This is a genomic window from Desulfurivibrio modestus (genome assembly GCF_044068625.1).
GTDB lineage: Bacteria > Desulfobacterota > Desulfobulbia > Desulfobulbales > Desulfurivibrionaceae > Desulfurivibrio.
The window spans coordinates 1-219606 of record NZ_JBIPKH010000003.1 but is presented as its reverse complement, the minus strand read 5'-3'; the positions used below and the strand labels follow the sequence as shown (position 1 = coordinate 219606).

At 63.3% G+C, this 219606-nt stretch carries 198 protein-coding genes, 3 tRNA genes, 1 other RNA gene and 5 riboswitches; of the genes, 113 read left to right on the top strand and 89 right to left on the bottom strand.

From position 1 onward, the window contains the following. Positions 1–741: HipA N-terminal domain-containing protein (locus ACHHRT_RS03795; RefSeq protein ID WP_395497846.1), on the bottom strand; the 741-nt coding region annotated here is incomplete at its 3' end. After that, positions 711–1013, bottom strand: a complete 303-nt coding sequence (locus tag ACHHRT_RS03790; protein WP_395497844.1) for a helix-turn-helix domain-containing protein — start codon at positions 1011–1013, stop codon at positions 711–713. The genes ACHHRT_RS03795 and ACHHRT_RS03790, both read right to left, overlap by 31 nt. Before the next feature lie 272 nt (positions 1014–1285). On the opposite strand from ACHHRT_RS03790, the gene ACHHRT_RS03785 reads away from it, so the two are divergent. The 9 genes from ACHHRT_RS03785 to ACHHRT_RS03745 all read left to right on the top strand — a co-directional run bounded on the left by ACHHRT_RS03785 (position 1286) and on the right by ACHHRT_RS03745 (position 13148). Further along, positions 1286–2467 (top strand): pyridoxal phosphate-dependent aminotransferase, encoded by a 1182-nt coding sequence (locus ACHHRT_RS03785; protein WP_395497843.1) that lies wholly within the window; start codon positions 1286–1288, stop codon positions 2465–2467. Between the two features lie 236 nt (positions 2468–2703). Continuing rightward, positions 2704–5487, top strand: coding sequence for a malto-oligosyltrehalose synthase (treY, locus tag ACHHRT_RS03780; RefSeq protein WP_395497841.1), 2784 nt, complete (start codon positions 2704–2706; stop codon positions 5485–5487). A gap of 76 nt (positions 5488–5563) precedes the next feature. Beyond that, positions 5564–5845, top strand: coding sequence for a type II toxin-antitoxin system ParD family antitoxin (locus tag ACHHRT_RS03775; RefSeq protein WP_395497839.1), 282 nt, complete (start codon positions 5564–5566; stop codon positions 5843–5845). Next, complete coding sequence (locus ACHHRT_RS03770) at positions 5842–6195, top strand: type II toxin-antitoxin system RelE/ParE family toxin (protein ID WP_395497837.1); 354 nt, start codon at positions 5842–5844, stop codon at positions 6193–6195. Before ACHHRT_RS03775 ends, ACHHRT_RS03770 begins: the two co-directional genes overlap by 4 nt. Next, on the top strand, positions 6195–7979 hold the full coding sequence (gene treZ, locus ACHHRT_RS03765) for a malto-oligosyltrehalose trehalohydrolase (RefSeq protein ID WP_395497835.1): 1785 nt from the start codon (positions 6195–6197) through the stop codon (positions 7977–7979). The genes ACHHRT_RS03770 and treZ overlap by 1 nt, the downstream gene beginning before the upstream one ends. A 53-nt stretch (positions 7980–8032) precedes the next feature. Then, on the top strand, positions 8033–8695 hold the full coding sequence (locus ACHHRT_RS03760; protein ID WP_395497833.1) for a DUF5752 family protein: 663 nt from the start codon (positions 8033–8035) through the stop codon (positions 8693–8695). Then, positions 8692–9930, top strand: a complete 1239-nt coding sequence (locus ACHHRT_RS03755; protein ID WP_395497832.1) for a glycosyltransferase — start codon at positions 8692–8694, stop codon at positions 9928–9930. The genes ACHHRT_RS03760 and ACHHRT_RS03755 overlap by 4 nt, the downstream gene beginning before the upstream one ends. 33 nt (positions 9931–9963) lie before the next feature. Next, a complete protein-coding gene (glgX, locus tag ACHHRT_RS03750) occupies positions 9964–12132 on the top strand; it encodes a glycogen debranching protein GlgX (RefSeq protein ID WP_395497830.1) in 2169 nt (722 codons plus the stop codon). 269 nt (positions 12133–12401) lie between these two features. Then, the gene (locus ACHHRT_RS03745; RefSeq protein WP_395497828.1) at positions 12402–13148 is read left to right on the top strand and encodes a TorF family putative porin; all 747 of its coding nucleotides are present in this window, start codon (positions 12402–12404) and stop codon (positions 13146–13148) included. 5 nt (positions 13149–13153) lie between these two features. On the opposite strand, the gene nspC is transcribed toward ACHHRT_RS03745, so the two are convergent. Both nspC and ACHHRT_RS03735 read right to left on the bottom strand, forming a co-directional pair. Beyond that, positions 13154–14305, bottom strand: a complete 1152-nt coding sequence (gene nspC, locus ACHHRT_RS03740; RefSeq protein ID WP_395497826.1) for a carboxynorspermidine decarboxylase — start codon at positions 14303–14305, stop codon at positions 13154–13156. Positions 14306–14307: 2 nt separating this feature from the next. Further along, positions 14308–15501 carry a saccharopine dehydrogenase family protein gene (locus ACHHRT_RS03735; protein WP_395497824.1) on the bottom strand — a complete coding sequence of 398 codons (1194 nt, stop codon included), beginning with the start codon at positions 15499–15501 and terminating at the stop codon, positions 14308–14310. Positions 15502–15578: 77 nt separating this feature from the next. On the opposite strand from ACHHRT_RS03735, the gene ACHHRT_RS03730 reads away from it, so the two are divergent. Beyond that, a tRNA-Lys gene (locus ACHHRT_RS03730) sits at positions 15579–15654 on the top strand. A gap of 85 nt (positions 15655–15739) precedes the next feature. On the opposite strand, the gene ACHHRT_RS03725 is transcribed toward ACHHRT_RS03730, so the two are convergent. From ACHHRT_RS03725 to ettA, 4 genes are read right to left on the bottom strand one after another with little or no spacing between them, the layout of a single operon-like run. After that, positions 15740–16501: a TIGR04219 family outer membrane beta-barrel protein gene (locus ACHHRT_RS03725; RefSeq protein WP_395497822.1), complete on the bottom strand. Its 762-nt coding sequence runs from the start codon at positions 16499–16501 to the stop codon at positions 15740–15742. A gap of 16 nt (positions 16502–16517) precedes the next feature. Further along, positions 16518–17519: a diguanylate cyclase domain-containing protein gene (locus tag ACHHRT_RS03720; protein WP_395497820.1), complete on the bottom strand. Its 1002-nt coding sequence runs from the start codon at positions 17517–17519 to the stop codon at positions 16518–16520. A gap of 46 nt (positions 17520–17565) precedes the next feature. Next, positions 17566–19692 (bottom strand): ATP-binding protein, encoded by a 2127-nt coding sequence (locus ACHHRT_RS03715; protein ID WP_395497818.1) that lies wholly within the window; start codon positions 19690–19692, stop codon positions 17566–17568. Next, a complete protein-coding gene (gene ettA, locus ACHHRT_RS03710; RefSeq protein WP_395497817.1) occupies positions 19692–21377 on the bottom strand; it encodes an energy-dependent translational throttle protein EttA in 1686 nt (561 codons plus the stop codon). The genes ACHHRT_RS03715 and ettA overlap by 1 nt, the downstream gene beginning before the upstream one ends. Positions 21378–21539: 162 nt before the next feature. Between ettA and ACHHRT_RS03705 the strand changes: the two genes are divergently transcribed. The 3 genes from ACHHRT_RS03705 to ACHHRT_RS03695 all read left to right on the top strand — a co-directional run bounded on the left by ACHHRT_RS03705 (position 21540) and on the right by ACHHRT_RS03695 (position 24703). After that, positions 21540–22967, top strand: a complete 1428-nt coding sequence (locus ACHHRT_RS03705; RefSeq protein ID WP_395497815.1) for a DEAD/DEAH box helicase — start codon at positions 21540–21542, stop codon at positions 22965–22967. A 9-nt stretch (positions 22968–22976) separates the two neighbouring features. Continuing rightward, complete coding sequence (locus ACHHRT_RS03700; RefSeq protein WP_395497813.1) at positions 22977–23633, top strand: bifunctional 4-hydroxy-2-oxoglutarate aldolase/2-dehydro-3-deoxy-phosphogluconate aldolase; 657 nt, start codon at positions 22977–22979, stop codon at positions 23631–23633. A 122-nt stretch (positions 23634–23755) separates the two neighbouring features. Further along, positions 23756–24703 carry an aldolase catalytic domain-containing protein gene (locus tag ACHHRT_RS03695; protein WP_395497811.1) on the top strand — a complete coding sequence of 316 codons (948 nt, stop codon included), beginning with the start codon at positions 23756–23758 and terminating at the stop codon, positions 24701–24703. A 61-nt stretch (positions 24704–24764) separates the two neighbouring features. On the opposite strand, the gene ACHHRT_RS03690 is transcribed toward ACHHRT_RS03695, so the two are convergent. Both ACHHRT_RS03690 and ACHHRT_RS03685 read right to left on the bottom strand, forming a co-directional pair. Continuing rightward, positions 24765–25316 carry a bactofilin family protein gene (locus ACHHRT_RS03690; RefSeq protein WP_395497809.1) on the bottom strand — a complete coding sequence of 184 codons (552 nt, stop codon included), beginning with the start codon at positions 25314–25316 and terminating at the stop codon, positions 24765–24767. Positions 25317–25384: 68 nt separating this feature from the next. Beyond that, positions 25385–26287 (bottom strand): M23 family metallopeptidase, encoded by a 903-nt coding sequence (locus tag ACHHRT_RS03685; protein WP_395497807.1) that lies wholly within the window; start codon positions 26285–26287, stop codon positions 25385–25387. A gap of 217 nt (positions 26288–26504) precedes the next feature. On the opposite strand from ACHHRT_RS03685, the gene ACHHRT_RS03680 reads away from it, so the two are divergent. From ACHHRT_RS03680 to ACHHRT_RS03670, 3 genes are all read left to right on the top strand, one after another. Then, on the top strand, positions 26505–26840 hold the full coding sequence (locus tag ACHHRT_RS03680) for a Smr/MutS family protein (RefSeq protein ID WP_395497805.1): 336 nt from the start codon (positions 26505–26507) through the stop codon (positions 26838–26840). A gap of 113 nt (positions 26841–26953) precedes the next feature. Next, positions 26954–27169: a hypothetical protein gene (locus ACHHRT_RS03675; protein ID WP_395497804.1), complete on the top strand. Its 216-nt coding sequence runs from the start codon at positions 26954–26956 to the stop codon at positions 27167–27169. A gap of 28 nt (positions 27170–27197) precedes the next feature. Continuing rightward, complete coding sequence (locus ACHHRT_RS03670; protein ID WP_395497802.1) at positions 27198–29960, top strand: cation-transporting P-type ATPase; 2763 nt, start codon at positions 27198–27200, stop codon at positions 29958–29960. Here the strand turns inward: ACHHRT_RS03670 and ACHHRT_RS03665 are convergent. Then, entirely contained in the window at positions 29957–30334 is a 378-nt protein-coding gene (locus tag ACHHRT_RS03665; protein WP_395497800.1) for a YkgJ family cysteine cluster protein, read from the bottom strand. The genes ACHHRT_RS03670 and ACHHRT_RS03665 overlap by 4 nt on opposite strands. 180 nt (positions 30335–30514) lie before the next feature. On the opposite strand from ACHHRT_RS03665, the gene ACHHRT_RS03660 reads away from it, so the two are divergent. The 7 genes from ACHHRT_RS03660 (at position 30515) to htpX (ending at position 37275) form a co-directional block, all read left to right on the top strand. Then, positions 30515–31234, top strand: a complete 720-nt coding sequence (locus ACHHRT_RS03660) for a C39 family peptidase (RefSeq protein ID WP_395497798.1) — start codon at positions 30515–30517, stop codon at positions 31232–31234. A 23-nt stretch (positions 31235–31257) separates the two neighbouring features. Next, entirely contained in the window at positions 31258–32718 is a 1461-nt protein-coding gene (locus ACHHRT_RS03655) for a RimK family protein (protein ID WP_395497796.1), read from the top strand. Positions 32719–32723: 5 nt separating this feature from the next. Continuing rightward, positions 32724–33977: a carboxylate-amine ligase gene (locus ACHHRT_RS03650; RefSeq protein WP_395497794.1), complete on the top strand. Its 1254-nt coding sequence runs from the start codon at positions 32724–32726 to the stop codon at positions 33975–33977. 156 nt (positions 33978–34133) lie between these two features. Continuing rightward, positions 34134–34514 (top strand): DNA-binding protein, encoded by a 381-nt coding sequence (locus tag ACHHRT_RS03645; RefSeq protein ID WP_395497792.1) that lies wholly within the window; start codon positions 34134–34136, stop codon positions 34512–34514. Then, positions 34511–35677, top strand: a complete 1167-nt coding sequence (locus ACHHRT_RS03640; protein WP_395497790.1) for an ABC transporter permease — start codon at positions 34511–34513, stop codon at positions 35675–35677. Before ACHHRT_RS03645 ends, ACHHRT_RS03640 begins: the two co-directional genes overlap by 4 nt. 5 nt (positions 35678–35682) lie before the next feature. After that, positions 35683–36339, top strand: a complete 657-nt coding sequence (locus tag ACHHRT_RS03635) for an ABC transporter ATP-binding protein (RefSeq protein ID WP_395497788.1) — start codon at positions 35683–35685, stop codon at positions 36337–36339. A gap of 51 nt (positions 36340–36390) precedes the next feature. Next, a complete protein-coding gene (gene htpX, locus ACHHRT_RS03630; RefSeq protein ID WP_395497786.1) occupies positions 36391–37275 on the top strand; it encodes a protease HtpX in 885 nt (294 codons plus the stop codon). Between the two features lie 3 nt (positions 37276–37278). Here the strand turns inward: htpX and ACHHRT_RS03625 are convergent, their stop codons facing one another. Further along, positions 37279–37479 (bottom strand): hypothetical protein, encoded by a 201-nt coding sequence (locus tag ACHHRT_RS03625; RefSeq protein WP_395497784.1) that lies wholly within the window; start codon positions 37477–37479, stop codon positions 37279–37281. A 252-nt stretch (positions 37480–37731) separates the two neighbouring features. Between ACHHRT_RS03625 and ACHHRT_RS03620 the strand changes: the two genes are divergently transcribed. Both ACHHRT_RS03620 and feoB read left to right on the top strand, forming a co-directional pair. Continuing rightward, a complete protein-coding gene (locus ACHHRT_RS03620; RefSeq protein ID WP_395497782.1) occupies positions 37732–37974 on the top strand; it encodes a FeoA family protein in 243 nt (80 codons plus the stop codon). Next, positions 37974–40148, top strand: coding sequence for a ferrous iron transport protein B (feoB, locus tag ACHHRT_RS03615; protein WP_395497781.1), 2175 nt, complete (start codon positions 37974–37976; stop codon positions 40146–40148). Before ACHHRT_RS03620 ends, feoB begins: the two co-directional genes overlap by 1 nt. A 25-nt stretch (positions 40149–40173) precedes the next feature. Here feoB and ACHHRT_RS03610 read toward each other — a convergent pair whose 3' ends face one another. The 15 genes from ACHHRT_RS03610 to ACHHRT_RS03540 all read right to left on the bottom strand — a co-directional run bounded on the left by ACHHRT_RS03610 (position 40174) and on the right by ACHHRT_RS03540 (position 54805). Continuing rightward, a complete protein-coding gene (locus ACHHRT_RS03610) occupies positions 40174–41262 on the bottom strand; it encodes a 5-(carboxyamino)imidazole ribonucleotide synthase (RefSeq protein WP_395497779.1) in 1089 nt (362 codons plus the stop codon). Next, entirely contained in the window at positions 41259–41765 is a 507-nt protein-coding gene (purE, locus tag ACHHRT_RS03605) for a 5-(carboxyamino)imidazole ribonucleotide mutase (RefSeq protein ID WP_395497777.1), read from the bottom strand. Before purE ends, ACHHRT_RS03610 begins: the two co-directional genes overlap by 4 nt. 227 nt (positions 41766–41992) lie before the next feature. After that, entirely contained in the window at positions 41993–42673 is a 681-nt protein-coding gene (locus ACHHRT_RS03600; RefSeq protein WP_395497775.1) for an adenylate kinase, read from the bottom strand. Positions 42674–43051: 378 nt separating this feature from the next. After that, positions 43052–44161 carry a DEAD/DEAH box helicase gene (locus ACHHRT_RS03595; RefSeq protein WP_395497773.1) on the bottom strand — a complete coding sequence of 370 codons (1110 nt, stop codon included), beginning with the start codon at positions 44159–44161 and terminating at the stop codon, positions 43052–43054. 15 nt (positions 44162–44176) lie between these two features. Continuing rightward, positions 44177–44443 (bottom strand): RNA recognition motif domain-containing protein, encoded by a 267-nt coding sequence (locus tag ACHHRT_RS03590; RefSeq protein ID WP_395497771.1) that lies wholly within the window; start codon positions 44441–44443, stop codon positions 44177–44179. Positions 44444–44728: 285 nt separating this feature from the next. Next, positions 44729–45667 carry a sulfurtransferase gene (locus tag ACHHRT_RS03585; RefSeq protein ID WP_395497769.1) on the bottom strand — a complete coding sequence of 313 codons (939 nt, stop codon included), beginning with the start codon at positions 45665–45667 and terminating at the stop codon, positions 44729–44731. Between the two features lie 237 nt (positions 45668–45904). Beyond that, a complete protein-coding gene (locus ACHHRT_RS03580) occupies positions 45905–47284 on the bottom strand; it encodes a sigma-54-dependent transcriptional regulator (RefSeq protein ID WP_395497767.1) in 1380 nt (459 codons plus the stop codon). Beyond that, positions 47281–48972, bottom strand: coding sequence for a PAS domain-containing sensor histidine kinase (locus tag ACHHRT_RS03575; RefSeq protein ID WP_395497765.1), 1692 nt, complete (start codon positions 48970–48972; stop codon positions 47281–47283). Before ACHHRT_RS03575 ends, ACHHRT_RS03580 begins: the two co-directional genes overlap by 4 nt. Further along, complete coding sequence (locus ACHHRT_RS03570) at positions 48969–49220, bottom strand: sulfurtransferase TusA family protein (RefSeq protein ID WP_395497763.1); 252 nt, start codon at positions 49218–49220, stop codon at positions 48969–48971. The genes ACHHRT_RS03575 and ACHHRT_RS03570 overlap by 4 nt, the downstream gene beginning before the upstream one ends. A gap of 12 nt (positions 49221–49232) precedes the next feature. Further along, on the bottom strand, positions 49233–50339 hold the full coding sequence (locus ACHHRT_RS03565; protein ID WP_395497761.1) for a YeeE/YedE thiosulfate transporter family protein: 1107 nt from the start codon (positions 50337–50339) through the stop codon (positions 49233–49235). 34 nt (positions 50340–50373) lie between these two features. Continuing rightward, positions 50374–51189, bottom strand: a complete 816-nt coding sequence (locus ACHHRT_RS03560; protein ID WP_395497759.1) for a rhodanese-like domain-containing protein — start codon at positions 51187–51189, stop codon at positions 50374–50376. 23 nt (positions 51190–51212) lie between these two features. Then, the gene (locus tag ACHHRT_RS03555; RefSeq protein WP_395497757.1) at positions 51213–52013 is read right to left on the bottom strand and encodes a sterol desaturase family protein; all 801 of its coding nucleotides are present in this window, start codon (positions 52011–52013) and stop codon (positions 51213–51215) included. Then, positions 52010–52771 carry an endonuclease/exonuclease/phosphatase family protein gene (locus ACHHRT_RS03550; protein WP_395497755.1) on the bottom strand — a complete coding sequence of 254 codons (762 nt, stop codon included), beginning with the start codon at positions 52769–52771 and terminating at the stop codon, positions 52010–52012. The genes ACHHRT_RS03555 and ACHHRT_RS03550 overlap by 4 nt, the downstream gene beginning before the upstream one ends. A gap of 9 nt (positions 52772–52780) precedes the next feature. Beyond that, positions 52781–53617, bottom strand: coding sequence for an alpha/beta hydrolase (locus ACHHRT_RS03545; RefSeq protein ID WP_395497753.1), 837 nt, complete (start codon positions 53615–53617; stop codon positions 52781–52783). Positions 53618–53638: 21 nt separating this feature from the next. Continuing rightward, entirely contained in the window at positions 53639–54805 is a 1167-nt protein-coding gene (locus ACHHRT_RS03540; protein WP_395497751.1) for a metallophosphoesterase, read from the bottom strand. Between the two features lie 150 nt (positions 54806–54955). Between ACHHRT_RS03540 and ACHHRT_RS03535 the strand changes: the two genes are divergently transcribed. After that, a complete protein-coding gene (locus tag ACHHRT_RS03535; RefSeq protein ID WP_395497749.1) occupies positions 54956–55756 on the top strand; it encodes a nitroreductase family protein in 801 nt (266 codons plus the stop codon). 69 nt (positions 55757–55825) lie between these two features. On the opposite strand, the gene ACHHRT_RS03530 is transcribed toward ACHHRT_RS03535, so the two are convergent. From ACHHRT_RS03530 to ACHHRT_RS03490, 9 genes are all read right to left on the bottom strand, one after another. Then, on the bottom strand, positions 55826–56494 hold the full coding sequence (locus ACHHRT_RS03530) for a methylenetetrahydrofolate reductase C-terminal domain-containing protein (RefSeq protein ID WP_395497747.1): 669 nt from the start codon (positions 56492–56494) through the stop codon (positions 55826–55828). Further along, a complete protein-coding gene (locus ACHHRT_RS03525) occupies positions 56494–56913 on the bottom strand; it encodes a hydrogenase iron-sulfur subunit (protein WP_395497745.1) in 420 nt (139 codons plus the stop codon). Before ACHHRT_RS03525 ends, ACHHRT_RS03530 begins: the two co-directional genes overlap by 1 nt. Before the next feature lie 17 nt (positions 56914–56930). Beyond that, the gene (locus ACHHRT_RS03520; RefSeq protein ID WP_395497743.1) at positions 56931–57497 is read right to left on the bottom strand and encodes a 4Fe-4S dicluster domain-containing protein; all 567 of its coding nucleotides are present in this window, start codon (positions 57495–57497) and stop codon (positions 56931–56933) included. A gap of 159 nt (positions 57498–57656) precedes the next feature. Continuing rightward, positions 57657–58667 carry a KpsF/GutQ family sugar-phosphate isomerase gene (locus tag ACHHRT_RS03515; RefSeq protein WP_395497741.1) on the bottom strand — a complete coding sequence of 337 codons (1011 nt, stop codon included), beginning with the start codon at positions 58665–58667 and terminating at the stop codon, positions 57657–57659. 14 nt (positions 58668–58681) lie between these two features. Then, positions 58682–59890: a type I glyceraldehyde-3-phosphate dehydrogenase gene (locus ACHHRT_RS03510; RefSeq protein ID WP_395497739.1), complete on the bottom strand. Its 1209-nt coding sequence runs from the start codon at positions 59888–59890 to the stop codon at positions 58682–58684. Positions 59891–60173: 283 nt separating this feature from the next. Continuing rightward, positions 60174–61622, bottom strand: coding sequence for a tetrathionate reductase family octaheme c-type cytochrome (locus ACHHRT_RS03505; RefSeq protein WP_395497737.1), 1449 nt, complete (start codon positions 61620–61622; stop codon positions 60174–60176). Between the two features lie 228 nt (positions 61623–61850). Next, positions 61851–65063, bottom strand: coding sequence for a DUF5714 domain-containing protein (locus tag ACHHRT_RS03500; protein WP_395497735.1), 3213 nt, complete (start codon positions 65061–65063; stop codon positions 61851–61853). A 130-nt stretch (positions 65064–65193) separates the two neighbouring features. Beyond that, positions 65194–65865 (bottom strand): hypothetical protein, encoded by a 672-nt coding sequence (locus ACHHRT_RS03495; protein ID WP_395497733.1) that lies wholly within the window; start codon positions 65863–65865, stop codon positions 65194–65196. Next, positions 65862–67346: a DNA recombination protein RmuC gene (locus ACHHRT_RS03490; RefSeq protein ID WP_395497853.1), complete on the bottom strand. Its 1485-nt coding sequence runs from the start codon at positions 67344–67346 to the stop codon at positions 65862–65864. Before ACHHRT_RS03490 ends, ACHHRT_RS03495 begins: the two co-directional genes overlap by 4 nt. A 195-nt stretch (positions 67347–67541) precedes the next feature. Here ACHHRT_RS03490 and ACHHRT_RS03485 point away from each other — a divergent pair, with 195 nt between their 5' ends. The 6 genes from ACHHRT_RS03485 (at position 67542) to ispD (ending at position 71853) form a co-directional block, all read left to right on the top strand. Next, positions 67542–68201: a nitrite/sulfite reductase domain-containing protein gene (locus tag ACHHRT_RS03485; protein ID WP_395497731.1), complete on the top strand. Its 660-nt coding sequence runs from the start codon at positions 67542–67544 to the stop codon at positions 68199–68201. A gap of 54 nt (positions 68202–68255) precedes the next feature. After that, positions 68256–68332 (top strand) — tRNA-Ile (locus tag ACHHRT_RS03480). A 192-nt stretch (positions 68333–68524) separates the two neighbouring features. Then, complete coding sequence (locus ACHHRT_RS03475) at positions 68525–69361, top strand: Nif3-like dinuclear metal center hexameric protein (RefSeq protein ID WP_395497729.1); 837 nt, start codon at positions 68525–68527, stop codon at positions 69359–69361. Between the two features lie 28 nt (positions 69362–69389). Beyond that, the gene (locus ACHHRT_RS03470) at positions 69390–70106 is read left to right on the top strand and encodes a zinc ribbon domain-containing protein (RefSeq protein WP_395497727.1); all 717 of its coding nucleotides are present in this window, start codon (positions 69390–69392) and stop codon (positions 70104–70106) included. A 66-nt stretch (positions 70107–70172) separates the two neighbouring features. Beyond that, positions 70173–70545, top strand: an RNA gene (gene rnpB, locus ACHHRT_RS03465) — RNase P RNA component class A. A gap of 93 nt (positions 70546–70638) precedes the next feature. Further along, the gene (gene ispD / locus ACHHRT_RS03460; protein WP_395497725.1) at positions 70639–71853 is read left to right on the top strand and encodes a 2-C-methyl-D-erythritol 4-phosphate cytidylyltransferase; all 1215 of its coding nucleotides are present in this window, start codon (positions 70639–70641) and stop codon (positions 71851–71853) included. Here the strand turns inward: ispD and thpR are convergent. Further along, positions 71835–72377, bottom strand: a complete 543-nt coding sequence (gene thpR / locus ACHHRT_RS03455; protein ID WP_395497723.1) for an RNA 2',3'-cyclic phosphodiesterase — start codon at positions 72375–72377, stop codon at positions 71835–71837. The genes ispD and thpR overlap by 19 nt on opposite strands. 156 nt (positions 72378–72533) lie before the next feature. Here thpR and aroD point away from each other — a divergent pair, with 156 nt between their 5' ends. Genes aroD through aroA form a run of 3 tightly spaced genes read left to right on the top strand, consistent with a single transcriptional unit; the run spans position 72534 to position 75407 of the window. After that, positions 72534–73286 (top strand): type I 3-dehydroquinate dehydratase, encoded by a 753-nt coding sequence (aroD, locus tag ACHHRT_RS03450; protein WP_395497721.1) that lies wholly within the window; start codon positions 72534–72536, stop codon positions 73284–73286. 5 nt (positions 73287–73291) lie between these two features. Further along, the gene (locus ACHHRT_RS03445) at positions 73292–74113 is read left to right on the top strand and encodes a shikimate dehydrogenase (protein ID WP_395497719.1); all 822 of its coding nucleotides are present in this window, start codon (positions 73292–73294) and stop codon (positions 74111–74113) included. Between the two features lie 10 nt (positions 74114–74123). Next, positions 74124–75407 carry a 3-phosphoshikimate 1-carboxyvinyltransferase gene (gene aroA / locus ACHHRT_RS03440; protein ID WP_395497717.1) on the top strand — a complete coding sequence of 428 codons (1284 nt, stop codon included), beginning with the start codon at positions 74124–74126 and terminating at the stop codon, positions 75405–75407. On the opposite strand, the gene ACHHRT_RS03435 is transcribed toward aroA, so the two are convergent. Both ACHHRT_RS03435 and ACHHRT_RS03430 read right to left on the bottom strand, forming a co-directional pair. Continuing rightward, complete coding sequence (locus ACHHRT_RS03435) at positions 75408–76193, bottom strand: DUF4412 domain-containing protein (protein WP_395497715.1); 786 nt, start codon at positions 76191–76193, stop codon at positions 75408–75410. 47 nt (positions 76194–76240) lie between these two features. After that, on the bottom strand, positions 76241–77851 hold the full coding sequence (locus ACHHRT_RS03430; protein ID WP_395497852.1) for a glucose-6-phosphate isomerase: 1611 nt from the start codon (positions 77849–77851) through the stop codon (positions 76241–76243). Positions 77852–78052: 201 nt separating this feature from the next. Here ACHHRT_RS03430 and ACHHRT_RS03425 point away from each other — a divergent pair, with 201 nt between their 5' ends. The 3 genes from ACHHRT_RS03425 to cobO are packed head-to-tail and all read left to right on the top strand — an operon-like array spanning position 78053 to position 81303. Further along, the gene (locus ACHHRT_RS03425; RefSeq protein ID WP_395497713.1) at positions 78053–78919 is read left to right on the top strand and encodes a J domain-containing protein; all 867 of its coding nucleotides are present in this window, start codon (positions 78053–78055) and stop codon (positions 78917–78919) included. 33 nt (positions 78920–78952) lie between these two features. Next, on the top strand, positions 78953–80788 hold the full coding sequence (locus ACHHRT_RS03420) for a M48 family metallopeptidase (RefSeq protein WP_395497711.1): 1836 nt from the start codon (positions 78953–78955) through the stop codon (positions 80786–80788). Continuing rightward, entirely contained in the window at positions 80785–81303 is a 519-nt protein-coding gene (gene cobO / locus ACHHRT_RS03415) for a cob(I)yrinic acid a,c-diamide adenosyltransferase (protein ID WP_395497709.1), read from the top strand. Before ACHHRT_RS03420 ends, cobO begins: the two co-directional genes overlap by 4 nt. Here cobO and ACHHRT_RS03410 read toward each other — a convergent pair whose 3' ends face one another. Beyond that, entirely contained in the window at positions 81304–81978 is a 675-nt protein-coding gene (locus tag ACHHRT_RS03410) for a flavodoxin family protein (RefSeq protein WP_395497707.1), read from the bottom strand. 152 nt (positions 81979–82130) lie between these two features. On the opposite strand from ACHHRT_RS03410, the gene hemG reads away from it, so the two are divergent. After that, positions 82131–83561, top strand: a complete 1431-nt coding sequence (hemG, locus tag ACHHRT_RS03405; protein ID WP_395497705.1) for a protoporphyrinogen oxidase — start codon at positions 82131–82133, stop codon at positions 83559–83561. 30 nt (positions 83562–83591) lie between these two features. Here hemG and dnaA read toward each other — a convergent pair whose 3' ends face one another. Further along, complete coding sequence (gene dnaA, locus ACHHRT_RS03400; protein ID WP_395497703.1) at positions 83592–84947, bottom strand: chromosomal replication initiator protein DnaA; 1356 nt, start codon at positions 84945–84947, stop codon at positions 83592–83594. A 581-nt stretch (positions 84948–85528) separates the two neighbouring features. Between dnaA and nikR the strand changes: the two genes are divergently transcribed. After that, on the top strand, positions 85529–85936 hold the full coding sequence (gene nikR, locus ACHHRT_RS03395; RefSeq protein ID WP_395497701.1) for a nickel-responsive transcriptional regulator NikR: 408 nt from the start codon (positions 85529–85531) through the stop codon (positions 85934–85936). A 74-nt stretch (positions 85937–86010) separates the two neighbouring features. On the opposite strand, the gene ACHHRT_RS03390 is transcribed toward nikR, so the two are convergent. The 8 genes from ACHHRT_RS03390 to rnhA all read right to left on the bottom strand — a co-directional run bounded on the left by ACHHRT_RS03390 (position 86011) and on the right by rnhA (position 92862). Continuing rightward, positions 86011–86361: a PilZ domain-containing protein gene (locus ACHHRT_RS03390; RefSeq protein ID WP_395497699.1), complete on the bottom strand. Its 351-nt coding sequence runs from the start codon at positions 86359–86361 to the stop codon at positions 86011–86013. Between the two features lie 36 nt (positions 86362–86397). Beyond that, positions 86398–87093, bottom strand: coding sequence for a (d)CMP kinase (gene cmk / locus ACHHRT_RS03385; protein ID WP_395497697.1), 696 nt, complete (start codon positions 87091–87093; stop codon positions 86398–86400). After that, positions 87083–88189 carry a histidinol-phosphate transaminase gene (hisC, locus tag ACHHRT_RS03380; protein ID WP_395497695.1) on the bottom strand — a complete coding sequence of 369 codons (1107 nt, stop codon included), beginning with the start codon at positions 88187–88189 and terminating at the stop codon, positions 87083–87085. The genes cmk and hisC overlap by 11 nt, the downstream gene beginning before the upstream one ends. 11 nt (positions 88190–88200) lie before the next feature. Next, positions 88201–89661 carry an Asp-tRNA(Asn)/Glu-tRNA(Gln) amidotransferase subunit GatA gene (gene gatA / locus ACHHRT_RS03375; RefSeq protein WP_395497693.1) on the bottom strand — a complete coding sequence of 487 codons (1461 nt, stop codon included), beginning with the start codon at positions 89659–89661 and terminating at the stop codon, positions 88201–88203. Position 89662: 1 nt separating this feature from the next. Further along, positions 89663–89947: an Asp-tRNA(Asn)/Glu-tRNA(Gln) amidotransferase subunit GatC gene (gene gatC, locus ACHHRT_RS03370; protein ID WP_395497691.1), complete on the bottom strand. Its 285-nt coding sequence runs from the start codon at positions 89945–89947 to the stop codon at positions 89663–89665. Next, positions 89947–91011: a response regulator gene (locus ACHHRT_RS03365; protein ID WP_395497689.1), complete on the bottom strand. Its 1065-nt coding sequence runs from the start codon at positions 91009–91011 to the stop codon at positions 89947–89949. The genes gatC and ACHHRT_RS03365 overlap by 1 nt, the downstream gene beginning before the upstream one ends. Before the next feature lie 64 nt (positions 91012–91075). Then, complete coding sequence (locus ACHHRT_RS03360) at positions 91076–92128, bottom strand: histone deacetylase family protein (RefSeq protein WP_462348129.1); 1053 nt, start codon at positions 92126–92128, stop codon at positions 91076–91078. A gap of 5 nt (positions 92129–92133) precedes the next feature. Next, positions 92134–92862 carry a ribonuclease HI gene (gene rnhA, locus ACHHRT_RS03355; protein ID WP_395497686.1) on the bottom strand — a complete coding sequence of 243 codons (729 nt, stop codon included), beginning with the start codon at positions 92860–92862 and terminating at the stop codon, positions 92134–92136. 222 nt (positions 92863–93084) lie between these two features. On the opposite strand from rnhA, the gene ACHHRT_RS03350 reads away from it, so the two are divergent. Next, complete coding sequence (locus ACHHRT_RS03350) at positions 93085–94608, top strand: MinD/ParA family protein (RefSeq protein WP_395497684.1); 1524 nt, start codon at positions 93085–93087, stop codon at positions 94606–94608. Here the strand turns inward: ACHHRT_RS03350 and ACHHRT_RS03345 are convergent. Further along, positions 94553–95752: a GGDEF domain-containing protein gene (locus ACHHRT_RS03345; RefSeq protein WP_395497683.1), complete on the bottom strand. Its 1200-nt coding sequence runs from the start codon at positions 95750–95752 to the stop codon at positions 94553–94555. The genes ACHHRT_RS03350 and ACHHRT_RS03345 overlap by 56 nt on opposite strands. A gap of 44 nt (positions 95753–95796) precedes the next feature. Next, positions 95797–96681, bottom strand: a complete 885-nt coding sequence (locus tag ACHHRT_RS03340) for an HDOD domain-containing protein (protein ID WP_395497681.1) — start codon at positions 96679–96681, stop codon at positions 95797–95799. 390 nt (positions 96682–97071) lie between these two features. Here ACHHRT_RS03340 and ACHHRT_RS03335 point away from each other — a divergent pair, with 390 nt between their 5' ends. Continuing rightward, on the top strand, positions 97072–98709 hold the full coding sequence (locus ACHHRT_RS03335) for a cation:proton antiporter domain-containing protein (protein ID WP_395497679.1): 1638 nt from the start codon (positions 97072–97074) through the stop codon (positions 98707–98709). A gap of 19 nt (positions 98710–98728) precedes the next feature. Here the strand turns inward: ACHHRT_RS03335 and ACHHRT_RS03330 are convergent, their stop codons facing one another. Both ACHHRT_RS03330 and ACHHRT_RS03325 read right to left on the bottom strand, forming a co-directional pair. Continuing rightward, complete coding sequence (locus ACHHRT_RS03330; protein WP_395497678.1) at positions 98729–99040, bottom strand: hypothetical protein; 312 nt, start codon at positions 99038–99040, stop codon at positions 98729–98731. A 101-nt stretch (positions 99041–99141) separates the two neighbouring features. Next, positions 99142–99597, bottom strand: coding sequence for a sll1863 family stress response protein (locus tag ACHHRT_RS03325; RefSeq protein WP_395497676.1), 456 nt, complete (start codon positions 99595–99597; stop codon positions 99142–99144). A 112-nt stretch (positions 99598–99709) separates the two neighbouring features. After that, positions 99710–99897, top strand: a riboswitch (cobalamin riboswitch). 128 nt (positions 99898–100025) lie between these two features. On the opposite strand from ACHHRT_RS03325, the gene ACHHRT_RS03320 reads away from it, so the two are divergent. From ACHHRT_RS03320 to ACHHRT_RS03205, 24 genes are all read left to right on the top strand, one after another. Next, a complete protein-coding gene (locus ACHHRT_RS03320; RefSeq protein ID WP_395497674.1) occupies positions 100026–101063 on the top strand; it encodes a sirohydrochlorin cobaltochelatase in 1038 nt (345 codons plus the stop codon). 2 nt (positions 101064–101065) lie between these two features. Then, positions 101066–102133 (top strand): FecCD family ABC transporter permease, encoded by a 1068-nt coding sequence (locus tag ACHHRT_RS03315; RefSeq protein WP_395497673.1) that lies wholly within the window; start codon positions 101066–101068, stop codon positions 102131–102133. Beyond that, positions 102126–102947 (top strand): ABC transporter ATP-binding protein, encoded by an 822-nt coding sequence (locus ACHHRT_RS03310; RefSeq protein WP_395497671.1) that lies wholly within the window; start codon positions 102126–102128, stop codon positions 102945–102947. The genes ACHHRT_RS03315 and ACHHRT_RS03310 overlap by 8 nt, the downstream gene beginning before the upstream one ends. Beyond that, on the top strand, positions 102932–103876 hold the full coding sequence (locus ACHHRT_RS03305) for an ABC transporter substrate-binding protein (RefSeq protein ID WP_395497669.1): 945 nt from the start codon (positions 102932–102934) through the stop codon (positions 103874–103876). Before ACHHRT_RS03310 ends, ACHHRT_RS03305 begins: the two co-directional genes overlap by 16 nt. Next, positions 103873–105396, top strand: a complete 1524-nt coding sequence (locus ACHHRT_RS03300; RefSeq protein WP_395497667.1) for a cobyrinate a,c-diamide synthase — start codon at positions 103873–103875, stop codon at positions 105394–105396. Before ACHHRT_RS03305 ends, ACHHRT_RS03300 begins: the two co-directional genes overlap by 4 nt. Next, positions 105393–106034, top strand: a complete 642-nt coding sequence (locus ACHHRT_RS03295) for a precorrin-8X methylmutase (RefSeq protein WP_395497665.1) — start codon at positions 105393–105395, stop codon at positions 106032–106034. The genes ACHHRT_RS03300 and ACHHRT_RS03295 overlap by 4 nt, the downstream gene beginning before the upstream one ends. After that, complete coding sequence (cbiD, locus tag ACHHRT_RS03290; protein WP_395497664.1) at positions 106035–107249, top strand: cobalt-precorrin-5B (C(1))-methyltransferase CbiD; 1215 nt, start codon at positions 106035–106037, stop codon at positions 107247–107249. It abuts the gene before it with no gap. Beyond that, positions 107246–108571 carry a precorrin-6y C5,15-methyltransferase (decarboxylating) subunit CbiE gene (gene cbiE, locus ACHHRT_RS03285; protein ID WP_395497662.1) on the top strand — a complete coding sequence of 442 codons (1326 nt, stop codon included), beginning with the start codon at positions 107246–107248 and terminating at the stop codon, positions 108569–108571. The genes cbiD and cbiE overlap by 4 nt, the downstream gene beginning before the upstream one ends. Continuing rightward, positions 108568–109317 carry a precorrin-2 C(20)-methyltransferase gene (cobI, locus tag ACHHRT_RS03280; protein WP_395497660.1) on the top strand — a complete coding sequence of 250 codons (750 nt, stop codon included), beginning with the start codon at positions 108568–108570 and terminating at the stop codon, positions 109315–109317. Before cbiE ends, cobI begins: the two co-directional genes overlap by 4 nt. Beyond that, positions 109314–110090 carry a precorrin-4 C(11)-methyltransferase gene (cobM, locus tag ACHHRT_RS03275; protein WP_395497658.1) on the top strand — a complete coding sequence of 259 codons (777 nt, stop codon included), beginning with the start codon at positions 109314–109316 and terminating at the stop codon, positions 110088–110090. Before cobI ends, cobM begins: the two co-directional genes overlap by 4 nt. Then, positions 110087–111094, top strand: coding sequence for a cobalt-precorrin 5A hydrolase (locus ACHHRT_RS03270; protein ID WP_395497656.1), 1008 nt, complete (start codon positions 110087–110089; stop codon positions 111092–111094). The genes cobM and ACHHRT_RS03270 overlap by 4 nt, the downstream gene beginning before the upstream one ends. After that, positions 111016–111804 (top strand): precorrin-3B C(17)-methyltransferase, encoded by a 789-nt coding sequence (gene cobJ, locus ACHHRT_RS03265; RefSeq protein ID WP_395497654.1) that lies wholly within the window; start codon positions 111016–111018, stop codon positions 111802–111804. The genes ACHHRT_RS03270 and cobJ overlap by 79 nt, the downstream gene beginning before the upstream one ends. Positions 111805–111807: 3 nt before the next feature. After that, positions 111808–113283, top strand: a complete 1476-nt coding sequence (locus tag ACHHRT_RS03260; RefSeq protein ID WP_395497652.1) for a cobyric acid synthase — start codon at positions 111808–111810, stop codon at positions 113281–113283. 98 nt (positions 113284–113381) lie between these two features. Beyond that, complete coding sequence (locus ACHHRT_RS03255) at positions 113382–113609, top strand: AbrB/MazE/SpoVT family DNA-binding domain-containing protein (protein ID WP_395497650.1); 228 nt, start codon at positions 113382–113384, stop codon at positions 113607–113609. After that, positions 113609–114016, top strand: a complete 408-nt coding sequence (locus tag ACHHRT_RS03250) for a type II toxin-antitoxin system VapC family toxin (RefSeq protein WP_395497648.1) — start codon at positions 113609–113611, stop codon at positions 114014–114016. The genes ACHHRT_RS03255 and ACHHRT_RS03250 overlap by 1 nt, the downstream gene beginning before the upstream one ends. A gap of 182 nt (positions 114017–114198) precedes the next feature. Beyond that, positions 114199–116490, top strand: a complete 2292-nt coding sequence (locus ACHHRT_RS03245; RefSeq protein WP_395497646.1) for a site-specific DNA-methyltransferase — start codon at positions 114199–114201, stop codon at positions 116488–116490. Further along, positions 116487–117062 (top strand): hypothetical protein, encoded by a 576-nt coding sequence (locus ACHHRT_RS03240; RefSeq protein WP_395497644.1) that lies wholly within the window; start codon positions 116487–116489, stop codon positions 117060–117062. The genes ACHHRT_RS03245 and ACHHRT_RS03240 overlap by 4 nt, the downstream gene beginning before the upstream one ends. Beyond that, positions 117062–117229: a hypothetical protein gene (locus tag ACHHRT_RS03235; protein ID WP_395497642.1), complete on the top strand. Its 168-nt coding sequence runs from the start codon at positions 117062–117064 to the stop codon at positions 117227–117229. Before ACHHRT_RS03240 ends, ACHHRT_RS03235 begins: the two co-directional genes overlap by 1 nt. Before the next feature lie 109 nt (positions 117230–117338). After that, entirely contained in the window at positions 117339–118604 is a 1266-nt protein-coding gene (gene mads3, locus ACHHRT_RS03230) for a methylation-associated defense system AAA family ATPase MAD3 (RefSeq protein ID WP_395497640.1), read from the top strand. After that, complete coding sequence (gene mads4 / locus ACHHRT_RS03225) at positions 118601–119230, top strand: methylation-associated defense system protein MAD4 (RefSeq protein ID WP_395497638.1); 630 nt, start codon at positions 118601–118603, stop codon at positions 119228–119230. The genes mads3 and mads4 overlap by 4 nt, the downstream gene beginning before the upstream one ends. Before the next feature lie 146 nt (positions 119231–119376). After that, a complete protein-coding gene (locus ACHHRT_RS03220; RefSeq protein WP_395497636.1) occupies positions 119377–122085 on the top strand; it encodes a DEAD/DEAH box helicase in 2709 nt (902 codons plus the stop codon). Positions 122086–122117: 32 nt separating this feature from the next. Then, positions 122118–123086: an adenosylcobinamide-phosphate synthase CbiB gene (gene cbiB, locus ACHHRT_RS03215; protein ID WP_395497850.1), complete on the top strand. Its 969-nt coding sequence runs from the start codon at positions 122118–122120 to the stop codon at positions 123084–123086. After that, positions 123083–124153, top strand: a complete 1071-nt coding sequence (gene cobD, locus ACHHRT_RS03210) for a threonine-phosphate decarboxylase CobD (RefSeq protein ID WP_395497634.1) — start codon at positions 123083–123085, stop codon at positions 124151–124153. The genes cbiB and cobD overlap by 4 nt, the downstream gene beginning before the upstream one ends. A 98-nt stretch (positions 124154–124251) precedes the next feature. Further along, positions 124252–124971 carry an MASE3 domain-containing protein gene (locus ACHHRT_RS03205; RefSeq protein ID WP_395497632.1) on the top strand — a complete coding sequence of 240 codons (720 nt, stop codon included), beginning with the start codon at positions 124252–124254 and terminating at the stop codon, positions 124969–124971. Between the two features lie 11 nt (positions 124972–124982). Here the strand turns inward: ACHHRT_RS03205 and ACHHRT_RS03200 are convergent, their stop codons facing one another. Continuing rightward, positions 124983–125954, bottom strand: a complete 972-nt coding sequence (locus ACHHRT_RS03200; RefSeq protein WP_395497630.1) for a cache domain-containing protein — start codon at positions 125952–125954, stop codon at positions 124983–124985. Between the two features lie 300 nt (positions 125955–126254). Then, a riboswitch (cobalamin riboswitch) is annotated at positions 126255–126445 on the top strand. A gap of 144 nt (positions 126446–126589) precedes the next feature. On the opposite strand from ACHHRT_RS03200, the gene thiC reads away from it, so the two are divergent. After that, positions 126590–127897 carry a phosphomethylpyrimidine synthase ThiC gene (thiC, locus tag ACHHRT_RS03195; protein WP_395497628.1) on the top strand — a complete coding sequence of 436 codons (1308 nt, stop codon included), beginning with the start codon at positions 126590–126592 and terminating at the stop codon, positions 127895–127897. A gap of 277 nt (positions 127898–128174) precedes the next feature. Further along, positions 128175–128870: a response regulator gene (locus ACHHRT_RS03190; protein ID WP_395497626.1), complete on the top strand. Its 696-nt coding sequence runs from the start codon at positions 128175–128177 to the stop codon at positions 128868–128870. Positions 128871–128876: 6 nt separating this feature from the next. Here the strand turns inward: ACHHRT_RS03190 and ACHHRT_RS03185 are convergent, their stop codons facing one another. From ACHHRT_RS03185 to ACHHRT_RS03175, 3 genes are read right to left on the bottom strand one after another with little or no spacing between them, the layout of a single operon-like run. Beyond that, a complete protein-coding gene (locus tag ACHHRT_RS03185) occupies positions 128877–130274 on the bottom strand; it encodes a sigma-54-dependent transcriptional regulator (RefSeq protein WP_395497624.1) in 1398 nt (465 codons plus the stop codon). Beyond that, complete coding sequence (locus ACHHRT_RS03180; protein ID WP_395497622.1) at positions 130271–132139, bottom strand: sensor histidine kinase; 1869 nt, start codon at positions 132137–132139, stop codon at positions 130271–130273. Before ACHHRT_RS03180 ends, ACHHRT_RS03185 begins: the two co-directional genes overlap by 4 nt. A gap of 29 nt (positions 132140–132168) precedes the next feature. After that, positions 132169–133101, bottom strand: coding sequence for a phosphate/phosphite/phosphonate ABC transporter substrate-binding protein (locus ACHHRT_RS03175; RefSeq protein WP_395497620.1), 933 nt, complete (start codon positions 133099–133101; stop codon positions 132169–132171). Positions 133102–133558: 457 nt separating this feature from the next. Continuing rightward, positions 133559–133640: riboswitch (cyclic di-GMP riboswitch) on the top strand. A gap of 44 nt (positions 133641–133684) precedes the next feature. On the opposite strand from ACHHRT_RS03175, the gene ACHHRT_RS03170 reads away from it, so the two are divergent. From ACHHRT_RS03170 to ACHHRT_RS03110, 13 genes are all read left to right on the top strand, one after another. Further along, positions 133685–134569, top strand: coding sequence for a hypothetical protein (locus ACHHRT_RS03170; RefSeq protein WP_395497618.1), 885 nt, complete (start codon positions 133685–133687; stop codon positions 134567–134569). Between the two features lie 122 nt (positions 134570–134691). After that, on the top strand, positions 134692–135426 hold the full coding sequence (locus ACHHRT_RS03165) for a hypothetical protein (protein WP_395497616.1): 735 nt from the start codon (positions 134692–134694) through the stop codon (positions 135424–135426). Positions 135427–135675: 249 nt separating this feature from the next. Next, on the top strand, positions 135676–136956 hold the full coding sequence (locus ACHHRT_RS03160; protein ID WP_395497614.1) for a cytochrome c3 family protein: 1281 nt from the start codon (positions 135676–135678) through the stop codon (positions 136954–136956). Between the two features lie 90 nt (positions 136957–137046). Beyond that, entirely contained in the window at positions 137047–138111 is a 1065-nt protein-coding gene (locus ACHHRT_RS03155) for an NHL repeat-containing protein (protein WP_395497612.1), read from the top strand. After that, a complete protein-coding gene (locus ACHHRT_RS03150) occupies positions 138087–138758 on the top strand; it encodes a cytochrome c3 family protein (RefSeq protein ID WP_395497610.1) in 672 nt (223 codons plus the stop codon). Before ACHHRT_RS03155 ends, ACHHRT_RS03150 begins: the two co-directional genes overlap by 25 nt. A gap of 67 nt (positions 138759–138825) precedes the next feature. Beyond that, positions 138826–141120: a hypothetical protein gene (locus ACHHRT_RS03145; RefSeq protein ID WP_395497609.1), complete on the top strand. Its 2295-nt coding sequence runs from the start codon at positions 138826–138828 to the stop codon at positions 141118–141120. A gap of 27 nt (positions 141121–141147) precedes the next feature. Then, a complete protein-coding gene (locus tag ACHHRT_RS03140; RefSeq protein ID WP_395497608.1) occupies positions 141148–142230 on the top strand; it encodes a 6-bladed beta-propeller in 1083 nt (360 codons plus the stop codon). Next, entirely contained in the window at positions 142227–144002 is a 1776-nt protein-coding gene (locus ACHHRT_RS03135) for a cytochrome c3 family protein (protein ID WP_395497606.1), read from the top strand. Before ACHHRT_RS03140 ends, ACHHRT_RS03135 begins: the two co-directional genes overlap by 4 nt. A 14-nt stretch (positions 144003–144016) precedes the next feature. Further along, complete coding sequence (locus ACHHRT_RS03130) at positions 144017–144592, top strand: hypothetical protein (protein ID WP_395497604.1); 576 nt, start codon at positions 144017–144019, stop codon at positions 144590–144592. Further along, positions 144589–145362 carry a cytochrome c3 family protein gene (locus ACHHRT_RS03125; protein WP_395497602.1) on the top strand — a complete coding sequence of 258 codons (774 nt, stop codon included), beginning with the start codon at positions 144589–144591 and terminating at the stop codon, positions 145360–145362. The genes ACHHRT_RS03130 and ACHHRT_RS03125 overlap by 4 nt, the downstream gene beginning before the upstream one ends. Positions 145363–145376: 14 nt before the next feature. After that, the gene (locus tag ACHHRT_RS03120; RefSeq protein ID WP_395497600.1) at positions 145377–146051 is read left to right on the top strand and encodes a hypothetical protein; all 675 of its coding nucleotides are present in this window, start codon (positions 145377–145379) and stop codon (positions 146049–146051) included. Between the two features lie 10 nt (positions 146052–146061). Continuing rightward, the gene (locus tag ACHHRT_RS03115; protein WP_395497599.1) at positions 146062–146643 is read left to right on the top strand and encodes a methyl-accepting chemotaxis protein; all 582 of its coding nucleotides are present in this window, start codon (positions 146062–146064) and stop codon (positions 146641–146643) included. 271 nt (positions 146644–146914) lie between these two features. Beyond that, positions 146915–148237, top strand: coding sequence for a GGDEF domain-containing protein (locus tag ACHHRT_RS03110; protein ID WP_395497597.1), 1323 nt, complete (start codon positions 146915–146917; stop codon positions 148235–148237). 155 nt (positions 148238–148392) lie between these two features. Here ACHHRT_RS03110 and ACHHRT_RS03105 read toward each other — a convergent pair whose 3' ends face one another. Next, complete coding sequence (locus ACHHRT_RS03105; RefSeq protein ID WP_395497595.1) at positions 148393–148758, bottom strand: hypothetical protein; 366 nt, start codon at positions 148756–148758, stop codon at positions 148393–148395. A 146-nt stretch (positions 148759–148904) separates the two neighbouring features. After that, positions 148905–149093, top strand: a riboswitch (cobalamin riboswitch). A gap of 123 nt (positions 149094–149216) precedes the next feature. On the opposite strand from ACHHRT_RS03105, the gene ACHHRT_RS03100 reads away from it, so the two are divergent. From ACHHRT_RS03100 to ACHHRT_RS03055, 10 genes are all read left to right on the top strand, one after another. Beyond that, positions 149217–151067: a TonB-dependent receptor domain-containing protein gene (locus tag ACHHRT_RS03100; protein WP_395497593.1), complete on the top strand. Its 1851-nt coding sequence runs from the start codon at positions 149217–149219 to the stop codon at positions 151065–151067. Positions 151068–151085: 18 nt separating this feature from the next. Further along, entirely contained in the window at positions 151086–151712 is a 627-nt protein-coding gene (locus ACHHRT_RS03095; protein ID WP_395497591.1) for a MotA/TolQ/ExbB proton channel family protein, read from the top strand. Then, positions 151709–152125, top strand: coding sequence for an ExbD/TolR family protein (locus tag ACHHRT_RS03090; RefSeq protein ID WP_395497589.1), 417 nt, complete (start codon positions 151709–151711; stop codon positions 152123–152125). The genes ACHHRT_RS03095 and ACHHRT_RS03090 overlap by 4 nt, the downstream gene beginning before the upstream one ends. Beyond that, positions 152122–152916, top strand: coding sequence for an energy transducer TonB (locus tag ACHHRT_RS03085; RefSeq protein ID WP_395497587.1), 795 nt, complete (start codon positions 152122–152124; stop codon positions 152914–152916). Before ACHHRT_RS03090 ends, ACHHRT_RS03085 begins: the two co-directional genes overlap by 4 nt. Before the next feature lie 82 nt (positions 152917–152998). Next, complete coding sequence (locus ACHHRT_RS03080) at positions 152999–153934, top strand: ABC transporter substrate-binding protein (RefSeq protein ID WP_395497585.1); 936 nt, start codon at positions 152999–153001, stop codon at positions 153932–153934. A 13-nt stretch (positions 153935–153947) separates the two neighbouring features. Further along, positions 153948–154958 carry a FecCD family ABC transporter permease gene (locus ACHHRT_RS03075; RefSeq protein ID WP_395497583.1) on the top strand — a complete coding sequence of 337 codons (1011 nt, stop codon included), beginning with the start codon at positions 153948–153950 and terminating at the stop codon, positions 154956–154958. Continuing rightward, entirely contained in the window at positions 154955–155770 is an 816-nt protein-coding gene (locus tag ACHHRT_RS03070) for an ABC transporter ATP-binding protein (protein WP_395497581.1), read from the top strand. The genes ACHHRT_RS03075 and ACHHRT_RS03070 overlap by 4 nt, the downstream gene beginning before the upstream one ends. A gap of 56 nt (positions 155771–155826) precedes the next feature. Continuing rightward, positions 155827–156027: riboswitch (cobalamin riboswitch) on the top strand. Positions 156028–156082: 55 nt separating this feature from the next. Beyond that, positions 156083–158269, top strand: coding sequence for a ribonucleoside triphosphate reductase (locus ACHHRT_RS03065; protein ID WP_395497579.1), 2187 nt, complete (start codon positions 156083–156085; stop codon positions 158267–158269). Beyond that, the gene (locus ACHHRT_RS03060) at positions 158266–158871 is read left to right on the top strand and encodes an anaerobic ribonucleoside-triphosphate reductase activating protein (RefSeq protein ID WP_395497577.1); all 606 of its coding nucleotides are present in this window, start codon (positions 158266–158268) and stop codon (positions 158869–158871) included. Before ACHHRT_RS03065 ends, ACHHRT_RS03060 begins: the two co-directional genes overlap by 4 nt. 11 nt (positions 158872–158882) lie before the next feature. Further along, positions 158883–159680, top strand: a complete 798-nt coding sequence (locus ACHHRT_RS03055) for a sulfite exporter TauE/SafE family protein (protein ID WP_395497575.1) — start codon at positions 158883–158885, stop codon at positions 159678–159680. Here ACHHRT_RS03055 and ACHHRT_RS03050 read toward each other — a convergent pair whose 3' ends face one another. Continuing rightward, complete coding sequence (locus tag ACHHRT_RS03050) at positions 159681–160241, bottom strand: 5-formyltetrahydrofolate cyclo-ligase (protein WP_395497573.1); 561 nt, start codon at positions 160239–160241, stop codon at positions 159681–159683. 29 nt (positions 160242–160270) lie between these two features. Then, entirely contained in the window at positions 160271–161278 is a 1008-nt protein-coding gene (locus tag ACHHRT_RS03045) for a lipid A deacylase LpxR family protein (protein ID WP_395497571.1), read from the bottom strand. A 239-nt stretch (positions 161279–161517) separates the two neighbouring features. Here ACHHRT_RS03045 and ACHHRT_RS03040 point away from each other — a divergent pair, with 239 nt between their 5' ends. From ACHHRT_RS03040 to ACHHRT_RS03030, 3 genes are read left to right on the top strand one after another with little or no spacing between them, the layout of a single operon-like run. Further along, positions 161518–162270 carry a cytochrome-c peroxidase gene (locus tag ACHHRT_RS03040; RefSeq protein WP_395497569.1) on the top strand — a complete coding sequence of 251 codons (753 nt, stop codon included), beginning with the start codon at positions 161518–161520 and terminating at the stop codon, positions 162268–162270. Then, the gene (locus tag ACHHRT_RS03035) at positions 162254–162454 is read left to right on the top strand and encodes a c-type cytochrome (protein WP_395497567.1); all 201 of its coding nucleotides are present in this window, start codon (positions 162254–162256) and stop codon (positions 162452–162454) included. The genes ACHHRT_RS03040 and ACHHRT_RS03035 overlap by 17 nt, the downstream gene beginning before the upstream one ends. A 5-nt stretch (positions 162455–162459) precedes the next feature. Continuing rightward, on the top strand, positions 162460–164544 hold the full coding sequence (locus ACHHRT_RS03030; protein WP_395497565.1) for an EAL domain-containing protein: 2085 nt from the start codon (positions 162460–162462) through the stop codon (positions 164542–164544). Here the strand turns inward: ACHHRT_RS03030 and ACHHRT_RS03025 are convergent. From ACHHRT_RS03025 to ACHHRT_RS02975, 11 genes are all read right to left on the bottom strand, one after another. Further along, entirely contained in the window at positions 164541–166820 is a 2280-nt protein-coding gene (locus ACHHRT_RS03025) for a CHASE2 domain-containing protein (RefSeq protein ID WP_395497563.1), read from the bottom strand. The two genes, ACHHRT_RS03030 and ACHHRT_RS03025, sit on opposite strands and share 4 nt — an antisense overlap. 1240 nt (positions 166821–168060) lie before the next feature. Continuing rightward, the gene (locus tag ACHHRT_RS03020) at positions 168061–169359 is read right to left on the bottom strand and encodes a FecR family protein (protein WP_395497561.1); all 1299 of its coding nucleotides are present in this window, start codon (positions 169357–169359) and stop codon (positions 168061–168063) included. 63 nt (positions 169360–169422) lie between these two features. Next, entirely contained in the window at positions 169423–170727 is a 1305-nt protein-coding gene (locus ACHHRT_RS03015) for a surface lipoprotein assembly modifier (protein ID WP_395497559.1), read from the bottom strand. Positions 170728–170826: 99 nt separating this feature from the next. Further along, on the bottom strand, positions 170827–171351 hold the full coding sequence (locus ACHHRT_RS03010; RefSeq protein ID WP_395497557.1) for a DUF6691 family protein: 525 nt from the start codon (positions 171349–171351) through the stop codon (positions 170827–170829). Beyond that, a complete protein-coding gene (locus tag ACHHRT_RS03005; RefSeq protein ID WP_395497555.1) occupies positions 171351–171878 on the bottom strand; it encodes a YeeE/YedE thiosulfate transporter family protein in 528 nt (175 codons plus the stop codon). The genes ACHHRT_RS03010 and ACHHRT_RS03005 overlap by 1 nt, the downstream gene beginning before the upstream one ends. Before the next feature lie 116 nt (positions 171879–171994). Then, on the bottom strand, positions 171995–172786 hold the full coding sequence (locus ACHHRT_RS03000) for an MBL fold metallo-hydrolase (protein ID WP_395497553.1): 792 nt from the start codon (positions 172784–172786) through the stop codon (positions 171995–171997). Further along, positions 172779–174089, bottom strand: coding sequence for a M16 family metallopeptidase (locus ACHHRT_RS02995; RefSeq protein WP_395497551.1), 1311 nt, complete (start codon positions 174087–174089; stop codon positions 172779–172781). Before ACHHRT_RS02995 ends, ACHHRT_RS03000 begins: the two co-directional genes overlap by 8 nt. Next, complete coding sequence (pnp, locus tag ACHHRT_RS02990) at positions 174086–176194, bottom strand: polyribonucleotide nucleotidyltransferase (RefSeq protein WP_395497549.1); 2109 nt, start codon at positions 176192–176194, stop codon at positions 174086–174088. The genes ACHHRT_RS02995 and pnp overlap by 4 nt, the downstream gene beginning before the upstream one ends. Before the next feature lie 182 nt (positions 176195–176376). Then, positions 176377–176646 (bottom strand): 30S ribosomal protein S15, encoded by a 270-nt coding sequence (gene rpsO / locus ACHHRT_RS02985; RefSeq protein ID WP_395497547.1) that lies wholly within the window; start codon positions 176644–176646, stop codon positions 176377–176379. A gap of 135 nt (positions 176647–176781) precedes the next feature. Beyond that, the gene (locus ACHHRT_RS02980) at positions 176782–178017 is read right to left on the bottom strand and encodes an MFS transporter (RefSeq protein WP_395497545.1); all 1236 of its coding nucleotides are present in this window, start codon (positions 178015–178017) and stop codon (positions 176782–176784) included. Positions 178018–178150: 133 nt separating this feature from the next. Beyond that, positions 178151–178330 carry a hypothetical protein gene (locus ACHHRT_RS02975; protein ID WP_395497543.1) on the bottom strand — a complete coding sequence of 60 codons (180 nt, stop codon included), beginning with the start codon at positions 178328–178330 and terminating at the stop codon, positions 178151–178153. 62 nt (positions 178331–178392) lie between these two features. On the opposite strand from ACHHRT_RS02975, the gene ACHHRT_RS02970 reads away from it, so the two are divergent. Then, positions 178393–178926, top strand: a complete 534-nt coding sequence (locus ACHHRT_RS02970) for an HPP family protein (RefSeq protein ID WP_395497541.1) — start codon at positions 178393–178395, stop codon at positions 178924–178926. 10 nt (positions 178927–178936) lie between these two features. Here the strand turns inward: ACHHRT_RS02970 and ACHHRT_RS02965 are convergent, their stop codons facing one another. From ACHHRT_RS02965 to ACHHRT_RS02880, 18 genes are all read right to left on the bottom strand, one after another. Continuing rightward, positions 178937–179176: a DUF2798 domain-containing protein gene (locus ACHHRT_RS02965; protein WP_395497540.1), complete on the bottom strand. Its 240-nt coding sequence runs from the start codon at positions 179174–179176 to the stop codon at positions 178937–178939. Positions 179177–179187: 11 nt separating this feature from the next. Then, the gene (gene cobT, locus ACHHRT_RS02960; RefSeq protein WP_395497848.1) at positions 179188–180255 is read right to left on the bottom strand and encodes a nicotinate-nucleotide--dimethylbenzimidazole phosphoribosyltransferase; all 1068 of its coding nucleotides are present in this window, start codon (positions 180253–180255) and stop codon (positions 179188–179190) included. 2 nt (positions 180256–180257) lie between these two features. Continuing rightward, positions 180258–180782, bottom strand: a complete 525-nt coding sequence (gene cobU / locus ACHHRT_RS02955) for a bifunctional adenosylcobinamide kinase/adenosylcobinamide-phosphate guanylyltransferase (protein ID WP_395497538.1) — start codon at positions 180780–180782, stop codon at positions 180258–180260. Between the two features lie 6 nt (positions 180783–180788). After that, positions 180789–182936 carry an FAD-dependent oxidoreductase gene (locus ACHHRT_RS02950; RefSeq protein WP_395497536.1) on the bottom strand — a complete coding sequence of 716 codons (2148 nt, stop codon included), beginning with the start codon at positions 182934–182936 and terminating at the stop codon, positions 180789–180791. Between the two features lie 29 nt (positions 182937–182965). Further along, positions 182966–183784, bottom strand: coding sequence for a DUF3786 domain-containing protein (locus ACHHRT_RS02945; protein WP_395497534.1), 819 nt, complete (start codon positions 183782–183784; stop codon positions 182966–182968). 37 nt (positions 183785–183821) lie between these two features. Beyond that, positions 183822–184625, bottom strand: a complete 804-nt coding sequence (gene truB, locus ACHHRT_RS02940) for a tRNA pseudouridine(55) synthase TruB (RefSeq protein ID WP_395497532.1) — start codon at positions 184623–184625, stop codon at positions 183822–183824. Continuing rightward, complete coding sequence (locus ACHHRT_RS02935) at positions 184625–185605, bottom strand: DHH family phosphoesterase (RefSeq protein WP_395497530.1); 981 nt, start codon at positions 185603–185605, stop codon at positions 184625–184627. Before ACHHRT_RS02935 ends, truB begins: the two co-directional genes overlap by 1 nt. After that, positions 185606–186016, bottom strand: a complete 411-nt coding sequence (gene rbfA, locus ACHHRT_RS02930; protein WP_395497528.1) for a 30S ribosome-binding factor RbfA — start codon at positions 186014–186016, stop codon at positions 185606–185608. Between the two features lie 4 nt (positions 186017–186020). After that, positions 186021–188744: a translation initiation factor IF-2 gene (gene infB, locus ACHHRT_RS02925; RefSeq protein ID WP_395497526.1), complete on the bottom strand. Its 2724-nt coding sequence runs from the start codon at positions 188742–188744 to the stop codon at positions 186021–186023. 106 nt (positions 188745–188850) lie between these two features. After that, complete coding sequence (gene nusA / locus ACHHRT_RS02920; RefSeq protein WP_395497524.1) at positions 188851–190236, bottom strand: transcription termination factor NusA; 1386 nt, start codon at positions 190234–190236, stop codon at positions 188851–188853. 45 nt (positions 190237–190281) lie between these two features. Next, complete coding sequence (locus ACHHRT_RS02915) at positions 190282–190749, bottom strand: ribosome maturation factor RimP (protein WP_395497522.1); 468 nt, start codon at positions 190747–190749, stop codon at positions 190282–190284. Positions 190750–190851: 102 nt separating this feature from the next. Beyond that, a tRNA-Gly gene (locus ACHHRT_RS02910) sits at positions 190852–190927 on the bottom strand. Positions 190928–191041: 114 nt separating this feature from the next. After that, positions 191042–191539, bottom strand: a complete 498-nt coding sequence (locus tag ACHHRT_RS02905) for a protease complex subunit PrcB family protein (protein WP_395497520.1) — start codon at positions 191537–191539, stop codon at positions 191042–191044. Between the two features lie 43 nt (positions 191540–191582). After that, on the bottom strand, positions 191583–193655 hold the full coding sequence (locus ACHHRT_RS02900; protein WP_395497518.1) for a copper-translocating P-type ATPase: 2073 nt from the start codon (positions 193653–193655) through the stop codon (positions 191583–191585). A 55-nt stretch (positions 193656–193710) separates the two neighbouring features. Further along, a complete protein-coding gene (locus tag ACHHRT_RS02895) occupies positions 193711–193848 on the bottom strand; it encodes a hypothetical protein (protein WP_395497516.1) in 138 nt (45 codons plus the stop codon). Positions 193849–193933: 85 nt separating this feature from the next. After that, a complete protein-coding gene (locus ACHHRT_RS02890; protein ID WP_395497514.1) occupies positions 193934–194239 on the bottom strand; it encodes a type II toxin-antitoxin system RelE/ParE family toxin in 306 nt (101 codons plus the stop codon). Then, entirely contained in the window at positions 194236–194514 is a 279-nt protein-coding gene (locus tag ACHHRT_RS02885; RefSeq protein WP_395497512.1) for a type II toxin-antitoxin system Phd/YefM family antitoxin, read from the bottom strand. Before ACHHRT_RS02885 ends, ACHHRT_RS02890 begins: the two co-directional genes overlap by 4 nt. An 821-nt stretch (positions 194515–195335) precedes the next feature. Then, positions 195336–196211 carry a restriction endonuclease gene (locus ACHHRT_RS02880; RefSeq protein ID WP_395497510.1) on the bottom strand — a complete coding sequence of 292 codons (876 nt, stop codon included), beginning with the start codon at positions 196209–196211 and terminating at the stop codon, positions 195336–195338. Between the two features lie 246 nt (positions 196212–196457). On the opposite strand from ACHHRT_RS02880, the gene ACHHRT_RS02875 reads away from it, so the two are divergent. From ACHHRT_RS02875 to ACHHRT_RS02790, 18 genes are all read left to right on the top strand, one after another. Further along, positions 196458–197837 (top strand): integron integrase, encoded by a 1380-nt coding sequence (locus tag ACHHRT_RS02875; protein ID WP_395497508.1) that lies wholly within the window; start codon positions 196458–196460, stop codon positions 197835–197837. A 227-nt stretch (positions 197838–198064) separates the two neighbouring features. Then, a complete protein-coding gene (locus ACHHRT_RS02870; protein ID WP_395497506.1) occupies positions 198065–201058 on the top strand; it encodes an AIR synthase-related protein in 2994 nt (997 codons plus the stop codon). 12 nt (positions 201059–201070) lie between these two features. Continuing rightward, complete coding sequence (locus ACHHRT_RS02865) at positions 201071–202156, top strand: 3'-5' exoribonuclease YhaM family protein (RefSeq protein ID WP_395497504.1); 1086 nt, start codon at positions 201071–201073, stop codon at positions 202154–202156. A gap of 9 nt (positions 202157–202165) precedes the next feature. Next, positions 202166–203203, top strand: a complete 1038-nt coding sequence (gene holB / locus ACHHRT_RS02860) for a DNA polymerase III subunit delta' (RefSeq protein ID WP_395497502.1) — start codon at positions 202166–202168, stop codon at positions 203201–203203. Between the two features lie 17 nt (positions 203204–203220). Then, the gene (locus tag ACHHRT_RS02855) at positions 203221–204300 is read left to right on the top strand and encodes a PSP1 domain-containing protein (RefSeq protein ID WP_395497501.1); all 1080 of its coding nucleotides are present in this window, start codon (positions 203221–203223) and stop codon (positions 204298–204300) included. Further along, positions 204297–205826 carry a methionine--tRNA ligase gene (gene metG / locus ACHHRT_RS02850; protein ID WP_395497499.1) on the top strand — a complete coding sequence of 510 codons (1530 nt, stop codon included), beginning with the start codon at positions 204297–204299 and terminating at the stop codon, positions 205824–205826. Before ACHHRT_RS02855 ends, metG begins: the two co-directional genes overlap by 4 nt. Further along, entirely contained in the window at positions 205823–206158 is a 336-nt protein-coding gene (locus ACHHRT_RS02845) for a hypothetical protein (RefSeq protein WP_395497497.1), read from the top strand. The genes metG and ACHHRT_RS02845 overlap by 4 nt, the downstream gene beginning before the upstream one ends. Before the next feature lie 16 nt (positions 206159–206174). Next, the gene (locus tag ACHHRT_RS02840; RefSeq protein WP_395497495.1) at positions 206175–206471 is read left to right on the top strand and encodes a YggT family protein; all 297 of its coding nucleotides are present in this window, start codon (positions 206175–206177) and stop codon (positions 206469–206471) included. 65 nt (positions 206472–206536) lie between these two features. Then, a complete protein-coding gene (locus ACHHRT_RS02835; protein ID WP_395497493.1) occupies positions 206537–207586 on the top strand; it encodes a DivIVA domain-containing protein in 1050 nt (349 codons plus the stop codon). Positions 207587–207606: 20 nt separating this feature from the next. Further along, positions 207607–207909, top strand: coding sequence for a DUF167 domain-containing protein (locus ACHHRT_RS02830; RefSeq protein WP_395497492.1), 303 nt, complete (start codon positions 207607–207609; stop codon positions 207907–207909). Between the two features lie 34 nt (positions 207910–207943). Next, positions 207944–210595 carry a DNA mismatch repair protein MutS gene (gene mutS / locus ACHHRT_RS02825; RefSeq protein WP_395497490.1) on the top strand — a complete coding sequence of 884 codons (2652 nt, stop codon included), beginning with the start codon at positions 207944–207946 and terminating at the stop codon, positions 210593–210595. Then, a complete protein-coding gene (locus ACHHRT_RS02820; RefSeq protein WP_395497488.1) occupies positions 210592–212271 on the top strand; it encodes an N-acetylmuramoyl-L-alanine amidase in 1680 nt (559 codons plus the stop codon). Before mutS ends, ACHHRT_RS02820 begins: the two co-directional genes overlap by 4 nt. A 247-nt stretch (positions 212272–212518) precedes the next feature. Beyond that, on the top strand, positions 212519–212917 hold the full coding sequence (locus tag ACHHRT_RS02815; protein ID WP_395497486.1) for a roadblock/LC7 domain-containing protein: 399 nt from the start codon (positions 212519–212521) through the stop codon (positions 212915–212917). Beyond that, positions 212917–213534, top strand: a complete 618-nt coding sequence (locus ACHHRT_RS02810; RefSeq protein WP_395497484.1) for a GTP-binding protein — start codon at positions 212917–212919, stop codon at positions 213532–213534. Before ACHHRT_RS02815 ends, ACHHRT_RS02810 begins: the two co-directional genes overlap by 1 nt. A 42-nt stretch (positions 213535–213576) precedes the next feature. Continuing rightward, positions 213577–215013, top strand: a complete 1437-nt coding sequence (locus tag ACHHRT_RS02805) for a hypothetical protein (RefSeq protein WP_395497482.1) — start codon at positions 213577–213579, stop codon at positions 215011–215013. Positions 215014–215019: 6 nt separating this feature from the next. Beyond that, the gene (locus ACHHRT_RS02800; protein ID WP_395497480.1) at positions 215020–217365 is read left to right on the top strand and encodes an ATPase, T2SS/T4P/T4SS family; all 2346 of its coding nucleotides are present in this window, start codon (positions 215020–215022) and stop codon (positions 217363–217365) included. 71 nt (positions 217366–217436) lie between these two features. Next, positions 217437–218588: a response regulator gene (locus ACHHRT_RS02795; protein WP_395497478.1), complete on the top strand. Its 1152-nt coding sequence runs from the start codon at positions 217437–217439 to the stop codon at positions 218586–218588. A gap of 17 nt (positions 218589–218605) precedes the next feature. Continuing rightward, positions 218606–219244, top strand: coding sequence for a hypothetical protein (locus ACHHRT_RS02790; RefSeq protein ID WP_395497476.1), 639 nt, complete (start codon positions 218606–218608; stop codon positions 219242–219244). Positions 219245–219606: the final 362 nt, after the last annotated feature.

The following is a 219606-nucleotide window of genomic DNA, read 5'->3' as shown; positions in this document are numbered from 1 at the left end:
CACCAGCAATAGACTACGGCCGCCGACCTCGACCCGCTCGATGGCCGGGACCTCCAGGCCGGCCAGCCCGGCCAGTTTCAGGCCCGCCTCTTCCAGGGCCACAAAAAGCTCGGGATGGGGATCACGGATCGAACTGAATTTTGCCAGCCAGTGGCGGCCATCCTTGGCGGTCAGCACTTTGGGCCGGGCCCCGCCGGCGGAACTGCCGCAGGCCAGCAGGCGCCGCAGCTCCGCCGCCTCGGTATCAAGATCGCTTTCATGGCGGGCGGCCTCGGCCAGGACCCGGGTAATCTCGGCAAAGTCGATGCTGGCGTCGGCCGGTGAGGGCCGCCGCCGCTCCGCTTCCAGGTAGAGCAGCCTCCCCAGACCGCCGTTGCCCAAGGCCGCCAGCAGATGGGCCCCGGCGAAACGCTGCCGATGAATCCCGGCCCGTTTGGCCAGGATGATCCGCCCCCAGCCGTCGGGCAGGGAATCCTGAAACACCCCGTGGAGCCCGCTCTCCCGATCACTGGCGCCATAAACCTCATCGGCCAGGGGCAGATGGACCGGATCCAGGGGGTAGGCCTCGGGCCGGGCCAGGTAGCCTTGATCATAGCGGAAGAAACCTTCCCGGCCGCCGGGATGCCTAAGGTTGCGCCCCAACAGTCGGCCCACCGGCACCACCTCCCCCCCCGGCATCACCGCCCGGACGTAAAGGTGCAGCTCGTCGGCTATCGCCTTACCCGGGTCTTTTCCAGCCATGCCTCTTCCTTGCGCTTGCGATCATACTCCTCAAAGGGGTCCACCGGAACCTGGAGCAGCTTCTCCCAGGGGCGGGCCACCCCCAGCAACTCGGCCAGGGCCAGCCAGGTCTCGATGGCCACGGAACCGGCGCCGCGCTCCATGGCCCGCACCGTATCCACCGAAACTCCCAACCGGACAGCCACGTCCCGTTGCCGGAGTTTGCGCTCGATCCGCAGCCGACGATAAAGCATCCCCAACTGGCGCAAATAGTGCCCTCTCTCCTCGTTCATAAGACAGATTATAAGCAGTTTTATGGTAAAAAAACAAGAATAAAAAAGGTTTAAAACAGTTTTATCGCAAGATATCCCCTCTCTTGGCTTTTTAGCTTGCCAACCAGAAAACCTCCCTCCTATAGTGGCGGTTGGCCGCACCGCCTCACCAAGAAGAAAGAGCCATGACCGGCTGGGCAAAAAACGGGGCGGCCCAGCCCCCAACCGTAAGCCCGGTCCTCGACTTAACCACCCACTTGACACCAAAGAAAATCAGCGGAGGAACAACCCCCATGGCCATTTCCCGAAAAATGCTCGCCTTTGCCGAACGCTCTTCCTGGATCCGCAAGATGTTTGAAGAGGGGGCCAGGCTCAAGGCTCAGCATGGAGCCGGTAATGTCTGCGACTTCAGCCTGGGCAATCCCGACCTGCCGCCGCCCCCCCGCTTCAGCGAGGTGCTGCGAGAAGTGGCCGGCGCGGAAGGCCCCGGCGCCCACAGCTACATGCCCAACGGCGGTTACCCCACGGTGCGGGCCGCGGTGGCCGCCCAGATCTCCCGGGAACAGGAACTGACGGTGGGCGAGGGGGAGATGCTGATGACCTGCGGCGCCGCCGGCGGCCTCAACGTGGTCCTGAAAGCGCTGCTGGACCCCGGCGATGAAGTGATCATCCTGGCCCCCTTCTTTGTCGAATACAACTTTTACGTGGACAACCACGGCGGCACCAGCAAGGTGGTCAACACCCGCGATGATTTCAGCCTGGACCTGGAGGCGGTGGCGGCGGCGATAGGCTCCGCCACCAAGGCGATCATCATCAACAGCCCCAACAACCCCACCGGCCAGATCTACTCGGCGGCGGAGCTTAAGGGACTGGCGGAAATTCTGGAACGGGCCGACCAGCCCATCTACCTGATCGCCGACGAACCCTATCGCAAGATCGTTTACGACGGCCATTCGGTGCCCAGTGTTTTCAAAGCTTATCGTAACAGTCTGGTGGTCTCCTCCTACTCCAAGGACCTCTCCCTGCCGGGGGAGCGCATCGGCTATATCGCCGTCCATCCCGAGATCGTCGACAAAAAAGCGCTGATCGACGCCATGACCCTGGCCAACCGCATTCTGGGTTTCGTCAACGCCCCGGCCCTGATGCAGAAGGTGGTCGCCCAATTGCAGGGGGTGACGGTGGACACCAGCATCTACACCCGTCGCCGCCAGCTCTTCTGCCAGGTGTTGCGCGAGGCGGGCTACCAGTTCGTGCCCCCCAAGGGGGCCTTCTACCTCTTCCCCAAATCCCCCCTGGCCGATGACGCCCGGTTTGTCGGCCTGCTGGCCGAGCAGAAGATCCTGGGGGTACCGGGCCGCGGCTTCGGTCTGCCTGGTTATTTCCGCCTGGCTTTCTGCGTCGGGGACGAAGTGATCGCCCGCTCGGCCCCCGGGTTCGCCGCCGCGCTGGCGGCGGCGACAAAGCTGGCGGCCTGACGAGCCCCGGCACCGGACCCCAGGATTATTTTAAGGGCGCAGGAGATATACCTGTAAGGGGGTCGCCCGACCAACTCCCGCTCCACCACCCGGACGATCCGGGAAGGTGATAGCAAAACCGGCGTGCCTGACCAGTACCAGATTTTCCGCCGCAATCCGTCGGCCTAAGGGATCCTGTTCCCCACCGGCCAACGAAGCGCTTGTCAACGAAAAAATCTGCATCTATAGTTGGAGTTATGGACCACTCCACCAGCAAGGCTACCAGCAAAATGGACCGGGCCGGGCTGAACCCCGTTGCCACCTACCGGGTGCAGTTGCGAGCGGAGTTCGGCTTTGCCGCCGCCGCCGAGCTGGTGCCCTACCTGGCCGAGCTGGGGGTCAGTCATCTTTATACCTCGCCCTGCCTGCAGGCCGCCGCCGGCAGCAGCCATGGTTATGATGTGGTCGATCCCGGTCGGGTCAACACCGAACTGGGCGGCGAGCGGCAGCACCGCCGCCTGCAGCGGGTGCTGCGTCGGGCCGGCCTGGGCCGGGTTATCGACCTGGTGCCCAACCATATGGCCATTGCCGGGCGGCAGAATCCCTGGTGGTGGGATGTGCTGGAAAACGGCCCTTCCAGCCCCTGGGCCGCCTTCTTCGACGTGGACTGGGAATCCTCGGAGGATCGCTGGCCCAACAAGGTGCTGCTGCCGGTGCTGGGCGACCACTACGGCCGGGTGCTGGAGGCTGGAGAACTGCGGCTGGCCCAGGCCGACGGCGCCTTTACCCTCCATTACCACGAGCACACCTTTCCCATCGATCCGGCCAGCCTGGCCGGGCTGCTGACCGCCGCCGCCGAGGCCTGCAGCTCCGAGCTGCTGGGGTTTATCGCCGATTCCTGCGCCCGTCTGCCCCGGCCGACGGTGAGCGGTCGCCGGACCGTCAACCGCCGCCACCGGGACAAGATGGTGATCCAGCAACTGCTGGCCCGCCTCTGCCGCCACCCTCCGACCCCGGAGCAGGAGCACGGCGGCCACCTGCCCCCCGGATCCACTCCCAATGATCGCTTACTGTCCCCCCGGGCGGCCATCGCCGCCGAGGTGGCGCGACTCAACCGCGACCCCGACGCCCTGGACGCCCTGCTCGATAACCAGAACTACCGCCTGGCCCTCTGGCGCACCGCCGGCCGTGATCTTGGTTATCGCCGTTTCTTCGATATCAACTCCCTGGCCGGCTTGCGGATCGAAAACGAGGAGGTCTTCGCCGCCACCCACGCCCTGCCCCTGGCCTGGGTGCGGGAGGGCAGCGTCCAGGGGCTAAGGATCGACCATCCCGACGGCCTGCGCGATCCGGCCGAGTATTGCCGCCGTTTGCGCCAACAGTGTCCCGAGGCCCTGATCTGGCTGGAAAAGATTCTCGAGCCGGGCGAGGAGCTGCCCGCCGACTGGCCGGTCAACGGCACCACCGGCTACGACTTTATCAATCTGGTGGGCGGCCTGCTGATCGATCCGGCCGGCGAAGCCGAGCTGACCGCGTTTTACCGTGAGTTCACCGGCGAGAGCGCCGATTTTCCGGCCCTGGCCCGGGAGTGCAAGCGCCAGGTGATCACCGAGCTGCTGGGCAGCGAGTTGAACCGGCTCACCGCCCTGCTGGTGGCGGTCTGCGAGCGCCATCGCCGCCATCGCGACTACACCCGCCACGAACTGCACGAGGCCCTGCGCCAGTTGGCCGCCAACTTCCCCGTTTACCGCAGCTATGTGAGCATTCAGCCGACGACTAAGGGCAAAAGCGACAAGACCCGGCGGCTGGCGAGCAAAACGGATCGCCACCATATCCGCCAGGCGGTGGCGGCGACCGACAATCCCGAACTGGACCCCGAACTGCTGCGTTTTCTGGGCAAAATCCTGGGCCTGGAGCTCGGCGGCGAACTGGAGGGTGAGTTGGCCCTGCGCTTCCAGCAGTTCACCGGCCCGGCCATGGCCAAGGGGGTGGAGGATACCGCCTTTTACCGCCACCACCGGCTGCTCTGCTTAAACGAGGTGGGGGGCGATCCCGGCCGTTTCGGGGTACTGCCGGCGGAATTTCACCGCCGGGCCGCCGAGGCCCTGGCCCGCCGACCCTTGAGCATGCTGGCCGGCAGCACCCACGATACCAAGCGGGGCGAGGATTGCCGGGCCCGGCTGGCCCTGCTCAGCGAGATTCCGACCCGCTGGCGGCGACTGGTGGCCCGCTGGTCGCGGCAGCATAAAAAATATCGCCGCGAGGGCCTGCCCGAGGCCAACGTGGAGTATTTTATCTATCAGACCCTGGTGGGGGCCTGGCCCCTGACGAAAGAGCGGCTGACCCCCTACCTGGAAAAGGCCCTGCGGGAGGCCAAACTCCGCACCTCCTGGACCCGGCCCGACTCCGGCTACGAGAAGGCGGTGCGGGAGTTCGCCCTGACCCTGCTGGCCGATGAGCGTTTCCGGGCCGAGCTGGAGCAGTTTCTGGCCCCCCTGATCCCGGCCGGGCGGATCAACGGGCTGAGCCAGACCCTGCTGCGGCTGGTTTACCCCGGGGTGCCCGACATCTACCAGGGCTCCGAGTTGTGGGACTTAAGCCTGGTGGACCCGGACAACCGCCGGCCGGTGGATTTCGCCCACCGGCAAAGGCTGCTGGCCCGGTTGCCCACGCTAAACCCCGAGCAGATCATGGCCCGGATGGATGAGGGGCTACCCAAGCTCTGGCTGCTGCGCCAGGGCCTGCATCTGCGGCGGCGGCGCAGCGAGCTGTTCGGGTCCCGGGGCGGTTACCGGCCGCTGAATGCCACCGGCAAAAAGGGGCAACACCTGGTGGCCTGCCTGCGCGGCGAGGCGGTGATCGCCCTGGCCCCCCGCCTGGTGCTGGGCCTGCGCGGCGCCTGGCGGGATACCCGCCTGACCCTGCCCCCCGGCAGCTGGCACAACCTGCTGACCGGCGAAGATTTTGTCGGCGGCCCCCGCCGGGTGGCGGCACTGCTGGGCTGTTTCCCGGTGGGTTTGCTGGAAAAACAGCCGACTTGACCCGCCCCCGCCATTGGCATATACTGCCAATGGAATTGAAGTTTTCAGTAAGCAGCAAACAAAGCGGAGGTGCGCCATGCCCACACGAAATGTGGTCTTAACCACTCATCAAAGTCTTTTTGTGGAAAAACTTGTCAACTCCGGGCGTTACCAGAATGCCAGCGAAGTGCTGCGCGAAGCCCTGCGGCTCATCGAGTGGCGGGAAAAGGAGAATGAGGCCAGGCTGGCCGCATTGCGCGAAGCGGCCCAAGCCGGGGTAGCCGATATGGAAGCCGGCCGCTACCGCACCTTTACCGATCACGACCGGCTGCATGGGCACCTCGCCTCGCTGGCCGAACAGGCAACCGGAACCCGATGAGTCGACCCTGGATTATCCGGCTGACCCGGGCGGCCGAAGACGATTTTCAGCAAATTATCCGCTGGACCGCCGCCAACTTCGGCCGGCGGCAAGCCGGAACATACGCCAGGACCCTGGCAACAGCCATTGAGGCTTTGCGCGGTGGGCCGAATATCGTCGGCGCCCGGCCCCGCGAGGAGATCGGGCCCGGCATCCATACTCTCCATGTCGCCCGACGGGGGCGGCGCGGTCGTCATTTTGTCGTTTTCCGAGCCTCCCGGACTGAACAGTTCATTGATGTTTTGAGATTGCTCCATGATGGCATGGATCTTCAACAGCATCTACCCCCGGAAACTCCGCCGGAGAAGTGATGAAACCTCCTTGCCGACCAACAGCCGTCGCCCTTGCCTCCGGAGACGGTCCCTGCCGGGTCTGGGCGCCCAAAGCCGAAAAGGTGGAGCTGCTCAGCGGTGGGCGACGGCAGGCGATGGCCGCCGAGGCGGGCGGCTGGTGGCGGGCAGTGGAATCGCCGAAACATGGCGAGGATTACGCCCTGCTGCTGGACGGCCAGGGGCCCTTTCCCGACCCCCGCTCCCCCTGGCAGCCCGACGGGATCGACGGACCCTCCCGCCGGCTGGATCACGACCGTTTTGCCTGGCACGACCGGGGCTGGCAGGCCCCGCCCCTGGCGGCGGCGGTGATCTACGAACTCCATATCGGCACCTTCACCCCCCAGGGCACCTTTACGGCAGCGATCGAACGGCTGGATCATCTGCTGGAGCTGGGCATCACCCATCTCGAACTGATGCCGGTGGCGGAGTTTTCCGGGGCCCGGGGCTGGGGCTACGACGGGGTCGATCTCTACGCCCCCCATCACGCTTACGGCTCTCCGGAAGAGCTGAAAACCCTGGTGGATGCCTGCCATGGCCGGGGCCTGGCGGTGCTGCTGGATGTGGTTTACAACCACCTGGGGCCGGCCGGCAACTACCTGGGCCGTTTCGGCCCCTACTTCACCGACCGTTACCGGACCCCGTGGGGGGAGGCGGTCAATTTCGACGGGCCGGAGAGCGAGCCGGTTCGCCGCTTCTTCATCGACAACGCCCTGATGTGGCTGCGGGATTACCATTGCGACGGCCTGCGACTGGACGCGGTGCATGCCATCTTCGACAGCTCGGCCCACCATTTTCTCGAACAGTTGACTGCCGAGGTCAAAGAGCTGGAAGCGGCGCTGGGCCGCCATCTGGTGGTGATCGCCGAAAGCGACCTCAACGATCCCCGGCTGGTGCGCCCCCCGGCGGCCGGGGGTTATGGCCTGGACGCCATGTGGAACGAAGATTTCCACCACGCGCTGCATAGCGCCCTGACCGGCGAAAGCCAGGGTTATTACGCCGATTTCGGCGGTCTGGCGCCGCTGGCCAAGGTTTTGGGCCGGGGCCAGGTTTACGACGGCTGCTACTCGGCTTATCGCCGCCGCCGCCATGGCCGGCCGGCCGCCGATCTCAGCGGCCATCGGCAGGTGGCCTGCCTCCAAAACCATGACCAGGTGGGCAACCGGGCCCAAGGCGAGCGGCTCTCGCAACTGCTCAACCGGGAGCAGCTCAAGCTGGGGGCGGCCCTGCTGCTGACCGCCCCCTTTGTTCCCCTGCTCTTCCAGGGCGAGGAGTGGGGGGCTGCCACCCCCTTCCTCTATTTCACCGCCCATGATGATCCCGAGCTGGCGGCGGCGGTGCGCCATGGCCGCCGGCGGGAGTTCGCCGCCTTCGGTTGGCAGCCGGAGGAGATCCCCGATCCCCAGGACCCGATCACCTTTGCCGCCTCCAAACTCGACTGGTCGGAACCGACCGGCGAACAACAGGCTGAACTACTGGCCTGGTACCGCCGGTTGATCCGGCTGCGGCGAACCACGCCGGCCCTCAATGACGGCCGCCTGGACCGGCTGCGGGTCGATTTCTCCCACGAGCAACAGTGGCTGCGCCTGCAACGCGGTCCGCTGACCCTGCTCTGCAACTTCGCCGCCCAACCCCGCCGCCTTCCCCTGCCCGCGCCGGCCGCCCGCCACCGCCTGCTGCTGGCCTCGCACCCCGCCTGCACCCTTGCCGATGACACCTGCACCCTGCCCGGGTACGGCACGGCCATCCTGACATCTTCACCTTGACATCTTCGGCAGCCAAATCCCATACTGGAAGGAACCGCCAAAGGAGGCCGCCCATGAACCAAGCCGAACCCTTTTCCCTTAAAGACTGCGCCCTGATCGCCATCGCCACCGGCCGCAAGGCCGTTACCTTAAGTGAATTGCGCGATCACATCTGCGAAGTCTCCGCCGACAGCATCTATCACCACTTCTGGAGCGGGCTGCTGGGGGCCCGTTTTGAAGAGCGGGAGTTCAACAACGATTTCGCCTCCTGGTGCCGCCATCACCTGCGGGAGCCGGTGCTGGCCGAGCAGCTGTCGGTGATCGATCCGGTGGAGCTGCGCGATATGGAGGAGTTGCGCCGGGAGCTGCTGGATTGCATCGAGACGCGGCTGGACAGCAGCGAGTCCGTTCACTGGTTGCGGGCCTCCCGCCCTTTCGAGTTTCTGCGTTCGCAACTGGTGATCTTCGACACCGGCAAACGCTTGACCCAGCCGGAGGAGCTGGCGGCGGTGCTGCCGGAATCGGCCACCGGCACCATCTTCTACCACTTTATCGACGCCCGCCGCCGCCTGGCCGATGGCTCCGACGATTTCCGCTTCTGGCTGGCCGGGTTCGGCGAGCATTACGCCGAACTGGGACGGCGGCTGGCCGCCATCGACCCCTTTTTCTCCAGCCTCAGCCAGGTACGCGCTGAGATGGCCCGGATCTGTCAACAGTGCCAGGAGGAAAGCCAATGAGCGGTTTACTGCAAGCCTATGCCGAAGTGGCGGGCCAGGACGCCATCTCCCAGCTGGAGCAGCTGACCCGGCCGCTTAAGGGGATGAAGGTGGTCCATGTCAACTCCACCAAGGTGGGGGGCGGAGTGGCGGAGATCCTGGAAAAACTGGTGCCGCTGAGCAATGAGCTGGGGCTGGAGACCCGCTGGGAGGTGATCAGCGGCAACCAGGAATTTTACCAGTGTACCAAGGCGATGCACAATGGCCTGCAGGGCCAGACCTCTCCCCTTTCCTCGGCGATGATGGCCGCCTATCAACAGACCAACGAGGAGAACGCCGAAAAACTGCGCCCCCTGCTGGAGGAAGCGGAGGTGGTCTTTATCCACGATCCCCAACCGGCAGCCCTGATGCAATTCTGCCCCAACCGGCGGGGGCGCTGGGTCTGGCGCTGCCATATCGACGCCAGCCGCCCCTACCGGCCGGTCTGGCGCTATATCCGCCAACAGGTGGCCGATTATGATGCCAGCGTCTTCTCGCTGCCCGATTTCGCCCAGGCCCTGCCCCACCCGGAATATATCATCCCCCCCAGCATCGACCCGCTGAGTGAGAAGAATATCGAGTTGCCGGAGCAGGAAATCACCGGGGTTCGACGGCAATTTGAGCTGGACCCCGACCGGCCCCTGCTGCTCCAGGTTTCCCGGTTCGACCGCTTCAAGGACCCGGTGGGGGTGATCGAGGCCCATCGCCTGGCCCGTAAATTCTCCCCCGGTCTGCAGCTGGTGCTGGCCGGGGGCACCGCCGACGACGACCCCGAAGGGGAGGCGGTGCTGCAGGAGGTCCGGGCCGCCGCCGGGGATGATCCCGATATCAAGGTACTGCTGCTACCCCCCGACGCCCACCGTACCATCAACGCCCTGCAGCGGGCCGCCGACATCGTGATCCAGAAATCGACCAAGGAAGGGTTCGGGCTGACGGTAACCGAGGGGCTGTGGAAGGGTAAACCGGTGATCGGCGGCGACACCGGCGGCATCCGCCTGCAGGTGGTCAACTACCACACCGGTTTTCTGGTCAGCACTCCGGAAGGCGCCGCCCTGCGGATCCGCTATCTGCTCCATCGCCGGGACCGGATGGCCGAAATGGGGGCCAAGGCCCACCAGTTTGTCCGGGAAAATTTCCTGCTGACCCGCCACCTGCGCGAATATCTCACCCTGATTGTCGGCCTGCTCCACGGAGCCAAATACCGGATTGAGCTTTAAGCGCCAGCGGCTGATCCTGGAAGGTGACGAAAGATGATAAAGCAGCAAATCACGACCTGGCCGGGCCGGCCCTACCCCCTGGGGGCTACCTGGGATGGGCTGGGGGTCAACTTTTCCCTCTTTTCGGAAAATGCCAGTAAGGTTGAATTATGCCTCTTTGACCCGCAGGGACGACAGCTCCACGCCATCAACCTGCGGGAGCAGACCGACCAGGTCTGGCACTGCTACCTCCCCCAGGCCCGGCCCGGCTGGCTGTACGCCTATCGGGCCCATGGCCCTTACGCCCCTGAAAAAGGGCATCGTTTCAACCCGGCCAAGCTGCTGCTGGACCCTTATGCCAAGGATCTGGCCGGCCAGTTACGCTGGCATGATGCCCTGTTCGGCTATCGGGTCGGGGGCTCCAAGGAAGACTTGGGGCTCGATCGGCGGGACAGCGCCCGCTATCTCCCCAAATGCCGAGTGATCGATCCCTCCTTTACCTGGGGCGACGATCGCCCGCCGGCCGTCCCCTGGCATGACACGGTGATTTACGAGCTGCATGTCAAGGGTTTTACCAGCCTGCACCCCCAAATCCCCGAGCATCAGCGGGGCACCTATGCCGCCCTGGCCAGCGAACCGGTAATCGACTATCTGCAACGCCTGGGGATCACGGCGGTGGAGCTACTACCGGTCCACGCCCTGGTGGATGAGCGGCATCTGGTGGAAAAGGGGCTGCGCAACTACTGGGGATATAACAGCATCGGTTTTTTCGCCCCGGATCAGCGCTACAGCGCCGGCAACGGCGTCAACGAGTTCAAGAGCATGGTCAAGGCGTTCCACAACGCCGGGATCGAGGTGATCCTCGACGTGGTGTACAACCATACCGCCGAGGGCAGCCATCTGGGCCCCACCCTCTCCTTCCGGGGCATCGACAACCGGGCTTACTACCGCCTGGAGCCGGACAATCCGCGTTATTACCGGGACTACACCGGCTGCGGCAACACCCTCAACATGCAGCACCCCCGGGTGTTGCAGTTGATCATGGACAGCCTGCGCTACTGGGTGTTGGAGATGCATGTGGACGGTTTCCGCTTCGACCTGGCCTCGGCCCTGGCCCGGGAACTGCATGAGGTGGACCGTTTGGGAGCCTTTTTCGATATCATTCATCAGGATCCGATACTCTCCCAGGTAAAGCTGATCGCCGAGCCCTGGGATCTGGGGGAAGGCGGCTACCAGGTGGGCAATTTCCCGGTGGGTTGGACCGAATGGAACGGCCGCTACCGGGACGAGGTCCGCTCCTACTGGCAAGGAGAGGGGGGAAAGATCGGGGATCTGGCCTACCGGCTCACCGGCTCCAGCGATCTGTACGAACAGGGGGGCCGCAGGCCTTACGCCAGCATCAACTTCGTCACCTGTCACGACGGTTTCACCCTCCGCGACCTGGTAAGCTACAACGACAAGCACAACGAGGCCAACGGCGAGGAGAACCGTGACGGCGAAAGCCACAACCGCAGCTGGAACTGCGGCGCCGAAGGCCCCAGCGACGATCCCGGGATCAACGACCTGCGGGCCCGCCAGCAACGTAACCTGCTGGCCACCCTGCTCCTTTCCCAGGGCGTACCCATGCTGAATGCCGGGGATGAGCTGGGCCGCACCCAGCAGGGCAACAACAACGCTTACTGCCAGGATAACGAGATAAGCTGGCTGAACTGGGAGCTGACGGAAGAACAGGGCCGCCTGCTGGCCTTCACCCGCCGCCTGATCCTGCTGAACAAGCGGCACCGGGTGTTCCGGCGGCGCCGTTTTTTTCAGGGCCGCCAGCTGAAAGGCTCCGGGATCAAGGATATCGTCTGGCTGACTCCATCCGGCAGCGAGATGAGCGATGAACAGTGGAGTCAGGATTTTGCCCGCTGCCTGGGGCTCTTTCTGGCCGGTCAGGCCATGGCCGAGGAGGATGAGCGAGGACGACCGGTGGTGGATGACTCATTCCTGCTGCTGCTCAACGCCCACCACGAGGAGATCTCTTTCACCCTCCCCGACCTGCCCCCAGCCAAACTCTGGCAGGTGGAAATGGATACCTTCTGGCCCGGCGGCGACGAGCCGGCCTCCGGGCGCTTCCTGCAACCGGGGGAAAGCTTTCCCCTGGCCCCCAGGTCCATGACCCTGCTGGTGGCTCTGCCCCGGCTCAATTCGACCAAACGGGACCTGCCACCCCTGCCCTGACCTGCCGAGGCGGGCCGTCTTACAATTTTGCAATTACCGGAAGGCCGCCAAACCAAAACGTGACAAAATTGCAACTTCGCCCCCCCGGCCTCCGCCAGCCCTCCCTCCCAATCCCCACCAATATCCACCTGTTATAACAGACAAAAAGCTAAAAGCAGTGGTTCTGGCACAGATCGTGTAGTGCTCACCCGCCAAGCCAGCGTCCCGGCACGCACCGCAGCAGTGGTGTCGGTCCTGAAAAATCAATTTCACCACAGGGAGCAGAAAAAATGAAAGTAAAAGGTTATCTTAAGGGAATCGCTTTGGGCCTGATGGGCTGTGGGATCGTCGCCACCGGCGCCATGGCCGCCGATGATGAGGCCTATGCCGAATTTACGGTGGACAGCTACAGCCAGTATATCTGGCGCGGCTACGCCTTCAGCCGCAACAGTGTGGTGGTGCAACCCTCCATGACCATGGGTTGGCGGGGCTTTTCCGCCAATATCTGGGGCAACCTGGACACCGACCCCTGGGGTGGGGAGAAGGCCACCTGGAACGAAACCGATCTCACCCTGGCCTACGACTGGGAGCTGGCCGATTTTGCCTTCAGCACCGGCTACATCTACTACGGCCTGGAGGGCGCGGACGACTCCCAGGAGATCTATCTGGGGGCCACCTACGACACCCTGCTGGAGCCGACCCTCACCGTCTATCGGGATTTCGCCTCCTACCCCGGCTGGTACGTCACCCTGGGCATCGGCCACAGCCTGCCCCTGGGGGGCGACCTGAGCCTGGATCTGGCGGCCCAGGCCAGCTATGTGAACAGTGATGATTACAAGGCCATGCACGACGGCCTGCTCTCCGCCTCCATCTCGGTGCCGGTGGGCGACAATTTCACCATCACCCCGATCATCTCCTACTCCTTTGCCCTCAGCAGCAAAGCCAAGGATGAGTTGCGAGCCGCCAACCTGGCCGCCATCGACAAGGAGAAGTCGGAGTTCGTCTATGGCGGAATTTCGCTGGGCCTGGCCTTCTAAGCCGATCAGGAGAGGCGATTGCGGTAATCTTCGTAGCTGAAGCGGCGGACCACCTCCAGCTGGTCAGCGGCGGGATCGTAGATGGCGATGCTGGGCAGGCGCACCCCGTTGAAGGTGGTGTTCTTGACCATGGTGTAGTGGGCCATATCGCCGAAGATCAGCCGCTGACCAGGTTGGAGGGGCTGGGGAAACGAATAGTCACCGATGATGTCGCCGGCCAGGCAACTCAGGCCCCCCAGGCGGTAGGTATGGGGATACTGGCCCGGCTCACCGGCCCCGAAGAGGTGAGGCCGGTAGGGCATCTCCAGCACATCGGGCATATGGGTGGCCGCCGAAGTGTCGAGGATGGCGATCTTAATCTCGTTTTCAACAATGTCGAGCACGGTGGCCACCAGCACCCCGATATTGAGGGCGATCGCCTCCCCCGGCTCCAGGTAAACCTGGACCCCGTAACGCTGCCGAGCATCGTCGATCAACCGGCAGAGCAGGTCGAGATCATAGTCGGGCCGGGTGATATGGTGGCCGCCGCCCAGGTTGAGCCACTTCATCCCCGCCATGAACTCCCCGAACTTTTCGTGGAAGGCGGCCAGGGTACCGGCTAGGGCGTCGGCATTTTGCTCGCAGAGGGCGTGAAAGTGCAGGCCGCTGATCCCCGCCAGCAGTTCCGGTCGGAACTGTTCCCGGGTGACCCCCAGCCGGGAGTAGCGGCCACAGGGGTTGTAGAGATCGACCTCCACCTCGGAGTACTGGGGGTTGACCCGAATGCCGCAGGAGATGGGACGGGGACAGGCGGCCACCCGCTCCCGGAACTGTTGCCACTGGTTAAAGGAGTTGAAGACCAGATGATCGGCGTAGCCCAGCATCTCGGCGAACTCGTCCTCCCGGTAGGCCGGGCAGTAAACATGAACCTCACCGCCGAACTCCTCGCGGGCCAGCCGGGCCTCATCCAGGGAGCTGGCGGTGGCCCCGGGCAAAACCTGCCGGATCTGACCAAAGAGCCGCCACATGGCAAAGCCCTTGAAGGCCAGGATGATTTTGGCCCCGGTCCGCTGCTGGACCAAATCGAGCTTGGCCAGATTGGCCGCCAGCTTGCCGGTGTCACAGACGTAGCAAGGGCTGGGCGCCCGCCCGGCAAAGGGAAATTCCGCGCTGGTCATGATTAAACCGGCAACTCCCGCACTTCCCAGGGCAAGCCGTGGAGATTGAGCTTTTCCATGAAGGGATCAGGGTCGAGCTGCTCCATATTGAACACCCCGGCCTTTTTCCAGTGACCCTGCAGAATCATCATCGCCCCGATCATCGCCGGCACCCCGGTGGTGTAGGAGATCGCCTGGCTGCCCACCTCACGGTAGCACTCCTCGTGATCGCAGATATTGTAGATGTAGATCTTGCGGGGCTTGCCATCCTTGACCCCTTCCATCACGTTGCCGATACAGGTCTTGCCCTTGGTCCGCGGCCCCAAAGAGGCGGGATCGGGCAGCAGTGCCTTAAGGAACTGGATCGGCACAATCTCGCGACCCTGGAACATTACCGGCTCGATGCCGGTCATCCCCACGTTCTGCAGCACTTCCAGATGTTTGAGGTAGTTGTCGGAAAAGGTCATCCAGAAGCGGATTCTTTTCAATCCCTTGATATTCTTGACCAGGGATTCCAGTTCCTCATGGTACATCAGATAGGCGTTTTTGGGACCGATCTGGGGAAAATCAAAGCTCTGCTTAATGCTCAGCGGCTCGGTCTCCCGCCACTGCCCCTCCTCCCAGTAGCGCCCCTTGGCGGTCACCTCCCGGATATTGATCTCGGGATTGAAGTTGGTGGCAAAGGGATGGCCATGATCGCCGGCGTTGGCATCAAGGATGTCGATGTAATGGATCTCATCGAAATAGTGTTTGGCGGCGTAGGCGGCATAAACGTTGGTCACCCCCGGATCGAAGCCGCTGCCCAGCAGGGCCATCAGGTTTTGGGCCTTGAAGCGGTCATGGTAGGGCCATTGCCAGGAGTAGCTGAACTTGGCCTCGTCGGGGGGTTCATAGTTGGCGGTGTCGAGATAATCGACCCCGCACTCCAGGCAGGCGTCCATAATGGTCAAATCCTGGTAGGGCAAGGCCAGGTTGAGGACCAGCTCCGGCTTGACCCGGTTGATCAGGGCCACCAGCTCCGGCACCCGATCGGCATCGACCCGGGCCACCTCGATCTGACGGCCGGTACGTTCCTTGATCGAGGCGGCAATGGCCTCACATTTGCTCACCGTGCGGCTGGCCAGCACGATCTCCGTGAAAACCTCCGGCACCTGGGCGCATTTATGGGCCACCACGCCGCCCACCCCACCGGCTCCAATAATCAAAACCTTGGCCATTTTATTCCCTCTTCATGCTTGACGGGTTAACTATGGTATGCTAAATAAACCGCTTCGCGGCTTGACCGGTTCGCGAAGGGCCGTTAGCTCAACTGGTAGAGCAACTGACTCTTAATCAGTAGGTTTGGGGTTCGAGCCCCCGACGGCCCACCAGTAAAATCAAGGGGTTACGATTAATTTCGTAACCCCTTTTTTCATGCCCGGAACCTCGGCCCGGCCAAACCCCAACCCGCCGGAGCTAAAAGGCAAATCCGGTCTCCAGAAATGGTCCGCCCACCTTGAAGTCGGCCTCAACCCCACTGGCATCGATCTTGATATCCTGCTGCCGCCAACCGCCGGCCATATAAAGCGGACCATAGGCCTGAACCTTCAGCCGAGCCAGCAGATCGACATAACGGTTGCTGCTGTAAGAGATGGCCCGCCCTTCCAGCTCCAGAGCAAACCGCTTCCCCGGGGTAATCTGCACCCCCACATAAACCATCGGCACCGCCAGGCTGGTACTGTAGGCGTAGCTGTCATTACCCTGCCGCACAACAGCGTCCACCTCAAGAAACCGCACGTTGATCCCCAGATCGACATTGACCGTACCCAGGGTGGCCAAACCCAGCACCGGCACCCCGTAATAGAGGGCCACATCGTAATGATCCAGCTTGGATTCCGAGGTAAAGGGAATATCGGCGGCGAAGGTCCGATCACCAAAGGTGAAGGTGGTGGCCTTGCTGCCGGTCCCGGAAAACTCCATGGGGGTGGCCATCAAGTAAATATTGGGGATAATCAAGGGCATATCGATCTTGACCCGCCCGGTGGGGCGAAATTCCTTGCCGTAGCCGGCATCACGCTCCAGGTCCAGACGGTCCCCGACCCCGACGGCCTCATAGCTGATATAACCCGAGGGATCCTGCCACCAGCCCCCCACCGCCACCTCCAACCCAAGGGCATGGGCGGCTCCAGGCGAAACCAGCAGGGCCAGGGCCAACAAAATTGTACGCAGGTATTTCATGGCTTACTCTCCGTGGTTAACGGGAATCATCGGCGGAGGGCAACAGGGTTACCACCCGATTGCCCCGGGTTTGTTTGGCATCATACAACGCCTTGTCGGCGCAGTCGAGCAGAAGACGGGGATAAGTTCCAGGCCGGGGAGTGGTGGCGGAAACTCCGAAACAGACCGTGAGGTATTCGCTGACTGGGGAGTGGAGATGGGGAATGGCCGCCCCGGCCACCAGGTCCATGGCCCGCTGGGCGATCCTGCCGGCCCCCTCGGCATCGGCCCCCGAGAGAACAAAGACAAACTCCTCGCCACCGAAACGGGCCACCAGATCCCCGGGACGATTGACCGCCTGCTGAAAGAGCGCCGCCACCTGTTTCAACACATCATCGCCCTGGAGATGGCCATAGATATCGTTGTAGAGTTTGAAGAAGTCGATATCGGCCAGGCAGACCGCTATCGACCAGCCATCGCGCTGGCAGCGCCGCCACTCCCGGTCGAGAAACTCATCGAAGCAGCGGCGGTTGGCGATCCCGGTCAGACCATCCACCATGGCCATGCGCCGCAGGCGCTGGTTGGCCTGCTCCAACTCCCGGGTCAAAGCCAGCCGGCGATCCATCTCCTCCTTTAAGCGCAGGGCCGACTTCACCCGGGCGCAGAGCTCCACCCTCTTCACCGGCTTGTGGAGATAGTCCATGGCCCCGATCTCGAACACGGCCCGCAGATTGCTGTCGGTGTTGGCCGCCGTGACCATGATGATGGGGATATCCCGCAGGACCTCCACCCCCTTGAGGCGGCGACAAACCTCAATGCCATCCAGCCCGGGCATGACGATATCCAGCAGGATCAGGTCAAGATCGAGGTGATCCAAAGGCTCCCCGCCCCCATCGGCATCCAGGCCGAAAAAGGCAAAGACCGCAGCGGCTCCGTCCGCTTCGTAAATCGCGCCATAGCCGCAGCCAGCCAGCATTCGCCGCAACAGAATGCGGCTTTCCGGCGCATCATCAACAATCAGTATCGAGCCCTTACCCATTCCGCAACCCTCGTCGCCAACCGCTCAGAACCTCACCATCAAAAAATCAGGAAACCGCGTTTTTTATACCACGCGGCAGAGAAACCCTGTCAAGATAAAGTCGCATCGCCGCCAGGGCGGCCGCGGCCGCCTCCTTGTCCGGCTCTCCGCCGGCCTCCTCCAACTCGGCGGCCAGCGAGCTTAACCGCTCAAAGCCGTAGCCCCCGCCGCTGCCCTTCAGGGTATGGGCCAGCAGCCGGACCTGCTCCCAGTCGTCCCGGCTCAGGGCCGTTTCGATGCCATTCAAATCGTCGGCCACCTTGCGCAGGTAATCGGGAACAAGATCAGTGATAAAATCCTCCACCGCCAAGGTCTCGGGGGCGTCAGCAGTTTTCTTCCCGCCCTTGGTCGGCAAGTAGCGGTTAACCGCCCGCAGAAAATCACCCAGCTTGATCGGCTTGACCAGGTGGGAGTCGCAGCCGGCCTCCCGACTCTTGCGGATATCTTCTTGAAAGGCGTGGGCCGTCAGGGCCAGAATCGGGGTGCGGGGCCGGCCCAGGCGCTCCTCCCAGGCCCGAATGGCCCGGGTGGCCGCATAGCCGTCCATCTCCGGCATCTGGATATCCATCAGCACCAGATCATAGCGGCCATGCATCATCTTTTCCACCGCTTCATAGCCGTTGGCCGCAAGGTCCAGGCGATGGCCGGTCCCTTTCAGGTAGGCGCTGAAGAGTAGTCGGTTATCCGGCGAATCCTCGGCCAGCAGAATATCCAGCCGCCCCGATTCTGACCCGTTGCTCGACTTAAGCTCTTGGGTCGGGGCCGGCTCCCGGCCACCCAAGACCTCCGCCCCTTGAAAGGAGAGGGGCAGTTCCACCGTGAAAATACTGCCCTCCCCCTCCCGGCTGACCAGACCAATCCGCCCCCCCATCAGGTGCACCAGCTTCCGGGAGATCGCCAGTCCCAGGCCGGTGCCGCCATAACGGCGGGTGGTGGAGGAATCGGCCTGGGCAAAATCCTCGAAAACCAACTCCTGTTTCTCCGGGGCGATCCCGATCCCGGTGTCCTTGACCATAAAACGGAAAAGCGCCCATTGGGGATCTTCGAGAGCGGGGGAACCATCCGCCGACAGACAGGCGGTTTCCACGATCACCCGACCCTCTTCGGTGAACTTGATCGCGTTGCCGATCAGGTTCACCAGTACCTGCCGAATCCGGGTGGGATCACCCAGCACCGGACAGGGAGTGGGCCAGGAGGAGCGGCAGACAAACTCCAGCTCTTTCTGGTTGGCCCGCAGGGCCATGATTTCACAAAGCTGCCGCACCAGCCGATCCAGATCAAACTCCACCACCTCCACTTCCAGCTTACCGGCTTCGATCTTGGAGAGATCGAGAATTCCGTTGATCAGATCCAGCAGGTTTTCACCGGCGGCCCGGGAGATCCTCACATAACGGCGCTGATCCGGGTTCAAGCCGGTTTGCTCCAGCAGATCAGCCATCCCCAGAATGGCGGTGAGGGGGGTGCGAATCTCATGACTCATTCCGGCCAAAAACTCACTTTTGGCCCGGGAAGCCCGCTCCGCCTCCTCCTTGGCGACCAGCAGATTGTGCTGGGCCTCCCGCTCCTTGCTGGTATCACGAAAGACAAAAACCGCGCCGATGATCCCGACAAAGCTGACAATGGGAGCCACGGTACAGGCCACCGGACAGGAGGCGCCAATCCGGGAGCGCAACAGGATATGGTTGCCCCAGTCAATGATCTCCCCCTCTTCCAGCACCCGGGCCAAAGGGTTCTCCAGGGGCCGGGCGGTGGCTTCATCCAACAGGTCCAGCACCTCAATAACCGGCTGATTGAGGGCGTCGACCAGATCCCAGCCGGTGAGGCGTTCCGCCACCGGGTTAAGGAAGGCCACCCGACCCTGCTGGTCGGTGGCGATCACCCCGGCCCCCAGGCTTTGCAGAATGGAGGAGAGCCGCCCTTCGCTGTCCCGCAAACGTTGCTCGGTGCGTAAGCGTTCATCGACCTCACGCAGGGAGCCGCCGATCAACCGACTGAGGTAAGACGCCAGCCCCACCCCGGCGAGCAGTGCCACTGCCGCCGTCGGCCAGCGGCCGCCAAAATCCAGCAGTACCGCCAGGGCAATGGCCGCCGCCACCGCCAGGCACGCCAGAAATATTTTGCGGCGAATCGTCATCAGGCCCGGGTAAGGTGGCGATATTTGATCCGGTGGGGCTGATCGGCCTCGGCCCCCAAACGCCGGCGCCGATCCTCCTCGTATTCGGTGTAATTGCCATCGAACCAGACCACCTGGGAATCCCCCTCGAAGGCCAGCATATGGGTGGCGATTCGATCGAGAAACCAGCGGTCATGGCTGATCACCACCGCGCAGCCGGCGAAATTCTCCAACGCCTCCTCCAGGGCCCGCAGGGTGTTGACGTCAAGATCGTTGGTCGGCTCATCCAGCAACAGCACGTTAGCCCCCGATTTCAGCATCCGGGCCAGATGGACCCGGTTGCGCTGGCCGCCGGACATCACCCCCACCTTGCGCTGCTGTTCGCTGCCGGAAAAGTTAAAGCGGGCCACGTAGGCCCGGGAATTGACCTCGCGGTTGCCCAGGGTGATGCTCTCCTGCCCCTCGGTGATCGCCTGCCAGATGGTCTCCTCGGGATCAAGAACGTCCCGACTCTGATCCACCGCCGCCAGCTTCACCGCATCGGCGATACGGATGGTACCGGCATCGGGCTGCTCCTGGCCGGTGATCAGCTTGAAGAGGGTACTCTTGCCGGCCCCGTTGGGGCCGATCACCCCGACAATCCCCCCCGGCGGCAAGGAGAAGGAGAGGTTTTCAAACAGCAGCCGGTCGCCGAAAGACTTGGCCAGCTTGTCGGCCTCGATCACCGTCTTGCCCAACCGGGGGCCGGGGGGAATATAGATCTCCAGATCCTTGGTCCGTTTTTCCCCCTCCTGCCCCAGCAGCTCTTCGTAGGCCTTGATCCGGGACTTGGCCTTGGCGTGCCGCCCCTTGGGACTCATCCTGATCCATTCCAACTCCCGGGCCAGGGTCTTCTGGCGGTCACTCTCCTGCTTCTCCTCCTGGGCCAGCCTTTTACCCTTCTGTTCCAGCCAGGAGGAGTAGTTGCCTTTCCAGGGGATGCCATGGCCCCGATCCAGTTCCAGGATCCAGCCGGCCACATTGTCGAGGAAATAACGGTCATGGGTAACCGCGATCACCGTGCCGGGATATCGCTGGAGGTGATGTTCCAGCCAGGCCACCGTCTCGGCATCGAGATGGTTGGTGGGTTCGTCCAGCAGCAGGATGTCCGGTTTCTGGAGGAGCAGGCGGCAGAGGGCCACCCGCCGCTTCTCCCCGCCGGAAAGGACCTTGACCGGAGTCTCCGAGGGGGGACAACGAAGGGCGTCCATGGCCATCTCCAGCCGGGCGTCGAGGTCCCAGGCATCCAAGGCGTCAAGCTTCTCCTGGACCTGGGCCTGGCGGGCGATCAGCTTGTCCATGGCCGCGTCATCCATCGGTTCGGCGAATTTCAAGTTGATTTCGTTGAATTCGTTGACCAGATCGACGGTTTCCTGCACTCCCTGCTCCACGATCTGACGGACCGTGCAGGAGTCATCCAGGCGCGGCTCCTGGGGGAGGTAGCCCACCGTATAGCCCGGGGAGACATGGGTCTCGCCGTTGAACTCCTTATCCTCGCCGGCCAGAATGCGCAGCAGCGAGGACTTGCCGGAACCGTTCATGCCGAGCACTCCGATCTTGGCCCCGTAGAAGTAGGAGAGGCTGATATCCTTGAGGATCGGCTTCTTGTCGTAGAATTTGCTTACCTTGATCATCGAATAGATAATCTTGTCAGGCTCGTTGCTCATGGAATTATACCCCCTGGATTTGTCTTGGCGGCCAAACACTAAACTAGCCATACTACCCTTGTCTTCTCTCTTTTGGCAAGGGGTAAGCCGGGCAACTTCTTGTTGAAAAAAAATCTCCCCTCAAGCATCCTGAGGCAAACAACTTTCAACGACCAACTACGGATGAGCCAAGAAAAAAACACCATGCGACTGGCCGTGGATCACCAGGCCCGACTGAGCGGCGCCGACCGGGAACTGCTGGCGATCCTCAAGCAGGAGCTAACCCTGGAAAACCCCAAGTATCGGGACGCCCGCAAGTACGGGCGCTGGATCGGCAAACAGCTGCAACCCCGGCTGCAATTTTATCAGGAGAGTTCCGCCGGACTTGAGTTTCCCCGGGGGTTTGCCCGCCGGGCCCTTTTACTCTGCGGGCAAGCCGGAAAACCCGCCCCGGAAATTAATGATCTGCGCCGGCTCTGCCCCCCCATCGACCTCCATTTTCAAGGGGAGTTGCGCCCTTACCAGCAGCAAGCCCTGACCGCCGTCTGCCAGCGGGACTTCGGGGTGCTGGAAGCGGGCACCGGTTCCGGCAAAACGGTGATCGCCTGCGCGGTCTTCGCCGCCCGCCGCCAGCCCACCATCGTCCTGGTCCACACCAAGGAACTGCTCTATCAGTGGGCGGAGCGGATCGAGGAGTTTCTCGCGGTGGAGGCCGGCCTGCTGGGGGATGGCCACCACCGGATCAAACCATTGACCGTGGCCATCGTCAACTCGGCCCGCCGCCGGCTTGACGAATTGACCGAGCGCTTCGGGCAGCTCTGTGTCGATGAGTGCCACCGGGTACCCGCCGCCCTCTTCACCGAGGTGGTAACCCGTTTCGACTGCCGCTACATGCTGGGGCTGTCGGCCACCGCCTTCCGCCGCGACGGCCTGACCAACCTGATCAACTTCTATCTGGGCGACCGGGTCCATCGAATCGACACCGACGATCTCCAGCGCAGCGGGGCGATCCTCAAGGCGGAATTGATTCAGCGCTCCACCTCCTTTCGCTACCCCTATCGCGGCAACTACCAGGCCCTGATCCAGGCCCTTACCGCCGACAAGACCAGAAACCGGCAGATTGCCGAAGATATCGCCCGGGAGGCGGGGGTTTTGCCGCCCATTGCCGCCTCCCGAACGGAACAGGGCGACCGCCAAGGGGAAAACGCCGGGGGGGCCGGCCGGAGCAACGGCACCATCCTGGTGGTCAGCGACCGGGTCCACCATTGCGAGGAGCTGGCGGAGCTGCTCAAGACGCTGGGCGTAGCCGCCCGGGTGCTGACCGGCGCCACCCCCGCCGAGGAGCGGACCGAGCTGGTCAACGCCCTGCAGCGGGGGGAGGTCCGGGTCCTGCTCTCCACCGTCCAGCTGATCGGCGAGGGTTTTGACTGCCCCGGCCTGGACAGCCTCTTTCTGACCACCCCCATCAAGTTCAGCGGTCGCCTGCTCCAGGTGGTGGGCCGCATTCTGCGCCCGGCCGCCGGCAAGCGGCCCAGGGTTTACGATTATGTCGACCCGGTGGGGGTATTGACCCACTCGGCCCGCTCCCGGGCTTTAGCCCTTAATTACTGATATGTCGTGATGGGGAATTTCAAGATGCTGCAACTCTCAACACCGGTGATCGGCATCCTGCGGGGAGTGGAGGAAGATTTCTTCGGCGAGCTGCTGGGGGTGGCTTTTGCCGCCGGCCTGCAGGCCCTGGAGGTGACCAGCAACACTCCGGGAGCCGAGCGCATGGTGGCCCGGTTCCGCCCCGGGGTGGCCGGCAACAAACTGCTGGGCATGGGTACCATCCGCAACCTGGCGGAAGCCCAACGGGCGGTGGCGGCCGGGGCCATGTTTCTGGTCAGTCCCAACTGTGACCGGGAGGTGATCGGTTTCGCCAATGATCAACGGGTGCCGATCATCAGCGGCGCGCTTACCCCCAGCGAAGTTTACCGCGCCTTTGTCGCCGGAGCCGAGATGGTCAAGGTCTTCCCCTGCGGCGCCCTGGGAGGTCCCCGCTATATTGCCGATCTCCGCGGCCCCTTCGAACAGATTCCCCTGGTGGCGGTGGGAGGTGTTACCAGCCACAACGCCGGAGAATACCTGGCGGCCGGGGCGGCGGCGGTGGGGGTCGGCGGCAGCCTATTCGGCACCAGGGCCCTGGCGGAACAGGATCTTACCGCTATTGATGCAAATATCCGGGAGTTTATTGCCCGCCTGCAATCAGCGGGCGGCCGGGAGTTGCATGGTTAACGTATTGAAGTTGCACCACGCTCCGCCATTGGGTATCATTCCCCCGTTTAAGCAGCTGGCGGTTGGACCCAAAGGCCAAACCGTTCGCCCCCTCCCAACTCGGCAACCCACAGGTAAATGCTATGTATCGACCGGAAATCAAGGTAATCGACTGCACCGTCCGCGATGGTGGCCTGATGAACAAATGGCACTTCGACGACAAGTTCGTCCGCAATGTCTACCTGGCCCTCTGTGAGGCCAGGGTGGATTACATGGAGATCGGCTACCTCAGCTCGGAATCGGCCTTCAGCCGGAGTGAAGTCGGCCCCTGGCGTTTTTGCGGCGAGGCCGACCTGCAAAGGGTCTTACTGGGAGAGGAGAAGAGGATCAAGCTGTCGGCCATGGCCGACATCGGCCGGATCGAACAGGAGGATATTCTACCCAAGAGCGAGAGTTCGCTGGATATGATCAGGATTGCCTGCTACGTCCACCAGGTGGACGCGGCCATTGCCCTGGCCCACCACTGCCAGGACAAAGGCTATGAGACCACCATCAACCTGATGGCGGTCTCCACCGTGGGCCCCCGCGACCTCAATGAAGCCCTTGATGACCTGGGTAAAAGCCGGGTGCCGGTGATCTATCTGGTGGACAGCTTCGGGGCCTTCTACTCCGAGGATATCGAGGTGCTGACCAAACAGTACATGGAGCGACTGCCCGGCAAAACCATCGGCATCCACGCCCACAACAACCAACAGCTGGCTTTTGCCAACACCATCACCTCGATCATCAGCGGCATCAACTTCCTGGACGCCACCCTCTACGGGATCGGGCGAGGCGCCGGTAACTGCCCGCTGGAGCTGCTGATCTCCTTCCTCAAAAACCCCAAGTTCAAGGTCCGCCCCCTGATCAAGGTGATCGAGGAGGATATCCTCCCCTGGCGGGAAAAGATCGACTGGGGCTACTTCATCCCTTACATGGTGACCGGGGTGATGAACCAGCACCCGCGCACCGCCATCGCCCACATGGAATCCGATCGCAAAGACAAGGTGCTGGAGTTTTACGACCAAACCACCTCGGCCCTGGAGGGATAAAAAAAGGGCCGCGGAGACGGAACTCCGGGGCCCGGAAGAGCTCTGGTTGGTCCGGAAAAAATCAGCCGGTGGCGGCGGCCTGCTTGCGGGGGGTACCGGCCGGCGCCGGGGAGGAAGCGGCCGGCGACGCCGCCGGACTGGCGGCGGAATCGGCCGAACCGGGCCCCTTCTTGGCCGTGGAGGCAGCGTGGGCGGCAGCCTCCTGCACCTGGGCGTCCCACTCCTCCTTGGGAATGGAGGAACCGGGAACCAGCCGCAGTTCCTTGCTCCGAGACTTGATCTCGCCGCTCAGGGCGGCACCGGATTCCACCTCCAGGTCAGTGGCCTCAACCTTGCCGTTGATCGCCCCCTTGTGGGAAATCTGAAACTTTTTGACGTTGACGTTGCCTTCCACCCGCCCGGAGCAGACAAAGGTATTGACCAGGATGTCGCCAACCACCACCCCAGCTTCACCCAAAATCAGATAATCCCCCCGGACATTGCCCTTGATCCGGCCATCCAACCGCAGCTTGCCCTTGAAGGAGATATCCCCGACCAGCTCCATATCCTGGCCGATCAGGCTGGTCACCGCCACATCCGCGCCTTCCCCCTTATCTTTTCTCCAGAAAGCCATAATCCTTTCACCCACAGTTATTTGATAAGCTGGGAGAGCGGAATCCACCCAACCCGCAGGGACAGCCCCTACCGGACTTCCTGGCCGCGAACCGCCCCGCCACGGGCCGGAACATCTCCGGCCATTACCGAGGCCACCCGCACAAAACGGTAAGGATCGATGGCCTTGCCGTTATACAGGATGGTGTAGTGAAGATGGGGCCCGGTGCTGCGGCCGGTATTGCCCAGCAAGGCGATCTCCTGGCCCCGTAACACCTTCTCGCCGGCCTTGACCAGACTGCGTTGCAGGTGGAGATAGCGGGTCTGAAAGCCGTTGCCGTGGTCGATCTCCAGATAGTTGCCGTTGCCCCGGGTATAGTTACTGGTGGTTACCGTGCCCGCGGCCGGAGCGGCGATCCGGGTGCCGACCCGGTTGTGGATATCCAGACCGTCATGCATGGCCGGGCGGCCGTGAAAGGGATCGGCCCGGCGGCCAAAGGGAGAGGTCAGGGTGCCGGGCACCGGAGTCCCCAAGGGTACCGATTGAATAAAATCGAGGTAGTGGTCGACCTTGAAAGTCAGGTCACCGTAAGATTCGTCGGCCAGGCCGATATAGGGACCACCGGTATTGCTGCGGCCATCACCCGTCTCCAGCTCGATCCCCACCGCACTGAGGATCGACTCGATCACCTCGCTGCGCTGGCGCAACTCCTCCATGGCGGTATCGAGCAGAACCCGCTGCTCCTCCTCCTGGTCGGCGGCCCGGGCCAGCATCTGGCGATGCTTATCCTTCACCGCGGCCAGCTCATACTTCACCGCCGCATTCTGGGCCCGTAAGGTTACATTCTCCACCGATGCCCGCCACCCCACCGCACTGACCAGCAGCAGGGCCACCGTCGCGCAGGCCAGCGCCAGCAGACGCCGCTTCCGAACCGACAGTGATCGGGTCTTTCCTCTTTCACTGGTTACTAAAAAGTGAAGTTTCGCACCCATGCAATCCCCCGATTCTGATTTGATAATCGCGTGAGTATCATAACAGTATCAAATCACCCGAGCCATAAAAAAAAAGAGAAAAAAACCAGCTCCCACTTTCCGTTAGCACGTTTTTCCATTATGATAAACATTAGCTGAAAAAAATGCCGCCGTGACCCAAAGGTCAGGGTCCACCCTTTCCCGCTTCGGCGGTCAACCAGAAGCAATCGCCCACCAGATGAAAAAAAACAGCAACCGCTCCGGCTTCGCCTTTGCCGCCGTGGTCGAACACTATCTTCCCGACCAGGCCGGGGCCCGGGCCCCGGCCGCCGACCAGCACGAGCACCCCTCCCTGGCCGCCAGGTTCAGGAGCTACCCGCCCCCCCAGGAGGAACTGGACCTCCATGGTCTTACCGCCGAGGAGGCGGAAAAGGCCATCCGCCGTTTCGTCGTGCGCTGTCGGGAGATCCGGCTGACCACCCTGCGGATCATCACCGGCAAGGGCTTGCACTCCCCCGGCCAGCCGGTCCTGCCGGGGGTGGCCGAGGCCACCCTGGAGGAGCTGAAAAGGTAGCGGCTGGTGCTGGCTTCCCGCTGGGAGAAAAAGGGGCGGGGCCGGGAAAGTGGAGCTATAATAGCTTATCTGGGACACGGCCATGAACCACCAAATTTAAGGGAAAAAACTCCATGACCACTGCAACTGTAACCTTTTTCACCCCCTATCCCTTTAAAGTTGGACAAAAAATCCGCATCACCGCCGGGCCCCGCCGGGGCGACTGGGAGGTGATGGCCCTTGATGAACAAAAAGTCACCCTGCGGTGCCCGGTCTCCCAGCGCCTGGTTACCTGGGACCATTTTCTGCACCTGAGCGAAACCATAGATAACTGCCCCTGGCCCGCCTGAACGGTCGCCACCTAAGGAGAAAACCAAGATGTCCCCCCAAGACGCACCCCCCACCCAACAGCCTGCGGTGGAGACCAACTGGTACGAACTGACCGCGCAACAGGCGGTCGAGCAACTCAAGGTTGATCCGGCCAGCGGCCTGGACGGTGCGGAATGGCAACAGCGGCGGGAGCGCCACGGGGCCAACATCCTGACCCCGCCCCGCAGAAAGGGGCCGTTGCTGCGCTTTCTCCTCCAGTTTCACAATGTCCTGATCTATGTGCTGCTGGGCGCGGCGGTGGTGACCATGCTGATGCGCCACTGGCTGGATGCCGGGGTGATCTTCGGGGTGGTGGTGGTCAACGCCCTGATCGGCTTTATCCAGGAGGGCAAGGCGGAGCGGGCCCTGGAGGCGATCCGCAACATGCTCTCCCAGCAGGCCATGGTCCTGCGGGAGGGCAAACGGGCCCTGATCCCCGCCGAGGAGCTGGTGCCCGGCGATATCGTTTTCCTGCAATCGGGCGACAAGGTGCCGGCCGACCTGCGGCTGCTTAAGGTGAAGGAGTTGCGGATCGACGAGGCTTCCCTGACCGGCGAATCGATCCCCAGTGAAAAGGCTAGTGAGCCGGTGGCCACCGAGGCGGCCATCGGCGACCGCAGTTCCATGGCCTATTCCGGCACCCTGGTTACCTACGGCCAGGGCACCGGGGTGGTGACCGCCACCGGCGATGAGACCGAACTGGGCCGAATCAACAAAATGCTGGCCGAGGTGCCGCCGCTGGTCACCCGCTTGCTGGTCCAGATGGCCGATTTCGGCCGCAAGCTCACCGTGGCCATCTTTACCCTGGCCGCAATCACCTTTGCCTTCGGCTACCTGCTGAAGGGCTTCAGGGCCGACGAGATGTTTCTGGCCACGGTGGGCCTGGCGGTGGCCGCCATTCCCGAAGGCCTGCCGGCGATCATCACCATCACCCTGGCCCTGGGGGTGCAGGCCATGGCCGGACGCAACGCCATCGTCCGGCGGTTACCGGCGGTGGAGACCCTGGGCTCGGTCACCATTATCTGCTCCGACAAAACCGGCACCCTGACCAAAAACGAGATGACCGTTCAGGAGGTGGTGACCGCCCGCCAGGGTTTCACGATATCCGGGATCGGCTACGCCCCCCGCGGGGTGTTCAGCCTGGAGGGGAATGGTGAAGGCGAGGATATCAACCCCCACGATTTTCCCGCCCTGGCCGAAATCTGCCGGGCGGCCATGCTCTGCAACGATTCCGCGATCGTGCCCGCCGCCGACGACCAGTGGCAGGCCAACGGCGACCCCACCGAGGCGGCCCTGTTGACCATGGCGATGAAAGCGGGCCTGGAAGGGGAAACTTTGCGCGCCCAATACCCCCGCACCGACCTGATCCCCTTCGAATCGGAACACAAATTCATGGCCACCCTCCACCACGATCACCAGGGCCAGGCCATGATCTACCTCAAGGGAGCCCCGGAAGTGGTCCTGAACATGTGCGCCGACCAGTGGCGAGAAGGAGAGCGCCGGGAATTGGACCGGGCCTTCTGGGAAGAACGGATGGAGAAGATTGCCGGGCGGGGCCAGCGTCTCCTGGCCCTGGCGGTGAAAAATCCCGATGGCGGCCAGCGGGAGCTGAATTTTGCCGATGTCAAGGAAGGGATGACCATGCTGGGCCTGGTGGGCATCATCGACCCACCCCGGGAGGAGGCGATCACCGCGGTCAGCCAGTGCCGCACGGCCGGCATCCGGGTCAAGATGATCACCGGCGATCACGCCGTCACCGCCCGGGCCATTGCCAGCCGCATGGGGTTTGCCGCCACCGACCAGGCGGTCACCGGCCAGGAGATCGAGGAGATGGATGACGCCACCCTGCAGCGCCAGGCCCTGGCCGTCGATGTCTTTGCCCGGGTCAGCCCGGAACACAAGCTGCGCCTGGTGCGCCTGCTCCAGGAGTCCGGCGAGGTGGTGGCGATGACCGGCGACGGGGTCAACGACGCCCCGGCCCTCAAACAGGCCGACGTCGGGGTGGCCATGGGAATCAAGGGCACCGAGGTGGCCAAGGAGGCGGCGGAGATCGTACTGACCGACGACAATTTCGCCTCCATCGCCCACGCGGTGGGGGAGGGGCGGACCGTTTACAACAACATCCGCAAGTCGATCACCTTCATTCTGCCCACCAACGGCGGCCAGGCCGGGGTGATCATCGCCGCCGTAATGGCCGGCCAGATCCTGCCCATCACCCCGGTACAGATTCTCTGGGTCAACATGATCACCGCCGTCACCCTGGCCCTGGCCCTGGCCTTTGAACCCGCCGAGCCCGACGTGATGGAACAGCCGCCCCGCGACCCCCGGGAGGGTGTTTTAAACGGCTTTTTGATCTGGCGGGTATTTTTTGTTTCCCTGATCATGGTGGCGGGAGTGTTCAACTTCTTCGTCTGGAAGGTGGAGCAGGGGGTGGAGATCGAGGTGGCTCGGACCACGGCGGTCAACACCCTGATCCTCTTCCAGATCTACTATCTCTTCAACTCCCGCTCCCTGCACCGTCAGATCGACAGCCTTAAACTGTTCCACCAAAACCGTTACGTGCTGATCGCCATCGGGGCAGTCATCTTCCTCCAGGCCCTCTTTACCTACGCCCCCTTCATGCATCGCCTCTTCGGCACCGCTCCGGTCGCCGCCGGCGACTGGCCGCTGATGATCCTGGCCGCCGCCAGCGTCTTCTTCCTGGTGGAGGGGGAAAAATGGCTGCTGCTCCGCTGGCGGGCACGCAGGGAACGTCCCCGGCCCGAATCTTAAGCGGCCCGGGGAAGCTCCCCGGGGTTATCCCAACTGCCGGGGAGCAGGGGGGATACCCCCCAGGCCAGACGGGCATCATCACAACGCTGGTTGGCGCAACCATGGTACCAGGAGGGGGTGAACTCCCGGCAGACCGAGGCCCGCCGCTCATAGCTCTCGCAGCTTACCCGGCCGCCAATGATCCCCAGCAGGGCCACGCAACGGGGACGCGAACCGCTGCTCCCCCGCATCAGCTCCCGGAAGTCGTTCATTTTTTCAGTCAGTTCCACCGGCACTCCGTTGGGGGTGATCAGATCGGTTTCGGCCCAGTAAAAGGAGGCCCGATAGTAGGCGCAGCAAGCGCCGCAACTCAAGCAGGGATTGTTGGTTTCCATATACCGTTTTCCACAAATAAGGGTTGTGCCAGCAAGCGCGACCAGGGCCCACGACCGGCGGCTTATAGCCGAAAAACAGTAAATTATGCGATATATTTCTGGCGACCGGCCGCCGAATTTAACCCGGTCCCATATTTTTCTGTTTAATTTTTTCAACAGCGGCGGTATGAGCAGGAAATCATGCAAAACCGCTTGAGCTTCAATATCCAGGCCCAGCCCGACGACGCCACCTGCGGCCCCACCTGCCTGCAGGCGGTTTACCGTTATTACGACGACGATATCTCTTTGCAGCGGGTAATCGAAGAGGTCCATATTCTGGAGGGAGGCGGGACCCTGGAGGTGCTGCTGGCCTGCCACGCCCTGCGGCGGGGTTATCGGGCCGCCATCTACACCTATAATCTGCGGGTTTTTGACCCCAGCTGGTTCGAACCGGAACGGGCCGACCTGGCCGAAAAGCTAGGCCGGCAGCTGAAGGTGAAAAAAAAGCCGAAACTGACGGTGGCCACCCGGGCCTACCTGGAATATCTGCAATTGGGCGGCGAGATCCGTTTCCGCGATCTTAACGGCAGCCTTCTTCGCCATTACCTCAAGCAGGGTAAACCCATTCTTTGCGGCCTTTCCGCCACCTACCTCTACCATTGCCCCCGGGAGCATCAACCCCGACCGGACCATCCGGCCATGGAGTACGACGATATTGCCGGCAGTCCGGCCGGCCATTTCGTGGTATTGTGCGGCTATGATCGCTCCAACCGCCAGGTGCGGGTGGCCGACCCCCTCCGCCAAAATCCGCTGGGAGCCGGGGGACACTATTACGAGGTGGGACTGGATCGGCTGGTGGGGGCGATCCTCCTGGGCATCACCACCTACGACGCCAACCTGCTGATCCTCACCAAACCATAGGCAACCGAAGCGAGGGAAACATGATGCGCACCACGCTGGTTATCGTCGATAATCCCAAAAGCTGGCCCCTGGACCTCAAGGGGGTGGAGGTGGTCCCGGCCCGCCGGTACCTGACCGACCCCTCCTTCACCAACCTGCGGCACACCAAGGTGTTCAACCTTTGCCGCTCCTACCGCTACCAGACCGTGGGCTACTATGTCTCGCTGCTGGCCGAAGCCCGGGGCCATAAACCGATCCCCCGCCTGGCCGCCATTCAGGACATGAAGCTGCAGACCATGGTGCGCTTCGTCTCCGACGACCTCGACGAACTGATCCAGAAGAGCCTGGGGCATATCCAGTCGGAACGTTTTACCCTGAGCATCTATTTCGGGAAAAACCTGGCCAAACACTACGACCGGCTAAGCGCCAAACTTTTTCGCACCTTTCATTCGCCATTGCTGCGGGCCGAATTCGTCTATCAGAAAAAGTGGGTGCTGCAGAGCATCCACTCCATCGCCGGCAACGACATCCCCGACCAGCACCGCCCTTTCGTCATCGAAGTGGCCAATGAATTTTTCGCCCGCAGCCAGTCTTTGCCCAAGCCGGTCAATACCCGTTACGATATCGCCATCCTCCACAACCCCGAAGAGGGGGACCAACCCTCCAACGAACGGGCCCTGAAGAAATTTATCAAGGCGGCGGCCGCCCTGCAGATGAGCGCCGAGTTGATCCGCAAGGAGGATTTCAGCCAGCTGGCGGAGTATGACGCCCTCTTTATCCGCGAGACCACCAGCGTCAACCACTACACCTATCGCTTCGCCCGGCGGGCGGCGGCCATCGGCCTGGTGGTGATCGACGACCCCGAATCGATCCTCAAATGCACCAACAAGGTTTTTCTGGCCGAAGTGCTGCAACGCAACCATATCCCCGTGCCCAGGACCATGATCGTCCACCGGGAAAACTACAAGCAGGTCCCCGATGAGCTGGGCCTGCCCTGCATTCTGAAAAAACCGGACAGCTCTTTTTCCCAGGGGGTCCACAAGGTCTCGACCAAAGAGGAGTTCCTGGCCCAGACCCGCCGGATGCTCAATGATTCGGACCTGATCATCGCCCAGCAGTTCCTGCCCACCGAGTACGACTGGCGGATCGGGATCCTGGACGGCAAGCCCCTCTACGCCTGCAAGTACTACATGGCCAAAAATCACTGGCAGATCATTCAGCGCCAGGCCGACGGCAGCAAGCGGGAAGGCAACGTCGACACCCTGACGGTGGACGAGGTCCCCCCCAGGGTCCTGAAAACCGCCCTCAAGGCGGCGGGATTGATCGGCAAGGGCCTTTACGGGGTGGATCTGAAGCAGAGCGGCAACCAGGTATACGTCATCGAAGTCAACGACAACCCCAGCATCGACGCCGGCCTGGAGGATCATGTCTTGAAAGATGAGCTCTACCGCCGGATCATGGCCACCTTTCTGGAACGGATCGAGCAGGGCAAAAAGGCCCGCTGAAAATCATGCCAAAATCCAACCCTCCCCCGCCCCTGCGCCTTTTTGCCGCGGTGGGCATTGAACTGGAGTACATGATCGTCGCCGCCGACAGCTTCGAGGTGCGGCCCCTGGCCGACCAGGTGCTGCATGCGGTCACCGACAATTACCAGGGTGAGTTCGAGAAACCGGGGATCTCCTGGTCCAACGAGCTGGCCCTGCATGTCATCGAGCTGAAAACCACCCGACCGGCTACCGACCTGGTGAGAGCGAACGGGGAGTTTCAGCAGGATATCGGCCGGATCAACGAAATCCTCAGCCACCACCGGGCCCGGCTGCTGCCCGGCGGCGCCCACCCTTGGATGGACCCCTTCCGGGAGATAAAACTCTGGCCCCACGACCACAATATAATCTACGAAAATTACAACCGGATCTTCGATTGCCGGGGCCATGGCTGGGCCAATCTGCAGAGTTGCCATATTAATCTGCCCTTTGCCGGCGACGAAGAGTTCGGCCGGCTGCACGCCGCCATCCGGGTGCTGCTTCCCTTGATCCCGGCCTTGAGCGCCTCCACCCCGGTGCTGGAGGGGGTTATCCAGCCCTCCCTGGATCAACGGCTGGAATACTACAAAACCAACTCGGCCCGGGTGCCCTCCTTGACCGGAGCGGTGATCCCCGAGCCGGTGTTCAGCCAGAGTGCCTACCGCCGCGAGATCCTGCAGCGGATCTATGACGATATCGCCCCCCTGGACCCCGACGGAGTCCTGCGGGATGAATGGCTCAACGCCCGGGGGGCCATCGCCCGCTTCGACCGTAACGCCATTGAGATCCGAATCATTGATATCCAGGAGTGCCCCGCCGCCGACCTGGCCATTGCCGCCCTCCTGGTGGCCACCCTCAAGGAGCTGGTCGCCGAAACCTTTGCCACCGGGGCCAGGCAGCGACAGTGGGCCACCACCGACCTGGCGGCCATCTTCAACCGGGTGGTCCGGGCCGCGGACCAGACGGTGATCGACCACCAGGATTACCTGGAGCTCTTCGGCCTGGGCGGCTCCGGCCCCATGGGGGCCGGCGAATGCTGGCGGCGCCTGCTGGCTCGCCACCGGCAAAACCACGCCATTGCCCCCGAGCATCTGCCGGTTCTGGACACCATCATCGGTCAGGGCTGTCTGGCCCGTCGCATGCTCCGCTTTCTGGAGAGCGACAGCAGCCGTCCCCGGCTCACCGAACTGAACCGCCGCTTGTGCCGCTGTCTGGAACAGGGTAGAAACTTCATTCCCTAAAAAACGGCCACCCTCCTTCGACCCCATCAGATCGTTATGCCACACGGTACCACATTGGGCCCGGGAACTTTTTCCCTTTTGCCGTGTCCCCGTTAGGGGCAAAAGGCGAGCGAAAAGCAGACCTAAACCGCAACAACCAACATCTGGAGACCAATCATGCTAAGATCGGCCATTACCCTCAAAACCTTGCCGGGCCTGGCCCTGCTGCTTACCTCCCTGTTCCTGGCCGGCTGCGGCAAGGAAACCTACGGCACCGGAGTCGATCCCTCCGCCCCGGTGGTGGCGGTGCAGGATATCTTTCTGCAACCGCAACTGATGGGCAAGACGGTCACGGTGGCGGGCAAGGTCTACACCCAGTGCGAGTCCAACGGCTGCTGGTTCGTCCTCCAGGACGATACCGCCCAGATCTATATCGACCTCTCGACCAACAATTTTGAGCTGCCGCCCATGCCCGGCCGCCAGGTGATGGCCACCGGCACCGTCACCGCCTTTCAGAACAACCTCCTGTTGATCGCCCAGGGGGTGGAGACCAGATGAGCGGCTTTTTCCAACTCTCCGTCCAGAACCTGCTGCGCCATCGTACCCGCAGCTTCCTGACCATGCTGGGGATCGCCGCCGCCGTGGGGGTACTCTTTTCGGTACTCTCCTTCAACCGGGGTTTCGAGCAGGGTCTCTCCCGCGAGCTGGCCGCCACCGGCCTCCATTTCATGGTGGTGCCCTCCGGCTGCGCCCATGAGGTGGCGGCCCTGGTGCTGCACGGGGCGGTGATCCCCAAATATCTCGACACCGGGGTGATGGCGGCGATCCGGGAGGCCGACGGAATCAGCCTGGCCACCCCCATCCTGGTGGCCCAGCTGCCCAACCCCGACCATCAACGGATCGACCTGATCTATGGGGTGGAGACCGACCTGCTGCCGGAGATCAAACCCGAATGGCAGATCATTGGCGCCATCCCCGCCGGCCCCCATGAAGTGCTGCTGGGCTACAACGTGGCCGAACACGCCGGGGTCGGCCCGGGCGCGGAATTTCGTTATCCCAACGTGGAGACGATCTTCACCGTCAGCGGGGTCATCGGACAGACCAACAGCCAGGATGACGCCTTCGTTTACATGCCCATCGCCACCGCCCAACAACTGCTGGACAATCCCCATGGCGCCACCGCCATCGGGGCCAAGGTGGAGAGTCCCGAACGGATGGGGACGATCATCAATGAGCTGGAGGCCACCATTCCCGGCATCCAGATCGTCACCATGGGCCAGGTGCTGAACTCGGTGGCCAATGTGGCCGCCTCGGCCAAGTCGCTGAGCCTGGCCATCGCCATGGTGGCGCTGGTGATCGGGGCGGTGGGGGTGATGAACTCCATCCTGATGGCGGTATTCGAGCGCTCCCAGGAGATCGGCATGATGCGGGCCATCGGGGCCTCCCGCTGGAACGTTTTCCAGATCATTTTAAAAGAGACCACCATTCTGACCATCGCCGGCGGAGTGGCGGGAGTCGCCGGGGCCATGCTGGGCTCCCAGCTGATCGAAAATTTCGTTCGCCGGATCATGCCCTACGTACCCACCGGCGAGATGCTCCGTTTTGAACCGGCCCTGGCCGCCGGCTGCGTGGCCTTTGCCCTGGTGATCGGGCTGCTGGCCGGACTCTACCCGGCCTGGAAGGCTTCCAGAATCAACCCCATCGAGGCGATCAAGGGATAAAAAAGATGATTAAACTGCGTAACGTGGAAAAAAACTATCGGCGGGGGGCCGAGGAGGTTCGGGCCCTGCGGGGAGTTGACCTTGATATCGCGGCCGGGGAGTTCGCGGCGGTGATCGGGCCCTCCGGAGCCGGCAAGACCACCCTGCTTCACATTCTGGGGTGCCTGGACCTGCCCAGCCGGGGGGAGATGCACTTCGACGGGGTCCGGGTGGATAAAATGCGGGAATCGGAGCTGGTCACCTTGCGCCGCAGCAAGATCGGCTTTATATTCCAGCAGTTCTATCTGATCCCGGGCTTGAGCGTGGTGGACAACATCGCCCTGCCCCTGCTCTTCAGCAAAACCCGGGTGGAAAGGGGGCGGATCGAGGAGCTGGCCCGCATGGTCGGCCTGGAGCAGCGGCTGCGCCATGTTCCGGCCCAGCTCTCCGGCGGCGAGATGCAGCGTACCGCCATCGCCCGGGCTCTGGTCAACGATCCCGAGGTGATTTTGGCCGACGAGCCCACCGGCAACCTGGATTCGGCCAACAGCGAAAAGATATTTGATATTTTACACAAGCTTCATGAAAATGGCTTAACGGTGCTGATGATCACCCACAACCCGGAGCTGGCCGGACGGACCGACCGCACCATCCAGATCCGGGATGGGGTCATCAGCACCTAATATTTTTTAGTTGGTTTCGGCAAACAAAACAGATGTCTGGAGGAAGCAGGGATGTTTAAGCGCGTAGGACTTTTTATTCTCACCAACCTGGCTATCGTGCTGGTACTCAGTATCGTTCTCAGTCTGCTGGGGGTGGGCTCGATCCTGGAAGAGTCAGGCGTGGGGCTCGACATGCGCAGCCTGATCATCTTCGCCGCCGTCTTTGGCTTCGGCGGCTCCTTTATCTCGCTGGCCATCTCCAAATGGACCGCCAAAAGGCTGACCGGGGCCAAGGTGATCACCACCCCCCGCAACGAAGCCGAGGCCTGGCTGGTGGCAACGGTGCGCCAACAGGCCCGCACCGCCGGGATCGGCATGCCGGAGGTGGCGATTTATGATGCCCCCGATGTCAACGCCTTTGCCACCGGAGCCCGCAAGAATAACGCCCTGGTGGCGGTGAGTACCGGTTTGCTGCGCTCAATGAGCCGGGATGAGGCGGAGGCGGTGCTGGCCCACGAGGTCAGCCATGTGGCCAATGGCGACATGATCACCCTGGCCCTGATCCAGGGGGTGGTCAACACCTTTGTCATTGTGGCCTCACGGGTGGTGGGCCACCTGATTGACCGGGTGGTTTTCAAAACCGAACAGGGCCATGGGCCAGCTTTCTACATTACCTCAATTATCGCCCAGTTGGTGTTCGGGATCCTGGCCAGCACCATCGTCTTCTACTTCAGCCGGCAGCGCGAGTTTCGAGCCGACGCCGGCGGCGCCTATCTGGCCGGTCGGGAGAAGATGGTGGCCGCCCTGGAGAAGCTGCGCCGCAGCGTGGCCCAACCCCACCTGCCGGACCAGATGGCCGCCTTCGGCATCTCCGGCGGGGTCGGCCAGGGACTCAAGCGGCTGTTTATGACCCACCCGCCCCTGGAAGAGCGAATCGCCGCCCTGAAAAGGGGTTGATCGCTACGATGTCGGCGGCCCCTCCCCCGGGGGGCCGCCGCAACACCCCTTGCCCTGCCCCTGGTTCTCAGCGCAGGAACGCTTCCCAGCCCCGCCGCAGTTAGCATCGCAGGAACAGCCCCCCTTCCGTCCCCCAAAAACCCGCCCCAGGTAATACACCGCCCAACCCAGCACCACCGCGATAATCAGATATTCCCAGCTCATTTTTTCTCCTTTGTCCTGTACAACCTCTTGCCCGCCGGCCTGACCGGGCCCGCCCCCCCTTTTCTCTTACAGTCCGCCTTTCTTTTTAGTCTAGCCTAATTTTATTTCAATGTCTTTAAAAATTGTTGACAGCAAAACTAAGAGCCGTTATAGAGGCAGGCAAGCAGTGCGGAGGAATTAAAACCCCCATACGGAAAAAAAGTGTCGCTGGTCCCGGAAACTGGAACCTGCCGAGGGCAAAGGAGAGTTGTGATGGCGAGAATCGTATTGCGGCGGATGGCCAAAAATCAAAGTGGCGTGATCGCGGCGGTGAAGGTGGGCGGAGAGCTGGGCCAGCGGATCCGGGAGATGGGTTTGGTCCCCGGCACCCGGGTCACCGTCCAGGGACGGGCGCCCCTCAATGATCCGGTGGCCCTGCGGGTCATGGGCGGCACCCTGACCCTGCGCAACAACGAAGCGGACCACATCGAGGTCGAAATCGAGGAGGAGCAGTGATGAAAACCCCGTTGACTTTTGCCCTGGCCGGCAACCCCAACGCCGGCAAAACCACCCTCTTCAACGCCCTGACCGGAGCCCGCCAGCACGTGGGCAACTACCCGGGGGTCACCGTCGAGAGAAAGAGTGGGGTCCACACCCTGCCCGACGGCACCAGCTGTAATATCGTCGACCTGCCGGGTACCTACTCACTCACCGCCTACTCCATTGAGGAGGTGGTGGCCCGGGATTTTCTGGTCCAGGAGCGACCGGACGTGGTGATCAACATCGTCGACGCCTCCAACCTGGAGCGCAACCTCTACCTGACCATCCAGCTCCTGGAGCTGGGGGTGCCGCTGATCATCGCCCTGAACATGATGGATGTGGCCCACGACCGGGGCATCGAGCTCGACCCCGAACGACTCTCCGCCCTGCTGGGGGTGCCGGTGGTACCCATCGTGGCCCGTGGTGGCCGGGGGATCAACAACCTGATGGCGGAAGCCCACCGCCTGGGGCAACGCACCGCGGCCTGGCGGCCGCTGCGGGTCTCCTACGGGGAAGACCTGGACAGCATGCTGCAGCAGATGGAAAAGGTGATCGAGGAGCATGACCTGCTGACCGACACCTATTCGCCGCGCTGGCTGGCCATGAAGTATCTGGAAAACGACAGCCAGATCCGGGAGAAGGGGGGCCGAACCAACCGGCAGGCCGCCACCATTCTGGAGGGGATGGCCGCCGAAGCCACCCGCCATCACCAGGTTACCCTGGAGACCCTGCCCGAAGCCCTGATCGCCGACCAGCGCTACGGCTTTATCAAGTCGGTTCTCCGCCAGGGGGTGTTAAGTCTGCGCCATGATCCCGACCGGCTCTACACCACCGACCGGATCGACCAGGTTCTGACCAACCGGCTGCTGGGGCCGGTGATCATGCTGGCAATCCTCTTCGGTCTCTACACCTTCACCTTCACCTACAGTGAACTGCCGGTGGCCTGGCTGGGGGGACTGTTCGGCTGGCTGGGGGGCCTGGCCGAGGCCGCCCTGCCCGACGGGCCCCTCAAGTCGCTGCTCATCTCCGGCGTCATCGACGGGGTGGGCGGAGTTCTGGGTTTTGTCCCCCTGATCATGTTCATGTTTTTCGGGATCGCGGTGCTGGAGGATTCGGGCTACCTGGCCCGGGTGGCCTTTATGTTGGACCGGGTCTTCCACACCTTCGGTCTCCATGGCAGCTCGGTGATGGCCTATATCGTTTCCGGGGGTATTGCCGGGGGCTGCGCGGTGCCGGGGGTGATGGCCACCCGCACCCTGAAATCGCGCCGCGAAAGGTTGGCCACTCTGCTCACCGTCTCCTTCATGAACTGCGGCGCCAAGCTGCCGGTGTTGGCCCTGCTCACCGCCGTCTTCTTTGCCGGCCGTCAGGCCATGGTGATGTTCCTCCTGACCCTGCTGGCCTGGACGGTGGCCATGGTGGTGGCCAAAATCTACCGGCTCACCGTCCTCAAGGGGCCTTCGACCCCCTTTGTCATGGAACTGCCCCCCTACCGCTTCCCCACCCTCCGCGGCCTGCTGATCCACACCTGGGAGCGGACCTGGCATTACATCAAGAAGGCGGGCACGGTGATTCTGGCCATCTCCATCATCCTCTGGGCGATGATGACCTATCCCGGCCTGTCGGCCCAGGAGGATGCCTATTTTGCCGCCCAGCGGGAGCTGGCCCAAACCGAATATTTCGCCAGCGAGGATGAGCTGGCCCAACGGTTGAGCGTCATCGACCGGCGGGAGGCGGAACGGAGTCTGGAGTTGTCCCTGGCGGGCAGGATCGGCCGCAGCCTGGAGGTGATCAGCCGGCTGGCCGGTTTCGACTGGCGAACCAACATCGCCCTGGTGGGCGGTTTCGCCGCCAAGGAGGTGGTGATCTCCACCCTGGGCACCGCTTATTCTTTGGGGGAGGTTGACCCCGAGGCCAGTGAATCGCTGGCCGCAACCCTGGCCAACGATCCGGCCTGGAATCCGGTCAAGGCCCTGGCGATGATGGTTTTCGTCATGTTCTACGCCCCCTGTTTCGTCACCGTGGTCTGTATCGCCCGGGAAGCGGGCTCCTGGAAGTGGGGGGCGCTGGCCATGGGCTTCAACACCGTTTTCGCCTTTGCCATGGCGGTCCTGATCTACCAGGTCGGGATGTTCCTGGGGCTGGGCTAGGGCCGCCAAACCGGCGGCTCCCCGGCTAGTCCAGCCCGCCGATCACCTCCCGCAGCTTCCGGAGAGCACCGTCGAAATCGGCCCCCGGCGGCAGACAGAGGGTGGCATGTCCCACCTTGCGGCCCGGGGCCGACGATTTGCCGTAGGCGTGCGGGTGGAGATGGGGGATGGCCAGCAGGGTTGGCGTACCGGGCAGCTCGCCGATGAAATTGATCATCGCCGCCGGGCCATTCAGGGTGGTGGCCCCCAAAGGCCAGCCGCAGATGGCCCGCAGGTGGTTCTCAAACTGGCTGGTGACCGCCCCCTCGATGGACCAGTGGCCGGAGTTGTGAACCCGGGGCGCAATCTCATTGGCCACCAGTTCTCCCCCCACCTGGAAAAATTCAAAGGCCAGCACCCCGACATAGGCAAATTTCTCCATCACCCGCCGGGTGTACTCCTCGGCCCGCTCCTGATAGGGATCGGCGGCACAGGCCCGGGAGAGCCGCAAAATTCCCTGGCGGTGGCTGTTTTCCGCCAGGGGATAAAACTGCATCCCGCCATCCCGGCCCCGCACCGCCACCATGGACACCTCCCGCTCAAAGGGGACCAGGGCTTCCAGAATTAACGGCGTACCCCCCAGCCCGGCCCAGGCCGCATCAAGGTCGGCGGCTTGGCGCAGCACCGCCTGGCCCTTGCCGTCATAACCCAGGCGGCGGGTTTTAAGGATGGCCGGCAGGCCCAGCTCGGCGGCGGCCGCCGCCAGCTGCTGGCGGCTCTCCACCGGACGATGGGCGGGGGTGGGAATGGCAAGCTCCTGAAAACACTCCTTCTCCCTCAGGCGATCCTGGGCCACCTCCAACACCGCCGGCTGGGGAAAAACCGGGCAGCGGCCGGCCAGAAACGCCATGGTGGCCACCGGCACATTCTCAAACTCGAAGGTAACCAGATCCACCCGCCGGGCCAGGGCGGCCAGGGCCGCCTCATCGTCGAAAGCCGCCACGGTCAGGGGAGCCACCTGGCCCCCGCAGGCCTGGGGGTTGGGATCGAGCATTTCAAAGCGCAAACCCAGGGGGTAACCGGCCAGGGCCAGCATCCGCCCCAGCTGACCGGCCCCGATGATCCCCACCCTCATGATGAGGCTCCCAGGGGCAGTCGGGGATCGGAGTCGGCCAGCACGGCCGCGGTCTGGGTGGCCCGGAATTTATCCAGGGCCGCCGCCAGACCGGAATCCTGATTGGCCAGAATGGAAACGGCCAGCAGGGCGGCGTTTTTGGCGCCGGCCGGGCCGATGGCCAAGGTCCCCACCGGGATCCCGCCGGGCATCTGGACGATGGAGAGCAGGGAGTCAAGTCCGTTCAAGGCCTTGGACTGCACCGGCACCCCCAAAATCGGCAGAGTGCTGCGGGCGGCCACCATCCCGGGCAAATGGGCGGCGCCCCCGGCCCCGGCGATGATGACCTTGAGCCCCCGCTGCCGGGCACTGCCGGCATATTCATACAGCAGCTCGGGGGTGCGATGGGCGGAAACCACCCGTACCTCATGGGGTACCGCGAACTGTTCCAGAATCTCAACGGCATGGCGCATGGTCTCCCAATCGCTGCGGGAACCCATGATTACTCCAACCAGGGCATCCATCGGCTTCGCTCACCTCGTCAATAATTTGGGTTAGGGACAATTACCAGCGCGATTATAGCCAACTTCTTAACCGGCGGAAAGTTAATATATCGAAAACTGCAGTCGTGGAGATCTACCTGAGGGAGTACGCAAAAAAGGGGCCGTCTGGCACCGCCGGGCCGGCGGAGCCAAACGGCCCCCTTATTCACAACCCACCCTCACCGCCGCAGGGCGGCAGGGGAGCCGCTTTAGCTGAGCTCCTTCATGATCGCCTCGGTAACCTCGCCGATGGAGGGGCCACCATCCACCGAGATCACCTTGGTGCCGCCGCCCAACCCCTTGAAGAAGTTGACCGCGGCCATGGTTCCGGTTTTGTCGTCGTAGTAGATATCGTGCCGTTTGTCGATGGCGGCGTCATCCTGGTCGTCGGGGCGGGTTTTCAGCTCCCCGCCGCAGACCCGGCAGACCATCTTGCCATCCTTCTCCACCGGCTTGATGGCATCGAAGGCGATATGGTTGGGATGGTTGTTGTCGTTAACACAGAGCCGCCGGCCGGTGATCCGCAACTTGGCCACGTCCCGGGGCAGCACGATCTCCACCACGTAATCCAGGTTCATCCCGGCGTCCTTCAGGGCCTTGGCCAGGGTTTCGGCCTGCACCTTGTTGCGGGGAAAACCATCCAGAATCCAGCCCTGCTGGCAATCACTCTCCTGCAGGCGGTTGAGGATCATGGGGATGGTGATATCATCGGGGACCAGATCGCCGCGGTCGATATACTCTTTGGCCTTTTTGCCCAGTTCGGTGCCGCCACCGATATTTTGCCGGAAGATCGCACCCGACTCGATGTGGGGCATCCCGTATTTTTTCTGGACAATGGCACCTTGGGTGCCCTTGCCACTGCCGTTGGGTCCGAATACCAGAATGTTCATCGGCTCTCTCCTTGCGTGGGGGTTAATATAGTATGGTTAAGGCTCGGTAAATTTCAGGGCCGAACTATAAACCACCCCGCCGGGAAAGCCAAACAAAAGATAGCCACCCCCTACCACAACAGGAACGACCGGCAGAAGAGCGGCTGGGACCGGCACCCGCCGCCGGCCAAGGAGATGGAGCTACTGGGCGTAGATCCTCCTAAACTCGAGAACCAGAGCCCTGCGGGCGGCGGTATCCATGCGGAAATAGAGGGGGGAGAGCATCAGAATACGGATCGCTTCTTGAGCAGTCATGGCGTCACCTCCTTGAGCCGGCAGCAATTTTGCCGGCGCAGAACCTTTGCAGAACTGATCGGCACAAGGAGGTGAAACCATTAATCAGCCGGCCAACGGCTCCCGCAGCATGGGCTGACCCAGGGATTTTTCGATCCGGCTGATCATCGGCCCATCTTCCCGCCCGGCCAGGGTGAAGGCGGTGCCGTTCCTGGCGGCCCGCCCGGTGCGGCCGGTGCGGTGAATGTAAGCCTCGACGCTGTCGGGCATATCATAGTTGATGACATGGGAGATGGCCGAGACATCGATGCCTCGGGCGGCGATATCGGTGGCCACCATGATCTTGAACCGCCCCTCCTTAAAACCGCTCATGGCCCGGGTACGCTGGGACTGGGAGAGGTTGCCCTGCAGCGAGGTGGCGCTGTGGCCGGCCTTGCTGAGCTGGGTGGCCAGACTGCGGGCCTTGTGTTTGGTGCGGGTGAAGATCAAGGCCGAGCTGATCTCGACCTGCTGGATGAGATCCCTGAGCAGAGCCGCCTTGCCGGTCTGCTCCACCTGATAGAGGACATGGGCCACAGTGGCGGTGGGGGCCTGCCGGGCAATCTGCACGGTGGCCGGATCGGTGAGAATTTCGCCGGCCAGCCGCCTGATCTCCGTCGGCATGGTGGCGGAAAAGAGCAGGGTTTGCCGCTGCTTGGGCAGATGCTGCAAAATTTTGCGAATGGTGGGCAAAAAACCCATGTCGAACATATGGTCGGCCTCATCAAGGACCAGGTGCTTGACCTGACTCAGATTCACCGCCCTCTCCCCCAGATGATCAAGCAAGCGGCCCGGACAGGCCACTACAATCTCGACCCCGGCCCGAAAGGCTTTGAGCTGCCCCTGTTTACTGACCCCACCGTAAACGCTGACACTGCGCAGGCCGGTGTCTTTAGCCAGCTTGCCGATCTCGGCATGGATCTGTTCGGCCAGCTCCCGGGTGGGCGCCACCACCAGAGCCTGCACCTTCCCCCGGGGGAGAGCCAGCAACTGGTGAAGCAGGGGCAGAACAAAGGCGGCGGTCTTGCCGGTCCCGGTCTGGGCCAAACCCATCAGGTCCCGGCCGGCTAGAGCGGCGGGAATCGCCTGCTCCTGGATGGGGGTGGGAGTTTGATAGCCGCAGGCGGTAATGCCGGCCTGCAGGGTGGGGTGCAGATTAAGTTCCTTGAAATTCATTTTTTAAAATCTCCTTTACCAGCGACGGCTCTTATTTTTAACCGGCGGCTTGGCCTCGTTGACCACCAGGGCGCGATTGTTAAGCATCTTGCCGTTGAGGTCCTCCATCGCCTTGTGCCCTTCGCCCCGGGTGGACATCTCGACAAAGGCAAACCCCTTCGACTGTCCGCTGTAACGATCATTAATAATGGCGGCACTGTTGATCGTGCCGTAGGGAGCGAACATCTCGCTCAGCTCGGTTTCGGTCATGCTGTAGGCAAGATTGCCGACATAAAGTTTCATGCTGTTTCTCCTTTTGCAATGGCCAGCAGAAACTTTAACAATATTTCGATTCAAGGGCGGGGAAAGACTCGCGGAAGAAAGGAAGGCTCGTTAAACGAGTATGCTCAGCGCTATTTGGAATGAGGCTGTTAAGCGGGGCAGACTACCAGCAATTAAGCCATTTAGCAAGTACTACTTTAGAACAGCCGCCGCTGGCGACCCGCTCGCAAAAAAAAGGCCCGCCGCTTGAGAGCGGCGGGCCTTTTGCCGGGAGAGCTATCCCCCCGGGCAACGAGATTTGAGTGACTACTTTCTGGCCTCCCAGAGCCAGACCTGCCCTTCAGCCGGCAGGGCGGTATTCCGGGCCCATTCGGTCCAGCTGCCGTAGTAGGATTTGACACTCTGATAGCCCAGCAGATGATGCAGGATGAAGTAGGCGTGGGCCGAGCGATCGCCACTGTGGCAGTACTCATAGATCTCCTTGTCGGGGGTTACTCCGGCCTCGACGAACATCTGGCGAATCTCCTCAAGGGGCTTGAACCGCATGTCGGGGCCCACCGCGTTGCCGCCGGTGACATTGATCGCCTTGGGGATATGACCGCCGCGGATGGCCCGAATGTTTTCGGCCTGATATTCGGCCCCCGGCCGGACATCCACCAGCACCAACTCCGGCTTGCCGCCCCGCACCACGTCGGTGTAAACCTGGGACCAGGTTACAGTGCGCTCCCCAAAGTAATTTTTCTTGGCCCGATAAGCGGTTTTCTGCGGCTGGGGCGATTCGGTGACCATGGGGAAGCCGGCCTGGGCCCAATATTTGGAACCACCGTTCAACAACTTCAATTTGCTGGTATCGTGACCGTAGAGTTCCATAATCACCAGCAGCCGAGCCGCAAAAAAGCCGGGGGAGTCATCGTAGGCCACCACGGTGGTGGCGGGAGTAATCCCCAGCCGCCCCATCAGTTGTTCAAACTCCGCCTGGCTGGGATAAAGGTTGAGACCGGGGGTGGCCGGATTGTAGCCGGAGAGGTCCAGATACCTTTTCACCGGCACCGCTCCGGGGATATGCCCCTTGGCGTAGGTGTCGGGCTTGTTGGAGACATCGACAATCCTGAGATTTTTGGCACCAAGGTTCTCCTGCAACCACTCCGCCTCCACCAGAGAGATGGCCAGGGCCGACGCGGGCATCACCAACCAGGCCAGAACCAGCAGCAATCCCCAGAACAATTTCGTTTTCTTCGTTTTCATGATTCCACCTCATTGGTTGTGGTTTGCCAACCGGACGGCGGGGGCTCACCCCCCGAGCGATTGTCCTCGCGTTACGGTCAACCCATACAGCAAGGAGCGTGCCACAACCAACATGCTGTTTTTACTCATAAAGAGCCAAGATCGCGTTCATTCATCTTGAACGATCATGGCAAAATGAATGAAAAGTGACCGATGGGGGGCAGCAACTTGGGGAGGGGGACGGAAGATAAAGCCGGCTCAGGAAAGCTGGTATTTTTTAATCTTACGCCAGAGAGAGGAGGGGCTGATGCCAAGGATCTCCGCGGTTCGGCCCCGGTGGCCGCCGGTCTCTGCCAGGGTGCGGGCAATCAGGGCTTTCTCCATTGCCACCACCGAACCACCGGGCGCCGAATCGCCCTTGCCCCCCATCTCGGGGGAGCCCCCCAGGGGCGGCAGATCTTCCGGGCCCAGCTCGGGGGTGTCGGCGACAATCACCGCCCGCTCCAGCACGTTTTCCAGCTCCCGGACATTGCCCGGCCAACCGTGGCCCCGCAAGCGGGCCAGGGCGGCGGGGGTAATCGCCCTGATCTCTTTGCCATATTTGGCGCCATAACGGAGCAGAAAATGGTGGGCCAGCAGGGGAATATCCTCGGCGCGCCGGCGCAGAGGGGGAATATCCACCGCGATCACATTGAGCCGATAGAAGAGATCGCTGCGAAACCGGCCGGCTGCCACCTCCTGGGTCAAGGGGGTATTGCTGGCGGCAATCACCCGCACATCGACCCGCACCGGCTCCCGCCCGCCGACCTTGAGGAAGGTCCCCTCCTGGAGCACCCGCAACAGTTTGACCTGAAAATTCTGGGAGATGGCGTTGATCTCGTCAAGGAAGATGGTGCCATGGTCCACCGATTCAAAGAGCCCGGGCCGATCCTGCTCCGCCCCGGTAAAGGCGCCCCGGACATGGCCGAACAGTTCCGACTCCAACAGGGATTCCGGCAGGGCGCCGCAGTTGACGGGGAGAAAATTGTGTTCGGCCCGCTTGCTCCAGCGATGGAGCAAGCGGGCCACCAGCTCCTTGCCGGTCCCGGTTTCACCCTGGAGCAGAATGGTGGCATCAAAGGGGGCGACCCGAGCGACCAGGTCCTTGAGCTGCTCCATGGGGGGGCTGACCCCGATCAGATCTTCACTCCGGCAGCCGGCCACCTCCCGGCGAAGCTTACGGTTCTCCTGGAGCAGGCGCAGATGGGCCACCGCCCGCCCCAGGATCAACAACAGATCATCCGGCTCAAAGGGTTTCTGAATGTAATCGTAGGCACCCTGGCGGATCGCCGCCACCGCCGATTCGATGGTGCCGTAGCCGGTGATCAGAATAACCATGCAATCGGGATTGGCCGCCCGGGCCTTTTCCAGGATCTCCAGGCCGTCAAAATGGGGCATCATCAGATCGGTGATCACGATATCGACGCCGCCGGAAGTTAGCCGGACCACCGCCTCCCGGCTGTCCCCGCAGAGCAGCGGCTCAAATCCCTCCTCGGCGAGGGTGACCCCCAGCAGCTCCCGCATCCGCAGATCATCATCCACCACCATGATCACCAGCGGAGGCGACTGTTTGCCGCCCCCGCGATTGTCGGGACTCATGGCTGCCCCGCTACCTGGCCGGCCAGGGAGACCAGGAAGGTAGCCCCGCCGCCGGGGGTATCGGCTACCTCCATGCTGCCGCCGCTGTCGCCGACGATACCGGCGCAGATGGAGAGCCCCAGCCCGGTGCCCTCACCCAGAGGTTTGGTGGTGTAAAAGGGATCAAAAATCCGGGAACGGGCCTCGAGGGGGATCCCCGGACCGTTGTCCGCCACCGCCAGCACTACCCGCCCCCCTTCCTGCCGGGTGCGGATCACAATTCGGCCCCGACTGCCGATGGCCTGGGCGGCGTTGAGGACCAGGTTGATCACCACCTGCTCCAGGCCCCGGGGATCGGCAACAATCAGGGGCAAAGGTTCCAGCTCCAGCCGCAGTTCAATCTTTCTTTTCACCAGTTCGGTGGTCAGAATCTGCAGGGCGGCATTGATGATCTCATTGAGATCGCAGGCCTTGGCCACCTGCTGCCCCTGGCCGGCGTGACGGGCGAAGCTGAGCAGGGCCTGAATAATGGCGCTGCTCTTCTTGGCCTGCTCGGCAATGATGGCCAGCCGCTCATGCTGCTTGGGCGCCAAACCCTTATCCTTCATCAACAGCCGGGCATAACCCAGAATGCTGCCCAGGGGGGTATTCAACTCATGGGCCACCCCGGCGGAAAGCTGGCCGATGGCCGCCAGTTTCTCCGTTCGGTGATAGAGTTCGCGCCGTTTCTTGTCTTCGGTAATATCCCAGAAGGTGACCACCCGGCCGATGGAACGGCCCTCGGTATCCAGCAAGCGACTGATGTTGGTAAAAAGCAGCAACTCCCCCCTTTTCTCAGGCTGGTAGGCGACATCCTCCCCCTGAACCGGCTCATCCCGGGCAAGCAGGGGCACCAGGGCTGGGAAAAGCTCCCCCAGGGCCCGGCCCAGCAACCGGCGCTCCGTGCGCGCGGTGATCTCCCGGGCGGCCCGGTTACAGGCCACCACCCGGTCGGAGGGGTCCAGTACCAGCAGGCCCTCGGAGAGACTTTCGATCACCGTGGCCAGTTTTGATTTTTCGGTGAGATAATGCTCGCGTTGCTCCTTTTCCGCCGCTTCCGCCTTTTTCTTCTCGGTGATATCCAGGGAGACCTCAATCACCTTATGGACCTCGCCATCCTCCCCCCGGGCGTAAGGAGTGGTGACCACCTGGAAATATTTCTCCTTTTTTTTGACCTCCCGCACAAAGGCCGGCCGGCCGGTGGCGAAGGTATCCACCGCCGGACAATCCATCCCCGGGGACTGTTTATTGCAATAGACCTCATAACAGTAGCGCCCGGCAACGTCGGCCAGGTTGGGGTCAACCAGCAACTGGCGCTGCTTCTCATTGCAGCGCTGGATGGTGAAATCGTTGTCGATGATAGAGATCCCCACCCCGGTGGCATCAAAAATCGCCTGCAACTCCTCCTTGGCCTGGCGCAGTTCACTGATATTCTGATTTAAAAACTCCAGCACCTGAGCGAAAGAATCGGCGATAATTCCGATGGGGTCCAGGTCGATCAGGGCCCGATCATCGAACTCTTCCGGTCGCAGGGACTCGGTACCCATGACCTCCAGAAGCTGATTGGTCTTCTCCCGGATATAGCGAATATAGCGCTGGTTGGCCACCCGCAGCTCATCCCGCTCCTCCGGCGCGCAGAGCCCCTTGCCGCCCTTTACCCCCTTGCTCATGCCCACCGCCCGATCCTGATCTCATAGTGGCCCGCCACCTTGCTGACCTCCACCTCATAGCCCATCTTGCGGGCCGATTCCGGCACGGTCCGAGTGGTGTCCCGATGATCCGTCCGGACAAGCAACTGCACCTGGCCGGAGCGCAGCTCCTCCCGATGGGCGTTAACCTCCTTGAGCACCACCAGCAGGCAGGCGGGACATACCTGTCCCAGAATATTCAGTTCGATCAGCTTCTGTTTTTCGCTCATCTGCATCGGCGTTCACCTGAGAATAATCCGGGTCAGCAGCCGGGCACCAAGCCAGGCGCCGGCCACCATGCCCATGGTAAAGAGCATAGCCTGATAGGAAAAAAGCGGCAATCCTCCCAAGAGATATTTAAAGTTGCAGCCCCCGGCGATCCGCGCCCCCAAAGCCACCAGGATTCCACCAATCAGGGCGGCTACCCCCTGGCGCAGGGGCGGCAACCCGTAAAAGCGAAACTCCCGTAGCCGCAGCGCGGTCAGCAAGGAGCCGATGATGATCCCCAAAAGCAGGGGCAACTCGCTGAAGGAGATGAGATCGACCCGGGGGCCGGCCCCACCGCTGAGGACGGTTTCTCCCCGGGTAACCACCAAGGAGGGTTCCGTGAAGTAAGCCAGGTTGGCCAGATGGGCCGGAGCCAGCGGGGCCGCCAGATAGGCCCCGATCTTGGCATAGGCGGTGGAGATCCCCATGGGCCATCCGGTCGCCAGAATCAGCAGCAGATTAAGCAGGGCCAGGATCACCGCTACCCGCCATGGCTGGAGATATCCTTCGGCGGCCGCCTCCAGCCGCAGCAAACCCTGCCGCTGCCAGTGCCGCAGGAGCGGCAGGAAGACGATCAGCAGCAGCCAGCCCCCGATTCCGCCCGCCCGGGGCCAGCTTTGTAACAGACCCATCTCCCCGGTCATGGGCAGCAGCTGTTCCATTTCCCGGACCAAAAGGTGAATCTCGGCGTAGATCAGACTGCCGCCGACAATCCCGGCAAAGGCGACCAGGCTGGTCAGGTTGCCGCTCCCCAGCTTATAGAGGGTGCCGACCACACAGCCGCCGGCCAACACCATTCCGATCCCGAAGAGCAGCCCCCCCACAATCCCGGCCACCGAGCCGAGCCCAAAAGTGGGGGGGACGGCAAAGGGCAGCAACCACAGGGCACGAGCCAGGAGAAAAAACAGGGTGGTCAGCAGGACGGCCAGCAGCAGGGAACGCAGCCGGGAGTTGTCGCCAAAGAGGAAAAAATCCCGCACCATCCCCGCCATGCAAAAATCGCTGCGGTAGAAGATGTGGCCCAGGATCAAACCGGCCGCGAAATGACCAAGGGCCAGCAGCGGAAGGTGCGACAGCAGCATGGGGCGATCCCTCCCGGGAAACCGGCTTCAGCGGTTAGTGGCGCTCCAGTTCGGCGGCCAGCAGGGCGAGATGCTGCTTCTCCTCGGCGGCCAGGCCCAGGAACAGCTCGCGGCTGGCGGCGACTTCGCTGTGGCTGGCCAGACGGAGGTAGAGATCCAGGGCCTGGGTCTCCAGCCCCATGGCCTCGCCCAGCAACTCTTGCGGAGTGGCGGCGGCCAGCAGGGCGGCCAGGGCGACATCGTCCGGGCGACGTCCCCCTTCCAGCAGTTCCCCCTCCCGGCTGGGCGGAAGCCCATGGCCAGTCTGCTCGCGATACTCATGGAGCAGGCGGGCCTTATGTCCCTCTTCCAAGGCGGCCAGCCGCTCCCAGGTCGACCGCAACCCCGACTCCGGAAACTGCTCGGCCAGCCGGAGGTAGAATTGCCGCAATCCCTCTTCCATGGCGTAAGCCAGGGCGGCAGCCTGCTCATATTCGGCCCCGGAGGGCAACAGCTCCAGGCCGGCGGCCAAAGGTCCCGTCGCCCGTTCTCCCTCCCAGGCCTTGATGCCGCCGGCCAGATTGTAAACCTCCTTAAAGCCCTGACCGCTGAGCAACTGGGCGGCTGCCCGACTGCGCCCCCCCACCGCGCAATAGGCAATCACCGGCTGATCGGGGTTCAACTCATCCAGGCGATCGGGCAGCTCCTTAATGGGAATCAGCCGGGCTCCCGACAGGTGCCCCTCCTCATATTCCCGGGGCTGGCGGACATCCAGCAGCTGGAAGTCGCCAGCCGGGTGGGAGTCCATATAGTCCCGCGCCTGGGCCGAACTCAGGTTGGCAATGGGGGTAAAGAGTTTCCTCCAGTTCATCGGCGACCTCCTTCAGGTTGATCCTACGGAGTATAGCGGGTAAAGGGCATGGCCAGTAAGCGAAAAAAACCCAGCCGGTTGAAATCACGGTGGGAGCCGATGCCGATCACGATCCCCTCCTGCTCCACCCTGGTCAGCAGGGTCCCGAAGAAGCGGTCCCAGATGGAGAAGATCACCCCGTAATTGGTGTCACGCTCCTTGATCTTGACCGAGTGGTGGATTCGATGGAGAAAGGGAGGCACCAGCAGCAGCACCCAGATCTTTTCAAAAACCGGACTGATCCGCAAACTGCTGTGGTGGAACTGGATGGAGAGGTTGACCAGGATCTCAAAGAGCAGATAGGCCACCAGGGGGATGCCGAAGGTATAAATCACCGCCAGCCGCACCAGCCCGGAGAGGAGAATTTCACCCAGATGAAACCGGCTGGCGGTGGAGACATCCATGTTCATGTCGCTGTGGTGAACCCGATGAAACCGCCACAAAAGGGGGACCTGATGATTAAGCAGGTGCCAGAGCCAGATAAAAAAGTCAAGAATCAGCACCCCGGCCACCAGCTTGAGCCAGTAGGGCATGGCGATGGCATTGAGCAGACCCAGGTTCTGCTCCTGGGCCAGGAGCATCAGACCGGCGATGGCCCCCCCGAAAATCAGGATATAGACCACCCCGTTAACCATCGCCAAAGGCAGGTTGGCCAGCCAGCGCCGCGCTTTGGAAACCGTGGGCCGCCGATAGCTGTAGGCCAGCTCGATCAGCAAAAAAAGCAGTACCCCGCCCAGGTAGACGGGCAATTTTAGCATTTCCAGGGTTTCCCACTCCAGGCTCATGGCGTTGACTCCTCCAGCTCCAGGTCGGCCAGCACCGGCAGGTGATCGCTGGCGATTTTGGAAATTTGCATCCGGCAACGCTGCCTTTTAAGGATGGTCAGCGGCCCACGGACAAAGATCTTGTCCAACCCGCCGGTGGGCGAGAAAGAGGGATAGGTCAGATAGGGACTCTGAAAATTCTCCTTATGGCTGGAGGCGCAGCGAAAGCCCATGATCTCGGTGAACATGGGGGCCAGCCGGGTAAACCAGTCGTTGAAATCGCCGGCCACGATACAGGGAGCTCCCGGGGGCAGCTCGACAAACTCCGGTGATTTGACCACCATCCCCACCTGTTGGGGACGTTCATGGAACGAGAGGCCCAGGTGGAGATTGAACACCGCCAGCGAGACAGCACCCCCCTCCTCCGGGCTCGCCACCTCGATGCGGGTATAGAGGCAGCCCCGGGCCTTATGCCCGGGCAGAGTCAGGTCAATATTGCGCTGGCTGGTGATGGGAAACCGGCTCAAGGTGGCATTGCCATAGTGGCCCTGGGTCAAGGCGACATTGAGCCCCAGGGCCCGATGGGCATAACCGCAGAGCCCGGCGAACTCCTCGGCCAGGTCCAGGTTGCGGGAGCGGGGCACCCCCACATCCACCTCCTGCAGCAGCAGGATATCCGGCTGGTGATGTTCGATGATCCGGGCGATCCGTTCCGGCCGGAAGCGGCGATCCACCCCGATGGCCCGGTGAATGTTGTAGGACATCACGCGCAAGGGCATGATTCCGCCTCACCTGACCCCCGGCTTTTTGCGCCGGGGGGGTTGACCCAGTTTACGGCAGAAGCGGGCGATCGCCTCAAAATAGAGCTGGCCCACCCGGTCGATGATATTGTTATGATCAGCCCCCGGTACAATCTGAAACTCCTTGCTCTGCGCCCCGCAACTGGCCTGGAGGGCTTCGGCCAGGGTCACCGGAATCAGCTGATCGTGCTGGGCGTGGAGAATATAGGTGGGCTTGGTGAAGAATCCGATCTTCTGGACGTTACAGAAGCCGTCGGCCTCGCTGGTCAGACCGCAGCTCCCCACATCGACCCCCAGGGCCAGCAACAGGGGGATGGTGTGGGCGAACCCACTCTCGATGATCAGGCCATCCACCAGCCCGGGACCGGCGGCCGCCGCCAGATCGATGGCCGCCACACTGCCCAGCGAGCGGCCCATCACCGCCAGATGACCGGTCTTCCCCTCCTGCCGGAGGGTTTCCCGCACCCGGGGTAAAAGCTGATGGGCGTCTCCAATCATACTGCGCACCGTGGGCTGGCCGCCGGCCCGGCCATAACCGCGATATTCGGCCACCACCAGATTGAGGCCCGCCTGATTGAAGCTGGGCGCCAGTTCATCGTAATCGGCGGCCACCTCGCCATTGCCGTGGAAAAAGAGAATATTGACCGCCCCGGGATCCGCCGTCCCCAAGTGGTAGCGCAACGGCAGCCGCACCCCCCCCTCCACCTCCACCTCCCGGTCAAAAACCCCTGCCGGGGGGGGATTCCAGTCGGCCCGGGGGCAAAAGAGGGCGGCCCGCACCGCAGCATGCTCCAACTTCTCGTAAGCCATGGTTCTGATATCCATCTCGCTGTCACCCTGCAATGGTTATGATGCCGCCGGGGCGGGAATCAGTTCAATTAACGTCACTTCCGGGGGAGCCAGAAAGCGAATCGGGGGCCCCCAGGTTCCGGTCCCCCGCCCCACATAGAGGTAGCGGCCGTCGGCCGCCACCCTGAGGCCGGTGGAGACCCGATAGGCCAACCAGGTGAAAAGGTTGAAAGGAAAAATCTGACCCCGGTGAATATGGCCGGAAAGCTGCAGATCCACCGGGCCTCCCGGCACCACCTTCGGTTGATGCCTCAGCAGGATATTAAAGGTCTCCGCGGGCAACAGGGCCAGCAATTGCTCCTCCTGGCCCGGCGGGGTGAGCCCCAGCCGCTCTCCGGTAATATCATCCACCCCCGCCACCCTCAACCAGGGAGTGACCCGGGCCAATTCGCCGCGCAGCACGGTAAAGCCGGCACTCTCGTGAAAAGCGAGGGAAGCGGCCGCGCCCACGTAAAATTCGTGATTACCCAGGATGGCAAATTTGCCCAGGGGGGCCTCCAGCCGGCGAAACCGCTCCGCCAGCGGGGCGATATTATCCCCCTGTCCATCAACGATATCACCGGTGGCCAGCAGCAGATCCGGCCGGGCCTGGGCCACCACCGCCAGCATCCTCTCCAGCCGCCCTTCCCGGACGATCAGGCCGAGGTGGATATCGGTAACCTGGACGACCCTCACCACTCCTGCTTCCAAAGGCAACTTGTCGCTGACAATCCGCACCCGCTCCAGCCGGATATCGAGCGCTTCCCGGTAACCATAAGCACAACCGGCGGCGGCGGCAAGGAAGGCCAGCCAAAAAATCGCGGCCGGAGCCAGAACCCGGGCCGGCCAGCTGGAGGTCGCGGCACCGGGTAGTGCCAGCCTGGCCGGCCCGGCCCAGCGAGCGCGCAGCAGCCGGAGAGCATCCAGCAGCAGGGCCACAACGGTGAAGAGAAAGAGAAACCCCATCCAGCCAAAACCGAGATGGGCCAGGAGCGTGGCCGCCAATGCCCGGCCCTGCTGCTCCAGCAGCCGCACCAGCACCGGGGCCAGAACCATCAGGAGCAGGAAAAGGCCGATTATCAGTCGCCCTGCCCCCAGGGGGGGCAGGGCCCCGCGCAGCCGCCAGTAAAAATAGCAGTGCATGGCTCCGTAAATCAGCAAAAAAGCGGACAGTAACAGCAACATGGGATTTAATCACCAAGTTTAATTTTTCCGGCCCTGCCGTTGCGTTACACCATGAGAACGGGTAGAATGCCTGGCAATGCAAGCCCCGGCGCGGCCAGCCCTGACCCGGTCGCCCGGGACTTTTCTTTACTTTCACTCGGGAAAACAAGCATGGAACTGATCAACGTTGACCGGAGCAAATGCAAACGGGACGGTATCTGCATCTCCGAATGCCCCTTCAGCCTGATCGAAGAGAGTGAGGATGGTGGTTTTCCGGTGGCCCGCAGGGCCGCTCCCCGCATCTGTATCGACTGCGGCCACTGCCTGGCGGTCTGCCCCCACGGCGCCCTTACCTTCAAGGGGCAGGGGCCGGAGAGTTGCCTGCCCCTGGACCGTAAGCTCAACCCCAGTCCGGAGGCGGCGGCCCAATTTCTGCGCAGCCGCCGCTCCATCCGGACCTACAAGGACAAGCCGGTTCCCCGGGAAGTTCTGGAGCAGTTGTTGGATATCAGCCGATGGGCGCCATCGGCCAAGAACGCCCAGCCCACCAAGTGGCTGGTGATTGAATCGACCGCCGAGGTCCGCAGGCTGATCGGTCTGGTGGTGGAGTGGCTGCGGGAAAACGGCTCCTTCCCCGGGGTGGTCGCCGCCTGGGATCTGGCCGAACGGGATCTGGTGCTGCGGGGCGCTCCCCATCTGGTGATCGCCTACGCCTCGGAAAAGGCGCTGAAGCCGGAGATCGACTGCACCATCGCTCTCACCTACCTGGACCTGGCCGCCCATGGCATGGGGATCGGCACCTGCTGGGCCGGAATCTTCCTGGGCGCCATCTTCAACAACTACCCACCCCTGATCGAAGCTCTGGGGCTCCCGGAAAATCACCGGGTCCACGGGGCCCTGATGCTGGGCTACCCCAAATACCGCTATCAGCGTATCCCGCAAAGAAAACCGACAGACGCCATCTGGCGCTAATAGCGCCCGTCCCGGCGGCAGCGGGGACCGAACCGGCCCCGCCTGGGGCACCTTTAACCGCCTGAAGCTCTAAACGGTCAAATCGTTGCGAACCGCCTTCCGGGGGCCACCATGGCCGGCGGGTCGCCAGTCACGGATTGGGGCCACCCGGTCAAGCTCCGCCTGCTGCTCAAAGCGGCTGAGACGATCATGGATCGCCTGCCAGATGCAAGGAATTTCCCGGTGGATCTCACAACGGCCATCCACCGAACCGCCGCAGGGCCCGTTCAGCAGACTTTTGGCACAACGGGCCACCGGACAGAGGCCGCCGGTGAGGTGCAACACGCAATCACCACAGCCGGCGCACTGCTCACTCCATTCCCCTTGGAGGGCTGAACCGCCGAAAAAGCTGGTGTTGACCGCCGGATAGACCTTGTCGGCGGGACGCAGGTTGGCGATGAAGTTTACCCCAACCCCGCAAGCCATGGAGACAATGGCGTCATACTCCCCTTGCCATTGGTCGATCTCATCGACATACTCCTTGTCACACTGGCGCACCAGGGTGGCACCCTTGACCTGGGCCTGCTGGCCGGCCTGCTTCTTGCCCAAACGGATCAGGGAGGAGAGCAGTTCCACCTCCCGCTCGCCGCCGGCGGAGCAGACCGAAACACAGCCCCGACAACCCAAAACCAGAATCCGCTCGGCATCCCGCACCATTGCCACTATCTCGTTAACCGGCTTACGCTCAGCGATAATCATTATTTCTCCCCCTTGAACGGGCTGGGACCCAGCTTGGTTACCTGGTCGTTCAACTCCCGGACCACCTGCACGAACTCGGGGTGAAAGCCCCGCTCCAGGTGATGAAAAGCGATCCTGGCCTCTTCGGCCCCCAATTCGGCCAGGGCCTTGCGCACCGCCCCCGCCCGGCGGGCGGCCCGCTGGCTGCCCATCAGGTTGTGGCACTCATCGGGTTTGCAGCCCACCACGCAAACTCCGTCGGCCCCGTTCTCGAAGGCCTGGAGCAGGACGGAAACCTTGAGCTTGCCGCCGCAGGTCAGGCGGTTGATGGTGGCGTTGGCCGGGAAACCGTCGGCGGCCAGGCCCTCCTTGCCTTCGGCGCAAGCCTGCTGGGAGGTGTAATGACAACAAAAAACTTGAATATCCGGGATAAAAGCCATCTCTATCTCCTCCCCGCTCAGCGGCCGGTGCCGCAGGCGGCGATCAGGCGCTCGTCGGCGGATTCGTTAAGTTGAATGGCGGCGGCCGGGCACTCCGTCGGGCAGATTCCGCAGGCCCGACACTCCTTGGGGTCGATATAGGCCTTGCCGCCCTGGTCAATTACCGGAATTCGCCAGGGGCAGACCCGCACGCAGGTCAGGCAGGATACGCACTCATCGCGCTCCACCCTGGCGGTCTTGCCTTTATCCACCAGATCCTGCTCGCTGACCAGTCCCTGCTCCAAAGCCAACTTGCGCAAGGCCCCGACAATCTCGGCAAAGCGCACATCCTGGGGGCAGACAAAAACGCAGTTTTGACAACTGGAACAGTACCAGAGCAGGTCCGAGGTGAGCAGGCGCTCTTTCAGACCCATCCGGATCATATGAATCATCCGCCGGGGATCGAAATCCGGAATCGCCTGACTGACTGGACAGGCACCACTGCAGGCCCCGCAGGAATAGCAGCGATTGAGGTGCTCTCCCCCGGGCTGGGCCGTGACTTCGGCGCTGAAGGCCGCGTTGATCTCTTTGCTGGTAATTGTCATGAACAGTCCCCTGTCACAAAATATTGAAACGGGACGCCGGGCCTTGTCAAACCCCGCCCCGCAGCCGTAACCGGTGCCAAATCAGCCGCGAATGCTACCGAAAAACCGCCGCCTTGTCAACCACAAGCGGGCCCGACCACGGCGGCAAAGTCGATAAAACTAGACCAGAAAACGGAACTCCCCTTTGCCGATCATGTCCTGGAGGTGCAGGATACCGACCAGCCGCCGGTCACCGTCGGTGACCGGCAAAACCGTCACCTCGTGGTTCTGCATGATACTGAGGGCATCGGCGGCCAGCAGGTCGGCGGTGATGCTTTTGGGCGCGGCAGTCATCACCTCGGCCAGGGTCGGGGCGTTGCCGGCCATACCCTGCCCTCCTCCCGCCACCATCCGCCGCAGATCCCCGTCGGTGAGAATCCCCAGCATCTCCTGGTCATCCGCCGCAATCACCAACACCGCGCCCAGATTTTTGCGGTTGAGCTCGGCCACCGCCTCGGCCAGGGTGGCACTGATCCGCACCTTGGGAATCTGGGAGCCGGTCAGCATCACCTCGGAAACCCGGACCTTGAGCCGCTCGCCCAAGCTGCCGCCGGGATGGTTGCGCCGGAAATCACAGGCATCGAATTTCTTGCGATTGAGCAGCACCACCGCCAGGGCGTCACCCATGGCCAGGGAGGCGGTGGTGCTGGCAGTGGGAGCCAAGCCCAGGGGGCAAGCCTCCCGGGGCACGGCCACGGTCAGCACCGCGTCGGCGGCGGAAGCCAGGCTGGATGACCGGCGGCCGGTCATGGCGATAATCCCCGCCCCCCGATTTTTCAGGGTGGGGAGCAGCATATTCAACTCCGCCGTCTCACCGCTGTAGGAGATGGCCAGCACCACATCCCGGGGATCGACAATCCCCAGATCCCCATGCATCGCCTCCACCGGGTGGAGAAAAAAGGCCGGGGTGCCGGTGGAGTTGAGGGTGGCGGCGATCTTTTGCCCGATGATCCCCGATTTGCCGATCCCGGTGACGATCAGCCGGGTGGGGCAGGCCATGATCATCGCCACCGCCCGCTCGAAATCATCCCCCACCTGGTCGATCACCGCCAGGATCCCTTCCGCCTCCAGGCGCAACACCTCGCGGGCCTGGGCAATGCCGGCGCCGTCGGTCGTGGTCGTCTCAGCCATTGTGGCGTCCCGGCTCACACCAGCTGCTCGGCGATGCTGACCGTGCGATCACCAAGCATATTGGTATAGCTACCCAATTCGTTGTCATACCAGCCGTAGATCACGGCCTGGGTCACCGGCACCTCCACTCGATCGGGGGCGCCACTGCAGTTGAACTGGCCCAGATTGACGCTGATATTGGCAGTGCGGGTGTGGGTTTCCCGGCCCTCGATCACCGCGGCGGCGGCGGGGCTGCCCACGATATCGCAGGAGACCAGCTGCTGGTCGGTGTATTGCAGATAGCTGGTTTTATTAGAATAATCACTATAGATGGAGTTGATCAGCTCCCGCTTGATCGATTGCTCGCCATCATCCTGGAAATTGACCACCAGGATGATCAGCGAGCCGCTGGAGGTGGGAATCCGCACCGATTCGGCGATAAAGCCGATCTTCTTCATCTCCGGAATCACCAAGGGCAGGGCCTTGGCCGCGCCGGTGGAGGTCAGGATGATATTGTTCAGGATGCTGCGGCTCTTGCGGAGATCGGTGGCACCGGCGGCGGGCACCCGATCCAGGACCGGCTGACTGCCGGTGGCGGCATGGACCGTCACCATCGAGGCACTGAGAAACTTGTCGGCCCCGAAATAGTCCATCAACGGCTTGACCATGAAGGAGAGGCAGGTGGTGGTACAGGAGGCGGCCGAAACCATGAGATGGCGGGAGGGATCGTAATCACCGTCGTTGATCCCCATCACGGTGGTCACCACATCTTCCGGCATCTCCAGCCCCTTCTGCTTGATCTTGAAGGGGGCCGAGAGGATCACCTTCTCCGCCCCGCCCTGGAGATGGCCACGCAGGGAGCCCCTGGGGGCATCGGCATCGGCGGTGGGATCGGTGAAAGCGCCGGTGGTATCCACCACCAGCCGGACCCCGTTCTCCTTCCAGGCAATCCCCCGGGGGTCGCGGGATTGACGCAAAATTCTGACCGGCACCCCGTTGACCACCATGCTGCCGGCGGCCTCATCCAACTGTTCAATCACCGAACCGGTGGAGTTGCAGCCGTGAAGGTAGGGGCCCAAGCGCCCGTAGGTGCTGTCCCGTTCGATGATCCCGGCGATATCGTTGAGCGAGGTGCCAACCTCGCGACCGACATTGACCACAATCTCGGAAAAAAATTTACGGGAAACATGGTGCCAGAGAGAGAGTTTGCCGATCCGGCCCAGGCCGTTGATCCCTAACTTCATCGTAACCGATCTCCTTGGGATTAAACTGCTTAGCTTAAAATTGAAGGGGGGGCCCTGCCTCAACCAGGTGGCTTACGGCCACTACCCGGCCAACGAAGAAAACGAATCGATTATTATACGAAAAGGCATTGTTTCAGGCAAGGATAAAGTGACGACTTAGGGATCAACCGGCAGGGGAGAGGGGGATTACGGCGGCACACGCAAAAAAACCTTCGGGCCGGGCAGGGCCACCAAACAGCCCCCTCCCCGGCCCGAAGGTCTCAATACTACTTAACGCACTCTCTTACTTCTTGGAACGGGCGGCCCCCTTGTTTTTCATGGGGTCACCCTCATAACCCAGCGCCTGCCAATCCAGTCGGCCCTGGGGGCTGTGGCAGTCATTGCACTTGAGCGCCTCCTTGGCCGGAGAAACCATGTGGTTAAGCCGCCAGTACATGGTGGTGGCCGCGAAGGCATACTCGCCACTGTAGGCCAGACCGCTGGCCTCCGAGCCGGCCTTGAGCGCGGCCTGCCAATCGAAGCTTTTCCAGAAGGCGGCATCGGCGTCCTTGCCGGCGGGCCACACCTTGGGAATAAGAAAATGTCCATGCTTGGCGTCGTAGACCTGCTTGCCCCGATGCTCCTTAAAAGGATAGATCTTGGCCCGGCGATCATTGATATCACCCTGGGGCCAGTTCAGCTTGGTGACCTGGGCCGGGTCGACCTTATCCCCCAGGATATAGGCTCCGCCGGTGCCGTTGTACCAGAGGTAAACGGGGGTGACATTCATCCCCCATTCAAAGTGGCCCTTCCGCTTGTCATAGGCGGTCCGCTTCATCTCGCCGAAGATCTGGGGGGCGACCTCCAGATCCTGGCCGGCCGTGGACCAGTCCCAAACCAGCTTGGTGGGAGTGGTCTTGGCATAGGCGGGAATGTGGCAGGTCTGGCAGGCCACCGCCTCGATATGGTTGTTGAGCAGAGCGTTCTTGTGGGGCGCCTCCTGGTGGCACTGGCTACAGGTAATGGCGTTGGTGCCTCCGGGCGAGGTCACCATGGCGTGGCCCTTGATATTGTGTTTTTCGGTCTGATGGCACTCCTGGCAGGAGAAGTTCAGACCGTCAACCCCCATATGCACATCCACCGATCTGGGGTTGGTCGGGGTCTTGGAATCGATATCGCCATGCTTGACGTTGTCGCCGCCGCCGCCGTAGCCGTGGCAGGCCACGCAGTTGGCCTTGCCCGGGGCGCCGGCCTGTTGAGCGATCTTGACCAGGTCGGTCTTTTTCTCGTCCAGCTTGGGGTTGCCGGTATAACCGAAGGGCATCCCCGCCGCCGGGGCGGCCTTAGCGTAGGTGCCGGTGGTGTCGTGGCAAACCAGGCAATCCACCCGGCTCTGATCGTTAAAATCAAAAGAGCTGTCCCGCCAACCGTAGCCAACGTGGCAACTGGTGCAACGGGGCTCGTTGCCACCGCTGATCCCGATGCAGAAGTTGTTGATGGCGTTTTTTTTGCCCAGCTCCACCTTGCCCCGGCCGGGGATCTCCTGCTCCAGGGACCAGGTCCAATGACTGGTCTGCATCACCTCATGGGCGGCGTCGGCATGACAGTTCAGGCACTGCTTGGTTACCTCCATGGGGCTGGCAAACGGGCCACTGATGCTCTGGTGGGCCATATTGGCGCTCACCGTGGTGGCTGCGGTTCCAACCAGGGCCGTTGCGGCCATCATCGCGTAAAGCTTCCATACCCTCTTCATGACTCTCCTCCCTTGCTACGTTCATTAAGAGATCCTGGCCGGGGACAGCAAACCGGGACCATGGCCGCAAAACAGCCGGATCCCCCAGCCCCCGGGTTCTGGGCGACTACCACCCTATTCACCTCATTTAGCCTGATTCTTAAATAATGTAAACAAAAAAAGAACGTTCATTCTTTGTGAAGAGCAAGGGGGGACACCAAACCATTGGCCCCTGCGGCGGCAGTGGGGTCAGGCCAGGGGACAGCGACGGCCGATACACTGTTTGTTGGCGGCGGCCTGTTCACACTTAAACTTTGCCGCTGCCAGCAGCGGGACCGGCAGCAGTTCCCGGGAGATGGCGGCGGCCTCTTCCAAGGCGACCCAGGCCTCCCGCTGACAACAACGAGCCCCGCTGATCCGCGCCACCGCCCCCAGAACCCGAGCGGTGATCTCCTGGACCTGCCGGCGGGGTTCCGGGGTCAGGGGGGTGGCGGCCAGCAGGATACTGAAGGCGATCCCCACCCCGGCCGCCGCGCCGCAGTTACCCCAGAAGCCGCAGACTCCTCCCGGCACCCGGGAACCCCGTTCTATCCCGGTGAAGATGGACTCTCTTTCCAGCTCACCGCCGCGATTGCGATAGGTGGCCAGAATCACCCCCGGCACCAGGGCGTGATGTTCAGGACCGTGCATGGGGATCGCCGGATGGCGGCGGATTTTGGCCAGCAGGGCCAGCATATCCTGTTCCTCGGTCTCGCCGCAGATCACCCGGATGGCGGAAAGACCGTCGCGCTGGTGACAGTCGTCACAAATATAGTGCCCCTGCCCGCACACCGCGTTGCTCAATTTCCGCCCCCCGCAATAGTAGCAGGAGTACTCCCGCTCATCCCGGGCGTAGATGATCTCTCCCCCGCAAACCAGGCAGCCCGCCTGATGGCGGGCTGCATTCCCCTCCCTCACCGGGGCTGGGCAGCAGCTGCCGGCCATCAAACCGGAGAGGCCCGACCCGCCGGCCGGAGCCGAGGACGAAGCGGCCGGGGCGGGCGGGATTTTCGCCGGCGGCGGGTCGGGAAAAGGGGCGCAGCAGCCACCACCCAGGGCCAGGTTGGTCACCGCCCCGGCCCCATCAACCAAGAAGATCGACTCATCGCGGCCTTCCGCGGCACTCAGGGGCAACGCCACCCGCTGCCCCTTGCGCAGCAGATCCCCCCCCTCGGTGAGCAGGGCGGCAAAGGGCCCCCGGTAGATCACCTCGCGGACCGGCGCCGGCTCCGGCTTCTCGGCGGCAAAGGTCAGGGAGTAGAAACTGGTCTCCCCTTCCCGCCGGTAGGGGAAGCGCTTGAGCAGGCTGGTACCGGCAAAACCGCAACCGTCAAGCATGGCCAGCAGATCCTCCTGCCGCATGGCCCCCCCCAGACACTCCCCCCGGAAGCGCTCACTGTTTTTAATCTTCAGGGGCACCGGCTCATCGGTGATGACGTCGGAAACCACCAGCCGGCCTCCGGGCTTGAGCACCCGGTAAATTTCGTGAAAAACCCGACGCTTATCGGGGCTGAGATTGATCACGCAGTTGGAGATCACCACATCGGCGCAGCCATCGGGCAGGGGGATCTTTTCCAGCAAGCCCGGCCTGAACTCAAGGTTGTCGTAACCAAGCTCCCCCACCACCGCCGCCTTGGAGTGGTTGGCCAAAGCCAGCATCTCGGCGGTCATGTCGATGCCGTAGACCCGGCCGGCGGCCCCCACGGCCTTGGCGGCCAGAAAGCACTCCACCCCGCTGCCGCTGCCCAGATCCACCACCACCTCACCGGCCCGGAGGGCGGCATCCTGCACCGGACTGCCGCAGCCATAGGATTTGCGCCGCGATTCCTCGGGGATGAAGGTGGCCAGGGCCTGCTCCGGGGCCAGGGGGTTGACGATATCCTCCCGGGCGGACCGGGCGGCGGCGGCATAGAATTCCCGGACCTGGCCATGGCCCCGCTCTTCGGCCAAGGAGATCACGCAGTTGCAGTGGGTGAAGCCGACCTCGCCCCCACCATCGGGGCAATCGTGGCGCAGATCGCCCATGGTCAGCAGCAGGGCCGGCCGCTCCTCCCCGCCGGGCCCCTGGGGGTAGCCGCCGGCCTGACTGGTCATCAACCAGAGGGCCAGCCCGTTGTAGAGCTCCAGATAGGGATCGTGGCCAACCAGCTCACCGCCGGCCAGATAACTGTGGTCCAGATCCCCGCCGCCGATGATGAACTTCAGCGGATTCCGGCGCCAGCTTTCACTGTCCAGCAGGGAGGCGGCCCGAATCTTTTGCAGCACCGGGCTTTCCCGCCAGATCCTGCCCAACCCCTTATCCAGGGACCCGCAAGCCAGTTCGGCCACCCCCACCAGGGCCGGCGAGGGGTAGATCTGGCCGTCGGGCCCCACGGCCAGGGATTCCCAGGCGGTGTTGGCCAGGTCATAGCGGGTGCCCGGCGAGGAAAAGACCTGGGCCCGCAGGGTTTCCACGTTATCGATCAGCACCCCGCGACTTTGGGCCCGTTCCTGGGCCTCGACCAGCCGGGGCAAAATCTCGGCCGGGGACACAAACTGCTCCCGGCTGCCCTGACCCCGGACAAAATGCCAGAGCAGATGCAGGTTACCCACCCCCTGAGCGGCGGCAAAATCCACCAGGGCGGCCAGTTGCTCCACGTTTTCCCGGTTCACCGCCACCGCCAGGGTGGCGGCCAAACCATGCTCCCGCAACAGCTTGAGTACCGCCACCAGCCGACCGAAGCTGCCCCGTCCCCGCAATTGATCGTGGTGTTGCTCCAGACCATCAAGGCTGATCTGCAGATGCAAGCGCTCCCGGGGCAACCGCAGCAGTTGGGGCAGTTGCTCGGCAAGCAGCAGGCCGTTGGTCAGCACCACCGCATGCTTTGCGTCATCGGCCAGCAGTTCGCCAAGGATGGCGAGAAAATCGGGGTAGACAAAGGGTTCACCGCCGGTGAAATAGAAAAGATTGCACCCCAACCGACCGGCCTGCCGCAACCCCTCCCGCAGCAGCTCCTTGGGCAGGGTTTCCGCCTCACGCCCCGGCCGAGCGGCAAAAAGGCAGTGGCGGCAGGCCAGATTACAGTTATTAGTCAGGTGAAACCAGCACTCCTTGAGAACCTGGGGAGTTGCCGACACCCCATACCCGGCCCCCTGGATGGCATTCTCCCCGGCCAGGGCCTCCAGCCGCCCCTGGTAGGGGGTGGCTGGCCCATTCAAACGGGCACAGAGACGGCCCGCCGCCACCAGATCGGCGGCCAATTCCGCCCCGACGGGGCTTCCCCCCCGGGCGACGGCACAGACCCCCTGCTCCAGGTTGCCGGTGGCCTGCAGGGCCCGCAACAGCCCATCGGCCCGGTCATTGGCCACCACCCAGTCCGGTTTTTCCGGGTTGATATAGATCGCGCAACCACCACATTCCAGCCGCTGCCAGTCATCAAACATAGTTAAGCATCTCCTTATGGACAGTCAGACCCCCAACCTACGCAAATGCCACACCCCGGTCAAATAGATTATAGCGATGGGAGCGGCCGGCAGTTATCGCCTAACACCCCGGCAAACGGCCCGCCCACCCCTATTGTTCCTTTTTGGGCAACCTGAAGGGTAGCGATTTGCTCAGCAGATGGTGATTCAAGCTCTCACTGGCGCCGGTGCTCCGTCGCCGCAGCGATTTTTGAAAAAAAACGTTGTTGGGGACCTGGATCAGGAACTCCGCCTCCGGCACCGGGGGGGGCGGCGCGGGAGGGACCGGAGGCGAACCCGGCTCCCCCTCCGGTGCGGGCTGGGGAGGGGTGGGGATCTCGATCAGGGTGGTGTACATCAGATTGAAGCCGCGCACCCGGCCGCGCAGCCCCTTGTCACTGCCGGCCGGCTCGATCACCTCGACCTCATCACCGACCCGGAAGGCCCCGGTGGCGGCCAGCAGCAGGGCGCACATCACGTTGCTCAAAACACTCCAGACCGCGATAAAGCCGATGGCCACCATCCCGGCCACGGTCAACAGCCCGGCCAGGATATGGGGCAAACCCACCCCCAACTGCTGCAAGACCAGGACGGCCACGATAATCATACAGAGCCAGCGGATCGAAAGCTTGGCGATCACATAGGTGGCCTGATCCAGGTACTGGCGCCGCAGAAGCAGTTTCAGGACGCGCTTGGAACCGAAATAGAGCAGCAGGCCCAGCACCACCACCACGACAATGCCGAACAGCCCCAGGCCCAGACCGACAAAATACTCTCGGCTCATCGCTCCTCCTCCCTGACCGGGTCAATATCGACGCCGTCACCGGCAACCCCTGCCGCGGCGTCACCGCTCTCCTCGGCCAACTGCAGCACCCGGGGCTGGAGATCGAGGGCTTCGGGGCTCTCCAGATCCTTACCCATGGCCGGATCCAGCTCCTTGAGCTTGCGGGCGGTGACCAGCACCCGGCTCTCCAGCGAGCCCACCGCCTTGTTATAAGATTCCACCGCCACCCCCAGCCCCCGACGCACCGCATGGAAATGACCGGCCAGCACGCAGATCCGGTCGTAAAGCAAACGCCCCAGCTCGCCGATCTGGTGGGCATGCTCGGCGATCTTCTCCTGGCGCCAGCCGTAGGAGACCGCCCGCAGCAGAGCGATCAAGGTGGTGGGGGTGGCCAGGATCACCCGCTGGGCCACCCCGAATTCGATCAACTCGGGATCCTGCTCCAGGGCAGCACTGAAGAAATTCTCCCCGGGCAGGAAGAGAACGACAAACTCCGGGCTGGGCTGAAACTGTTCCCAGTAGGCCTTGGAAGAGAGCTGGGTAAGATGGGTGCGGATCTGGCGGGCGTGCTCCTTGAGCTTGAGGCGGCGCAGCTCGTCGTCCGGGGCCTCGATCGCTTCCAGATAGGCCGAAAGAGCGGCCTTGGAATCGACCACGATATGTTTGTGGTTGGGCAGTTTGATCAACAGGTCGGGCCGCAGGCGACCGGCGGGGCCCTGCACCGATTCCTGCTCGATAAAATCGCAATACTCCACCATGCCGGCCATCTCCACCACCCGCCGCAGCTGGATCTCGCCCCAGCGGCCCCGGGCGTTGGGGGTCCGCAGGGCCCGGACCAGGTTGGCGGTCTCCCCCTGGAGGCGGAGCTGGCTGGTGGCCAGGTTTTTCACCTGCTCGGTGAGTCCGGCGTAGGCGTCAACCCGCTCCTTCTCCACCAGCCGCAACTGGCTATCCACCTTCTGCAGGGACTCCTTGAGGGGGGCCACCATCTCCTGGATCGCCTGGCGGCGCTGTTCCAGGTCACCGCTGGCCTTCTCCTGGAGACGGCTGAAGGTGGCCTTGGCCAGCTCCAGGAAGGACTGGCTGTTCTGCTGAAAGATATCCCCGGAAAGGGCCTTAAAGGCGTCGGCCAGCTCCTTGCGGGCCTCAATCAACAGGGCCTGCTTCTCCTCGGTGACCTTGCGCTCCCCCTCCAGGCTGGTGGCCAGTGCGGCCACCCGACCGCTCAAGGTGACATTTTCCGCCCGCAGGTCCGCCAGCCGCCGGTTCAGCTCCTCGAGCTCCCCCTGGCTCGCCGCCAGGCGCTGATCACGCCCCGCCACCCGCTCCTCCCAGAGGGTCTGGTCAGCCCGGGCCCGGGCCTCGGCGCTTTCCAGTAACCGCTGGCTAAGCCAGGCACAACGCTGGCGCCAATAAACCCAAACCGCCCCCGCCCCGGCCAACACTCCCAGCAAAACCCCCAAACCCAGATAAGCCGCCATCGGCATGATTTATCTCCATCTCACTTTGATAAACGGGTGCCCCCTACCGGCACCAACTATAATTCCCGCCGCATCCTACCACAACACCCCCGTCACGGCTTGCCTTGACTTTCATGGCTAAAAACGGCACATTGACCCCGTTGAGAAAACCGGTTTTCAATCCCATCCATTCACCATATGCAACGGAGCCAAAAGATGCTGAAAGACGGAGAAAAGGGCGCGGTACTGCAGCGCGACAAGGAATCCTACGCCATTGTTCCTCACCTTCCCCTGGGCTTGATTACTCCCCAGCAGTTACGACGGATCGCCGAGGTGGCGGAGAAATACCAGACCGCGGCAATCAAGGTCACCAGCGCCGCCCGCATCGCCATTGTCGGACTGAAGGAAGCGGACATCGACGCGGCCTGGCGCGACCTGGAGATGACTCCCGGTGCGGCCGTGGGCCTCTGCGTGCGCAGCATCAAGACCTGCCCCGGCAACACCCTCTGCCGCCTGGGCCAACAGGACTCCATGGGGCTGGCCGGAGAGCTGGACCAGCGCTATCATGGCCTGGAGCTGCCGGGCAAGGTCAAGATCGGCGTTTCCGGCTGCCCCAACCAGTGCGGGGAGAGCTCGGTCAAGGATATCGGCTATATCGGCAAGGCCAAGGGTTGGACCATCGTGGTGGGAGGCAACGCCGCTTCCCGGCCCCGGCTGGCCGAGGTCCTATTGGAGGGGGTGGACACCGCCGAAGCCCAGCGGATCACCGCCAACATCCTCCAGTACTTCAAGGAGGAGGGTAAAAAAGGTGAAAGGATCGGCCGGTTCATGGATCGGGTCGGTTTCGAGAACTTCAAAGAGCGGGTGTGCCGATAAAAAACTTGACAAGATTGCAGCCCGGAGATATGTATAACGGTTTTCCAAACCGATGGGCCTATAGCTCAGTTGGTTAGAGCCACCGGCTCATAACCGGTCGGTCCCTGGTTCGAGTCCAGGTGGGCCCACCAACATTTTCTTCGGCAAATCGTGATAATGGGCTGCATAAAACCTAGCTTGGCAATTCAGGAAAGAGCGACAACCAACGGCCTTGCCGCCGATCGGCCACAACCGATAAACCACCAAAGGTGCACCCCTCTCGGGGCGGCACCTTTTTTTATGCCCGCTTGCGAGCAACAACGCCACTCTTGACCCGGGAAAGGATGACCGCGCCGCTTACCGTTGACAATCTACTGACCCTGCTCGACCAAATCAGTCCCTTCAGTCAGGCCGCAGCCTGGGACAATGTGGGGCTGATGGTGGGTGATCCAACCCGGGAGGTGGGTGGCATCCTCCTGGCCCTGGACCCCACCGAAGAGCTGCTGGCCGAGGGCCAGGCCCACCACTGCGACACCATCATCACCCACCACCCCTTGATTTTCCACCCCCTGCAAAATATCCACCTGAACCAGCCCCAGGGCCGCCTGGTGGCCCGGGCCATCGAACAGCGACTCAATATCATCGCCTGCCATACCAACCTGGATGTGGCACCCGACGGCGTCAGCGACATCCTGGCCCACCGGCTGGGAATTGCCAGCAGCGCCCCCATCCAGCCCGCCGGCCCCGGGGCGGCCGGCACCGGATTTGGCCGCTGGGGACAACTGCCAGCCCCGGTCCCGGGTCGGCGTTTTCTGGATCTATTGGCGCGAGCTCTCGGAGTGGAAGCCCTGCAGGTGGCCGGCCCCCTGCCGGAAATGATCACCACGGTGGCGGTTTGCGGCGGCAGCGGCTCCGACCTGGTCCAGGCGGCCGCCGAGCTCGGGGCCGACATCTACGTCTCCGCCGAGATCAAACACGCCGCCGCTCGCTGGGCGGAGAGCCGCGGTTTTTGCGTGGTCGACACCGGCCATTTCTACAGCGAAAACCTGGTGGTGGGCCAGTTGGCCGCCACCCTGGAACGGCACCTGGCCGCCCTGGGCCAGAGCGTTCCCCTGGAAATCAGCCGGACCCAGAAAAGTCCGTTTAAGGTTTATTGTTATCAACCATCATCCGCCAAATAACCTTCAGCAACCATACGAGGATACCGCATTGAAAGAAGAGATTGCCCAACTGAAAATTCTGCAGACCATCGATCTGGAAATCAACGAGATGGACAGCCGCCTGGCCGCGGTGACCTCCGGCCTGGACCAGCGGCGGGCTGTCATCGCCCAACGCCAGGCCGAGGCTGAACAGCTCCGGGAGCGGTTGGCCGCCCTGGAACAGCGCCAGCGGGAGATGGAGACCGGCCTGGAGGAGGATCTGGCCCGGATCCGTGACCGCCAGGCCAAGATGATGAACATTCAAACCAACCGCGAGTACCAGAGCCTGCTCAAGGAGTCCGAGGACGCCAAAAAATCGAGCAAAGAGCGGGAAGAGGAGCTGCTGCGCCTGACCGGCGAGATCGAGGAGGTCAGCCAAAAGATCGAGGAGTGCGACAACCTCCGAGCCGGCGAAGAGAAGCTGCTGGCCGATGACAGCAAGGAGGCCGACAGCAAGCTGGCCGAGCTGAGCGGCGCCAAGGAGAAGATCCTCAAAAAACGGGCCACCAAGAGCAAAAATATTCCCGCCTCCATCCTCAAAAAATATGAGATGCTGCGGGAGCGCCGCAAGGGCCTGGCCCTGGTCGGGGTGGTGGACGGGGTCTGCCGGGGCTGCTTCATGAATATTCCGCCCCAGCTCTTCAACGACCTGCTCAAGGAAGAGAAGCTGCTGATCTGCCCCACCTGCAACCGGATCATGCATCACCAGACGGCCGACGAGAACTGATCCCGCGGCTTTCGGCTTTACGGCCCTTGTCTTTTTGCTCGAAAGGCCTTAAGTTGCCGGCTGGATCGGGGCGGGCGCATGGTCGCCGGCCTCGGCGGCTCTGGCCGCCGAGGCCGGAGGAAAGTCCGAACTCCGCCGGGCAGGGAGGTTCGTAACGCGAACCGGGGGCAACCCCAGGGAAAGTGCCACAGAAAATATACCGCCGGCGCCCCGGCGTCGGTAAGGGTGAAATGGCGAGGTAAGAGCTCACCGCTTGCCTGGTGACAGGCAAGGCAGGGTAAACCCCTCCCGGAGCAAGATCAAATAGGGAAACGTTTGAGGGCGGCCCGTCCGAAGTTTCCGGGTAGATCGCAAGAGACGCCGGGCAACCGGCGCCCTTAGAGAAATGACCATGGCCCAGCTTTGGGTACAAAATTCGGCTTATAGCCCGCCCCGATCCTTTTTCCCCGGCAGAACGGGCCGCGATCCCCGGCACCGGGCCACCCCCTGCCCCCCTCTCCCTCCCGCTACCCTTTGGGGCCGTTGAAAAATCATGCCCGACTCTCCACACCATAAGGCTGGCAGTTGCGCGGCGGTTATTGCCGCCGGGGGGAGCGGGACCCGCATGGGCGGCGGCACCCCCAAGCAGTTTTTGGAGCTGGCCGGAGTGCCTTTGCTGGTTCATTGCCTGCGGGCCTTCGCGGCGGTACCCGAGATCGGCCCGCTGGTGGTAAGCACCAACGCCGAATACCTGGAACACACCCGCGAACTCACGGCCCGGCATGGCTTTGACCATATCCTGGTGGTGGCCGGCGGGGCCAGCCGGCAGGAGTCGGTGGCCAACGGCCTGGCCGCCCTGGCACCCCAGGTGCGGGAAACCACCCTGGTGGCCGTGCACGACGGGGCCCGCCCCCTGGTGGAGCCGGAACTGATTCGCCGCTGCCTGGCCGCCGCCCGCCAACACGGGGCGGCCATTGCCGCCATTGCCGTGCGGGACACCCTGAAACGGGCCGGCGGCGGCCAGCATCCCCTGATCGCCGCCACCGTCGAGCGGGAAGGGCTCTGGCAGGCTCAAACCCCCCAAGTGACCACCTTCGCCCTCCTGCACCGAGCCCTGGAAGAAGCCGCCGCCACCGGCTTTATCGGCACCGACGAGGCCGCGCTCCTGGAACGGCAGGGCTTCCCGGTGGCCCTGGTGCCGGCCAGCACCTCCAACCTCAAGGTAACCCACCCCGAAGACCTTTCCCTGGCCGAGGCCCTGCTGATGAAAAACCATACCCTGCCCCGCATCGGCCACGGCTACGATGTCCATCGCCTGGTCCCGGAACGCAAGCTGATTTTAGGGGGGGTGGAGATCACCCACCGGCTGGGACTGCTGGGGCACTCCGACGCCGACGTGCTGACCCACGCCCTCTGCGACGCCATTCTCGGGGCTTTGGGAGCCGGGGATATCGGCCACCACTTCCCCGACCACGACCCCAGCTACCGGGGCATCTCCAGCCTCAAACTGCTGGCCGCAGTCATGGAGCGGGCTGCCGCCGCCGGCTGCCGCCTGACCAACGCCGATCTCACCATCGTCGCCCAGCAACCCAAGTTGGCCCCCCATCTCCCGGAAATGCGCCAGAAGCTGGCCAGAATCTGCCGGGTGGAACCCGAGCGGATCAACATTAAGGCCACCACCACCGAGGGCCTGGGGTTCGCCGGCCGCCAGGAAGGGATCGCCGCCCACGCCATGGTTCTGCTGGCGGTTCAACCGGCCAGTTCGTAGCTGGCCTCCAGATGGTGGATCGCCCCCTTGGGGGTTAACTGGCTGGAGTAAAGGTGAAATTCGCTGATTGTGAAGATTGGGCTGCGGTAAAGGTTGTTGCCGGCCAGAAAATTACCCAGACGCTGCCGCGGCACCCGGTCCAGACGGGCCACCGTAACGTGGGGGGAGAATTTGCGTTTCTCCGGCGCCACCAGCCCCCGGCGGACCAGCACATTTTCCACCTTGCGGTAAAGGGCGGTCACCGGCTCAACCGGTTCCACCCCGGCCCAGAGAATCCGGGCCGGCCCCCGGGGCGGAAAGCAGCCGAAGCCCCGCAAGCCCATGCTGAAGGGGGAAGCTTTGACTGCGGCCAGGGCCTGACCAAGGTCACGGAAGAGCCCGCCGTCCACCTCGCCGATAAAACGCAGGGTCAGATGCAACTGCTCCTCCGGAACCCAGCGGGCCCCGGGCAGACCAAAACCCAGGGCCGCCAATTCCCGGGCCACGGTGGCCGGCAGATCAACGGCGGTAAACAGGCGATACATAAAGCCCTCCTTGCCCGAGGCAGACACCGAATTCGGCGAACCAGCACAAGCGATTGACAGCAACGCCCCGATAATATAGTTTGCCCTCACCTCTAAACCTGGCGGCCAAGCCCCGGCCCGCGTCGCCACCCCGATCAAATTACCGGCGCAAAGATTATGTCGCAAGCAGCAAATTCCGCCTCCCGCCTCTGCGTTTCCCTGGCCCGCGCCGACCTGGCCGCCTTGGTGGAAGCCGCCCACCGGGCGGCTCCCCTGGCCGACCTGCTGGAACTCCGCCTGGACGCCCTCACCGGCAGCGCGGCCAATCTCCCGGAGAGTGCCTTGAAGGAGCTGGTGGCCAGCCTGCCCCGGCCGCTGCTCTTCACCAACCGGCCGGCTTGGGAAGGGGGCCAGTACCAGGGCCCCGAGGAGCAGCGGGTCGCCCCCCTGCTGGCGGCCCTGGCCGCCGGCTGCGCCTGGGTGGATATCGAACTGCGAACCGAGGCCGCGCTGCGAAACCGGGTCATCGCGGCGGCCCTGGCCCCGCCCCGCCCCGGAGAGAAGGTGCCGGGGCGGGCGATTGTCTCCTGGCACGATTTCACCGGCACCCCGGACGCCACCACCCTGGCCGGGATTGTCCGGCGCCAGCAGGAGGCCGGGGCCGCGGTGGGCAAACTGGTCACCATGGCCCACTCCTTCCGGGATGTGCTGCGGGTCCTGGCCCTGCAGGAGCTGGCCGCCGACCTCAATTTCCCCCTGATCGCCTTCTGCATGGGGGACGCCGGCATGATCAGCCGCCTGGCCACCTGTCGCCTGGGGGGCTTCATGACCTACGCCGCCGCCGAGGCGGGGGAGGCCACGGCCCCGGGTCAACTGCCCGCCGCCGTGCTGCGGCAGATCGAAAGCCTCATCATGGCCCGGGGGGAATAACTGCCATGCAGATCAACGGTCACACCGAACTTTACGGCATTATCGGCAATCCGGTTCGCCACAGCCTCAGCCCCCTGATGCATAACGCCGCGTTTGCCGCCCTTGGCCTGAACAAGGTTTATCTGCCCTTTCCCGCCGCCGATGCCGCCGCGGCGGTGGCCGCCATCCGGGCTCTGGAGATTGCCGGGGTCAGCGTGACCATACCCCACAAGCAGGCGGTGATCCCTCTCCTTGACGGGGTGGACCCGGTGGCGGTCCGGATCGGGGCGGTCAACACCATCGTCCGGCAAGGGGGGGAACTGCTGGGCTTTAATACCGACTGGCTGGGGGCCAATCGGGCCTTGAGCCGGGAGCTGGATCTGGCCGGCGCCAGGGTGCTGCTGCTGGGGGCCGGCGGCTCGGCCCGGGCCATCGGCTTCGGGCTGCAGGAAGCGGGTGCCCGGGTGACCCTGGCCAGCCGCACCCCGGAAAACGGCCGGGAGCTGGCCCAGCACCTCAACTGTCCCTGGCTGCCCCTGGCCCAAGCCGGGCAGCACCAAGCCGATGCCCTGGTTAACGCCACATCGGTGGGAATGGCTCCCCAGGCCGCAAATTCGCCCCTGCCGGCGGCGGCCCTGGCCAACTTTCCGGTGGTGATGGATATCGTTTACGCGCCGTTGGAGACCCGGCTGCTACGGGAGGCCAGGGCGGCGGGGTGCCGGGGGATCGATGGCCTGCAGATGCTACTCCACCAGGGAGCGGCCCAATTCGAGCTGTGGACCGGCGAGCCCGCCCCCCTTGAGGTGATGCGGCAAAGCCTGCTGGCCGGCCTGAACCATAAAACTTGAGGAAATCAGCATGCAGGAGTTTCAGGAGATAACCCCCAGCGGCAAAATCAGGGCCGAGATCCGGGTCCCCGGCTCCAAGAGCATTACCCAGCGGGCTCTGATCGCCGCCGCCCTGGCGGAGGGGGCCAGCACCATCAGCGGTCCCCTGGCCAGTGAAGACACCGAATATACCGCCGCCGCCCTGCGGGCCATGGGCATAACCATCGACCAGGGGGAGGAAAACTGGCGGGTTTTCGGCCAGGGTGGCGCCATCGCCACTCCGGCCACCGAGATCTATCTGGGCAACAACGGCACCGCCACCCGCTTTCTTACTTCGGTGACCGCTCTCGGCCGGGGCATTTTCCTGATCAACGGCGACCGGCGCATGGCCGAGCGGCCCATCGCCCCGCTGCTCACCGCCCTGGCCGGCTGGGGGGCCAGGATCCGCAGCCTGAACAATAACGGCTGCCCCCCCCTGGAGATCCAGGCCGCCGGCCTGGAAGGGGGCCCCACCGTCCTGCCCGAGGGCAAGAGCAGCCAGTATCTCTCCTCGCTGCTGCTGGTCGCCCCCTATGCCACCCGGCCCGCCGAACTGCGGGTGGAGGGCGAGGTCCTCTCCAAGCCCTACGTGACCATGACCTTGGCGGTGATGAAATCATTCGGGGTGGAGGTGACCGCCAACCCCGAACTGAATTACTTCCGCATTCCAACGGGCCGTTACCGGGGTCGGGAATATCCGGTGGAGGGGGATGCCTCCAGCGCCTCCTATTTCTGGGCCGCCGCCGCGGTCACCGGCGGCTCGGTGACCGTGGAGAATGTGCCCTTTCCCTCATTGCAGGGGGACGCGGTGCTGGTGGATATCCTCGAGCGGATGGGCTGCCGGGTGGAACGGAGTCCGCGGGGAATCACGGTCAGCGCCGAGGAGGAGTTGCGGGGGGTGGAGGTGGACATGGGCGACTGCCCCGATGTGGTGCCAACCCTGGCGGTGGTGGCGGCCCTGGCCAGGGGCCGGACGGTGATCCGCAATATCGCCCATCTGCGGATCAAGGAGTGCGACCGGCTGGGAGTGATGGCCGGCGAACTGGCCAAACTGGGGGTCAAAACCGAGGAGGGCCCCGACTTCCTGGTGGTGGAAGGCCGCGGTCGCGACCACAACTACCATGGAGCCGCAATCGCCACCCACAACGATCACCGCATCGCCATGTGCTTTGCCGTGGCCGGCCTGGCCATTGCCGGAATCAGGATCGAAAACCCCGGCTGCGTCAAAAAATCGTTCCCCGACTTCTGGCAGCGCTTTGCCCGGCTCACCGGCTGATCAGCGGCCGAAACCGGGCACCACGATCCCCTCGCCCTCCAACCCCTTGAGCATCTCTTGCAGGCCGCCATCGCCGAGATCATCCATGGCGAAAAACTCGGCCAGCCCCACCCGCTGGTAACCGGCCGGGGGCTGGAATTCAGCGGCAGGGATCTTTTTCTGCTCAATCCGAATCACATCAAGGCTGGTGTAGCTCTCCTGGCCCAAATGGGTAACGCTGCGCAGGGGCCAGCCCCGGCCCAGCAGCCTGGCGTATTCGGCGGAAGCGGCCAGGGCCGCCTTGTCACCACCGCACTCCATCCGGGCCAGGCTGCCGCTCCCCGCCAGTTCCTTCATCAAAGCGGGATCGTCGGCCAGCCACACCTCCTCAGACATTTGCCCGTCCTGCAATACCTGATAGCGGGTGGTGGCGAAACCGGCGATCTTCTCCCCCGCCCCCTCCCGGCGCACCGTGATCACCGGCGCCGCCGGCTTGGCCATCTCCAGCCCCAAAGCCCCCAGCATGGAGGAGGCCGCGTCCATCATCCCCTGGACCAGCTCGCAATATTCGGTGGAACTGCCCTGGGCGTAGCGCCGGGCCGCGGGATCGACCATGGTTATCAGGTCGGCCCGCAAATCGAAAATCAGCCAAAGCTCATCGGGCCGGGCGGGCACCGTTTTAAGCTTACCCTCCTGCACATAGGTGACCTCCCCTCCCCTTTCATGCTGAACAAACCCGGCCCCGGCCGGCGGCGGGACCATCAGCAACAGCACCAACAGCAGTAACCCTCCCCAACCGGATCGCATCTCACTTCCTCCCTCTGCGTGCTTGATAAGATAAACCTTCCCGAAGTTCAGACCAACCTCATCAGGGCCCGGCCCAGGGGGTCGGCCGGGGGCTCCTCTCCCCGGCGGCGGGCGGCAAAATGATCCAGCAGGCCATTGGCCAGCCGCTTGCCCAACTGCACCCCCTCCTGGTCAAAGGAGTTGATGTTCCAGATAAATCCCTGGAACACCACCTTGGCCTCATAGAGGGCGAGCAGGGCCCCCAGGGTGGCCGGAGTCAGCCGGTCGGCCAGCAGAATGCTGTTGGGTCGATTGCCGGGAAAACGGCGGTTGGGATTGGGATCATCCTGGCCCACCGCCAGGGCCAGGGCTTGGGCCAGCAGGTTGGCCAACAGCTTTTCCTGGGCGGTGGTCCCTTGCACCAGGCAATCCTCCCCCGACTGACTCCGGCGAAAACCGATGAACTCCACCGGCACCACGGTGGTTCCCTGATGGAGCAACTGATAGAAGGCATGCTGCCCGTTGGTGCCCGGCTCTCCCCAGACCACCGGCCCGCTCTGCCAGCCCAAGGGTTCACCCAGCCGGCTGACCCCCTTGCCGTTACTCTCCATATCCAACTGCTGCAGATGGGCGGCAAAACGGATCAGGGCCTGGCTGTAGGGTAACACCGCCACACTCTCGCTGCCCAGGAAGTTGTGGTTCCAGATCCCCAGCAGGGCCAGGAGCAGGGCCGGATTGCTGGAGATATCCGGGTTCATGGCGGCCTCGTCCATCCCGTGGGCGCCCCGCAGAATCTCCAGCACCTGTTGGTAGCCCAGGGCGAAGGCCAGGGTCACCAGACCCACCATGGAGGTGGCGCTGTAGCGGCCGCCGATATAATCGAACATATAGAAGGAGCGCAGGTAGCGGCGGGGGTTATCCATGGGGCTGCCCTCGCCGGTGACCGCCACGAAAAAATCCTTGGGATCGAGTCCGGCCTGCTGGTAGGCCCGGCGCACCAGCTCCTCGTTGGCCAGGGTTTCCAGGGTGGTGCCGCTCTTGGAGACCACGTTGACCAGGGTCCGGGACAGATCAAGGCCCCGCAGCACCGCCGCGGCGTCGTCGGGATCGACATTACTGATGAAGCGGGCCCGGCGGTCGGGGCTGGCATAGGCCTCCAGGGCCAGATAAAGAGCCCGGGGGCCCAAGTCGGAACCGCCGATCCCCACCTGGACCATGGTGGTAAAGGGCTCACCCCGGGGATTGGTCAGCTCTCCGCTCTCCAGTTGCTCCAGGAAAACCCGCAACTTTTCCAGCTCGGCGGTTGCCCGGGCGGTGGCGGCGGGCTCCCGGGGATGATCGTTGAAGATATCCCGGCTGCTGCAGTGGAGAACCTGACGATTTTCACCGGCAAACCCGGCGATCCGGTTGAGGACCGCCCCCTGCCGCATCAGGGCAAACTGGGCCACCGCCCCGCTCTGCTCGGCCAGGTCCTGGAGGGCGGCCAAAACAACCTGATCCACCCGCTGACCAAAATAGAGCAACTCAAAGCCGCCCCCTCTACTGCGGTAAGTGGCAATTCTCTCCGGAGCAACCACCCCGGGGCCACGCAGGTCCAGGGGCCGGGCGGCCAGCTCCCGCAACTGACCCCAGGCTGCCAGCTTGCTGAAATCTTTAAAAGAGTTGTGCAAATCCTCCATCATTACCCCCAAATATCGGTGCCGCGGCCATGGCGAGGCCCTCAACCCCTTTACCCTTGCCGTAACGTGCTTTTTCTGCTACAAAAAAAGTGCCGCGCGGCGCTGTGGCCGGCCCAGGCGTCCTGCTTGTCCAACGATAGCAGATAAAAACGGCGCCGGCAAAACTGATTGAACCTTTTTTGAATTTGACGAGGTGGGGCCATGTCCCTGATGGTGGCGGAACAGGATCTCTATCGGGCTTGCGAGGTTATTTTCGGCTCGAAACTGGATCTTTCCTCCGATTTCCTGCAATATCTCCAACTCTCGGGAGTTAAGAGCGCCTACCGCCAGCGGGCCCTGGAAACCCATCCCGATCGTTTCCTGGCCCAAGCAGACGCCGACGAGCAGCAGCGCAGCGGCCTGCTGTTCCATGATGTCCAGCGGGCCTATGAGAACCTGGTCAACTACCTGCAAGCCCGGGAACAGGGCCTTATCCTGCCCTCCCCCCGTCGGGCCGGCAACGGCAGCCGCCGCCCCCACCCGAAGGCCTATTCCCCCAACGGGGCCGGGGGGCGGCGAACCAAAACCGGCTTCAAGGCGGGGGAGGAACAGCGGGGGAAAAAACAACAACCCAAAGAGAGCGCCTTTGGCGGCTGCTTCTGGAACCTGGGAGAGCTCTACCAGGGGCCACTCCCCAACCGCCGTTTGCTGCTGGGCCATTTTCTCTACTATTCCGGGATCACTTCCTGGCGCACCATTGTCCAGGCCCTGATCTGGCAACGGAGCAACCGGCCTAAAATCGGTGAGATCAGCCGCCGTTTCGGGCTGCTGGACGACGCGGCCATCGAGATGGTGCTGAAAAGTCGGCAGGGGCTGCAGCCCTTCGGCCAATCCGCTCTCAAACTGGGCCTGCTGGACGAGAGCCAGCTGCGCCTGCTGATCCAGGTCCAGCAAAGGATGCAACGCAAGTTCGGCGAGTATTTCGTTGAGCATGGCCTGCTCCAGCCCCGTCAGCTGGCCCGCCTGCTCCAGGAGTACCACGAGCACAACAATCGTCTGGCTCGAGCCTTTGCCGGCCACCGCCCCTGATCCCAGCAACCAGTTCTCCTCCGGGGGGCCCTTTTGCCTTATAACAATCTAATCTATCTGCTGCTGGTCATTCTGATCCTGGTCACCAGGGGAGCCCCGGAAGAGGCGCAACTGCCCGGCCTGGCCGCCCTGGGGCTCTTCCTGGCCAAGGGCCTGCTCTTTGCCGGGCTGTGCCACCGCGCCTTTCGCCGGCCCGGCCCGCGCTCCAGCGCCGCTTACTTCCGGGCCGAGCAGCGTTTTTCCATTTTGGCGGTGATCTCCCTGGCCGCGGATGTTTACCTGCTGGATGCCCACTACTATCTGGTTCAGCTGCCGGGCGCCGCCACCCTGCCCTTTCTGGTTTACCTGAGCGGAGTCGGACTCTTCCTGGCTTACCTCGCGATTCTCTGGGACCGGGCCCGACCCTCCTACGACCTGGTTTTCGGGGCCGCCACCCGCCCCCTCCCCTTCCTGATCGCCAACCTCAAGTTCAACCTGGTGATCCTGCTTCCCTGGCTGCTGATCAACCTGCTGGCCGACCTCCTGGCCCTGAGTGAGTTCACCCCGGTCCAGCGACTGCTGGCCTCCCCCTGGGGGGAACCCCTGCTGATCCTGGCCTTTTTTCTCCTCCTGATGCTGATCTTTCCCCTGCTGGCCACCCGGCTCTGGGGCTGCACCCCGTTGCCCGACGGCCCCCTGCGCCGGCACCTGGAGGAGTTCTGCCGCCGGCAGGGGGTCAAGTTTCGTGAGATCATGTTCTGGCCGCTCTTCGAGGGCCGCTTGCTCACCGCCGCGGTGATGGGCTTAACCGGCCGCTTTCGCCATCTGCTGATCACCCCGGCCCTGATCAAGGCCCTGACCGTAGAGGAGCTGGAGGCGGTGGTGGCCCATGAGATCGGTCATGTCAAACATCACCATCTGCCCCTTTACCTGCTCTTTTTCCTGGGCTTCGGCCTCTTCGCCCACCTGGCTTCCACCCCGTTCCTGGTGCTGCTGCTGGATTCGGCCCTGCTGGAGACCCTGGTTCTGCTCAGCGGCAAATCACCCCTGGCGATCATCGGCCTGCTGGGAACCGTGGCCCTGGTGCTGTTGCTTGTGCTCTATTTTCGCTTTCTCTTCGGTTTTTTCATGCGCAATTTCGAACGCCAAGCCGATCTTTACGCCCTGGCCACGGTGGGGGATGCCGGGCCGCTGGTCCGGGTTTTTGAAAAGATCGCCTGGCTGGGCGGCAAGATTCGCGATCTGCCCAGTTGGCACCATTTCGGCATCGGCCAGCGGATCGACTTTCTCGAAGCCAGCCAGCGGACCCCACGCCTGGTCAGCCGCCATCACCGCAAGGTGCGGCTGGCCCTGATCCTTTTCCTGCTGCTGCTCACCGCCACCGTCGCCTGGCTTTGGCGGCTACCGCCGGAATTCTCGGAGGAGCGGGCCCATGGCCGCCTGGTGGAAAGCATCATCATGGAAAAGATCCGGGCCGAGCCCGATAATCCCGCCTGGTTGCGCTACCTGGGCGATCTCCACTACCTGCGCGGCCAGCACCGCGAGGCGGTCGGAGCCTATGAACACGCCCTGGGCCTGGACCGGGACCAGCCGGATATCCTCAACAACCTGGCCTGGCTGCTGCTCACCACCGACGATCCCGCCCTGTTCGACCCGGAACGGGCCTTGCCCCTGGCGCAACGGGCCATGCGCCTGCGTCCGGAACCCCATATTATCGACACCCTGGCCACCACCTGGTGGCTGCTGGGAGAGCGGGAGCAAGCGGTGGCCCTGGCGGAAAAAGCCCTGGCGGCCAACCCCCGCGAGCGGCAATATTTCCAGGAGCAACTCCACAAGTTCCGTTACCAGCCACCACCCGGCCCGCCGGGCACACGGAGAAACGACTCATGAGCAAAGGCCTGCTGATTATCTACACCGGCCATGGCAAGGGCAAAACCAGCGCCGCCTTCGGCCAGGCCCTGCGGGCCGCCGGCCAGGGGCTGCGAGTCTGCGTCATCCAGTTTGTCAAGGCCCGCCCCAGCGGGGAGTTGCAGGCTCTGGCCCAACTGGGAGCGGCGGTGGAGCTGCATCAGGTGGGCTCCGGCTTCAGCTGGCAGGATCGGGAGCTGGAGAAGTTCCGGGCCAGCGCCCTGGCGGGCTGGCAGCTGGCCACGACCAAGATCGCCGCCGGCGACCATGACCTGGTGGTGCTGGATGAGCTGACCTATCTGGTCAATTTCGCCATCCTCAGCGCCGACCAGATCATCGAAACCGCCCGGACCCGACCCGCCGGCCAGCATCTGCTGATCACCGGCCGCGACGCCGATCCCGGGCTGATCGCGGCCGCCGACCTGGTCACGGAGATGCGGGAGATCAAACACCCCTTCCAGCAGGGGATCAAAGCCCAGAAAGGGATCGAGTTCTGATCAGGGGGTATACTTGAAATCGGGGGGGATCGGGCCGGCCTTGAGGTGGGCCGCCAACTGGCGCCCCAGTTGCTGGGCGGCCTCGAACTGTTCCGGAGTGTGGCCAAAATGGCGATAGAAATGGCTGAGCGGGGAAGAGGAACGTTCCGGCGCGATGCCGGCAATCTTGAAAAACACCCCCAGGGTGCGCCAGGGTTCGGCCTGGGGATGATCGAACACCAGGGGCCCCAGCGGGGTGGCTCCCATCCGCTCCAGGCGACGACGCAGATAACGCCAGTGGCTTGACCAGTAGCCCCGGCAGGAGATCAGGGCCAACACCGGCCGCCCCCGGAAGAGTTGGGGGCGGCTATCCAGCAGGCTCAGAATCGGGCCGCTGACGTTCCAGGACCAGGTGGGGCCGCCCAGGATAACCAGATCCCAGGGCTCGCCATCCGCGACCTCCAGGGGCTCAATGGGGTGACGCCGCCGGAAAAGGGTGGTCAGCATCAGCCGGACGGTCTTGAGGATCGAGCCCAGGGGAAAGCGCAGGGGGTGCAACGGGCAGATCCGTTCCTGGTGGACCACGACCCCCTCGTCGCCCAGACCGGAGGCCAGCCTTCGCACCAGCACGGAACTCTGGCCACTGTACGAATAGTAGAGGATCAAAACCCGGATTGGTTTAAGATAAACCGACATGCCGATAATTTTCCGGATAGTGGGCAAGGTGATGAAGGGCGAAGGGCTTCCGGCCGCTCTCAGCCTGACGCCAACCAGAATGTTGCGGCCAGATTAGGCGACATCGGCAAGGAAAACAAGTGAAATCACTCCAGAAAGGGACAAAAGAGCAAATGGACAACAAGCACCGGATTATCATTGTCGGAGCCGGACTTTCCGGGTTGGCCACTGCCCATTTTCTGGGGAAGGAAAACCGGGGGCAGATCCTGATTCTGGAACAGAGCGATCGTCCCGGGGGGGCGATCCGCTCCTTCCGGGAAGAAGGCTACCGGGCCGAATGGGGCCCCCACGGCTTTCTGGACAACAACCCGGAGAGCCGGGAACTGCTGGCCGCCACCGGCCTGGCGGAGCAAGCGGTCAAGGCCCCGCTGGGCAACAACGTCCGTTTTGTCTGCCACCAGGGACGGCTGGTCGCCCTGCCCCAGAGCCCCAAGGCCCTGCTGACCACCCCCCTGCTCTCGCTGCGGGGCAAGCTGCGGCTGGCGGGAGAGCTGTTTAAAAAACCCCTGCCCGACGGTCACACCATCGGGGAGTGGGCCGCCCACCGCTTCGGGCCCGAGATTTTACCCCTGGTGGACGCGGCGGTTACCGGCACCTACGCCGGCGACTACCAGCGCCTGAGTATCGACGCGGTGATGCCGGGGGCCCGGCGGCTGGAAAAGGAGTATGGCTCGCTGCTCCGCGGCCTGCTCAAGGAGCGGGGCCGGGGGAAAAAAACGCCGGCTGGCCAGGACACTCCTCCCCCCCCGGGGACCCCGGCCGCGAAACGGCTGCCGGCCATGACCAGTTTCCCCCATGGCATGGAGTACCTGGCGGAACGGCTCAGCCAGGATCTTCAGATTATTTACGACTGCGGCGTGGAGGAGATCAACCAGCAGCCGAAGGCCGGGGGCGCTGCTGAAGGGGGGTGGGAGGTGCGCTGTCGCCAGGGCCGGTTCCAGGCCCAGTACCTGGTCCTGGCCCTGCCGGTCAATCAGGCTCTGGGCCTGCTGAACCGGTTCAAACCGCCGGTGGCCGCGATTCCCGAGGCCAGAATCGCCACCGTGGCCATGGGCTTCGACCGCCGGCAGGCCCGGATACCGGCCGGCTTCGGCTATCTGGCCCCGGAGCGGGAAGGGCGCTTCACCCTGGGGGCCCTCTTCTCCTCCCATATGTTTCCGGAGCGGGCCCCCGCCGACCACCACCTGCTGGAAGCCCTGGTGGGGGGACGCCGCCACCCGGAACGCCTGGAGCTTGGCGACCAGGAACTGATCGAACGAATCTACGCCGACCTGAAGGAGTTGCTGCCCCTGCCCGCCCCGCCGGAGTTTGCCCGGGTTCTCCGTTCACCCGGCGGTATTCCCCAGTTGGAGGAGGACCACCCCCGGCTGCTGGCCTGGCGGGAGCAGCTGCAAACGGAGCAGCCCGGTTTGCAGCTCACCGGTTTCGGCTGGGACGGCATCGGGATGAACGACATGATGAAAGCGGCCAAGCAGTGCGCCGAACTGATCCTCCGGGGCCAGACCCAACAGGGGGAGGCCGCCCTGCGCCCGGTCTATTTCTAGGATTCCGCTTCTAGGATTCCGCGGCCGGCTTCAGTTTCGCTTGCGCAGGCGCTCGGTGAGGTGCTCGATCTGGCCGCGGACGCTGCCGTTACGAGCCACCGCTTCGTTGATCACCCGGATCGAATGCACCACCGTGGAGTGATCACGATTGAAGGCCTTGCCGATCCCGGCCAGGGCCTCGTCGGTGAGCTTGCGGGCCAGATACATGGAAACCTGGCGGGGAAAAGCCACCTCCCGGCGCCGGGATTTGGAGCAGAGCTCCCCGATACTGACCTTGAACTGGCCGGCCACAAAATCCCGAATCGCCGCGGCGGTCAGCCCCGGAGCCTCATTACCCATCACCGTGGCCACCACCTCCCGGACCATGGTCATGGTGGGCGGAGTTTTCTCCAGGTTGGCCTTGGCCTTGAGTCCGACAATGGCGCTCTCCACCCGGCGGATATCGCCCCGCACCTTTTCGGCCAGGCAGACCACCATCTCCTCATCCAGAGCCAGCTTGTGATGGGCGGCCTTGCGCCGGATAATCAGCTTGCGGGTCAGCAGGTCCGGCGGATTGATGGTGGCAACCAGCCCGGAGGCCAGCCGGGAACGGACCCCCTCGTCCAGATCGGGGATGTCCCGCGGGCCCATCGCCCCGGTGAAAAGCACCCGTCGACCGCTGTCCAGCAGGCAATCAACCGCCTCGGCCAACTCCACCTGGGTCTTGGCCCGCCCCGAGAGGGTCTGGACATCCTCCACCAGCAGCACATCGCAGTGGCGCTGGTATTTTTCCTTGAACCGCTCCATGGTATTGCTTCTGATATGGTGGACCAGTTCGGCGGTGAGCTGCTGCAGGGTCAGACAGCAAAGCCGGGTGCCGGGGGCGTGGGCATAAAGATGATGGGCCACCGCGTGGGTCAGGTGACTTTTGCCCAGGCCGGTGCCGGCATTGATAAAGACACAGGGCTCGGCCCGGGTATCGTTGACCGCCATCGCCTCGCAGGCGGAGAAAGCCAGGGCATTGGACTCCCCGACCATGAACTCATCAAAGGTGTAGCGGGGGTGGAGGGTGCGGATCCGCATGTTGTTGCGCGGCATGTGGGGCAGCCGCAACTGCTCGGCCGACTCAAGGGTCCGTTCCAGCTCGCCGGCCGGCTGGGATCCGTCGCGGTGGGCGGGATCAACCTGAAAGCGCACCGCCACCCCGCTGCGATCAAGACACTGCAGGGCATCGTTAATCGCCCCTAAATAGTTATCCGCCACCCAGGAGCAAAAAAAGCGATCCGGCCCGGCCAACTCCAGGCTGCCGCCCTCCTCTCCCAGACAACGCAAAGGTTCAATCCACAGATTGAAGACACTCTCGGGAAGCTGATTTTGCAGAATTTTCCTCACTTCAGGCCAAACCATGCCGTTCCCTCTCCCTCATAGTTTCCAGCGGCAACCCAATAACCACAATGTATCAACGGAATCCACCGAGCGCTCTCCGGAGTCCGGGGCAACGTAACCCGCGGATTTGCCGAAAACTGGCCCCTGGCAAAGGCTCACCGGGGGCGAACGTTTCCGTGGGCGATGTTGTATTCAACCGGCGGCGACCTGTCAAAAGCCCCCTACCCCCTTTTACCCATACCGCCCCCCATAATTATCAACAGCGACAAATCGTCGCACTTTCGGGAGATTGTTGCTAAAGGAGAGCTAACGCTCCCAAAACAGTAGAATTTTTCCAGCCGGTTTTTTGAGTGTATTTACCATACTCTAGCCCATGACCAGGGAGAACCCCAAGTATTTAATAAAAAGCTCAATCACCCAATTTTCTCTTTAAAGCTCTGCTTTTCTCTTATTTACTTCGATTTTCTTCTTTGCCAAACTCTTCCCACGTGTTTTCAGGCAGATCAAAACGTAACCTGAACAATCTTTTCTATCCCTTGACAAGGCTGGTTTTTTCTGCTTAATGGGCTGGTAACACTTAAACATAAAAAGGTGCTACCAAGATGCTCAAACGCTTCTCCGTCTCTCTGGAAGAGGGGCTGCTGGCCGATTTCGACGAATTTATAAAGCGACGGCAGTACACCAACCGCTCGGAAGCGATCCGCGACCTGATTCGTAAGGTCTTCGTCAAGGAGGAGTGGGGCGAGGACAAGGAGGTGATCGGGGTGATCACCCTGGTTTACGATCACCACCAGTTTCAGATCCAGGAGCGGATCACCGAGATCCAGCACGATCATCACCAGCTGGTCACTTCCGCCACCCACGTCCACATGGACCATCACAACTGCCTGGAAGTGCTGATTGTCCGGGGCCGGGCCAGTATGGTGCAGGCCCTGGCGGAAAAACTGATCGCCCTGCGCGGCGTCAAGGATGGCCACCTGGCCACCAGCAGCACCGGCAAAAGTCTCTAGGGCTTATATTAAGGGTGGAGTTCCGCGCTGCCCGGGAAAGGGCCAGGTGGAAGGGAGTAGCGGCAAAGAGGGTTTCAGTCGTTGAAGCTGAATAGTTCGATCAGGCCGGAAACCAGCTCCTGGTCCGCCTCATCCAACTTGACCAGGCGAAAGCCGGTGGTATGAAATTCGGGGTTGATATCCCGGGTGGTCCAGAGGCTCACGGCCTCGAAGCACCAGTGGCTGCGGGGAAAGTGATCCTCGGGCAACTTCATCCGCAGGCGGAAGTGCCGGTCGGGCCCGACGGGCGACGAAGCGACCAGCTTCACCCCCTCGGTGGTGATATCCACCAGCCGTCCCACCAGCTCACCGCTCTCCTCGTCGAAGACCTCCAGATGATAAATCAGGTTGCGCCGCGTCAGACGCCGACCCCCGCTTTTTTCCATGGTTAACCCTCCCGCCCGGCTCCGGGCTCGCTTTTGTCAGCTGCTGCGGGTGACAAGGTTTCTGATCCGGGCCAGCATAAACTCCACCACCGCCTCGGGAGTCATGGTGGAGGACTCGACGATCACCGCGTCATCGGCGGGCTTCAGGGGAGCCAGGTCCCGTTGCGAGTCATCAAGATCCCGTTTTTTGATCTGGGCCATGATCTCCTGGTAGTCGGGGTTTTCTCCCCGCTGGCGCAGCTGCTCGCAACGCCGCCGGGTCCGCTCGGCCGGCGAAGCGTCCAGGTAAAATTTATGGGCGGCCCAGGGAAAAACCACCGTTCCCATGTCGCGACCCTCGACCACCACCCCTCCCCTGGCGGCCAGTTCCCGCTGCAACTGGGTGAGCTTGCTCCGCACCCGGGGGTAGGCGGAGATTCGCGAGGCCGCCAGCGCCATCTCCGGGGTGCGAATGGCGGCGGAGACATCCTCGCCGTTGAGGCAGACCAGCACATCGTCATTTTCCTGGGGTCGCAACTCCAGTTCGATCGTCTCCAGGCACCGGTCCAAAGCCGCCGCGTCATTGGGATCAACTCCCTGCCGGGCCACCGCCAGGGCCACCGCCCGGTACATCGCCCCGGTGTCGAGGTAGGTAAACCCCAACCGGGCGGCCAGCAGGCGGCTGATCGTACTTTTGCCCGCCCCGGATGGCCCATCGATGGTGACCACCGCCGCTTGGCCTTCAGCGGCCATAACCCAGCTCCTTGAGGGCCAGGGTCAGACTGCCCAGGAAGCGGTCATTTTCCGCCGGCCGCCCCGGAGTGATCCGGATGTAGGTGGGATAGCCGTAGGCGTTCATCGGTCGCACGATCACCCCTTGGCGCAGCAGATGCTCGTAGAGTGGCCGCCCCTCCCCCCCGACATCGATCAGGAAGAAGTTGGCCTGGCTGGCAAAGGGTCGACAACCCAGCTCGGTCACCGCCGCCGCCAGCCGCTCCATCTCCCGGCGGGTGCTGGCGATGGTGTTCCGATAATGCTCCTCGTCGGCCAGGGCGGCCAGGGCCCCGACCTGGGCCGGGACATTGACGTTGAAGGGTTGCCGGACCCGATGCAGGCAACCGGCCAGCTCCTGGTGCATCAAACCGTAACCAACCCGCAAGCCGGCCAGACCGTAAGCCTTGGAGAAGGTCCTCAGCGCCACCACCGGCACCGGGCCATCCAGGTAGCGGCGGACATCCAGGCGCAGCCCGGCCTCGACAAAATCGACATAGGCCTCATCCAGCACCACGATCACCTGTTCAGGCAGGCGGGCCAGGAAGGCTTCAAACTCGGCGGCGGTGAAGACACTGCCGGTGGGGTTGTTGGGATTGTCCAGGAAGATCATCCGGGTGCGGGGGGTCACCGCGGCCACAATCGCCTCCAGATCATGGGCCATCCCGGCAAGGGGCACCACCCGGTTCACTCCGCCCTGGGCCTGGACCACATTCTGGTAAACCAGGAAGGTGGGTTGGGAGGTGATCACCTCATCGCCGGCCCCGAGCAGAGCGGCGGCCAACAGCCCGATGATCTCGTTGGAACCGTTGCCGAAAACCAGCCGCTCGGGGGCCACCGCCAACTTTTCCGCCAGGGCCCGGCCCAGGTAGTAACAGCTGCCGTCGGGGTAGCGATGGAGTCCGGTCAGGCAGGCCCCGATGGCCGCCACCGCCTTGGGAGAGGGTCCTAAGGCGTTTTCATTGGAGGCCAGCTTGATCGAACCGCTGATTCCGTACTCCCGTTCCAGCTCCTCGATGGGCTTGCCCGGTGGATAGGGGACCAGGGAGGCGATATGGGGGGCGACATCTATTTTCATAAATCAATCCGTTAAGCCAGTGGGGGCCGCCGTTCGGTGAGCGCCAGTTCCCTTTCCAGTTGGGCCGCCGCCCGCAGCAGCAGCTCCTCCTGAAAGTGGCCGGCCTGGAGCTGCAGGCCGATGGGCAGGCCCCGGCCGCTGAACCCGCAGGGCAGCGACATCCCCGGCAGGCCGGCCAAATTGGTGGGAATTGTCAGGATATCCGAAAGATACATACTAAGCGGGTCATCGCTTTTGGCCCCCAGCGGCCAGGCCGGGGTGGGGGTCACCGGGGAGACGATCAGGTCGCACTGGGCAAAGGCCCGCCGGTAATCCTCGATAATCAGGGCCCGCACCTGGGAGGCCTTGCGGTAGTAAGCCTCGTAATAACCCGACGAGAGGGCGTAGGTCCCGATGATGATCCGCCGCTTGACCTCGGGCCCGAACCCCTGGGAACGGCTGCGGCAGTACATCTCGTTAAGCTCCCGGGCCCCGTGGTCCCGGTGGCCGAAACGGACCCCATCGTAGCGGGCCAGGTTGGAGCTGGCCTCGGCCGGGGCGATCAGGTAGTAGGCCGCCACCCCGTACTCGGTGTGGGGCAGGCTGATCTCCCGCACCTCGGCCCCGGCCCCGGTCAGCAACTCGATGGCCCTCTCCACCGCCGCCTTGACCTCCGGGTCCAGGCCGAAGCCGAAATACTCTTTGGGCAGCCCCACCTTGAGACCCCGCACCCCATGGTCGAGGGTGGCGGTGAAATCGGGTACCGACTGAGCCACCGAGGTGGAATCACGCCGATCGTGGCCGCTCAGCACGTTGAGCAACAGGGCCGCGTCCCGGACATCCTTGGTCAGGGGTCCGATCTGATCCAGGGAGGAGGCGAAGGCCAGCAGGCCGTAACGGGAGATCCGCCCATAGGTGGGCTTGACCCCCACCACCCCGCAATGGGAAGCGGGCTGCCGGATGGAACCGCCGGTATCGGTGCCCAGGGCGGCGGCGCACAAGTCGGCCGCCACCGCCGCCGCCGAGCCGCCGCTGGAGCCGCCGCAGATATAATCGGGATTCCAGGGGTTGCGGGGCACCGCCAGGGGACAGTTTTCATTGGCCGACCCCATGGCAAACTCATCCATGGTGCTTTTGCCGACAATCACCGCCCCGGCGGCCCGCAGCTTCTCCACCACCGTGGCATCATAGGGGGGAACGAAATTTTCCAGAATCCGCGAGCCGCAGGTGGTGCGCAGGCCCTTGGTGCAGAGCAGATCCTTAACCGCGATCGGCACCCCGCAGAGAGGCGGGGCATCGCCGGCGGCCAACCGCCCATCGGCCGCCGCCGCCGCCGCCAGGGCGCCCTCGGCATCCACCGTAATGTAGGCGTTGATCCCCGCACCGGTGGTTTCAGTCCGGGCCAGAACCGCCTGGGTGGCCTCCACGGCGGAGAGCTCCCGCCGGGCCAACCGCCGGGCCAGCTCGTGAATGGTTAAACGATAGCTCTCCATCTCAGATCACCTTGGGAACCACGAAGGCGGCCTCGGTGGCCAGGGGCGCGTTGGCCAGGGCTTCGGCCCGGGGCAGCGACGGGACAACTTCGTCCTCCCGGAAGGCGTTGACCACCGACAGGGCGTGGGTCACCGGCGCCACGGCGCTGGTGTCCAGCTCATTGAGTTTGTCGACATACTGCAAAATCTTGTCCAACTGCCCGGTCAGGGGGCCCACTTCATCGGCGGCCAGCTCCAGCCGGGCCAATCGAGCAACCTGCATCACCTGCTCTTCACTGATCCGCATCAATTACTCCCGTTTTGAATAATCTCGCAAAAAACCTTGACCACCTCGTCGTCAAACTGGCTGCCGGCGCAGCGCCGCATCTCCGCCACGGCCTCGACGGGATTGAGGTTGCTGCGATAGCTGCGTTTGGAGGTCATGGCATCGTAGCTGTCGGCGGCGGTGATGATCTTGGTGAGAATATCGAGCTCGTCGCCGCCGATTCCATCGGGATAGCCCTTGCCGTCCAGGCGCTCGTGATGGTGGCGGACAATGGCCAACTCCCGACTCATGAAGGAGAGGGGCTTGAGAATATTTTCCCCGATGACCGGGTGTTTGCGCATCATTCCCCACTCCTCCTCCGAGAGCGGGCCCGGCTTGCAGATATAGCTGATATCGATCACCAACTTGCCGATATCATGGACCTGGCAAGCCCGAGCCAGCACCTGGCGTTCGCCGTCATCCAGCCCCATGGCCCTGGCGATCCGGCTGGCGTACTGGGTGACCCGCACCGTGTGGCCGGCGGTGTAGACATCCTTCTCCTCCAAGGCGGTCTGGAGGCTGAGCATGGTATCCAGGGTGGTGATCTCCAGGTTATGACTGTACTCGGAAAGCAGGCGGTTTTTCTCCTCCAGCTCGAAGGTTTTCTCCAGCACCTGGCGCTCAAGATCCTCCTTGTAGGCCCGCTCCCGGCGGACATACATCCGCTTCTCCACCGCCCTTTTGATCTTGATATTGAACAGCTCAAGATCCTCAATGGGCTTGGTGATGAAGTCGTAGGCCCCCAGATTGACCGCCTTGACCGCGTACTCCATACTGCCGGCCCCGGTCAGGAAGATCACCGGAATCCCCAGTTTGCGGGCGTTGATCCGGCGCAGGGCCTCAAAACCGTCCATTCCCGGCATGCTGATATCGAGGATGATCAGATCAAGCTCGGGTCCCAGCAGATCCAGCGCCTCCTTACCGCCGGCGACGCTCACCACTTCATAACCGAAAACCGTGAGAATTTTATCCACCGCCTCCCGTACGATGCCGTCGTCATCGGCGATCAGGATCTTGACCTGTTTTGCAGGTTGTTTGGGCTCCAACTTTGACCCCCAAGTATCTTGTTTCAGCGGCTGTCACACCCTCCAACACGATGTGAGTGCCAGATCAGCCCGGAATTGTCCAGTATTTTTTTGCCATTTCCCGGGCATGCTCCAAGGCTCGCAAAGGTCCCGAGGCCCGACGGAGGCCGGCAAAATCGGCCTCCGCCCGGGCCTGATCACCGGCCAACTCTCCCAGGCAGGCCATCACGCCGCGCTCCATGATGGTTAGATCATAACCGCCCTCCAGCACCAGCACCAGGCGCCCGCCGCATAAACCGGCGGCCAGCTCCCGCAGCACCCTGGTCAGATAGGCAAAACCCAACTCGCTGACCATCATGGTGCCCAGGGGGTCACCCCCATAGGTATCAAAACCCACCGAAACCATGATCAGCTCCGGCCGATACTGCTCGGCCAGGGGGGTGAGCAGTTCGTTGAAGATCCGGGCGTAAGCGGCGTCATCCTGGCCGCCGGGCAGGGGCACATTGATGGAATAGCCCTCTCCCCGGCCGCTGCCGGTTTCAGACCAGGCGCCGCTGCCGGGGAAATAGGGGTACTGGTGGGTGGAGAAGAAGAGTACCCGGTCGCTGTCATAGAAGGCATGCTGGGTTCCATTGCCGTGGTGGAGGTCCCAATCCACAATCAGAATCCGTTCCAGCCCCAGATTACGCAGGGCGTGGTGGGCGGCCACCGCGATATTGTTGAACAGGCAGAAGCCCCGGGTATGGTCATGCTCGGCATGGTGCCCCGGCGGGCGCACCAGGGCGAAGGCGTTGGCCGCCTCGCCGGCCGTCACCAGCTCCACCCCCTTGAGCGCCGCCCCGGCCGCCAGGCAGGCGGCCTCATAAGAGCGCGCCGAGGTACAGGTATCGGGATCAAGGCATTCAAAGGGGCTACCGGCGGTGGCGGCCACCCGGGCGATATGACTCCGACTGTGGTTAAGGGCCAACTGCTCCTCGCTGGCCGGAGCGAAATCGGGGTAGTGAAAGCGCCGTCGCTGCTCCGGCCGGGCCAGCTCCCGATAAACCCCGGCCAGCCGCTCCGGCGACTCCACATGCCCGGGTCCCGGATCGTGGGCCAGAAAGGCTTCGTGTTGCAGGACCGCCGTCTTATCCTTCATGGCCTTCATGCCCCAATTCCCCTTTTTTGCTCGTAACCTTCGTCCATGGGCAGGCCGGAACGGCGGGCCATGGCCACCGCCAACTGATCGCAGCGTTCATTGAGCGGGTTGCCGGCATGCCCCCGCACCCAGTGGAAAGTAACCCGCAGCTGCGCCACCAGATCCAGCAACTGCTCCCAGAGATCGGGGTTGACGGCGGGCTGGCGGTCGGCCTTGACCCACCCCCGCCGGCGCCAGCCCTGGGCCCAGCCCCGGGTGATGCCATTGACCACGTAGCTGGAATCGCTGTAGAGCCTTACCGGCCAGTCCCGATACTCCAGCTCCCGCAGAGCCACGATGCAGGCCATCAACTCCATGCGGTTGTTGGTAGTTAGGCGAAAACCGCCGCATAACTCCTTGCGCTCCCCGTTACAAAGCTGCACCACCCCGTAACCGCCGGGGCCGGGATTGTTGATCGCCCCGCCGTCGGTGTAGATAAGCACCTCATCGGCGGCCCCTGAATCGGACAACTCCCCGCTCCCGCTTCCCACCGCCCGGCCCCTGGTTGGCCCGGTCCCTTTCTTCCGGCACGATGGGGGCTTCGCCAGCCAGGCCACGGCCTCGGCCTGGCTGGCGAAGCCCTTGAACCGGGCCCCGGCAAAACCATCCACCTGGCGCTGGGCCTGGGGCCAGGTGGAGTAAATGCCCGGCACCCGGCCCACCGCCACCGCGTAAAATTTTTTCCTGGTCGCCATGGGTCTATTTATAACGGGCTCTCGTTTTTTTGGCGAGCAGAACCGTTTGTCTCCTCCACTAATAAAGATATTGGAACAACCAACCACGAACTGCTTGAATTGTTCCGCCGGCGGCATTAAAAAGAGCAAGCGGAAGCAGCCGCCTGGCCACCGGCCCCTGAAAGGCAAAACTACCCCGTGGCTATACTCGCAACTATGGCATTAAAAAATGGTGATAAAACGATGACCGCCCCCCCCAGCCATCGCCCTTCCCCCCGCACCGTCGCCGTCACCAGCGGCAAGGGCGGCGTGGGCAAGAGCAATGTGACCGTCAACCTGGGCATCGCCCTGGCGGGCCTGGGGGCCGATGTCTGCGTTCTCGACGCCGACACCGGGCTGGCCGACCTCAACATCCTGCTGAACCAGAACCCCACCGCGACCCTGGCCGATTACCTCCAGGGGGGCAAAAGCCTGGAAGAGTTGACCATCAAAGGGCCGGGGGGGATCAAGTTCGTCCCCGGCGCTTCGGGGGTGGCCGGCTGCGTCAACCTGAGCGGATCGCAACGGCAACGGCTTTTGGCCGGCCTGCGGCAACTGGAGCGACAGCACCACTATCTCCTCATCGATACCGGGGCCGGCATCGGCGAAGATGTCCTGGTTTTTGTGGAATCGGCCCAGAGCGTCATGCTGGTGGTCACCCCGGAGCCGACTTCGCTGACCGACACCTTTTCCATGCTTAAAGTACTGCAAAAAAGGGGGTTCAAGCGCCAGGCCCAGGTCCTGGTCAACCAGGCCGCCAGCCCCGAACAGAGCCGGGAGGTCTATAAACGCTTTGCCTCGGCGGTAAAGAAATACCTGGCCATGGACCTCCATTTTGCCGGGTATATCAGCAATGATCCGGCCGTGACCGCCTCGGTTTATCAACGACAACCGGTGGTGCTGAGCCGGCCGGACTCGACGGCCTCCCGCTGCTTTGTGGCCCTGGCCCGCAAGCTGGCCAAAGAGCTGGCCCTCCAGCCCCAAACCCCGGGCTTTGCCGACTACTGGCAGGAGATGATGGGAATCGAGGAGAACAACGGGATTGACGACGAACAACCGGTGGGCGAGGTGATCTTGCCCGCCGAGCCCGCGGCGACGGCGCCCCCTCCCGGTGACCCTGCCCCGCCTGGAGATTACCCCCAGCAGTTGAGCCAGGCAAAGGCGCTGCTGGCCGGCAACGGCATCCCCCGGGAGCAGGCGGCGGCCTTCATCACCGAACTGGTGGACAATTTCGTCGAGACCTTTAACTGCTACCCCATCAATGCCCGCCGGGCCCTCTACCATCAACTGGAACTGCAGGACTTCCCCAAGGAGGAGCTGGCGGGGGTGGTGGAGACCCTGGAACGGCTGTTTGAATCCCGCTACCAGAGCCCCCTGCACGATACGGAGAACAGCCTGGTCAAATTGATGGCGGCGGCAGGGGCCGACCAGCAACGCTTCAGGCAGTTTGCCCGGCAGCTGCACAGCCGCTACCGGCGCTGCTTCGGCGAGGAGCTTTTCGAGCCCGGCGAGAATCTGCTGGCCCAGCTCCGGGAAGGGAATTTAAGCGAAGAGGAGTTCGGCAAACTGCTGACCGAGTTGAAAGTCGCCTACCAGCAGCGTTTCAACCGTCCCTGCCCCGACGGCCGCGAGCCCCTGCTTAAAAATATCGGTGACAAGATCGACGAGCTGACTAGGCTTGAGCGTGAGCTGCGTCGGGAGTTCGCCCGCCTTGGTCGCCAAGGCTGAGCGGCGACCGGCGGGGTTGCGGCTTGGGCCGGCCCGGTTTCCGCAAAAATGAAACCCCGATATCGAACCGCTCCGGCCCCATCTTTTCCACCCGCACCACCTCCCCTCGAACCGTCAGCTTGCGATCCTTGAGGACGATCTCCATCTCCAGCAGGGAGCCCCGACTGATGGGGAAACCGCAATCCAGCAAAATGCCGGTGCGGCTTAGATTCTTGCTCCGCAAGGGCGGAAAATCCACGGTGGAGGTTTCAATCCGGGTAATGGTCAGGGGGGCCTCCAGGGCCAGACGCTGGGCCTGGCGCTTCTCCGACCTGTAGGCCAGAACAAGGTTCCGCCCCAGGCGTTTGGCCTGCAACAGGGCCTCATCGGCGCACTTGAGGAGCTCCTGGCCGCTGGCGGCGTCATCGGGATAGGTGGCGATCCCGCCGCTCACCGTAAGCCGCACCTCCATCCCCTCGGCGGCAATGAGCTCCCGGTTGACCTCGCCGTTGATTCTTTGGGCCAGAACCAGCGCCTCCTCCTTGCCGGTATCGGGCAGGATCATGGCAAACTCATCACCGCCGTAGCGGGCGGCAATATCCCCGGAGCGTTTGTTACGGGTCAGAATTTTACCGACATGCCGCAACACCTTGTCGCCGACCAGGTGCCCGAAATCATCGTTGATCTCTTTAAATGAATCAAGATCGATAAAGAGCACCGAGAGTTTGCGCCGGTGGCGCTCGGCCCGGCTGAACTCCCGGCCCAAGGAGGTTTCCAGGGCCTTGCGATTGTAAACTCCGGTGAGAAAATCAAACTGTTTTTCGCTGTTGATGGACTCAAACTGATAAACGTCGACCAGCTTGGGATGGTTGACCCCGTTGCCGTTGAGGGAAAAATAATCACAGACCGCCACATAGAGGGTGACCTCCCGCCCCAGGGCCAGGGAGAGCATGTGGCGATGGGCCACGATCTCCTGCCAGTAGCGGGCCGCTTCCTCCCGGCTGAAATCGCGATGGACCAGGAGTTCCAGGATAACCTTGCAGGCGATCTCCCCCTCCCGCCGCACCAGGCGATCCAGGGTATCGACCAGGGGTTCAACCGCTTCCGGATGGCGGAGGTGGTCGAGGACCAACTCTCTAACCCTTTTTTCAGCGTCAAGGTCCATGGCTCGACCAGCCCTCTCCTCCTGCATCCCGCCATCACCTCCGCCTAGGAAGGCAAGTTATAAATTTCCGCGATTTCGGCAAGCCGGCTTTCGGCCGCGGCCCGGGCCCCGTTTAAAATTTCCACGGTAACGCCGCCCAGGGGCCAGCAGGGCGCGGCAACCGGCGGCGGCTCACCATCCTGAACCATACCCACCGCCAGGTGCAGGAGGGCGCAAAGCCGGGGTTGGTTAAGCGCCCTTTCCGGGCGCTGCTGAAAAGCCAGCAGCTCGATCAATCCCGGGGGAAAGAGCCATCTCTCGGCCAGTGCCGCCCCCACATCGCCATAGTCGAACCCCAGCACACTGCGTTCCGCCTCGGCCAAAGAGAGGCCATGGTCCCGGCGGCGGAACAGCGCCTCCCGGGCCAGTTCCGGCACCCGCCGCAAAATGATCAGGTCCCCTAAGCGGTGGAGCAGACCGGCGGCGAAAAGAATCTCCGCCGCCCCCTTCACCCCTTCGACCCTGGCCCCCAAACCGTGACCAATCAGGGCGCAGAGCAAACCCTGGCGCCAGAAGAGGCGAGGATCCTCCAGTTCATTGCCCAAACCCCGGAAACCGTCCATGGTCAGGGTGGCCAGCACCAGGTGCCGCATGGCCGCCAGCCCCACCAGTTCCAGGGCCTGGGCGATGGTAGCCACCCGCCGCGATGGTCCACCGGAGATCCTGTTGACCAGGGCCAGCAAACGGGCACTGAGGATGGCGTCCTGCTCGATCACCCCGGCCACGCCAGCGATGGTCCGGCCGGACAGGATCAGCACCCGACTGAGCTCGAGGTAAATCGAGGGCGGCGAAGCCATGATCTCCTCGCCCAGCAACAGATCGCGGGGGGAAAACGGGCCGGAAACCGCGGACCCGAGCCCACCAGGGCTTTTTTGAATTATTCTTGACATTATCACCCTTTCCTCGATCCAACAAGACCCTTTGTCGAATATCTCCAGGACCAGGGGCAAGCAAAAATCGCTCCAAAACAGCAAAACAACTCTAACATTTGAAAAACCCGCAACCACAGGGGCAAGAGAGCCGACCGATAAAGGTTATCACCTACAACCACTGTAAAGGGCGGGAAAATCACCGGCGTCAACCCGTGAAATAGCCGGAAGTTCGACCACCGCGCCAGGCTATCTGCCGGAAGTTAACGGAGAAAAAATTCTGGTTTAATTTTACATTTGGCCAGCAGCGCCATATTATGCGGGAATTCCACCACCGGCCAACAGGAGTCGGGCACCATTAAATCAGGATAAAACGGTGCGGAAAAAACCGCTTAACAAAGGAAAAACCCCATGGAACCCGGATCCGTCCTCAGTGCCTACCCCCTCACCCTTTCCACCGCCTTTCTGCTGGGTTTTCTGGCCCGTCAGGTGGGCCTGCCGCCCCTGATCGGCTTTCTGGTCGCCGGCTTTCTTTTCTACGCCCTGGGGCTCAAACCCGACCCCACCATCGCCATCCTGGCCGATCTCGGGGTCACCCTGCTGCTCTTCACCATCGGCCTGAAGCTGAAAATCCACAACCTGACCCGCCCCGAGGTCTGGGCCGGAGCCACCGGCCATGCCGTAATCACCGTGCTGGTGTTCAGCCTGGGCTTTATCCTGCTCTCGACCGTGGGGATCGAGACCTTTGCCGCCATCGGCCCCGGCCAGGCGGTGCTGGTGGCCTTTGCCCTCTGTTTCTCCAGCACCGTGTTCGCGGTGAAGATTCTGGAGGAGAAGGGGGAGATGCTCTCTCTGCACGGGCGCACCGCCATTGGCATTCTGATCATGCAGGATATCTTCGCGGTGCTTTTTCTTACCGCCTCCACCGGCAAGCTGCCGTCCCTGTGGGCCGTGCCGCTGCTGGCCGCCCTGCTCCTGGTCCGGCCGGGGATCTACTACATCCTCAACCGTTGCGGCCACGGCGAACTGTTGCCCATGTTCGGTCTTTTTGCCGCCCTGGCGGTGGGGGTGGCCACCTTCGATCTGGTGGGGTTGAAGCCCGATCTCGGTGCCCTGGCCCTGGGCATGCTCCTGGCCAACAACAAGCGGGCCTCGGAGATCGCCGACAACCTCTTCAGCCTCAAGGAACTGTTCCTGGTGGGTTTTTTCGTCCAGATCGGCCTGGCCGGTCTGCCCGGCTGGCAGGATATCGGCCTGGCATTTTTCCTGGTGCTGCTTATTCCCATGAAGGTGGTCCTTTTCTTCCTGCTCCTCACCCGGCTCCGACTGCGGGCCCGCACCTCGTTTCTGGCCTCCCTGAGCCTGGCCAACTACAGTGAGTTCGGCCTGATCGTCGGCGCGGTGGGAGTGGCCAACGGCTGGATGGATCCCTCTTGGATGCTGATCATCGCCATCGCCCTGGCCATCTCCTTTGTGGCGGCCGCTCCCCTTAATCAACTTTCCCACCGGCTTTTCTCCCTGCTCCACGACCGGCTGCAAAAATATGAGGGGCCGCAACGCCACCCCGAGGAGCACCCCATCGACCTGGGCGAGGCGGTGGTGGCGATCTTCGGCATGGGCCGGGTGGGCAGCGGCGCGTACGATTTCATCACCGGTGATTTCGGCGAGGTGGCGGTGGGGGTGGAAAACAACACCAACAAGGTCAGCGAGCATCGGAGCAAGGGCCGCCTGGTGGTCCACGGCGATGCCACCGACCCCGACTTCTGGCTGCGGGCCCGCCACGATAAACTGCGGATGATATTGCTGGCCATGCCCGAGCACCAGGCCAACCTCTACGCCCTGCGGCAACTGAAAGAGGCGGGCTTTGAAGGCTATATCGCGGCCCTGGCCCAGTTTCCCGACGATGCCGCCGAGCTGGAAAGAGTCGGGGCCCAAGTCGCCTTCAATCTTTACGAAGGGGCTGGTAGCGGTTTCGCCGCCCAGGTCGAACCCCTGCTGGCGGAGATGCTTGGCGACAACCCCCGGGACCGGCTCCGCAACGAGTCCTGAACAACGGAACCACCGGCGGTCAGAACAGCAACGGCAGGAACCGCTTGCTGCTCTTCATGTACTCGACGTAAGCCGAACCGAAATGGCGGCGGCACTCGGCCTCGTCGCACAGGGCGGTGAAAAAGAGGGCGATGCTGGCTCCCCCCGCCAGGGCAAAGCCAACCAGGGAGGTATCCTTGAGAAAGGCACCCCAGGCCAGCAGCAGCAGGGCCAGGATAAACTCCCAGGCCCAAAAACGGTAAAAACCGTGGGCACGGGGGTTAAGCAGCGCCCTCCGCGAAACCCAGGCAAAAAAAGCCGAAGCCAACAGAAAAATAATCAGTTCCTTCATCGCCCAATGCCTGGAAGTGGAAGTAGGGCCAAGCTCTAACGGGATAAAACCTGCAACCCGGACAAGAGACGAGGAGCCGAACGAGCCACGGGTGGCCTGGGCTATTCTTGGCCGCCAAACTCCTGCTCGGATCTCTCCCAGGCTTCACTGAGCTCCCGATAGGCATCGGAAAACCCTTTTTTCATCTGCTCCCAGGCCTCCGAGGAGCTACCCTTCAGGCTCTCGTATCGTTCAGCCACCTGCTTCCGCTGCTCGCGCAGGGCCTGCAAGCTGGCCCTGGCCTTTTGCCGAGCCTCCCGGTCCATCTTCTCCCAGTTTTTATTGATGCTGGTTTCCAGGTCATCGATCCGCTTGTCCAACTGGTCTAAAGCCGCCTTGGTCTTGCGCACCGCCGCCTCTTTCTGGTCCGCGGTATAGGCGCCCAAAGTCCGCAGCAGACTTTGAGTCTCCTGCTTCACCGTCTCGAAGGTCGTTTGGTCGTCCACCGTTTCAGCATAAGCCTGCGGAACCAAGAGCAGGAAGCCCACCAGAAATATCACGCAGATATTTAACTTCATCGGATCTCTCCCTTTGTTATCAAGGTCTACTCCCACCTGCGAAACTACCTAATACCACAGCCAAAGTCAACGCCGGAAAAAACTTGACTTTCCTTCCCGCTTAAGTAAACCTCTCGGCCAGAATTGTCCAGGTGCCCGCAAGGGCATAACAGGGAACTCCGTGGAAGTCGGAGACGGGCCCGCCGCTGTAATCGGGGACGAAAGCCGCACAATGCCACTGCCCGGAACCATCCGGGTGGGAAGGCGCGGCCGGTAGGATGAGCCGAGAGTCAGAAGACCTGCCTGGAAGCAAGCATGGAAGCAGCCCCCGTGGCTTGGGGTTGTGCGACCGATCTGACGGATAAAAAGGGAATCCCGGATCGATATTAATTTATCGTTCCGGGCTTTTTTTTGCCCGGGCGCCAACTTCTCTTTTAAGGAGGAACACCATGGCACCCAAACTAATCTCCGCAACATCAAATAGTTCCGCCCGTCGTTCGCTGCCCCTGTGGCTGCCCGCCCTCATGCTGCTGCTGGCCGTTGCCCTCACCGTCCCCGCCGAAGCCCGAGCCGGCAAGGTCAATGTGGTCTCCGAACATCCGGCCATCGTGCTGGCGGTGTTCGGCACCAGCTACCCCGAGGCCCTGCCCGGTATTCTCGAGATTCGTGACCAGGTGGCGGCGGCCTTCCCCGATACGCCGGTGCGGCTGGCCTTCACCTCCAACATCATCCGCCGAATCTGGCACGCCCGCCGCGACAATCCCGAGTACCGGGCCCAAAACCCGGAGGTCCCGGCGGAGATCTATCAGGTCAAGGCGCCGCTGGCCACCATTGCCGATCTGGTGGATGAAGGGTATGGCCAGATCGTGGTCCAGCCCACCCATATCGCCGCCGCCGAGGAGTTCCATGACCTCGGGGCCATCGTCAGCGCGCTGAACGGGATCAGGGCCATCAAGCAACGCAACCTGCCCTTTCAGCAGATTGTCCTGGGCCGGCCGGCCCTGGGCGCGCCCGGCATCGAACACCCCTACCGCCAGGACCTGGAGCGGGCCGCCGCGATTCTGGCCGGCGATGTCGAACAAGCCCGCCGGGAGGAGAGCGCCCTGGTCTATATGGCCCATGGTAACCGCTACTTTTCGGTCGGAGTTTTCAACGAGCTTGAATATCTGATGAACCGGAACTATCCGGAGGTCCGCACCTACTTCACCATGGCCACCGGCTTTCCCGAAACCGGGATCGTGGTGGAACGCCTGGCGGCCGACGGGGTTCGCCGGGCGCTGCTGGTGCCTTTCATGACCGTGGCCGGGGATCACGCCCACAACGATCTGGCCGGGGATAACGATGACTCCCTCCAATCGCTGCTGACCGCCCGGGGAATCGCCAGCGAAGCCCACCTGGTGGGTTTGGGCGAAAAGACGGAATTTGCCCGGATCTTCGTGGAAAATATCCGCGATGCCGCCGCCGGCGCCGGAATTACCCTGAAATAACCATGACCCAAGCCACCCGGACAACCCCCCCGCCCGCCTCGGCTTACCGCCGCGCGCCACTGGTGACCCTGGCCCTGCTGGTCGCCCTGGCCGGCCTGATTATGCTGGCCGCCTCGGCGGGCTATATCGGCATCGGCTACGGGGAGATCCTCCGGGTGCTGGCCGCCCAGCTCAGCGGCAACCGGGAGTTGCTGGCCGGCATCGACCAGGCGGTGCCGTTTGTGGTGCTGGAGGTGCGGCTGCCCCGCATTCTGACCGCCGCCCTGGTGGGCGGGTCCCTGGCGCTCTGCGGGGTGATTTTCCAGGGGATTCTGCTCAACCCCCTGGCCGATCCCTACACCCTGGGGGTCTCCTCCGGGGCGGCCTTCGGAGCCTCGCTGGCCCTGGTGGCCAACCTGGCCCTGGCCAATCAGTTTTCAGTGCCGCTTTTCGCCTTTATCGGGGCGGTGGTCACCCTTCTGGTGGTGCTGCGCCTCTCCTCCTTCGGTGGCCAGATCTCCACCACCACCCTGATCCTCTCCGGGGTGATCGTCGGCGCCATCCTCTCGGCCGGGATCAGTTTCATGAAGTACCTGGCCGACGAACAGGTGGCGGTGATCGTCTTCTGGCTGATGGGCAGCTTCGCCTCCCGCGACTGGCATGACGTACTGCTGATCGCGGTGGTGCTGCCCCTCTCCCTGCTGATCTTTCTCTTTTACGCCCGGGACCTCAATATCATGGCCCTGGGCGGCCGCACCTCCGAAGCCCTGGGGGTGGAGACCACCCGGGTACGCACCGTGCTGCTGGTCACCGCCTCGCTGCTGGCGGCGATCTGCGTGTCGATCTCCGGGGTGATCGGCTTTGTCGGCCTGATCGTGCCTCACCTGATGCGTTTTGTAGTCGGGCCCGACAACCGGGGGTTGCTGCCGGTCTCCCTGCTGGCCGGGGCCCTGCTCCTGCTGGGAGCCGACACCGTCACCCGGGCGCTGCTGCCCACCGAGGTGCCCATCGGGGTACTGACCGCCCTGCTTGGCGGCCCCTTCTTCTGCTATATCTTCCGCCAGCGGCAACGGAGGGCTCACCTTGGGTAACGGCATCGACCAGCAGGGCTTTTTGTTGCAGAACCTCTCCTTCGATTACGAGGGGGTGGCGGTGCTGCACGATATCAGCCTGGAACTGCCGCCGGGCCGTTTTTACGGCATCGTCGGCCCCAACGGCTGCGGCAAGACCACCCTGCTCGACCTGCTCACCGGCAGCCGCCGCAGCCGCCGGGGCCAGGTTTGGTTCCGGGGCCGGGAGATCGGCTCCTACCGCCGGCGGCGGCTGGCTCGGGAACTGGCCCTGGTGCCCCAGGAGTACGCCATCGGTTTTGCCTTCACCGTCGAGGAGGTGGTGCTGATGGGCCGCCATCCCCACCTGCCCCGCTTTGCCCAGCCCGGCCCCGCCGACTGGCGGCTGGTGGAGGAGGCGATGGCCGAGATCGGAATCGACCATCTGCGGCGGCGGCTGGTCACCGAACTGTCCGGCGGCGAAAAGCAGCGGGTGGCGGTGGCCCGGGCCCTGGCCCAGCAGACCCCGGTGCTGCTGCTCGATGAAGCCACCGCCAGCCTCGATGTCCGCTACAGCCTGGGCATTCTCGGCGCCCTGGCCCAGCGGGTGCGCCGGCGGGGGGACACGGTGATCGCGGTGCTGCACGATCTTAACCTGGCGGCCAGCTTTTGCGACCAGTTGCTCTTTCTGCACCGGGGCCGGATCGCCGACTTCGGCCCCACCGACCAGGTGCTGACCCCGGCCAATATCCGCCGGGTTTTCGGGGTGGAGAGCGCGGTGGACTTCGATGGGTTCAGCGGCCGGCAACGGGTATCGTTTCGTCTGGAACAGGAGGGCACATGTCCGCTTGCCTGAAAACAGCACTGCTCCTGCTGCTGGCGGCCGGCTGGCTGCTGCCCCCGGCCGCGGCCGGGGAGACCACCGTCATCAACGATCACTCCGGCCGAACCATCAGCCTCAGCCGGCCCTTTGGGCGGATCATCTCCCTCTACCCGGCCCATACTGAAAACCTGGCCGCCCTGGGCCTGGACGCCGAGATTGTCGGGATCGGCTCCGACGACGATTACCCGCCCCACCTCATGGATCGGCCCCGCTTAAGTTACCGGGAGGACCCGGAGCGCTTCATCGGCCGGCGGCCCGATCTGGTGCTGACCCGGCCGATGATCGAAAGGGCCTACCCCCAGTTGATCGCCAAGCTGGAACAGGCCGGCATCACGGTGGTCTCGCTGCAGCCCACTTCCCTGGCAGAGATTTTTTCCTACTGGCGCACCCTGGGCCGGCTCACCGGCCGGGAGGCCGAAGCCGAGACGATGGTGGCCGAATTTGAAAAGGAACTGGCGGCGCTGCGGGCCCGGGTGGCCATGGTGCCGCCGGAACAGCGCCGCCGGGCCTTCTTCTCCTCGATCCATCGCCAGATGAAGACCTTCGCCCCGGAAAGCATCGCCATCCTGGTGCTGGAGGCGGCCGGGGGCCGCAACGTGGCCGAGGATGCCCCCCGGGTGCGTCAGACCAATATTGCCGATTACGGCAAGGAGCGCCTGCTGGCCAAGGGTGACGAGATCGATCTGTTGCTGGCCCAGCAGGGGCGGATGAACCCGATCACCCGCGAGACCATTCTGGGCGAACCGGGCTTTGGCGCCATCCGAGCGGTGCGGGAGGGCGAAGTGTACCTGATCGACGGCCGGCTGGTCTCCCGCCCCACCCGGCGGATCCTCGACGGCATCCGCCAGGTGCAGGCGCTTCTCTATCCCGATTGGCCGCAAACGGCCGGGGGGGCCCCATGAGTTTTCCGACCGGCCAGGCCCTGATGATCACCGGCACCCACAGCGGTTGCGGTAAAACCACCGTGACCCTGGGGCTGCTGGCCGCCCTCAAGCGGCGGGGCTGCGCGGTCGCTCCCTTCAAGTGCGGCCCCGATTTCATCGACCCCACCCTGCACCGCTTGGTCACCGGTCGGGAGTCGCGCAACCTGGACCCCTGGATGACCGGGCCGGAGTGGACCCGCCGCACCCTGGCCCAGCATTGCCGGCCGGGGGAGGTGGCGGTGATCGAAGGGGCGATGGGGATGTTCGACGGCGGGGAGTCCTCGGCCGCCGCCTTGGCCCGGCTGCTGGCAGTACCGGTGGTGCTGGTTCTGGATGTCAAGGCGGCGGCCGAGAGTATGGCGGCGGTGCTCAAAGGCTTTGAAACCATGGACCCCGCCGCTGCCCCGGCGGCGGTGATTCTCAACCGGGTGGGCAGCGCCCGCCACCTGGAGTTGCTGCGCCGGGCCATCGAGCAGCACTGCCGGGCCGAGATCATCGGCCATCTGCCCCGGGAGCTGGATTTCACCATCCCCCATCGCCACCTGGGGCTGCATATGGGCGAGGAGGAGCCGCTGGCCCCCAAGGCCCTGGATAAGCTGGCGGCTGCGGTTGAACAGCATCTCGATCTTGACCGGCTGCTGGCCTTGGCCGGGGAGCCAACCAGGCCCGTTACAGGTTGTCCGGCCCCGGGTTTTCGCTCATTCTCGGCGGACATCCTGTCCGCCTCCGAGGCGGCTGCTGCCTCCCGGACATCCATGTCCTCCCGGCAGCAGCCAAACCCGCGAAAACCCGGGGCCGGACAACCTGAGAACTGTAAGCAAAATTTTCCACCCCCATTTTCTCCGGTCCGCTTGGGAGTGGCCCGGGATGCGGCCTTCTGTTTTTACTACCAGGACAATCTGGAGCTGCTGCAGGCGGCCGGAGCGGAGCTGCTCTTTTTCAGCCCCCTGGCCGATCATAAGCTGCCCCCCGATCTGGACGGTTTGTATCTGGGGGGCGGCTATCCCGAGCTTTATGCCGACCGACTGGCCGCCAACCGCCCCCTGCTGACCGCCATTGGGGAATGGGCCGACCGGGGGGGAGTGATCTATGCCGAGTGCGGCGGTTTTATCTATCTCTGCCAAGGGATCGAAGACCAGGCGGGAGTTTTCCACCCCCTGGCCGGCGTTTTTCCGGCCAAGGCCAAAATGGAGCACCGCCTGGCCGCCCTGGGCTACCGGGAGGTGCTCTTGCGGCGCGACGGTCTCTTCGGCCCGGCCGGCACCCGCCTGCGGGGCCACGAGTTTCACTACTCCAGGATCGAGCCGATGCCGGAGGCGGTCGAACGGCTGTTTGCCGCCGCAAACGGGGCCGGAACCGGGTACCGGCAGCGGGGGGTGGTGGCCGGCTACCCCCATCTCCACTTCGGCTCCCACCCGGAGGCGGCCCGGGCTTTGGTGGCGGCCTGCCGCCAGGCCCGGCAAACCATGGCAACCCCCCAGGAGGAGCCCCAAGCATGAGCGTTATCTTGCAAACGGTCAAACCGGAACGGATCGAAGCGGAGAGTTTCCGAATCATCGAGGGGGAGATCGGGGGGCACGGTTTTGACCCCGCCACCTGGGCGGTGGTCCGGCGGGTGATTCACGCCTCCGGCGATTTCTCTTTCGCCGAAAACCTGCGCTGCGGCAACGACGCCATGGCCGCCGGCGTTAACGCCATCCGGGCCGGTAAAAACATCCTGACCGATGTCAACATGACCGCCACCGGGATCAGCAAAAATCTGCTGACCCAATGGGGCGGCCGGGTACTCTGCGGGGTGGCCGATCCGGCGGTGGCGGCCCGGGCCCGGGCCGAGGGCCGCACCCGCTCCGAGGTGGCGATCCGGGAACTGCTGCCGGAGAATATCGGCATTGTGGCCATCGGCAACGCCCCCACCGCCCTGCTCCGGCTAATGGAGCTGCTTGGCGAGCTGCCGCCGGAGCGCCGCCCCGAGCTGGTGATCGGGGTGCCGGTGGGTTTTGTCAACGCAGCCGAGTCCAAGGAGCTGCTCGCGCAACAGGATTATCCCTTTATCACCTGCCTGGGCCGCAAGGGGGGCAGCCCGGTGGCCGCCGCCATCGTCAACGCCCTGCTGCGCCTGGCAGCGGAGAAGAAGTAGATGGGCCGCACCGCCAAACGCCTGCGCTGCGGCTTTACCACCGGCGCCTGCGCCGCCGCGGCAGCCAAGGCGGCAGCGATGATGGCCGCCGGCCGGCCGGCCCCCCGGCAGGTGGATATCCCCTTCCCCGACGGCGGCCGCCACACTTTTACCCTCCACCGTACCGAAGAGCGGCGGGGGACAGAGGGCATCTCCAGTTGGAGCGCTTCGGTAATCAAGGATGCCGGCGATGACCCCGACGTCACCAACGGGGCGGAGATTGTGGCCACGGTTACCGTTGGCGACGCGGACCCGGCAGGCGAAAATGGGGTCGGCGAAAATGGTGGCGAAAACGGCGAAAATGGGGTCGGCGAAAATGGGGTCAGACACCATTTTCGGGGGAAAATGGTGTCTGACCCCATTTTCGTCTGGCTCCGCCGGGGTGAAGGGGTGGGCACCGTCACCCGGCCCGGCCTGGCCATCGCCCCGGGGGAACCGGCGATCAACCCCGTACCCCGGCGGATGATCGCGGCGGCGGTGGCCGAAGTCTGGCCCGCCACCCACCCGCCGCTTACCGTCACCATCTCGGTGCCCGACGGGGAGCGGCTGGCGGCCAAAACCCTGAACCGGCGGCTGGGGATTATCGGCGGTTTGTCGATCCTGGGCACCACCGGCATTGTCCGGCCGATCTCCGCCGAGGCCTGGACCGCCACCATCCAGGCCTCGCTGGATGTGGCCCAGGCGGCGGGCCTGGGGGAAGTGATGCTCTCCACCGGCCGCACCTCCGAAAAGGGGGCCCAGCAACGGCTGGAGCTGCCCGAGGAGGCCTGCGCCATGATGGGCGACTACCTGCAATTTGCCTTGCAGGAGGCGGGCAAGCGGGGGTTTGCCCGCATTCACTTGGCCGGAATGTGGGCCAAGATTGTCAAGGCGGCCCTGGGGGTGCCCCAGACCCATGTCCGCCACGGTATGCTGGAGGTGGAGCGGGCGGTGGCCCTGCTGGCCGGACTGGCCGGGAAAAGCGACCTGCCGCCCGGCTTGGAGGAAGCCAACACCGTGCGGGAAATTCATGACCGCCTGCGGGCGGCAAAACGGCCGGAGCTGATCCTGGCGGTTTGCCGCCGGGCGGCCCAGTATGCCGCTCTCACCGCCAAAGTTCCGGTGACCCTATATCTGGTGGACAGCCGCGCCAGGGTAGTGGCGACCGCCGCCGCCCCGGAGGATATGGGCGGATGAACCAGGATAAAACGGCAAACAGCACCGGCAGGATTCTGGTGATCGGGGTGGGCCCGAACGGGCTGGGGGCGGAGCAACGAGCGACCCTGGCCGGCTGCCGCCTCCTGGTCGCCGCCCAGCGTTACCGGGAGCTGGTTGCCGAGTCGGCCGCCCAATGGATTCCCATCGCCCCCCTGGACCAGGCCCTGGCCACCATGGCCCGGCGGCTGCCCGAGGGCGATATCGGGGTACTGGCCGGCGGCGACCCGCTCTTTTTCGGAATCGGCCGCCGCCTGCTGGAACGGTTTACCCCGGAGCAGCTGGAGTTCCGGCCGGCCCCCACCGCGGTGCAACTGGCCTGCGCCCGCTTCCGGCTGCCCTGGGACGATGCCCGGCTGATCAGCCTGCATGGCCGCGAAAGCAATGCGGCCCTCGATCCGCTTGCCGGCCCGGGCCTGACGGCCAGACTGCTGGCCGGGCCCAAAACCGTGGTCCTGACCGACCGGCACTGGTCGCCGGACCGGATCGCCGCCACTCTGCAAAGCTATCTGGCGACGGTGGGGGCCACGGGGGTGGCGGCATCGATCCGGCTGCTGGTGGCGGAAAACCTGGGCACCGCCGAAGAGCGGCTGACCAGCGGCAGGCTGACCGAGATTGCCGACCGCCGTTTTGCCCCGCTGAATGTGCTGATCATCCTTATTGGGGTCAGGTCTTGCAATGCAACAAAAGGCGTGGAACTTGCTGTAACGCCAGAGCCAAATTTTGTTGCATTGCAAGACCTGACCCCAATTATTGGCCTGCGGGAGGGGGAATTCGCCCATCAGCGGGGGATGATCACCAAGGATGAGGTGCGGGCGGTCACCCTTCACAAGCTGGCCCTGCCCCCCCATGGCGTCCTCTGGGATCTGGGGGCGGCCAGCGGCTCGGTGAGCATCGAGGCGGCCCGGCTGGCCCCCGGCCTGCTGATCTGCGCGGTGGAGAAACAGGAAGAGCGGCTTAGCGATCTGCGGGCCAATATCGTTAAATTTACCGCTTTTTCGGTGCTGCCGGTGGCGGGGGAAGCGCCGGCGGTGCTGAGCGGGCTGCCCGACCCGGATCGGATTTTTATCGGCGGCTCCGGCGGCCGGCTGGCCGAAATCATCAGCACCGGCAGCACCCGCCTGGCCCCGGGCGGCCGGATGGTAATCAACGGGGTGACCGCCGCCACCAGGGAACAGGCCCCCCGCCTGCTCCAGGCGGCGGGCCTCACGGTGGAGATCAGCGAGGTGACGGTCCGGCGGCTAAGCGCCGACGGCCGGGCCCTTAATTTTAACCCCATCAGCATAATAACGGGAAGCAAATGAACCAGAGCGAAGCAACCCAGCTTGGCCGGCTTTTTATTATCGGCGTGGGTCCCGGCGACCCCGAACTGCTGACCCTGAAAGCGGTGCGCCGACTCCAGGACTGCCCGGTCTGGCTGGTGCCCAAGGGCAAAAGCGACGGCCGGAGCACCGCCCTCGATATCCTCAGCCCGGTGGTGGACGGCGACGGCAAGGAGATCATCGCCCACCACTTCCCGATGCATAAAATCGAGATGGGCAAAACCCCGCCGCCGGAAGTGGCCCGGGCCTGGCAGGCGGCGGCCGCCCTGGTCCATGAACGCCTGAGCGCCGGTCGGGACGTGGCCTTCCCCACCCTGGGCGACCCGGCCATTTACAGCACCGGCTTTTACCTCTGCGAAACCCTGCTGGGCCTGCACCCCGGGCTGCAAGTGGAGATCATCCCCGGCATCTCGGCCATGGGGGCGGCCGCCGCCGCTCTGGGAGCGCCCCTCTGCCTGGGCAACGAACGGCTGGTGGTGATCCCCGCCACCTTTGAAAACGGCCGGCTGCGGGAAACCCTGCTTAACTACGATACGGTGGTGCTGATGAAGGTCCACCGGGTGATGCCCCGACTGGTGGAACTGCTGCGCGAACTGGGACTGCTGGACAAGGCGGTGCTGGTGGAAAAAACCGGCCAGGCCGAGGAGAGGATCAGCCGCGATCTGACCATCTTTCTCGAGAGCGAACCCCACTATTTCTCAACCATCATCGTCAGGAAACGGGCATGAAGCAGCCGGAACAGATCATCCATTTCGTGGGGGCCGGCCCCGGCGATCCCGAGCTGATCACGATCAAGGGCCGCAAGCTGCTGGAGGCCGCCGACCTGGTGGTCTATACCGGCAGCCTGGTGCCGAAAGCCCTGCTGGCGGGGCTGCGGGCTGAGCTGTGCGACTCCGCCGGCCTGACCCTGGAGCAGGTGATTGATTTGCTGGCCACCGCCTGGCGCCGGGGCAAGGCGGTGGTGCGGCTCCACACCGGCGACCCCGCCATCTACGGGGCCATCGGCGAACAGATGGCCCGGCTGGCCGAACTGGGGATTCCCTGGCGGGTGGTGCCGGGGGTCAGCTCGGCCACCGCCGCCGCCGCGGCGCTTGGCGCCGAGCTGACCCTGCCGGAGATCTCCCAGACCGTAATCATCACCCGCCGGGGGGGCCGCACCCCGGTACCGGAGCGGGAAAAGCTGGCCGAACTTGCCGCCCACCAGGCCACCATGCTGATTTTGCTCAGCGCCGGGATGGTGGCCCAGGTGACGGCCGAACTGATCGAAGGCGGCTACCCCCCGCAAACCCCGGCGGCGGTGGTGGAAAAGGCCAGTTGGCCCGAGGAGCGGATCGTCCGCGGCACCCTTGAAGATATCGCCGCCCGCGCCCAGACGGCCGGGATCAGCAAAACGGCGATCATCGCGGTGGGCAAAGTACTGGCCACGACTCCGCCGCCGGCACTCTCCAAACTTTATGATCCCGAGTTCAGCCACGGCTTCCGCGACGGGGAGAAGAGTTGAGGATCGGGGTGCTGGCATTAACGGCGGGTGGGCGCCAACTGGCGGCCCAGCTGGCCCCCGGGCTGGGGGCGGAAATCGTGCCGGTGGATCGGGGGATCGCGGCGGCCCTGGCCGAAGCCTGGCCCCGCTATGAGGGGCTGGTCTGCATTATGGCCGCCGGCATTGTGGTGCGGGCGATCGCCCCGCTGCTGGAGGACAAGGAGCGCGATCCCGCCGTGGTGGTGGTCGATGAACGGGGACGGCACGCCGTCAGTCTGCTCTCCGGCCACTTGGGGGGCGGCAACGAGCTGGCCCATCGGGTGGCGGCAAGCAGCGGCGGGCGGGCGGTGATCACCACCGCCTCCGATGTGCTGGCACTGGTCCCGCTGGATCTCTGGGCGGCGGCCCAGCACCTGGTCGCCGCCGACCGCCGGACCATGACCCGGGCCAGCGCCCTGCTGGTCAACCGGGGAGAGCTTGCGGTTTACAGCGAAACGGCGGTGGCCGGGCTGCCCCCCGGCCTGACCCTGGTGGCGCAGCCGGAGACCGCCGAGCTGGTGATCTCCTGCCGGACCGCCTGGCCGGAGCCCACCCTGCTGATGCACCCCCGGCAACTGGTGGTGGGGATCGGCTGCAACCGGGGCACCCCGGCCGAAGAGCTGGCAACGGCCCTTGCTGAACTGCTGAGCACAGAGGGCCTGGCCCCGGCGGCGATCCGCAACCTGGCCACCATCGATCTGAAGCGGGACGAGCCCGGCCTGCTGGCCATGGCCGAGCAAAACGGCTGGCCCCTGGAGTTCTATAACGCCGAGCAGCTGAACGGCCAAATGGCCAATATTACCCCTCCCTCGCCGGCGGTACTGAAGGCCACCGGCGCCGGCGGAGTGGCCGAACCGGCGGCCCTGCTGAGCAGCGGGGCCCCCCAACTGATGATAAGGAAACGCAAATGGAAGAACGTCACCCTGGCCCTGGCCAAGGCAAGCTTTACATTGTCGGCACCGGACCCGGAGATGGCCGCCACCTGACCGAAGCGGCCCGGGAAGCCCTGGCGGCGGCCGACTGCCTGATCGGCTACCGCACCTACCTGGAGCTTTTGCCCCCGGAACTGCTGGCGGAATCGGACTCCCGGGAGATTATCTCCTCGGAGATGATGAAGGAGGTGGAGCGCGGCCGCCAGGCCCTGGAGCTGGCGGCCCGGGGCCGCACCGTCGCCCTGGTCTCCGGCGGCGATCCCGGCATCTACGCCATGGCCGGGCTGGTCTTCGAGCTGGCCCGCCGCGGCCACAGCCAGGTCACCATCGAGGTGGTGCCGGGCATCGCCGCCTTGAACGCCTGCGCGGCCCGCCTGGGCGCGCCATTGATGCACGATTTCGCCGCCATCAGCCTCTCCGATCTGCTCACCCCCTGGGAGGTGATCGAAAAGAGGCTGAAAGCCGCCGCCGCCGCCGATTTCGTCACCGTGATCTACAACCCCAAATCCAAGCGCCGCACCTGGCAGATCGAAAAGGCCCGGGAGATTTTTCTTGAAGAGCGCAAGCCCGACACCCCGGTGGGGATCGTCACCGCCGCCACCCGGCCCGACGAGAAGATCACCCTCACCACCATCGCCGAACTGGGGAAAGCCGAAATCGGCATGCAATCGACGGTGATCATCGGCAACTCGCAAAGCTATATCTGGCACAACCTGCTGATCACCCCCCGGGGTTATGGCGATAAATACAACCTGGCAGGATAAGCGATGGCGAAAGCTTTGATGATCCAGGGGACCGGCTCCGATGCCGGCAAATCGGTGCTGACCGCAGCGCTCTGCCGGATTCTGCTCGATGACGGCCTGCGGGTGGCGCCGTTCAAGGCCCAGAATATGTCGCTCAACTCCTTTGTCACCCGGGACGGCGGCGAGATGGGGCGGGCCCAGGTGGTTCAGGCCCAGGCCGCCCGGCTGGACCCCGAGGTGCGGATGAATCCGGTGCTGCTCAAGCCCTCCAGCGACACCGGCAGCCAGGTGATCGTGCTGGGCCAGCCGGTGGGCAACATGAAGGTGGCCCAGTACCACGCCTACAAGGAGACGGCCCGGGCCGCCGCCTGCCGGGCCTATGACGAACTGGCGGCGGAGTACGACGTTATCGTTTTGGAAGGGGCCGGCAGCCCCGGCGAGATCAACTTGAGAGCCCATGATTTCGTCAACATGGCCATGGCCCGCCACGCCAAGGCGCCGGTGCTGCTGGTGGGGGATATCGAACGGGGCGGGATTTTCGCCTCGCTGCTGGGCCATTACGAGCTGATGGAACCTTGGGAGCGGGAACTGCTGGCCGGCTACGTGATCAACCGCTTCCGGGGGGATGCCTCCCTGCTCGCTTCGGGGCTGGAGTTTATCACCGCCCGCACCGGCCGCCCCTTTTTCGGGGTGCTGCCCTACCTGGCCGATCTCGGCCTGCCCCAGGAGGATTCGGTCAGCTTCAAGCAGGGGCTCTACGAAAAACGGGCCGCCACCGCCGAGCAGGTGGAGCTGGCCCTGATCGACCTGTCCCATATCTCCAACTTCACCGACCTGGAACCCCTGCTGGCCGAACCGGACGTCAGCCTGCGCCTGGTGCGCCGGGCCGCCGAGCTGGGCAGGCCCGACGCCATTATCCTGCCGGGCAGCAAAAACGTGATCGCCGATCTGGCCTTCCTGGAACAGAGCGGGCTGGCGGCGGCAATCCGGCAAGCGGCTACCGGCGGGAGCTGCGAGATTGTGGGGATCTGCGGCGGCTTCCAGATGCTGGGCCGAGAGGTGGCCGACCCTTACAGCCTGGAATCTGATGGAAAAACCGCCAGCGGGCTGGGGCTGCTGGCCCTTGAGACCCGCCTCGAAGAGGAAAAAACCCTGGTCCGCCGCCGGTTTACCCACCTGGCCTCCGGCCTGCCGGTCCACGGCTACGAAATCCACCACGGCCAAACCAGGGGCCACGAGCCTCCGGCTTTGCAGGACGGCACCGAAACCGCTGGTGCGGTCTCCCCCGACGGCCGAATCTGGGGCAGCTACCTCCACGGTATCTTCGACGCCGACCCCTTCCGCCGCTGGTTTATCGACCGCCTCCGCCAACGCCGGGGCCTGGCCCCGCTGGGCATAATCCAGGCCCCCTACGACCTGGAACCGGCCTTCGACCGTCTGGCAAGCAGCGTCCGCCAGGCTCTGGATATGAAGCGGATTTACCAACTGCTGGGGATCTGAAAGAGCAAATAAAAAAAGTTCCTCGGTGGGCGATGGGCTTGACTCCTCCCGCGGCCCCCGCTAAAGTAATACCAAAACAAGTAATACCGGAGGAGCTGATGCGCATTACCAGCAAAGGGCAGGTGACGATCCCGCGCGAGGTGCGGGAACGGTTTGGACTGCTGCCGCATACTGAAATCGAATTCCTGGTCGAAGGCAATACGGTTACCATCCGCAAAAGTAAAACCTCCTCGAAGCGGGGGCGAGGCCTGGTGGAACAGATGCGCGGCCGAGCCACGGTACGGATGAGCACCGATGAAATCATGAAGTTGACCCGAGCCGAGTGATGGCAGCCGGAGTGCTGGTGGACAGCAATGTCCTGCTCGACATTTTCACCGAAGATTCCCGCTGGTTTTCCTGGTCGGCTGATCGCCTGGCGGAATGTGCCGAGTACTCCCCCCTCATTATCAATCCGGTGATTTACGCCGAGATTTCGGTGGGTTTTACCCGCATCGAGGAACTGGAGGATGCCCTGCCGCAATCCTCCTTTAGCCGCAGGCCACTGCCCTGGGAAGCCGCTTTTCTTGCCGGCAAGTGTTTCCTGCGTTACCGGCGGGCCGGCGGCTCCCGCCGTTCGCCGTTGCCGGATTTATTCATCGGCGCCCATGCCGCCGTGGAAGGGCTGGTGCTCCTGACCCGTGACGCCGCCCGTTACCGGAGTTATTTTCCCCGGTTGGAGCTGATCGTCCCGTGATGGTTCTGCCCCCTTCAACGTGGCAACGAACCGGTTCCGCGTTTAAATTGGCCATGTGGGCGAGCATTCACCTTCTTGAAACAGTCGAATACGATTTACGGGATGGATTCCACAATAAGGGAATCCCCAATGAGCATGGAAACCAACGAAGCGATCAAGAGTTAGCAAGGTAAAATTGAGCGATGCTGAAATTATCGGATCAGGAAAAGCAGGAGATTGTTCGGTTTGTGGAGGCGGGGCGGCCGTTGCCGGAGAAGTATCGCTTTTTGCTGTTTGATGACAAGCGGGAGGTGGAACTGGTTTGGAACGGCAAGAGCAACGAGGTCTGCAATATCGTGCTGCCGTTTCAGACCATCGAGCAGGTGGATGAGCCGCGGGCGGAGCGGCCGGCGGATACCTCCCGCCAGATGAGCCTCTTTGATGTCGATGCCCGGGGCCGCCAACTCAAAGGCTGGACCAACAAACTGATCTGGGGTGACAACAAGCTGATTCTTGCCAGCCTGAAAAACGGCCCCCTGCGCGAGGAGATCGAAAGGCAGGGCGGCCTCAAGCTGATCTACATCGACCCCCCCTTTGACGTGGGGGCCGATTTCTCCATGGACATCGCCATCGGCGGCGACACCTTCACCAAGAAGCCCAACATCCTCGAAGAGATCGCCTACCGCGACACCTGGGGCAAGGGGGCGGACTCCTTTATCGCCATGATCTACGAACGGCTGATCCTGATGCGGGATTTGCTGGCGGAGGATGGCAGTATTTATGTGCATTGCGAGACGCGAGTAAATTCGTTAATCCGCCTGGCAATGGACGAGGTGTTTGGCAAGGGAAATCTGCGTAGTGAAATTACTTGGATGAGGACTTCATCGCATAATGATGCCACTGGCAGATTTGGTCGTGTAAAAGATACCATTTACTTTTACGCTAAAAGCGAAAGGGCACAGCTAAACACTTTATATACCGAGTATTCTGATGAATATATAACTGCCGAGTGGCGTAAGTTGCCATCGGGACGTTATTACAAAGCAGAAAATATGCTCGACCCGCAAGGAAGAATGGCCGAATTTGATTTTCATGGGACAAAGGCAAGGTGGCGTACATCACTGGAAAAAATGGAGGCCATGTGGGATGCGCCTCAGACTGAAGTCCCAAATAGTCACGGAAGAATAAAGCTAGGCAAGGACGGCAAGCCTATCAAGCGTTGCAGGATCATGTTTCTTGATGAGATGCCCGGAGTGCCATTAAGCGATTTGTGGACAGACATAAAATATCTTGCCGGTGGAGCCAAAGAATCACGGAACTACCCAACCCAAAAACCCGAAGCCCTCCTCGAACGGATCATCAAAGCCTCCTCCAACGAAGGCGATCTTATCGCCGATTTTTTCTGCGGCTCCGGCACCACCGCCGCCGTGGCCGAGAAGCTGGGGCGCAAGTGGATTGCCAGCGATCTCGGCAAGTTCGCCATTCATACCACCCGCAAGCGGCTGATCGGGGTTCAGCGCCAACTCAAGGCCGATGGCCGGGACTACCGGGCCTTTGAAATCCTCAACCTGGGGCGTTACGAGCGCCAGCACTACATCGGGGTCAATCCCGATCTGCGCGAGGAAGAGAGAGAGCAGCAGTTGGCGGCCAAGGAGGCGGCCTTTCTCGAACTGATCCTCCGGGCCTACCAGGCCGAGAAGACCGACGGCTTCACCTGCTTTCACGGCAAGCGGGCCGGGCGGCTGGTGGCGGTGGGGCCGGTGAACCTGCCGGTCACCCGGCTCTTTGTCGAGGAGATCATCCTGGAGTGCCGCAAGAAGCACATTACCCGGGTGGACATCCTCGGTTTCGAGTTCGAGATGGGGCTGTTCCCCAACGTGCTGGACGAGGCCCGGGCCAAGGGGATCGACATCGCCCCCAAGTACATCCCGGCCGAGGTCTTCGACAAGCGGGCGGTGGAGAAAAACCAGGTGGTCTTCCACGACGTGGCCGCCATCGAGGTCAAGCCCATCGTCAAGGAAGGCGGCAAAAAGAGGTCGGCCACGGTGGCGGTCCAGCTTACCGACTTCTCGGTCTTCTATTCCCAGGATTCCATCGCTCACGCCGAGGAGGCCCTGAAAAACAAGGGCAGCAAAATCGTGGTGGAGAAGGGCCAGATCGTCAAGGTGAGCAAGGACAAGGACGGCATCGTCAGCCGCGAACAGCTCACCCGGAGCTGGACCGACTGGATCGATTACTGGTCGGTGGATTTCGACTTCGAGAACAAACGCGAGATCATCCGGGTGCAAAACCCGGAAACCGGCGAAACCGAAGAGCAGTGGACCGGCGATTACGTCTTTGAAAACGAGTGGCAGAGCTTCCGCACCAAAAAGAACCGCACCCTGGAGTTGACCAGCGTCGCCCACGAATGTAAGCCTGGCCGCTGCAAAATCGCGGTCAAGGTGGTGGACATTTTCGGCAACGACACCATGACCATCGTCGAGGTAAGGGTATGAGCGGGCCGGTCTGTACCATCATTGCCGGTCCCAATGGCGCCGGCAAAACCACTTTCGCCCTCACCTGGTTGCCCGATGCCCGGCATTGCCATAACTTCGTCAATGCCGACCTGATCGCGGCGGGCCTGTCACCCCTTGCCCCAAGCCGGGAATTGTTGGCGGCAAGCCGTCTCTTTTTGCGGGAAATCAAGCAGTATATCCGGCGGAGGGAAGATTTCGGCTTTGAAACCACCCTGGCCGGCAAGGGTTATCTGCGGATGATCAGGCGGTTGCTGGCCGATGGCTGGCAGGTCGATCTTTACTATCTGTGGCTGCCCACGGTGGAATTAGCCATCGAACGGGTGGCCGAACGGGTCGCGCACGGCGGCCACGATATTCCCCGCCAAGCGATTATCCGGCGTTATCCCCGCAGTATCAGCAATCTTCTTGATCACTACGCGCCGTTGTGCACCACCACGGTTTGCCTGGAAAACTCCGGCGCTACCCCCAGGGTGATTTTCACCCAGGATCGGGATGGCCTCGAGGTGGAAGACCCTGAAACATTTGCCGCTTTATGCCAAGGAGTTAAATGATGACCGAACTGCAACGTATATCCCGGCAGGCCAGAGAGGTGCTGCAACGCGCTGTCGCTGAAACCCTGGAGCGGAAACGGCGGCTGGGGCAATTCGCGGTGATTTACGAAAACGGCAGGATAGTGCGCATCGAACCCGGCAGCCCGGCCGGCAAGGATCAGCGATAATCATGGCTCGGCAACGACACCATGACCATCGTCGAGGTAATGGTATGATTACGCCTGCCTGGCGCGATCGAATACGGGAAGCGTACATCTCCGTGGAGGCAATTTGACCATGATCACCCTCATTGAGGCAAAGAATTTTCGCTGTCTGCGATATATCCGGCAACAGTTGGGGCCGTTTCACGTTCTGGTCGGTCCCAATGCCAGCGGCAAAACGACATTTCTCGACGTGGTGGCTTTTATGGGAAGCCTGGTTTCCAATGGCCTGGAAACGGCTGTTGGCGAAAGAACCAAAAATTTTCAGGATTTATTGTGGCAAAGGTCAGGCTCCGAGTTTGAATTGGCCATAGAGGCGGCTATTCCCGAGGAGCGCCAGAGCCTTCTGCGTGATAAGGATTTTGACACGGTTCGTTACGAGGTTTCTTTCGGCATTGATGATAACTCCAACGAGGTGGCCATTAATGCTGAGAAGGTGCTGTTGAAGAGATCTGGGTCCAGCCCGAAACTGCCCCAACAGGCTTCTCTTTTCCCCACGTCACATGTGCCACCGGCGACCATCATGACGGCCCGGAGTGCCCACGGGACCCAAACGATCATCAACAAGGTTTCCGGCGGCAACGATAATTTCTATTCCGAAGTGTATCAGGAGAAGGGAAAGGGCTGGGCACCGGCTTTCAAGCTTGGTCCCCGCAAATCGGCCCTTGGCAATCTGCCGGAAGACGAATCTAAATTCCCGGTGGCAACTTGGCTGAAAACGTTGTTGGCTGATGGCGTGCAACAATTTGTCTTGAACAGCCTGCTGATCCGCAAGGCAAGCCCACCCGGCCAGGGGCGCGGTTTTAGACCGGACGGCTCCAATCTCCCTTGGGTTCTGGGTGCCTTGCAGAAAAATCACCCTGATAATTTCCAGGGCTGGCTTGAGCACCTGAAAACAGCTCTTCCTGATCTTGAAAATATCCGGATCATTGAACGAGCCGATGACAGGCACCGCTATCTGGTTATCTGTTATCGCGGAGGGCTTGAGATTCCGTCCTGGATGGCTTCTGATGGCACCCTTCGCCTGCTGGCCTTGACTTTGCCCGCCTATCTGCCGGATTTTACCGGAGTTTACCTGATTGAGGAGCCGGAAAACGGCATCCATCCCCGAGCGGTGGAAACCATGTTCCAGTCGCTCTCCTCGGTTTATGATGCCCAGATTTTGCTGGCATCTCATTCCCCGGTTATCCTCAGCATGGTGCAAGTGGAGGATGTCCTTTGCTTTGCCAAGACCCCGGAAGGTGCAACGGACATTGTCCTCGGGAGCCGACACCCGGCCCTTAAGGATTGGCAGGGAGCAACCAGCCTTGGCGTTCTCTTCGCCGGAGGGGTGCTGGGATGACGGGCGTCCAATCTCCTCATGATCTTGTGGTGCTGGTTGCCGACAAGAACATGGAATTCGCGGTAAAGGGCATTCTCGGCCGTACGCAGGCCCTGGGGATACAAGAACTGATGCCGGTTGTGCATGTTCATCCGGAAAAAGATCCGGGCTGCTTGCTGCGCGGGCATGAATTTCTCAGTCTATTTCGCAATCAGTATGCCCACGCCCTGATAATGCTGGATTTCGAGGGCAGCGGCCAGGAAGAAACGGGCCGCGAGAGCTTGGAGCTTGAGATTGAAAAACGGTTGTCACAATCGGGGTGGGGCGATAGGGCCGCCGCCATCGTCATTGGCCCCGAGCTTGAAATGTGGGTATGGAGTGACTCGCCGCAGGTCGATGCCGTACTGGGATGGCAGGGGAAGAACCCGGACCTGAGAAGCTGGCTTAAGGCCAAAGGGTTGTTGCAGGAAGGAGAGGCCAAGCCGGAGAGACCGAAAGAAGCGATGGAACTTGCCTTGCGAGCGGCGCGAAAACCTCGTTCCTCCGCCCTCTATTTGCAACTGGCCCGGCAGGTCAGCATGGCGCGCTGCGTTGATCCCGCCTTCCTGAAGCTGAAGACCATCTTGCAGGCATGGTTTCCGCTTTGAGGTTTCCCTATTGGGCCTGATAATCTTATTTTGCGGTAAGTCCCGGCAAAGGGTCTATCGGAGTAAATATGTTTGTAAATCAACAGGTTGCCATTTAGAAGCTAACCGGCCCTCGCAAATACCGACTCATCAACGGAGCATTTTACATGGCCCTGCATCCTGATTTTCCCGAATCTCCCCACGCCATCCTTGACCCGGCCATCCGCTGGTTTCCGGCTGATGAGGCTTTACGCGATACCAGCATGGACAAGCTGATGCCGCCGCTGGTGGCCGCGCTGCGCGGGAAGGTCAGGGAGTTCCGCGACGGCGGCTATGCCGGGGCCGGCGAAACCAGCCGGAGTTTGCTGAACTGGTGGTTCAGGGAGCCGCATTTGCAGGTACTGGCCGATGGCTCCACCGCCGAGTTTCAGTACTTTTTCGCCCAACGCGAGGCCCTGGAAACCATCGTCTATCTTTACGACGTGGTCGGGGCCAAGGACAAGTTCGACCTGATGCGCTTTGACGGCAGTGGCGCGGTTTCGGCCCAGATGTTCGACGAGTCCTGGCGGCGCTACGTGATCAAGATGGCCACCGGCAGCGGCAAGACCAAGGTGCTGAGTCTGGCTCTGGCCTGGAGTTTTTTTCACAAGCTCTATGAGCCGGACTCCGATCTTTCCCGTAACTTCCTGGTGATCGCCCCCAATATCATCGTCCTGGACCGGATCTACCATGATTTTCAGGGGCTGCGGATCTTCTTCACCGACCCGGTGATCCCGGACAACGGTTTTGCCGGCCGCAACTGGCGGGACGATTTTCAGCTTACCCTCCACAAGCAGGATGAGGTGCGGGTGACCCGCCCCTTCGGCAATATCTTTCTGACCAATATCCACCGGGTCTATGCCGGGGAGGATATTCCGCCCTCACCGCACGACGACAACAGCATGGATTACTTCCTGGGCAAACGCCCCACCGGCGCCACCACCGATTCCAAGGTGGACCTGGGGATGATCGTCCGCGACATTGACGAGCTGATGGTGCTCAACGATGAGGCCCACCACATCCACGATGCCAAACTGGCCTGGTTTCAGTCGATCCAGGAGATTCACCACCGCCTGTTGCAGAAAGGCGGCAGTTTGAGCCTGCAACTGGACGTGACCGCCACCCCCAAGCACAACAACGGGGCGATTTTCGTCCAGACGGTGGCCGATTATCCGCTGGTGGAGGCGATCTGGCAGAATGTGGTCAAGCATCCGATCCTGCCCGACCCCGCCAGCCGGGCCAGGCTTTCAGAACGGCAAAGCGCCAAGTACACCGAGAAATACGCCGACTATATCGACCTCGGGGTGATCGAATGGCGCAAGGCCGATGAGGAGCACCGGAAGCTGGGCAAGAAGGCGATCCTCTTCGTGATGACCGATGACACCCGCAACTGTGACGATGTGGCCGATTACCTGCGGGGCAACTTCCCGGATCTCTCCGGCAAGAATGATGTGCTGGTGATTCACACCAAGAACAACGGCGAGATTTCCGAGGCGGCCTCCGGCAAAAGCAAGGAGGAACTGGAAGCGCTGCGCAAGTTGGCCAACGAGATCGACGAACCGGCCAACCCCTGCAAGGCCATCGTTTCGGTGCTGATGCTCAAGGAGGGCTGGGACGTGAAGAATGTCACCACCATTGTCGGCCTGCGGGCCTACTCGGCCAAGAGCAATATCCTGCCGGAGCAGACCCTGGGCCGGGGCCTGCGCAAGATGTACCCCGGCGGGATCGAAGAGTATGTCAGCGTGATCGGCACCGATGCCTTCATGGATTTTGTCGAGTCGATTCAGGCCGAGGGCGTGGAGTTGGAACGCAAGGCCATGGGCGAGGGCACCAAACCCAAAACGCCGCTGGTGGTGGAAGTTGACCATGACAACGAGAAAAAGGACTTGGCCACCCTGGATATTGAAATCCCGCTGCTGACCCCCCGTGTTTACCGGGAATACAAGAACCTGGCCGCGCTGGACACCGGGGCGATGGCATTTGCGAAGGTGGCATACCGGCAGTTCAGCGAGGAAGAGCAGCGCGAGATCGTGTTTAAAGACATTACCACCGGCGAGGTGAAGCATACCACGATTCTGGATACCGCCGGGGTGGCGGATTACCGCAGCGTGATCGGCTACTTTGCTCAAACCGTGATGAATGAACTAAGGCTTGAGTATCGAAGGGGTTCAACCCCGCGTGGTTATGATGTGCTTTATCCCAAGATCAAGGGGTTTGTCCGGGACTACCTCTTTGGTCAGGCCGTTGACCTCGATTCGCCCAACACCCTGCGCAATCTGTCCGAGCCGGCTGCCACCAAAACGGTAATCGAGACCTTCAAAAAGGCGATCAACAGCCTCACCGTCCGGGAGAAGGGCGACGCGGAAATCCGCGACACCATCAAGCTGCGCCGGACCCGGCCCTTTGTCGTGAAAGACCAGGGCTATCTGGTGGCTAAAAAGAGCGTCTTCAACCGGGTGATCGGCGACAGCCGCCTCGAGTTGCAGTTTGCCGCTTTTCTGGAGGATTGCAGTGACGTGGTCTCCTATGCCAAGAATTATCTGGCCGTCCATTTCAAGCTCGACTACGTGAACGCCGACGGGGATATTTCCAACTACTACCCCGATTTTCTGGTCAAACTGGCCGACGGCCGGATGGTGGTGGTGGAAACCAAAGGCCAGGAGGATCTGGACGTGCCCCATAAAATGGCGCGCCTGCAACAATGGTGCAACGACCTGAACCGCATTCAACCCGCTGCCGGATACGATTTTGTTTTTGTGGATGATGAGGGGTTTGCCAAATACAAACCCAAAACCTTCAAGGCCCTGCTGGATGCCTTCAAGGCCTATAAGTCGTGAAATAACCGGGTGTTGTTCGAACTCTTTTAATGATCTTTTCCTCCTCCCTCATAATTGCCCTGGCCTTTCTCCTCGATGCCCTCATCGGCGATCCGCCCCGCCTGCCCCATCCGGTGCGGTTGCTCGGGCGGGTGATCGACCGGCTGGAAAAGGTTCTGCGCCAAGTACTGGCCCGCCGTTTGCGCCTGGCCGGATTTTTTCTGACCGCCCTGGTGGTGGGCGGTACCTGGGCGGTCGGGGCCGCGATCTGGCAGGTGGCGGCCCGGTTCGCCGGCGGCTGGCCCGCTCTGTTGGCCGCGCCGCTGCTGATCTACCTGGCCGCCACCACCATCGCCAGTCGGGAACTGCTGCTGCGGGTGGGGGAGGTTTTGCGCTGCGACGATCTGGAACAGGCCCGTCATCTGGTCAGCCAACTGGTGGGCCGGGATACCACCAACCTGGACGCCGCCGGGGTACGGCGGGCGGCCCTGGAAACCCTGGCCGAAAACGCCTCCGACGGGATTGTCGCCCCCCTCTTCTACCTGGGGCTGGGTGGCCTGCCCCTGGCCCTGGCCTACAAGGCGGTCAACACCCTGGATTCGATGGTGGGTTATAAAAACCAACGCTACCGCGAGCTGGGCTGGGCCTCAGCCAGGCTGGACGATCTGGCCAACTATCTGCCGGCCCGGCTCACCGGCCTGCTGATCATCCTGGCCACCTGGCTGCTGGATCGGGGCCGGCCGCGGCGGGCACGAGCTGCCTGGCGGATCATGCGCCGGGACGGCCGCAACCATGCCAGCCCCAACAGCGGTATCCCGGAAGCGGCCCTGGCCGGGGCCTTAAGCGTTCAACTGGGCGGCCCCACCAGCTACTTCGGGCAAATGCAAGATAAGCCCTTTATCGGCGACAACCGGCCCTGCGATCCGGGGGCCGCCGCGCCCGACGCCCTGGCCATCATCCGCCTCACCGCCCTGCTGGCCCTGCTGACGGCGGTGCTGCTGGCCGGCCCGGGAGTACCATGAAAAGCGCATCCTTTGCCCATGGCGGCAACCTCAACATGCTGGCCGCCGCAGCCGGTGTCGAGCCGCAAGCGATGCTCGATTTCAGCGCCTCGATCAACCCCCTGGGGATGCCGGCGGCCGCCCGGGAGGCGATCATCGCCGGCATCGCGCAACTGGGGCACTATCCCGACCCCCTGGCCGAGGAACTGGTGGCGGCGCTCGCGGAATCCCACCGGATAAACCCGGAATTGCTGCTGGCCGGCAACGGCAGCACCGAACTGCTCTATCTGGCCTTGCGGGTGCTCAAGCCCGGCAAGGTACTGCTGACCGCCCCCGGCTTCAGCGAATATGAACGGGCCGCCCGGCTGGTGGGGGGCAAAATCAAATGGCTGCGCCTAAAACGGCAGGACGATTTCCGGATCGATCCGGCCGCGTTTACCGCCGCCATGGCCGGTTGCGACCTGGCCCTGCTCTGCAACCCCAACAACCCCACCGGCCAGGCCTTAAGCCGGGAAGAGACCAGCGTAATCGCCACCGCCGCCAAAGCCTGCCGCTGCCGACTGCTGCTGGATGAAGCCTTTGCCGATTTCTGCCCGGAGATCTCGCTGCTGGGCCACCTGCACCACTCCCACCTGCTGATCCTGCGCTCGTTGACCAAGTTTTACGCCCTGCCCGGCCTGCGGCTGGGCTTTCTGCTGCTGCCCCGCCAACTGCGCTCCCGCTTCCTGGCCCACAAGGAGCCCTGGAGCGTCAACACCCTGGCCATCAGAGCCGCCGTCGCCGCCCTGGCCGACCGGCGGTTCGCCGAGCAGAGCCGCGAACTGATCGCCGGCGAACGGCCATGGCTGGCCGCCCGGTTGAGCCGGCTGGTGGCCAAGGTCTATCCCGCCGCCGCCAACTATCTGCTGCTGGAGTCAGAACACGCCCGGGAGCTACGGGCCGGCCTGCTGGGCCAGGGGATCGCCCTGCGCGACTGCGGCAATTTCCGGGGGCTGGGCCCCCATTTCCTGCGGGTGGCGGTCCGCGGCCGGGCGGAAAACCAGCGTCTGCTGGCGGCCATGGCAGCCCTGCGCTCAAGCGGAACTTGACGCCGGCCAAGGGCCCCGCTATTCTCACTTCTAACACTCAATACTATCTGTTCATCTTTGCCCAGGAGAGTGCGCGTTGCCCCAGTCGCTCCCCCCCCGTGATCAAAGCCGGTCAGGGCCCCTTAACGGTCGGCTCCGGCCTGGCCCTGGCCCTGGCTTTGCTCTCCCTGGCCATCTGGAGCGGGCTTTTACCGGTACCGTTCTCCCTGGCGGCACCCAACTACCTGGCCATCCATACCGCCAGTGAAATCTTAGCCGTTGTCGTTGCCCTGCTGATCTTTTCCTCCGGCTACCATAGCCTGGATCGGCAACACCACGCCGGCAATCTTTTTCTGGCCTGCGCCTTTCTCGGGGTGGGGCTCCTGGACCTGCTCCACACCCTTGCCTATCCGGGCATGCCCGATTTCATCACCGTCAACACCAACCATAAATCGATTTCGCTGTGGCTGGCCGCCCGCCTGCTGGCCGCCTTGGCCCTGCTGGCCCTGGTCCGGGACATCCGCCAACGCAAGCAGGCGGAAGCCCGGGAACTCCAGGCCAACAAGATGAACGCCCTGGAGCTGCTGCGCCGGCCGGAGGGGAAAAACTTCGCCCTGCTGCTCACCGACTACAGCATGCCTAAAATCAAGGGCACCGAACTGGCGGCGGCGGCCAAGGTTATCCGGGTCGATCTGCCCATCATCCGCTGCTCCGGTTACAGCAGCGGGATCGATGAGGAGGCGGCGGCCTTGGGCATCTCCGCCCTGATCAGCAAACCCCTGCGCCAGGGGGAGTTGGCCAGGGAGATCCGCCGGGTGCTGGACCGGCCCAACGGCTAAACTGCCGACCGCTATTTGCGGGTTGGTTCGGCAAACAGCTGGGGATACAATTTTTGGGCGCAATCGGGACAGATACCGTGGCTGAACTGGGCCTGGGAGCGGTCCCGGATATAGACCTCGACCTGCTGCCAGAACCCCTCGTCATCGCGTATCTTTTTACAGGAAGCACAGATGGGAAGCAGACCGCTGAGCTGTTTCACTTCGGCCAGGGCCTTGGTGAGCTGCTGGGTGCGCTGGGCGATCAGCTCTTCCAGGTGCTCTTCGTGGCGACGGACCTCCGCTTCGGCCTGCCGGCGCCGGGCCGCCGTCCGCAACCCATGCCGAACCACGTGAACCGCCAGCAGCAGCACAACCCCCAGCACCCCCAGCACCAGATAGCCCAACCGCCGGGTGACGGCGGCCACCTGGCGCCGCTCCTCATCAAGATAGACGCCGGTGCCGACGATCCACTCCCAGGGGGCAAAAAGCTGGATATGGGAGAGCTTGGCCTCCTGCCGTTCCGGCTGGTCATGCCACTGCCAGGTGTAGGGCACGTAACCACCCCCGTCCCGGCGGGCCACCGCCACAAACTCCCGAAAGAGGTGTTTGCCGTTGAGATCGGCCAATTCACCCAAATCCCGGCCCTCCAGCTCGGGGCGGTAGGGATGCATGATCATCCGAGGCGCCAGGTCGTTGATCCAGAAATAATCCTTGCCCTCCCGGCCATAACGCATGGCCCGCACCAGCTCCGCCCCCTCCGCCTGGGCCAACGCCAATGACAGCTCCCCGGCCGCCACCCGGGCCTCCTGGTGGGCCAGCACCCCCAGAACAGCCTGGGTCAACTCCCGGGCCCCCTCCTTCTTTTTTGCCAGCAGCAGATCCTGATAGGCGGGGGCAAAAAAACCAAACAGAGAGCCGAGCAGAATCAGCAGGGCCAGTCCAGCCGGCAGCAGAAATCTGAGGTAATCATGTCGGCCGCAATTAAAGCTATTTTCGGTATTCATGGCCGCGCCCGGAGCAATCGCCATTGCGGGCAAGGAGAAAACGACTTGACTCGCGTGGCAAAAATTAAGCTTTTGTTAATATTTAGCCAACCTCCCCTTTTTTGTCAATTCAATCAGGTCGACCATCGCCTGAACCGACGCGGAATCTTAACAGTCCGTTGAAAAAGCCATCCCTGGCTTTTTCAACTAACGGCCCGTCCATGGGCCGCTGACAGCCCGTTTTTCAACGGGCTGTTAAATAGGTCGTGGCAAAAAATCTTGCCGGCAAACCCGGTTGCGGCTACAGTTGGCCCGCTTGCCACAGACAAGCAACCAGGAGGTGCCCCCGGACCAAACCCGGGGGAGAATAGGAAACCGGGTGTGAATCCCGGGCGGTCCCGCCGCTGTAAACGGTTAGCACTCCCGCATCACGCCACTGTCCTCTGCGACGGGAAGGCCCGGGAAGGCGTTGAGCCGTGAGCCAGAAGGCCTGCCACCTGGTCGAAAAGCGATCCTGCGAGCGACAGGATTTTCTGGAGATGATGGCAAAGTCTCCAGCCTTTGGCGCATGGGCCGACAGGTCCCCCTGCGCTTTAACGGCTGGGGGCTTTTTTATTTTCGCCCCCCGCCACAGCCTGAATAAAGGAGAAAAGGCTATGGCAACGCAGATTGAACGAGCAAGAAAGGGAGAGATCAGCGCCGAGATGGCCCGGGTGGCCGCCGACGAGGGGCTAACCCCGGAGCTGATCCGCGATGAGGTGGCGGCGGGAGCAATGGTGATCCCCTGCAACGGCGACCGGCGGCAGCGGGTGGTGGGAATCGGCCGGGGGCTGCGGACCAAGGTCAACGCCAGCATCGGCACCTCCAGCGACATCATCGATTACCAGGCCGAAGTGGCCAAGGCCCGGGCCGCCGAGGAGGAGGGGGCCGACACCCTGATGGAACTCTCGGTGGGCGGCGATCTCGATGAGGTGCGCCGCCGGGTGCTGGCCGCCACCGAGTTGCCGGTGGGCAACGTCCCCCTCTACCAGGCCTTCTGCGAGGCTGCCCGCCGCTACGGCGATCCCAACAAGCTCGACGAGGAACTGCTCTTCGACCTGATCGAACAGCAGTGCGCCGACGGGATCAGCTTCATGGCCATCCACTGCGGGATCAACCTTTACACCTTGGAGCGCCTGCAAAAACAGGGCTACCGCTACGGGGGGCTGGTCTCCAAGGGGGGCACCCAGATGATCGCCTGGATGCTGGCCAACAACCGCGACAACCCCCTCTATACCCAATTCGACCGGGTGGTGGAGATTCTGCGCCGCCACGACGCGGTGTTGAGCCTGGGCAACGGCATCCGGGCCGGTGCGATCCACGACTCCTCCGACCGGGCCCAGGTGGCGGAGCTGGTGATCAACTGCGAGCTGGCCGAACTGGGCCGGGAGATGGGCTGCCAGATGATGGTGGAAGGGCCGGGCCATGTGCCGCTGGATGAGATCGAGGGCAATATCCAGTTGCAGAAGCGGATGTCCGGCGACGCCCCCTACTATGTGCTGGGGCCGCTGCCCTGCGATGTCGGGGCCGGCTACGACCACGTCACCGCCGCGGTGGGGGCCGCCTCCTCCTCCCGCTACGGGGCCGATCTGGTCTGCTACATCACCCCGGCCGAACACCTGGCCCTGCCCAACGAGGCCGATGTCCGCGAAGGGGTGCGGGTGGCCAGGCTGGCGGTCCACATGGGCGATATCGTCAAGCTGGGCAAGAGGGGGCGAGGGCGCGACCTGGAGATGGGCAAGGCCCGGCGGGACATGCAGTGGGAGCGCCAGTTCGAGCTGGGGCTCTTCGGGCCCCAGGCCCGCCAGATCCGGGCCGAGCGCAGCCCGGCCGACCAGGCCACCTGCACCATGTGCGGCGAGTTCTGCGCGGCCAAGAACGCCGACGCCCTTTTCAGTTCCTGCACCAGTGCCGGCAAAAAGTAAAGCGCGGGCACCGGAGCGACGGCGGGTAAATCCCGGCAAATAACCACCACCACCCTGGGGAAATGGCCTAACCAGGGCCATTTCCCCACTCTCCCCCGCTGGGAGCAAGGGAAATTGCTCGATATAGTCACGTAATTACAGAAACTAACATTCGGAGACAAAAAGAATCCCCCAACCAGAAAAGCTGGCACACCACTTGCAAAATTTGGCAAAGAGGAGCCAAACGAGGCCTGCGACTTAAACACTCTTGCCATTCAGGTTGCTCAGGGGGAAGTCAGTGCGGAAAAAGGTGCTGGTGGTCGATGATGACGATCTGGTCCTGTATGGACTCGAGAAGGCGCTGAGGGCCGGCGAGATCGAAGTCGATACCGCCGCCACCGCCGCCGAGGCGGTCCGCCTGCTATCCACCTTCCCCTACGACTTATGCCTGCTCGATGTTCACCTGCCGGACTTCAGCGGCATGATTTTAATGAAAATCATCAAGGATATCTGCCCCCGGGTGAGGGTGATCATCATGACGGCCAGCTGCCTGGATTATTGCGGCTTGAGCGAAACCACCCGGGAAGCGCTCCGGCATGGGGCCTGCCGTTTCATCGCCAAACCGTTCGATCTCTATGAAATAAAGGAAGTGGTCATCGAGGCCCTGCACGACGGCCAGGGATCCGGGGAGAGCTTACCGCGCCAAAACACCCACGGCGATCAGCGGCAAGAACGCAGACGGGAAAGATCACCCTTCACCAGCGAGCTGGCCTACTCCCTGCGGGAAACCGGAAACGGCAGCACGGGGCACCTGAGGCTCTCGGCCAGGGCCTTGGATATCAGCGACCACGGAGTGGGTCTGCTGACCGACTACCCGCTGCGCCCTTACCAGGTAATCAACTTTGAAAACCAGGCCCTGAATTGCGCGGGGATTGTGGCCTGGAGCACCATGATCGACGCCCAAACCTGCCGGGCCGGGGTCTGCTTCCGCTGACCATCATCAGCCTGGGGTCAGGTTGAACTTTTTCACCTGATAGCGCATGGCATCGTAGGAGATGCCCAGCAGCTTGGCCGCCTTGGCCTGATTATTGCCGGTACGGGTCATGGCCTGGCTGATCAGGTCCCGCTCCACCTCCTCCAGGGAGAGCCCCTCGGCCGGCAGGATGATGCGGTTGACTTTGCGCCTTTCGACAAATTCCCCGGAGGGGGGATGACCCAGGGAGAGGTGGTGGGGCTCCACGACCTCCATATTCTCCAGCACCACGCAATGCTCGATGTTGTTGCGCAACTCCCGGACATTGCCCGGCCAGGTGTGGCCCATGATCGCCTTTTCCGCCGCCGGCGAAAAGCCCCGAATCTCTTTTTTCAAATATTTGTGGGCAAAGAATCTCAAGAAATGGCGGGCCAGCAGCAGGGCGTCCTCCCCCCGGTCACGCAGGGGCGGCAGGCAGACGCTGAAGGTGCTCAGCCGAAAAAAGAGATCGGCCCGGAACTCCCCCTGCTCCGCTGCGGCCCGGATATCTTTGTTGGTGGTGGCGATCACCGTGGTGTCGATGGGCAGATCGATGCTGCCCCCCAACCGCCGCACCTTGCGATCTTCCACCACCCGCAGCAGTTTTGCCTGCAGATCAAGGCGCATATCCCCGATCTCGTCCAGCAACAGGGTGCCGCCGGCGGCCAACTCGAAAACCCCCTTCTTGTCGGCCCGGGCATCGGTGAACGCCCCCCGGGTATAACCGAACAGCTCGCTTTCAATCAGATTTTCCGGCAGAGCCGTGCAGTTGATCGCCAGAAAGGGACCCTGCTCGCCCCCCCTCTCCTCCCCCTGCCAGGCGTGAATCTGCCGGGCCAGCACCTCCTTGCCGCAGCCCGACTCGCCGGTGACGAGAATGGTTTCCGCCCCGGCCAGGGCCAGCTTGCGCGCCTTCTGAACAATCTCCCGGATGGCCGGAGACTCCCCGATGAACTGGCGCTCCGGCGAGCGACAATCCTGGCGCCGCAGGAAATCGACCTCCTCCTTGCGCCTGATATTGTCGATAATATTCTGGGTGACGATCTTGATTTCGTCGATATTGAACGGTTTAGTGAAATATTCGCTGGCCCCGAGTTTCATGGCCCGGATGGCCGAATCCGCCGAATCGTCGGCGGTGAGCATCACCACCTCGGCGGTAACCCCCTCCCGCCTGATCGCCTCCAGGATATCCAGGCCGCTCATCATCTCATCGATGTCGATATCGAGGAAAACCAGATCGGGATGCCAGGCGGAGATGTTGGCGACCACCTCGGTGGTGGTGGTCTGAAAATTAACCTCGTAGCCCTCGCTCTTCAGGGCCCGGGCCAGCATGCTTACAATCAGTTCATCATCATCGACGGCGAAAATTCTGCCCCGGCTCTTCATCGGTCAACAGCCTCCCTTGGGTTCTCGGCCCCTTTCTGCCGCTGTTCCACCGGCAGAGTAATGGTAAAGGTGGTACCCCGACCCGGGGTGCTGGCCACCTCGATCGCGCCGCCGTGCATCTCCAGCAGCCGTTTGCTGATGGCCAAGCCCAAGCCGCTGCCCTTGGGCTTGGTGGTATAAAAGGGCTGAAAGATCCCGGCGCGGACCTCGGGGCTCATCCCCTTGCCGCTGTCGGCGACCTCCACCTGGACGGTACTGGCCGGCCCAAGCCGGGTGGCGACAGCCACCTCCCCCTGGCCGGGAATAGCTTCGATGGCATTGAGCAGCAGGTTGAGAAAAATCTGCTGGAGCTGGGCGGCATCGGCCCTGACCTGGGGCAGACCATCCGCCAGGGTCCGCCGGAAGCTGACCCGCCGGCCGTTTTCGCCGCTGTACTCCGGCGACTTGAGGATCATCCCCGCGTTATGGAGACAGTTTTCAAGCTGGGCGTTGAGATCCAGGGGGGCGAAATTGGGCCGGGGCGGCCGGGCGTAGCTGAGCAGGTTGCGCAACAGGGTCTCGATCCGGTTAATCTCCTTGACGATCCGGAGAAAAATCTCCCGATCATCGGGAGCCAGCTCCAACTCATTCATCAAAACTTCCATGGAAACCTTGATTCCGGCCAGGGGGTTTTTAATCTCGTGGGCCAGGCCGGCGGCCATCTCGCCCACCGTGGCCAACTGGCGGGAGCGCCAGAGGGCCTCTTCGGTCTGCACCCGAAGGGTGATATCTCGATCGAAAGCCAGGATATATTTTTTGCCCTCCATCTCCAGCAGCCCGGCCCTGAATTCCACCGGAAAGATGGTGCCGTCCTTCTTCCGGTGTTCGACCCGGGCCTCAACCTTCTCCCCATTGAGAACCCGCCGTATCCGGCCCGGGGCCAGGGCGGCGCTTTCCGGGGTGTCGATCTCCTGGATGTGGCGGCCGATCAGCTCCTCGACGCCATAGCCATGCATGGCCGCCGCCGCCTGATTGGCGGCCACGATGGTCCCCGCCCGCTCCCCTTCGGTTTCCAGAATGAAAATGGCATCCACCGCCGTTTCAAAGAGGGTCCGGTAGCGAACCTCCGCCGCCGTGATCTGGTCACGCTGCCTTTTCAAAGAGGCGGTCATCCGGTTGAAGGCGGTGGCCAAATCCTGGAACTCATCACGGAGGGGGGTCGAAATGGTGTGGGCCAGATCCCCCTTACCGATCTTGCCCGTCGCTTGGGTGAGGATGGAGATCGAGGTGGTAAAACGGCGCAGGAAAAAGAAGATCAGAGCCAGGGAGATCAAAGGGCCGCTGACCACCAGGGCCAGAATCAAATTCTTGGTCCGGGTGATATCCTGCCGGGTCTCCTCGATCCGGAGGGGGACCTTATGGGCCGAGAGGGTGGAGAGCCGGGAAACCTCGCCGTAGAGCCGCTCACCACTGGCAAAGGCTTCGTCGATCTCCGCCTGCAGCCTGGCCCGGTTGGCCCGGATGGTATAAACCCGGCTCACCTTCTTCAGGTATTCGGCCATGGCGGCATTGATCAGATAGAAGCTGTCCATCACCTCCTCGCTGTGATGGCAGCCATAGCAGTTGTCCGAGGCCCTCTGCATCGCCTCGCCATGGGCGATAACCGTGGTCAGATCGGAGGCGTGGGGGGAGTCGGCCAGCAGCATGTCCGCCTGCACCAGTTTGATGCTGTTGCGGAGATTGGCCCGGCGATGGGCCACCTCGGTGAGGAGGACCACGTTCTCCAGGCTCTCAATGGCCCGGTTGTTGGCCATGGTGATGTAGAACCCCCCCCCGGCAAAAAGGAAGGTGAGAACAATAAAGCCGATGATCGCTTTTCTTCTCATGGTATCAGGCCCATCCGCGCCGGCCCGGCTCAGCGGTTGCGGTAATGGTAGTCGGCCAGATCGAGACGGATGTCCCAGGCATAGTCCAGTACCGGATTGTAATCTTCCACTGCGGTCGCCAGAAAACGCTCCGCGCCAAACTGCCGCAGGGCCTCACGGCCCGCCGGATCCTGATGCATGGTCAGCAGCAGTTGCCGCAGCCGCTCCCGCAGGGCCGGATCCAGATCCGACCTTAATACCAGGGTGTTGGAGGGCACCGGCGGAGAGACTTCGATAATTTCCAGCAGCTCGCGAGCCTTGCCATCCGCGAACCGATCAAAGATCAGATCCTTGGCCGCCCCGATATCCGCCCGTCCCTTGATGACATCCCGGATGGCATCCTCATGGGTGCCGCTGAAATAGATCTCCCGCAGCCACTGCTCCGGGTTCTCGATCCCCTGCTGATGAAAGTAGTGCAAGGGCAAAAGCCAGCCGGCGGTGGTGGCCCGGTCAACCATGGCGAAAACCTTATCCCGCATATCCTCGGCGGTTCTGATCCCGCTATCCTTACGGACGAAGATCATCCCGTAATAGGTGGAGACCCCCCCGGGATACTCGGGTCGGGCCAGGGGCTCGGCCCCCAGCACCTCGATGGCCAGGGCCCCGGTGAAACTCCCGAGGAAGGCACCATCCAGCCCCATGCTGGTGAAATTATCGACGAGATTGCCATAGCGGCGCAAAATCCGCAGTTCAATATCAAGATCGGCCTGCCGGGAGAGGTACTGGGCAATGGGGGCATAGCGCTTGCGCTGGACAAAGACATCCTGCTCGGGCAAAAGGCCGATCACCAAGGTGGTCCGGGGTTGCCCCTCCGGCTCCGGCGTGCCTTCCCGGACCCGCTCGCAAGCCACGGCCAGCAACCAGAAGAGCAGCGGCAGGATCAGGAGCAGCCCGAGGCGCTTTTGCGAAAAAAACGGTTTCATCAGCCCCCCTCCGCGGTCGCTGTTAACAAAAGGTAAATCATCGCCAGCCCCACATACCACAATGAAGCTTTACCGCATCACCTTACACCTTGTCAATATGGAATAAATTCAACCCACCCTGGCCATTTTTTGAATCCGGGGATATGCCCGGCCGCCACCTGGGCATATCCCCGGATTTCCCGCCTCAGCCCCGGACCTCTTGCCGCGATCTCCAAACTGAAACAACTGTTTTTGCGCGTTTTACAGCAAAAAAGCAGGCCTTGGCACGGCCCTTGCTAGATGGCTGGACCAGGAATGGAGGGTTTGTACGGACGCGCAAACATCAACCAACAGAGATTAAGACCAAGGAGGTGCGACCACTGGAAGGGGAGAAAGTTTAAACAAGCGACGGTTACGGCAGTAAAAAAGCAACTTTAGAGCCGGGGAAAGGCGGCCGCCAGGCCGCCACCCCAACATCCTCCGCAAAAGGTAAACCCGCCGCAAGACGGGGACACAAAGCCCACGGATCCTGCAGCAGGCAGGATGGCCGGGCTACCGGAGAACCCAAAAAGGAAAACCAATTTTTTTCCGGAGGATGAACCAAATGAAAAAGTATCTGGTAGCAGGTTTGGCGGCAGCGGCCCTGGTAGTAGCCGGTGGCCTGTACAATGAAGCGGACGCCCGGGCCAAGGGCGAGGGGATCGTGGGCAGCGCCCACGATTTTACCGATAATTTCGGTGACTGGAGTCCATCCGTAGGCACCGATTACACCAACACTTACGCCCAAGAAGCCGGAGACGGCGGCTGGAACTACCGGGGTGAGATCTGCCGGGTCTGCCACGCCCCCCATGATAAGGGCCGCACCGCCTGGAAGGATTGGGCCAACGACGAGGGGATTGATGGCGGCCTGCTCTGGAACCATGCCCTGAGCGACACCAGTGTCTACGCCATGTACACCAGTGATTCCCTGGAGGGGCAGATCGCCGGCCAGGTGATCGGCAAATCCAAGCTTTGCCTGAGCTGCCATGACGGCACCGTGGCCCTCAACGCCTTCGACGGCCAGCAGACCAACACTTACACCTTCACCGCGGATGACAACAGTACCGGCACCTTTATTCAGGGCGTCAAAAGCGGCTTTACCATCGGACCGGGCCGGGCCGGCAGCGACAACGACTTCCTGATGGGCACCCATCCGATCTCGGTGGCCTATGCCGAGGGTATGTTTGCCCAGAACCCCAAGGTCGGCCGGGCCGGCGGTCTCCATGTGCCCGAGGGCAAGACCTTCGGCAACCTGGTTGAGATGACCGGCGCCCCCACCGTGGACATGGTCCTGGAGGCGGGCATGGTTCAGTGCCACTCCTGCCACGACGTCCATGACTCGGCAGGCATCAACGCCATCGGCACCCGCCTCAACCGGGCCGGCCAGGGGCTGGCGGCCAACCGCGGCGCCGACCCCTCCGGTCTCTGTTTGAGCTGCCACAACAAGTAAGCCTGATCGCGCCGCCATTATTTGACGACGCAATTAGGTTGCCTCCGGGCGAGGAAGGGCTCTCTCCTTCCTCGCCCGGGGGTCGTTGGGGCCAAAAGGGATATCAACCAGGGGGTGGGAGGATGAAAAAAGAGCTTTTGCGTCTGCTGGCAGCGCTGATCCTGCTGGGCTGGCTGCCGCCGGGGCAACTGGCGGCCGGTGATGGTCTGGGAATCAAGGGCAGCATCCATGATTTCTCGGGTCGGACCTGGAACAATGAGTTCAGCCAGGATAATCCCGGCGAAATCTGCCGGGTCTGCCACGCCCCCCATGACCGGGGGCTCGAACTCTGGAAGGGGGCGGCGGATTCCGGTCTGCTCTGGAATCGCGACCTGAGCAGCGCCCAATACATCATGTACAGCAGCGACTCCCTGGCCGGAACCATCGCCGATCAGCCGGTGGGCCGCTCCAAACTCTGCCTGGGCTGCCATGACGATACGGTGGCCCTCAATGCCTTTGATGGCAGCAGGGGAAACGAAGATGGCGAGGGTTTGCTCGGGCGGCGCTATATCATCGGCTATCTCAAGGACGGCGGCAATCTTGACCTGCGGGGCCATCATCCCATCTCGGTGCAGTATGTGGAGAACTCCAAGATTGGCACGCCGGGCGGCCTGCATCAGCCCGAGGATAAAACCTGGTACGACCACAGCCCGGTGAGCCAGTACCTGGAGTTCGGTCGGGTGGAATGCCACTCCTGCCATGATGTGCACAACCGGGTCTCGGTGCCCGCCACCCCGCTTTTGCGGGCCGGCATGCGGAATGGCCAGGGCGGCGCGGAACACGCCTCCCTGCTCTGCCTGACCTGCCATAACAAGTAAGGTTAAAATTTAATTCAATACGCCACCGACTGAAGGTTTGACAATGATGCGACAAAATGGCTAAAAAGAGAGAGGAGTCCCACTCAGCTCTTGCAGCAAAAAAACGAATATTCTTTTAAATGGAGACCCCTGGCCAGTTGCAGGGGTCCTTTTGTTGAGTCACCACTGATGCCACTGACGTCCATCGCAACCGCTCGCCGCCTGCTCTGGCCAATCCTGCCAATCTTATTGATTATGGTGTCAGGAACCATGACTGGAGCCCAAGACCGGAGTTTCCCTCTGGAGCCGGAGCAATCCTGCCTGGAGTGCCACCAGGAGCTGGCGACGGCCCCCCATATCCATGCCGCCGCCGCCGAGGGTCGGGACTGCGCCACCATCTGCCATCAGCCCTCGCAACCGGGGCTGCATGATTTCACCCCCCTGCCCGCCGACCTGGGCCCACTTTGCGCCTCCTGCCACGAGCCGTTCGCCGGGGGTCAGGCTCTCCACTTCCCGGTGGCGGCCGGCCAGTGCGCCTCCTGCCACGACCCGCACCAGTCCAGGCACTCCATGTTTCTGCGCCAGCCCGAAGCCAAGTTGTGCGCCGAGTGCCACCCCCCGTTCACCGGTCGCAAACCGACCCATAAACCGGTGGCCGAGGGCCGTTGCAGCAGTTGTCACCAGCCCCACCGGGCCGAAGCGGCCAAACTGTTGCTCGCCCCCGCCCCCGAGCTCTGTTTTCAATGCCACACCCCCTTCAGCGATGAGGGTTCGCGCCACGGACCGGCCGCAAGCGGCCACTGTTCCACCTGCCACCTGCCCCACCAGGCTGAAGTAGCCGGCCTGCTGGTGGAGCCGCAAAAAGATCTGTGCCTGAAGTGCCATGGTTCGGCCCTGGCCACCGGCAATTTCATCCATGGCCCGGTGGAGAAGGGCAACTGCGCCGGCTGCCACGACCCCCATGCCGCCCCCCAGCCGACCCTGTTGCGGGCCACCCAGCCCGAACTCTGCTTTCTCTGCCACGACCGGCGGCTGAACAATGCCCAGGGGCGGCCGCTGTCGGCCATCAAGGCCCTCTTCGAAGATGAGGAGAGCCTGCCCCACCAGCCCTTCGCCGATGGCCGCTGCACCGACTGCCATCAACATCATGCCGGGGAGTACGCCAGCCTGCTCAACGGGCTTTACCCGGCGGGCTTTTATGCCGCTTACGACGAGGCCGCCTACGCCTTCTGCTTCCAGTGTCACGACCCCGGCGCTTTCGCCAACCTCTTTACCCGGCGGGAGACCCAGTTCCGCAACGGCGAACTGAATCTCCATTTCCGCCATGTCAACCGAGCCAAGGGGCGGACCTGCAGCAGTTGCCATTCCCCCCACAGCTCTCGCCAGCCCCACCTGGTAAGGCCGGTATTCGTTTTCGGCACCGTCGGGCTGGGGCAGCTTTTTACCAAAACCGACACCGGCGGGAGCTGTGCCACCGCCTGTCATCTCGAGGTCGGCTATGATCGGGTGGAGCCGGTGAACAATCGCCTGCGGACCACCCCGTGGGAGTGAGTGCTTACGGCGGGCCGGGGGTGGGCGCGACCATGGCGCGGCGGTCGCCCGGCTTTTTATAATGCAATTTATCTTCAAGGAGCCTGACGCATGATGAGAAAAACCCTGTTTTTAATGGCATTGCTGCTCCTGGCGCAGGGCTGCGCCACCACCGGGGTGGAGATGGAAACCCGGTTTTACCCCGAACTGCCCAATGAACCGCGGATGCAGTTTCTGACCACCATCTCCAGCGAGAACGATATCGGCAAGAAGACCTCGGGACTACGGGCCTTTGTGGCCGGAGAGGATATCACCCGCCAGCTCAGCCGCCCCTACGCCGTGGCCAGCCGGCCCGGCAAACTTTACGTCAGCGATGTCGGCCACAACCTGGTGGTGATCGTCGACCTGGTTGCCAAGGAGATGCGGGCCCTGGCAACCAGCCGGGAGGCGACCCTGCGCCAACCCCGGGGCCTGACGGTGGTGGACGGCTACCTTTATGTAACCGACAGTCAGCGCAAGCAGGTGCTGGCCTTTGACGCCGAGGACCAATATGTCCGGGTTTACGGCGGCCAGCAGCACCTGGAACTGCCCCTGGATGTGGCGGTCCATGGCGACCGGGTCTACGTGGCCGATTTTCCCAACCACGAAATCAAGGTATTCGACCGGGAAAGCGCCGAATTGATCCAGACCATCGGCGGCCGGGGCCGAGAGGAGGGCAAACTGGACCGCCCCTCCCACCTGCGGGTGGACCAGGAGGGCAACCTCTACGTCACCGACTCCCTCAACTTCCGGATCCAGAAATTTGACTCGGAAGGCAACTACCTCCACCACTTCGGCTACGCCGGTTCCACCCCCGGCGGTTTCGCCCGACCCAAGGGGATGGATGTCAGCCGGGACGGCTATCTCTACGCCGTTGACGCCGCCTTCGAAAATGTCCAGGTCTTTCACGACCAGACCCAGTTTCTGGTCTATTTTTTCGGCGGCTTCGGCCACGCCCCCAGCTATATGTATCTGCCCGCCCCCCTGACCATCGACTACGAAAACGTCAATGCCTTCAAACAGTACGTGGATAAGGATTTCAAGGTCGAATATCTGATCTACGTGGGCAACCAACTGGGCGACTACAAGCTCAACGTCTACGGTTTCGGCAAATGGACCGGCCCCCCCCTGAACTGATGGTCCGGCGGTGGCAACCAAGCCCGGGGCTGGCCCTGCTGCTGGCGGCTTTGATCTGGGGGACGGCGGGGCTGGGGGCGGCGGGATGCAGCCCCGAGACCCGCCACAATACCCTGACCATTTTCTTTACCGGGGTGCCGCCGCTGGTGGCGCCCCATGACCCCGAGCTGACGGCAGCGGATCAACTGCTGGCCGCCGCCCCGCTTTTGCCCCAGCGCCACGAGCTGGGTGGCTTCGTCCATGGCCCCTATGGGGCCCGGGAGTGCGGAGTTTGCCATGAGATGGCGCCCGCCAGCAACCCCGAGGTCAAATCCACCCGTATCGCCGTTGGCCGCTTCGCCCGGCCGCGGGATGAGATGTGTGTGGCCTGCCATAGTGAAAAGGGGGCCGAACGCGCCCGCCGGGAGGAGCTTTGGCTCCATGGGCCGGCCGCCCGCGACTGCCTGGGCTGCCACCACCCCCACGCCAGTGGCCAGCCCGCCCTGTTGCGCCACGATCCCACCCAGGCCTGTCTGCGCTGCCATGGCCCGGGCTTGATCCATAACATGACCCTGCATGAAGGGTTAAGCGACTGCCTGGAGTGCCACAACGCCCACCTGGGCCGGGACGCCATGATGCTCAAGGCGGATTACCAGGAGATTTTCTAAGGTGGCTTCCCCCGTTTACCCTGCCCGAACCGGGGGAAGGACCCGCCATGGACTGGGGATACTGATCTTGATCGCACTGCTTAGCGCCGCCCCTCCGGCCTGGTCCCGGGGCCTGCTGCTGGACTGGCCCTTTTACTCCTACCTGGACCGGCCCCGCTGGGACCTGAATCTGGGCTACCGTTACGATCTGCGGGAGAGCCGCCGGCCCGGAAGCGACAGCCGCAGTTCGTCCCAACTCTTCACCGAAGGCTTCACCCTGGCCACCAAGGGCTGGGCCTACCATCCGGCCCTGATCCGTTTCAACCTCTCCCTCAGCCCAAGCTGGCAGCAGGAGGTGCGGCGGGAAGAGGAGGGCCGAGGGGGCAGCGGCCAGGGAACCCGCCTGGAGTATGACATCGACGGCACCATGCTGGCCCTGAAGCCCTACGCCCTCGATTTCTTTGCCGGCCGCACCATCAGCACCAGAACCAGCTCCCTGGCGATCACCACCCAGGTGGACCAGACCCGCTACGGCGCCTCCCTGGCCCTGCCCTGGTGGCGGGAGAGCTTCCCCGCCACCATCAAATACCGCCATCTCACCATCGAGCGGGAGAGCATGGGCTCGCCGGCCACCACCAACGCCACCGACTCCTGGTTTTTTGACGCCCTGCAACAAAAGGAGCGGGTCACCACCAGCCTGAGCGCCGGCCACAACCAGGGCCGGCAAAGTGGGGGCCGAGTGGGAGGCAGTTCCCAAACCACCACCGGCCGCCTGCAAAACACCCTGTTTTTGACCGAAAACCGGGAACTGCGGCTGAGTTCCCGCTTCCGGGGGCGCTGGGCCGAGTCGATCCTGGGGGTCCGCCGCGATAACCTGAACCTGACCGAGCACCTGACCTGGGACCGCCGGCATGCCGACCACTTCTCGACCCATTACGACGCCAGGTATGAATATCAAAGGACCGATGGCCTGATCGACCATACCTATGAAATGGGCGCCGGGCTCAACCATCGGCTTTACGAAAATCTACAAACCGACCTGCGAGCTCGAGCCGAGAAGGAGAGCACGACGGTCCGTGAGCACGACCGCTATCTCGGCCACCTCAACCTGAACTACGGCCGTCGGATTCCCACCGGTTTCCTGAATCTGGATCTGGGCCAGGAGTATCGGGTCGACCAGCGGGAGGTGATGGCCCGCTTCGAAGAGGCCGGCGAAAGCTTTGCCCTGGACAGTTGCCTCGACCAGGGTGAGCTGCCGCTTTTCGACTGTGAATTTCGCCTGCAACGGCATGAGGCCGAGTTTATCGACCGGGAGAGCTTATTCCTGGAACTTATCCCTCCCACCCTGGGCCCCGTTGCCCCGGTGGACCCCAACGAGATCTTCAGCCAACGGGTGGACCGCGATACCCTGATCATCGAGCTGGACCCCCGTCTCCTGGACCCCAACGAGGAAATTTTCGGCCAGGGCTGGACCCTGCGAATCCGTTACCGGGCCCAACTCAAGCCCGAATATGACGGCGCCACCTGGAGCCAGAACTATGGGGCCCGCCTTAACTTCCGGCAGTACTGGACCGTGCATTACCGCACCAGTCGCAGCAAGGAGCGTTTACTGGCCGGCTCCCGCCCCGCCAACCTCCGGGATGACCGGGCATATGACACCGGCCTGGCCTGGCGACGGGCCTTTGGCCCAACCTCCTTGAGCGGCGCCTTCAACTACCGCGAAGCCAGCAGTGCCACCAGTTCCAACCGGGGCCGACAGTTCCGCGCCGGCCTTGATCGGCGCTTTGGCGAAGGCCGGACCACCACGCGCAACACCCTGGCCTACGGCAGCAGTACCGCCAATTTCCGCCGAACCGAGATCATGGCCGGCGAGGAACCCACGGAACGGGCCGTTATTGACGAGGTGCGAGAATACAACGTGATCTCGGCCTGGGATTTTCAGTTGCCGTTCAGCCGCCTGCTGACCCTGCAAGGGGAGTATGATAACCTGAGGGCCAGTGATGAAGGTCGCCGGGAGGAAAGCTATCGCCTGCTGCTCAACCTGCGCCTGGGGAGTAGACTCAGGGCCAGCCTGAGCGGCCGGCTGACCGAAACCGAGATCAAGGAGAGCAACCGGCAGGATGAACGGCGGGAGGTGCGGGCCCGGCTCAGCCAAAAGGTCGGCGCCCACGGCATCTTCAAACTGGACGGCACCTATCGCCTGCAACTTTCCAACCGGCCCCAGAGAACCAAACATTACGCCCTGGCCACCGGCTATGAATACAACCTGCGGATCATGACGTTTACGGCCGACTATCGTTACAGCGATGAACACCGGACCCTGGACGGCATCCGGACCACCAACAACACCATCATCCTGGGCCTGAAGAGGGCCCTGAACTGAAACCCGTGGGAGAGTAAGGAGAAGGTTATGAATAACCGACCCCAACCATGGCTCCGGCCGGCCCTGCTGGCCCTGCTATTGGGCCTGCTGCTGGCCCTGCTGCTGGCCCTGCTGCTTGCAAGCGGCTGCGCCCGCCCCACCCCCCCTCCGGAGCGGGAGGAGGGCTATCTGCGCTGGCCGCCGGCCCCGGAGGTTCCCAGGGTGGTCTATCGCCAGAGCGTCAGCGGCCCCGAGGATCTGGCCATTGGCGGCGGACTCTGGAGCCGGATCTGGCGGGGGATGCTGGGGAGCAAACCGCTGCCCCTGCAGCTGCCCCACGGAGTTAAAAGCGACGACGCCGGTCGCCTCTACGTGGTGGACCGGCTGGCGCGGGGGGTCCACATCTTCGATGGCGGCAACGGCCGTTACCAGAAGCTGACCTTCGGCCAGACCGGGCTCAAAACCCCCATTGATCTGGCCGTGGATCGGGACAGGCAGCACCTTTTCATCAGCGACGCCGGCGAGGGGGTGGTCAAAATTTTCGCCCTGGCAAACGGGAAAATGGTCGGTGAGCTGGGCCGGGGCCTGCTGGAACGCCCCACCGGCCTGGCCATCCACCCCACCACCGCCCAATTGCTGGTGGTGGACACGGGCCAGGCCACCATCCTGCGGTTCTCCCTGGCCGATCTGACCCTGAGCGGCCGGATCGGGGGCGGCGGCGAAGAGGAGGGGAGCTTCAACTTTCCGGTGGCGGTGGCGGTGGGTCCGGAGGGGCGCATTCACGTGGCCGATTCCCTCAACCACCGGGTACAGGTTTTCAGCCCCGAGGGTCAGTTTCTGCTGAGTTTGGGTTCGGTGGGCGACGGACCGGGCTACTTCGCCCGGCCCAAGGGGGTCGCGGTGGATTCGGAGGGCAATATCCATGTGCTGGATGCCCTCTTTGACAATATCCAGGTCTTTGATCGCCAGGGTCGGCTGCTCATGGCCTACGGCGGTCCGGGTCAGGCCCCGGGCCGCTTCTGGCTGCCCGCCGCCATCTTTATCGATTCGCGGGATCGCATCCACGTGGCCGACACCTACAACCACCGGGTGCAGATCTTCCAGTTTCTCAGAGGAGGAGAGTTGCCATGAAAGCCGCAACCCTGGGGGGAGCCCTGCTCCTGCCGCTTATTCTGGGCGCGTCCGCATGGCCGCTGCTGGCCTCCAGCAGCATTGTGGACACCAAGCATAACCTCTCGGCGACCGGTCCGGGACCGATCAAGTCCGAGGCGGACGAGATCTGTATCTTCTGCCACACCCCCCATCACGCCAGCCCCGAGTTCCCCTACCTCTGGAACCGGCAGCTCAGCACCGAGGAGTACATCCCCTACCAGAGTTCCACCCTTTACGCCGCGGTGGGCCAACCCACCGGATCTTCCAAGCTTTGCCTGAGCTGCCACGACGGGACCATCGCCCTGGGCGCCCTGCTGACCAGGCCGGAGATCACCTTTGAGGGCGAGGTGCGCTTCATGCCGGAAGGGTTTCGCTCCCGGCTGGGGACCGACCTCGGCAACGACCACCCCATCTCCTTCGTTTACGATGCCGAGCTGGCCCGCCGCAACCCCCGGTTGCGCGATCCCGACACTCTGCCCCCGGCAATTCATCTGGATCGCAACCAGGAGCTGCAATGCACCGCCTGCCACAACCCCCACGACAACAGCTTCGGCAAATTTCTGGTGATCTCCAACGAATACTCCGACCTCTGTGTCGCCTGCCACGCCCCGGGGGGCTGGGAGGAATCCAGCCACGCCCTCTCCACCGCGACCTGGAACGAGACCGGCCCCGATCCCTGGCCCACCGCCACTTACGACACCGTGGCCCGGAACGGCTGTGAAAATTGCCACACCTCCCACGACGCCGGCGGCCCGGAACGGCTGCTCAACCACGCCGCCGAGGAGGACAACTGCCTGGTCTGCCACAACGGCAACGTGGCCACCACCGACATCGGGGCCGAACTGCTCAAGGAGTTTCGCCACGGGGTTCAGGATTATTTCGCGATCCACGACCCCACCGAAGACTTCAGCAGCGGTCTGGTGGAAAAACACGTGGAATGCGCCGATTGCCACAACCCCCACCAGGTCAACGCCGGCCGGCCGGAAACGCCCATCGGCCAGCCCCGACCGGTCTCCGGAGCCACCGCCGGGGTATCGGGAATCGCCTTCGACGGACAACCCCTGGTGGCGGCCGAATATGAGTATGAGATCTGCTTAAAATGCCATGGCGATGCCGGCTTCTTCGGCCGGGACCCCCTGGCCCGCCAGATCGACAACCGGCAGAACCTCCGCCGAGCCTTCGCCCCCGACAACCCCTCCTTTCACCCGGTGGTGGAGTTTCGCTCCCGGGCCGGCCGCCCGGCCCCCCCCAGCCTGCTGCCCCCCTACGACCTGGAAAATCGCCTGATCGGCTGCGGCGACTGTCACAACAACAGCAATCCCGCCGGCCCCCGGGGAGCCCACGGCTCCGATTATCCCTACCTGCTGGCCAAAAACTACGAAACCGAAGATCCTTTTCCCGATACGCCGATCTACGGCAGCGACCTGGGGGCCTACGCCCTCTGTTACCAGTGCCATGACCGGAGCAGCCTGCTCTCCGACCAGAGCTTCAAGGAGCATTACCGCCATATCGTGACCCAGCAGACCCCCTGCGCCGTCTGCCACGATCCCCACGGGGTGAGTCTTCGCGACGGGGCCACCGAGGTCAACAACAGCCATTTGCTCAACTTTGCCACGGGCCAATACCTTTGGGATGACTCCCTGGTTCAGCCCGACTCCCAGGGTCGGCTCTATTTTGAAAGCCTGGGCCCCTTCAGCGGCCAGTGTTTCCTCAACTGCCATGGGGTCGCCCATGAACCCAAAAGTTACTAACACCGGGAGCAGCCATGAATAGCCCGCGCGAAGAGATCATCCCCCAATCATTTTTCATCCGCATCGGAGCCTGGCTGGGGCTCTTTTTTATCCTGGCGGCGGCCGCCGGCCAGATTTACCTCTATCTGCAAACCCGGGCCTCCCTGGAGTTCCATTACAGCGCCGTTCTCCTCAATCTGGTCCAGTTACAAGAGGAGCTGCTGTTCAAGTCGCTGCTCAACAGCCTGATCTTCTTTATCGTGCCCTGCCTGCTGGCGGCCCTCTTGCTGGTGATCTATTCCCACCGGGTGGCCGGCCCGATGTTCCGGGTCAAACAGTACCTCAAGGGCCTGGGCGGCCAGCACGGCGCCCAAACCCTGGGCTTTCGGGAAAAGGATGTCCTCCACCCCCTGGCTCGGGCGATCAATGAGGTGCAGCGGCGCCAGCAAGAGGACCTGGGCCGGATCTCTGGCGGCCTGGAGGAGCTGGAGGAGCTGCTGCGCGCGGCGGTGGCGGCCGACGACCAAGGGCCCCCCCCGGAGTCGCTGCTGGCCGAGATGGAACAAAAGTGTCGCGAAAACGACCGGATCATGGAGTCGATCAAGCTATGAGATTTTATCTGCCCCTCACCCTGGTCCTGGTCCTGGCCGCCTCAACCGCCCTGCTGGTGACCTCGGCCCAGGAGGCCCACCGCTTCACCGCCGAGGAGTGCCTGATCTGCCACACCGAGGCCGAGGGGAGCCTGGATAATCTGCGACCGGAGATCACCGAGGCCTGCGCCACCTGCCACCCTTCGGCCGGCAACTACCAGTCCCACCCCACCGATATTATTCCCAAAATGGCGGTGCCGGGCGATATGTTGCTGGTTGAGGGGCTCTTTACCTGCGTCAGCTGCCACGACGTTCACGCCAGGGGCAACCGGTGGGGCAAACCGGCCTACTTCCTGCGACGCAGCGTTGACGGCCGCTCTTTTTGCCTGATCTGCCACGAAGTGGACCAGAAAGGCCACCTCTTCATCGGGGCCACCCACGGCGGCCAGTTTATTGCCGAACCACAGGGGAGCGGCTCCAACATCGACCCCATCACCCTGCGCTGCATCGGGTGCCACGATGAGCGGATTGCTGATCTGCATGTACTCGGCTCCGGCAGCTGGAATCACGCCTCCGGCAACCTCAACCACCCGGTCGGGGTCTCCTACCGACAAGCATACCGGAAACGCCCCCTGGCCTACGTTCCTCCCGAGGCCCTGGGCAAAGAGATCGAACTGTTTGAAGGCAATATCGGTTGCGGAACCTGCCACAGCCGTTACTCACCCAGGAATTTCATGCTGGTAATGAGCAATCAGCGCAGCGCCCTCTGTTTTTCCTGTCACATCAAATAAACCTGGAGAAAACCATGAAGATCAAAACAATGGTCGTGATCACAATCCTGATTCTCATTGTCGCGGCACCGGCCCTGGCGGCCGAACGGGAGATCAGGTCCGGCAAGGTCCTGATGGGTCATCACGCCGGCAAATACACCTTTATCCTGCTGGAGGAAAACGGGGAGCAACACTGGCTGGCCGCCAATTTCATCGATATCGCCCCCGGCGATATCGTTGAGTACGCCGGCGGCATCGAGATGCGCGACTTCCACAGCCCGGCGATGAACCACACCTTCGCCGAAATCCTGCTGGTGACCAATATCCGGATCGCCCAGATGGTGGACCTCCCCGGCGACGGTGAACCTGAGACGCCCCAAGCCGCCACCAGACCAGCCGCCCCGCCGGAACAGGAAGTAAAGCGGCTCTCCATCGCCGAACTGTTCCTCAACCGCCATGACCTGGAGGGCAAGATTGTTAGCCTGCAGGCCAAAGTGGTGAGCTACAGCGGCAATATCATGGGCAAAAACTGGCTGACCCTGGGTGACGGCACCGGGGTCGCGCCGGATAACACCGTCCTGGCGATCAGCCAGGAGAATGCCAGGCTGGGCGAAACCCTGACGGTGGTGGGCAGAGTCCAGATAGATGTCAAGGTGGGGGGGATGCACAGCTACAAGCTGCTGCTCGATGACGCCCAACTTTTTCAGTAGGGAGCAAGCCATGCAGGGTTACAAACGCAGACGGTATCTGGTCGATGGCGGTACCTTTCAATACGGATTCCTGCTGCCTTTCCTGGTCTCCTGGTTGCTGGCCACCGCCGTTGCCACCACGGTTTTCAACTGGCTGGTCCGGCGTGAAATCGAGAACCTGCTCTGGCGGGCCCATGTCACGCTCCACACCACCGACCAGGTCATCGGCAAAATCTTCTTCCATACCGTCATGCTCACCCTGCTGCTGCTCCTCCTCCTGGTGGCCCTCTCCTGCTGGTGGGTGAAACGAAAAAGCAGCGGGGTGGCCACCCGGATGGTCAATGACCTGCGGGCGGTGGCCGCCGGCGATTTTTCCCAAAGAATCCGATTGCGCCGCAAAGACGCGTTCCAGGACGTGGCCGCCGCTCTCAATGATTTTCTCGAAGGGCAGGTGGTCCGCTACCGGGAGGCTCGCGACGGCCTGGGGGAAATCCGGACCGACCTGGGCCGGCTCCGGCTGGCCGCCGCCCGGGGCGCGGTGCCGGCCGGCGACCTGGAGCAGCTCCAGGGCAAAGTCCAGCGGTTGCGGCGGGCGATGGCTCCGGAAAAATGACAAATTTCCCCCGGCGCCAGCCCCCCGGCATAATCACAGCTGAACCTGGTGAAATCCCCAACTTCCCCTTGGCCGGCGGGAGCCTTCCCCGCCCGCCACCGTCGATTACCTTCGTCATTCCAGGCAAAAAGGAACCAGTGGGGGCCGGTGCCAACGCTGGCATGCTTATTGCTTTTAAAAAAGCTAAACCGACAATGGAGATGAGGATCCTGGACCCGGCCCCGCTTGCCCTGCGACGGCAGGCCAAATTTGCTGGTGGGGGTTGCCTGCAATGACTGAAAAGCTTTTCAGAGACCGCCCCGAAGACTCTTCCGCCCATTTTTTCCTGCTCCTGGTCGGCCTGGGCCTGCTGGCCATCGGCCTGATCCTGCTGCTGGCCGGCTATGGCCTGAAAAGGACCATCCATCAACAGGTCTACAACGAGGCCCAAAACGATGCCCTGCTGATCAGCCGGGCCATTCTCCAGTTCGAAGCGGACAACCTGATCCAAGAGTTCGGGCCCCAGCTCCAGCAGGTGGAGATCAACCCGGCGGTGATGGGGGGATTCGACAACCGCATGCGCCGCTTCCTGACCACCTTCGAGATCGACAAGATCAAGATTTTCGATAAAAATCACCGGGTGGTCTACAGCACCGACTCCGCCATCATCGGCCTGCTCGACCGGGACAACCCCCGCCTGAGCCGGGCCCTGGTCGGCCTGGTGGATTCCTCCCTAAAACGGCAAGCGGCCCTGGCCGACCTGGCCCAGGAGGCCCGCTTCGACCTGGACGTGGTGGAAACCTACGTGCCGATCTTCACCGAGCAGGGCCGGGTGATCGGGGCCATCGAGATCTACAAGGACGTTACCCGCTACCGCCAGACCATCTTGGGACTGATCCGGAAGAATATCAGCATCCTGGCCTTGGTCCTGCTGCTGGTCTTCACCCCTTCCCTGCTGGTCGTTCGGGCCCTGACCCGCCGCCTTTCCGGTGTCCAGGCCCAGCTCAAGGAGCAGGCCAGCGTCGACGTGCTCACCGGCGTCCTCAACCGGCGGGAGATTCTGGCCCGGGCCGGCGCCGCCGGCCCTCACCTGCGCCAGGAGCTGGCCGACCAGCACCAATCCAACGGCATCATGATGCTGGACATTGACCATTTCAAGCAGGTCAACGATACCCATGGCCATATGCTGGGGGACCTGGTCCTCCGGGCTGTTGCCCAGCGCCTGGCCACCGGCCTGCGCCAGGAGGATCTGGTCGGACGGTTCGGCGGCGAGGAGTTTCTCCTGGTGCTGCCCGGCAGCTCCCTGGAAACCACCTTCGCCCTGGGGGAGCGGATCAGGAAGATCATAGCCGATGCCCCCTTTACCTGTGAGGGGCATCAGCTGTCGGTCACGGTGAGCGTGGGGGTCAGCGGTTATATCAGGGGAGATGAGCAGGATTTTCTCGCGGCCCTGGAGGACGCGGACCAGGGCCTCTATCTGGCCAAGTATGCCGGCCGCGATCAGGTCTGTTACGGTCCCCGGGCGGAATCGGAGTTGAAATTTTGGGGCTTCGGCATGGACGACACCACGGTCCCGATCCTGGTCAGCGGGCCCACCGCAACGATGTTTGCCTGAAAAACCGCTAACCCTGCAACCGGTTATCCGATTTCCGACCGGCCACCCTGTCTCGGGCCTGTTCCAGCAATGCCGATCCCGACCTCGGCCTGAATCGGCATCGCTGCCAGTTGGATGAAGTATGGATAATCCCAATGGGTTCCATACAGATCACTTCAGCGTCCTCGCCCTCCCCCCGGTCCCATCCCGCCACCGGGACCCATCCCGCCACCGGGACCCATACCGCCACCGGGAGCCATACCGCCGCCGGGAGCCATGACTCCGCCACGGGCGGGGGGCTCGTCGGGCAGGGTCACCCCTTGGGCCTTGGCCCGCTCCCGCATGCGCTCGTGATGTTCGTTGCGAATCCTTTCCCGCTCCTCGGCGGTTTGGGCGGCGCGCATTCTTTCGCGAAATTCATTGCGCTCCTGCTGGGTCATGAGCTGGCTGCCATAGATCGGTTCCTGGTCCACCGCGGACACAAAGCCGACGGACAGCAGCAGGGCGGCGAGCAAAGAGAGGGCGATCAGGACTGGTTTCATCTCGGTATCCTCAAAAAAGTTGCGCGGGAAAACAGGGCCTCAACTTGAGGCTAGCTGGCTGAGGAAGGTAGGCGCAAGTGATTTTTTGCTCCGGCCGGGCCGCCCGGATAAAAAACTTGACTTTTGCCGCCTTTTCCGTGATCTTTGCCCCCCAGAACTATCCAGGTGCCCGCTGGGGCATAAAAGGGAATTCCGTGTAAGTCGGAAACGGGCCCGCCGCTGTAATCGGGGACGAAAGCCGCAGGAATGCCACTGTTCGCCAAAGCGCGAACGGGAAGGCGCGGCAAGTAGGCTGAACCGAGAGTCAGAAAACCTGCCTGGAGCGTGGAAGCAGCCCCCGTGGACCGGGGCTGAGCGGCCGATCTTGCGGATAAAAAAGGGAATCCCGGGTCGATATTAAATTATCGGTCCGGTTTTTTTTTGCCCCGGCGCCGAACAACCAGCAAGGGGTTTGCATAATGAAAAAGCAATTTACAGTTCTGGGCTTGGGCACGCTGCTGCTGGCTCCTCTGCCCGCCATCGCCCAATCTCCCCCCGCCGCCAGTGCCGAACCCCTGGCGGAGGTGGTGGTTACCGCCAGCCGCACCGCCGAAACCGTGGATGAAGCCTTGGCGGCGGTCACGGTCATCACCCGGGAGGAGATCGAAAGGGGCCAGTATCAGAGCCTGGCCGATGCCCTGGCCGCCGTGCCGGGAGTACAGTTCAACCGCCGGGGCGGGCTCGGCAAGACCACGGGGATCAATCTGCGCGGCACCGCCACCACCCACACCCTGGTGTTGATCGACGGTCTGCGGGTCGGTTCGGCCACCATGGGGGAAGCGGCGCTGCAACATATCCCCTTAAGCCAGATCGAACGGATCGAAGTGGTCCGGGGGCCGCGCTCAACCCTCTACGGCTCCGACGCGGTGGGCGGGGTTATCCACATCTTCACCCGCAAGGCCGGCGACGAGCAACAGGGCAGCGTCGCCGTGGGCGGCGGCAGCCACGGAACCCACGAGGTTCGGGCCGCCCTCTCCGGACCGTACGGCGACAGCCATTACAGCGTGGGCTTGTCCCATCTGGGCTCCCGGGGGTTCGACGCCCAGGCCAACGATGTGCCCACCCCCAGCGGCTGGGGCAACACCCCCAACCAACCGGACCGGGACGGCTACCGGGAGGCGGCGGCCAGCCTGCGCCTGGGCCATCGTTTCTCCCCGGGCAACGAGGTGGAGGTTTACGGCCTCTACTCCGCCGGCACCAATGAGTTTGACGGCACCCCCGAAGAAACCGATTTCCGCCAGCAAAATCTGGGGCTGAACCTGCAACTGCGCCCCCTTGCTTTCTGGGATATCACCCTCCGGGGCGGGGAGAGCCGGGACGAAGGTAAAAACTTCTTCAATGGCGTTTTTTTCTCCCATTTCAACACCAAGAAAGAACAGCTGGCCTGGCAGAATGACCTGCTGATCGGCGCCAGCCAACTGCTGACCATGGGGGTGGACTATCTCAAGGACCGGATCAACAGTTCCGACAGCTATGATCGCGACAGCCGCCATACCACCGGCTACTACCTCCAGCATCGGATCGATCTCGGCCCCCACGATCTGCTGACCGGGGTACGCCATGAGGACAACCAGCAGTTCGGCACCCACAACACCTATAATGTCGCCTACGGCCTGCGCCTGCCCCGTAACCTGCGACTGACGGCCAGCTACGGCACCGCCTTCCGGGCCCCAACCTTCAACGACCTCTACTCGCCCTGGGGCGGCAACCCAGCCCTGGAGCCGGAAAAATCCAAAAGCTATGAACTGGCCCTGCGCCAACAGTATGGCTCGGGCTACTGGCGGCTGGGGGTTTTCCGCACCGAAATCGATAACATGATCGCCTGGGCCGACACCGGCGGCGGGATCTGGCTGCCCTCCAACATCAACCAGGCCCGCATCGACGGCCTGGAGTTGGAAAGCGGCCACCGTTTGAGCCGGGTATGGCAACTGGCCGCCACCCTGACCCTGCTGGACCCCCAGGATCGGGAGAGCGGCAATCAGTTGATCCGCCGCTCCAAAAGGATGGCCACCATCGACCTGGATGGCGATTTCGGACGCTGGCGGGCCGGCACGGCCCTCCGGACCTACAGCTCCCGCTATGAGGATACCGCCAACACCGTCAAGCTCTCCGGTTACACCATCGTCAACCTGCGAGCCGAATACGATCTCCTTGATAACCTGCTGCTCCAGGGTAAAATAGATAACCTGTTCGACAAGGAGTACCAGGAGGTGGCGACCTACAACACTCCCGGCCGGGTCGCCTTTGCCACCCTGACCTACAGCTTTTAAGGAGAAGGAGAACGGTAAATGCTGGAGCTGTTTCGCAGTGGCGGGCCGCTGATGTATCCCCTGCTGGCCTGCTCGCTCATCATGCTGACGGTGGTGATCGAGCGGGCCATCTTCTGGATTGTGCTGGACTACCATCGTCGGCGGGAGCTGGTGGACGAGGTGCTGGAGCTTTCGCGGCGGGGCCGGTGGGAAACGATCCGGGAAAAGGCGGCCGGCAGCCGGGATTATGTGATCCGGGTGCTGATCAGCGGCATTCTCCACCGGGAGTTTTCCCCCACCAAGGCGATGGAGGCGGCGGCCGGTGACGAGCTGAAAAAGATGCGCCGTTATATGGGGGCCCTGGATACCATGATCACCGTGGCCCCGCTGCTGGGGATTCTGGGCACGGTGGTGGGGATCATCAACTCCTTTGAGATGATCGGCTCGGTGGGGATCGAAGAACCCCGGGCGGTGACCGCCGGCATCGCCCAGGCCCTGATCACCACCGCCGCCGGGCTCAGTATCGCCATCTTCGCGGTCTTTCCCTACAACTATTTCAACGCCCGGGTGGAGAACGCCGCCCGCGGCATCGAAAAATACGCCACCAGCCTGGAGATCGTTTACCAGAAGCTGACCATGCACGAGCGGGGCGCCCACCGGCCATGAAGCTCAACCCGGCCCATATCGGCCTGAAAAAGGCCCGGATCGAGATGCTGCCGCTGATCGATATCGTCTTCCTGGTGCTGGTGGTCTTTATCTATGCCATGCTCTCCATGGCGGTCCATCGAGGGCTGCCGGTGGTGCTGCCCCAGGCGGCGGCCACCACCGTGGAGAGCGACAGTCGGCTGACCATCAATCTCCTGGCCGACGGCACCCTGCTTTTAAACCGGCGGCCCATTACCCCCACCGCGCTACGGGAGACCCTGACGGCAAGGGCCGCGGAGCAACCCCAGCCCACGGTGCTGCTCTTCGGCGACCGCGATCTCGACTACCAGCAGCTTTTTCGGGTGCTGGACCTGATCCGCCAGGCGGGAATCGAACGGATCTCCCTGCAGGCCGAGGCCCCGGACGGACCATGAAACGGCTGCTGGGGGCGGCGGTCCTGGCCCTGCTGCTCCACGCCGGCTTGCTGGGGTGGGGAAATTGGCGGCTGGAACCACTCTCCCGGCCCGATCTGGGCCACCGGGAGCTGACCCTGGAGCTGGCGGCGGTGGCCCCAAGTCCGAGCCCGAAACCGGCCCCCGGGGCCCAACCGTCGCCGGCCCCCGCCCCACAACCCATGCCGGAGCCCATGCCCGAGCCCACCCCCCAACCCGAGCCCGAGCCCGAGCCCGAGCCCGAGCCCGAGCCCGAGCCCGAGCCGAAGCCGGAGCCGAAGCCGAAGCCGAAGCCGGAGCCGTTGGCGTCGCCCCAAGCGGTGGAGCCGATCCCCCCGGAGACGGCCCCGCTGGAACCGGAGCCGGAGCCCGCCCCGAAATCGCAAACCGAGCCCGAACTCCCACCCCGAGCCGAGGCCCCCGATTCGCCCCGGCCCGATTCGCCCCCCCCACCCGGACCGGTCGGCGAGTCCTCACCCGGCCCGGATGCGACCACGGTGGTGGAAGCCCGCCCCCTCTACCGGGACAATCCTCCCCCGGACTATCCGCCGGCCGCCCGCCAGCGCCACCAGCAAGGCACGGTGCTGCTGCGGGTCCTGGTGGATGAAGCGGGACGGGTTCGCGAGGCCGAGGTGGCCACCAGCAGCGGCTATCCCCTGCTGGACCGGGCGGCCCTGCGGGGGGTGCAACAGTGGCGCTTTGAGCCGGGCCGGCGGGGGGCAACCACCATCGCCAGCCGGGTGCTGGTACCGATCCGTTTTGAACTACAATAGCTGAACGTTTACAGCCCGTTAAAGCAACAGGTTGTCGGCCCTCGCGAGAGGTTTACCAATAAATTAAGGGGAAGATAAGACGATGCCTTTTTGGCTTGGACAGATCATAATCCTGCTGCTGCTGGTGGGGCTGCCGGGCGGGGCAATCTCCGGCGAAATCCGGGAATTGACCGACCCCACCGGGCGCCTGGTCCGGCTGCCGGTTACCCCCCAACGGGTAATCTCCCTGGCCCCCAGCATCACCGAAATGGTCTTCGCCCTCCAGCGGCAAGAGCTGCTGCTGGCCACTCCCGAATTCAGCAACTACCCCCCCGCCGCCAAGGAGCTGCCCCGGATCGGCTCCTACGTCCATCCCGACCTGGAACGGATCGTGGCCCATCGCCCCGACCTGGTCCTGGCCACCCGCGACGGCAACCCCCGCCAACTGATCGAGCGGCTCCAGCGATTGGGAATCCCGGTTTTTGCCCTGGACCCCCGTAACCTGGACGAAATCAAGAACACCTTACTGGCTTTGGGCGCAGTACTGGGCGCCGAACCCGTCGCCGCCGAGATCGTCACCGCCATGACCGGGCGTCTGGCCGAGATCGAGGGCCGGGTGGCGGCGGCCCGGCAGCGGCCGCTGGTCTTTTTTCAGGTCGATGCCGAACCCATGGTCAGCGTCGGCGAGCAGACCTTCCTCCATGAGTTGATTGTCCGGGCCGGCGGCCGCAACGCCGCCGCCGGGGGCCCTCCCTATCCCCGTTTCGGCTGGGAGGAGATCCTGCGGCTGCAGCCGGAGGTGGTGATCATCACCTCCATGGCCGGGGGCCAGAGCCCCGAGGAGCTGCTCCGGCAATGGCAGCGCTGGCCCCAGCTGGAGGTGGTGCAAAGCGGCCGAATCCACGTGGTGGATGCCGACCTGTTCGACCGCCCCACCAATCGCCTGGTGGACGGTCTGGAGACCCTGGCCCGCCTGATCCAACCCCAACTCTTTCCCCCGGTCGATCCCGGACTTGACCCGCGGCCGGAAATCAAATAAGGTCGCTCCAGCCATGACCACCTCCCACTTTCCCTCACTGCTTAAAACCTTGCCCCTGCTGCTGCTCGGCGGCGGCCTGCTGCTGGCCGGCGCCGTTTTCCTGGGCTTGAGCGGCGGCTCATCGGGCCTCTCCCCCTCCGATCTGTGGCTGCTGCTGACCAAACCCGAGAGCGCCGACCCGGTCACCGCCGCCATTATCTGGCAGATCCGCCTGCCCCGGGTGGTGATGGCCGCGGCCGCCGGCGCCACCCTGGCCCTGGGCGGCCTGATTTTCCAGGCCCTGCTCCGCAACCCCTTGGCCGAACCCTATATCCTGGGGCTGAGCGGCGGGGCGGCGGTGGGGGCGATTCTGGGGATGATGGCCGGCCTGGCCAACTTCCCCGGGGTTACCCTGCTGGCCTTTGCCGGCGGCATGGCCACCCTGCTGCTGGTGCTGGCCATCGCCGGCAGCCAAAGCGGCGGCGGCAAGGACACCCTGCTCCTGGGCGGGGTGATGATGAACGCCTTTTGCGGCTCGCTGATCATGCTGCTGCTGGCCATAAGCCAGGACGATCAGCTGCGCACCATCCTCTTCTGGCTGATGGGCGATCTCTCCCGGGCCGACCTGCACCATCTCCCCATCCTGCTGCTGCTGCTGCCGGCCATGCTGGTGATCTCCCTGCTGGCCCGGACCCTGAACCTGCTGCTGCTGGGGCGCGATTCCGCCGCCGGTCTGGGGGTGGGGGTCCGCAATGTTTCCCTGCTGCTGCTGACCATGACCTCCTTCATGGTGGGGATCGTGGTCAGCCAGGCCGGGCTGATCGGCTTTGTCGGCCTGGTGGTGCCCCATATTTTCCGGATGCTGGCCGGCCCCGACCATCGGCTGCTGATTCCCGCCTGCCTGCTGGGCGGGGCGGCCTACTTGATCCTCTGCGACCTGCTGGCCCGCTCCCTGCCCACCGGCGGCGAGATGCCGGTGGGGATCGTCACCGCCCTGATCGGCGCCCCGCTCTTTATCTTTCTCCTCTGGAAATCACGGACATGAAGGCCACGGCGACCGGCAGGGAAGCGATCCGGGTAACCGACCTGAGCCTGGCCTATAACGGCCAGCCGGTTCTCCATCGCCTCTACTTCACGGTGGAGGAGGGGGAATTTTTCCTGGTGATCGGCCCCAACGGCAGCGGCAAGAGCTCGCTGATCCGCCTGCTGGCCGGATTGCTGCCCCCCACCAGCGGGGAGATCGCCATCCTGGGCCATAATCCCACCAAGGTCAATCGCCGACTCTTCGCCCGCCGGGTGGCGATGCTGCCCCAGCAGATCCCCGTGGATTTTCCCTTCAAGGTGGCGGAAACGGTGCTGATGGGCCGCGCGCCCCACCTGCGCCCCTGGGAGCTGGAGAAAAAGGAGGATCGCCGGCTGGCGGCCGAGGCCATGGCCTTCACCGGGGTCGATCATCTGGCCGGTCGCCGCCTGGACCAGCTCAGCGGCGGCGAGCGTCAGCGGGTCTTCATCGCCCAGGCCCTCTGCCGCCGCCCGCGCCTGCTGCTGCTGGATGAACCCACCGCCGCCCTGGATCCGGCCCATCAGATCATGATCCTCGATCTGCTGGAACGGCTGCGCCGGGAACAGGGGGTCACGGTGGTGATGGTCTCCCACGACCTCAACCTGGCCGCCATGTACGGTCACCGGCTGCTCCTGCTGGATGGCGGCAAACTGGCGGGGCTGGGGTCGCCGGCCACGGTCCTCAACCGGGAGCGGCTGGAAAAGTGCTACCGTTGCGCCCTGATGGTGGACGAGAACCCCATGGGCGGGGTACCCCGGATAATGCCGATTCCGGAAAAACACCGCTCCCTTTAAGCATCCCCTCCCCCTTAACCTACCATATTTTGTGTTGACTGCCGGCCCGTAGCGCGATATATAGTGGGGCAAGCGGTTTCCGCCCCGTTGGTTACGGGCCGGAACGAAAAGGGAATCCGGTGTGAATCCGGAACTGTCGCGCAGCGGTAATCGGGAACGAACGTTATCGGAACCACTGGCCAGGGGCCGGGAAGGGATAACCAGTAGATAGCACTCCGCCCGAAAGTCCGAAGACCTGCCGTGAAACCGCCGGCCCCGGGTTGCCTGGGGTCGGCCATGATCACTTCGCTGCCTCGCGCAAAGGAGAGCGTTATGCCCCCGATTTCCCCCCCAGCCATGGCCGCCACCCCGGCCGGCCAACCGCCCCAACTGTTCACTTCGATCCGCAAACGCAACCGGCAACTGGTACCCTTCCAGGCGGAAAAGATCACCGCCGCCATCCACAAGGCGGGACTGGCCACCGGTGAGATCGGCCGGCCCGAGGCCCGCCGGCTCACCATGCAGGTGCTGGCCATCGCCCAGAACCTCTTTGCCGCCGACCACGGGGCGGAGCCGGCGCCGCCCACCGTGGAGGAGGTTCAGGACCTGGTGGAGGAGGTGCTGCTCTCCTCCGCCTACAAGCAGACGACCAAGGCCTATATCCTCTACCGGGACCAGCATGCCCGGCTCCGAGAGATGGTGACCCGCACCGATCTGGACCTGATCGACGGCTATCTCCAGAAGCTGGACTGGCAGGTCCAGGAAAACTCCAATATGTCCTACTCGCTGCAGGGCCTGAACAACTACATCTCCAGCGAGGTGAGCAAAAACTACTGGCTCAACAAGATCTATCCCGCCGAGGTGCGCCAGGCTCACCTGGCCGGCGATCTTCATCTCCACGACCTCGGCCAGCTCTCGGTTTACTGCGTGGGCTGGGACCTGCGGGACCTGCTCAAGCAGGGGTTCACCGGGGCGCCGGGCAAGGCGGAGAGCGGCCCGGCCCGGCATTTCCGCAGCGCTCTGGGCCAGATCGTCAACTTCTTCTACACCCTCCAGGGGGAGGCGGCCGGGGCCCAGGCCTTTGCCAGCTTCGACACCCTGCTGGCCCCCTTTATCCGGGCCGACGGGCTGGGCTATCGCGAAATCAAGCAGGCCCTGCAGGAGTTTGTCTTCAACCTCAATGTGCCCACCCGGGTGGGTTTCCAGACCCCCTTCACCAACCTGACCATGGATCTGCAACCACCGACGAGCCTCCGGGAGGCGCCGGTGATCATCGGCGGCGACGAGCAGGAGAGCGTCTACGGCGACCACCAGGCCGAGATGAACCTGCTCAACCAGGCCTTTCTCGAGGTGATGGCCGCCGGCGACAGCAAGGGGCGGGCCTTTACCTTTCCCATCCCCACTTACAATATCACCGCCGATTTCAACTGGGACGACCCCGGCCTGGATAGTCTCTGGAAAATCACCGCCCGCTACGGGCTGCCCTATTTCGCCAACTTCGTCAACTCCGACCTCAGTCCCGACGATGCCCGCTCCATGTGCTGCCGCCTGCGCCTTGACACCCGGGAGCTGGAGAAACGGGGCGGCGGCCTCTTCGGGGCCAATCCCCTGACCGGCTCCATCGGGGTGGTGACCATCAATATGGCCGCCCTGGGCTATCAGGCCGACGACGAAGCCGACTTTTTCCGCCGCCTGGACCGGCTGATGGAGATCGCCCGCACCTCGCTGGAAACCAAGCGCAAGGTGCTGGAAAACTTCACCGCCAAGGGGCTTTACCCCTACACCCGCTACTATCTGCGCCAGGTGGAGCAGCGCTTCGGCCGCTTCTGGGAGAACCACTTCTCCACCATCGGCCTGATCGGCAGCAACGAGGCCTGTCTCAACCTGCTGGGCAAGGATATCGGCACCAAAGAGGGGCAACAGTTCGCCCTGCGGATTCTCGACCATATGCGGGAGCAGCTCCGCCGCTTCCAGGAGGAGACCGGCAACCAGTACAACCTGGAGGCGACCCCGGCCGAGGGCACCGGCCACCGGCTGGCCAAGCTGGACGCCCGCCGTTTTCCGGCCCTGGCCGCCTCCCTGACCTGCGCCGGGGAAGCGGGCTTGCCCATCTACACCAACTCCACCCAGTTGCCGGTCAATTACACCGATGATATCTTCGCCCTGCTCGACCATCAGGATGAGCTCCAGGCCAGATACACCGGCGGCACCGTGGTCCACTGCTTTCTGGGCGAGGCCGAGATCGATCCCCAAGCGGTTAAATCCTTCGTCAAAACGGTCTGCCACCAGTACCGGATCCCCTATTTCACCCTGACCCCCACCTTTTCCATCTGCCGGGAGCACGGCTATCTGGCCGGGGAACAGCAGCCCTGTCCCCACTGCCAGACCCCCACCGAGGTTTACTCCCGGGTGGTGGGCTATCTTCGCCCGGTGGAACAGTGGCACGAAGGCAAGCAGGCGGAGTTTGCCGCCCGTTCCCGTTACCGGCTGCCGGCGCCCGGCGGGCCGGTTCAGCCGTGAAGATCGGCGGCTTCCACCCGGCCAGCTTCATCGATTACCCCGGCCGGGTGGCGGCGGTGATCTTCACCCAGGGGTGCAACTTCCGCTGCCCTTACTGCCACAACGCCGAGCTGATCGCCACCGATCGCCCGGCCCTTTACGACCAGGAGGAGATTATCGCCCGGCTGGCCTCGCGCCGGGGCAAGCTGGGGGGGGTGGTGATCAGCGGCGGGGAGCCCACCCTCCAGGAGGGGCTGCTCCCCTTCTGCCGCCGCCTGCGCCAGCTGGGGCTGGCAGTGAAGCTGGACACCAACGGCAGCCGACCGGAGGTGCTGGCCGAGCTGCTGACCGCCAAGGCGGTGGATTATATCGCCATGGACTTGAAGGCGCCCCTGAAGCGCTACCGGCAACTGACCGGGGCGGCGGTGGCCGCGGAGACCATTCGCCGCTCCAGCCGCCTGATCGCCGCCGGCGGCATCCCCCATCACTTTCGCACCACCAACTTCACCCCCCTGCTGGGGCCCGACGATCTGGCCGCCATCCGCCGGGAGGTCCCGGTCGGATCGGTCCACAAGGTCCAGCCCTGCCAGGAAGTGCTTGTCAAGCCGGACTTTATTGCTTAAATATCCCACCCATGCTTACCATAATCGCGTTATACCTGGGACTGGGGGCGGTGGCCGGGGTCCTGGCCGGACTGCTGGGGATCGGCGGCGGCCTGGTGATCGTGCCGCTGCTGGTCTTTGCCTTCACCTGGCAGGGGCTGCCCCCGGAACATCTGATGCACCTGGCCCTGGGCACCTCCCTGGCCAGTATCATCTTCACCGCCGTCTCCAGCTTCATGGCCCATCACAAGCGGGGAGCGGTGCGCTGGGAGGTGGTGGGCCGGATCACCCCGGGGGCGCTCATCGGAACCCTGGCCGGCACCTTTCTGGCCGCGGCCCTCTCCACCGCCTTTCTCAAGATCTTTTTCGCCCTTTTTCTCTACTTCGTCACCTGGCAGATGCTGAGCGGCCGCAAACCCCAACCCGGTCGGGAACTGCCGGGAACGGCGGGGATGCTGGGGGTGGGCGGTGGAATCGGGGTTTTTTCCAGTCTGGTGGGGATCGGCGGCGGCACCCTCTCGGTACCCTTCATGCTCTGGTGCAATATCGGACTCCACCAGGCCATCGGCACCTCGGCGGCCATCGGTTTTCCCATCGCGGTGGCCGGCACCATCGGCTATCTCCTCAACGGCTGGCAGGTTACGGAGCTGCCGGCCTGGTCCCTGGGCTATATCTACCTGCCCGCCCTGGCCGGGATCGTGGCCGCCAGCGTCTTTACCGCCCCATGGGGGGTGCGCCTGGCCCACAGCCTGCCGGTGGCCAAGTTGAAGAAAGTTTTCGCCATCCTGCTGCTGGCGGTGGCCACCCGGATGTTGTGGACAGCCCTCTGATCAGCGACAATCAACCACCCCCTCCTCGGTGACCAGGTAGTGCAGCCGCTGGTCGTGGGGCTGCAGCACCAGGGGCTCTTCACTGACCTGACAGGCGAAGGCCAACCCGATCCGGACGGCCCGGGGAGCGGCGTTGGCCAGAAAACGATCGTAATAACCCCCGCCATAGCCCAAGCGACCGCCCCGGCGATCAAAGGCGCTGCCCGGCACCAGCACCAGGTCCAGCTCGGCCGGGTTCAATCGCTGGCAGAGCCGCGGGTCCGGCTCGGGAATCCCGCAGTAACCTGGCCGCAGTTGCCGGGCCGGCTCGGTCAGCAGGTAAATTTCCAACTGCTTGGCCGCCACCACGGTCCGGGGCACCGCGATTCGGCACCCCGGCGGCAGAAAAGCGTCCAGACCGGGCAGGGTCTCCACCTCGCTGCGGAAGTGGAGATAGACCATCACCAGCCGGGCCGAGGCCACCTCCCCGATCCCCGCCAGGGCGCGGTGAATGGCGGCACTCTTTTGCCGCCGCTCCTCCGGGCCCAGGGCGTCCCGGGCCGCCAGCATCTCTCTTCTCATCTCCTCCCCTTCCTTATCGCTTGACCGCTTTAGCGTTGCACAGAAACGCTCAGGGCCATGAAACGATCCGGCCGCCGCTGGCCATCGAACTCCTGGCTGCGCACGACGCTGGTGATCGCCACCTTGATCCCGTCGTAGGTCGCGACCAAACCATATTGCGCATCCAGCACCAGAATTTTTCTGTCCACCCGGTGACTGTCGCGAAAGGTGTTGCCGTCCAGGAAGATGTTGCGCCCCACCAGACGGGCTTCCGTTCCGATAAACAGGTAACCGCTCCAGCCGGGGGTTTTGCGAAAATAGCCGGCCCCCGGCAGGCTGGGCCGGATCCGGGGCGGCCCGTTGTCGCCCCCCAGCCCCTTCCCCAGGCGCCAGGTTAGCCCTCCCCCCAGGTGGATGTCGGCATTGCCCAGGGCCAAGCCGGCATGGGGAATCAGGTCCGCTTCCACGCCTTCAGCGCCCCGGGGCGACAAAGGGTGGCGCCATTGCCGGTCCCAGTAGAGGTTGATCACCGGCTCGTTGCGCAACTGATGCTCCCAGCCCATGGGTTCCTCGGAACCGCTGACCTGGTCATGCCACCAGGTCTGGACCTCCCGGCCCATGGCATAGGGCCCCACCACCCCCAGTTGCAGTTCGAAATTGCTAACCATCTGGATTCTGCCGCCCGCATCCTTTTCGGCCCGGACCAGGCCCAGGCCCAGATAGAGATAACCGGCATAGGGCCGCTCCTCGGGCTGTAACTCACGGACGGAAATATCCGCCGGAGTATAGATATTTTGCCCCAAGGCCAGGTTGGTCCGCCAGGACTCCTGCTGCCGGCTGTGGGACAAATAGGGCAGGAGCTCGGCGATCCGGTTGAGCCAGTCGTCCCGTACCACCCCGGAATAGTAGGAAAAGCGGGTGCCGTGGGTAAAGTGGCGGTCGGTCCCCCGCAACATGTCGTTCTCAATGACGGCCGTGTAGATGCCGCCACTCTCCTCGGCCGCCAGGGGAGAGGGCCCGCCAAGACTTACCGCCAGCAAAAACGCCAGGAGCGCCACCGAAAATTTACCGAAATTTAACATAAAAAAACAACACCACAACAAGGCTCTCGGCTTGCCAGCCCCACCAGGTTTGAGTATCTTCCTCAAGAAATTGTTCAAGAAAAATTTCCATTTCATCATTATAGCTTAATCACTCGACCAACTCGCCCTTTGCATGGCATAATGAACATATGTTTTTTTTTGCGCCAACATTCCACCGCCACCCCGCTCCGCCCGGCCCGCCACCCGGACTGACCTTGGCGCTCACCCTGCTGGCCGCCACCCTGCTCCTCGCCCTGCCGGCGGCCAACGCCGAACCGATCCGCCCCATCCCCCTGGCGATCGACTACGACCCCGGCAAAGCCGCCCTGGGCAAGGAGCTGTTCCACGACCCCCTGCTCTCCCTGGACCAAACCGTCTCCTGCGCCTCCTGTCACGACCTGGCCGGCGGCGGCCATGATCCCCGGCCGGTTTCCACCGGAATCATGGGGCGGCAGGGCACCATGGCCGCCCCCACCGTATTCAACGCGGTGTTCAATTTTCGCCAGTTCTGGAACGGGCGGGCCGCCGACCTCAAAGAACAGGCCGCCGGCCCCCTCCAGGACCCCCGGGAGATGGGGATGAGCCCTGACGAGGTGGAGCGGCGACTCAGCGCCGTGGAAGATTACCGTCGAACCTTCAGGGAGCTTTACGGCGGCAACCGGGTCCGCTTCGACGACGTCCTGGATGCCCTGGCCGAATTTCAACGGGCCCTGGTCACCCCCAACAGCCCTTTTGACCGGTATCTGCGGGGCGAAACGCCCCTGCCCCCCCAGGGCCCTGCAGGGCTACCACACCTTCAAGGAGATCGGCTGCGTTACCTGCCACAACGGCATCAACCTGGGCGGCAACTCCTTCCAGAAGATCGGGGTGATCAATCCCACCGAATACCGGGAAGAGGTGGCCGACCGTTTCAACGTAACCGGCAACCCCGCCGACCGCCATCTTTTCAAGGTGCCGACCCTGCGTAACATCGCCCTGACCGCCCCCTATTTCCACAACGGCTCCTGCCCCAGCCTGCCCGAGGCCCTGGAGCAGATGGCCTTCCACAATCTGGGGCTGGAGATTCCCAAGGAGCAGGAACAGGATCTCATCGCCTTCCTGCGCACCCTCACCGGGGAGAAACCGGCCATTCTGGACGAGGGGAGCCGCTAGCCGCCATGCGCCTGAAAATTCACCTGACCATCGCCGTCGCCTGCCTGGTGGGCATTCTCTTCGGCTACTATCTGAAGGGGGCCAAGGAGCAGACCACCGTTCGCCTGACCCTGCTCAACCAAATCACCCTTCTGGAACGGCAACAGAAGCAACTGGACAGTGAAATTCTGCACAGCGCCTTTTTCCTTTACCACGATTATGACCGCATTCACGCCACCTTGAGGCAAATCAAACACACCCTGACCAGCGCCATGGAGCTCCACGCCGGCATCAGCGGCAACCATTCCCAGGTTTGCGACCTGCTGACCGGCTACCGGCAAATGGTCGAATTGAACGAGGAACGGATCATCCGCCTGCTCACCCTCAACTCAATGCTGAAAAACTCGGCCATGTACATCCCCCAGCTCACCCGCCAGGCCGGACTGGATGCGCCCACTCTCGACCCCCACTATCACGTTCTGCTGACCGATCTCAACTCCACTCTCCATCTGAGCCGCAACAGTTTGGACCCGGATCTGCTGCGGGGCCTCTCCTTATCCCTGGAGGCCCTGGCCACCCACCCTCCCCCCCCGGGCACCGAACATCTTCATCCGCTCCTGCTGGCCCACGGCCGGGTTTTCGCCGAGACGCTGCCCGATTACAGCCGGCTCCTGGCCGCCATCCTCCAGCCCGCCGCCGGCAACCTGCTTTGGCAACTGCAGGAGGCGCTGAAAACGGAAAACAGCCACTGGCTGATCCGGCTCAACCGGCTCACCTACATCTTTTTCGGCGCCTTTCTGGCCGCGATGCTGCTGGTTGTCGCCCTGCTGCTCAAAACCGAACGGGAGAACCTGGCCTTAAACCGGCTGTCCGCCGCCCTCAGCGCCGCCGCCACCACCGATAATCTGACCCAGCTGGCCAACCGTTTCGCCTTCGATCACGACCAGGAGAGCCGCCGCCGTCCTCTGCTTTTCCTGGTCAATATCGACGACTTCAAACATATCAACGATCTTTACGGGGTCCAGACCGGGGATTATGTCCTGGTCGATCTGGCGGCCCGGCTGGAGAAGCTCTCCGCCCCCGGCAATTGGTCCCGCTGTTATCGCCTGGGTGGTGACGACTTTGGTCTGCTGCTGGAGGAGCCGGCGGATTTCACCCCGGATAACCTGGCCCAGACCATCGTCGCGGCGGTGGAGGGAGAGCTTTTTGTCCACCGGGAGCAACCGATTCGGCTCAGTATCTCCATGGGAATCTCCCGCCAGCGCCCCCTGCTGGAAACCGCCGACATGGCCCTGAAGGAGACCAAAAGGCTCAAGCGGACCAAATTCACCATTTACCGCAGCGAGCTGAATATCCAGGCCCGAATCGCCGCCAACCTGCAGATGCTGCAAAAGGCCCGCCGGGCCCTGGCCGAGGATGATATCCTGGTCTACTACCAGCCGATCTTCGATAACCTCAGCGGTGAGATCGCCCGCTACGAGTGCCTGGTCCGAATGCGGGACGAGGATGGCGCCATCCTCACCCCGGGCCACTTCCTGGATCTGATCAAGGAGTCATACCTCTATCCCCAGTTCACCAAACAGGTGGTGGCCAAAAGTTTCAGCGACTTTGCCGACTGCCGCTACTCCTTCTCCATCAACCTGGCCCTAACCGACATTCTGGACAGCGAGGTGCGGGATTATCTCCTGGCGATGATCGACGCCAATCCCGCCACCGCGGCTCGTCTCACCTTTGAAATTCTCGAAAACGAAGGGATGAAAAATGTGGAGGAGGTGCGCTCCTTCATCGCGCGGGTCAAGCAGGCGGGCTGCCAGATCGCGGTGGATGATTTTGGCTCCGGCTACTCCAACTTTGCCCATCTGCTGACCCTGCAGGTGGACACCCTCAAGATCGACGCCTCCCTGATCCGCAACCTCGATCACGACACCCAGGCCCGGGTGATGGTCCATACCATCGTCGATTTCTGCCGCAGGCTGGGGATTAAAACGGTGGCCGAATTTGTCCATTGCGCCGCGGTCCACCAGGTGGTGAAGGAGCTGGGCATCGACTATTCCCAGGGCTTCCACCTGGCCGAACCGGCTCCCCGGCCCCTCCATCTCTCCAGAGCTTAACCGACTCCACCCTCCTCGGTGCCCCCTTTGCTGCTGTGGTTGAAGGCTCCATCCCAGTCGGGAGGGGGGGGGTGGCGCAGAAAGTGGCGCAGGCGAGCGCGGTAAAGGCAGTAAAGCCGGCAGCCCGAGTTTTGCCGATGCAGGGCCTCGATAATCTCCAGGGCGGCGGCAAACTCCCGCCGACGATAGAGGGCCAGGGCCCGGTGATAGCGCTCCAGCTCCACAAGCAGGGCGGGGTCCAGCTCGGTGGGCAACCCCAATGGCTCGAAAACCACCACCGCTTTTTCCTTCCCCTTGACCCGCACCTTGTCCAGTTCCCGGTAGAGGTATTCGGGCACCAGGTCCCGGGTGGACTCGCTGACCATGATCTCAACCCCGTACTGGACGGTCAGGGCCTCCAGGCGGGAGCCGATATTGACCGCGTCCCCCAGCACGGTATAGGCCACGCGAAACTCCGACCCCATGTTGCCCACGTTCATCATGCCACTGTTGAGGCCGATGCCGATCCTGACCGGCGGCCACCCCCGGGCCTCGAACTCCTCCCGAAGGCGGGGCAACTCCCGCACCATGGCCAGGGCGGCGGCCAGGGCGTGGCGGGCATGCTCGGGATCGGGCAGGGGCGCCCCCCAGAAAGCCATGATTGCGTCACCCATGTACTTGTCGATGGTGCCCCGATGCTGATGGATGATCCGGGTCATGGGGGTGAGCATGGCGTTCATCAGCCGGGTCAGCTCGGGGGCCTCCAGCCCCTCGGAGATGGTGGTGAACCCCCGGACATCGGAGAAGAGTACCGTCATCTCCCGGGTCTCCCCCCCCAGCCCCAGCTCCTCGGACCTGGCGGCCATCTCCGCCACCAGCTCCGGCGGTACGTACTGGCCAAAGGCCTTGCTGATCCGGCGCTTCCGGCGCCCCTCGAAGAAGTAGTTGAACAGGGTCACCACCATGAACAGCACCACCAGGGTGGCCAGGGGGTAAACCAGGCCCACCACCGCCTGCTGCTTGAAGAAAAAGTGATAGTTGGCCGCCACCGTGCCCCCGATCAGCAGCAGGGCACCCATCCCCCCGGCCAGGGGACCGCCATGGGCCAGAAGGGCGGTAAGCAGCAGCCCGCCGACGACCACCGTGGCGTAGGTCAGGCCGATCTCGGTGTAGATATCGTGGACCAAAGGGTCACCGGCGATGAGGTTGTCGACGATGGTGGCCTGGATCTCGACCCCGGGAAAGACATGGGAGAAGGGGGTGGCCCGCAGATCCATGAGTCCGGCCGCCGAGGTCCCGATCAGGACGATCTTGCCGGCCAACCCCTCCGGAGCGGGATCATTGAGCAGATCCACCGCCGAGAGGTAGGTAAATGAGTAAGCAGGACCCCGGAAATTGACGCTGAGCTGGCCCTGCTCGTCGGTGGGAATAAAACGCGACCCCAAAGAGAGCCCCAGCAAGGCGTGCCGACCGCCATGGGCCACGGGATCGGCGTGGATCACCAGGGCCTCCTCCCCCAGGGCGATCCGGGTCAGCTCCAGGGCCAGGGAGGGGTACGGCACCCCATCCATCATCATCAGCAGGGGGACCCGGCGGACGGTGCCGTCGATGTCGGGGAAGACATTGAAGAAACCCTCACTGAGGGCCTGGGAGATCTCTGGAATATTGAGAATTGGCCGGTAGGCGGGGATCAGGGCCAGACCGGCAAAGCCGATCTCCGGCGGCTCAAGGCGGATCAGGGCGGCGGGGAAAGGGGCGGCCGCTTCCTCCTTGAGTCCGTCATCCCGGAGCTGGAAAACGTAGCCCAGCACCGAAGGCAGCTCGGCCAGGGTTTCCCCCAGAATCCGGTCATAGTCCAATTCTCCACCTTGCAGGAGTTCCCCGATCAGCCCCGGCTCAAACAGGGTTAACCGGCGGCGCTCCAGCTCGGCCAACAGGGCGGCGGGGGAGGTGCGATCCGGCTCGGCGAAAACGATATCGACCCCGATGGCCGCCGCCCCCCCCTTCCCGGCATGGCTCAATAAACGGGCCACCAGGTGACGGGGCCAGGGCCACTGCCCCACTTCCCGCAGGCTGCGCTCGTCGATATCGACGATCACCACCCGGTCGCCCGGAGCCGCCACTCCCCGCCAGTGAAACATGGTATCGACCACCCGCTGGTCCAGGGCGCTCAGCAGGCGCGGCTTCTGGGTCCCGAAGGAGTAAAAAAAAGATACGGCCGCCAGGATCACCAGGCAGCCGATCTTAAAAGGGGTAAGCTTGAACCGGCGAGCCAGCAAGGCAGGCGACTGGCGCATCACTCTCCCGGGCGGCGGCGGCAGGAGTTACCACTCACCCCGGGTGCCCCCGAAGATCCCCAGATATTGGGCGAAATCGGTCTCGGCCTGGAAGTTGCCACCGATGGAGCGGGCATCGGGGCCGAAAAAGGAGCCGCTGATCCCGCTCTCCGGATAGGGGGTCCCCCCACCCAGGCCCGAGACGGAGGTGATCTCCGCCGCGAAACCGCTGCTGGTCAGACTGGACGCGCCGCCGACCAACAGCTCGACCTCGGCGAAAGAGATAACTCCGCTCACCGCCGCGGCGGTGGCGCCGAAATCGATGCTCAGGTTGGTGGTACCGCCGACCAGATCGGTGATTGCGTCGTTAAGGACCATCACCCCTTCCGCTCCCCCCACGTAGTCACCCACCACATTGCCGGCAGTGATCAAATCCTGCACCACCACGGCCGGGGTCGGCTCTCCGGCCACCCAGAAGGAACCGCGCGAGCTGAGGATCTGGGCGTCGCCGGAAAACGGATCATCGAAACTGAGGGCCCAGTAACCCCAGGAGAGGTGCTCGGCCAGGGGGTCGGCATAATTGCCGCTGCCCCCCAGAAAGTTGCCATGGGGGTTGAGCCCGGTGCCGGTGATCTCCCCGGCCAGGTGGTGGTCGGTGACATAGAAGCCGCCGACCTCCAGGCCGCCCACCGTGTAATCGCCGTCGATCGCCTGGAGGTTATCGATGCCGCCGCTGAAGGTTCCCGCCTGCCGATCGATCGCCAGCGAGAAATCAACCGCCTCGGTGCTGCGCAACAGGGTTGGCGCCGCGCCGGGCTCGGCGCTCAGGTTCAGCGCCATCCCGGTGGCAAAGCCCTGCCAGGAGGCGGGCAGGTCGGGGTCGAAATAGACGAAGAGGGGGTCGCGGTAGGCCCCGGCCGCCACCGACCAGGTTTCAGTGACGCTCTCCTGGTCGAGCAAGGAGATCATCTGCCCCTGGGCGGTGAGACCCAGCCCCTGATATTCACTGCCGTAAAACTGGGCGAAGGTTCCACCCCCGACAATGGCCCCCGGAGGGGGCCCGTTGAAACCGCTGCCCCGGTCCTGGCCGAACAGACCGACGGTGGCCAGCCCGCTGCCATCCACCCGGGCCAGGAGATAAACCGGCAGCAGGCGTTCATCGTCATAATCGGTGAAATAGCCCACGGCCTGGCCGGTGCGCCAGTTCACCGCCAGCGCCACGCTGCCGAAAATATTGTCCATATGGTCGGCAAAGTCGAGATCACCTGCCCCGGCGAAGATCCCGCCATAGATGGCGCCGCCGCTTACCGGCATCAGGCTGGCAGTAGTTTCCAGACCATGGAAGAGCAGCAGATCCTCCTTGGCAAAACCGGTGGCGGTCTCGGTATAATCCCATTGGTTGTAAACCCAAAACTCCCCCCGATTGTCCACCATGGTCATGCTGAAACGGTCGTTCAGCACGAAGGTATCCCCCCCCCCCCGACGACTCATAAGAGAAATCTTCATACCACCAGACCTCGCCGTAATCCCCGTCACTGAACCCGCTCTGACCATTTTCCAGCAGGAGCTCGGGCTCAATTGCCGTCAGGATGGCGGGCTTGGTGGTCAAGAGCAGGTCCTCCCGGCCAAAATCGCCGACCTGCTCACTCCCTTCGCTGTACCACACCCGAATGCCCCGGCCGGAATAAGCGGCGGACCCGATAACCTCCTGCTCCAGCTCCTCCTGGCCGGCCTCGGTGATGACCTCGCCAACCTGCTCCACCACGGGATCATCGGCAACCACCGGGGGCGTTGCGGACTCAACGGGCTCATCGCCTATCACCCCGGCCCACTCATCCACCGGCTCGGCCTCGCTATCCTCCCCCGCCGCGGCCTCCTCGGCGGCAGCTTCCTCGGCGGCCTCCTCTTCCTCGGGCAGCCCCTCCTGCAACTCCTCCAGTTCGGCGCCACTGAACCGGGCCGGCGGCGCCGGGGGCTCCTCCCGCGACCTCACCCGGGTGCCCAGGCCGGGGACGGTGATCTCCACCCTACCCGCCGGGTTGCTGACGACAATACCGGTCCCTCCCTGGAAGACCACGGTCAACATGCCGTTGCTGACCCGGCCGGCGTACATGGAGCCCCGGATGCCGATGGTGGCGGCGGGGGTTTCGGTGGTGAAGTTCTCCGGCGAGGTCCGGGCGATACTGCCGCCCATTACCCGGAAAGCCCCCTGGTTGACCCGGGTGGTCAATTCACCCTGCCGCTGGTCCCACTGGTAAGCGGCCACCTCCAGTTCGGCGTTGCCCCCCAGGCTGACGATGGTGTTGTCGGTGAACATCAACTGGAGCCGGCCCGATGGCCCGGTCTGGATGGTGTCGCCGACATAAACCGGAGATTTGACCGCCAGCGGCCTCTTTTCCCCCGCCTGGTCCACGGCGGTCACCTGGCCCCGCAGAGCCACCACCATGGCGACTCCTTCCGCCTCCGCCGCCTTGAGCGGCACCGCCCAACCGGCGGCGGCCAGCAGAAGAAACAGGGCCGCGAAAAAAGTGATCGACTGCAATCGGCTGTGCTGATCCATAGGAGAACTCCCGTCAAGCTTCCGGCAGCCGCCCAAGTCGGCGGCCGCCCTGGCTGGCCCCGCCTAGAAGGTGTAGGTCAGGGCCAGGTCGTAAACGTTCTTGGTGTATTCGTAAATGGGGATGGAGGAATCGGTGTCGGTCCGGGCATAGGCCAACTGGCCGCTGAGACCGCGCCGGGAATCGGCGGAGCGCCAGAGAACCCGGGAGAAGCCGAAATTGAGGTAGAGCGACTCATCCTCGCGGGTTTTGGCGAACAGCGGATGGGGATCCTCATAGTCGGTCTCGGTCAGCCGCGCCACGGCAAAAAAGGCCAACTCCCAGGGCAGGCGGCGATCATAGCGCAGGGTCAGCCGCCAGCGGTCGTAGGAGTGCAGGCCCAGCTCGGCGTTCTCCTTTTCATACCCGGCCGTAAGCCCCAGGCGGTTGGGGCCGAGACTGAATACCGGCCCCAGGTTGACGGCGACATTGGTGGCATCCTTGGCGCTGTCCTGATGGTACTTCCTCTCCTGCACGGTCAGCCCACCACTGACCGCCCAGCGGGGCGAGGCGATCCAGGTGGCGGCGGCGCCGGCCCCCATGATCCCCAGGTAGCGATCATATCCCAGGTCGATATGGTGAAAGTTGAGCGAGCCCTGGAGCAGCAGCCGCTCCCGGCGCCAACTGGGACCGGTGCCCAGGCCGTAGAGATTGAGATCCATATCGTTGACCGACTCGTGGAAGACGTTGTAGTTGGTGAGGGAGGTCTTCCAGGACCAGGGACTGCTGTAACGGGGACGATATACGTGATTGAGTACCAGGTTGGTGTTGAGCAGCGAATCGCTCTCCCGGTCAAAACTCAAGGGGACTATGTAGACAAAATCATGGGGGGCGGCGCGGACATTATCGTCGTAGCCGGCGCCCACGGTGAAAAGACCGTTGATGAAGTGGCGTTTTTCCGCCGCCTCGATGGCCGCCAGAAAACGTTGCACGTTCTGCCAGATCGCCTCCGGGGGGTTGGTGGCCAGCACCTCCTGGAAATACCGGCGGGCGATCTCGTTGGAGTCCAGCTTCAGATAGGAGCGGGCCAGCTCCAGTTTGGCCCGGGCCGCTTCGGGGTTGGCCATCAGCACCCGCTCATAGGCCATCACCGCCTCTTCGTAGCGACCCGACTCGAAGGCGGCCCGGCCCAACTGGAAATTCACCTCCGGGTGGGCCGGGTTTTGCTCGAAGAGCGCAAAGAAGCTACGATAAGCGGTATCGAAGTCGCCGGCGGCCAGCGCTTGACGCCCGGCCAGCAGCGGATCTTCGGCGGCCGCCGCCGGTCCGGACCAGCAAAGACAGCCGGCGGCCAGGATCAGGGCGATAAGGAGGGAAGGTTTCCTGGGCATGGCCTCTCCCTTACAGAAAAATTGATAATTTATTGGGATCAGCGCCCAGAGTACCCACTCTCCACGCCCAAGGTCAATTATTTTTTTTCCCCGATACCCCTATAACCCCTTGCGTTCGAAAAAGCTGAAGAGCAGGAGGGCCACCACCACCAAGCCGCCGATCACCAGCCAGTGGTTGACCCCAAGCAGGGCCGGCAGCGACAGGGCGCCGTAGGAACCCAGCGGCCGCAGGTGGGTTTGCACCAGGGGGTAGATAAAGGCGAAAATCAGCCCGCCCAGCAGCATGCCGATGATCGGCCAGATCACGTGGTAGCGCCCTTCACCCAGGGCGCCGACACTGGTGCCCGGGCAGTAGCCGATCAAGGCCCAGCCGACGCCGAAGAGCAGCCCGCCCACGGTCTGCAGGCCCAGGCTCAAGGCCCGGGGAGCAAAGGAGATCATCCCCAGATCGGCCAGCAGATGGATGCCGATGGCACCAACGATGATGGTACTCAGCATGAATTTGACGATGGTCATGTCCCGCAGCCGCATGGCCCCCACCTGGCGCTCGAAACGCAATACCTCCGCCTGCTGCAGCAGAATGCCGAAGAAAATCCCGGTTACCAGTCCCATGATCAGCGTCATCACTTACCTCCCCGATAGATAATGCGCGCGGTGATAATGCCGCCGACAAAGAACATCGCCAAAGCCAGCAGGCTGCTGACTCCCAACTGACTGACCCCGCTGACCCCGTGGCCGCTGGGGCAGCCCCCCGCCATCCGGGCGCCGAGCATCACCAGGACCCCGCCGAGCAGGGAGTGGACAATCCGCAGGCCCAGCCGATCACCGAACCTGGCCACCCACATGGGGGGCAGCCTCTCCAGCTTGAAGGTCCCGGTGAGCAGGGAACTGATAAAGGCTCCGATCCCGATCCCCAAAACAAACAGCAGCTGCCAGTTGGGGAAGGAGGCCCCGGTCAGGGCGCCGCCCCTGACCTGATAGAAGTCCAGGTGGCTGAGATCGATCCCCACCAGATCCACCAGCCAGGTGGCGGCCCGGGGGAAGGTGGTGGAGGTGCCGAAGAACTGATTGGCAAACAGGACGCTGGCGGTGAGCAGCAGCCCGGCCAGGCCTCCCAGCAGATAGGGTTTGTACCATTTCGACGTAGCCATTTCGCCTCCTTGAATAAGTTAGCCGTTGAACCTGGCGGCATCTTAGCACACCCCTGGCGGCCAGTGGAAGCGGATCTGATTTTTTTTTGAAGGGAATCTGAGCGGGGGGCAAAAAACTAGAGACAAACCATGGCGCTGCCCTTTTGCTGGCAGGCGATGGTGAGCCGGGGCAAGGAGCCGGCGGGCCGGCCGTTGAGGGCGGCGGCGACCGTCTGCTCGGCCAGGGCCGGGGTGTTGTTGGTTTCACTGAGATGGGAGAGCACCACCTGCTTCAACTCCCGGTGCAGCAGCCGGGCCAGGAAGGCGCCGGCCTCGTGGTTGGCCAGATGCCCATGGCGGGAACGAACCCGTTGCTTGAGGGCCGGGGGATAGGGCCCCTCCAGCAGCATCGCGAGATCGTGGTTGGCCTCCAGCACCAGGGCGTGGCAGCCGCTTAGGCGGTGATGAACCAGGCGGGAGACCGACCCCAGATCGGTACAATGGCCCAGCAACCGGCCGCCGACCTTGAGCAGAAAACCCACCGGTTCGGCGCAGTCGTGGGGAATGGCGAAGGGGTGAACCTGGATATTGCCGCAAACAAAGGTGGTGCCGGCGGCAAACTCCTGAACCGCCGCGAGGTTGGCCAGGTTCGGCCCGGCCGCCGCCAGGGTGGCCCGGTTGGCCAGCACCGGCAGGCGGTGGCGGCGGGAAAGCACCCCCGCCCCCCGGGTATGATCGCCATGTTCGTGGCTGATCAGGATGGCGGTCAGGTCGGCGGCGTCAACCCCCAGGGCCGCCAGCCGGCCTTCGATCTCCCGACCGGAAAAACCGGCATCGATCAGCAGCCGGGTACCACCCGCCTCCACGTAAGTGGCGTTGCCCTTGCTGCCGCCCCCCAGCACGCAGAATCGCAGGCCGCTCTCACTCATCCAGGGCGTCCCAGTCCAGCAGCCCGTCATCCAGGGGACCCAGGGCCACGGCACTCAGGGGGCGGACAAAGATCCCTTCGGCCAGGGTCTGGATATCGGCGGCGGTTACCCGGTCAAAGCCGGCCAGAATTTCCGCCAGGGGCAGATCGCGGTTGAAGTTGAGCACATTGCGGGCCAGACGACACATTCGGGCCTCGGGATTCTCATCGGCCAGCATGATCACCGCCCGGGCATAATCCCGGGCCTCGGCCAGCACCTCGGCGGGGATCGGTTCGCGGGCCAGGCGGCGGATCTCTTTGCCCACCAGCCCCACCGCCTCCTCGGCCGCCAGGGGATCCACCCCCAGATAAACCCCCAGGGCGCCACTGTCGCTGTTGGTGTTCAGGTAGGAGTACACCGAGTAGGCCAACCCGCGCTTTTCTCGAATCTCCTGAAAGAGGCGGGAGCTCATATTGCCGCCCAGCACCGTGTTGAGCAGCTGCAGGGCGTAGCGGTCCGGATCGGCTTCCCCCAGGCCGTAGGTGCCCATCACCAGATGGACCTGCTCCAGTCCCCGGTCGAAAATCCGCCGGACCGGCTCCCGGAACTCCGGGGCCCGGCGCGAGCCGGCGGCGGAATCGGCGGCCCGCTCGCCGGGCCCACGCGGCATGGAGCCGAAGGGTTGGGCCCACAGTTGGCGGAAGCTGTCATGCTCGACCTGGCCGGCGGCGGCGATTAAAATCCGGCCGGGGGTATAGTGGCGCTGCACATAATCCAGCAGATGATGGGGGGTAAGGGCGCCGATCACCCGGGGAGAACCCAGCACCGTGTTACCCAAAGGATGCCGCCCCCACAGTTCCCGGTTGAAGAGATCGTGGACCAGGTCGTCGGGGGTATCCTCCACCATGGCGATCTCCTGGAGGATCACCTCCCGCTCATTATCCACCTCGGCGGGGAGAAAGCTGGAGTTGAGGACGATATCGGCCAACAGGTCGGCCAGTTGGGGCAGGCGGTCGGCCAGGACGGTGGCGTAAAAACAGGTGGTTTCCGTGGAGGTGAAGGCGTTGGCCATCCCCCCCATCACATCGAATTCGCGGGCAATCTGGTGGGCATTGCGCCGACCGGTGCCCTTAAAAAGCATATGTTCGACAAAATGGGAGCTGCCGTTGGTCAGGTCATGTTCATCACGGGCCCCGGCCTCGATCCAGACCCCCACCGAAACCACCCGTGAGTCGGTGGTTTCGGTGGCGATCCGCAACCCATTATCCAAAGTGCTTTGCTGGCACATGGCGGGGGAGCCCGGGGGGCTGGCGGGGCGGTTCAACTGTTCTCTTCGGCCAGGACCGCCTTGCGGCTCAAACGGATTTTGCCGCGGCCGTCGATCTCCAGAACCTTGACCCGCACCTCATCGCCCTCCTTGAGGACGTCGGTGACCTTCTCCACCCGGCGATTCTCCAGCTCGGAGATATGGACCAGGCCGTCGGTGCCGGGCAGGATCTGGACGAAGGCGCCGAAATCCATGATCTTCTGCACGGTGCCGGTGTAGATCTTGCCAATCTCCGCCTCGGCGGTGATCGAGCCGATCACCTCCCGCACCTTGTCGGCCACCTCGCCGTTGGGGGCGAAGATCTTGACCCGACCGTCGTCCTCGACATCGATCTTGACTCCGTAATCGGCGGTGATGGAACGGATCATCTTGCCCCCCGGGCCGATCAGGTCGCGGATCTTGTCCGGGTGGATATTGATGGTGAACAGTTTGGGGGCGTGTTCCGGCACATCCGCCCGGGAGGTGGCCAGGGCCTGGCTCATCTTCTCCAGGATATGGAGTCGACCGGCCTGGGCCTGGGAAAGGGCCTGGCTCATGATCTCCCGGGATACCCCCTCGATCTTGATATCCATCTGCAGGGCGGTGATCCCGTCCTCGGTACCGGCCACCTTGAAATCCATATCCCCCAGGTGATCCTCATCACCGAGAATGTCGGAAAGGATGGCGATATCGTCACCATCTTTGATCAGGCCCATGGCGATGCCGGAGACCGGTTTTTTCAAGGGCACGCCGGCATCCATCAGGGAGAGCGACGCTCCGCAGATGGTGGCCATGGAGGAGGAGCCGTTGGACTCCAGCACCTCGGAAACCACCCGGATGGTGTAGGGAAAGGTTTCGCTGTCGGGCAGCACCGCCGCCACCGCCCGTTCCGCCAGGGCGCCGTGGCCGATATCGCGACGGCTGGGACCACGCAGGAAACGGGCCTCCCCCACGCAGTAGGGGGGGAAGTTGTAGTGGAGCATGAAGGGCTTGAAGGACATGCCGCTCAAGGATTCAATCCGCTGCTCATCGTCGCCGCTGCCCAGGGTGGCGCTGACCAGCACCTGGGTCTCGCCCCGGGTGAAGAGGGCCGAACCATGGACCCGGGGCAGGGCCGCCACTTCGCAACTGATGGGGCGCACCTCGTCCAGGCGGCGATTGGCGATCCGCTTCTTCTCCTTGACGATCTGACCGCGCATCACGCTCTTCTTGAGATCGTAGAGCAGCTCTTTGGCCTCTTTCAGCTTGGCCGCCAACTGATCGGAAGCACTCAACTCCTCCTTGAGCTGGGCAAGCACTTTACCCTCCAGGGCGTGAAAAGCCTCGCCCCGGGCCATCTTGTCGGCGGTGCCGGTCACCTCGAGCATCCCGGGGCCGGCCAATTCAGCCACCCGGACCCGCAGTTGCTCATCCACCTCCGGCGGCTTGACCTCCATCTTGGCCCGACCCACCGCCTGGCGCAACTCCTCCTGGATGGCGATCAGGGGCTGCATCGATTCGTGGGCGAAGAAGATGCCGTTCATCACCTCCTCCTCGGAGAGGCTGTCCGCCCCGCCCTCCACCATCACCACCGCCTTGGCGGTGCCCGCCACGATCAGGTCCAGCCTGGAGTTCTTGCGCTGCTCGCTGGTGGGGTTGAGGATGTAGTTGCCGTCCACCATCCCCACCCGGACTCCGGCGATGGGGCCGTTGAAGGGGATATGGGAGACCGAGAGGGCGGCGGAAGCACCGATCATCGCCATCATATCCGGCTCATTTTCATGGTCGGCGGAAAGTACGGTGGCGATAATCTGGGTCTCATTCTGGTAGCCGGCGGCAAAAAGGGGCCGCAGGGGGCGATCGATCAGGCGGCAGGAGAGGGTTTCCTTCTCAGTGGGACGGCCGATCTCGCGGCGGAAGAAGCTGCCGGGAATTCGGCCCACCGCGTAAAAACGCTCCTGGTACTCCACGGTAAGCGGCAGAAAGTCCACCGACTCCCGGGGTTCGCGGGCGGCGGTGGCGGTAACCAGCACCATGCTCTGTCCGTAAGTGACCAATACCGCGCCGCTGGCCTGCTTGGCCAGCCGTCCGGTTTCAATGGTTAGGGTTCTGCCGGCAAGTTCCACACTGATCTTCTTTTCCATCTTCTTCTCTTCTCCTCTGACATTCGCTTAGGGGCCCGGTTCGCACAGCCCGCGCCCTCGGACATAAACAGCTCGGGGGGGCAATCCCCCGGGGCCGTAAAAGCTAAACGTTCAGCTACGCCTCAAAGCGGGGCGCGACTGAACGTTTAACAAAAAAAGCTACGCTGACGACAAGGATCCGCTTACTTCCGGATGCCCAGCTTGGCGATGATATTGCGGTAACGACCCACATCATTATCCTTGAGATAGCGGAGCAGCCGCTTACGCTGGCCGACCAGCTTGAGCAGGCCCCGGCGGGAATGATGGTCTTTCTTGAAAGTCTTGAAATGCTCGGTCAGGTAGGTGATCCGGGCGGAAAGCAGGGCAATCTGCACTTCGGGGGAGCCGGTATCCTGGGGGTTGGCGCCGTGTTCGGCGATGATGGCCTGTTTGTCTTCGGTGGTAAGGGTCACTTTAACTACTCCTCAAAAATAGTTTAACATTCGGGAGATGGCCAGCCGCTCCGGCAGATTCCGGCAACCCCGGCCATTCCTACTTTAAACGATCCTAAGTAATAAATATTACCCTGAAAGTCAACCGCTAAAGCGCTAAACGGCAACCGGGGACCGGTCGGCGGCAATCCGGGCGACGGCGAACATGGTCAGGGCCAGCACCAGCAGGCCGATCAGGGGGAAGGTCCAGAGCAGGCCGAAAAGATCGGTGGCGATCCCCGCCCCCAGGGCCCCGATCAACACCCCGGCGCTCATCGCCAGATTGAACACCCCCATCATGGTGCCCTGCCCATAGACGCGCCCCTCCTCGGTGGCCAGGGCCCCCAGGGTCGGCCAGATCAGGGCCTCGCCCAAGCCCAGGATCATGAACAGCAGCAACAGGCTCCAGAAGTTGGCCGCCAGGGGAATCAGGCAGATCACGGCGCTGATCACCAGGCAGCCGATCCGCAACAGACGCGACTTGTCGTGGCGGTCGGCCAGCCGGCCTCCGGGTCCTTGCAGCAGGGCGTTGATCAGGGTGCGAGCCGCGATCACCATCCCGATCTGGCTGCCGCTGGCCTGAAAAGCCTGGGTCATCAACAGCGGCAGAAAGGCCATGGTCGGGACCATGATGATCATGGTCGCCATCCTGGCCAGCAGCAGACCGGAGGTGCGGCGGCTGGCCAGCATGTGGCCCATGGCGGCCAGCAGGCTTTCCCGCCCCCGGCTGCCGGCCTCGGCGGCGGGCATGGCCGGCATCTGCGCCAGAACCAGGAGCAGGGCCAGGAAACTTAAGGCGGCCATGGCGTGGAAGGCCGAAGCCATCCCCCAGAGGTCGGTGAAGATCCCGCCCAGCAACGGGCCGCTGCCGATCCCGGCAAAGATGGCGGTGTTGAGCAGCCCCATGTAGCGCCCCTCCTGGCCCACCGGAGCCAGATCACTGACATAGGCCATGGCCACCGGCACGATCATCGCCGAACCCACCCCGTGCAGGGCGCGGATCAGCACCAGGTTTTCCACCGAAGTGGCCAGGGGGATCAGCAAGCCCACCACCCCGAAAACCAGCAGGCCGCCCAGCAGAAAACCTTTGCGGCCCCAACGATCGGAGAGCGACCCCACCAGGGGCTGACAGAGCCCCCGGGTAATGGAGAAGGAGGCGATAATAAAGCCCAAAGCCAGCCCCCCGGCCCCCAGGCCGGCGGCGAAAACCGGCATCACCGGCACGATGATGCCGATCCCCAGCAGGGCGATAAAGACCGATAAAAGCAGGGGCAGCAGCAGGGGCCAGGGCATTAACGGCGGGGACGATCGTAGCCCCCCATAAGTTGGGCCATCGCCACCGGCCAATCGCATCACCAGCCTCCTAAACCCATGGATTGGGCCGAAAGTGACCAAAAATTTGAACAATCTTTACCAGCATTTTGGCGCCATCTCTGTCAGAATGTAATAGCCCCACCGCCTTGATCATCCTGGCCGGAAACGACGCTCAGTGCATGCGGGTGCCGAAGAGGGCCCCCAGAACGCCGAAGACCGCCGCGCCGATGAAGGCGAGGATGAAAAAGGCCGGAATGGAAGCCAGGACCCACTTCACCATGAACACGACCATCGAACCGAAGGGCATCCTGATATCGACAATGGTTACAAGACTGTTTTTGGACTCTTCCATGGCATCCTCCAGAATTGGATAAGGTTAAACCCGATTATACCTTCAACCCCAAGGAAACACCCATGAACTATTTCGCCAAGATGAAAGGTGGGGGCAAATGTCCGCCCCCGGTGGGAGCCGGCTATATCGCCTGTTCGTGGCTGGGAGCCCTGCTGGGGATCGCGGCGGTGGCCGCCCTCCACCACGGCTGGCTGGCCCCTCGGGGCCTGGTGATGATCATCGGTTCTTTCGGCGCTTCGGCGGTGCTGATCTATGGGGCGATCAACAGCCCCCTGGCCCAGCCGCGCAACCTGGTGGGGGGGCACCTCATTTCAGCCTTGGTGGGGGTGGCCTGCCAGCAGCTGCTGCCCGAGCAGCCGGGGCTGGCCGCCCCCTTGGCGGTGGCCACCGCCATCGCCCTCATGCAGTTGACCGGCACCCTCCATCCCCCCGGCGGCGCCACCGCCCTGATCGCGGTGATCGGCGGCGAGGAGATCCACGCCCTGGGCTTTCTCTATGCCCTGGTCCCCGCCACCAGCGGCGCCCTGATCATGCTGCTGGTGGCCCTGCTGGTCAACAACCTGGTTCCCGGCCGTAAATATCCCGAATACTGGTGAACCATGGCCATCAACCCAGGGGAGCCCCGGTCAACCGGGCCACGATCCGCCGGGCCACCGGCAGCACCAGCAGGATGGCGGGGAAGGCGATCACAAAGGCGGTGAGCCAGGCGGTCATCCAGCGGCGGAAAAAATCATCCACCAGGCCGAGATTGATCAGGGTGATCACCGCCGACATCAACAGGCTCATCAGCAGGGAGGTAAAAAAGGCCAGCAGCAGCGGCGCATGTCGCGGGGTCAATTTAACCATGATTCTCCCCCTCAGGTAAACTGCTTGGAAACCAGGGCCTCCTCGAAGGTGGCCATCTCCGAGTGGAGGGCGCAGGCCAGTTGCAGCAGGGGCAGGGCCACCGCCGCCCCGCTGCCCTCACCCAGGCGCATGCCGAGATCAAGCAGGGGCCGGGCCGCCATGGCGGCCAGCACCCGGCGATGCCCCGGTTCGGCCGAAGCGTGGGAGAAGATAAACCAGTCGGCGGCCTGGGGCCGCAGGCGCAGGGCGGCCAGGGCCGCCACCGAACTGATGAAGCCATCGACCAAAACCGGCAGGCCGCGCTGGGCGCAGCGGAGATAGGCCCCGGCCAGGGCGGCGATCTCAAAGCCCCCCAGCCGCCACAGGATCTCCCGAGGGGGGGTCTCTTTCCCGGCCGGGCAGTGCAAAGCCAAAGCCCGCTCCAGGACCTCGACCTTGCGCCGCACCCCGGCCGAATCAAGCCCGGTCCCGGGGCCGGCCAGAACCTCGGGTTTTTCAAAGAGGTAAGCACAGGCCAGAGCGGCGGCGCTGGTGGTGTTGCCGATCCCCATCTCGCCGCCGATATAGAGCCCCACCCCCCGAGCCAGCATCCGCTCGACACTGGCATAACCGGCCTCCAGGGCGCCGGCAAGCTGCTCTTCGCCCATGGCCGGGCCATGGCTGAAGTTGGCGGTGCCGGGACCCAGGTTGACGGCCACCACCCCCGGCAGGGGGCCGGGATCCGCCACCGTCCCCAGGTTGACCACCTCAAGTTCCGCCCCCAGATTGCGGGCCAGCACGCTGATCGCCGCCCCGCCGTTGGCGAAGTTGCGGACCATCTCCACGGTAACCTCCCGGGGGAAGGCGGAGATATTCTCTTCCACCACCCCATGATCCCCGGCAAAAACCGCGATCCCCGCCTTGCCCAGGCGCGGTTTATCCTGACCCAGCATGGCGGCCAGGCGTAAGGCCAGCTCTTCCAGCCGACCCAGGGAACCGGCCGGCTTGGTCAGTTGCCCCTGGCGCTGCTCCGCCCGCTGCCGGGCGGCATCATCCAAGGTCGCCACCGGCTCCTCCACCCACGAAAATCGATCATTTATCATCATGTTATCCTTTCACCTTTCAAAACCTGGGGCAGACCGGCCACGGTCAGCACCACCCGATCACACACCCGGGCCAGCTGCTGATGCAAGCGACCCGATTCATCGCAAAAACGCCGGGAGATCTCCCCCAGGGGCACCACCCCCAGTCCGGTCTCATTGCTGACCATGATGATCCGGCCCGGCAACCCCGGCAGCACCAGCAACAGTTCATCACGTTCCCGCGCCAACCGCTCCGGCTCGGGATCGATCAGCAGGCGGGTCAGCCACAGGGTCAGGCAATCCACCAGCAGGCAGTGGCCGACCGCGGCCCTTTTTACCAGTTCTCCGGCCAGATCGCAACCGACCTCGACCACTCCCCACTGGGCCGGCCGCCGCTCCCGGTGGTGGCGAATCCGCTCCCGCATCTCGGCATCACCGGCCTCGGCGGTGGCCAGATAGGTCACCGCCAGACCACTGGCCAGGGCCAGCTCTTCGGCCAGGGCGCTCTTGCCCGAACGGGCCCCACCCAGAATCAGCTCCTTCATCGTTTTTTACAACCTCCAGGCATGATAACGGCCGATCAGGGCCAGCAGTTTCCGGGGCACATGGGCCTTTTTCCAGGCCCCGGCCGCGAACTTATTGGCCTCGGACATGGTGGGATAGGTGTGGATGGTGCCCAGGATTTTATTCATTCCCAAACCATGTTTCATGGCCAGGACATATTCGGCCAGCAGCTCACCGGCATGCTCGCCCACCATGGTCACCCCCAGGATCCTGTCCTTGCCGGGCACGGTGAGGACCTTGACGAACCCGTAATCGGCGCTGTCGACGATGGCCCGGTCCAGCTCGCCAAGATCATAGCGGGTCACCTCGCAGGCAATCCCCAGCCTGTGGGCCTCCTCCTCATTGAGCCCGACCCTGGCCACCTCCGGGTCGGTGAAGGTGGTCCAGGGAACCACCGAATAATCGACCTTAAACCGGTAAAATCGGCCGAACAGGGCGTTGACCACCGCGAACCAGGCCATATGGGCGGCGGTATGGGTGAACTGATAGGGTCCGGCCACATCCCCCACCGCGAAGATGTTGGGATAGAGGGTCTCCAGGTACTCATTGACCACCACCGTCCGCTGGGCGGGCACGCCCAGCTCCTCCAAACCGTAACCGGTCAGGCGGGCCTGACGGCCAACCGCCAGCAGCAGGGCGTCAAACTCCAGATGCCGTTCCACCCCGTCCCGCTCCACCAGCAGCGACCGCTTTTCACCCCGCCGCTCACAGCGCACCATTCGTTGCCCGGTCAACACCTCCACCCCCGAGGCCTCCAGGGCCTGGGCGATCAGCAACCCAACCTCCTCATCCTCCTTGGGCAGCAGCCGGGGACCGCGCTGGACCAGGGTGACCCGGGAGCCCAGCCGGGCCATGGCCTGGGCCAATTCGCAGCCGATGGGGCCGCCCCCCATGACCAGCAGCCGGGCCGGGGGCTGATCAAGCTTGGCCAACCACTCCCACATGGTATCGCTGGTGAGATAGCCCACCTCCTCCAACCCCGGCAGGGGCGGCACCGCCGGGGCGGCGCCGGTGGCGACGATAATGGCGCGGGTGGTCAGCCGCTTGACTCCCCCGGCATTGAGAGCCACCTCCACGGTCCAGGGGTCGACGATCCTGGCCCGCCCCGGCAAAACCTCGACCCCCAGCTCGGTATAGCGCTCGACGCTGTCGTGGGGGGCGATGGCGGCGATCTTGGCCTGCACCCGGGCCAGCACCGCCTTGAAGCTGAAACGGGGGGCGGCGGCTTCCAGCCCGTAACGATCGGCATGCCTGATCTGGTGGGCCAGTTTGGCGCTGCGGATCAGGGCCTTGCTGGGCACGCAGCCGTAGTTGAGGCAATCCCCCCCCATCTTGTGGGCTTCAACCAGGGTAACCCGGGCCTTGAGGGCCGCGGCGATATAAGCGCTGACCAGGCCCGCCGCCCCGCCGCCGATCACCACCAGATTGCGCTCAAAGGAGCGGGGCCGGCGCCAGCGGGCGTAAACCCGCCCCCGGCGCGCGGCCTCCACCCCTTTTTTGGCCAGCAGGGGAAAGAGACCCAGCAGGGCGAAGGAGGCGAGCAAGGCCGGCGAGAAGATATCGCCGACGTTCTCGACCGTGGCCAGTTGGGTGCCGGCGTTGACAAAGACCACAGTGCCGGCCAGCATCCCCACCTGGCTCACCCAGTAGAAGGTAAAGGTCCGGATCGGGGTAAGGGCCAGCAGCAGATTGATCAGGAAGAAGGGAAAAACCGGCACCAACCGCAGGGTGAAGAGATAGAAGGCCCCATCCCGCTCCACCCCCCGATTGATCGCCGCCAGCTTGTCGCCGAAGCGGGCCTGGATCAGATCCCGGAGCAGGAAACGGCTGACCAGGAAGGCCAGGGTGGCCCCGATGGTGGAGGCAAAGGAGATCAGGATCACCCCGGTGAGCAGGCCGAAGAGGGCCCCGCCCGCCAGGGTCATCACCGCCGCCCCCGGCAGGGAAAGGGCGGTGACCGCCACGTAGCCCAGGAAAAAGAGCCCGGCCACCAGCAGCGGCTCTTGGGCCCGCCAGGCGGCAAACCGTTCCTGGCCCTGTTTGAGGGCCTCCAGGGTCAACCAACTGTCCAGCTCGAAAACAAAAAACAGCGCCACCAGAATAGCGAGCGCGGCCAACACGGCAATTTTGCGCATCACACCCTCCTTCGTCACGCCTTGCGGATTCAGGTCTTACCGGCACGGAGCTGCAGGGCCAGGCGTTCGGCCAGGCGCTCACCGGCAAAAACCAGGGTTTCCAGATCGAGAAAGTCGAGGACCCGCCGGTCGAAAAGCACCTTGGTTCGGGCACTGAACCCCTCCTCCGGGGCCTCGGCCCAAAAGTGCAGACACAAGGGCACCCGGGGCAGGACCGGCACCAGCAGGGCCAGATCGGCGGCGGTATCGGCCAGCTCCTCACCCCCCAGGGCGATCCCGGCAGCCTTCACCGCCGCGGGGGGATGGCGGGAAAAAAGTTCGGCCAAGGGCTGCTCGCAGTAAACGGCCAGGGTTTTGACCTTGGAGATGGTATTGGGCAGACTCTCCAGCCCGATCCACTCCCGCCGGGCCGGTTCGGCTCCCCCCTGGCAGTGGACATAGTTGTAGAGCAGAATCTGATCCCGGGGGTCCTCCGGCTCGACCCCGGCCAGCAGCACCCCCACTTTACTCAACCGCACCTCCTGGCCCAGAAAACTGAAGAGCAACATCTCCCCCGCCTCTCCACTCCCCGCTGTACAGCCCAGGGGACCGGCGATGGCGGCAAAATCCAGGGGGGCGATCTTGCTCTTGAGATGCTCCACCAGCTCCAAATCCCGCTGCCGGGACAACTGTTCCAGGCTGGCCCCCCCCGGAGAGAGCAGTGCCAAGGCGGCGGCATCGAGAAAGGGGCACTTGCGGGGGTCCTCCCCGCCCTTGGTGACGGCGGCGGCAAAGGCCAGGCAAGCGGGATAACCACATTGACCGCAGTTGTTCTTGGGGGTTTTCTTAAACAGCTCGTAGGGGTTCATCGCGGGACTCCCAGGCTTTATGACACCGCCCCACGACTCAGGTTAAGGCGGGGAGGCGGGCTTCTACGGCGGCGACGCTCAAGCTGCCGGCGAGCAAACGGGCGGCGGCCTGCTCCCGGTCGAAAAGGGCGTTGCCAGCCACCGCCTCTTCCACCCGAAAAGAACCACTGGCCAGGCGGCGCAGGGCGGTAAGATGGGCGCCGCACCCCAGGGCCGCGCCCAGGTCGTGGGCCAGGCTGCGGATGTAGGTGCCCTTGCTGCAACGAATCCGCAGGAGCAGGCGCTGTTGCTCCCGATCCAGCTCCAGGAGGGTGAGTTCATGGATCAGCACCCGGCGGGGAGGCTTGACCACCATCTCCCCCTTGCGGGCGTAAGCGTAAAGGGGTTTGCCCTGATGCTTGACCGCCGAGAAGGCGGGAGGGGACTGCATCAGCTCACCCCGGAAAGCGGCCAGGGCCTCGGGAAGGGCGGCGTAATGCTCGGCCGTCACCGGCTCCCGGGACAACTCCTCCCCCTCGGGGTCGTGGGTGGTGGTGGCAACCCCCAGCTGCAGGGTGGCCAGATACTCCTTGTCGCCGACCATCAGGCGGTCCACCAGCCGGGTGGCGGCGCGGCCGACACAGATCAGCAGCAGGCCGGAGGCAAAGGGATCCAGGGTGCCGGCATGGCCCACCTTTTTGATCCCCAGGGCGCGGCGAACCATTTGGACCATCCGAAAGGAGGAAGGACCGGCGGGCTTATCCACCGGAATAACCATGGGGGCAAGGGGATCGGCTGGGGCGAGGGCCGGGGGAGCCGGCCAACTCTCGACCGGCTTGACGGCCGGATCGTTACCGGCCATCAGCAGTGGGCGACCACGGTTTCCAGTTCCCGCAGCAGCTCGGCGCTCAACTGTTCGATGGTGGTGTCCCGCCGTTTGAAGCCGGCGGCATTGCGATGACCGCCGCCGCCGAACTTGGCGGCCACCAGGGAAACATCACAGGAGGAACCCTTGGAACGCATGCTCACCGAGACCATCCCCGGTTCGGCTTCCTTGAGGAAAACCGCCGCCTGGACACAGGCCAGCGCCCGGGGATAGTTAATAAAGCCCTCGGTATCCTGGGGGGCGGCGCCGGTTTCATCAAAGAGTCGGCGGGGGGCGCTGATCAGGGCGATCCGGCCATCGGCCAGCAGTTGCAGGCTTTCCAGGACCCGCTGGAACAGGCGCAGCCGGGGCATGGTATAGTTGTCAAACAGTTTGCCCGCCACCTCCGCCGGTTTGACCCCCTTGAGGATCAACTCACGGGCCACCCGGAAGGTGTCCGCCGAGGTGGAGGAGTACTTGAAGGAACCGGTGTCGGAAACCACGGCGGTATAAAGGCAGTAGGCCGCCGCCGGGTAAACCTCGGCTCCCAGGGCCACGGCCAGGTCATAGACCATTTCGCCGGTGGAGGCGCGGCCGGGATCGATCCAGCGCAGGTCGCCGAACTCCTGATGACCGGCGTGGTGGTCGATCACCAGAAAAGGTTTCACGGCGAGCAGGGCCGCCATCTCCGTCCCCAGGCGGTAGGCGTCGCCGCAATCCAGGGCGATGGCGCAATCAAAGGCGCTTGGTTCGGGCAGGCCGATGGTGATCTCGGTGGCCCCGGGGAGGAAATCGTAAAGGTGAGAGACTTCCGCCTCACCGTAGAGGCAGACCTGTTTACCCAGGCCCCGCAAAATTTCGCCCAGGCCCAACTGGGAGCCCAGGGCGTCGCCATCGGGATGGATATGGGTCAGGATCAGGATATTCTCGGCCTGTTTGATGGCGGCGACCATGGCCTCCAGCGGTGAACCGTTCATTTAGTTGCCCTCCCCCTCCTCTTCCCGGATCTGCTTTAAGAGGCGTTCCAGTTTTTCCTGCTCCTCCAGGGAGTGATCCCGCTGGAAGATGATGGCGGGCACCACCCGCAGGGCCAGATTGGTGGCCAGACTGCGCCGGATAAACCCTTTGGCGCTCTCCAGTCCCTTGGCCGCGTCGGCGGCCGCCTCTTCGTTGAGCACACTGTAGTAAAGGCGTGCCTGGCTGAGATCATCGGTGACGGTGGCCCGCAGGATGGTCACCTGGGCCACCCGGGGATCCTGCACCTTGCTCAGCAGCAGCATGGCCACCTCCTGCCGAATTTCGTCGGCCACTCGGCCGGGGCGCCGTTTCCCGGCACGCTCGGCCACCCCGGGCAGGGGGCTGGTTCTTTTTCTGGCGGCGGCACTCATCGGCTTACAGCTCCGGCTTGATTTCCTTCATGACAAAAAACTCCATGACATCCCCTTCCCTGATGTCATTGTAGTTGTGCAGGGTAAGCCCGCACTCGTAGCCGCTGGCGACCTCCTTGGCATCGTCCTTGAAGCGTTTGAGGGTGCTGAGTTGCCCGGTGAAGATCACCACCCCGTCGCGGAGCAGCCGAACCTTGGCGTTGCGTTCGGCCTTGCCGTTGGTGACGTAGCAACCGGCAATGGTGCCCACCTTGGAAACCTGGAAGGTCTGGCGAACCTCGGCGCTGCCGATCACCTCCTCGACAAATTCCGGTTCCAGCATCCCCTCCATCGCCTGCTTGATATCCTCCAGGGCGTGGTAGATGACGTCGTAGAAACGCATATCCACCCGCTCCCGCTTGGCCAGCTCCTGGATCTTGGCGTTGGGCCGGACGTTGAAGCCGATGATCAGGGCATCGGAGGCGGCGGCCAGCAGGACATCCGATTCGGTGATGGTGCCGGTGCCCGAGTTGAGAACCCGAACCTTGACCGCGGCGGTGGAAAGCTGCTCCAGGGAGGAGATAAAAGCCTCCAGGGTCCCCTGGACATCGGCCCGCAGCACCACCATCAACTCCTTGACCTCGCCCTCCTGCAGGCGCTCGAAGAGGTTTTCCAGGGAGATCTTGCTGTCGGAGGCCAGCTCCTGCTCCCGAACCTTCAACTGGCGTTCGGCGCTGACGCTCTTGGCCATCTTGTCGTCCCGGACCACGACGAACTCGTCACCGGCCTGGGGCACGCCGCTCAGGCCCTGGATCTCCACCGGGGTGGAGGGGCCGGCCTCGGTGATGTGCTCCCCCTTGTCGTTGAGCAGGGAGCGCACCTTGCCGCTGTACTGGCCGGCGACGAAGAAATCGCCCACCCGCAGGGTTCCCTGCTGGACCAGAACCGTGGCCACCGGCCCCCGGCCCTTGTGCAGTTGGGCTTCCACCACATGGCCCTTGGCCCGCCGCATGGGGTCGGCCTTGAGTTCCAGGATCTCGGACTGCAGCAGGATGCTGTCCAGCAGTTCACTGATTCCGGTCCCTTGTTTGGCCGAAGTTTCGCAGTAGATGGCATCACCGCCCCAATCTTCCGGCATCAGGCCCAGATCGGAAAGCTCCCGCTTGACCCGCATGGGGTCGGCATTGTCCTTGTCGATCTTGTTGACGCAAACCAGAATCGGCACCTTGGCGGCCCGAGCGTGGTTGATCGCCTCCCGGGTCTGGTCCATCACCCCGTCGTCGGCCGCCACCACCAGGACCACGATATCGGTGACCTGGGCTCCGCGGGAGCGCATCTCGGTGAAGGCCTCATGGCCGGGAGTATCCAGGAAAACCAGGTCCCCCTTGGGGGAGCGAACGTAATGGGCCCCAATGTGCTGGGTAATGCCGCCGGCCTCACCGGCGGCCACGTCGGTTTTACGGATGGCATCGAGAATCGAGGTCTTGCCGTGATCGACATGCCCCATCACCGTCACCACCGGCGGCCGGGAAACCGGCTCACCGCCCGCTTCCTGCTCTTCCAGATTGAGGATGCTCTGCTCGCCGGTCTTGCCCAGCTCCACCTCATAGCCAAATTCGGTGGCCACCAGGGTGGCGGTGTCGATATCCATGGACTGGTTGACGGTGGCCATCACCCCCATGCCCATCAGCTTGGCGATAACCTCGTTGGCCTTGGCCCCCATCCGGTGGGCCAGATCGCCCACGGTGATGGTTTCATGGACGGTGATCCGTTTCTTGATCGCCTTGGTCTCGGCCGCCGGCTGCTGCTTGGCGTGCTGCTTGCCCCGGCGGCCGCCGCCGCCCCGGCCACCCCGGCCCAGGCGAACCCCGGCCGGCACCAGGCCCAGTTCGTCGAAATCCTCCACCACCACTTCGCCCTGGCGCTTGCGTTTACCCAAAGCACCCTTTTTGGCCACTTCTTTTTCCGGTTCGGGATGGAACTTGACAAACCGCTTGCCCTTTTTCTTGGCCGCGGCATCCTCACCCCCGGCAGCCGCGCCCGGCGCTCCCGCTCCTGGCGCTCCGGGAGCGCCAGGCCTTTTCGGCTTTTCCACCTTGCGGGGCCGGGGGGCCGGTCGGCTTTCGACACTGGGGGTAACATCGATGGCCGCCCGCTTGATCACCCGGGCAAACCCCTTGCGGACAGCGGCCTGGGAGGCTTCCGCGGCGGCCTCAGCCTCGGTCGGCGCGCCGGCCTCGGGAGCCTTTTCCGCCTGGGCGGGGGGGGTAGAAGGTTCAGCGGCGGGCTCGGTGGGAGCGACCTCCTCGGCCGCCGCCACCGGTACCGCGGGAGTGGCTGGTTCCTCCGCCGGCTCGCCGGCAGGGGTGGAGGGCTCGGACTCCGGCGCGGGGGTCTCGGCTACGGCAGCGGCGGGAACGGCAGGCTCGGCAGGCTCCGAAGCGGCCACGGTCTCCGGCTCGGCAGGAGGTTCGGCGGCGACGGCCTCCGGGGTCGGCTCCGGCTCCTCCACCACCGATTTCCGGCGGCGAATAATGGTGGTCCGCCCCTTTTCCTGGATCCGCTTCTCCTGGGTTTCGGTGTGGACATGGATCAGCCCCAGCTTGATGCGAATCGCCTGGGCTTCGTGCTCTTCCAGGCTGGAGCTATGGGATTTGACATCATAGCCCTCATCCTGGAGCCGAGCCACCAGCACCTTGTTTTCCATTCCAGCTTCTTTGGCCAACTCGTATACGCGAATTTTCTTCATCCACCTGCTCCCGAAGGATTCAGTAAATCCTTCGTCATATCCCTTTGACGGGGCGAGACCGCCCCGCAACCTGTTTACCCGTCCACATCGTTAACTTGACAGTCTATCACGAACGCTCGCCGCTGTCATCCTCCTCCGGGGGAGTTGCCGGGGCCGCCTCGTCCACTGCCGCCGGGGCGGTGGGAGTCGCCTCGACGCTTTTCGTCTCGACGCTTTCCTCGACGCCTGCAGTATCGGCGCTCTCCTTAAGAGCCGCGGCCGGCTTGGCGGCGGCGGCAATCAGGGCCGCCAGCTCCTCCTCGCCCAGGTTGAGGCCGGCGATCTCTCGCAGGTCGTCCACCGAGGCCGCCGCCAGCTCCGTCGCCGAGCTGAAACCGTTGTCGTAGAGCAGTTCGGCCCGCTTCTCGTTCATCCCCGCAATATCCAGCAGAGACTGGAAACCCTCCTCGATGGAGCGGGTATAGCGGGACTCGCTCTTGACATCAATCCGCCAGCTGAGCAGAGCCGAGGCCAGGCGAACATTCTGGCCCTGGCGGCCGATGGCCAGGGAAAGCTGATCGTCGGGCACCACCACCAGCAGGGTCTTGTTCTCCTCATCCACCACCACCAGGGAAACCTGGGCCGGGGAGAGGGCGTTGGAGACAAACCGGGCCGGGTCCGGGCTCCAGGGCACGATATCGATCTTCTCGCCCTGCAGTTCCTGCACCACGTTCTGGACCCGGGAGCCCTTCATGCCGACACAGGCGCCCACCGGATCAACATCGGTTTCGATGGACGAGACGGCGATCTTGGCCCGGGAACCGGGCTCGCGGGCCACCCCCATGATCCTGACGATCCCCTCGGCAATCTCGGGGACCTCCAGGGCGAAAAGTTTGGTTAAAAATTCGTTGCAGGTCCGGCTCAGGATCAACTGGGGGTCCTTGGCCGAATGGCGGACATCGATCAGGTAGGCGCGGATCCGGTCCCCCTGGCGGTAGCTCTTACGGGGCATCTGTTCCCGGGCCGGCAGGATGGCATCGGTGCGCCCCAGGTTGACGATCATGTTGCCCCGCTCGAAACGCTGGACGATACCGTTGACGATATCCCCCTTGCGCTCCTTGAACATCTCGAAGACCACGTCGCTTTCCGCTTCCTTCATCTTCTGGATGATCACCTGCTTGGCGGACTGGGCGGCGATCCGGCCCAGATCGGCCACCGAATCCATCTTGCTGCCCAGCTCATCCCCCATCTCCACCTCGGGATCCAGGGCCCGGGCCTCTTCGTAGGAGATTTCGGTCTGCTCGTCGCCGACCTCCTCCACCACGGTGCGAAACTGGAACAGTTCGATCTCGCCCAGCTCATCGTTGAAACGGGCCTCGATCTCCCGGCGATGACCGTACTTCTTCTTGGCGGCGCTCATCACCGCCTCTTCGATGGCCTCAATCAGCAAATCCCGGTTGATCCCCTTGTCACGGCAGATCTGATCAATAATTCGCTTCAGTTCGGATATCATATCCCTACTCCCTACAGGTTGTGAAAAAACAACGCGATCCGCGGCCTACCACTCGACCACCAGTCTGGCCCGGCGGATATTTTCCAGGGGAATCGCCACCGGCCCCGACTCGGTGGTTATGTTCACCACGCCGTCGAGCAGCTCGCCCAACTCCCCGATAAATACCGTCTGCTCGGCAAGCGGTTGCCGGCAAACGATTTTTGCTTTTTTACCCAGGCAGCGCTGGTAGTCGCGCTCCCGCTTCAAGGGCCGATCCAGGCCGGGGGAGGAAACCTCCAGGTGAAAAGGCTGCTCGATGGGGTCCTCCACCTCCAGCAGATGGGAAACTTCCCGGCTCACCCGAGCGCAGTCATCGATCCCCACGCCATGCTCACCGTCCAGCACCAAGCGCAACACCCAGCCCGGCGCTTCCCGGCGGAACTGAAGCTCGGCCAGTTCCAGGCCGTAATCCGCCACCACCGGCTCCAGCAGGTCGACCAGACGCTTTATCAGGGCGGGATTACCAGTGGCCACGCGACGGCTTCCTCCAGCACAATAAACAAAAAAAGCGGGCTTTTGGCCCACTTCCAACAACCCGCCGGAACTGCGACGGCTCTGAAAACAACAGAAACGGACTGGAGCGGACAACGGGATTCGAACCCGCGACACCAAGCTTGGGAAGCTTGTACTCTACCAGCTGAGCTATGTCCGCTCGCGGCATCAAATCTTCCAGACAGACACCAGTCTGACGAATATACAGGTTTTTCTGTCCTTGTCAAGCGCCGGCTGGGGCCGCCGACAGTTCTCCGCGCAGGAGCTCACGCCCCTAGGGACAAGCCACCTGCACCTCGGAGGTGAAGGCCACCACCTTGGTGGAGCGGGGGATAATCACCATTTGATAAGGCTGGGAGGGATTCTGGTTCACGGTGCAGCCCGCTTCCGGCAGGGTGACCCGCAGTTTCACCAGGAAGCTGGCCGATCTTTCCCGGACCTCGGTAGCGGCCAGGGAGTGGCCGCCGGTGGCCCGCTGGCCCAGAAAGACCGCCACCACCATATCCCGGCTGAAATCGACCTCCGGCTGGAGGGGCGGCGGCGAGAAGGCGGCGGCATGCTCCTGCCACAGATCGGCGAAGGCCGCCTGCTCCCGTATCACCGTCAGCCGTTCATCGTCAATCCCGCTGGCCTGGCCGCTCCGCAGGAGGGAGAAGGCAACCCGATCACCGGCCTCTTCGCCGTCATCATCATCGTTGTCGTCGGCCACGCAACCGGACAGGCTCAAAAGCAGCCACATCACCCCGACCAGTATCACCAGACCATGCTTCACCTGTCATTTCCTCCGATCCTGCTTGCTTTATCCAGACATGCCGTCACAGTTGCACCCGCTTGAGAAGCTGGGCGTTGATCGCCACGACCACCGTGCTCGCGGACATCAATACCGCTCCCACGGCCGGCGTGAGGAGGATACCCCACGCGGCAAGCGCGCCGGCGGCCAGGGGAATGGCAAAGATGTTGTAACCCGCCGCCCACCAGAGGTTCTGGAGCATCTTCCGGTAGGTCGCGCGTGACAACTCGACAATCTTCGGAATATCGCGGGGGTCGGACCGTACCAGCACGATGTGGCCGGCCTCCACCGCGACATCGGTACCAGCGCCGATCGCGATCCCGATATCGGCGGTGGCCAGGGCCGGGGCATCGTTGACGCCGTCACCCACCATCGCGACTTTCTTTCCCTGATCTTGCAGCTCGCGGACCTTGACGGCCTTGTCCTCGGGCAGGACCTGCGCGAACACGGTGTCGATCTCCAGTTCAGCGGCGACGGCATCCGCAACTGCCTGGGCATCACCGGTGAGCATGGCCACCTCGATTCCCCGAGCGTGCAGCGACCGGATGGCCTCGCGGCTCTCCTCGCGGATGGCGTCGGCCACGGCGAAGACCGCCAGGGCCTTGCCGTCCCTGAGCAGGTAGATAGCAGCCTGTCCGCGACCGGCGGCCGCGTCGGCGGCCTGGCGCAGCGGGTCCGACACCTGGGCGTTCTCCGCCTTAAGAAGCGCGGGACCGCCCAGGTGATACTCGGCACCCTCGATCGATGCGGCAACACCCTTCCCGGTCAAGGCCCGGAAGCCCTCCGCCGGCGGCACTTCAAGCTTACGTTCCACCGCCGTCTTCACAATGCCGCGCGCGATCGGGTGCTCTGATTCCGCCTCCACCCCGGCCGCGACCCGGAGCAGGTTCTCCTCGGACTCCCCCTCGGCCATCGCCATCTCCACCACCCGGAACTCTCCCAAGGTGAGCGTGCCGGTCTTGTCGAAAATCACGGTATCCAGGTTTCTGGCCTCTTCCAGCCCGCGCCGATCCCGCACCAGCAGGCCGTTTTGCGCGCCCAGGGAGGTGGAGATGGCGACGACCAGCGGCACGGCCAAGCCGAGGGCGTGGGGACAGGCGATCACCAGGACCGTCACCACGCGAATGATGGAGAAGTCGATGGACGCGCCAATAAACTGCCACACCACCAGCGTAACCACGGCGGCGACGATGGCCACCCCGGTCAAAATCCGGGCCGCCCGGTCGGCCAGATGCTGGGCCTTGGATTTCGAGGTTTGGGCGTCGGCCACCAGCCGCATAATCCCCGAGAGCTTGGTCTTCTCCCCGGTGCCGGTGACCTGAACGCGCAGGGAACCCTCACCATTGATGGTCGCGGCGATGACCTCATCGCCTTCCCTCTTTTTTACCGGCCTGGACTCGCCGGTAATCAAGGCTTCGTTGAGATCGCTGGTGCCTTTCCGGACCACGCCGTCCGCCGGCACGCTCTCGCCGGGACGGACCAGCACGATGTCGCCCTCCCGCAGCTCGCTGACCGGGACGGTCTGCTCGCCCTGCTCGGAGACCCGAGTCGCGGTGTCCGGGATTAATTTCGCGAGCTCCCGGAGCGCACCCTGCGCCTGGGAGATCGAGCGCATCTCGATCCAGTGGCCCAGCAGCATGATGGTCACCAACGTGGCCAGCTCCCACCAGATGGCATCCGCCTGAATGAATCCGAGCTGGACCACCCACGAGAAAATGAAGGCTACCAAGATGGCCAGCGAGATCAGGGTCATCATCCCGGGCAGTCGCGCTCTCAGCTCGCGCCATGCCCCTTTCAGGAAGACCAGGCCGCCATAAAGAAAAACGACTGTGGCGAGGACGGGTGATATCCAGGTCGAGCCGGGGAACTCGGGCGCCTGGTAGCGAAAGATCATTTGAATGTGTGCCGCCCAGAAAACGACCGGCACGGTGAGGATCAGGGAGAACCAGAACTTGTCGCGAAACATCCCCGGGCTGTGACCTGCATGCTGATCGTGGCCGGCATGATCTTTTGCCGCCTTCCGGTGGCCGCTATGCCCCTCGCCGCCGGCGGGCGGCGCGGCCTGATGGCGATGATCGTGGTGGCTGTTTGGGCTCATAATGTCGCCTCCTTCTTGCTCTGTATTCTCCAACGGTTGCTGCCAACCGGGGTGGCTAGGCGATCAGTGCGGCCAACGGGGCCGGTTTGTTCACCACCAGCAGATCATCATTCTCGTAAACCACGCTGAAATCCACCACCACTATAAAAATACAGTCGAAACTACAATGAATTAACTTTTTACACAGGTTCAACGGTAGAAATAAGCGGTGGCGACGCAACCTACGCACACCACCGAACCTTTTCAACTTTTGCTGCTAGCATTTTCCGTCCGCTTGATTAAGTGTTAGCCGATTCATCTGATGGCTCGCTGGGTATCTGCGCTCCATGCCAAACGCCCACAATCCACACGGCATTGCCCCTGACCCGGTAAAAGAATCGATAAGGAGCGACAATTACTTCTCGGTAGTGGATTTCCGGAAATTCAGGCAAATTCCTCCCTGATTCTGGATAATCACAAAGCCGGGAGAGCATCTTTTCAGCCTTTTGCTGAAAAGAAACCGCCGCGGACGGGTTGTCGCGGCGGATATAGGCAAGTGCTCGTATGAATTGCTCACGCGCTGGCGGAGAAAAACGGATTTTCATGGTTCTTCCGCCAGCAGCGCTTTGGCTTCGGCCATCACGTCTTCCATATCAAAACCTACGCCAGCCTCAATATCTTTCTCGCCTTGAGCCAGAATCTTCAAAATTTCGAGCTCATGCTGAGTATGCTCATATTCCTTCATGCTGACCATGACTGCGGCAGCCCTGCCTCGTTGGGTAATGAACAAGGGCTCGCGAGATGCTGCTACTCGCTTGATGACGCCACTGGCGTTTTGGCGGAGATCCGAGATAGGAATGATTTTGGGCGTTCTTTGCATTGGCCGTACCTCCTTTTGTACCTCCAAACGTATCACTAGAAGGTTGGTTGCGCAATGCGTTTTCGGCAAACGTTGGGGTTCACCCGCCGACAACGGCGTTTAAATGGCCTCTGTCCGTATTTCGGTCGGGTGCAACCCCTGGGGTTATACTTTGACGGTGAACGGCCCTTACAGCGGGTTTTAATGCCCTTGCTGGGGTTGCTGCCTACGGCTCCGCCTTCGGGTTCGATGCCTTTCGCGCCGGGCGGCAGGTACTGACGTCGACAAGCGAAGCGCAGCCCGGCCCCGCCGGGTGAAGGCAACGGGCCTCTTTTTGTTTTGATCGACCTGGCCGCCTGAATCCAGTCAGCCGCGTACCTGCCGCCCGGCGGATATCGCAGACGGTACAGCTTGTCGCTGTTCTCTCCTGCCGGTAACCAGACAAGGCTGCCTACCCACAACCCCCCAGGGTGTGGTGCGAGCTACCTTCCCAATGCCTCTGCCGTGGATGCACTGTCGGCCCCTGTCTTTGCCTCTGTGCTTCTCGCAGACTGTACAGCTCTACAACCCCTCACTCTCTACCCCCGGCAGCGGCGGCCGCCCCTCAAGGGCGAGAGCAAGCACGCCGGTGGGTCCGGGTCGCCTCTGGAGGGACCGCTAACGGGACCGGGGGCGGCTTTGCCGCCCTTCCTTGTCATCCTTTGTATAACTCAATCGACCTTGTATCTCTTGCCGATTACCCGCCCTCCGATGAGTGGTATAACGTTTAGCGTAACCGGCCGGCTTTGTAGCTCCAGCGGAAAAGCCGGTCCGTGTTGACGCTTTTGTTAGGCCATCGCGGCTCAAAGATTCCGAAACCATTGTTTGTCCACCGTGACCTTCTCAATCATTTCAGTCTTTATTCCAAGACCAAACTCCTTGAGCTTTTCTGCAAGGTGTTCACCATCCACCAAGTCGATCGGCGGCGCCCCATCGCGAGTGGCTTCCTTGATCGCTGCAGGAGTAAAGGTGCCGGTTGTTATGAATAGGCCTTTGTCAGCCCGCCCCACCATTGCACCTCGAAAATCGCGAATAGCCCCAGCCGAAACTGAACCTTGATACTTTTTGCATTGGAAAATGACATGGAAGCTCATGAATCCATGAATTCTGGCAATCCCCTTACCGTCTATGCCACCATCGCCGGTCCGTCCTGTAACCTCAACCTGAACGAATCCCGATTCTCGCAGTAGCCGCTGAGTTAGCCGCTCAAAGGCGTCTGGAGCAATTTCCTTGGTGAGCAGGTGATAAAGGTCTTCCTGCCAGGAATCACTATCAACTCCTGTATCGTCTGCCAGCTCAATTGCATCTTCCCGGCTAGTCTTTCTTAGCTTCTTCCGAGACGCTTCTTTATCGGCCTCTCGAACCTTCTTCACGACATCTTTCGGATCGACCTTCCGCTTTTCACGAGCAAGTGGCGTGAGCGCCCAGACCCCTCGAGTCGAATTCTCGAGAAAGCCGTACTTTTTCAAATACGTTCGAGCCCAGGCCATCCGGTAACCGATCTCGGTTAGGTTGCTTTTCTCCGGGTTATGCGGAATCGATGCCAGCTCATCATCGATACTTTGCATCTCGATGACTTTTTCGTAAATTTCATCAATAGAGCCTGAACCCCCAAGATCGAACAACGCTTCAAGAAGCGGGTTCATGAGGGAGTCAAATGTTGGCATCGATTCTGACATCTATCTTCCTTTCATTGGCCTAACAAGTAATTAAACAGACCCGTTTATCATCCAGGTCGTGGCGTGATCGGATCGACTGTTTCCCGCGCGCCATGTCGCGATTCGTGAGTGCGCACTGGCGCTAACCGAGCCTTTTTGCAAGGCTAATTGCAAAAAATTTTATTGACAAGATATTTTTGAATGCGGTATTGCTTTTTCGTATATCACTCCAAAACAGCATAATAAACAGTTTTCGTAGAGTTCCCCATGCTCACCATTCCAACCGCCTTACAGGGCCGTTTCAAAAAACTGCTAGCGGCCGGAAATGTTCCGGAAAAACATCGGGAGCACTACCTGAGATGGCTCCGTTATTACCTCGATTTCTGCCACAAGTATTTAAACTCCCCCGAAGCCGGGGAAAACCTTCCGCTTTTTCTCCAAAAGCTGCAAGAGAAGAATCTGGAGCCCTGGCAACGGGAGCAGGCCGCGCAGGCCGTCGCCCTCTACTACGAGCTTCTGCCGGTTTCCCCGCCCACTCCCGCACCGCCGCCGGTGCCGTCGCCAAAACCGGTCACCGCTCCCGCCCCGGTAGCCAAGGCTCAGCCCCAGTCTCAGCTTCAACCCAAGCCAGCGCCCCAACCCAAGCCAGCGCCCCAACCCAAGCCCCGTTCAGGGTCGGCATCGCGTCCCTGGACGGCGGAATTCACCGCCCTGGAAAACTCCATCAAGGTTCGCCACTACTCCCCCAGTACCTTGAAAATCTACCGGCACTGGCTGGGTAAGTTTCGCGTCTATGTCCGGGGCAAGCCCCCGGAGTCGCTGGCCGTTGACGATGTGAAGGAGTTTCTCACCTGGCTGGCGGTCCAGCGGCGGGTGGCGGCCTCCACCCAGAACCAGGCCTTCAATGCCCTGCTCTTTTTCTTCCGCCATGTCCTCCAGCGGGAATTCGGCAAGGTGGACGGGGTGGTGCGGGCCAAAAGGCGGCCCTATATTCCGGTGGTGCTGAGCCGGGAAGAGATCGACCGCGTCCTGGCCCGGCTGGAACCGCCGTACCGGTTGGTGGTGAAGCTGCTTTACGGTTGCGGCCTGCGCCTCTTCGAGTGCCTTAACCTGCGGGTACACGCCCTAAATTTCGATGCCGGGATTATCACCATCCATGACGGCAAGGGGCAGAAGGATCGAGCGGTGCCGCTGCCCGAGGCGCTGCGCGAGGAGTTGCTGGCCCGGCTGGAAAGCTTGAAGATTCAACATCAGCGCGACCTGGACCGCAATTACGGCGGGGTGTTTCTGCCCACCGCCCTGGACCGGAAATACCGCTCGGCCGCTAAAGAGTTCGCCTGGCAGTGGATATTCCCGGCCAAGGATTTGACCAGGGTGCCGGATAGCGGCGAATACCGGCGCTACCATCTTCACGCCACCCAGCTTCAGAAGGCGCTTCGGCAGGCGGTGGTCGCGGCCCAACTGAGCAAACGAGCCACCGCCCACACCTTCCGCCACAGCTATGCCAGCCACCTGCTCCAGGCCAACGTCGATATCCGGACCATCCAGGAGTTGCTGGGCCACAGCGACATCAAGACCACCATGATCTACACCCACACCATCAAAAGCACCACCAGCACCGAAAAGAAAAGCCCGCTGGATATGTGAACGGCCAACCGGCTGCGGCCAGCTTCTGGAGCAGGCCGGCTTTGAAGCGCCGCCCCTGACGCGGTCTGGCGGCGCGGAAGAGGGCGTTCTCCTCGGCGATGTAACGGCGACGAAAAAGGGCCGGGCAAAAAAAATCAGATGGGTTATATTAACCGGCTTACCATGATTTGAACCCTCTCCCGGCAACGGGAAAACGGCCCCGGAAAAAAGAGCGAGGAACTTAAGCGATGCTTGCCCGGATCGAGGTCGGCCTGAAAAGCCGGCTCAATGACCCCTTCGGCGAGGCGACCCGCAAGCGGATCGCCGCCGATCTCAAACTGGCGGTGGAACAGGTGCGGACCCTCAAGGTCTTCACCGTCGAGGCGGAAATCAGCCCGGAACAGTTGCAGGCGGTGGCCGCCGGCCCCTACTGCGACCCGGTGACCCAGGATTTCGCCGTGGCTGCTTCCCTGGCCCTGGGCCAGGAAGTTACCTTCGACTGGTGCATCGAGGTCGGCTTCCGGCCCGGCGTCACCGACAACGAAGGCCGCACCGCCGCCGCCGCCCTGGAGTTGCTCCTGGGCCGCAAGCTGGCCAAGGGCGAGGCGGTTTACACCTCCACCCAGTACCTGCTCAGCGGCAAATTGAGCCGGGAGGAGGCGGAAACCATCGCCGCCCGCCTGCTGGCCAACGAACTGATCGAGCGCTTTACCGTCCTCTCCCGGGAGGAGTTCACCGCCCAGGGCGGGGTGGCGGCCCACGCCCCCAAAGTGGTGGGTGGCGAACAGGTCAAGGTGCTGGAGATCGACCTCAACGTCGATGACCAGGAGCTGCTGCGGATCAGCCGAGAGGGGGTGCTGGCCCTGACCCTGGAAGAGATGAAACTGATTCGCGACCACCTGGCCGATCCGACGGTGCTGGCCGCCCGCCGAAGCCTGGGCCTGGGCGAGAAGATCACCGATGTCGAGCTGGAGGTTCTGGCCCAGAGCTGGTCGGAACACTGCAAGCACAAGATCTTCAACGGCGATATCCATTATGAGGATACGGTAAGCGGCGAGACCACCGTTTTCCACAGCCTCTTCGACACCTTTATCCGCAATCCCACCGCCGAGATCCGCCGGCGGCTGGGCGACAACGATTGGTGCCTCTCGGTGTTCAAGGACAACGCCGGGGTGATCCGCTTCAACCAGGAGTGGAACGTGGCCTTCAAGGCCGAAACCCACAACAGCCCCTCGGCCCTGGACCCTTACGGCGGCGCCCTCACCGGCATTGTCGGAGTCAACCGCGATCCCTTCGGCACCGGGATCGGGGCCAAGCTGATCTGCAACACCAACGTTTTCTGTTTCGCCTCGCCCTTTTACGACGAGCCCCTGCCCGCCCGGCTGCTCCATCCCAAGCGGATTTTCGAAGGGGTGCGGCTGGGGGTGGAACACGGTGGCAACAAGAGCGGCATTCCCACGGTCAACGGCTCCCTGGTCTTCGATAAACGTTTCGCCGGCAAGCCCCTGGTCTTCTGCGGCACGGTGGGGATCATGCCCGCCCTGGTCAACGGCAAGCCCTCCCAGGACAAGAAGGCCAACCCCGGCGACCTGATCGTGATGACCGGCGGCCGGATCGGCAAGGACGGCATCCACGGGGCCACCTTCTCCTCGGAAGAGCTGCATGAGGGCTCCCCGGCCACCGCCGTCCAGATCGGCGACCCCATCACCCAGAAGAAGATGTTCGACTGCCTGCTCAAGGCCCGCGATCTCGGGCTTTACACCGCCATCACCGACAACGGGGCCGGCGGCCTCTCCTCGTCGGTGGGCGAGATGGCCCAGGACTCCGGCGGCTTCAAGATCCACCTGGAGCGGGCCCCCCTCAAATACGCCGGCCTCCAGCCCTGGGAGATCATGATCTCCGAGGCCCAGGAGCGGATGACCTTGGCGGTCTCCCCGGCCAAGATCGACCAGTTCCTGGCCCTCTGCGCCAAGATGGATGTGGAGGCCACGGTGCTGGGCGAGTTCACCGCCGAGAAAAACTTCCACGTCCTCTATCAGGATAAAACCGTGGCCTGCCTGGGGATGGACTTCATCCACAAAGGGCTGCCCCCCATGCAGATGGTCGCCCGTTGGACCCCGCCGGTTCATCCCGAGCCGGAGTGGCCGGCCGACCCCGAACTGGGGGCCGAACTGCGCGCCCTGCTGGGCCGGCTCAACATCTGCAGCAAGGAGTACGTGGTCCGCCAGTACGACCACGAGGTCCAGGCCGGCAGCGTGGTCAAGCCGCTGACCGGGGCCGAGAACGACGGTCCTTCCGACGCGGCGGTGATCCGGCCCCTGCTGGACTCCATGGAGGGGTTGGTGATCGCCCACGGCATCTGCCCCCGCTACTCCGATATCGACACCTACCATATGACCGCCTGCGCCATGGATGAAGCGATCCGCAACGCGGTGGCGGTGGGAGCCTCCCTGGAGCGGATGGCCGGGCTGGACAACTTCTGCTGGTGCGACCCGATTCTGTCGGAGAAAACCCCGGACGGCCCCTACAAGCTGGCCCAACTGGTGCGGGCCAACCAGGCCCTGGCCGCCCACGCCCTGGCCTTCGGGGTGCCCTGCATCTCCGGCAAGGATTCGATGAAGAACGACTACATGGTGGGCAACGTAAAAATCTCCATCCCCCCCACCCTGCTCTTCTCGGTGGTGGCCAAGATCGACGATGTCCGCCAGGCGGTGACCATGGACGCCAAAAAATCGGGGGACTTCGTTTACCTGCTGGGCCGGACCTATCCCGAGCTGGGCGCCTCCGAATACGCCGCCCGCCACGGGGGGGTCGGCAACCAGGTGCCCAAGGTCGATGCCGCCAGCGCCCTGGCGCGCTACCAGGCTCTGCACCAGGCGATCAAGGCCGGGCTGGTGGCCTCGGCCCACGATCTCTCCGACGGCGGTCTGGGGGTGGCGGCGGCGGAAACCGCCTTTGCCGGCAATCTGGGGCTGGACCTGGACCTGGGCCTGGCCGACTGCGAAGGGATCGAGCGGGACGACTTCCTGCTCTTCTCGGAGAGCGCCAGCCGCCTGCTGGTCACCGTGGCCCCCGCCGACGCCGACGCCTTTGAACAGCAAATGGCCGGCACCAGTTGCAGCCGGATCGGCGTGGTGACCACCGAGCCGGTTTTACGGATCTCGGGCCTGAAGGGGACCACCATCATGGTGGAGCGGCTGGAAGATCTGAAGCAAAGCTGGCAGCAAACCCTGGCCTTCTGAATGGAGAACACGTTGGATAAAGGGACCATGGTCGCCGAGATCACGGAGGGCGGCAGAGTGGAAGGGCTCTTCCTGGTCAAGGAGATGAACCGGGGGGAGACCAAGGCCGGCAAGCCCTTTCTCCGCCTCAAGGTGATGGACAGGAGCGGCGAGATCAGCGGGCCGGTCTGGGACGATGCCGAGGCCCTGGCCCCCCTCTGCCGGCCCGGCAGCTACCTCCGGATCAGCGGCCAGGGGGATAGCTACCAGGGCAGCCCCCAACTGCGGATCAACCGGATCACTCCGGTGGATGGGGCCGCCATCGACCCCGCCGACTTCATCCCCGGCGGCGATATCGATCTCCGGCAACTGGCGGTGGAGCTGGACGGCCTGATCGCTCAAGTCGGCGACCTCCACCTCAAGCGACTGCTCAGCGCCATCTTCATTGAAGATCGAGAGCTGCGCCGCCGTTTCACCATTGCCCCGGCGGCCAAAACCATGCACCATGCCTATCTGGGCGGCCTGCTGGAGCATTCCGTGGCCCTGGGCCGGCTGGCGCTGGCGGTGAGCGGGCTCTACCCCGCCGTCGACCGCGATCTGCTGCTGGCCGGCGCCCTGCTCCACGACCTGGGCAAAACCGAGGAGTTGACCTACGAAAGCTATCCCTTCGGGTACAGCAACCGGGGCCGGCTGGTGGGCCACCTGGTGATGGGCGCTGAAACCGTGGGGGTTCGAGCCGGGCAGCTCCCCGATTTTCCCGCCGCCCGCCTGGAGCAGTTGCAACACCTGATCTTAAGCCACCACGGCCGCCACGAATTCGGCGCCCCCACCCTGCCCATGATGCAGGAGGCCTTTATCCTCCACTTCCTCGACGACCTCGACGCCAAGCTCAACTATTTCGCCCGTTTGGGGCGGCAGACCCCGGAACCGGGCTATCAGTGGACCGAGTACCAGCGTAATCTGGAGCGGTTCCTCTATCTCCAGGGTCACCCCCCCGAAGCGCCGGCAGACCCCGCCGCCACCCCGCCCAAGGAGCCGAAAGAGACTGCCGGCCCCGGCGACAACCACCAGCCCACCTCCCCCGAGCCCCCCATCCGCCAAAAGGGCCTGTGGGGCTGATCGGCCGCCATGCTCATCCGTTTTTCCCAGATCATCGAACAAAACAAGGCCAAAGAGATGCTGCGACGGGCGGTGGTCGGCGGCAAGCTGGCCCACGCCTACCTCTTCCGAGGCACCACCGGCGTGGGCAAACAAAGCCTGGCCCATGCCCTGGCCGCCGCCCTCAACTGCCATAAGCTGCCGGCCACGGGCCAACAGCCGGACCGCTCCGCTGACCTGGAGGCCTGCGGCACCTGCCCCTCCTGTCGTAAATTCGCGGCCGGCTCCCACCCCGATCTGCTGGTGGTGGCTCCAGATGGTCAGGCAATCAAAATTCAGCAGGTGCGGGAGCTGAAAAAGGCCCTGGCCTTCCCCCCATTGGAGGCCCGGCTGCGGGTGGTGCTGCTCACCGAGGTCCACAATCTGCGGCGGGAAGCGGCCAACAGCCTGCTCAAAACCCTGGAGGAGCCGCCGGCGGGAACCATTTTCATCCTCACCGGCGACGAGGCCGGCGGTATCCTGCCCACCATCCTCTCCCGCTGCCAGATCATCCCCTTTTTCCCCCTCAGCGTGGGGGGGGTGGCAGCCATCCTGGCCCGCGAGAGCGCCATCGATCCCGGGGCCGCCGCCACCCTGGCGGCGGTGGCCGAAGGCAGTCTGAGCCGGGCTCGCCTCTGGCAGGAAAAAGAGCTGCTGCCCCTGCGGGCGGAGGTGCTGACCATGCTGCTGGACCACCGGCTCGAACAGCCGGAAGCGGTGGAGGCGGTACTGGCGGCGGCGGAGCGCTGCGCCCTGCTCAAGGAGGATCTGGAAGATTTCCTCGATCTGCTGGCCACCTGCTTTCACGACCTGGCCCTGCTGGCCTCAAGCCCGGCCAATCCACCCCCCGGCCAGGCCCGGCCCCAGATCAACCGGGACCTGACTCCCCTGCTGGAGCGGGCCCGCAGCCGCTGGAACTTCCAGCAACTCGGAGAACGGCTGGAGCACCTGCGGCGGGCCAAGCGCCGGCTTGCCCGCAACTGCAACCGTGGCCTGGTCTGCGAAGTCCTTTTCTTTGACCTCCTTTAGTGGTATTTTGAACGATCATGGAAAACTGCAATATCAACGAAACCCCAAATAGCCCACCCCCGGAAACGGTGTTGCCGCGTTGCTGCGCCATTCGCTTTCGCCCCGCCGATCAGCCCTGCTCGGCAACCACCCGGCTCGAGCCCCTGCACCGGGACGAACTGGTGATGGTCCAGACCGACCATGGCCTGGAGCCGGCCCTGGTGCTGCATGATTATCGCCCCTGCGGCCCCAGGGCCGCCGAGGAGCCTCCCGCCAGTGAAGCCGGGGGGGAGCTCGAGGGCGACGAAACGGCGAGCGCCGAGGAGCGGAACGGTTCCGACTCCGAGGAGAACGGCAACGCCGGCGGCTGCAAAGGCCGCCCCGCCACCGTGCCCGCCGTCATCCGCCGGGCAAGCCGAGAGGAGCACGACCGGTTCGCCAGCCTGCAGGCCCGGGAAAAAGAGGCCTTCACCACCGGCCAGCACCTGATCGCCAAACATCGCCTGCCCATGAAACTGATCCGGGTGGAGCGCTACTTCAATGGCAGCAAGGTTATTTTTTACTTCACCGCTGAAAATCGGGTGGATTTCCGGGAGCTGGTCAAGGATCTGGTTCAGGAGTTCCGCACCCGAGTGGAGATCCGGCAGGTGGGGGTGCGCCACGAGACCAAGATGATCGGCGGCATCGGCTGTTGCGGCCGGGAGCTCTGCTGCAGCGCCTATATTCGCAACTTCTCCCCGGTGTCGATCAAGATGGCCAAGGAGCAGGGCCTGCCCCTGAACCCCAGCAAGATCTCCGGGGTCTGCAACCGCCTGCTCTGCTGTCTGACCTACGAGTTTGAAACCTACCAGAAACTGCGCCGGAAAATGCCCAAGCTCGGCAAGAACGTCACCCTGGACGGCGCGACTTTCAAGGTCCTGCGCGTCCATGTCCTGGAGGAGAATGTCGAGGTCTGCGCCCTGGACGATCCCGGCCGGGTGATCGTCTGGCAGGCCAGCGAGTGGAGCCGGTGCGAACCCCTGAAGGGAGGAGGCCGACCGCCCCAGAACCAGGAGCAACAGCCGGAAAAACCACCGGAAAAACGTCAAGGAAACCGCAGGGAAAAACGGAAAGCATGACTTTGTATATCAGCACCCCGATCTTTTACGTCAACGCCCAACCCCACCTGGGCCACGCCTATACGGCGGTGGTGGCCGACACCATCTGCCGCTTTGCCCGCCTGGACGGTGATCAGGTTTTTTTCCAGACCGGCACCGACGAGCATGGCGATAAAATCGTCCAGGCGGCCCAGGCCGCCGGGGTGGAGGTCGGCGACTATGTCGCCCAAATCAGCGCCATGTTCCGGGAAACCTGGCCGTTGCTGGAGGTGGCCCCCGACAACTTTATCCGCACCACCGATCCCGCCCACATGGCCACCGTCCAGGCCATTCTGCAGCGGGTTTACGACAACGGCGATATCTATTTCAGCGATTATTCCGGGCTGTACTGCAAGGGCTGCGAACGGTTCCTCACCGAAAAGGAGCTGACGGAAGGGGGCCTTTGCCCCGACCATCTCACCCCCCCGGAAGCGGTGACCGAGCAGAACTACTTTTTCAAGATGAGTCGCTACCAGCAGTGGCTCATCGACCACATCCAGGCCAACCCCGATTTCATCCAGCCGGAACGCTACCGGAACGAAGTCCTCTCCTTCCTGAGCGAACCCCTGGAGGATCTCTGCATCTCCCGGCCGGTCAGCCGCCTGAGCTGGGGGATTCCCCTACCCTTCGACCAACGTTTTGTCACCTACGTCTGGTTTGACGCCCTGATCAACTATATTAGCGGCATCGGCTATCCCGACGGGCCCGATTTCGGCCGCTGGTGGGCCGGGGCCGAACACCTGATCGCCAAGGATATCCTCAAGCCCCACGCCATCTTCTGGCCCACCATGCTCAAGGCCATGGGCCTGCCGCCCTATCGCCGCCTCCATGTCCACGGCTATTGGAACATCAACGAAACCAAGATGTCCAAAAGCATCGGCAACGTGGTCAGGCCCGGCGAAATGGTGGCCGAATTCGGGGCGGATACCGTGCGCTACTTCCTGCTGCGGGAGATGTCCTTCGGCCTGGACTCCTCCTATTCGCCGGAGGCGGTCCTGGCCCGCCGCAACTCGGATCTGGCCAACGATCTGGGCAATCTTTTCAGCCGCAGCCTGACCATGGTGAAAAATTTCGCCGCCGCCCAGGTGCCGACCCCCGGCCCCCTCAGCGCCGAGGATCAGGAGCTGGCCGACGCCTGCCTTAAAATGCTGGCCGACTACCGGGACAAGATGCGGGAGATGGCCTTCCGCCAGGCCCTGGAACGGGTCTGGGAGGTGATCGGCCGGGCCAATCGCTATATCGTGACCAACGCGCCCTGGGAGCTGGCCAAGGACCCCGCCCAGGCCGAGCGGTTGCGCACCGTCCTCCACACCCTGCTGGAGACCCTGCGCTGCCTCACCTGCGCCCTGCAGCCGATCATGCCGGGAGCGGCCGCTAAAATGGCCGCCGCCCTGCCGCTGGATCCGGCCGCCGGGCTGGCGGCCCATCAGGCTTGGGGGGTGCTGCCGCCGGGCGCCCCGGTCAACCTGGGCGAAAATTTGTTCCCCCGGATCAAAAAGGGCCAATGACGGGGGATGCCGGAACCGACAGCCGGGAAGGATTTTTGAGCCGGGTCGGCCGGGAGGCGGAGCTTTGGGCCCTGCGGGCCCTGCCGCTGCCCGGCGGCCTGGTGCTGCTGGAAAAGGAGCTTTCTTCCCGGGAGCGGCAGCGTTTTCTCCTCCTGCTCGGCGGCAGGATCGGCCCGCCCGGCCTGGCCCCGCTGCTGGGGGAGCCCACCCCCCTCCCCCGGCCGGAGGCGACAGACCGACCCGAGGAACCGGCTCCGGCCTCGATCGAACCCTGCCAGGTTACCCTGGAGGAGCGCCAGCACCTGTTCAACTGTTTTCAAATGGAGTCATAAACGAGGAGATTGGTTAATGTTTGTTCTCAGCAACTTTCTTAATGCCCTGGCCAGTGTGATCAACGTTGTGCTGAGCGTTTACATCTGGGTGATCCTGGGCCGGGTCATCATCTCCTGGGTCAACGCCGACCAGTACAATCCCATCGTCCGTTTTCTCCACGAGATCACCGAACCGCCCCTGCGCTTCATCCGCGGCTACCTGCCGGTCTTCGGCAGCTTTGATTTCTCACCCATTTTATTGATTCTGGCCATCATCTTCCTGCAAAGTTTCCTGGTGCCGACCCTGCAGCAGTTGGCCCGGGCAATTGGCTAACCGTCCAACGGCGCAACGGGAACCATAACCACCACGGTTACAATTAGGGCAAAGGAGGCTACGCCATGCTGACAGTCCAGGATATCCAAGCCAAACAGTTTCATGTCCGTTTTCGGGGGTTCGATCCGGGAGAGGTGGACGAGTTTCTGGAGCAGGTGGCCGCGGCCCTCCAGGCCGCCAACTACGAAAACTCGAGGCTGAAAGAGCAGGCGGCGGCGGCGGAGCGGAAAGTAACAACCTATAAACAGCAGGAAAAATCCTCATTAAGCGCCATTCTTTCCGCCCAGAAGATTGCCGACGAGATGAAGGAGAAAGCCGGCAACGAATCCCGGGAGCTGCTGGCCAAGGCCCGGCAGGAGGCCCAGGAGCTGACCGGCAAAGCCCAACAGGAAGCCCGGGAGTTGACCGAAAAAGCCCGGCAGGAAGCCCGGGAACTGGAGGAGAGCGCCGGCCAGGAGGTTGCCAAGCTGGAACGGGAACTGGATCGACTGCGGGCCATGAAGGACCAGGTCCGGGAGGAGGTCCGCCAGTTGCTGGAGAGCTATCTGGCTAAAATTCAGCAGGACGATGTCGCCCCCGTCATGGCCGGCGCCACCGGGGTTGCCGCCGTTGGCGCGGCCGGGGCCGGGGCGACCAGCGCCTTCATCAAGCCGGTGGAACCAGTGGAAACCGTTGAGCCGGCGGAAACGGCGGCCGACTCCGACTCCGACGAAATCGAGGATCTCTATCAAAGCATCGAACTGTCTGACGACCTGCTCACCATGGCCGAGGAGAAAGCCGAGGAGAAAGCCGAATCCTCACCCCCGCCCGCCCCACCGGCGGAACCCGCACCCGAGCTGGAAGATCTGACCATGCCCGATCTGGACGGCGACATGATCTTCACCCTGGAGGATCCCCTGGATCAGGAGGAACCGGAGGAGGACAAGTCGAACAACCTGCTGAGCATCGAGAGCGTGGACCTGCTACTCCCCGAACAGGATGAGAAAGGAGGAGAGGAGGAGCGCCTGGTGATCGACGACGAGGAGTTGCAGCTGCTCGACCAGGACGATCTGCTGGGCGAGGAGCCGGATCTGAATATCTCCCTGGATGACGACGAGGAGCCCTCCAAAAGCTGAAAAACGCCCGGGTACCCCCCATGGACTGGCTGCAATCCCTGGACGACGATACCGCCGTGCTGTTGCGGGTCAGGGCCCAGCCCGGCGCCACCCGCACCCGGATCAGGGGCGAGTATGGCGACGCCCTGAAAATCGCGGTGGCGGCCCCGCCGGTTGACGGCAAGGCCAATACCGCCCTGATCGCCTTCCTGGCCCGGGTTCTCGGGTTGCCGCGCGCGGCGGTCACCCTGGTGGGCGGCGCCGGCTCCCGCGACAAACGTTTCCATCTGCAAAACATCAGCCGGGCCGAAGCGCGGGGCAAGCTGCTGCCGCCCCGTCCTTAAGGGGCTGACGAGAAGAGCGAGGATTTGTGGCGGCATGAAGATAACCCCCATGCTCCAGCAGTACCTGGAGATCAAAAACCAGCATCCGGACACCATTCTCTTTTACCGGATGGGGGACTTCTACGAGATGTTCTTCGCTGACGCCGTGGAAGCCGCCGGGATTCTGGGCATCACCCTTACTTCCCGCAGCAGCAAGGATGAGGCCGACAAGATTCCCATGTGCGGGGTGCCCTTCCATTCCGCCACCGGTTATCTGGCCAAACTGATCAAGGCGGGGCGGCGGGTGGCCATCTGCGAACAGATGGAGGAGCCCGGCCAGAGCAAGGGGCTGGTCCGCCGGGAGGTGGTCCGGGTGGTGAGCCCGGGCCTGGTGATCGAAGACCAGCTGCTGGACGACAAGGAGAACCGCTTTCTGGCGGCCATCTGCCTCCGGGGACCGCGGCTGGGGGTAAGTCTGCTGGATCTCTCCACCGGCGAATTTCTGGTCGGCGAACACGACAAGCGGGAGGAGCTGCTGGATGACCTGGGCCGGCTGACCCCCTCGGAGATCCTGCTGCCGGCCGGCGACCCAGCGGATTCCACCGCCGGCCGGCAGCAGGGCCCCCTGGCCGAATTGACCGCCAGCTTGGCTGCCCTGCTGCCCCAGTGCTGCTTCACCCCCCGCCCGGAAACCGGTTTTCAGCCCGGCCCGGCCCGGGAGCTGCTGCTGGAGCATTTCGGCACCGCCAACCTGGCCGGTTTCGGCTGCGAGCACCTGGAAACCGGGATCGGGGCGGCCGGAGCCCTGTTCGCCTACCTGCGGGAAACCCAGAAGTGCGAACTCTCCCACCTGGAGCGGCTGGCCCCCATGGACCGGGAACAGGTGCTGCTGCTGGACGAAGCCTCCCGCCGCAACCTGGAGCTGACCCGGACCATCAGCGGGGCCCAGCGGGAGGGCTCCCTGCTGGCGACCCTGGACTACACCCGCACCCCCATGGGGGCCAGGCAGTTGCGGAAAAGCCTGCTGATGCCGCTCAAGGATGTCGCCGCCATCCGCCGCCGCCTGGACGCGGTGGAAGAGCTGCTTCGGGACCAGGAGCTGGGCCGGCGACTGGACCAGGCCCTGGGAGCGGTCTACGACCTGGAACGCCTCAACAGCCGGGCGGTGCTGGGCAGCGCCAACGCCCGCGATCTCACCGCCCTCAAGCTCTCCCTGGCCCAGTTGCCCGCGATCAAGCAACTGCTGGCGGGCCGCCCCGGTTTGCTGGGTGAATTGGGCGGAGAGATCGACCTGCTGGATGATCTCCATGGCTTGCTGGCCGCCGCCATCCGTGACGATGCCCCGGTGGGGCTGCGGGAAGGCAACCTGATCCGCCAGGGCTACCACGCCGAACTGGACGAACTGCTCACCATCCTCCGCGACGGCAAGGGGCTGATCGCCGGCCTGGAAGCCCGGGAACGGGAGCGGACCGGCATCCCCACCCTCAAGGTGGGGTTCAACAAGGTCTTCGGCTACTACCTGGAGGTCAGCCGGGCCAAGGCGGGCGAGGTCCCGGCCGACTATATCCGCAAGCAGACCCTGGTCAACGCCGAACGCTACATCACCCCGGAGTTGAAGGAGTTTGAAAACAAGGTGAGCGGGGCCGAGGAGCGGCGGCTGGAGTTGGAGTATCGCCTGTTTGGTGAAATCCGGGCCCGGGTGGCCGCCGCCGGCTCCCGGATTCTGCACAGCGCCGGGGCCCTGGCGATGCTGGACCTGCTGGCCGCCCTGGCCATCGGGGCCGCCCGGCACAACTACACCCGGCCCCAGGTGGATGATGGCGAGGAGATCATCATCAGCGAAGGGCGCCACCCGGTGATCGAGCGCCACCTGCCCCCGGGTCGCTTCGTCCCCAACGATATCCATCTCGACCAGAATGAGCGGGAGCTGATGATCATCACCGGCCCCAACATGGCTGGTAAATCCACGGTCTTGCGGCAGACGGCCCTGATCGTCCTGATGGCCCAGATGGGCAGCTTCGTGCCGGCGGCCCAGGCCCGCGTCGGCGTGGTGGACCGGATCTTCACCCGGGTCGGGGCCATGGATGACCTGCGCCGGGGCCAATCCACCTTCATGGTGGAGATGAACGAAACCGCCAACATCCTCAACAACGCCACCGCCAAAAGCCTGGTGATCCTGGACGAGATCGGCCGGGGAACCTCCACCTTCGACGGTCTGGCCATCGCCTGGGCCGTGGCCGAGGCCCTGACCGACAAGGAGGAGAAGGGGGTAAAGACCCTGTTCGCCACCCACTACCACGAGTTGACCGAACTGGCGACCGCCCGCCCCCGGGTACACAATTTCCACATCGCGGTCCGGGAGTGGAACGACACCATCATCTTTCTCCACAAGCTGATGCCCGGCGGGGTCAACCGCAGTTACGGCATCCAGGTGGCGGCCCTGGCCGGAGTGCCGCCGGCGGTGGTTGCCAGGGCCAAGGAACTGTTGCATAATATCGAGCAGGGCGAATTCAACCGCCAGGGCCAGCCCCGCATCGCCACGGGCGGGGCCGGAAGGGCCGACAAGGCCCTGGCCGATCACCCCAGCCAGTTACCCCTGTTCGGCGCCGGTGCAGACCCCTTGCGCCGTCGCCTGCAGGAGATCCAGCCCGACAACCTGGCCCCGCTGGAGGCCCTCAAGCTTTTATATGAGTTGAAACAGCTGTGAAGAAACTGTGGTTGCCCATCTTGCTGCTCCTTGCCCTGATCGGCGGCTCCCTGCCGCTCACCGCCACCGGCAGCACCCCCGACCCCATCCAGCAGTTTCAGCAGATCCGGGATTACTACCAGCGCCTGCTCAACGGCCCCGAGGGACGAACCCGGGGCAACTGGCTGCGGGCCGGGCAGGCCCTGCAACGCCTGCAGCGGGAAAACCCCACCCACCAAGTGGCCCCCCAAAGCCTCTACCTGCTGGGTACCCTCTATCACCAGCTCTACCGGCGCGACCAGAACCAGCTGGACCTGGCCGAGTCGATCACCTATTTCCAGGATCTACAGGCCAAATACCCTCGCCACTACCTGGCCGACGACGCCCTCTTCTATCTGGCCAATATCTTCCTCCATGACCGCAAGGAGCCGGAGCGGGCCGGCCGCGCCCTGCGCCGGATCGTGGCCCTCTATCCCGACGGGGAGATGGCTGCCAGCGCCCGGCGCCAGTTGCGGGAACTGGAATCCTCACCGGCGGCGGCGACGACGGCGGCGGGGGGCGAAGTGCTGCCGGTTCGCCACTGGTCCAGCGACAGCTACACCCGGGTGGTGATCGAGACCACCGAGCCGCTGAGCTTCCGCAGCCACATGCTGGCCAACGGTGATGATTCCCGGCGCCTCTACATCGACCTGAGCGGCGCCCGCCTCAGCCCCCGGATCACCCGGGGGGAGACCCCCATCGAGGATGGCCTGCTCCGGCGCATTCGCCTGGCTCAACATGACCCCGACACCGTCCGGGTGGTGCTGGATACCCAGACCCGAATCGATGATTACAAGATTTTCAGCCTGGACAATCCCTCCCGGGTGGTGATCGACCTGCTGGGTCAACCGGCCCCCCCGACCTTGCGGGTTATTCAGCCCCTCAGCCCCCCCAAGGCCGCGCCCACCCGGGTGGCCACCCCCGGCGCTCCGCCCCCGCCCCTCTCCCTGGCCCAGCAGCTGGGCCTGGGGGTGCGCCGGGTGGTGATCGATCCCGGCCACGGGGGTCGCGACCCCGGGGCGATCAGCCCCTCGGGGATCATGGAGAAGGATGTAACCTTAAGGGTTGCCAAGCTGCTGGCCACCGCCCTCAAGCAACGACTGGGCAGCGAAGTGATCCTGACCCGTGACCGGGACATCTTCCTGCCCCTGGAGGAGAGAACCGCCATCGCCAACAGCCGGGACGCCGATCTCTTCATCTCCATCCACGTCAACTCAGCCCCCAACCGGGGAGCCCGGGGGGTGGAAACCTACATCCTGGACATGGTGGCCAGCGACGACGAGGCGATGCGGGTGGCGGCCCGGGAAAACGCCTCCTCGGCCCGCAGCTTCAGCGATCTGCAGAACATCGTCCACCAGCTGATCAACAACGCCAAGTTGCAGGAATCGGTCCACCTGGCCAACATGGTCCACGAAACGGTGGTGGAGAGCCTGCGCCAAACCTACGGCGGCCGGATCAACGACCGGGGAATCCGCCGGGCGCCCTTTGTGGTACTGATCGGGGCCCGAATGCCGGCCTTGCTGGTGGAGGTGGGGTTCATCAGCAATCCGGAGGAGGAGCACCTGCTGACCGATGAGCAATACCTGAACCAACTGGCGGCAAGCATCGCCGAAGGGGTCAGGCAGTACGCCACCAACCTCAAAACCGCCGCCCGCTGAACGCTTTGGGGGGAAAGCGGTTGGCGTTCTCTGCTTGACACCATTTTTTTTTCCAGGTAAATCGTACAAGTTGTTACTGCGTTAAACTGATTAATTACCTTGAACAGAGCAAGCGTGAAGGAGGGAAAGCGCCAAAATACTGCCCGGTTGATAACTGATATCACCTTGACCCGGGCCCCATAAATTCCGGCCTGCGACTCCATTTATTTGTAACCCTCCAACTCCCTCAGCGTAGGAGAAAACCAATATGCGGGATTTTATACTCACCGCGGGAATTCTGGAAAGAACCCGCCTGGCCCTTGAAAACTCGCTGATCAGCGCCGGGGTCCGCACCGCCCTGCTCATTGACGGCGCCGGCAACATTCTCTCCAACTGCGGCCAGGATTCCGCCGAAATCGACGCCATCTCCCTGGCCGCCCTGGCGGCCGCCAACCTGGGGGCCACCTCCCAGATCGCCAAACTTATCGGCGAAGAAGATTTCTCCCTGCTGTTCCACAAAGGTAAAACCGACAACATCCATTTCAGCCGGATCGGGGATGAACTGATCCTGATCACCATCTTCCGGGAGGACGTTTCCCTGGGGCTGGTCCGCTGCCGGGTGAACGATATTTCCGCGACCATCCTCAAGATTTTCGAGGGATATTGATGGCCCTGATTGATCTCAGCAAAAGGGAAGTACATTGCAAAATCGTCTATTGCGGCCCGGGCCGTTGCGGCAAAACCACCAACCTGCTCAACGTTTACGAGTCCATGGCCGAAAAGGACCGGGGCAAGATGCTCACCATCGACACCAAAGGTGACCGCACCCTGTTCTTCGATCTGCTCCCCCTTAATCTGGGCACCATCCGGGGCTTCAACATCCGCATCCAGCTCTACACCGTGCCCGGCCAGGTGATGTACGCCGCCACCCGCAAGCTGGTTCTCAAGGGGGTGGACGGCCTGGTTTTCGTGGCCGACCCTTTGCGGGTCCGCCGGGAGAGCAATATCGAAAGCCTGCAGGATCTCCGCCAGCACTTGCTGGAGTACGGGCTCAAAATTGAAGAGATGCCCCTGGTCATTCAGTACAACAAAAGGGACCTGGCCGAGGGCCCCACTCCCACCCTGACCATTGAGGAGCTGGAGAGTGACCTGAACAGTACCCTCAAGGTCCAAACCTTTCTGGCCTCGGCGGTGGAAGGCAAGGGGGTTTTTGAAACCCTGCGGGAGATCAGCAAGCAGACGGTCCGTCACGTGGCAAACAAACACCTGCTGACCAACCTGTAAGCAGCTTAAGCCCAAGGTCGGCAAATTCCTCAGGAGCAGAGCATGAGCCCAAGCAAGGCAGAGCAGGAATTCCACAGCGAACTCGACGACGCCATCGACAACCTCTTCGGCCCCTACAGCGGTGATAACGAAAAAACCGATAAAACCGCAGGTAACGGCCAGGACCCGGGGTCGGCGGCCCGGCGGGCCACCGATCCCAAGCCCGCCGCGGCTCCTCCCCCCCCTGCCCCCGCCCCCGAAACGACTGCCGACAAAGCGTCGGCAATCCCCGAGGAGATTTACAACCTGGAGGAGGCCCTCCTCTCCCTGGACTGGGAGATCTCCCAGACCAACATCGACCTGACCCGCCTGGCCTTGCGAAATATCCAGGCGATTCTTGACTCGGAGCGGGCCGAGGACCTGGCCGAGCTCTTCAGCACCATGGAGGAGATCCTGGACTCCATGGCGGTGGCCTCGCAGATTGTGCCCACTTCGGCCCCCAAAGCCATGCAGGAGGGGATGGAGGCGATCAAAGCGACCATGATTGCCGAAGACCCCGGCGCCGGGGCCCAAAACATGGTGGTCCTGGCCCTGGCCAGGCTGCGCGCCGTGGCCCCCCACATCCTGAAGGATGATGACCGGGTGGCGACCCCCGAGGAGCGGGAGGAACAGGAGGAAAGAGAGGAAAGAGAGGAAAGAGAGGAGCAGGTTGCAAAATCGCCGCAGACGGTTCCGACGGCGGCAGCCCAGCCGGCCGCCGCTCCCCCCACCCGAAACGGCGCGCTTTCACCCAGGTTGACCGAAGCCATCGCCGCCCACCTCACCATTCTGGAGAAATGTATTGCCAAACGGATCTTGCCCATGGAGCGGCTGTTTGGCAAAAACCAGGGCTACGAGAAACTGCACGCCATCCACGCCGATCTCCGCAAACGCCTGGAACGACAGCGGGAGATCCTGGCCCAGGCCCTGGACGAGGCCCGGCGCCAGGGCGGCCCGGGATCATCTCCCGCGGAGAATCCGGCCCCGGGGGCCAACCGGTCGCCGGGGGCGTCTCCCTGGAAGGTACTGGCCACCACCACCTGGAACGGCCAGACGGTCGCCTTTCTCCCCGACCAGATCGCCTTCCAGGGGGTGCCGCCCAAAGGGGCCACCGGCCCCTTCTTCCCGCTCAAAAATCTGAAAGAAGGTCTTTTCGGCCGGATCAAATCCAAAGTTACCGGCGACCTGGCCCACAACTCCGAGTCGATCCTCAATAACATGGCGGTACCCATGGCCACGGATGGCGCGGAGGGACGGGCGGCCAAGAAAGCTCCCATCGTCCTGCTCTTTAAGGAAAACAGCGGCACCGCCTTTCGGGTGGGAGCCCCCATCGACCTCCTGCAGGTCACTCCCCAGTGGCGCTGGATTCCCGAAAACGATCCCGACTCCATGGTCGCCGGCAGACTCAGCAAAGGCGATCAAACCGTCCGGGTGATAACCGTCAGAACCGCTTCCCTCTAAATGAGCATGCCAACCACCACAGCCGCTCCCAGCCAGCTGGAAGCGAAAATGGCCGAGGCGGATCTCTACTCCAGCCAGGGCCTGATAGAGGAAGCCCTGCAGATCTACCAGGCTTTGCTGGCCGAGGTGGGCAAAGATCAGCCCATTCTCCGGGATCAGCTGGCGGAACGGATGGTTGCCATCCAGACCAGCAGTTCCCACAAGGGGGCCGCCCCCCGCCCCGCCGCGCCCGCCGAGGCCGAGCTGTCCGAAGCCGACCGCTTCGAGAACGCCATGGGCCTGATGATGGCCGGCTTTTACACCGAGGCCAACGACCAGCTCCACCGGCTGCTGGGGGGCAGCTTCCGGCAGGCCGTGGTCCACGGCAAAATCGGCGAGTGCTGCCTGCAACTGGACCGGCCGTTTGAGGCCATTGAGCATTTCGAAAAGGCCTGCCAGCAAAAAGGGGCTGTCCGTCAAAATGAGCTGCTTCAACTCCTGGACGCCCTGGCGATAACTTACGAGCGCACCGGCTCGGTCTCCCCCGCCATCAACACCCTAAAACAGATCGTCGCCCTTGACCCCGCCTTCCGTAATGCCCACAAGCGGCTGACCGCCCTCTCCCAGACCGCGGGGAAATACGGGCGCTTTATCGGCCTGGTCCGCAGCCGACTGATCACCCCGGCCCAGTTCGAGGAGGCCAAGGCGAAAGCCAAGCTGCACAACAACACCCTGGACAACATCCTGCTCAGCGAATTCAGGGTCGCCAAGCAGCAGCTGGGAACTTCCTTGAGCGAATACTACCAGTGTCCCTTCGTCGAATTTGTCGACAACGAGGAGGTGGAGCGCCCGGTCTGCATCCAGGGGATCAAGGAGAACTACTTCCGTACCAACCTTTTTGTCCCCATCGTCGGCGGCGACGGCAAAATCATGGTCCTGGTCGACAACCCCAACGACCTGGGCAAGCATGACAACATCCGTTCGGTACTGCACGGCACCGAGTTCAGGCTGGCGGTGGCCCTCAAGGAGGATATCAACCGGTTCATCGACTATTTTTACGGCAAACATTCCGCCGATGCCGGAACGGCTCAGCAGGATGTGTTCGCCACCATCGAACTGCTGGAAGAGCATGACGAGGGGACGGCGGAAGATGATGAGGAGATCGGCAGCGCCGCCGACGGGGTGATTGTCCAGATGGCCAACAAGATCATCGAGGACGCCGTGACCCGCCGGGCTTCGGATATCCATATCGAGTCCCTGCCCGGCAAGAAGGGCACCGCCATCCGTTTCCGGGTCGATGGGGCCTGCACCCCCTACAAAAACATTCCCCACACCTACAAGCGCTCCCTGATCTCGCGGCTGAAAATCATCTCCAAACTGGATATCTCGGAAAAACGGCTGCCCCAGGATGGCAAAATAAACCTGAAAACCCGCCATGGCAAGATTGAGCTGCGGGTCGCCACCCTGCCCACCCATGGGGGCAATGAAGACATGGTCCTGCGAATTCTCAGCGGCGGCGGCGCCCTGCCCCTGGACCGGATGAACCTCTCCGAACGCAACCACCGGGAACTTTGCCGGCTGCTGGAGATGCCCTACGGCCTGATCCTGGTGGTGGGCCCCACCGGCTCCGGCAAAACCACCACCCTGCACAGCGCCCTCAATTTTGTCAACCGCCCGGAAAAAAAGATCTGGACCATCGAGGATCCGGTGGAAATTGTCCAGGAGGGGATGCGCCAGGTGCAGGTGGAAAAAAAGATCGGCCTGAATTTTGCCCGGGCCCTGCGGGCCTTTCTCCGGGCCGACCCCGACATCATCATGGTCGGCGAAACCCGCGATCCGGAAACGGCCGAAATTGTGGTGGAAAGCGCCCTCACCGGCCATCTGGTGTTCTCTACCCTGCATACCAACAGCGCCCCGGAAACGGTCACCCGCCTGCTGGGGATGAAGGTCGACCCTTTCAATTTTTCCGATTCTCTGCTGGGGATCCTGGCCCAGCGCCTGGTGCGCCGCCTCTGCCCCCACTGCCGGGAGCCCCATCTCCCGACCCAGGAGGAACGCGAACTGCTGACGACGGAGTATGGTCTCCACCCCCTTTACCCTTTGACCGAGCAGGATTTTGCCCAGGCCACCCTCTTCCGCCCCAAGGGCTGCGGGAAGTGCCGGGAAAGCGGCTATGTCGGGCGAATCGCCATCCATGAGTTGATGACGGTTACCGATGAGCTCAAAAACATGATTGTCAGAAACAGTCCCATCAGCGAGATCCGGGACGAGGCCATGCGGGGGGGAATGCAGACCCTGAAGCAGGATGGGATCAGAAAGGTGTTCCAGGGTTTGACCGACCTGCACCAGATCAGGGCGGCCTGTATCAAGTAGAGCAATCCCCGGTTGTTCCTGCTGCGGCAACCGCGGCTTCCGGGATTTTTCACCACATAACGAGGGGTGTTATGAAGAAAGTTTTGATCGTGGACGACGATCGGGGATTTTTACTCAGTTTGCAGGAGATGTGTAAAAATCACGCCGATAAATTTGAGCTGCTCACGGCCGAAAACGGCAAGGAGGCCTTGGCCCTGCTGGCCAAAACCCCGGTCAACCTGATGGTTACCGACCTGAAAATGCCGGAGATGGACGGTTTTGAACTGATCGGCCGGGTCAGCAAGCTGGGAGCGATCATCCCGGTGATCGCCATGACCGCCTACGGCACCCCCGAGATGGAAGACCGGCTGATGACCATGGGCGCCTTCCAGTATATTGAAAAGCCCATCGACTTTGATCTGCTGCTGAAAAAAATCGTGGACGGCCTGGCGGCGGGGGCCAAGGGGCGGGTAACCGGGGTCTCCCTCTCCTCCTTCCTCCAGCTGCTGGAGCTGGATCGCAAAACCTGTACTCTGACGGTGAAGGCCGGGACCCGCACCGGCATCCTCTTTTTCGAGAACGGCGAACTGATCAACGCCTTCACCGAGCCGCTGGAGGGGCTTGAGGCCGCCTTCGAGATCATCAGCTGGGAACAGGCCGAGATCGAAATCTATAACTTCTGCCAGAACCGTAAACGAACCATCTCGGAACCCCTGGGGTTTATTCTCATCGAAGGGGCCCGCTTCAGTGACGAGCGGGCCCAGAAAAGGGCGGCGGAAGCGGCTCCGGCCCCTGAACCCGCCGCGGCGGCGGCGGATGATCTCGACCTGGGGGGCACCAAACTCCCGCCGCCCAATCCGGCCATGTCCGAACCCGCCAGTCAATCCGCCATCGGCGGCGAGATGGAAGCACTGCTCAACACCATTCCCGGCATCAACCGCCTGGTGCTGGTTACCAACGGCGGCTCCACCATTATGCGCAAAAACGTCAACAACCGGGAGTTTAAACCCTTTGTCAATTACGTGGTGGTAACAGCGGACAAGATCAGAAACGCCCTCAACGGCCCGACCATGCCGAAGCACATCATTCTCGCCCAGGCCGAAGGCAACAAGCTGCTGATCATTCCCGGTCCCGAAATCACGGTGGGCATTGAGCTCGCCCCGGAAGCGTCGCCGATCAAAATCGCGGCCACCCTCGGTCCGGTGGTAGCCCGCGCCAAAGTGGGCCAACCCGGTCTGCTCTAGAAACCAGGAGTGGGAATATGGAAGCGTTACTACAGGAAATAACCATGCTGCCCGGGGTCAGGGGAGCCTTTTTCTCCATGGCCGAGCCCAGCCTCCTCTTCTCCGAGATGCCCGCCGACTATTCGCCCGAGGCCATGAAGCAGCTGGAGGCCTCCCTGGAGCGAATCTTCCGGATGAACGAGCCCTGCAAGCTCAGCGTCAACTCGGTGGAGATGCTTTTCGACGACACCCTGCTCCTGGCCAAGCAGGCCGGGCCGGGCTCCACGCTGGTGATCATGGCCGAACCGGACACCAATTTCGCCCTGCTTAACATGACCAGCGCCATGCTGATCGGCGAGCTGCGCAACTCCGCCGAAAAAATCCGACAGAATCCGGCCGCAGCCCAGCAGGTCAAAGCTCAGATGAGAAAATTGGATTACGAGGAGGCCAAAGAAGAGGAGCCCCTCAAAAGCGCCCTGCCGATTCTTCAGGAATCACTGGCTCGGGCCATCGGACCCATCGCCGATATGGTGATCAGGGAAACCGTTGAAAAGTGGCTGGCCACCGGGGAGCTTGCTAAGTCCCGGTTTCCCGAGCTGGTGGAAGCTCTCTGTCGGGAGATCGATGATCCCCCCATGGAGCAGGAGTTCAGGACCAATGTCGCCAAGGTGCTGTAAAGGAGAAAGGCGGGCCATTACTGCCACCTGGTAACACTGACGCAGCCCGGTTATTTGCGACCTGTCGACTTTTTTAGCTTGACCGATGGCTAAAGACGGGTACTATTTGCATTTATTTTACTGGTCCTAGGGCCGTCATGTTCAAAGCTTTGACCAAGGACGAACTTCCCGGTCGAGAGCGTACCCCCCCGGGGCCTGCCCCCAGTCACCATTCCAGCAAGGAGTAAACCATGGGCATTCGGATGAGATCGGTTTTAGTCATGGGCATTCTCGGATTTCTGGCCATCGCGGTCATCGGCTTTGCCAGCTATCACCTGAGCATTAAAAATGCCATGAACGAAGCAAAAATCAAAAGTGAAATT

Excerpts from the sequence above, each read along its gene's own strand:
- ACHHRT_RS03180 (WP_395497622.1), bottom strand. The coding sequence starts at position 132,139 with ATGAGAAGAAAAGCGATCATCGGCTTTATTGTTCTCACCTTCCTTTTT.
- ACHHRT_RS03390 (WP_395497699.1), bottom strand. The coding sequence starts at position 86,361 with ATGGAAAAAAGCGGGGGTCGGCGTCTGACGCGGCGCAACCTGATTTAT.
- ACHHRT_RS03485 (WP_395497731.1), top strand. The coding sequence starts at position 67,542 with ATGCTGAAAGACGGAGAAAAGGGCGCGGTACTGCAGCGCGACAAGGAA.
- ACHHRT_RS03610 (WP_395497779.1), bottom strand. The coding sequence starts at position 41,262 with ATGAGGGTGGGGATCATCGGGGCCGGTCAGCTGGGGCGGATGCTGGCC.
- hisC (WP_395497695.1), bottom strand. The coding sequence starts at position 88,189 with ATGAAAATAGATGTCGCCCCCCATATCGCCTCCCTGGTCCCCTATCCA.
- cmk (WP_395497697.1), bottom strand. The coding sequence starts at position 87,093 with ATGGCCGCTGAAGGCCAAGCGGCGGTGGTCACCATCGATGGGCCATCC.
- metG (WP_395497499.1), top strand. The coding sequence starts at position 204,297 with ATGACTTTGTATATCAGCACCCCGATCTTTTACGTCAACGCCCAACCC.
- gatA (WP_395497693.1), bottom strand. The coding sequence starts at position 89,661 with ATGGAGAGCTATCGTTTAACCATTCACGAGCTGGCCCGGCGGTTGGCC.
- ACHHRT_RS02970 (WP_395497541.1), top strand. The coding sequence starts at position 178,393 with ATGAACTATTTCGCCAAGATGAAAGGTGGGGGCAAATGTCCGCCCCCG.
- ACHHRT_RS03335 (WP_395497679.1), top strand. The coding sequence starts at position 97,072 with ATGGAACCCGGATCCGTCCTCAGTGCCTACCCCCTCACCCTTTCCACC.
- ACHHRT_RS03030 (WP_395497565.1), top strand. The coding sequence starts at position 162,460 with ATGCGCCTGAAAATTCACCTGACCATCGCCGTCGCCTGCCTGGTGGGC.
- ACHHRT_RS03140 (WP_395497608.1), top strand. The coding sequence starts at position 141,148 with ATGAATAACCGACCCCAACCATGGCTCCGGCCGGCCCTGCTGGCCCTG.
- ACHHRT_RS03580 (WP_395497767.1), bottom strand. The coding sequence starts at position 47,284 with ATGAGTCCCGACAATCGCGGGGGCGGCAAACAGTCGCCTCCGCTGGTG.
- ACHHRT_RS02830 (WP_395497492.1), top strand. The coding sequence starts at position 207,607 with ATGGACTGGCTGCAATCCCTGGACGACGATACCGCCGTGCTGTTGCGG.
- ACHHRT_RS03240 (WP_395497644.1), top strand. The coding sequence starts at position 116,487 with ATGAGCGGGCCGGTCTGTACCATCATTGCCGGTCCCAATGGCGCCGGC.
- ACHHRT_RS03425 (WP_395497713.1), top strand. The coding sequence starts at position 78,053 with ATGTCCCTGATGGTGGCGGAACAGGATCTCTATCGGGCTTGCGAGGTT.
- ACHHRT_RS03090 (WP_395497589.1), top strand. The coding sequence starts at position 151,709 with ATGAAGCTCAACCCGGCCCATATCGGCCTGAAAAAGGCCCGGATCGAG.
- ACHHRT_RS03500 (WP_395497735.1), bottom strand. The coding sequence starts at position 65,063 with ATGTTTGATGACTGGCAGCGGCTGGAATGTGGTGGTTGCGCGATCTAT.
- ACHHRT_RS02880 (WP_395497510.1), bottom strand. The coding sequence starts at position 196,211 with ATGTCAGAATCGATGCCAACATTTGACTCCCTCATGAACCCGCTTCTT.
- ACHHRT_RS02840 (WP_395497495.1), top strand. The coding sequence starts at position 206,175 with ATGTTTGTTCTCAGCAACTTTCTTAATGCCCTGGCCAGTGTGATCAAC.
- ACHHRT_RS02805 (WP_395497482.1), top strand. The coding sequence starts at position 213,577 with ATGAGCCCAAGCAAGGCAGAGCAGGAATTCCACAGCGAACTCGACGAC.
- rbfA (WP_395497528.1), bottom strand. The coding sequence starts at position 186,016 with ATGAGTGCCGCCGCCAGAAAAAGAACCAGCCCCCTGCCCGGGGTGGCC.
- ACHHRT_RS03570 (WP_395497763.1), bottom strand. The coding sequence starts at position 49,220 with ATGAGCGAAAAACAGAAGCTGATCGAACTGAATATTCTGGGACAGGTA.
- cbiD (WP_395497664.1), top strand. The coding sequence starts at position 106,035 with ATGGGCCGCACCGCCAAACGCCTGCGCTGCGGCTTTACCACCGGCGCC.
- ACHHRT_RS03690 (WP_395497809.1), bottom strand. The coding sequence starts at position 25,316 with ATGGCTTTCTGGAGAAAAGATAAGGGGGAAGGCGCGGATGTGGCGGTG.
- ACHHRT_RS03545 (WP_395497753.1), bottom strand. The coding sequence starts at position 53,617 with ATGGATATCAGAACCATGGCTTACGAGAAGTTGGAGCATGCTGCGGTG.
- ACHHRT_RS03135 (WP_395497606.1), top strand. The coding sequence starts at position 142,227 with ATGAAAGCCGCAACCCTGGGGGGAGCCCTGCTCCTGCCGCTTATTCTG.
- ACHHRT_RS02855 (WP_395497501.1), top strand. The coding sequence starts at position 203,221 with ATGGAAAACTGCAATATCAACGAAACCCCAAATAGCCCACCCCCGGAA.
- ACHHRT_RS02890 (WP_395497514.1), bottom strand. The coding sequence starts at position 194,239 with ATGAAAATCCGTTTTTCTCCGCCAGCGCGTGAGCAATTCATACGAGCA.
- ACHHRT_RS03305 (WP_395497669.1), top strand. The coding sequence starts at position 102,932 with ATGTCCGCTTGCCTGAAAACAGCACTGCTCCTGCTGCTGGCGGCCGGC.
- ACHHRT_RS03125 (WP_395497602.1), top strand. The coding sequence starts at position 144,589 with ATGAGATTTTATCTGCCCCTCACCCTGGTCCTGGTCCTGGCCGCCTCA.
- hemG (WP_395497705.1), top strand. The coding sequence starts at position 82,131 with ATGGACAACAAGCACCGGATTATCATTGTCGGAGCCGGACTTTCCGGG.
- ACHHRT_RS03080 (WP_395497585.1), top strand. The coding sequence starts at position 152,999 with ATGCCTTTTTGGCTTGGACAGATCATAATCCTGCTGCTGCTGGTGGGG.
- ACHHRT_RS03510 (WP_395497739.1), bottom strand. The coding sequence starts at position 59,890 with ATGAAGTTAGGGATCAACGGCCTGGGCCGGATCGGCAAACTCTCTCTC.
- ACHHRT_RS03025 (WP_395497563.1), bottom strand. The coding sequence starts at position 166,820 with ATGCGCCAGTCGCCTGCCTTGCTGGCTCGCCGGTTCAAGCTTACCCCT.
- ACHHRT_RS02795 (WP_395497478.1), top strand. The coding sequence starts at position 217,437 with ATGAAGAAAGTTTTGATCGTGGACGACGATCGGGGATTTTTACTCAGT.
- cobJ (WP_395497654.1), top strand. The coding sequence starts at position 111,016 with ATGGAAGAACGTCACCCTGGCCCTGGCCAAGGCAAGCTTTACATTGTC.
- ACHHRT_RS03475 (WP_395497729.1), top strand. The coding sequence starts at position 68,525 with ATGACCGCGCCGCTTACCGTTGACAATCTACTGACCCTGCTCGACCAA.
- ACHHRT_RS03055 (WP_395497575.1), top strand. The coding sequence starts at position 158,883 with ATGCTTACCATAATCGCGTTATACCTGGGACTGGGGGCGGTGGCCGGG.
- ACHHRT_RS03625 (WP_395497784.1), bottom strand. The coding sequence starts at position 37,479 with ATGAGCTGGGAATATCTGATTATCGCGGTGGTGCTGGGTTGGGCGGTG.
- ACHHRT_RS03260 (WP_395497652.1), top strand. The coding sequence starts at position 111,808 with ATGGCGAAAGCTTTGATGATCCAGGGGACCGGCTCCGATGCCGGCAAA.
- ACHHRT_RS03095 (WP_395497591.1), top strand. The coding sequence starts at position 151,086 with ATGCTGGAGCTGTTTCGCAGTGGCGGGCCGCTGATGTATCCCCTGCTG.
- cobM (WP_395497658.1), top strand. The coding sequence starts at position 109,314 with ATGAAGCAGCCGGAACAGATCATCCATTTCGTGGGGGCCGGCCCCGGC.
- ACHHRT_RS03550 (WP_395497755.1), bottom strand. The coding sequence starts at position 52,771 with ATGCCCTTGCGCGTGATGTCCTACAACATTCACCGGGCCATCGGGGTG.
- ACHHRT_RS03770 (WP_395497837.1), top strand. The coding sequence starts at position 5,842 with ATGAGTCGACCCTGGATTATCCGGCTGACCCGGGCGGCCGAAGACGAT.
- nikR (WP_395497701.1), top strand. The coding sequence starts at position 85,529 with ATGCTCAAACGCTTCTCCGTCTCTCTGGAAGAGGGGCTGCTGGCCGAT.
- ACHHRT_RS03735 (WP_395497824.1), bottom strand. The coding sequence starts at position 15,501 with ATGGCCAAGGTTTTGATTATTGGAGCCGGTGGGGTGGGCGGCGTGGTG.
- mads3 (WP_395497640.1), top strand. The coding sequence starts at position 117,339 with ATGATCACCCTCATTGAGGCAAAGAATTTTCGCTGTCTGCGATATATC.
- ACHHRT_RS03595 (WP_395497773.1), bottom strand. The coding sequence starts at position 44,161 with ATGAATTTCAAGGAACTTAATCTGCACCCCACCCTGCAGGCCGGCATT.
- ACHHRT_RS03005 (WP_395497555.1), bottom strand. The coding sequence starts at position 171,878 with ATGGCTACGTCGAAATGGTACAAACCCTATCTGCTGGGAGGCCTGGCC.
- ACHHRT_RS03325 (WP_395497676.1), bottom strand. The coding sequence starts at position 99,597 with ATGAAGTTAAATATCTGCGTGATATTTCTGGTGGGCTTCCTGCTCTTG.
- ACHHRT_RS03490 (WP_395497853.1), bottom strand. The coding sequence starts at position 67,346 with ATGGCGGCTTATCTGGGTTTGGGGGTTTTGCTGGGAGTGTTGGCCGGG.
- ACHHRT_RS03700 (WP_395497813.1), top strand. The coding sequence starts at position 22,977 with ATGGGGAATTTCAAGATGCTGCAACTCTCAACACCGGTGATCGGCATC.
- ACHHRT_RS03185 (WP_395497624.1), bottom strand. The coding sequence starts at position 130,274 with ATGAAGAGCCGGGGCAGAATTTTCGCCGTCGATGATGATGAACTGATT.
- ACHHRT_RS03685 (WP_395497807.1), bottom strand. The coding sequence starts at position 26,287 with ATGGGTGCGAAACTTCACTTTTTAGTAACCAGTGAAAGAGGAAAGACC.
- ACHHRT_RS03720 (WP_395497820.1), bottom strand. The coding sequence starts at position 17,519 with ATGGGTAAGGGCTCGATACTGATTGTTGATGATGCGCCGGAAAGCCGC.
- ACHHRT_RS03520 (WP_395497743.1), bottom strand. The coding sequence starts at position 57,497 with ATGACAATTACCAGCAAAGAGATCAACGCGGCCTTCAGCGCCGAAGTC.
- nusA (WP_395497524.1), bottom strand. The coding sequence starts at position 190,236 with ATGATATCCGAACTGAAGCGAATTATTGATCAGATCTGCCGTGACAAG.
- cobD (WP_395497634.1), top strand. The coding sequence starts at position 123,083 with ATGAAAAGCGCATCCTTTGCCCATGGCGGCAACCTCAACATGCTGGCC.
- ACHHRT_RS03120 (WP_395497600.1), top strand. The coding sequence starts at position 145,377 with ATGAAGATCAAAACAATGGTCGTGATCACAATCCTGATTCTCATTGTC.
- ACHHRT_RS03715 (WP_395497818.1), bottom strand. The coding sequence starts at position 19,692 with ATGACGATTCGCCGCAAAATATTTCTGGCGTGCCTGGCGGTGGCGGCG.
- ACHHRT_RS03785 (WP_395497843.1), top strand. The coding sequence starts at position 1,286 with ATGGCCATTTCCCGAAAAATGCTCGCCTTTGCCGAACGCTCTTCCTGG.
- ACHHRT_RS02845 (WP_395497497.1), top strand. The coding sequence starts at position 205,823 with ATGACGGGGGATGCCGGAACCGACAGCCGGGAAGGATTTTTGAGCCGG.
- ACHHRT_RS03300 (WP_395497667.1), top strand. The coding sequence starts at position 103,873 with ATGAGTTTTCCGACCGGCCAGGCCCTGATGATCACCGGCACCCACAGC.
- gatC (WP_395497691.1), bottom strand. The coding sequence starts at position 89,947 with ATGCGGATCAGTGAAGAGCAGGTGATGCAGGTTGCTCGATTGGCCCGG.
- ACHHRT_RS03565 (WP_395497761.1), bottom strand. The coding sequence starts at position 50,339 with ATGCTGCTGTCGCACCTTCCGCTGCTGGCCCTTGGTCATTTCGCGGCC.
- ACHHRT_RS03575 (WP_395497765.1), bottom strand. The coding sequence starts at position 48,972 with ATGAGCAAGGGGGTAAAGGGCGGCAAGGGGCTCTGCGCGCCGGAGGAG.
- ACHHRT_RS03560 (WP_395497759.1), bottom strand. The coding sequence starts at position 51,189 with ATGAACTGGAGGAAACTCTTTACCCCCATTGCCAACCTGAGTTCGGCC.
- dnaA (WP_395497703.1), bottom strand. The coding sequence starts at position 84,947 with ATGGTTTGGCCTGAAGTGAGGAAAATTCTGCAAAATCAGCTTCCCGAG.
- ACHHRT_RS03670 (WP_395497802.1), top strand. The coding sequence starts at position 27,198 with ATGTCCCCCCAAGACGCACCCCCCACCCAACAGCCTGCGGTGGAGACC.
- ACHHRT_RS02900 (WP_395497518.1), bottom strand. The coding sequence starts at position 193,655 with ATGAGCCCAAACAGCCACCACGATCATCGCCATCAGGCCGCGCCGCCC.
- ACHHRT_RS03645 (WP_395497792.1), top strand. The coding sequence starts at position 34,134 with ATGCTAAGATCGGCCATTACCCTCAAAACCTTGCCGGGCCTGGCCCTG.
- ACHHRT_RS03445 (WP_395497719.1), top strand. The coding sequence starts at position 73,292 with ATGCAGATCAACGGTCACACCGAACTTTACGGCATTATCGGCAATCCG.
- ACHHRT_RS03315 (WP_395497673.1), top strand. The coding sequence starts at position 101,066 with ATGACCCAAGCCACCCGGACAACCCCCCCGCCCGCCTCGGCTTACCGC.
- ACHHRT_RS03110 (WP_395497597.1), top strand. The coding sequence starts at position 146,915 with ATGACTGAAAAGCTTTTCAGAGACCGCCCCGAAGACTCTTCCGCCCAT.
- ACHHRT_RS03600 (WP_395497775.1), bottom strand. The coding sequence starts at position 42,673 with ATGAACATTCTGGTATTCGGACCCAACGGCAGTGGCAAGGGCACCCAA.
- ACHHRT_RS03235 (WP_395497642.1), top strand. The coding sequence starts at position 117,062 with ATGACCGAACTGCAACGTATATCCCGGCAGGCCAGAGAGGTGCTGCAA.
- ACHHRT_RS03070 (WP_395497581.1), top strand. The coding sequence starts at position 154,955 with ATGAAGGCCACGGCGACCGGCAGGGAAGCGATCCGGGTAACCGACCTG.
- ACHHRT_RS03100 (WP_395497593.1), top strand. The coding sequence starts at position 149,217 with ATGAAAAAGCAATTTACAGTTCTGGGCTTGGGCACGCTGCTGCTGGCT.
- ACHHRT_RS03330 (WP_395497678.1), bottom strand. The coding sequence starts at position 99,040 with ATGAAGGAACTGATTATTTTTCTGTTGGCTTCGGCTTTTTTTGCCTGG.
- ACHHRT_RS03160 (WP_395497614.1), top strand. The coding sequence starts at position 135,676 with ATGACTGGAGCCCAAGACCGGAGTTTCCCTCTGGAGCCGGAGCAATCC.
- ACHHRT_RS02945 (WP_395497534.1), bottom strand. The coding sequence starts at position 183,784 with ATGAACCCCTACGAGCTGTTTAAGAAAACCCCCAAGAACAACTGCGGT.
- ACHHRT_RS03650 (WP_395497794.1), top strand. The coding sequence starts at position 32,724 with ATGCCAAAATCCAACCCTCCCCCGCCCCTGCGCCTTTTTGCCGCGGTG.
- pnp (WP_395497549.1), bottom strand. The coding sequence starts at position 176,194 with ATGGAAAAGAAGATCAGTGTGGAACTTGCCGGCAGAACCCTAACCATT.
- ACHHRT_RS03220 (WP_395497636.1), top strand. The coding sequence starts at position 119,377 with ATGGCCCTGCATCCTGATTTTCCCGAATCTCCCCACGCCATCCTTGAC.
- ACHHRT_RS03410 (WP_395497707.1), bottom strand. The coding sequence starts at position 81,978 with ATGTCGGTTTATCTTAAACCAATCCGGGTTTTGATCCTCTACTATTCG.
- ACHHRT_RS03170 (WP_395497618.1), top strand. The coding sequence starts at position 133,685 with ATGAAAAAGTATCTGGTAGCAGGTTTGGCGGCAGCGGCCCTGGTAGTA.
- ACHHRT_RS03430 (WP_395497852.1), bottom strand. The coding sequence starts at position 77,851 with ATGGAGGATTTGCACAACTCTTTTAAAGATTTCAGCAAGCTGGCAGCC.
- ACHHRT_RS03130 (WP_395497604.1), top strand. The coding sequence starts at position 144,017 with ATGAATAGCCCGCGCGAAGAGATCATCCCCCAATCATTTTTCATCCGC.
- cobU (WP_395497538.1), bottom strand. The coding sequence starts at position 180,782 with ATGAAGGAGCTGATTCTGGGTGGGGCCCGTTCGGGCAAGAGCGCCCTG.
- purE (WP_395497777.1), bottom strand. The coding sequence starts at position 41,765 with ATGGATGCCCTGGTTGGAGTAATCATGGGTTCCCGCAGCGATTGGGAG.
- ACHHRT_RS02875 (WP_395497508.1), top strand. The coding sequence starts at position 196,458 with ATGCTCACCATTCCAACCGCCTTACAGGGCCGTTTCAAAAAACTGCTA.
- ACHHRT_RS03775 (WP_395497839.1), top strand. The coding sequence starts at position 5,564 with ATGCCCACACGAAATGTGGTCTTAACCACTCATCAAAGTCTTTTTGTG.
- ACHHRT_RS02810 (WP_395497484.1), top strand. The coding sequence starts at position 212,917 with ATGGCCCTGATTGATCTCAGCAAAAGGGAAGTACATTGCAAAATCGTC.
- ACHHRT_RS02835 (WP_395497493.1), top strand. The coding sequence starts at position 206,537 with ATGCTGACAGTCCAGGATATCCAAGCCAAACAGTTTCATGTCCGTTTT.
- ACHHRT_RS03150 (WP_395497610.1), top strand. The coding sequence starts at position 138,087 with ATGGACCGGCCCCCCCCTGAACTGATGGTCCGGCGGTGGCAACCAAGC.
- ACHHRT_RS03340 (WP_395497681.1), bottom strand. The coding sequence starts at position 96,681 with ATGTCAAGAATAATTCAAAAAAGCCCTGGTGGGCTCGGGTCCGCGGTT.
- ACHHRT_RS03155 (WP_395497612.1), top strand. The coding sequence starts at position 137,047 with ATGATGAGAAAAACCCTGTTTTTAATGGCATTGCTGCTCCTGGCGCAG.
- ACHHRT_RS03680 (WP_395497805.1), top strand. The coding sequence starts at position 26,505 with ATGAAAAAAAACAGCAACCGCTCCGGCTTCGCCTTTGCCGCCGTGGTC.
- ACHHRT_RS03640 (WP_395497790.1), top strand. The coding sequence starts at position 34,511 with ATGAGCGGCTTTTTCCAACTCTCCGTCCAGAACCTGCTGCGCCATCGT.
- ACHHRT_RS02870 (WP_395497506.1), top strand. The coding sequence starts at position 198,065 with ATGCTTGCCCGGATCGAGGTCGGCCTGAAAAGCCGGCTCAATGACCCC.
- rnhA (WP_395497686.1), bottom strand. The coding sequence starts at position 92,862 with ATGGCGACCAGGAAAAAATTTTACGCGGTGGCGGTGGGCCGGGTGCCG.
- cobI (WP_395497660.1), top strand. The coding sequence starts at position 108,568 with ATGAACCAGAGCGAAGCAACCCAGCTTGGCCGGCTTTTTATTATCGGC.
- cbiE (WP_395497662.1), top strand. The coding sequence starts at position 107,246 with ATGAACCAGGATAAAACGGCAAACAGCACCGGCAGGATTCTGGTGATC.
- mutS (WP_395497490.1), top strand. The coding sequence starts at position 207,944 with ATGAAGATAACCCCCATGCTCCAGCAGTACCTGGAGATCAAAAACCAG.
- ACHHRT_RS03635 (WP_395497788.1), top strand. The coding sequence starts at position 35,683 with ATGATTAAACTGCGTAACGTGGAAAAAAACTATCGGCGGGGGGCCGAG.
- glgX (WP_395497830.1), top strand. The coding sequence starts at position 9,964 with ATGATAAAGCAGCAAATCACGACCTGGCCGGGCCGGCCCTACCCCCTG.
- ACHHRT_RS03320 (WP_395497674.1), top strand. The coding sequence starts at position 100,026 with ATGGCACCCAAACTAATCTCCGCAACATCAAATAGTTCCGCCCGTCGT.
- ACHHRT_RS03760 (WP_395497833.1), top strand. The coding sequence starts at position 8,033 with ATGAACCAAGCCGAACCCTTTTCCCTTAAAGACTGCGCCCTGATCGCC.
- nspC (WP_395497826.1), bottom strand. The coding sequence starts at position 14,305 with ATGACCAGCGCGGAATTTCCCTTTGCCGGGCGGGCGCCCAGCCCTTGC.
- ACHHRT_RS03435 (WP_395497715.1), bottom strand. The coding sequence starts at position 76,193 with ATGCGATCCGGTTGGGGAGGGTTACTGCTGTTGGTGCTGTTGCTGATG.
- ACHHRT_RS02975 (WP_395497543.1), bottom strand. The coding sequence starts at position 178,330 with ATGGAAGAGTCCAAAAACAGTCTTGTAACCATTGTCGATATCAGGATG.
- htpX (WP_395497786.1), top strand. The coding sequence starts at position 36,391 with ATGTTTAAGCGCGTAGGACTTTTTATTCTCACCAACCTGGCTATCGTG.
- ACHHRT_RS03675 (WP_395497804.1), top strand. The coding sequence starts at position 26,954 with ATGACCACTGCAACTGTAACCTTTTTCACCCCCTATCCCTTTAAAGTT.
- ACHHRT_RS03555 (WP_395497757.1), bottom strand. The coding sequence starts at position 52,013 with ATGAGCCTGGAGTGGGAAACCCTGGAAATGCTAAAATTGCCCGTCTAC.
- holB (WP_395497502.1), top strand. The coding sequence starts at position 202,166 with ATGCTCATCCGTTTTTCCCAGATCATCGAACAAAACAAGGCCAAAGAG.
- ACHHRT_RS02950 (WP_395497536.1), bottom strand. The coding sequence starts at position 182,936 with ATGCGCAAAATTGCCGTGTTGGCCGCGCTCGCTATTCTGGTGGCGCTG.
- feoB (WP_395497781.1), top strand. The coding sequence starts at position 37,974 with ATGAAAACCCCGTTGACTTTTGCCCTGGCCGGCAACCCCAACGCCGGC.
- aroA (WP_395497717.1), top strand. The coding sequence starts at position 74,124 with ATGCAGGAGTTTCAGGAGATAACCCCCAGCGGCAAAATCAGGGCCGAG.
- ACHHRT_RS03010 (WP_395497557.1), bottom strand. The coding sequence starts at position 171,351 with ATGACGCTGATCATGGGACTGGTAACCGGGATTTTCTTCGGCATTCTG.
- ACHHRT_RS03345 (WP_395497683.1), bottom strand. The coding sequence starts at position 95,752 with ATGGACCTTGACGCTGAAAAAAGGGTTAGAGAGTTGGTCCTCGACCAC.
- ACHHRT_RS03655 (WP_395497796.1), top strand. The coding sequence starts at position 31,258 with ATGCGCACCACGCTGGTTATCGTCGATAATCCCAAAAGCTGGCCCCTG.
- ACHHRT_RS03515 (WP_395497741.1), bottom strand. The coding sequence starts at position 58,667 with ATGGCTGAGACGACCACGACCGACGGCGCCGGCATTGCCCAGGCCCGC.
- ACHHRT_RS03075 (WP_395497583.1), top strand. The coding sequence starts at position 153,948 with ATGACCACCTCCCACTTTCCCTCACTGCTTAAAACCTTGCCCCTGCTG.
- ACHHRT_RS02790 (WP_395497476.1), top strand. The coding sequence starts at position 218,606 with ATGGAAGCGTTACTACAGGAAATAACCATGCTGCCCGGGGTCAGGGGA.
- ACHHRT_RS03350 (WP_395497684.1), top strand. The coding sequence starts at position 93,085 with ATGACCGCCCCCCCCAGCCATCGCCCTTCCCCCCGCACCGTCGCCGTC.
- aroD (WP_395497721.1), top strand. The coding sequence starts at position 72,534 with ATGTCGCAAGCAGCAAATTCCGCCTCCCGCCTCTGCGTTTCCCTGGCC.
- ACHHRT_RS03705 (WP_395497815.1), top strand. The coding sequence starts at position 21,540 with ATGAGCCAAGAAAAAAACACCATGCGACTGGCCGTGGATCACCAGGCC.
- ACHHRT_RS03200 (WP_395497630.1), bottom strand. The coding sequence starts at position 125,954 with ATGAATACCGAAAATAGCTTTAATTGCGGCCGACATGATTACCTCAGA.
- ACHHRT_RS02935 (WP_395497530.1), bottom strand. The coding sequence starts at position 185,605 with ATGAACGGTTCACCGCTGGAGGCCATGGTCGCCGCCATCAAACAGGCC.
- ACHHRT_RS03020 (WP_395497561.1), bottom strand. The coding sequence starts at position 169,359 with ATGGATCAGCACAGCCGATTGCAGTCGATCACTTTTTTCGCGGCCCTG.
- ACHHRT_RS03505 (WP_395497737.1), bottom strand. The coding sequence starts at position 61,622 with ATGAAGAGGGTATGGAAGCTTTACGCGATGATGGCCGCAACGGCCCTG.
- ACHHRT_RS03015 (WP_395497559.1), bottom strand. The coding sequence starts at position 170,727 with ATGCCCAGGAAACCTTCCCTCCTTATCGCCCTGATCCTGGCCGCCGGC.
- ACHHRT_RS02980 (WP_395497545.1), bottom strand. The coding sequence starts at position 178,017 with ATGCGATTGGCCGGTGGCGATGGCCCAACTTATGGGGGGCTACGATCG.
- ACHHRT_RS03525 (WP_395497745.1), bottom strand. The coding sequence starts at position 56,913 with ATGGCTTTTATCCCGGATATTCAAGTTTTTTGTTGTCATTACACCTCC.
- ACHHRT_RS03360 (WP_462348129.1), bottom strand. The coding sequence starts at position 92,128 with ATGAAGGATAAGACGGCGGTCCTGCAACACGAAGCCTTTCTGGCCCAC.
- ACHHRT_RS03590 (WP_395497771.1), bottom strand. The coding sequence starts at position 44,443 with ATGAAACTTTATGTCGGCAATCTTGCCTACAGCATGACCGAAACCGAG.
- ACHHRT_RS03085 (WP_395497587.1), top strand. The coding sequence starts at position 152,122 with ATGAAACGGCTGCTGGGGGCGGCGGTCCTGGCCCTGCTGCTCCACGCC.
- ACHHRT_RS03255 (WP_395497650.1), top strand. The coding sequence starts at position 113,382 with ATGCGCATTACCAGCAAAGGGCAGGTGACGATCCCGCGCGAGGTGCGG.
- ACHHRT_RS03620 (WP_395497782.1), top strand. The coding sequence starts at position 37,732 with ATGGCGAGAATCGTATTGCGGCGGATGGCCAAAAATCAAAGTGGCGTG.
- truB (WP_395497532.1), bottom strand. The coding sequence starts at position 184,625 with ATGGCCGGTAACGATCCGGCCGTCAAGCCGGTCGAGAGTTGGCCGGCT.
- ettA (WP_395497817.1), bottom strand. The coding sequence starts at position 21,377 with ATGAGCAACGAGCCTGACAAGATTATCTATTCGATGATCAAGGTAAGC.
- infB (WP_395497526.1), bottom strand. The coding sequence starts at position 188,744 with ATGAAGAAAATTCGCGTATACGAGTTGGCCAAAGAAGCTGGAATGGAA.
- thiC (WP_395497628.1), top strand. The coding sequence starts at position 126,590 with ATGGCAACGCAGATTGAACGAGCAAGAAAGGGAGAGATCAGCGCCGAG.
- ACHHRT_RS03665 (WP_395497800.1), bottom strand. The coding sequence starts at position 30,334 with ATGGAAACCAACAATCCCTGCTTGAGTTGCGGCGCTTGCTGCGCCTAC.
- ACHHRT_RS03755 (WP_395497832.1), top strand. The coding sequence starts at position 8,692 with ATGAGCGGTTTACTGCAAGCCTATGCCGAAGTGGCGGGCCAGGACGCC.
- ACHHRT_RS03105 (WP_395497595.1), bottom strand. The coding sequence starts at position 148,758 with ATGAAACCAGTCCTGATCGCCCTCTCTTTGCTCGCCGCCCTGCTGCTG.
- ACHHRT_RS03790 (WP_395497844.1), bottom strand. The coding sequence starts at position 1,013 with ATGAACGAGGAGAGAGGGCACTATTTGCGCCAGTTGGGGATGCTTTAT.
- ACHHRT_RS03660 (WP_395497798.1), top strand. The coding sequence starts at position 30,515 with ATGCAAAACCGCTTGAGCTTCAATATCCAGGCCCAGCCCGACGACGCC.
- ACHHRT_RS03000 (WP_395497553.1), bottom strand. The coding sequence starts at position 172,786 with ATGAGTGAGAGCGGCCTGCGATTCTGCGTGCTGGGGGGCGGCAGCAAG.
- ACHHRT_RS03050 (WP_395497573.1), bottom strand. The coding sequence starts at position 160,241 with ATGAGAAGAGAGATGCTGGCGGCCCGGGACGCCCTGGGCCCGGAGGAG.
- ACHHRT_RS03115 (WP_395497599.1), top strand. The coding sequence starts at position 146,062 with ATGCAGGGTTACAAACGCAGACGGTATCTGGTCGATGGCGGTACCTTT.
- ACHHRT_RS03495 (WP_395497733.1), bottom strand. The coding sequence starts at position 65,865 with ATGAGCCGAGAGTATTTTGTCGGTCTGGGCCTGGGGCTGTTCGGCATT.
- treY (WP_395497841.1), top strand. The coding sequence starts at position 2,704 with ATGGACCACTCCACCAGCAAGGCTACCAGCAAAATGGACCGGGCCGGG.
- ispD (WP_395497725.1), top strand. The coding sequence starts at position 70,639 with ATGCCCGACTCTCCACACCATAAGGCTGGCAGTTGCGCGGCGGTTATT.
- ACHHRT_RS03540 (WP_395497751.1), bottom strand. The coding sequence starts at position 54,805 with ATGTTGCTGTTACTGTCCGCTTTTTTGCTGATTTACGGAGCCATGCAC.
- ACHHRT_RS03245 (WP_395497646.1), top strand. The coding sequence starts at position 114,199 with ATGCTGAAATTATCGGATCAGGAAAAGCAGGAGATTGTTCGGTTTGTG.
- ACHHRT_RS03165 (WP_395497616.1), top strand. The coding sequence starts at position 134,692 with ATGAAAAAAGAGCTTTTGCGTCTGCTGGCAGCGCTGATCCTGCTGGGC.
- ACHHRT_RS03250 (WP_395497648.1), top strand. The coding sequence starts at position 113,609 with ATGGCAGCCGGAGTGCTGGTGGACAGCAATGTCCTGCTCGACATTTTC.
- ACHHRT_RS03725 (WP_395497822.1), bottom strand. The coding sequence starts at position 16,501 with ATGAAATACCTGCGTACAATTTTGTTGGCCCTGGCCCTGCTGGTTTCG.
- treZ (WP_395497835.1), top strand. The coding sequence starts at position 6,195 with ATGAAACCTCCTTGCCGACCAACAGCCGTCGCCCTTGCCTCCGGAGAC.
- ACHHRT_RS03585 (WP_395497769.1), bottom strand. The coding sequence starts at position 45,667 with ATGAAAACGAAGAAAACGAAATTGTTCTGGGGATTGCTGCTGGTTCTG.
- ACHHRT_RS03175 (WP_395497620.1), bottom strand. The coding sequence starts at position 133,101 with ATGAAACCGTTTTTTTCGCAAAAGCGCCTCGGGCTGCTCCTGATCCTG.
- ACHHRT_RS02815 (WP_395497486.1), top strand. The coding sequence starts at position 212,519 with ATGCGGGATTTTATACTCACCGCGGGAATTCTGGAAAGAACCCGCCTG.
- ACHHRT_RS03745 (WP_395497828.1), top strand. The coding sequence starts at position 12,402 with ATGAAAGTAAAAGGTTATCTTAAGGGAATCGCTTTGGGCCTGATGGGC.
- ACHHRT_RS03295 (WP_395497665.1), top strand. The coding sequence starts at position 105,393 with ATGAGCGTTATCTTGCAAACGGTCAAACCGGAACGGATCGAAGCGGAG.
- ACHHRT_RS02885 (WP_395497512.1), bottom strand. The coding sequence starts at position 194,514 with ATGCAAAGAACGCCCAAAATCATTCCTATCTCGGATCTCCGCCAAAAC.
- ACHHRT_RS02800 (WP_395497480.1), top strand. The coding sequence starts at position 215,020 with ATGCCAACCACCACAGCCGCTCCCAGCCAGCTGGAAGCGAAAATGGCC.
- ACHHRT_RS03530 (WP_395497747.1), bottom strand. The coding sequence starts at position 56,494 with ATGATTATCGCTGAGCGTAAGCCGGTTAACGAGATAGTGGCAATGGTG.
- mads4 (WP_395497638.1), top strand. The coding sequence starts at position 118,601 with ATGACGGGCGTCCAATCTCCTCATGATCTTGTGGTGCTGGTTGCCGAC.
- ACHHRT_RS03535 (WP_395497749.1), top strand. The coding sequence starts at position 54,956 with ATGGAACTGATCAACGTTGACCGGAGCAAATGCAAACGGGACGGTATC.
- ACHHRT_RS03065 (WP_395497579.1), top strand. The coding sequence starts at position 156,083 with ATGCCCCCGATTTCCCCCCCAGCCATGGCCGCCACCCCGGCCGGCCAA.
- thpR (WP_395497723.1), bottom strand. The coding sequence starts at position 72,377 with ATGTATCGCCTGTTTACCGCCGTTGATCTGCCGGCCACCGTGGCCCGG.
- ACHHRT_RS03695 (WP_395497811.1), top strand. The coding sequence starts at position 23,756 with ATGTATCGACCGGAAATCAAGGTAATCGACTGCACCGTCCGCGATGGT.
- ACHHRT_RS02965 (WP_395497540.1), bottom strand. The coding sequence starts at position 179,176 with ATGGTTAAATTGACCCCGCGACATGCGCCGCTGCTGCTGGCCTTTTTT.
- cobO (WP_395497709.1), top strand. The coding sequence starts at position 80,785 with ATGAGCAAAGGCCTGCTGATTATCTACACCGGCCATGGCAAGGGCAAA.